This is a genomic window from Bacillus sp. FSL K6-6540 (assembly GCF_038007545.1).
The window spans coordinates 5,457,718-5,688,403 of record NZ_JBBOXH010000001.1; the positions used below are offsets into that span (position 1 = coordinate 5,457,718).

General features: G+C 50.8%; 197 protein-coding genes, 1 tRNA gene and 5 pseudogenes (2 of these 203 running past the window's edge). 63 read left to right on the forward strand and 140 right to left on the reverse strand.

Features of this window, described 5'->3' with window-relative positions; all coding sequences use genetic code 11:
• From MHH82_RS24240 to MHH82_RS24260, 5 genes are all read left to right on the forward strand, one after another.
• Positions 1-4,248: the 3' portion of an S-layer homology domain-containing protein gene (locus MHH82_RS24240; RefSeq protein WP_340968195.1), read on the forward strand. The gene continues 234 nt to the left of window position 1, outside the view; 4,248 of the gene's 4,482 nt are visible here — the last part of the coding sequence; its start codon lies off the left edge, out of view; its stop codon occupies positions 4,246-4,248.
• Positions 4,249-4,490: 242 nt separating this feature from the next.
• Positions 4,491-5,198 (forward strand): response regulator transcription factor, encoded by a 708-nt coding sequence (locus MHH82_RS24245; protein WP_015736868.1) that lies wholly within the window; start codon positions 4,491-4,493, stop codon positions 5,196-5,198.
• Positions 5,199-5,204: 6 nt separating this feature from the next.
• Entirely contained in the window at positions 5,205-6,644 is a 1,440-nt protein-coding gene (locus tag MHH82_RS24250) for a HAMP domain-containing sensor histidine kinase (RefSeq protein ID WP_340968197.1), read from the forward strand.
• Positions 6,645-6,734: 90 nt separating this feature from the next.
• The gene (locus tag MHH82_RS24255) at positions 6,735-7,499 is read left to right on the forward strand and encodes an ABC transporter ATP-binding protein (RefSeq protein WP_340968201.1); all 765 of its coding nucleotides are present in this window, start codon (positions 6,735-6,737) and stop codon (positions 7,497-7,499) included.
• Between the two features lie 6 nt (positions 7,500-7,505).
• Positions 7,506-9,878, forward strand: a complete 2,373-nt coding sequence (locus MHH82_RS24260; RefSeq protein WP_251497958.1) for an ABC transporter permease — start codon at positions 7,506-7,508, stop codon at positions 9,876-9,878.
• A 147-nt stretch (positions 9,879-10,025) separates the two neighbouring features.
• Here MHH82_RS24260 and MHH82_RS24265 read toward each other — a convergent pair whose 3' ends face one another.
• The 4 genes from MHH82_RS24265 to MHH82_RS24280 all read right to left on the reverse strand — a co-directional run bounded on the left by MHH82_RS24265 (position 10,026) and on the right by MHH82_RS24280 (position 13,412).
• Entirely contained in the window at positions 10,026-10,508 is a 483-nt protein-coding gene (locus MHH82_RS24265) for a hypothetical protein (protein ID WP_015736872.1), read from the reverse strand.
• The gene (locus MHH82_RS24270) at positions 10,505-11,302 is read right to left on the reverse strand and encodes a DUF3100 domain-containing protein (RefSeq protein ID WP_036660023.1); all 798 of its coding nucleotides are present in this window, start codon (positions 11,300-11,302) and stop codon (positions 10,505-10,507) included. Before MHH82_RS24270 ends, MHH82_RS24265 begins: the two co-directional genes overlap by 4 nt.
• Before the next feature lie 33 nt (positions 11,303-11,335).
• A complete protein-coding gene (locus MHH82_RS24275) occupies positions 11,336-12,598 on the reverse strand; it encodes a M20 family metallopeptidase (protein WP_015736874.1) in 1,263 nt (420 codons plus the stop codon).
• Positions 12,599-12,812: 214 nt separating this feature from the next.
• Positions 12,813-13,412, reverse strand: coding sequence for a short chain dehydrogenase (locus MHH82_RS24280; protein ID WP_015736875.1), 600 nt, complete (start codon positions 13,410-13,412; stop codon positions 12,813-12,815).
• Positions 13,413-13,678: 266 nt separating this feature from the next.
• Here MHH82_RS24280 and MHH82_RS24285 point away from each other — a divergent pair, with 266 nt between their 5' ends.
• The 6 genes from MHH82_RS24285 (at position 13,679) to MHH82_RS24310 (ending at position 21,343) form a co-directional block, all read left to right on the forward strand.
• Positions 13,679-14,632, forward strand: coding sequence for an ABC transporter permease (locus tag MHH82_RS24285; RefSeq protein ID WP_015736876.1), 954 nt, complete (start codon positions 13,679-13,681; stop codon positions 14,630-14,632).
• A 12-nt stretch (positions 14,633-14,644) separates the two neighbouring features.
• Positions 14,645-15,574: a carbohydrate ABC transporter permease gene (locus MHH82_RS24290; RefSeq protein ID WP_009593207.1), complete on the forward strand. Its 930-nt coding sequence runs from the start codon at positions 14,645-14,647 to the stop codon at positions 15,572-15,574.
• An 88-nt stretch (positions 15,575-15,662) separates the two neighbouring features.
• Positions 15,663-17,159, forward strand: a complete 1,497-nt coding sequence (locus MHH82_RS24295) for an ABC transporter substrate-binding protein (RefSeq protein ID WP_015736878.1) — start codon at positions 15,663-15,665, stop codon at positions 17,157-17,159.
• A gap of 135 nt (positions 17,160-17,294) precedes the next feature.
• Complete coding sequence (locus tag MHH82_RS24300) at positions 17,295-19,058, forward strand: sensor histidine kinase (protein ID WP_340968211.1); 1,764 nt, start codon at positions 17,295-17,297, stop codon at positions 19,056-19,058.
• Positions 19,033-19,794 carry a response regulator transcription factor gene (locus tag MHH82_RS24305; RefSeq protein WP_251497964.1) on the forward strand — a complete coding sequence of 254 codons (762 nt, stop codon included), beginning with the start codon at positions 19,033-19,035 and terminating at the stop codon, positions 19,792-19,794. Before MHH82_RS24300 ends, MHH82_RS24305 begins: the two co-directional genes overlap by 26 nt.
• A 28-nt stretch (positions 19,795-19,822) precedes the next feature.
• A complete protein-coding gene (locus MHH82_RS24310) occupies positions 19,823-21,343 on the forward strand; it encodes an ABC transporter substrate-binding protein (RefSeq protein ID WP_340968212.1) in 1,521 nt (506 codons plus the stop codon).
• 140 nt (positions 21,344-21,483) lie between these two features.
• Here the strand turns inward: MHH82_RS24310 and MHH82_RS24315 are convergent, their stop codons facing one another.
• From MHH82_RS24315 to MHH82_RS24365, 11 genes are all read right to left on the reverse strand, one after another.
• Positions 21,484-21,915 carry a DnaJ family domain-containing protein gene (locus tag MHH82_RS24315; protein WP_015736882.1) on the reverse strand — a complete coding sequence of 144 codons (432 nt, stop codon included), beginning with the start codon at positions 21,913-21,915 and terminating at the stop codon, positions 21,484-21,486.
• A gap of 17 nt (positions 21,916-21,932) precedes the next feature.
• Positions 21,933-22,508, reverse strand: a complete 576-nt coding sequence (locus tag MHH82_RS24320; RefSeq protein ID WP_015736883.1) for a hypothetical protein — start codon at positions 22,506-22,508, stop codon at positions 21,933-21,935.
• 228 nt (positions 22,509-22,736) lie between these two features.
• Entirely contained in the window at positions 22,737-25,862 is a 3,126-nt protein-coding gene (locus MHH82_RS24325; protein ID WP_340968214.1) for a glycoside hydrolase family 2 TIM barrel-domain containing protein, read from the reverse strand.
• A 15-nt stretch (positions 25,863-25,877) separates the two neighbouring features.
• On the reverse strand, positions 25,878-26,699 hold the full coding sequence (locus MHH82_RS24330; RefSeq protein ID WP_015736885.1) for a carbohydrate ABC transporter permease: 822 nt from the start codon (positions 26,697-26,699) through the stop codon (positions 25,878-25,880).
• Entirely contained in the window at positions 26,696-27,511 is an 816-nt protein-coding gene (locus MHH82_RS24335; RefSeq protein WP_235201618.1) for a carbohydrate ABC transporter permease, read from the reverse strand. The genes MHH82_RS24330 and MHH82_RS24335 overlap by 4 nt, the downstream gene beginning before the upstream one ends.
• A gap of 239 nt (positions 27,512-27,750) precedes the next feature.
• Positions 27,751-29,061 carry an ABC transporter substrate-binding protein gene (locus MHH82_RS24340; protein ID WP_036659651.1) on the reverse strand — a complete coding sequence of 437 codons (1,311 nt, stop codon included), beginning with the start codon at positions 29,059-29,061 and terminating at the stop codon, positions 27,751-27,753.
• A gap of 186 nt (positions 29,062-29,247) precedes the next feature.
• The gene (locus MHH82_RS24345) at positions 29,248-31,035 is read right to left on the reverse strand and encodes a cache domain-containing sensor histidine kinase (protein WP_036659653.1); all 1,788 of its coding nucleotides are present in this window, start codon (positions 31,033-31,035) and stop codon (positions 29,248-29,250) included.
• Complete coding sequence (locus MHH82_RS24350) at positions 31,032-32,603, reverse strand: response regulator transcription factor (RefSeq protein WP_340968217.1); 1,572 nt, start codon at positions 32,601-32,603, stop codon at positions 31,032-31,034. The genes MHH82_RS24345 and MHH82_RS24350 overlap by 4 nt, the downstream gene beginning before the upstream one ends.
• Before the next feature lie 316 nt (positions 32,604-32,919).
• Positions 32,920-33,933 (reverse strand): zinc-binding alcohol dehydrogenase family protein, encoded by a 1,014-nt coding sequence (locus MHH82_RS24355; protein WP_340968220.1) that lies wholly within the window; start codon positions 33,931-33,933, stop codon positions 32,920-32,922.
• A gap of 19 nt (positions 33,934-33,952) precedes the next feature.
• Positions 33,953-34,894, reverse strand: a complete 942-nt coding sequence (locus MHH82_RS24360) for an aldo/keto reductase (RefSeq protein WP_340968222.1) — start codon at positions 34,892-34,894, stop codon at positions 33,953-33,955.
• Positions 34,881-35,741, reverse strand: coding sequence for an amidohydrolase family protein (locus MHH82_RS24365; RefSeq protein ID WP_340968224.1), 861 nt, complete (start codon positions 35,739-35,741; stop codon positions 34,881-34,883). Before MHH82_RS24365 ends, MHH82_RS24360 begins: the two co-directional genes overlap by 14 nt.
• A 140-nt stretch (positions 35,742-35,881) precedes the next feature.
• Here MHH82_RS24365 and MHH82_RS24370 point away from each other — a divergent pair, with 140 nt between their 5' ends.
• The 5 genes from MHH82_RS24370 to MHH82_RS24390 all read left to right on the forward strand — a co-directional run bounded on the left by MHH82_RS24370 (position 35,882) and on the right by MHH82_RS24390 (position 40,269).
• Positions 35,882-36,757, forward strand: coding sequence for an AraC family transcriptional regulator (locus tag MHH82_RS24370; RefSeq protein WP_340968225.1), 876 nt, complete (start codon positions 35,882-35,884; stop codon positions 36,755-36,757).
• Positions 36,758-36,899: 142 nt separating this feature from the next.
• Entirely contained in the window at positions 36,900-37,355 is a 456-nt protein-coding gene (locus MHH82_RS24375) for a MarR family winged helix-turn-helix transcriptional regulator (protein ID WP_340968227.1), read from the forward strand.
• 58 nt (positions 37,356-37,413) lie between these two features.
• Positions 37,414-38,238, forward strand: a complete 825-nt coding sequence (locus MHH82_RS24380; RefSeq protein WP_340968228.1) for an NmrA family NAD(P)-binding protein — start codon at positions 37,414-37,416, stop codon at positions 38,236-38,238.
• Positions 38,239-38,351: 113 nt separating this feature from the next.
• Complete coding sequence (locus tag MHH82_RS24385) at positions 38,352-39,275, forward strand: S66 peptidase family protein (protein WP_145037023.1); 924 nt, start codon at positions 38,352-38,354, stop codon at positions 39,273-39,275.
• Between the two features lie 79 nt (positions 39,276-39,354).
• Positions 39,355-40,269, forward strand: a complete 915-nt coding sequence (locus tag MHH82_RS24390) for a nucleoside hydrolase (protein WP_145037021.1) — start codon at positions 39,355-39,357, stop codon at positions 40,267-40,269.
• Positions 40,270-40,423: 154 nt separating this feature from the next.
• On the opposite strand, the gene dgoD is transcribed toward MHH82_RS24390, so the two are convergent.
• The 29 genes and pseudogenes from dgoD to MHH82_RS24535 all read right to left on the reverse strand — a co-directional run bounded on the left by dgoD (position 40,424) and on the right by MHH82_RS24535 (position 77,573).
• Positions 40,424-41,572, reverse strand: a complete 1,149-nt coding sequence (gene dgoD / locus MHH82_RS24395; RefSeq protein WP_145037019.1) for a galactonate dehydratase — start codon at positions 41,570-41,572, stop codon at positions 40,424-40,426.
• On the reverse strand, positions 41,572-42,222 hold the full coding sequence (locus MHH82_RS24400) for a bifunctional 4-hydroxy-2-oxoglutarate aldolase/2-dehydro-3-deoxy-phosphogluconate aldolase (protein WP_036659670.1): 651 nt from the start codon (positions 42,220-42,222) through the stop codon (positions 41,572-41,574). Before MHH82_RS24400 ends, dgoD begins: the two co-directional genes overlap by 1 nt.
• Positions 42,223-42,486: 264 nt before the next feature.
• Positions 42,487-44,490 (reverse strand): AbfB domain-containing protein, encoded by a 2,004-nt coding sequence (locus MHH82_RS24405; protein WP_340968234.1) that lies wholly within the window; start codon positions 44,488-44,490, stop codon positions 42,487-42,489.
• Between the two features lie 65 nt (positions 44,491-44,555).
• Positions 44,556-45,512, reverse strand: a complete 957-nt coding sequence (locus MHH82_RS24410; RefSeq protein WP_340968237.1) for a glycoside hydrolase family 43 protein — start codon at positions 45,510-45,512, stop codon at positions 44,556-44,558.
• Positions 45,513-45,734: 222 nt separating this feature from the next.
• The gene (locus MHH82_RS24415; protein WP_340968240.1) at positions 45,735-46,568 is read right to left on the reverse strand and encodes an AraC family transcriptional regulator; all 834 of its coding nucleotides are present in this window, start codon (positions 46,566-46,568) and stop codon (positions 45,735-45,737) included.
• Between the two features lie 228 nt (positions 46,569-46,796).
• Positions 46,797-48,557, reverse strand: coding sequence for a phosphoenolpyruvate--protein phosphotransferase (ptsP, locus tag MHH82_RS24420; RefSeq protein ID WP_340968243.1), 1,761 nt, complete (start codon positions 48,555-48,557; stop codon positions 46,797-46,799).
• Positions 48,557-48,826, reverse strand: coding sequence for an HPr family phosphocarrier protein (locus tag MHH82_RS24425; protein ID WP_009593276.1), 270 nt, complete (start codon positions 48,824-48,826; stop codon positions 48,557-48,559). The genes ptsP and MHH82_RS24425 overlap by 1 nt, the downstream gene beginning before the upstream one ends.
• 105 nt (positions 48,827-48,931) lie before the next feature.
• Positions 48,932-49,666, reverse strand: coding sequence for an SIS domain-containing protein (locus MHH82_RS24430; protein WP_340970141.1), 735 nt, complete (start codon positions 49,664-49,666; stop codon positions 48,932-48,934).
• Positions 49,667-49,733: 67 nt separating this feature from the next.
• A complete protein-coding gene (locus tag MHH82_RS24435; RefSeq protein WP_015736905.1) occupies positions 49,734-50,462 on the reverse strand; it encodes a creatininase family protein in 729 nt (242 codons plus the stop codon).
• Positions 50,463-50,477: 15 nt separating this feature from the next.
• Complete coding sequence (locus MHH82_RS24440; RefSeq protein WP_015736906.1) at positions 50,478-51,470, reverse strand: phosphotriesterase family protein; 993 nt, start codon at positions 51,468-51,470, stop codon at positions 50,478-50,480.
• Positions 51,471-51,611: 141 nt separating this feature from the next.
• A complete protein-coding gene (locus tag MHH82_RS24445; RefSeq protein WP_015736907.1) occupies positions 51,612-52,907 on the reverse strand; it encodes a PTS ascorbate transporter subunit IIC in 1,296 nt (431 codons plus the stop codon).
• Positions 52,908-52,930: 23 nt separating this feature from the next.
• Complete coding sequence (locus tag MHH82_RS24450; protein ID WP_009593269.1) at positions 52,931-53,194, reverse strand: PTS sugar transporter subunit IIB; 264 nt, start codon at positions 53,192-53,194, stop codon at positions 52,931-52,933.
• Positions 53,191-53,634, reverse strand: a complete 444-nt coding sequence (locus MHH82_RS24455) for a PTS sugar transporter subunit IIA (protein ID WP_015736908.1) — start codon at positions 53,632-53,634, stop codon at positions 53,191-53,193. Before MHH82_RS24455 ends, MHH82_RS24450 begins: the two co-directional genes overlap by 4 nt.
• Positions 53,635-53,669: 35 nt before the next feature.
• Positions 53,670-55,760, reverse strand: coding sequence for a BglG family transcription antiterminator (locus tag MHH82_RS24460; RefSeq protein ID WP_340968247.1), 2,091 nt, complete (start codon positions 55,758-55,760; stop codon positions 53,670-53,672).
• A 300-nt stretch (positions 55,761-56,060) separates the two neighbouring features.
• The gene (locus tag MHH82_RS24465; protein ID WP_015736910.1) at positions 56,061-57,428 is read right to left on the reverse strand and encodes a sensor histidine kinase; all 1,368 of its coding nucleotides are present in this window, start codon (positions 57,426-57,428) and stop codon (positions 56,061-56,063) included.
• Positions 57,425-58,099 carry a response regulator transcription factor gene (locus tag MHH82_RS24470; protein WP_009593251.1) on the reverse strand — a complete coding sequence of 225 codons (675 nt, stop codon included), beginning with the start codon at positions 58,097-58,099 and terminating at the stop codon, positions 57,425-57,427. Before MHH82_RS24470 ends, MHH82_RS24465 begins: the two co-directional genes overlap by 4 nt.
• Before the next feature lie 241 nt (positions 58,100-58,340).
• Positions 58,341-59,306, reverse strand: a complete 966-nt coding sequence (locus tag MHH82_RS24475; protein ID WP_340968251.1) for a glycoside hydrolase family 43 protein — start codon at positions 59,304-59,306, stop codon at positions 58,341-58,343.
• Between the two features lie 454 nt (positions 59,307-59,760).
• Positions 59,761-61,275 (reverse strand): glycoside hydrolase family 43 protein, encoded by a 1,515-nt coding sequence (locus tag MHH82_RS24480; RefSeq protein WP_041622258.1) that lies wholly within the window; start codon positions 61,273-61,275, stop codon positions 59,761-59,763.
• A gap of 48 nt (positions 61,276-61,323) precedes the next feature.
• Positions 61,324-62,214 carry a carbohydrate ABC transporter permease gene (locus tag MHH82_RS24485; protein ID WP_009593243.1) on the reverse strand — a complete coding sequence of 297 codons (891 nt, stop codon included), beginning with the start codon at positions 62,212-62,214 and terminating at the stop codon, positions 61,324-61,326.
• 25 nt (positions 62,215-62,239) lie between these two features.
• On the reverse strand, positions 62,240-63,163 hold the full coding sequence (locus tag MHH82_RS24490) for an ABC transporter permease (RefSeq protein ID WP_009593292.1): 924 nt from the start codon (positions 63,161-63,163) through the stop codon (positions 62,240-62,242).
• Between the two features lie 84 nt (positions 63,164-63,247).
• Entirely contained in the window at positions 63,248-64,774 is a 1,527-nt protein-coding gene (locus tag MHH82_RS24495) for an ABC transporter substrate-binding protein (RefSeq protein ID WP_340968253.1), read from the reverse strand.
• A 107-nt stretch (positions 64,775-64,881) separates the two neighbouring features.
• Positions 64,882-66,501 carry a helix-turn-helix domain-containing protein gene (locus tag MHH82_RS24500; protein ID WP_340968255.1) on the reverse strand — a complete coding sequence of 540 codons (1,620 nt, stop codon included), beginning with the start codon at positions 66,499-66,501 and terminating at the stop codon, positions 64,882-64,884.
• A gap of 16 nt (positions 66,502-66,517) precedes the next feature.
• Positions 66,518-68,281, reverse strand: a complete 1,764-nt coding sequence (locus tag MHH82_RS24505; protein WP_340968258.1) for a sensor histidine kinase — start codon at positions 68,279-68,281, stop codon at positions 66,518-66,520.
• A 254-nt stretch (positions 68,282-68,535) separates the two neighbouring features.
• Positions 68,536-69,579: pseudogene (locus tag MHH82_RS24510) on the reverse strand (glycoside hydrolase family 88/105 protein).
• 71 nt (positions 69,580-69,650) lie between these two features.
• Positions 69,651-71,303 (reverse strand): extracellular solute-binding protein, encoded by a 1,653-nt coding sequence (locus MHH82_RS24515; protein ID WP_340968259.1) that lies wholly within the window; start codon positions 71,301-71,303, stop codon positions 69,651-69,653.
• Positions 71,304-71,357: 54 nt separating this feature from the next.
• Complete coding sequence (locus MHH82_RS24520) at positions 71,358-72,257, reverse strand: carbohydrate ABC transporter permease (RefSeq protein WP_340968260.1); 900 nt, start codon at positions 72,255-72,257, stop codon at positions 71,358-71,360.
• 14 nt (positions 72,258-72,271) lie between these two features.
• Positions 72,272-73,363 (reverse strand): ABC transporter permease, encoded by a 1,092-nt coding sequence (locus MHH82_RS24525; protein ID WP_340968262.1) that lies wholly within the window; start codon positions 73,361-73,363, stop codon positions 72,272-72,274.
• Positions 73,364-73,488: 125 nt separating this feature from the next.
• A complete protein-coding gene (locus tag MHH82_RS24530) occupies positions 73,489-75,759 on the reverse strand; it encodes an AraC family transcriptional regulator (RefSeq protein ID WP_340968264.1) in 2,271 nt (756 codons plus the stop codon).
• A 788-nt stretch (positions 75,760-76,547) separates the two neighbouring features.
• The gene (locus tag MHH82_RS24535) at positions 76,548-77,573 is read right to left on the reverse strand and encodes an SGNH/GDSL hydrolase family protein (protein WP_340968265.1); all 1,026 of its coding nucleotides are present in this window, start codon (positions 77,571-77,573) and stop codon (positions 76,548-76,550) included.
• Between the two features lie 262 nt (positions 77,574-77,835).
• Between MHH82_RS24535 and MHH82_RS24540 the strand changes: the two genes are divergently transcribed.
• The gene (locus tag MHH82_RS24540) at positions 77,836-78,903 is read left to right on the forward strand and encodes a GntR family transcriptional regulator (protein WP_235201611.1); all 1,068 of its coding nucleotides are present in this window, start codon (positions 77,836-77,838) and stop codon (positions 78,901-78,903) included.
• Between the two features lie 42 nt (positions 78,904-78,945).
• Positions 78,946-79,980: an SGNH/GDSL hydrolase family protein gene (locus tag MHH82_RS24545; protein WP_340968267.1), complete on the forward strand. Its 1,035-nt coding sequence runs from the start codon at positions 78,946-78,948 to the stop codon at positions 79,978-79,980.
• 50 nt (positions 79,981-80,030) lie between these two features.
• Here the strand turns inward: MHH82_RS24545 and MHH82_RS24550 are convergent, their stop codons facing one another.
• The 3 genes from MHH82_RS24550 to MHH82_RS24560 form a co-directional block, all read right to left on the reverse strand.
• Complete coding sequence (locus MHH82_RS24550; RefSeq protein ID WP_340968269.1) at positions 80,031-81,569, reverse strand: extracellular solute-binding protein; 1,539 nt, start codon at positions 81,567-81,569, stop codon at positions 80,031-80,033.
• Positions 81,570-81,657: 88 nt separating this feature from the next.
• Positions 81,658-82,569, reverse strand: a complete 912-nt coding sequence (locus MHH82_RS24555) for a carbohydrate ABC transporter permease (protein ID WP_340968270.1) — start codon at positions 82,567-82,569, stop codon at positions 81,658-81,660.
• An 88-nt stretch (positions 82,570-82,657) separates the two neighbouring features.
• Positions 82,658-83,569 carry an ABC transporter permease gene (locus MHH82_RS24560; RefSeq protein WP_144374274.1) on the reverse strand — a complete coding sequence of 304 codons (912 nt, stop codon included), beginning with the start codon at positions 83,567-83,569 and terminating at the stop codon, positions 82,658-82,660.
• A gap of 299 nt (positions 83,570-83,868) precedes the next feature.
• Between MHH82_RS24560 and MHH82_RS24565 the strand changes: the two genes are divergently transcribed.
• The gene (locus MHH82_RS24565; protein ID WP_340968271.1) at positions 83,869-86,160 is read left to right on the forward strand and encodes an AraC family transcriptional regulator; all 2,292 of its coding nucleotides are present in this window, start codon (positions 83,869-83,871) and stop codon (positions 86,158-86,160) included.
• A 107-nt stretch (positions 86,161-86,267) separates the two neighbouring features.
• Here MHH82_RS24565 and MHH82_RS24570 read toward each other — a convergent pair whose 3' ends face one another.
• The 7 genes from MHH82_RS24570 to MHH82_RS24600 form a co-directional block, all read right to left on the reverse strand.
• Positions 86,268-87,893: a hypothetical protein gene (locus MHH82_RS24570; protein WP_340968272.1), complete on the reverse strand. Its 1,626-nt coding sequence runs from the start codon at positions 87,891-87,893 to the stop codon at positions 86,268-86,270.
• Between the two features lie 616 nt (positions 87,894-88,509).
• Positions 88,510-88,632, reverse strand: a complete 123-nt coding sequence (locus MHH82_RS24575) for a hypothetical protein (protein WP_285857348.1) — start codon at positions 88,630-88,632, stop codon at positions 88,510-88,512.
• Entirely contained in the window at positions 88,629-91,676 is a 3,048-nt protein-coding gene (locus tag MHH82_RS24580; protein WP_340968274.1) for an alpha-mannosidase, read from the reverse strand. Before MHH82_RS24580 ends, MHH82_RS24575 begins: the two co-directional genes overlap by 4 nt.
• Positions 91,677-91,772: 96 nt before the next feature.
• On the reverse strand, positions 91,773-93,398 hold the full coding sequence (locus tag MHH82_RS24585) for an ABC transporter substrate-binding protein (RefSeq protein WP_340968275.1): 1,626 nt from the start codon (positions 93,396-93,398) through the stop codon (positions 91,773-91,775).
• Positions 93,399-93,509: 111 nt separating this feature from the next.
• Positions 93,510-94,406 (reverse strand): carbohydrate ABC transporter permease, encoded by an 897-nt coding sequence (locus MHH82_RS24590; protein ID WP_119851116.1) that lies wholly within the window; start codon positions 94,404-94,406, stop codon positions 93,510-93,512.
• A gap of 11 nt (positions 94,407-94,417) precedes the next feature.
• The gene (locus tag MHH82_RS24595) at positions 94,418-95,332 is read right to left on the reverse strand and encodes an ABC transporter permease (protein WP_015736933.1); all 915 of its coding nucleotides are present in this window, start codon (positions 95,330-95,332) and stop codon (positions 94,418-94,420) included.
• 477 nt (positions 95,333-95,809) lie between these two features.
• Complete coding sequence (locus MHH82_RS24600) at positions 95,810-96,658, reverse strand: AraC family transcriptional regulator (RefSeq protein WP_251498024.1); 849 nt, start codon at positions 96,656-96,658, stop codon at positions 95,810-95,812.
• Positions 96,659-96,804: 146 nt separating this feature from the next.
• Here MHH82_RS24600 and MHH82_RS24605 point away from each other — a divergent pair, with 146 nt between their 5' ends.
• Entirely contained in the window at positions 96,805-97,746 is a 942-nt protein-coding gene (locus MHH82_RS24605; protein WP_340968277.1) for an MTP-1 family protein, read from the forward strand.
• 516 nt (positions 97,747-98,262) lie between these two features.
• The gene (locus tag MHH82_RS24610) at positions 98,263-99,348 is read left to right on the forward strand and encodes a substrate-binding domain-containing protein (RefSeq protein ID WP_036659709.1); all 1,086 of its coding nucleotides are present in this window, start codon (positions 98,263-98,265) and stop codon (positions 99,346-99,348) included.
• Positions 99,349-99,508: 160 nt separating this feature from the next.
• Here MHH82_RS24610 and MHH82_RS24615 read toward each other — a convergent pair whose 3' ends face one another.
• From MHH82_RS24615 to MHH82_RS24655, 9 genes are all read right to left on the reverse strand, one after another.
• Complete coding sequence (locus MHH82_RS24615) at positions 99,509-100,951, reverse strand: right-handed parallel beta-helix repeat-containing protein (RefSeq protein WP_340968279.1); 1,443 nt, start codon at positions 100,949-100,951, stop codon at positions 99,509-99,511.
• Between the two features lie 278 nt (positions 100,952-101,229).
• Entirely contained in the window at positions 101,230-102,357 is a 1,128-nt protein-coding gene (locus MHH82_RS24620; protein ID WP_340968282.1) for a Ger(x)C family spore germination protein, read from the reverse strand.
• Positions 102,354-103,448, reverse strand: a complete 1,095-nt coding sequence (locus MHH82_RS24625) for a GerAB/ArcD/ProY family transporter (RefSeq protein ID WP_036659716.1) — start codon at positions 103,446-103,448, stop codon at positions 102,354-102,356. Before MHH82_RS24625 ends, MHH82_RS24620 begins: the two co-directional genes overlap by 4 nt.
• 3 nt (positions 103,449-103,451) lie before the next feature.
• Positions 103,452-104,948 carry a spore germination protein gene (locus tag MHH82_RS24630; protein ID WP_036659718.1) on the reverse strand — a complete coding sequence of 499 codons (1,497 nt, stop codon included), beginning with the start codon at positions 104,946-104,948 and terminating at the stop codon, positions 103,452-103,454.
• 271 nt (positions 104,949-105,219) lie between these two features.
• The gene (locus MHH82_RS24635) at positions 105,220-106,929 is read right to left on the reverse strand and encodes an ABC transporter permease (protein WP_340968285.1); all 1,710 of its coding nucleotides are present in this window, start codon (positions 106,927-106,929) and stop codon (positions 105,220-105,222) included.
• Positions 106,926-107,954 (reverse strand): ABC transporter ATP-binding protein, encoded by a 1,029-nt coding sequence (locus MHH82_RS24640; protein WP_009593289.1) that lies wholly within the window; start codon positions 107,952-107,954, stop codon positions 106,926-106,928. The genes MHH82_RS24635 and MHH82_RS24640 overlap by 4 nt, the downstream gene beginning before the upstream one ends.
• A gap of 2 nt (positions 107,955-107,956) precedes the next feature.
• A complete protein-coding gene (locus tag MHH82_RS24645; protein ID WP_036659722.1) occupies positions 107,957-109,060 on the reverse strand; it encodes an extracellular solute-binding protein in 1,104 nt (367 codons plus the stop codon).
• A gap of 41 nt (positions 109,061-109,101) precedes the next feature.
• Entirely contained in the window at positions 109,102-109,920 is an 819-nt protein-coding gene (locus tag MHH82_RS24650) for an MBL fold metallo-hydrolase (RefSeq protein WP_340968288.1), read from the reverse strand.
• Between the two features lie 39 nt (positions 109,921-109,959).
• Positions 109,960-111,111, reverse strand: coding sequence for a GntR family transcriptional regulator (locus MHH82_RS24655; RefSeq protein ID WP_015736944.1), 1,152 nt, complete (start codon positions 111,109-111,111; stop codon positions 109,960-109,962).
• A gap of 765 nt (positions 111,112-111,876) precedes the next feature.
• On the opposite strand from MHH82_RS24655, the gene MHH82_RS24660 reads away from it, so the two are divergent.
• Positions 111,877-113,301, forward strand: a complete 1,425-nt coding sequence (locus MHH82_RS24660) for a hypothetical protein (protein ID WP_340968290.1) — start codon at positions 111,877-111,879, stop codon at positions 113,299-113,301.
• Positions 113,302-113,352: 51 nt separating this feature from the next.
• The gene (locus tag MHH82_RS24665; RefSeq protein WP_340968293.1) at positions 113,353-114,573 is read left to right on the forward strand and encodes an MFS transporter; all 1,221 of its coding nucleotides are present in this window, start codon (positions 113,353-113,355) and stop codon (positions 114,571-114,573) included.
• 112 nt (positions 114,574-114,685) lie between these two features.
• On the opposite strand, the gene MHH82_RS24670 is transcribed toward MHH82_RS24665, so the two are convergent.
• On the reverse strand, positions 114,686-115,048 hold the full coding sequence (locus tag MHH82_RS24670) for a winged helix-turn-helix transcriptional regulator (RefSeq protein ID WP_036659734.1): 363 nt from the start codon (positions 115,046-115,048) through the stop codon (positions 114,686-114,688).
• Between the two features lie 164 nt (positions 115,049-115,212).
• On the opposite strand from MHH82_RS24670, the gene MHH82_RS24675 reads away from it, so the two are divergent.
• Positions 115,213-115,839: a TetR/AcrR family transcriptional regulator gene (locus MHH82_RS24675; protein WP_015736948.1), complete on the forward strand. Its 627-nt coding sequence runs from the start codon at positions 115,213-115,215 to the stop codon at positions 115,837-115,839.
• A gap of 212 nt (positions 115,840-116,051) precedes the next feature.
• On the opposite strand, the pseudogene MHH82_RS24680 reads toward MHH82_RS24675, so the two are convergent.
• From MHH82_RS24680 to MHH82_RS24695, 4 genes and pseudogenes are all read right to left on the reverse strand, one after another.
• Positions 116,052-116,289: pseudogene (locus tag MHH82_RS24680) on the reverse strand (SDR family oxidoreductase); the annotation flags it as partial.
• Between the two features lie 121 nt (positions 116,290-116,410).
• Positions 116,411-117,280 carry an SDR family NAD(P)-dependent oxidoreductase gene (locus MHH82_RS24685; RefSeq protein ID WP_340968295.1) on the reverse strand — a complete coding sequence of 290 codons (870 nt, stop codon included), beginning with the start codon at positions 117,278-117,280 and terminating at the stop codon, positions 116,411-116,413.
• Positions 117,281-117,325: 45 nt separating this feature from the next.
• Positions 117,326-118,276 carry an NADP-dependent oxidoreductase gene (locus tag MHH82_RS24690; protein ID WP_340968296.1) on the reverse strand — a complete coding sequence of 317 codons (951 nt, stop codon included), beginning with the start codon at positions 118,274-118,276 and terminating at the stop codon, positions 117,326-117,328.
• Between the two features lie 159 nt (positions 118,277-118,435).
• Entirely contained in the window at positions 118,436-119,194 is a 759-nt protein-coding gene (locus MHH82_RS24695) for an SDR family oxidoreductase (protein WP_340968297.1), read from the reverse strand.
• A gap of 182 nt (positions 119,195-119,376) precedes the next feature.
• Here MHH82_RS24695 and MHH82_RS24700 point away from each other — a divergent pair, with 182 nt between their 5' ends.
• Complete coding sequence (locus MHH82_RS24700; protein WP_015736952.1) at positions 119,377-120,015, forward strand: TetR/AcrR family transcriptional regulator; 639 nt, start codon at positions 119,377-119,379, stop codon at positions 120,013-120,015.
• A 431-nt stretch (positions 120,016-120,446) separates the two neighbouring features.
• Here MHH82_RS24700 and MHH82_RS41695 read toward each other — a convergent pair.
• Positions 120,447-120,512: pseudogene (locus MHH82_RS41695) on the reverse strand (tRNA-binding protein); the annotation flags it as partial.
• A 182-nt stretch (positions 120,513-120,694) separates the two neighbouring features.
• On the reverse strand, positions 120,695-122,407 hold the full coding sequence (ilvB, locus tag MHH82_RS24710) for a biosynthetic-type acetolactate synthase large subunit (protein WP_049788823.1): 1,713 nt from the start codon (positions 122,405-122,407) through the stop codon (positions 120,695-120,697).
• Between the two features lie 825 nt (positions 122,408-123,232).
• On the opposite strand from ilvB, the gene MHH82_RS24715 reads away from it, so the two are divergent.
• The 3 genes from MHH82_RS24715 to MHH82_RS24725 all read left to right on the forward strand — a co-directional run bounded on the left by MHH82_RS24715 (position 123,233) and on the right by MHH82_RS24725 (position 125,437).
• Positions 123,233-123,508: a hypothetical protein gene (locus MHH82_RS24715; protein WP_268745055.1), complete on the forward strand. Its 276-nt coding sequence runs from the start codon at positions 123,233-123,235 to the stop codon at positions 123,506-123,508.
• Positions 123,509-123,619: 111 nt separating this feature from the next.
• A complete protein-coding gene (locus tag MHH82_RS24720; protein WP_036659748.1) occupies positions 123,620-124,468 on the forward strand; it encodes a helix-turn-helix domain-containing protein in 849 nt (282 codons plus the stop codon).
• Between the two features lie 96 nt (positions 124,469-124,564).
• Positions 124,565-125,437 carry an SDR family oxidoreductase gene (locus MHH82_RS24725; RefSeq protein ID WP_036659751.1) on the forward strand — a complete coding sequence of 291 codons (873 nt, stop codon included), beginning with the start codon at positions 124,565-124,567 and terminating at the stop codon, positions 125,435-125,437.
• A 213-nt stretch (positions 125,438-125,650) separates the two neighbouring features.
• Here MHH82_RS24725 and MHH82_RS24730 read toward each other — a convergent pair whose 3' ends face one another.
• Positions 125,651-126,529 carry a helix-turn-helix transcriptional regulator gene (locus MHH82_RS24730; RefSeq protein ID WP_036659753.1) on the reverse strand — a complete coding sequence of 293 codons (879 nt, stop codon included), beginning with the start codon at positions 126,527-126,529 and terminating at the stop codon, positions 125,651-125,653.
• 193 nt (positions 126,530-126,722) lie between these two features.
• Between MHH82_RS24730 and MHH82_RS24735 the strand changes: the two genes are divergently transcribed.
• Both MHH82_RS24735 and MHH82_RS24740 read left to right on the forward strand, forming a co-directional pair.
• Positions 126,723-127,292 carry an NADPH-dependent FMN reductase gene (locus MHH82_RS24735; RefSeq protein WP_036659755.1) on the forward strand — a complete coding sequence of 190 codons (570 nt, stop codon included), beginning with the start codon at positions 126,723-126,725 and terminating at the stop codon, positions 127,290-127,292.
• Between the two features lie 23 nt (positions 127,293-127,315).
• Positions 127,316-127,618, forward strand: coding sequence for a Dabb family protein (locus MHH82_RS24740; RefSeq protein WP_036659757.1), 303 nt, complete (start codon positions 127,316-127,318; stop codon positions 127,616-127,618).
• Positions 127,619-127,835: 217 nt separating this feature from the next.
• Here the strand turns inward: MHH82_RS24740 and MHH82_RS24745 are convergent.
• Positions 127,836-128,195, reverse strand: a pseudogene (locus tag MHH82_RS24745) (MerR family transcriptional regulator); the annotation flags it as partial.
• A gap of 200 nt (positions 128,196-128,395) precedes the next feature.
• Here MHH82_RS24745 and MHH82_RS24750 point away from each other — a divergent pair.
• Positions 128,396-129,328: an alpha/beta hydrolase family protein gene (locus MHH82_RS24750; protein ID WP_340968303.1), complete on the forward strand. Its 933-nt coding sequence runs from the start codon at positions 128,396-128,398 to the stop codon at positions 129,326-129,328.
• Between the two features lie 86 nt (positions 129,329-129,414).
• Here the strand turns inward: MHH82_RS24750 and MHH82_RS41700 are convergent.
• A pseudogene (locus tag MHH82_RS41700) lies at positions 129,415-129,537 on the reverse strand (SDR family NAD(P)-dependent oxidoreductase); the annotation flags it as partial.
• A gap of 21 nt (positions 129,538-129,558) precedes the next feature.
• Entirely contained in the window at positions 129,559-130,035 is a 477-nt protein-coding gene (locus MHH82_RS24755) for a MarR family transcriptional regulator (RefSeq protein WP_015736961.1), read from the reverse strand.
• 289 nt (positions 130,036-130,324) lie between these two features.
• On the opposite strand from MHH82_RS24755, the gene MHH82_RS24760 reads away from it, so the two are divergent.
• Positions 130,325-130,726, forward strand: a complete 402-nt coding sequence (locus tag MHH82_RS24760; RefSeq protein WP_340968305.1) for a RidA family protein — start codon at positions 130,325-130,327, stop codon at positions 130,724-130,726.
• A 24-nt stretch (positions 130,727-130,750) separates the two neighbouring features.
• Complete coding sequence (locus MHH82_RS24765; protein WP_340968306.1) at positions 130,751-132,247, forward strand: monooxygenase; 1,497 nt, start codon at positions 130,751-130,753, stop codon at positions 132,245-132,247.
• A 186-nt stretch (positions 132,248-132,433) separates the two neighbouring features.
• Here MHH82_RS24765 and MHH82_RS24770 read toward each other — a convergent pair whose 3' ends face one another.
• The 4 genes from MHH82_RS24770 to MHH82_RS24785 all read right to left on the reverse strand — a co-directional run bounded on the left by MHH82_RS24770 (position 132,434) and on the right by MHH82_RS24785 (position 135,961).
• Positions 132,434-133,609, reverse strand: a complete 1,176-nt coding sequence (locus tag MHH82_RS24770; protein ID WP_340968307.1) for an MFS transporter — start codon at positions 133,607-133,609, stop codon at positions 132,434-132,436.
• A 129-nt stretch (positions 133,610-133,738) separates the two neighbouring features.
• Positions 133,739-134,806 (reverse strand): LLM class flavin-dependent oxidoreductase, encoded by a 1,068-nt coding sequence (locus tag MHH82_RS24775; protein WP_340968308.1) that lies wholly within the window; start codon positions 134,804-134,806, stop codon positions 133,739-133,741.
• 150 nt (positions 134,807-134,956) lie between these two features.
• Positions 134,957-135,238, reverse strand: a complete 282-nt coding sequence (locus tag MHH82_RS24780; RefSeq protein ID WP_015736966.1) for an ArsR/SmtB family transcription factor — start codon at positions 135,236-135,238, stop codon at positions 134,957-134,959.
• Positions 135,239-135,355: 117 nt separating this feature from the next.
• Positions 135,356-135,961 (reverse strand): TetR/AcrR family transcriptional regulator, encoded by a 606-nt coding sequence (locus MHH82_RS24785; RefSeq protein ID WP_015736967.1) that lies wholly within the window; start codon positions 135,959-135,961, stop codon positions 135,356-135,358.
• Between the two features lie 194 nt (positions 135,962-136,155).
• On the opposite strand from MHH82_RS24785, the gene MHH82_RS24790 reads away from it, so the two are divergent.
• Together MHH82_RS24790 and MHH82_RS24795 are read left to right on the forward strand one after the other, a co-directional pair.
• Complete coding sequence (locus MHH82_RS24790; protein ID WP_340968310.1) at positions 136,156-136,935, forward strand: nuclear transport factor 2 family protein; 780 nt, start codon at positions 136,156-136,158, stop codon at positions 136,933-136,935.
• A gap of 252 nt (positions 136,936-137,187) precedes the next feature.
• A complete protein-coding gene (locus tag MHH82_RS24795) occupies positions 137,188-138,378 on the forward strand; it encodes a YhgE/Pip domain-containing protein (protein ID WP_340968312.1) in 1,191 nt (396 codons plus the stop codon).
• A 126-nt stretch (positions 138,379-138,504) separates the two neighbouring features.
• On the opposite strand, the gene MHH82_RS24800 is transcribed toward MHH82_RS24795, so the two are convergent.
• Together MHH82_RS24800 and nrdR are read right to left on the reverse strand one after the other, a co-directional pair.
• Positions 138,505-138,577, reverse strand: a tRNA-Ala gene (locus MHH82_RS24800).
• A 179-nt stretch (positions 138,578-138,756) separates the two neighbouring features.
• Entirely contained in the window at positions 138,757-139,230 is a 474-nt protein-coding gene (gene nrdR / locus MHH82_RS24805; protein ID WP_006212015.1) for a transcriptional regulator NrdR, read from the reverse strand.
• Positions 139,231-139,377: 147 nt separating this feature from the next.
• Here nrdR and MHH82_RS24810 point away from each other — a divergent pair, with 147 nt between their 5' ends.
• Positions 139,378-139,605: an alpha/beta-type small acid-soluble spore protein gene (locus MHH82_RS24810; protein ID WP_006212016.1), complete on the forward strand. Its 228-nt coding sequence runs from the start codon at positions 139,378-139,380 to the stop codon at positions 139,603-139,605.
• Between the two features lie 68 nt (positions 139,606-139,673).
• On the opposite strand, the gene MHH82_RS24815 is transcribed toward MHH82_RS24810, so the two are convergent.
• From MHH82_RS24815 to MHH82_RS24885, 15 genes are all read right to left on the reverse strand, one after another.
• Positions 139,674-140,240, reverse strand: coding sequence for a lytic transglycosylase domain-containing protein (locus MHH82_RS24815; RefSeq protein ID WP_015736970.1), 567 nt, complete (start codon positions 140,238-140,240; stop codon positions 139,674-139,676).
• Positions 140,237-140,836: a dephospho-CoA kinase gene (gene coaE, locus MHH82_RS24820; RefSeq protein WP_340968315.1), complete on the reverse strand. Its 600-nt coding sequence runs from the start codon at positions 140,834-140,836 to the stop codon at positions 140,237-140,239. The genes MHH82_RS24815 and coaE overlap by 4 nt, the downstream gene beginning before the upstream one ends.
• Before the next feature lie 9 nt (positions 140,837-140,845).
• The gene (locus tag MHH82_RS24825; RefSeq protein ID WP_340968317.1) at positions 140,846-141,586 is read right to left on the reverse strand and encodes an MntP/YtaF family protein; all 741 of its coding nucleotides are present in this window, start codon (positions 141,584-141,586) and stop codon (positions 140,846-140,848) included.
• Between the two features lie 121 nt (positions 141,587-141,707).
• Positions 141,708-142,541 (reverse strand): DNA-formamidopyrimidine glycosylase, encoded by an 834-nt coding sequence (gene mutM / locus MHH82_RS24830; RefSeq protein WP_015736973.1) that lies wholly within the window; start codon positions 142,539-142,541, stop codon positions 141,708-141,710.
• Between the two features lie 146 nt (positions 142,542-142,687).
• Positions 142,688-145,348, reverse strand: coding sequence for a DNA polymerase I (gene polA / locus MHH82_RS24835; RefSeq protein WP_340968320.1), 2,661 nt, complete (start codon positions 145,346-145,348; stop codon positions 142,688-142,690).
• A 269-nt stretch (positions 145,349-145,617) separates the two neighbouring features.
• The gene (gene phoU / locus MHH82_RS24840; RefSeq protein WP_015736975.1) at positions 145,618-146,277 is read right to left on the reverse strand and encodes a phosphate signaling complex protein PhoU; all 660 of its coding nucleotides are present in this window, start codon (positions 146,275-146,277) and stop codon (positions 145,618-145,620) included.
• Between the two features lie 54 nt (positions 146,278-146,331).
• Positions 146,332-147,087: a phosphate ABC transporter ATP-binding protein PstB gene (pstB, locus tag MHH82_RS24845; protein WP_009594645.1), complete on the reverse strand. Its 756-nt coding sequence runs from the start codon at positions 147,085-147,087 to the stop codon at positions 146,332-146,334.
• 47 nt (positions 147,088-147,134) lie between these two features.
• The gene (gene pstA, locus MHH82_RS24850; protein WP_009594637.1) at positions 147,135-148,010 is read right to left on the reverse strand and encodes a phosphate ABC transporter permease PstA; all 876 of its coding nucleotides are present in this window, start codon (positions 148,008-148,010) and stop codon (positions 147,135-147,137) included.
• Positions 148,011-148,904: a phosphate ABC transporter permease subunit PstC gene (gene pstC, locus MHH82_RS24855; RefSeq protein ID WP_009594642.1), complete on the reverse strand. Its 894-nt coding sequence runs from the start codon at positions 148,902-148,904 to the stop codon at positions 148,011-148,013. It abuts the gene before it with no gap.
• 97 nt (positions 148,905-149,001) lie between these two features.
• Positions 149,002-150,006: a PstS family phosphate ABC transporter substrate-binding protein gene (locus tag MHH82_RS24860; protein ID WP_009594622.1), complete on the reverse strand. Its 1,005-nt coding sequence runs from the start codon at positions 150,004-150,006 to the stop codon at positions 149,002-149,004.
• Positions 150,007-150,135: 129 nt separating this feature from the next.
• Entirely contained in the window at positions 150,136-151,314 is a 1,179-nt protein-coding gene (locus MHH82_RS24865; RefSeq protein ID WP_340968325.1) for a methyl-accepting chemotaxis protein, read from the reverse strand.
• 177 nt (positions 151,315-151,491) lie between these two features.
• A complete protein-coding gene (locus tag MHH82_RS24870; protein ID WP_015736978.1) occupies positions 151,492-152,223 on the reverse strand; it encodes a response regulator transcription factor in 732 nt (243 codons plus the stop codon).
• A gap of 70 nt (positions 152,224-152,293) precedes the next feature.
• A complete protein-coding gene (gene pnpS / locus MHH82_RS24875; RefSeq protein ID WP_036659784.1) occupies positions 152,294-154,111 on the reverse strand; it encodes a two-component system histidine kinase PnpS in 1,818 nt (605 codons plus the stop codon).
• A gap of 25 nt (positions 154,112-154,136) precedes the next feature.
• Positions 154,137-155,108, reverse strand: a complete 972-nt coding sequence (locus tag MHH82_RS24880) for a bile acid:sodium symporter family protein (protein WP_015736980.1) — start codon at positions 155,106-155,108, stop codon at positions 154,137-154,139.
• 161 nt (positions 155,109-155,269) lie between these two features.
• Positions 155,270-156,823: a fumarate hydratase gene (locus MHH82_RS24885; protein ID WP_340968328.1), complete on the reverse strand. Its 1,554-nt coding sequence runs from the start codon at positions 156,821-156,823 to the stop codon at positions 155,270-155,272.
• 217 nt (positions 156,824-157,040) lie between these two features.
• Between MHH82_RS24885 and MHH82_RS24890 the strand changes: the two genes are divergently transcribed.
• Complete coding sequence (locus MHH82_RS24890; RefSeq protein WP_015736982.1) at positions 157,041-157,415, forward strand: hypothetical protein; 375 nt, start codon at positions 157,041-157,043, stop codon at positions 157,413-157,415.
• Between the two features lie 116 nt (positions 157,416-157,531).
• Here the strand turns inward: MHH82_RS24890 and MHH82_RS24895 are convergent, their stop codons facing one another.
• From MHH82_RS24895 to citZ, 5 genes are all read right to left on the reverse strand, one after another.
• Entirely contained in the window at positions 157,532-158,398 is an 867-nt protein-coding gene (locus MHH82_RS24895; RefSeq protein WP_340968329.1) for an SDR family oxidoreductase, read from the reverse strand.
• Between the two features lie 286 nt (positions 158,399-158,684).
• Complete coding sequence (locus MHH82_RS24900; protein ID WP_009595065.1) at positions 158,685-159,110, reverse strand: hypothetical protein; 426 nt, start codon at positions 159,108-159,110, stop codon at positions 158,685-158,687.
• A gap of 153 nt (positions 159,111-159,263) precedes the next feature.
• A complete protein-coding gene (mdh, locus tag MHH82_RS24905) occupies positions 159,264-160,205 on the reverse strand; it encodes a malate dehydrogenase (protein ID WP_015736984.1) in 942 nt (313 codons plus the stop codon).
• Between the two features lie 14 nt (positions 160,206-160,219).
• Positions 160,220-161,512, reverse strand: coding sequence for an NADP-dependent isocitrate dehydrogenase (icd, locus tag MHH82_RS24910; RefSeq protein ID WP_009595069.1), 1,293 nt, complete (start codon positions 161,510-161,512; stop codon positions 160,220-160,222).
• A gap of 146 nt (positions 161,513-161,658) precedes the next feature.
• Positions 161,659-162,771, reverse strand: a complete 1,113-nt coding sequence (citZ, locus tag MHH82_RS24915; RefSeq protein WP_009595070.1) for a citrate synthase — start codon at positions 162,769-162,771, stop codon at positions 161,659-161,661.
• A gap of 379 nt (positions 162,772-163,150) precedes the next feature.
• On the opposite strand from citZ, the gene ytvI (MHH82_RS24920) reads away from it, so the two are divergent.
• Positions 163,151-164,269, forward strand: coding sequence for a sporulation integral membrane protein YtvI (gene ytvI, locus MHH82_RS24920; RefSeq protein ID WP_340968333.1), 1,119 nt, complete (start codon positions 163,151-163,153; stop codon positions 164,267-164,269).
• A gap of 142 nt (positions 164,270-164,411) precedes the next feature.
• Here ytvI (MHH82_RS24920) and MHH82_RS24925 read toward each other — a convergent pair whose 3' ends face one another.
• The 8 genes from MHH82_RS24925 to MHH82_RS24960 all read right to left on the reverse strand — a co-directional run bounded on the left by MHH82_RS24925 (position 164,412) and on the right by MHH82_RS24960 (position 173,652).
• The gene (locus MHH82_RS24925; protein WP_009595058.1) at positions 164,412-164,804 is read right to left on the reverse strand and encodes an FxsA family protein; all 393 of its coding nucleotides are present in this window, start codon (positions 164,802-164,804) and stop codon (positions 164,412-164,414) included.
• A gap of 4 nt (positions 164,805-164,808) precedes the next feature.
• Entirely contained in the window at positions 164,809-165,318 is a 510-nt protein-coding gene (locus MHH82_RS24930) for an acyl-CoA thioesterase (protein WP_015736986.1), read from the reverse strand.
• 106 nt (positions 165,319-165,424) lie between these two features.
• Positions 165,425-166,852 (reverse strand): pyruvate kinase, encoded by a 1,428-nt coding sequence (pyk, locus tag MHH82_RS24935; RefSeq protein ID WP_009595064.1) that lies wholly within the window; start codon positions 166,850-166,852, stop codon positions 165,425-165,427.
• A 119-nt stretch (positions 166,853-166,971) separates the two neighbouring features.
• Positions 166,972-167,955, reverse strand: a complete 984-nt coding sequence (locus MHH82_RS24940; RefSeq protein WP_015736987.1) for an acetyl-CoA carboxylase carboxyltransferase subunit alpha — start codon at positions 167,953-167,955, stop codon at positions 166,972-166,974.
• Positions 167,955-168,848, reverse strand: coding sequence for an acetyl-CoA carboxylase, carboxyltransferase subunit beta (gene accD, locus MHH82_RS24945; protein WP_009595062.1), 894 nt, complete (start codon positions 168,846-168,848; stop codon positions 167,955-167,957). Before accD ends, MHH82_RS24940 begins: the two co-directional genes overlap by 1 nt.
• Positions 168,849-168,940: 92 nt before the next feature.
• A complete protein-coding gene (locus MHH82_RS24950; RefSeq protein WP_006212044.1) occupies positions 168,941-169,129 on the reverse strand; it encodes a hypothetical protein in 189 nt (62 codons plus the stop codon).
• A gap of 156 nt (positions 169,130-169,285) precedes the next feature.
• Positions 169,286-169,780, reverse strand: coding sequence for a phosphatidylglycerophosphatase A family protein (locus MHH82_RS24955; RefSeq protein ID WP_036659792.1), 495 nt, complete (start codon positions 169,778-169,780; stop codon positions 169,286-169,288).
• 146 nt (positions 169,781-169,926) lie between these two features.
• A complete protein-coding gene (locus tag MHH82_RS24960; RefSeq protein WP_251498080.1) occupies positions 169,927-173,652 on the reverse strand; it encodes a DNA polymerase III subunit alpha in 3,726 nt (1,241 codons plus the stop codon).
• 178 nt (positions 173,653-173,830) lie between these two features.
• On the opposite strand from MHH82_RS24960, the gene MHH82_RS24965 reads away from it, so the two are divergent.
• From MHH82_RS24965 to MHH82_RS24975, 3 genes are all read left to right on the forward strand, one after another.
• On the forward strand, positions 173,831-174,157 hold the full coding sequence (locus tag MHH82_RS24965; RefSeq protein WP_009595060.1) for a YtrH family sporulation protein: 327 nt from the start codon (positions 173,831-173,833) through the stop codon (positions 174,155-174,157).
• A gap of 3 nt (positions 174,158-174,160) precedes the next feature.
• The gene (locus MHH82_RS24970) at positions 174,161-174,664 is read left to right on the forward strand and encodes a hypothetical protein (RefSeq protein WP_009595061.1); all 504 of its coding nucleotides are present in this window, start codon (positions 174,161-174,163) and stop codon (positions 174,662-174,664) included.
• A gap of 70 nt (positions 174,665-174,734) precedes the next feature.
• Positions 174,735-175,046 (forward strand): YtpI family protein, encoded by a 312-nt coding sequence (locus tag MHH82_RS24975; RefSeq protein ID WP_009595071.1) that lies wholly within the window; start codon positions 174,735-174,737, stop codon positions 175,044-175,046.
• Between the two features lie 84 nt (positions 175,047-175,130).
• Here the strand turns inward: MHH82_RS24975 and MHH82_RS24980 are convergent, their stop codons facing one another.
• From MHH82_RS24980 to MHH82_RS24995, 4 genes are all read right to left on the reverse strand, one after another.
• On the reverse strand, positions 175,131-176,465 hold the full coding sequence (locus MHH82_RS24980; RefSeq protein WP_036659800.1) for a DRTGG domain-containing protein: 1,335 nt from the start codon (positions 176,463-176,465) through the stop codon (positions 175,131-175,133).
• A gap of 179 nt (positions 176,466-176,644) precedes the next feature.
• Positions 176,645-176,932, reverse strand: a complete 288-nt coding sequence (locus MHH82_RS24985; RefSeq protein WP_015736991.1) for a hypothetical protein — start codon at positions 176,930-176,932, stop codon at positions 176,645-176,647.
• Between the two features lie 142 nt (positions 176,933-177,074).
• Positions 177,075-177,422 carry a YlbF family regulator gene (locus MHH82_RS24990; RefSeq protein WP_015736992.1) on the reverse strand — a complete coding sequence of 116 codons (348 nt, stop codon included), beginning with the start codon at positions 177,420-177,422 and terminating at the stop codon, positions 177,075-177,077.
• Positions 177,423-177,497: 75 nt separating this feature from the next.
• Entirely contained in the window at positions 177,498-178,664 is a 1,167-nt protein-coding gene (locus tag MHH82_RS24995; RefSeq protein WP_340968345.1) for a DUF445 domain-containing protein, read from the reverse strand.
• Positions 178,665-178,800: 136 nt separating this feature from the next.
• On the opposite strand from MHH82_RS24995, the gene MHH82_RS25000 reads away from it, so the two are divergent.
• From MHH82_RS25000 to MHH82_RS25025, 6 genes are read left to right on the forward strand one after another with little or no spacing between them, the layout of a single operon-like run.
• Positions 178,801-180,195 (forward strand): YheC/YheD family endospore coat-associated protein, encoded by a 1,395-nt coding sequence (locus tag MHH82_RS25000; RefSeq protein WP_015736994.1) that lies wholly within the window; start codon positions 178,801-178,803, stop codon positions 180,193-180,195.
• A gap of 14 nt (positions 180,196-180,209) precedes the next feature.
• Positions 180,210-181,334: a YheC/YheD family endospore coat-associated protein gene (locus MHH82_RS25005; protein ID WP_340968347.1), complete on the forward strand. Its 1,125-nt coding sequence runs from the start codon at positions 180,210-180,212 to the stop codon at positions 181,332-181,334.
• A complete protein-coding gene (locus tag MHH82_RS25010) occupies positions 181,331-182,698 on the forward strand; it encodes a YheC/YheD family endospore coat-associated protein (RefSeq protein WP_340968348.1) in 1,368 nt (455 codons plus the stop codon). The genes MHH82_RS25005 and MHH82_RS25010 overlap by 4 nt, the downstream gene beginning before the upstream one ends.
• 3 nt (positions 182,699-182,701) lie before the next feature.
• Positions 182,702-183,808 carry a YheC/YheD family endospore coat-associated protein gene (locus tag MHH82_RS25015; RefSeq protein ID WP_015736997.1) on the forward strand — a complete coding sequence of 369 codons (1,107 nt, stop codon included), beginning with the start codon at positions 182,702-182,704 and terminating at the stop codon, positions 183,806-183,808.
• Between the two features lie 53 nt (positions 183,809-183,861).
• Positions 183,862-184,386, forward strand: a complete 525-nt coding sequence (locus MHH82_RS25020) for a GNAT family N-acetyltransferase (protein ID WP_036659806.1) — start codon at positions 183,862-183,864, stop codon at positions 184,384-184,386.
• Positions 184,368-185,483 carry a YheC/YheD family endospore coat-associated protein gene (locus MHH82_RS25025; RefSeq protein WP_145036937.1) on the forward strand — a complete coding sequence of 372 codons (1,116 nt, stop codon included), beginning with the start codon at positions 184,368-184,370 and terminating at the stop codon, positions 185,481-185,483. The genes MHH82_RS25020 and MHH82_RS25025 overlap by 19 nt, the downstream gene beginning before the upstream one ends.
• Before the next feature lie 109 nt (positions 185,484-185,592).
• Here MHH82_RS25025 and MHH82_RS25030 read toward each other — a convergent pair whose 3' ends face one another.
• Entirely contained in the window at positions 185,593-186,279 is a 687-nt protein-coding gene (locus MHH82_RS25030; protein WP_015737000.1) for an HAD family hydrolase, read from the reverse strand.
• A gap of 183 nt (positions 186,280-186,462) precedes the next feature.
• Between MHH82_RS25030 and MHH82_RS25035 the strand changes: the two genes are divergently transcribed.
• Entirely contained in the window at positions 186,463-186,747 is a 285-nt protein-coding gene (locus tag MHH82_RS25035; protein WP_235201614.1) for a hypothetical protein, read from the forward strand.
• Between the two features lie 15 nt (positions 186,748-186,762).
• Here the strand turns inward: MHH82_RS25035 and MHH82_RS25040 are convergent, their stop codons facing one another.
• Together MHH82_RS25040 and MHH82_RS25045 are read right to left on the reverse strand one after the other, a co-directional pair.
• Positions 186,763-186,972, reverse strand: coding sequence for a DUF5957 family protein (locus MHH82_RS25040; RefSeq protein WP_015737002.1), 210 nt, complete (start codon positions 186,970-186,972; stop codon positions 186,763-186,765).
• 7 nt (positions 186,973-186,979) lie between these two features.
• The gene (locus MHH82_RS25045) at positions 186,980-187,372 is read right to left on the reverse strand and encodes a DUF6220 domain-containing protein (RefSeq protein ID WP_015737003.1); all 393 of its coding nucleotides are present in this window, start codon (positions 187,370-187,372) and stop codon (positions 186,980-186,982) included.
• Between the two features lie 180 nt (positions 187,373-187,552).
• On the opposite strand from MHH82_RS25045, the gene MHH82_RS25050 reads away from it, so the two are divergent.
• Positions 187,553-188,239, forward strand: coding sequence for a response regulator transcription factor (locus tag MHH82_RS25050; protein WP_340968352.1), 687 nt, complete (start codon positions 187,553-187,555; stop codon positions 188,237-188,239).
• Positions 188,236-189,606, forward strand: a complete 1,371-nt coding sequence (locus MHH82_RS25055) for a sensor histidine kinase (RefSeq protein ID WP_340968353.1) — start codon at positions 188,236-188,238, stop codon at positions 189,604-189,606. The genes MHH82_RS25050 and MHH82_RS25055 overlap by 4 nt, the downstream gene beginning before the upstream one ends.
• A 101-nt stretch (positions 189,607-189,707) precedes the next feature.
• Here MHH82_RS25055 and MHH82_RS25060 read toward each other — a convergent pair whose 3' ends face one another.
• From MHH82_RS25060 to MHH82_RS25105, 10 genes are all read right to left on the reverse strand, one after another.
• The gene (locus MHH82_RS25060) at positions 189,708-190,277 is read right to left on the reverse strand and encodes a manganese catalase family protein (RefSeq protein ID WP_015737006.1); all 570 of its coding nucleotides are present in this window, start codon (positions 190,275-190,277) and stop codon (positions 189,708-189,710) included.
• Positions 190,278-190,367: 90 nt separating this feature from the next.
• A complete protein-coding gene (locus MHH82_RS25065; RefSeq protein WP_036659829.1) occupies positions 190,368-190,643 on the reverse strand; it encodes a spore coat protein CotJB in 276 nt (91 codons plus the stop codon).
• Positions 190,644-190,649: 6 nt separating this feature from the next.
• Positions 190,650-190,871, reverse strand: a complete 222-nt coding sequence (locus tag MHH82_RS25070) for a spore coat associated protein CotJA (protein WP_015737007.1) — start codon at positions 190,869-190,871, stop codon at positions 190,650-190,652.
• Between the two features lie 148 nt (positions 190,872-191,019).
• Positions 191,020-192,051, reverse strand: coding sequence for a sporulation integral membrane protein YtvI (gene ytvI / locus MHH82_RS25075; protein ID WP_009595724.1), 1,032 nt, complete (start codon positions 192,049-192,051; stop codon positions 191,020-191,022).
• Between the two features lie 28 nt (positions 192,052-192,079).
• Positions 192,080-193,411 carry a hemolysin family protein gene (locus MHH82_RS25080; protein WP_015737008.1) on the reverse strand — a complete coding sequence of 444 codons (1,332 nt, stop codon included), beginning with the start codon at positions 193,409-193,411 and terminating at the stop codon, positions 192,080-192,082.
• Between the two features lie 25 nt (positions 193,412-193,436).
• Entirely contained in the window at positions 193,437-194,576 is a 1,140-nt protein-coding gene (yfkAB, locus tag MHH82_RS25085; protein ID WP_009595820.1) for a radical SAM/CxCxxxxC motif protein YfkAB, read from the reverse strand.
• 137 nt (positions 194,577-194,713) lie between these two features.
• Entirely contained in the window at positions 194,714-196,975 is a 2,262-nt protein-coding gene (locus MHH82_RS25090) for an MMPL family transporter (RefSeq protein WP_340968356.1), read from the reverse strand.
• A gap of 12 nt (positions 196,976-196,987) precedes the next feature.
• A complete protein-coding gene (locus tag MHH82_RS25095; protein WP_015737010.1) occupies positions 196,988-198,091 on the reverse strand; it encodes an HD-GYP domain-containing protein in 1,104 nt (367 codons plus the stop codon).
• A 108-nt stretch (positions 198,092-198,199) separates the two neighbouring features.
• Positions 198,200-199,024, reverse strand: coding sequence for an undecaprenyl-diphosphate phosphatase (locus MHH82_RS25100; protein ID WP_015737011.1), 825 nt, complete (start codon positions 199,022-199,024; stop codon positions 198,200-198,202).
• Between the two features lie 70 nt (positions 199,025-199,094).
• Positions 199,095-200,528 carry a bifunctional metallophosphatase/5'-nucleotidase gene (locus MHH82_RS25105; protein WP_015737012.1) on the reverse strand — a complete coding sequence of 478 codons (1,434 nt, stop codon included), beginning with the start codon at positions 200,526-200,528 and terminating at the stop codon, positions 199,095-199,097.
• 111 nt (positions 200,529-200,639) lie between these two features.
• Between MHH82_RS25105 and moaD the strand changes: the two genes are divergently transcribed.
• Positions 200,640-201,377, forward strand: coding sequence for a molybdopterin converting factor subunit 1 (gene moaD / locus MHH82_RS25110; protein WP_015737013.1), 738 nt, complete (start codon positions 200,640-200,642; stop codon positions 201,375-201,377).
• Between the two features lie 88 nt (positions 201,378-201,465).
• Positions 201,466-202,512: an HD-GYP domain-containing protein gene (locus tag MHH82_RS25115; RefSeq protein WP_009595790.1), complete on the forward strand. Its 1,047-nt coding sequence runs from the start codon at positions 201,466-201,468 to the stop codon at positions 202,510-202,512.
• Between the two features lie 292 nt (positions 202,513-202,804).
• Here the strand turns inward: MHH82_RS25115 and sufB are convergent, their stop codons facing one another.
• The 6 genes from sufB to MHH82_RS25145 form a co-directional block, all read right to left on the reverse strand.
• Entirely contained in the window at positions 202,805-204,202 is a 1,398-nt protein-coding gene (gene sufB / locus MHH82_RS25120; RefSeq protein WP_015737014.1) for a Fe-S cluster assembly protein SufB, read from the reverse strand.
• 33 nt (positions 204,203-204,235) lie between these two features.
• Positions 204,236-204,655, reverse strand: coding sequence for a Fe-S cluster assembly sulfur transfer protein SufU (gene sufU / locus MHH82_RS25125; RefSeq protein WP_015737015.1), 420 nt, complete (start codon positions 204,653-204,655; stop codon positions 204,236-204,238).
• The gene (locus MHH82_RS25130) at positions 204,645-205,865 is read right to left on the reverse strand and encodes a cysteine desulfurase (RefSeq protein WP_015737016.1); all 1,221 of its coding nucleotides are present in this window, start codon (positions 205,863-205,865) and stop codon (positions 204,645-204,647) included. Before MHH82_RS25130 ends, sufU begins: the two co-directional genes overlap by 11 nt.
• Positions 205,862-207,166: a Fe-S cluster assembly protein SufD gene (gene sufD / locus MHH82_RS25135; protein WP_036659837.1), complete on the reverse strand. Its 1,305-nt coding sequence runs from the start codon at positions 207,164-207,166 to the stop codon at positions 205,862-205,864. Before sufD ends, MHH82_RS25130 begins: the two co-directional genes overlap by 4 nt.
• A 22-nt stretch (positions 207,167-207,188) precedes the next feature.
• A complete protein-coding gene (gene sufC / locus MHH82_RS25140; protein WP_015737018.1) occupies positions 207,189-207,971 on the reverse strand; it encodes a Fe-S cluster assembly ATPase SufC in 783 nt (260 codons plus the stop codon).
• 437 nt (positions 207,972-208,408) lie between these two features.
• Positions 208,409-208,885, reverse strand: a complete 477-nt coding sequence (locus tag MHH82_RS25145) for a Dps family protein (RefSeq protein ID WP_009595811.1) — start codon at positions 208,883-208,885, stop codon at positions 208,409-208,411.
• Between the two features lie 309 nt (positions 208,886-209,194).
• Here MHH82_RS25145 and mtnK point away from each other — a divergent pair, with 309 nt between their 5' ends.
• Positions 209,195-210,418, forward strand: coding sequence for an S-methyl-5-thioribose kinase (gene mtnK, locus MHH82_RS25150; protein WP_251498122.1), 1,224 nt, complete (start codon positions 209,195-209,197; stop codon positions 210,416-210,418).
• Complete coding sequence (gene mtnA, locus MHH82_RS25155) at positions 210,415-211,494, forward strand: S-methyl-5-thioribose-1-phosphate isomerase (protein ID WP_251498124.1); 1,080 nt, start codon at positions 210,415-210,417, stop codon at positions 211,492-211,494. Before mtnK ends, mtnA begins: the two co-directional genes overlap by 4 nt.
• Before the next feature lie 189 nt (positions 211,495-211,683).
• Here the strand turns inward: mtnA and MHH82_RS25160 are convergent, their stop codons facing one another.
• Positions 211,684-211,986, reverse strand: coding sequence for a YunC family protein (locus tag MHH82_RS25160; protein ID WP_009595810.1), 303 nt, complete (start codon positions 211,984-211,986; stop codon positions 211,684-211,686).
• A gap of 233 nt (positions 211,987-212,219) precedes the next feature.
• Between MHH82_RS25160 and MHH82_RS25165 the strand changes: the two genes are divergently transcribed.
• The gene (locus MHH82_RS25165) at positions 212,220-212,759 is read left to right on the forward strand and encodes a hypothetical protein (protein WP_235201615.1); all 540 of its coding nucleotides are present in this window, start codon (positions 212,220-212,222) and stop codon (positions 212,757-212,759) included.
• Positions 212,760-212,841: 82 nt separating this feature from the next.
• On the opposite strand, the gene MHH82_RS25170 is transcribed toward MHH82_RS25165, so the two are convergent.
• The gene (locus MHH82_RS25170) at positions 212,842-213,219 is read right to left on the reverse strand and encodes a DUF423 domain-containing protein (protein ID WP_009595784.1); all 378 of its coding nucleotides are present in this window, start codon (positions 213,217-213,219) and stop codon (positions 212,842-212,844) included.
• 212 nt (positions 213,220-213,431) lie between these two features.
• On the opposite strand from MHH82_RS25170, the gene MHH82_RS25175 reads away from it, so the two are divergent.
• The 4 genes from MHH82_RS25175 (at position 213,432) to MHH82_RS25190 (ending at position 218,857) form a co-directional block, all read left to right on the forward strand.
• Positions 213,432-213,854, forward strand: coding sequence for a hypothetical protein (locus MHH82_RS25175; protein WP_228468856.1), 423 nt, complete (start codon positions 213,432-213,434; stop codon positions 213,852-213,854).
• Positions 213,855-214,019: 165 nt separating this feature from the next.
• Positions 214,020-215,180: a sporulation protein YhbH gene (gene yhbH, locus MHH82_RS25180; protein WP_009595852.1), complete on the forward strand. Its 1,161-nt coding sequence runs from the start codon at positions 214,020-214,022 to the stop codon at positions 215,178-215,180.
• A 456-nt stretch (positions 215,181-215,636) separates the two neighbouring features.
• Complete coding sequence (locus MHH82_RS25185) at positions 215,637-217,844, forward strand: acyltransferase family protein (RefSeq protein ID WP_340968366.1); 2,208 nt, start codon at positions 215,637-215,639, stop codon at positions 217,842-217,844.
• A 167-nt stretch (positions 217,845-218,011) separates the two neighbouring features.
• The gene (locus MHH82_RS25190) at positions 218,012-218,857 is read left to right on the forward strand and encodes a sulfurtransferase (RefSeq protein ID WP_340968367.1); all 846 of its coding nucleotides are present in this window, start codon (positions 218,012-218,014) and stop codon (positions 218,855-218,857) included.
• A 65-nt stretch (positions 218,858-218,922) separates the two neighbouring features.
• Here the strand turns inward: MHH82_RS25190 and MHH82_RS25195 are convergent, their stop codons facing one another.
• A complete protein-coding gene (locus tag MHH82_RS25195; protein ID WP_340968368.1) occupies positions 218,923-219,948 on the reverse strand; it encodes a hypothetical protein in 1,026 nt (341 codons plus the stop codon).
• Between the two features lie 247 nt (positions 219,949-220,195).
• Between MHH82_RS25195 and MHH82_RS25200 the strand changes: the two genes are divergently transcribed.
• A complete protein-coding gene (locus MHH82_RS25200; RefSeq protein ID WP_036659852.1) occupies positions 220,196-220,693 on the forward strand; it encodes a DinB family protein in 498 nt (165 codons plus the stop codon).
• Positions 220,694-220,772: 79 nt separating this feature from the next.
• On the opposite strand, the gene MHH82_RS25205 is transcribed toward MHH82_RS25200, so the two are convergent.
• The 3 genes from MHH82_RS25205 to MHH82_RS25215 all read right to left on the reverse strand — a co-directional run bounded on the left by MHH82_RS25205 (position 220,773) and on the right by MHH82_RS25215 (position 223,847).
• On the reverse strand, positions 220,773-221,978 hold the full coding sequence (locus MHH82_RS25205; protein WP_340968370.1) for a multidrug effflux MFS transporter: 1,206 nt from the start codon (positions 221,976-221,978) through the stop codon (positions 220,773-220,775).
• A 433-nt stretch (positions 221,979-222,411) separates the two neighbouring features.
• A complete protein-coding gene (locus tag MHH82_RS25210) occupies positions 222,412-222,948 on the reverse strand; it encodes an SMI1/KNR4 family protein (protein WP_340968371.1) in 537 nt (178 codons plus the stop codon).
• Positions 222,949-223,082: 134 nt separating this feature from the next.
• Positions 223,083-223,847: an SDR family oxidoreductase gene (locus MHH82_RS25215; RefSeq protein ID WP_340968373.1), complete on the reverse strand. Its 765-nt coding sequence runs from the start codon at positions 223,845-223,847 to the stop codon at positions 223,083-223,085.
• A gap of 324 nt (positions 223,848-224,171) precedes the next feature.
• Between MHH82_RS25215 and MHH82_RS25220 the strand changes: the two genes are divergently transcribed.
• Positions 224,172-225,008, forward strand: coding sequence for a YitT family protein (locus MHH82_RS25220; RefSeq protein WP_015737033.1), 837 nt, complete (start codon positions 224,172-224,174; stop codon positions 225,006-225,008).
• A gap of 92 nt (positions 225,009-225,100) precedes the next feature.
• Here the strand turns inward: MHH82_RS25220 and MHH82_RS25225 are convergent, their stop codons facing one another.
• On the reverse strand, positions 225,101-225,988 hold the full coding sequence (locus tag MHH82_RS25225; RefSeq protein ID WP_340968374.1) for a hypothetical protein: 888 nt from the start codon (positions 225,986-225,988) through the stop codon (positions 225,101-225,103).
• A gap of 388 nt (positions 225,989-226,376) precedes the next feature.
• On the opposite strand from MHH82_RS25225, the gene gdhA reads away from it, so the two are divergent.
• Complete coding sequence (gene gdhA / locus MHH82_RS25230; protein WP_036659860.1) at positions 226,377-227,756, forward strand: NADP-specific glutamate dehydrogenase; 1,380 nt, start codon at positions 226,377-226,379, stop codon at positions 227,754-227,756.
• A gap of 49 nt (positions 227,757-227,805) precedes the next feature.
• Here the strand turns inward: gdhA and MHH82_RS25235 are convergent, their stop codons facing one another.
• Entirely contained in the window at positions 227,806-228,789 is a 984-nt protein-coding gene (locus tag MHH82_RS25235; protein ID WP_340968378.1) for a diaminopimelate dehydrogenase, read from the reverse strand.
• Positions 228,790-228,936: 147 nt separating this feature from the next.
• Positions 228,937-229,998 (reverse strand): suppressor of fused domain protein, encoded by a 1,062-nt coding sequence (locus tag MHH82_RS25240; protein ID WP_036659861.1) that lies wholly within the window; start codon positions 229,996-229,998, stop codon positions 228,937-228,939.
• 236 nt (positions 229,999-230,234) lie between these two features.
• On the opposite strand from MHH82_RS25240, the gene MHH82_RS25245 reads away from it, so the two are divergent.
• Positions 230,235-230,686, forward strand: partial view of a hypothetical protein gene (locus tag MHH82_RS25245; RefSeq protein WP_340968380.1) — the 5' portion only. Its footprint extends 280 nt past the window's final position; only the first 452 of its 732 coding nucleotides appear in the window; its start codon is at positions 230,235-230,237; its stop codon lies beyond the right edge, outside the window.

The window sequence follows — 230,686 nt, forward strand, 5'->3', positions numbered from 1 at the left end:
CAAGGAAACCAGTTCGGTACGGCTTTTAACAAAAAGCTGATCGCGGCAGGGAACAACTATTCCTTCAGCACTTTTTTCAAGTTCCGCCTGAACGGGGACAATCGCACCAACTCTCCTGCCGACGGCATCACCTTTACCATTCAGGCACAATCCAACAGTGCGGGTGAAGTCGGCGTGGGCATTGGTTATGGGGGAATCAAACCCAGCTTTGCGGTGAAGTATGATACATACAAGAACCCGAGCCCGGTCAATGATCCATCCGCTAACTACATCGGACTTGCAAAAAACGGTAGTGTGAACAATACCAATCCCGATTGGTATACAACGAACCTCAATGGCATTACGCTGTCTGGGGGAGAAGATCTATACTCCTGGATCGACTACGATGGACAAACCAAGGTCGTTAAGGTTTACCTCAGCAAAGATGCTACGCGTCCGACAACTCCCGTTCTGGAAACAAGCAACATTGACCTGGACGAAATCTTTGCCGGATATCCCGGCGTTTATGCCGGATTCACCTCCGCCACCGGCGGCTCGATGGAAACCCATGATATTCTCGGATGGTATTTCACGAACGAATTCGAGCCGATCGATACGGCAAATCCAGGCTATGTCTACAAACAAGCTCCAACCGACGTCAGAATTGAAGTCGTTCCTACCTCTGAGCCTGGGAAGTATGAAGTGGTAGGAACCGCGCTTGATGTAAACGGCCATCCCGTGGAGGGAGCCCCGATTACCTTCTATTCCGAGGAAGGAGTATGGACTTCTCCATCCCAATCGACCAACAGCCAGGGACAAGCTACGGCCATTCTGGATTTTGGCGATAATCCTCCATCGGGAGAGATAAAGGTTGTGACGGTAGGTGGAGCTTACGCTACGGTACCGAAGGCTCCGGTCCTTTCATCAGGTAATACACCTGCGACAGCTAATGAGCTGTCGTGGAACACTGTAACAGGAGCTACTTATTATAGTCTTTATAAGGACGGTGTCCTGCTCGACACGAATATTCAGGTTCCCTCGTATACCTTAACGGGGGCAGATCTGGATGAGATCTCACAATACACTGTAACGGCAGTTATATCTGGACCGGCCGGTACGATCGAGACCCTTCCATCTAATCCAGTTACTTTAGGGCTCTACTTTGATCTGCCAGAATACAAACTCAATACGAGTCCTCTTGCACAAAACTACACGCATCCTACGGTGGTCACGTCTGTTTATGAGACCGGTAGTAGAGACGTTACCCTGGAGGTAACGGAGTTTACCGTTAAAAATCCACTGGTAGCTACGATAAGCGAAGACGGTTTACTGACGGCAGTAGGTGCGGGCACCACCGTAATCGAGGCCGTATATAACGGTAAGACCACTCAATCCATTGTTAAAGTAAGCATCGATGCTCCGGCATTAAGGGCCGAACACGTTCATGCAACTGGAGCCGAATTATTGTGGAACGCCGTCCCGGGCGCTCAAACGTACAACATCTATGATGCCAACGGACAGCTAATCGCCGACGGATTGACAGGCACTAGCTATGTCTTGTCCGGCCTGAAGCCGGAAACGAAGCAAAGCTATGTCATCAAAGCCGTCAGCAACGGCATTGAATCCCCTGCTTCGCCGCCCGCGGAAGTAGCCACGCCGGTCTCCGGCCTGCGCGATCTGTTGATCGATCCGGCAAGCGTCACGCTGCAGACCGGTGATCAGCACACGCCTAAGGTAACGGCGGTTTCCTTGGATGAAAGCATTCAGGATGTAACAGGCAAAGCCACATATACATCTTCCGATGAAAAAGTGGCCACGGTCGATGCCAATGGCGTCGTTACCGCCGTAGCACCAGGCACGGCCATCATCACGGCTACGCATGACGGCAAATCCGTCACGCAAACCGTCCATGTTCATGATCAGGCATTATCTTACAACCTGGATGTAACCGTGACCCCTGAAGGCGTACTGGCAGACGGGAAGTCTACGGTCACGGTTACCGCTAAGGCTACCGATTCCAAGGGCAACCCGGTTTCTGGAGTACCCGTGGTCATCACATATGATTCTGGTAAAACCAAGACGGTGACCACCAATGAAGAAGGGATTGCCGTATGGACATACGAACCTTCGGTTTTAACGGACACGACGCCGTTATACGACATCGTCGTGGCAGAGATACAGGATCCCGGCACAGGCACAACCGTTCAAGCAAGCAAAGGGGTTCATTACTTCCCTGCCGCCATTGACGGCATCGTTGTGGATCAAATCACAGGCAAACCGGTAGCAGGCGCAAAAATTATCGTGGAATCCGATTTCAACAACGACGGAATTCCTGATTTTTCGGCTGAGGTAACGACCGGCGAGGATGGATCGTACCAGATACCGGTTCCGCGCGGCAACTATACCTATGAGCTGAATATCGAAACTCCGGTTCAAATCGGTGGGCGTGATTTTACGTTGACTCATACCAAAGAGGTTACGATCGGTACAGTGCAACCTGGCCAAACGATCAAACCTTCGAACCTGCTGAGAGGTCAATTATTCGTTGCTTCCGCAAGCGGAGCATCCAACCCGGACACCATTGGGGATATCCTCGGCAGCGGAAAAGCCGTTGCACTGCTTCAAGGCTTGAACGGCAGCAGCTTTAAGCAGCCGCTCGCCGTCGCCAATGACGGAACGTTCTCGCTGGATCAAGTCCCGCCGGGGAAATACCAAATATCCTACCAGCTTGAACTGGCGGATGGAACGGTATTGGCAGGTCCTGCTTCCATCTTGGACGTGGATATGACCCAAGACGGACAGACCGCGATCGTATATTCCCTGATAGATCCTTACGGCATCATCACGGATGCATCGACAGGAAAAGTGATTAGCGGCGCAGACGTTCAATTGTATTGGGCTGACACTGAGCTGAACCGTCAGAAAGGACGGGTGCCGAACACACTCGTATCCTTGCCTGCACTGGCTGGGTTTGCGCCTAACCAAAATGCCAATCCGCAAATTTCCGACGCGGCTGGCGAATATGCATGGATGGTATATCCGGAAGGCGATTATTACATCGTCGCGAAACGAAGCGGCTATTACACTTATGACACTCGGGTTTCCAAACCGAATGCCCCAGCCGTTAACGGTTCCGACAGTTATATCCAAGACGGGATCATCCATGTGGGACAGAGCATTATCGCATTTGACTTTGCTATGCAGCCAGTACCGTCCTCAGGTAATGGCGGGGATTCATCCGGATCGGGTTCTTCTCCATCAACGCCGCCTTCAAGTCAGCAGGGCGATGTGACATTGAACCTGTCCACGGACAAGAAACAAGTCCAAGAAGGCACGCAGTCGACCATTACCGTCGATTACGCTAACCGCACCAACGCGGCATTACGTGATGCATCGGTTCAAGTTACCCTCCCTGAAGGCGCCGAAGTCGTGAATGCTCACGGCGGAAAGGTTGAAGGCAGAACCGTAACCTGGAATGTGGCTCATCTCCCTGCCGGAAGCACCGGCAGCTTCAAACTGGACATCAAGTGGGGACAGATTGCAGCCAAAGAGATTCAATATGAAATCATCGGACAGCTTACGGCAGGTAGCAGCAAAAAATCCAATAGCGTCCATGTTCAAGTATTCTCTGACCGGTTCGGCGATCTCCAGCATCAGCGTTATATTCTCGGGTTCCCTAACGGTAAATTCCAACCGTCCAATACCTTGACCCGGGCCGAGCTCGCTGCAATCGTTGCTCGTCTTTCGGAGAAAACCGCAGGTAACGAGAACTCAAGCTTTAACGATATTCGAAAAGGACATTGGGCGACCGATTACATTCGAATCGCGGTATCCCAAGGATACTTCAACGGTTACGCAGACCATACGTTCCGTCCGGATGCACCAGTCACTCGCGGAGAACTGGCTGCGGTGCTGGCCCGTTTCCTGGACTTGGACACATCGGCTTCCGTAAATCGCCATTTTACGGACATCGAAGGAAGCTGGGCTGCCGAATCCATTGAGGCATTATATCGCAACAATTTGCTATCCGGTTATCCTGGAAACACGTTCCGGCCGAACAACCGCATCACGCGGGTCGAAGCCGTCACGTTGATCAACAAAGCGTTATACCGTGGACCTTTGACGGGATTGGAGCCGCTCTTCCCTGATGTAGCAGAAACCCATTGGGGTTTCGGCGATGTTCAGGAAGCAACGGTTTCTCACCAGTCCACTCGTAATTCAGACGGCGTTGAGGTTTGGGTTTCCACGCTTAAGGATAATGTGAAGTAATAATACTCTCCCTCATAGGGAGGATGCTGTCGATCATCAAAGCATCCAACCGCTCAACCCCCGGTCTTATTCCAGACCGGGGGTTTTCCTTGTTCCAGATACATGTAGGCATGCATTCAGCTAACTTAAAAATAGCGACAGGGTTATCCAGGTGGATTTTCCTTATCTTCCCTATGCTTAAATCCGACCCGTGCTATAATGGATTCACTATTTAAAGCAAACGGAACAGGGGCGACTTTTTCATGCAATCTCCTAAAACGGTACTGATTATTGAAGATGAGCGGGATATCTCGCGCATTGTGAACGATTATTTGCGTGTCCAGGGATTCAGCTCGTTCATCACGGAAAATGCGAGGGACGGATTGCAGGAAGTCCGTAACCGGCAGCCGGATTTTATCATTCTTGATTTGACGCTGCCAGACGCTGACGGAATTGAAGTATGCCGCGAGCTTCGTACATTGACTTCTGCGCCCATACTTATTTTAAGCGCTCGCAGCAGTGACACGGACAAAGTGCTTGCCTTGGGTTTCGGCGCCGATGATTATATGACCAAGCCCTTCTCGCTCAGTGAGCTGGTCGCCCGGGTTCAGGCGCATTTGCGCAGAATGGTCGACCCGAAACTCCAGGCAACAACACAGCTGCTGTTGCGATTCGGCACGTTATCGATTGATAAAGGCGCCCGCAAGGTCATGGCCGGACAGCGGGAAATTGCACTATCTGCGAAGGAATTCGACCTGCTCTATTTTCTCGCATCCAACCCGAACCAAGTGTTTACCAAAACGCAGCTGCTGGATCAGGTGTGGGGGTACTCCGCCTATGTCGAGGATAATACGATCACGGTCTACGTTCGGCGGCTCCGCGAGAAGCTGGAACGCAGCGGAATCAAATCCGCCTATATCACGACGGTTTGGGGTGTCGGTTATAAATTCGACCCCGATGAAACGGAGTAGCCTTTTATGCACTGGAAACCATGGTATGCAAAGAGGCTCTGGGCGGCTTGCCTGTCTCTTCTTGTACTTTTGCTGTCCGTCGTTTGGCTCGCTTGGCCCTCGAACCAGCCTGCTTCGTCCTCTATCGTCAACCACATTCGCTTGCTGACCAATACGATCGTCCATACGTTGGAGAACGAGTCTGCCGAACTGATCCCTCCCGATGCTCCGATTCGCGAGAAATTAACCAGCTGGAGTCAAGAAACACGGATCGGCCTTAAGGTCGTGCTCCCTGACGGAACCATGATATATGACAGCGATGATTCATCGGTGCGCCGTATTCATCCTCGCTTTGAGCTGGACTATACGCTGCGTATGTCCGACGGCGACCCGCCCGAATACCACCTGGCATTTCCGCTGCTGGATGCCGGAACCAACGCCTTCGCAGGCTATGCGCAGTTTACGGTCCCTGCATCTGCGGTGACCGCGGCCATCCCTTCTTCCGGCTTACTTTTCGTTGTGCCATGGATCTCGCTTTCCTTGGCACTTTTGACGCTGCTTTATGTAATCTTCTCCGCCGGACGCCGGGTGCAGCGTGATCTGGTTGAGCCTGTTGCCGGGCTCAAGCCCTATGCGGAAGCCATCCTGAAGGGCGATTACGAGCAGCGCGCCGAATGGACAAGCAATAACGAGGTCGGCGAACTCTACGCCGTATTTGATCTCATGCGTGAAGAAATTCGCAATTTACATATGCAGCAAGCCTCGCACAGCCAGTCGCACAAGGAGCTCATTTCCAATCTGTCCCATGATTTAAAAACCCCGTTGGCGACCATCAAAGCCTACATCGAGGCGATTCGTGAAGGCATCTGCCCCGATCTGCCGAGTGTGATGACTTACCTGGAGGTGGTGCATGCCAATACAAGCAAGATGGCTGTGCTTGTAGACGATTTGCTGCTGCACGCGCTGCGTGATCTGGACCAAATTGCGGTGCGTCCGCTGGAGCAGTACAGTTCTTCGACGATTGAACCTGTGTTGCGAACCATGGCGCACTACATACGTACGATGGGGGTGCGCTGCGTGGAGCCTTCTTCCATTCCGAACGTGCTTGTTATCATCGATGCTGTGCGTTTCGAGCAGGTCATCGCCAATCTCGTCACGAATGCCCTGAAGCATACCAAACCCGGGGATACGATTACGCTCGCCGTTGAGGAGTTCGCCGAATCATCCAGTTTGCGGATCATAATTTCCGATACGGGCAGCGGTATTTCCCCTCAGGACATGCCCTTTATTTTTGAACGGTATTACCAAGGCAGTGTCCCGGACCGCAAGAAACTGGCCGAGCGGCACGGGGTTGGACTCGGTTTGTCGATTTGCAAATATATTATGGAAGCGCATGGCGGCACGATCACGTTTCATAGCAAGCAGCAGCAGGGAACGACCTTCTGCTTGACTCTGCCGCTAAGCTGACCCCTGTCATACTTTATTAATAATTTGATAAGGAATGCGCAAGAATCGTCCTCTATAATTTGGAAGCACGAGAAGAGAGGAGACCCTGTCATGCCTACAACCAAAACCATCATGCTGCAAGCTTCCAATTTATGCAAAACCTATACCACCGGCAAGGAGCAGTATCATGCCGTTCGCAATGTCGATCTGTCGATATATGCCGGCGACTTTACTGTGATCATGGGAGATTCCGGGTCCGGAAAGTCGACCTTGCTTTACTTGCTTAGCGGACTCGACGCCGTGACGGCCGGAGAAGTCCACCTTCAGGGACAGCGCCTCGATCAGTTTTCGGCTAAGGAGCTTGCGCGTTTTCGAGCAGATCAAATCGGTTTTATCTATCAAAACAGCAACCTCGTGCCGGATTTGACGCTGTTCGATAACGTCGCTCTTCCTGGTTATATCGCCAATCGGGACAAAGAAGCCGTAAAACAAAGGGCCAATGACCTGATGACAAGCCTGCAGCTCGAAAAACAAGGCACCCGGCTGCCTTCCCAGGTGTCCGGAGGCCAGCAGCAGCGGGCCGCCATCGCCAGGGCGCTCATCAACAATCCGGATATGATTTTTGCCGATGAACCCACCGGCAGCCTCAACTACGAACAAGGTGTTACGGTGCTCGATATCCTGAGCCGGATGAATGCGGAAGGCCAATCGATTGTCATGGTCACCCACGATATGAAGGCGGCCTGCCGCGGCAATCGCCTGATCTACATTCGCGACGGCAAGATCGGCGGCACGCTGGATATGGGACCCTACGTCCCGGAGTTAGCCTCCGAGCGGGAAGCAATGATCTTTGCTTATGTCACCGGGAGGAGGTAGTCCAAGATGCGTGCCATATTGACGCTATGCTGGGGGAACATTCGCAAACGAAAATTGCAAAACGCGCTGATCGCATTGCTCATTGCGCTATCTGCTCTATTAGTCGGCACCGCTTTCACGGTCTTGATGAATACGGAAAATGTATTCGAAGAGCGCCATACGGCTGCTCAAGGTGCCCATGAAATCATAAATATGACCCGCGGGCTGCATGATGAACGCATGGTTGCCGATTGGTGGTCAACCCAGGAGGGGGTGACCGCCTCCAGCCTTATTCCTTACAAGCCTTGGACCGGCTTGGTCTATAACGGGCAAGAACTGCCCAATCTTTATCTGTATATGATCGATACGCCTCCGATGCCGCATGGGGTCAATCATCCGCTCCCCGGCGCCGGACCGGCTCAACTGACCGTTCCGGAAGCCGGAACCGTCTGGGTGCCCACCTCGCTCGCCTACAAATACGACATGGAAGTCGGCGATGAATTGGTGTTCACGGCCGGGGCTGCCCCGGTACAATTCACGATCGGCGCTATCGTTATTGACCTGTCACATGGCGGCCCCTTCACCACCACTGCCCGCATCTGGATGAACGAAGCGGACTACCTTTCCACCATGGGCGGCTTGTCCACGCCGGAGCAGTACCTGGTGTCGCTTCGCTATGCGCATCCCGAACAAAGCGGGGAGTACTGGCAGCGCTTTGAGGAGGCGCTCGGATCGCCGTTTTTGGAAGAACGCGTTTCGTTTGCCGAGCTGTCCGCCTTTTACTTTATCATGAACAAAGTGATCGGCTTCGTCATGAGTTTCCTCGGACTGGTCATGATTGCTGTCGCCTTGCTTACGATCGGCTTTACGATCACGGACACGATCCTGGCCAATTACCGCACGATCGGCATTCTCAAATCCATCGGCATGACCTCCGAACGCATCATCGTCACCTATATGCTGCAGTACGGCTTGATTACCGTTATCGCCTTGATCCCTGCCCTGATCGGCAGTCGTCTGCTGTCGGATGTCATCATTCAGAATGCCTTATCCTTCCTCAAATCCGAGGCGGCGCCAGTGTCCGTGCAGGCGCTGGGGGTCGCAATCTGGATCGGCATCGGCATGCTGATCATCATCCTCTTGTGCGTCGTCCTCTATGCAGCCAAAACGCGCCATATCGAGCCGATTCAGGCGATCCGCTATGGCATGTCGGAGTCTTCGCATACCCATGCCCATCGAGGTGGAACCGGCACAAGGCTGCTGGACCGATGGTCCGTACCCGCCGTCATCGGATGGAAGCATGTGACCGGCAACAAAAAAGGGGCGGCGCTGATCTTTCTGTTGATGAGCATTACCGCGGCGGTGCTCGTCTTTGGCACCCTGCTGGTAACGAGCGTCTATCGCATCAGCGAAACCTCCGCCCAGTGGGGCTACGACGATGCGGATATCGCCATCATGGTGATCAACGCTGACGGAATGGATCGTACAGAATTGCAATCTTTTATCGAGAAGGATCCCAGGGTCCTCAGCCTGAACTGGTCCGGCTCGGCCATTGGGGTTGTTGCGCAAGCAGATGGCACTCAACCGACGTTCAGCCTCCCGCTGACCGTGGTGGAAGGCAGCATGGACGAGATGGGATTGGCCTCGCTGACAGGCCGGAACCCCGTGCTGCCTAACGAAATCGCGATCGGAGTCAACATTGCCCGCAAATTGAATAAAGATATTGGCAATGCCGTCACGATCTACATCGAAGGAAAACCGCATCAGCTGCTGATCACCGGCACGTTTCAGTCCATTTCCAACATGTCGAATATCGCTCGGATCACATCGGACCTTGTCGGGGAGATCAATCCGGACGCCGGGTTTGTTCAACTTCGGAACCAAGCGGATAGCGATGAGTTCGTGCGACAGCTGAATCAACGCTATAGTCCGGTGATCCAGGCCCTCAAGCAGGAAGTGCTGCTGGATTCCGTATTCAAGGAGGCCGCTGCCGTGCTGCTCATTCCGATGAGCATGCTGGCCCTTCTGTTCCTCGCCGTCACTTGCCTGATCGTCTATAGTACTTGCCGCCTGCATATTCGCAAGGAAACGAAAACCTACGGCATTTACGCTTCGCTCGGCCTGACGGCATCAGACATCCGCCGCGCGTTGACAAGCGGCATTGCCGGACTCGCTTCCCTCGGTACGCTGGTTGGCATAGTATGCGGAATCTACGCGCTGCCAGCCGTGCTACGCGGCTTGCTGTCTGCCTACGGCATCGTCAAGCTGCCGCTGGTCATGGAGTGGCCGCTGGCGATTGGCCTGACGCTAATCGCTCTTGCCATTGCCGTCAGCGGCTGCTGGTTGGCTTCGCGAGCCCTTGACCGCACCTCCTTGCGAGTGCTGGTGACGGATTCGTAAGGAAAGTCAGCGAGAAACGGCTGCGACAGACTAATGAGCCGTTTACCAAACGAGGCGAAAGCTATCTGTTTCGCTGTTGAACGAGAAAAAGATGACCTCCGCTTTTCGGAGGTCATCTTTTTTAGCTTCTTGGCTTTGTTCCATATTTTACTTACCGGACAAATAAAGGCCGAGCTCTGACAATAACGCGCTCCCTACGTACGTGCCCGTGAACACGAACACCGCAACGATCGCGACGCGCCAGGAGGTTTTGCGAAGATCAACCAGCCTGTCGGCTACGGAGATGCCGGCGAACGCCAAAATCGGAGTCGTGATGGACAAAAAGTTGACGTTGGCAATGGCGTCCACAAACACATCCGAAATCAGGCAGCAGATCAACGAAACGATCGATACCCAGCCGAGAACCGGGAATTCCTGCAGGAATTTCAGCGGAACCTTTTTCATGAGCGTCGAGATCAGAACGCCGATGAAGGAAAAAAGCCAAAGCACGGATAAGCCGGCAATCGTCCCCATCGTAATATGGCCCTCTCCGTTTTTGATGAATTTCATTTGCTCCGTAAATAAAATAAGACCGACGCTAAGCAGCAGGACGAGGGCGTATTTTGCGTATTTATTCAAACCTGTGCTCATTTCTTTTCACCTCTGACCATTAATTTGTACATAAACCGCTGCAGCGGCACTGCGAGAAATACCATCGTATACGTTCCGAGGAAGCTGGTAAGCAGCTGGCTTGCAGCAGCGTATCCGTTAATGGTCTCCGTCATCTCAGGAGAATGCGCGATTAACGCCGAAGAAGAGCCTGTCATCATGCTGGCGGAACCGACCCCGGAGGACATCGCCAGCGCTTCGATCGAGAAGCCGGCGGCAACCATCACCGGCGCCAGAATGCTGAAGAACAGCGTGCCGAATAGGGTACCGATAATATAGAGGGACAGTACCCCGCGGCCTTCGTCGGAGTCGAGCGTATACTTCTCGGATATATAAGCAAGTTCCCCTTCCCTTCCAAGTCCAAGCGTAGCGCCGATGGCTTCCCTTCTCAGGCCGAGCAGGATGGCGATGGGAAGTCCGAGCAGAATCGTCCCCAGGTTGCCGATTTCCTGAATGATGAATACCCAGCCTACTTTTAAGATTTCTTCTAATCTAGGAGCAACGTCGGCTCCGTATCTCGCCATGAGCGGCAGCATAATAAAGATCAGGTACTTGCTGGAGAAACCGACGTTTTCCTTGCTGTAAATTTTCTTCATCAAGCCTTTCCGGAATATCGACAAGCCGAGCACCATCGTGATCAAAATGGCGAATACGAGTGGAAGCAGGCTTATTTTCACGGAGCCGACCTGGACGGACTGAATGCCGATAAATTCGGCGACCGCTATAACAATGAGCACGAATGCAAGCAAATAGAGATACTGTAGTTTTAACTTCATGCCATGATGTCCTCTTTTCTGTTTTTCTGTTTCTTAATGGGAGCCAACGATCGACGCAAGGAGCTGCTCGTATTCGGAGAATGTGCGGCGGTACAGCTTCGAACGGTCGATGCGTCCGCTCATGCGCTCCAGCACCTGCGTTATAAATCTCGGGAACACTTCATAAATAAATTCCGGATCGATATCCTTGAAATCGTCGCCGTGGATCGTTCCCGTAAAGCCGCTGTAGCCGATTTGAATGCAGGGCATCATGAAGGCTAAATCCCCAATGTCTCCTGCAGCGCTGATGGCGTTGTTGTTCCAAATACGGGCGATCTCCTCGTTATCCTGGAACGCCTCCAGCACGAACTCGGACAAATACCGGTCCTGAACGAACGGCAAGTATCCCATCTGCGTCTTAATCTCGACCTCGCCTTGAAGGGCCAGCGCGCTGCCCCTGGCCGCATCGTCCATCTTGGAGGCCGCTTCCTTCATGTAGTCCACCGACTGGGTGCGCAGATCGCTGCCAACCGTGATCCGGTTGGGAATGACGTTGGTCGACATGTCGGACTCCAGGACGATCGGGTTCATCCGGACCTTCTCGCTGTCCTTCATTTGCTGCCTGCTGAGGCCTAACGCCACATTGAAGAGGGTCGACATGCTGTAGGCATTTTTGGCGGAGAAAGGATCGAAACCGGCGTGGGTTGCTTTTCCGGTAAACGTGTAATGCTTATATAAGAATCCGGCCAGGTCGCAGTTGATTTCGATCGTGCGCTCGGCAAACTCGCCGCCCATGGCGTGTACGCACAGCCCGATGTCGATATCGTCGAACACGCCGAGTTTCATCGCTTCGGGTTTTCCTCCGTAATAGGAGATCTTGCCGCTTCCGAGCAGCTCGTCCCTGTAGGCGAGATCCAAATACTCTTCAGCCGGAATGAAAATAAACGTTAGACTATAATCTAAAGCTTCGTACGCCTTAGATTCAAAGTAATGCTTGTACAGAGCTAGGGCAATCGCCACCTGCGTATAATGACCGCAATTGTGTGCCGCACCCGTTGCCTCGTCTGACCGCCAATGGCTTGGAGCATATACCGCATCAAGCTCCGCAATAAAAGCGATGTTCAGCGGCTTGCCGCCGCCAAGCGTTGTCCGAAGACCGGTTGTGCTGAATGATTGCAGCTCGATATCCGGATTAACCTTTTTCAGAAAATCCGCCACCGTTTGATTGGTTTTAAATTCCTTGTAGCCAAGCTCAGGGTTATCGAATATGGTCTGTCCTACACCTGCAATTTCTTCGTACTGTTCTTTAAAACTCATAGCTGCCTCCCTCTTGATGAAAATAATCCTAATGTTAGTTTAGTTTTCTTAATTGTGTCAATAAAAATCACGTTATATTATTTTCCTATAGAAGTGATTATATTTACATATAACGCTCTAGTTTTCCCTTTGTTTAATAGCTGCAGATGAACGAAAGAAAAAAGAATCCGGATTAAACCCGGATTCTTTTTTATAACTTTGTGCACTTTTCTCATTAATAAACTTCATAGTTTTGCCCGGTTTGAGCCCCTTCCACACTCTTTTTATACGCAAGCGCTACACGTGCGGCCGGCACGGCTTCAAAGCCCGGGAAAAACTCGCCATATTTATCTAAGGACTCCACTAAAACATTAGGGCTTACGCTGTTTATGCGAATTCCCCTCGGCATTTCAATGGCTGCGGATTTAACGAAAGCCTTCACACCGCCATTTGCCATGGCTGCCGATGCGCCCTGAGGAATGGGATCATCCATCATAATTCCGGTTGTTAAGGTAAAGCTTCCTCCGTCATTCATATAATCCAGTCCTAGAAGGACTAGATTAATTTGGCCCTTAAGTTTGCTTTCAATGCCAATCTCATTTAGCTCCGGCGTCAATTCTGCAATAGGACCAAAATGCGCACCGCCTGTTGCGCTGATGACCGCATCCACTTTTCCGATTTTTCTGTACATGTCTTTAATGCTATTGACGGAAGTAATATCCACTTGGGCATCGAAGCCGTTTCGCCCAGCATGTACGATTTCGTGATTTTTTTCTAATTCTTTAGCGACTGCTCGTCCGATCGTGCCGCTTGCGCCAATGATTACTACTTTCATGTGCAGCCTCCTTATTCCTATGAGATTTCAATTATATTATACCCCTGGTTTTGCTTGAAGACATTGAAAGATCTCTTGGAGAACGGCCTTGAAATATTATAATAAAAAACCATGTTCTGTAAATGTCCGTCCTAACAAGTCTTTCGAACCTAACGTTTGTTGACTATAGTATCAAGTTTGTTATCTGGAAGCCGCGTTTCCTCCTCTTATACAATGAATTCAACAAGTGCACGACAAGCGAGATTACACCGTAAGGAGTGACAGACATGAGCTCTCAAGCCGAACCCAAAAAACGAAAGCGCTTACGAATGCGCTGGCACAAGCAGGATACGGAATTGACCCTCTTGGCGCTGCCAACCACGATCTGGTACATCCTGTTTAGTTTCTTACCGATGTTCGGGATCATTATCGCCTTCAAAAATTTCAAGATTAGCGGCGGGTTCTTGAGCAATGTGTTCAACAGCCCTTGGATCGGGTTCAAAAACTTCGAATTTCTATTCAAGTCGAATGACGCCTGGATCATTATTCGAAACACGATAGGATACAATATTGTGTTTATTGTGCTGGGGATCGTTCTGCCCGTCCTATTCGCGATCATGATCGGCCTCCTCCACAGCCGCAAAGCCAGCAAAGTCTATCAGACGATGATGTTCCTCCCCTATTTCCTGTCGTGGGTCGTCGTATCCGCCGTAGGCTGGGCATTCCTGAGCTTTGATAAAGGGATCGTCAATCAAATGCTCGTCTCGATGGGCAGCGATCCCATTAACTGGTATATGGAGCCGAAGTATTGGCCGTTTTTTCTGATTCTCTTGAATGTCTGGAAGGGCCTGGGCTATGGCATGGTCATCTATCTGGCGACCATCACGAGCATAGACAGCACCTATTATGAAGCAGCCGTCATCGATGGCGCGTCCATTTGGCAGCAGACAAGATTCATTACGCTGCCCATGCTCAAGCTGGTGATCGTCATGATGTTCATACTGGCGGTAGGCCGCATATTTTACACCGATTTCGGTTTGTTCTATCAGGTCACGCGAGACTCCAATTCGCTGTTCAACGTGGCGACCACGATCGATGTCATGGTGTATAAACAACTGAAAACGGCCACCGTGGGCATGGCATCCGCAGCCGCTTTCGTACAGTCTGTTCTGGGATGCGCTACGATTCTGGCCGCTAACTGGATCGTTCGCCGAATCGATCCCGATAGCGCGATGATGTAAGGAGGCAAGAAGATGACATCGAAATCTACTTATCAGACAGGCCTTGAGAAGTTTAACCGCACAAACAAAGCCGTCAACCTTTTGTTCAACCTGATCTTTATCCTGTTGGCGCTGCTCTGCGTCATACCTGTAATCGTTGTACTGTCCATCTCCTTCTCCAGTGAGGAGTCCATCCGTGAGACCGGATATCATCTGCTGCCGGTCGCCATGTCGGCCGAGGCTTACGTCTACATCATCAAGCAGGGAACGATGATTCTGCGGGCCCTCGGCGTATCCGCCCTCGTGACCGTGGTTGGTACCGTGCTCGGGGTGCTGCTGACCGCCTCCATGGGTTACGTTCTCTCTCGCCCCAACTATAAGCTGAGGGGATTTCTGACCTGGGTGGTATTCATTCCGATGGTATTCAACGGCGGCTTGGTATCCAGCTACTTCATCAACACGAATTTGCTGGGACTGAAAGATAGCATCTGGGCGCTGATTCTCCCGCTCGCCGTTTCATCGTTCAACGTCATCATATGTAAAACCTTTTTCAAAAGCACGATTCCCGACGGGCTGATCGAATCAGCCGAAATCGACGGCGCGAGCCAGCTGCGAATCTTCTTCTCCATCATCATGCCGATTTCGCTGCCGGTCATCGCCACCATCGGACTGTTTCTCTGCTTTGCTTACTGGAACGACTGGTTCCAATCGATGCTGTATATCGACAACCAGAACCTGTATTCCCTGCAAGCGCTGCTCAACAGCCTAATGAGCAATGTGGACGCACTCGCGAAGAATGCAGCGAGTATGGGCGTAAGCTACGCGATGCTCGTCGCAACGATGCCGAAGGAATCCGCCCGCATGGCGGTCGCCATTCTCATCGTGCTGCCCGTAGCATTCGCCTACCCTTTCTTCCAGAAGTATTTTATTTCCGGATTGACGGTCGGCGCGGTGAAGGGCTAATGACGAAATAAACCAAGACAACCTTGGTTTATGATAAATATCCGCTGTACACACTTAGGTAATCCAACTTCAAAAAGGGGGAAATGAAATGAAAAGAGCATTAAAGTTCATCTCTACGCTGTGCGTGCTGACGCTTATGTTGACTGCTTTGGCAGCCTGCGGCGGCTCGAAGCCTGCACCTGCGACAGACGGATCCCAAGCGACGCCGGACACGTCCAATGACACCGAAACGGCAAGCAAGGATGTACCGACGTTGACCTGGTGGACCATCGGCGGCCAAGTGCCTAACAATTTCAGCAAAGCGGTGGATGCCATGAATGCCTACACGGCCGAGAAGATTGGCGTGAAGGTCGACATCAAGGTAGCCAGCTGGGGTGAATGGGACACCAAAATGAATACCATCGTGAATACCGGCGAGCCATTCGACATCATGTTCACGAACAGCGGTAAATACAGCAAGCAAGTGGCTATGGGCGCGTTTGCCGATATTACGGATCTGGTTCAGAGCGAAACGCCGGACTTATACAAATTGATTCCCGAGAAGGTATGGGAAGGCACAAAGATCGGCGGCAAATATTATTCCGTTCCGACTTACAAGGATTCCGCGCTGACGCAGTACTGGGTATTCGATGATAAGTACGTGCAAAAGTACAATATCGACATCAACAATATCAAAACATTGCAGGACCTGGATAAGCCGCTTCATGACATGAAGGCCGGCGAAGGCAAAAGCTTCTATCCGCTGCCAATGACGCAAGGCGAAGGCTTGAACGGCTTCTTTAACGACTATGACGATTTAACCCTGGGCTTCCCTCCGATCGGCGTCAAAGCGGACGACGCATCGCGCACGGTTGTCTCCGTGCTGGAGCAGCCTGATGTTGTGGCTAATCTGAAGCTGCTGCATCAATGGTACCAGGATGGCATCATCAACCCGGATGCGCCGACGAAGACGGAGAACGACAAAGGCAGACCGTTCTTTGCAGCCCAGGCATTCCCGGGAGCCGAGATCAGCTGGCAGATCAATGACGCCATCGAGAAGTACGATATGGTTCAGCATTACGGGCCGATCTATACCACCAGTACGATCCAAGGCTCGCTGAACGCGATTTCGGCGAATTCCAAGTATAAGAAGGAAGCCTTGAAATACCTTGAGTTGGTGAATACGGATCCTAAACTTCGCAATATGCTGGCATTCGGCGAGTTGGGCGTGGATTACAACAACGTCGATGGCGAAAAAGTGATTGAGCGTACATCCGATACTTGGCCGCTCGCGGCTTACACGCAAGGCACGTTCTTTAATCTGGCGGTTACGAAAGGCGCTCCTGAAGATCAATGGGAGCAGGTTAAAAAGCTGAACGATGCAGCGACCTCCTCCACCGTCCTCGGCTTTGCGCTGGACATCACCGATCTTCAGACCGAAGTGGCGAACTGCCAGGCCGTGTGGGATAAATACAAATATGAAATCATTACAGGAGCATCCGATCCGGAGAAAGTGATACCGAAGGTCACCGCTGAATTAAAGTCGGCCGGCATGGACACGATCATGCAAGCCGCCCAAGAGCAGATCAATAATTACTTCAAGTAAATTCCTGCGCATCCCTTATTAGGACACTTTTAAGGGATGCTTTTTCCATCCTATCTATGAAGCTTGGCGTGAATCGTGTTACATTGAGATTAAGCTGCGCATATTTAAAGCGACCTGCTGCAATTGAGGTGTCGTATGGGCTCATTTTTACAAATCAAAATCTATCGCCACAAGTTTATTGCCTATGTCATCTTCGTCGTGGTCATCGGTCTGACGCTTGGTACGCTGACCAGTGCCATGCTGCTGAATCAATGGGTGGGCAATGCCCGCATCGAGGCGGCTAATGCCTTTGCGCGCGTGGAGAATGAGCTGCAGTATGATGCTGACCGAATCGAGGCTTACATGCAGCGCATCTACTCCAATCCCGGACTGATGGACGATGCTCGCAGCTTTCTAAGCAGCAGCGCGGAAGGCTATTTAACCAGCAGGCTGCAGAACAGCCATTTCTCCCAGCCGCTGGTTTCGTTTCCCCAGGATGTGAAGACCTATCTGTACAGCTGGGCGCAGGGCGAAATCACGCAGATTAGCCTGCATACCGGCCATTACGGCAATGTCGTACGTTTTAATGAGCACGGGATAACAAGCTTTACCTTCGGGCTGCCAAATACGGACGAGGCGTTCCGCGATACGATCATGAAGGGCTTCGTCTATCGCAAGAAACTGTCGAATCCGACGCCGGGCGCTCAGGAGTTCGGGGAAATGCGCTTTTTGGTCAGCAGCGATCAAATTTTTAAATCCATTCGTAATTTCCGGTTTGGCAATGCCGCCGCGGTCAGTGCTACCGGCGAAACCTACCTCATCGGCAATGGGCAGGACCAGGACTTGGAGGAGCTGTCCCGACTGGCCGAGGCAGACGGCCGCAGCCATGGTTTTATATCGAGGGGTGTATGGAAGCATATCTTGTTCGTTTCCTTTCCGTCCACCAAGTTTAATTTCAAATTTATTAGCATCATTGATTTATCCATGCTGATTCGTGAGCATGCCGGGATGCTGGTCGCCATCTTTCTGATCGTATTGACGGCCATGGTCAGCGTGCTTCTTCTCATCGCATACAATATGCGGGACGATGCCCTTTTCCTCCGCCGTATCATTCAATCGATCGGACGGGTAAAAATGGCCAATTTTACGCCGAACCGCCCCGCCCGGTACCGTCGCAACGAATATGGCATGATCGCCAGGGAATTGGACGATATGATTCAGCAGCTGGACAAGCACATCCGCAATGAGTATCTGCTCAAGATCAAGCAGCAGGAAACCGAAATGAAAGCGCTTCAACACCAAATCAACCCTCATTTTTTATACAATACGCTGGAGGTTATCCGCTCCACGGCGCTTGTGAATCAAGACCGGGACACCGCCGACGCCATTGCTACGTTAGGCACGCTCTATCGTGAAATCGTCAAAAAGGAAAATATCATTTCGATTGCAAGCGAGCTGGAATTGCTGCAGAAGTACTTGGAGATTATGGAGTTCAAGTACCCCGAGCGTTTTTATTATCAAATCAATGTCGAGCCGGCGCTGCACTCGATCCCTACCGTGAAATTCTGGATGCAGCCCCTGGCTGAGAATTTTTTCATTCATGGCTTTAACGCGAATCATGAGTTTAATTTATACGTCGTCAATGGCTTTGAAGCTGAGGATGGTTATGTGCTGGAATTCGTGGACAACGGAAGCGGGATTCCGCCGGAGCGTTTGGATGTCGTCCGCAGCACGCTGTCCAACCATGATGAAACTTCATCCCATAGTATCGGACTGCGCAACGTATATACGCGCCTTCATTTCTTTTATGGAAACGGCCTTTCGATCGAGATTGAGAATAATGAGGAAGCTGGAGTCAAGATTTCCGTGCGGATTTCAAAAGAGGTGATTGAACATGTACAAACTGATGATTGTGGATGACGAACCTCAGATATTGGAGGGAATGAAGCGAATCTTGGATTGGAAGCAATACGGATTTGGCCGGATCGAAACCTGCGAATCCACGGGGGAAGCCATGTCCAAGGTGGTGGACCTGCTGCCGGACGTCGCCATATTCGATGTCTGCATCGGCAAGGAGCTAGGATATGAAGCGATCCAAAGACTCAACGAATTTCAAATCCCTACGAAATACATCATCATGAGCGGTTACAGCGAATTCAAGTATGCCCAGGAAGCCATTCGGTGCGGCGTTAAAGACTACCTGCTCAAGCCTGTCGAACGTACCAAGCTGCAGCAAGTGATCGAGAAGATTATCGTCGAGGATCTGGGCGGTTCGATAGGTAACCGAAACGGCGAAAGCATGAACCAGGATCCGGTGCTTGGCGTTAGCTACGACAGCTTATCCAAGCTGGTGAACCGGATTCTGCTGATGATCAGGACGGAGTATGCTCAGAACATCACCTTGAAATCCGTGGCGGAGCGTTTCCAGATGAACAGCACCTACCTCGGACAATTGTTTCTCAAAGAAACCGCGATGAAGTTTTCCGAATACCTGATGGCTTACCGCATGCTTCTGGCACAGGAGAGAATTCAATCGACGGATGAGAAAATTTCCTATATCGCGTTTTCCGTGGGTTACAACAATCTCAATTATTTTTATACGCACTTTCACAGCTTTTTCGGGAAATCTCCTTCTGAACTGCGGGGAAAAGGGTAACGCATACGTGGCGGAAAGGAGGACATCGATGGTTAAATACGCTAGACGCTTACGGTCTTTAATGAAGATCAGCCTGCTGCTGCTGTTCACATTCTATACAACCGGCTGCTTCGGACAGCCTGGCTTTGACGACGAACCGCATGTCGGCGACACGGTCAACCTGATCTATTATACGATCGGTGAGCCCGACAAGGATCTTCGCCTCGTCAATGATAAAATCAATGAAATCATGGCTCGCAAGATCGGCGTGACGATCACCTATATCAAGGTAAGCTGGCAGGAGTATGAAGATCGGCTGAACACGCTGATATCCGCCGGAAGCCCGTTCGACATTGCTTTTGCGCCCGACTATGCATCCACCGCGATGCGCGGCGCTTGGCTGAGGCTTGATGACCACTTGGCTGGCCTAGGCATGGATATGTACGAGGCCATCGATCCCACCTTTTGGCAGGGGGTCCGCATGAACGATGGCAGCATTTACGGCGTCCCTACCAACAAGGAGTTAGCCGTACGCGATCAGTGGATGTACCCCGCCTCGATCGTGGAAAAGCACCATATCGACATCACCAAGTACAATACGCTGGAGTCGCTTGAGGCGCTGCTCCGGATGATTCAAGAGAAAGAGCCGGATTACATTCCCATGGAATTGGATCGGGATTCCCATAATTTCTTCGCTCTCCACGGATACGAATACATCATGAACCATAAGATGCCCTTGATGATCAAATCGCTGGACCCGGGCGCATCGGTGGTGAATATCTTTGAAACCAAGGAGGCCCGGCAGGTTCTCGATACGCTGCGGCATTATTATAAGGAAGGCTTTATCAATAAGGACGCGGCGCTGCGCGAGCCGGGAGGGCTCAAACGAGGTGCCAAGGTGTTCTGGAAGTCCTCCGGCGGGGGGCCGCTCTCGGAGACGACTTGGAGCAAGGATCGCGGTTATAAGATTGTAGCGAATCCCGTAACCCCCAGCACCGTTACTACGGAATCCGTCAGGGGAGGCATCATGGCCGTTAATGCCAATACCAAGCATCCGGTAGAATGCATTAAGTTTCTGAATTTGCTTAATACGGACCCGGAGGTACGGAATTTATTCAATTATGGGATTGAAGGCGTCCACTACACATTGGACGAACAGGGGCAGGTCGTTCTGATAACGGACAAAGACAGCCATGGCGATCCGATCCCGGATGCGCCTGCAAGCAGCTATTCAGGCGTGCAGTACACCCAGGGGAATTGGTTTATCCTGAAAACCATGGGCGGCGATAATCCGGACCCCCTCGACAAGTGGGAGCAATTCCGTCAATATAACGCCGGAGTCGTCAATTCCACCGTGCTTGGATTTACGCCCGATCTATCCGCGCTGACCGCTCAAACCGATAACATCGAGATGGTCTGGCATAAATATTACCCAAGCCTCATGACGGGCTCCGTGGATGTCGATGCGATCCTCCCCAAGTTTAACGAGGAGCTGAAGCAAGCAGGCATGGACGACGTGATACAAGAGGTGCAGAAGCAGCTGGATGCTTGGCGCAGCGGCAGGAAGTAAATGCTCGCCACCACCTCCCTGATTGGTTCGAACTTGGAACCGAATCGAGCGTATTCAAAAGAGACCCTGAAGCGGATAGCTTCAAGGTCTCTTTCGCTTGTTCACCCGGACGGTAACGGGGAGCACATTCAAGATATTCTCTACTCCCACTTATCATAGGCTGCGTGCAAATGGGACCCGGACAGGAGACCTTTTTGCAGCTGCGGATTCGGAACGATCCGGTTATACTTCATAATTTTCTGGTTGATGGCCTCTATCTCGGCCTCGGGAATCGCATTCGGATCCTGAAGGTCAAGAAGACGCTTGATGTCGGCGGCGATTTCTTTTCTCAGCTCCACCCAGGCCGGCTGGTAATTCGCGTTCTTCATGATACTGGTTAGCACATCGCCGTCCTCGATCTTGATCGGCTTTCCCTTCAACGGCAAGTCGTCAAAACCGCCTTCTCTGGCAAACTTGTCGATGGCCGATTCCAGGAGCCCGCTGCCGGTCGACATCGGGCGTCGTTCTTTTTCGTTTTGCTGATTTTCTTCAGCAGCAGAAGCCATTTCTTTAGCGTCATTGTTCAAATCCATATCGGACACCTCCGTTTTTACATATCAGGGAAATAAATCCGTTTCTCAAATGACATGTCAAAGAATTTGTACTTCCCGTTCTCGTCCTGCTTAATATGCAGCGCAAAGTCCTTCTTGCTGTAAAAGTAAGGGGGGTCATTCTCTTCAACCTTCCTATGGTATGTTCGTTCCGTGAGAGTCCCTTTGTAAATGAATCCGCCTTCCTCCGCTGGTTCGACGGATTCACTTTCGATTTTGTCGACCTCAGCCTTATCGTAGTTCTTCAGATCCGTCTGGTGATGAATTTTCGCAGCATGGTATACCGGATGGTCAAGCATCGATTCATCGAACAGCTCATTCAAGTATCCTTCATCGAATGCTTCCGTGGTCGTGAACTTATAGTAAGATTCAGTATATTTCGTTAATAGATCTCTGCCTATTGCCTTCCGATCGTTGTCGTTTACCGCCGGCTTCGTTGGCTCAGCCTCAGCCTCGTTCTCTACCGGTTTCGTTTGCTGATGGTTGTTGACTTCCGGCGCGGAGACCGGCTGTTCCGAACCATTGCATGCCTGCAGCAAGAACAAGAGTAAGCACGAAAGAATCGAAACAAGCATGAAATTCTTTTTTCTCAGGTGAATTCCCTCCCGACTGTCATGTGAAATTATCCAAAATATAACATACTACACATGGTTTTAACAGTTGGTTTCGGTATCAAATTTGATTTTGCGGGACGCGGCATAGGCGGATTCATACTACGGTTATGCTGATCATGCTTACAACGAAGGCATGAAGCAACGCTCGGCCCACCCATATTGGTGAGCCGAGCGTTGTTTGGCATTCTACTATTTCATGATTAGGCTTTTGCAAATGGTAAATTCAAAGGACATGTCCGTTGAAGGATCGAGTTGATACTCGTCATGAACCGGAGCCCCCCAGCTGTCGTCACCCCCAACCCCCATCTGCCGCCCGGCAATGGTAACAACGGTATGGTGAACGTTCGGCAGCTCATAATGATGCGTCGCATTCTCCAGCTCAAATGCGGTATAGGGCGATATATTCGCCTCAACCGGTGCTGCCGCCGGCGCTTTTATCGTAAGGCCATGACCTTGATCGCTCGTTATGGATACCTCCCGCACGCCTGTACGATTGCCCGATTCCTGCGGTACCAAATAGGCTGAAACATGATCCGCCGCACGACTTCGGAAGCGACACAATCTAGCTCCGAACGCACGATCGATATAGTTCTCTTCCGGCCCGTTTGCATACCAATCCAGGTTGTCGTAGTCCGCCGGCACTTTGAAGGTAAGAGCAAAGATCGGCAGCTTCGGCAGCCCCGGCTCTCCTTGATACCCCGACTTTACATGAATGCTGCCATCGGTAAACACCGTGTAGGATACACGCACCCGTATTCCTTCGGATACGCTCAGTTTATACACGTAGGTCACGGTTGCGCAATCTGAGTACTCCATTAGCTCGCAGCTTTCCGTTCTTCGAGTCAGGCTTGCTGCATACCAAAGCGCGGAGTCGAACGGCAGCCCGGCCCCTTTATCGTTATCCGTCATCGCTCTCCAGAAGAGCGGCGCCGGCGGCGAAGAGATCATCTCCCGTCCCGCATACTTGACGGATATGAGGGTCCCAGCCTGCTTCGAGAACATGACGGAGAAATCGCGTCCGTGAACGCCGATATTTACGTCCCCTTCAACAACACGGAAATCATTCGCTGGCTTATCATGCGAAACCTCTGAACCTGATTGCAGGCGTTCTGCCTCCGACGCTGACGCATTGTCAGTATCATCAACAGCGAGCGCGTCCTCCACTTGGAAAACAAACTGTCCAAATGCAATTTCATAACCGGCTTCCGCCCATAACGAATCCTTCTTGGTCACGAGTGAAACGTCTAGCGCATACTCACCGGCTGGATACCCGGCCTCAGGCAGTTCCAGCTTTACATATCCCTCTTCGCCGGGACCAACCTGGGTGCTTATAGCTCCGCTATAGATTTCCCTGCCTCCATGATACAGGGAGTATTTAACATGATAAGCATCCAAACCCACGAACAAATTCTCGTTTCGGATCGTGACGCCATAACGATCCGGTGTCAGCTTGATGTTTTGATACAGGAATTTCACTTCCTGCATTTTGGGGGACCATGTCCGATTTGCATATACGATGCCGTTGCCGGAGAAGTTGTAATCGGTTGAGCGGTCGTCAAAATCCCCTCCATAAGCCATAAAAGGCTTGCCGTAACGATCATGTTTCACGATAACCTGATCCATGAAATCCCAGATGAAGCCGCCTTGATACATCGGATACTTCCGCTCCAGCTCCGTGTATTTATGCAATCCGCCGACGGAATTGCCCATGGCATGCATGTACTCGCAGCTGATGTAGGGCTTGGAAGGATCGTTTAACAGATACTGTTCAATATCCGCCGGTTTGGCATACATGCGGCTCTCCATATCACTCGCATCGTCATATTCCCGGTTATGGAACACCCCTTCGTAATGCACGAGCCGGGTAGGGTCCTTCTCCCGAAAAACATTCGCAACGTTCCGAATGACTTCTCCGGCATAAGACTCGTTGCCGCAAGACCAGATCAATATCGATGGGTGGTTCTTATCCCTCTCCATCATGGAAATCGCACGGTCCAACACGATATCCTGCCATTCCGGCCTGCTGCCCGGTATGTTCCAGGATGGCTCAACGGCCCCCATTTTCTGCCATGATCCATGTGTCTCCAAATTCATCTCGTCGATAACATACACGCCGTACTCATCACATAGCTCATACCACAGCGTCTGATTCGGATAATGCGACGTCCGTACGGCGTTAATATTCGCCTGCTTTAATGTCTTGATATCCCACAGCATATCCTCTTTCGTAATGCAGCGTCCGCGATGGGAATTAAATTCGTGCCGGTTGACGCCTTTGAATATAATGCGCTTGCCGTTTAAGTGCATCACCTTGTCGATCATCTCGAATTTGCGAAAACCTATCTTTTGCGGCACGACCTCCACAAGGTTTCCGGATGTGTCATAGACGGATACGTACAGTGTATATAAATTAGGTTCTTCTGCACTCCACCGCTTAACCTTTCCCGCAGCTAACGCAATCGACGCCGTTCCCCCGGAAGCTCCGGTCTCCCCCCGGACCACTGGATTTCCTGCTGCATCCTTAAGCTCAAGGACTATTTTCGAAGCAGGCCTGCCCTTGAGCTGCATCGCAACCTTCAGCGTTCCAAGTTCATACGTTTCATCCAAATCGGTTTGAACATGCAGATCCTGAACATGAACGTCAGGTACAGTGTATAGATACACGTCGCGAAAAATTCCGGAAAAGCGCCAAAAGTCCTGATCCTCCAGCCAGCTTCCGGTGCTGCGTTGATAGACCTCGACAGCCAGCTTATTCTCGCCTTCCGCCAAGTACGGCGTGAGGTCGAATTCGCTCGGCGTAAAGCTGTCCTCGCTGTATCCGACAAACTCCCCGTTCAGCCATACATAGAAAGCCGATTCAACTCCCTGAAAAGAAATGTACAGCGGGCGCTGCTGCCAGCCGGCAGGAACGTCGAAATACTTCACATAGCTGCCCACGGGATTGTGGTCCTCTGAGATCATCGGGGGTCTAAGAAACTCCACACCGTCCCATGGGTACATCGTATTCACGTATTGCGGCTGCCCGTAACCCTGAAGCTGGATATGTCCGGGAACCTCAATATCATCCCATCCTCTGCAGGAAACGTCCATTTTATAAAAATCCGCTTGGCGTTCCTTGGCGTTATGCGCATAACTAAACTTCCAGCTTCCATTCAGACTGTGGCGCCAAGGCATCTCTCCAAGCAAATCGGCTTCTCGTATCGTTGCGTAGTATCGGTGATCGGAGTGCGCAGGCATCCTGCCTACCGCGAATATGCCGGGATCGGACAACCATGCAAGGCTTGGCGCGACTCCCCGTTCAAGCTGCTGTTTCATCTGTTCTCCTCCTTTTTATTTAACTGAACCTGTCATTCCGGCAACAAACTGCTTCTGCATCATGAAGAACACCAGTGCCGTCGGCAGCGTCGTAATGACAATCGCAGACATGATCAAACCGTAGTCGGGGGCGTAGCCTGATCCCAGGTTCGATATCAGCAGGGGCACGGTCATATTCTCCGGCGATTGCAGCACGATCAGCGGCCACAAATAGTTGTTCCAGCTGTTCAGGAACGTAATAATCGCGGCGGCGGCATAGGTCGATTTCATCGTCGGCATATAAATGCGGAAGAACAAGCCGATCTCCGAGAGTCCGTCGATGCGACCGGCTTCCATCATGTCCTTGGGAAACATTTTTGTGCTTTGTCGGAAGAAGAAAATAAGGAAGGCCGTCGTGAATGTCGGCAGAATGACAGCCCCTGCCGTATCAATGCCTAGAAAGGGGACAACCCCCGATACTTTGGCAAACATCTGAAATAAAGGCACCATGATTGCCGCGAACGGAATCATCATCGAGGCCAGGAGGATATTAAATACGATATCTTTGCCGCGGCTGCGGTACATCTCAAATCCATAACCCGCCGCTGATGCTACCAGCAGTGAAAGCACGGTAGTCACCACCGAGATTTTTGCGGAATTCCACAGAGCTTGCCACATGTCCACGGAACTGAACAGATTGTTGATATTCTTGACCAGGTGCGAACCCGGCAGCAGCGTCCCTTTCGTTACGTCCACGGACGGATTGGTGGCACTGACAACCATCCAGATAAACGGAAAGATGGAGATCAGGGCAGCGACAATTAAAAACAGGTAAGTAAACACGCGTTTGGTTCTCATGATCTCTTGTCACCTCCAACTTTGTTCTGGATCATCGTCAATAGGACCACCATGAGTACGATCGAATAAGAAACGGTAGCTGCGTATCCAAAGTCAGGCGTGTATTCGAAAGAAAGGTTGTAAATATATTGCGATATCGACATGGTTGCGTTTCCGGGGCCGCCTTTGGTGATGTTAACCACCTCGTCAAACAACTGGAGCGTTCCAATGGTCGATGTGATCGTCGTAAACAAGATGATCGGCTTCAAGAGCGGAATCGTAATTTTGAAAAACTGCGTGAAGGCATTCGCACCATCAATGCGTGCAGCTTCATATACGGATTTATCGATATTTTGCAGTGACGATAAATAGAAAATCATATTATAGCCTGTAAAACGCCAGGTGATCGCGATGATAATCGTGACTTTGGCCCAGAACGGGTCGGTAATCCATTGAATCGGTTCCTGGATGAGATGAAGATTCACCAGAAATTTATTGACGATGCCGTCAGCTCCGAACATGTACTTGAAAACGACGGAGTACGCGACAAGAGAGGTTACCGTCGGCAGGAAAATCGCCGTTCTGAAAAAACCTTTGAACTTCAATCGATCGTCATTGAGCAGCACAGCGATAAAGAGTGCCAGCACCAGCATGACCGGAACCTGAATGAGTAAGTAAATAAACGTGTTCTTGACGGCCGTAAGGAAGGTGGTATCGCTGAACAGGCGAATATAGTTGTCTAGTCCGACAAACTGAAGATTGCTGCCCCTGCCCGATTTGAAGGATAGGATTAACGCTTGAACCATCGGATAGAAATAAAAAATACTAATCATGACAACCGGCACAAGGATAAAGAACCAGCCTGTCAAACGTATCCGCCTTTGACTGTTAAGGCCCTTGTGAATTTGCGGGCTTAGCCTGGCTTTTTCTGTATTCACACCACTCCACACCCTTCTGTTGATCATTTCTTTTGGATAGAAATAATAAAACCCTCGCTCCCCTTCCTTCAGCAGATGTCCACTTTACAGGAGAAGAAGGAGCAAGGGCATTGGTTGTACTGCCTGAGTGTGTTTTAACGAATTTGCGTATCGGCTTGCGCCTGCGCATCTTTCAGAACGGTTTCCACGTCTTTACCGCCGAGATACGCCTGCATGGCAACGACCATAATGTCCTCGATCGCGTAAGTGTTCATGCCGTAGTTCACGTTAGGAATTTGTTCGGTCCAAGCGGCAAAGTCCGAAACGACTTTTTGCCCTTGGAAATACTCATCCGCTGCCGCGTAAGCTTCTCCGCTTGCAGCGGCTTTCAGGGTGCCGATCACCCCGACTTTTGTGTTCAATGTCTGATACAGCTCAGCATCGGAAGCAAACGTCTTCGCGAGGAACTCCGCAGCTGCTTCTTTACCCTCTACATTCATAACATACCAGGAACTGCCGCCCAGGTTGGATGCATGGACAGAGCCTTCGGTTGCTGCAAGCTTCGGCAGCGGGGCTACCGCCCATTTACCGGATTGGGAAGCTTCGGCTTTGATCGAAGGCGTGATCCAGTTGCCGGTCGGCACGGTAGCCACTTCACCGCTGTTGAATGCTCCGACGAATTGGCTCCAGTCCGAATTCACCTTCACGATGCCGGAATCCATCATTTCTTTGTATAATTCAAAGGCTTCCTTCAATGGAGCATTGTCAGCAATCGTCGGCGTATGGCCGTCTTCCGCCGTATACCATGCCCCCGCGGATTGGATCATCATACGGATAAGTCCCAGGTCATTAGGATCCAGCGTAATCATGCTTTTGCCGGTTTTCTCTTTGACGGCTTTGCCAATCTCGATGTACTGCTTCCAGTCGATGTCCTGCAGGTCGTCCAGACTGTAGCCTGCCTGCTCGAGATAATCCGTCCGTACGTACATTCCCGTCACGCCGGAGTCAAACGGAACGCCGTACTGCTTACCGTCGACGCTGGTCGGGCCAATCTTGTAATCCGCGAAATCGTCCACTTTCACGACGTCCGTCAATTCGTAGAAGGAGTCCGGATACGCTTGCAAGAAGCTCTGTGCACGGTAATCCTCAATGAGCACGATGTTAGGCAACCCTTTCGTGGAACCGGAATTCAACCCGGTGTTCAGCTTTTGGACGATATCGGCCTGGGCATTCTCTACCACATTAATCGTGACATCCGGATTCACTTGAGCATAGGCTTCCTTGGCAACATTCATGGCCGCAATGTTAAATGCCGGGTCCCAAGCCCAAACCGTAATCTCTTTTGTCCCGGCACTGCCTTCATTGCCGGAATTGCCGGTGCTGTCGGATCCGCCTTCCGTACCGCCCGAAGAGCATGCCGACAAGAGTACAACGCCAGCCAACAGTAGACTCATTAATTTTTTCAATCCGTAAACCCCCTTTTTAATCTGAAAAATAATAAAAGATGGAAGCGTTTTCTCTGTTACGCATCCATCTTATCACCTTGTATTCGTTTTCATTGGCACTATCTTTGTCAGCTTTGGTGCTATTATTGGATCCTGTTTTCGCTTTCATACCGGCTCTGGTACTATTTTTAGGTTCTTGTAATATCTTTAGCTTTGGGTCAATGGAAGCGTAATGATGATTTTTGTTCCTTCACTGCGTTTGCTTGTAATGTGGACCCCGTATTTCTCGCCGTACATCAATTTAATTCGATCATCCACATTGCGTATCCCAATGCCGGAGAACAATTGACGTTTGCTCATCGGTGCAGGCAACGAGTCTTCTTTGGGCAGGTTCTGCTCAAGATTCATACCGTCCCCGTCATCTACGACTTCACACACAAGCTGGTCTTCCTGAACGGCAATCATGATCAGAATTCTTCCCTCTCCCTTGATGTTGAATGCGTGGAAGAATGCATTCTCAATAAAAGGCTGAAGAATGAGCTTGGGCATATGATAATCCAGGCTATCCGGCTCGACGAAGTAATGAACGCGGATTTTCTCTCCGTAACGCACATGATTAATATATACATAATGCTTTAGCGTCTCGAGTTCCTGCCGCACAGGTATCGTAGAATGAATATCGCTGACCGTATTTTGCAGGAGCGATATGAGCGCGTTAATCGTACCCGCGGCTTTTTCCTTGTTGCCCTGCTGCACCAGAAATTTGACCGAAGCCAGCGTATTATACAAAAAATGCGGATTGATCTGCATTTGAAGCGCGGCCAGCTCCGCGTTTCGCTGCTGCTTCTGGGTTTCCATCAATCGTTCCACATAATCATGCAGCGCATCAAGCATATAATTATAGGCGCTCCCTAATTCCTTCACTTCATAACTGCTGTTTGCCACATCTACATGATGATCGAACCCGCTCGTCGGCATGCTCGACATCTGTTCGACGAGTACGCGGAGCGACTGCGTCATTCGCCGGGTGATCAGAAAAACAATGACAAGCGATATCGCAACGATGGCCATGATCGTCAACGTGACGGCTTTTGCATTCACCATCTGTCCGGTCACGGCTTTCTTGTCGATCATATTCACCAAATAGAATTCGAATTCGGGCAAATATTCCGAGAATACAATTCGTTCGTTCCCCATTACATAGGCGGATTGATCGTCTTCTCCCTCGCCCTGATCCGTTACGACTTCTTGAAGCAGCCCCTCATCCGACATCCCGATCAATTCGGTCCTGTTGGCGGAAACAATGACCCCTTCCTTGTTCAACAGCACGACGTCATTGCCTTCGCTCGTAAAATTCGCATAGAAGGGCTTAAAATTCCGGTCGCGAATGGCTACGTACAAGGTGCCGTAAATTCTGCCGGTAGACTGGTCAAAGAGAGCTTTGGAGGCGACGAGCATGGGCTCCTGTGCGTTATTAGGATCATCGCCGCGATAGAGCTGGTACAGGATTTGCGCAGGATGGTCCATCGTTGTCTTGGTAATCGGGTGATCCTTCAGTTCCTCGGCCGAGACCGACCAATACCAAGGATCGGTAGAATAACTTCTGCCATTCGCTCCAACGATCATGATGCCGACGTCATAGGCGCTAAAGTTGGACTGAATCGACTTCATGCCCTCTGTCATCCGGTACGTTTTCATCGCAAGAGCCACAGCCTCCGTTTCTCCGCCCGATAAATAGCTTCGGATCGCTGCATTCTGGGCGATCATGGTGGCACCGGTGGCTATAGCGTTATTATAGGACTCCAGGTTTGACTTCATCTGGTTCAACAGCTTGCCGTTCGTGATGCTGAAGGTCTGCAGAAACAACTTCTCCGACATGCTGATGGTAATGGACAGCGTCAGGAGGGAAACGGTAACGATGCTGATGAGGGTCACAAGAAACAGCTTAAGGAATAATCCTTGTTTTCGCAGCTTGGTTATGACATTTCCGATCATGATTCCCGTATCTCCCGCGCGTCTTGCCTCCGAAACTGACTCGGAGAGATGCCTGTCTGCTTCTTGAACACCTTAGTGAAGTAACTCTGATCGGAGTACCCTACGCTGGCGCTGATTTCGGAAATCGTAAGTTCCGTTGTCAGAAGCAGCTCCATGGCTTTTTCCAAACGGATTTTATTGAGGTATTCGCTGAATCCCTCCCCATTATACGAAGCAAAATAACTCGACAGATAAGAAGCATTAAAGTGAAACTGCCTGGCCACTCCGGTAAGTGTGATGGGGTCGGCATAATGGTCCTGAATATATTCAAGCAGCCTGTCCATATTGGGATTAACGGATGTATTCGTCTCGCCTATCGCACGTTCCGCTTCGCGGATGAACGCTTCGACAACGGCGATAGCTTCGCCGGCATACCTGGCTTCGTCTATTTTTCGGAAATAGTCGTATTTGGCATTCTCCAGGCTTCCGGTCTCGACCTTCATTTTTCCAAGCGTGGTCGCCACGTTAAATATGAAATTCCCCAACGACGATTTGAATTCGAAAATATCGGTACGATAATCCATCGAGCGCAGGCAGGCGTATTCCAAAAAGCCGCTGAAGGCCTTCCGGTACTGCTTGCGTTTCAACTGTTCCATGAGCTCGCCCATGTCGTATTCGAGATGCGAATCCGAAAGGCCCGGCAAATGTTCGTATTCAATCAGTGTCCGATCCTTAAGGAAGAAGCCGTATCGCATGAGTTTCAGATAATTGTCATGGTATACCTCGCCGAGACTATTAAAGTCGGCGAAGCACTGGCTGATAACAAAATGCGTCTCACTCGTATCATGAGCCAGTTTGGGGATCAGTTGCCGGAGTTCAATGACAAGTTCGTTCCTCCGCTCGGGATTCACGTTCAGCAAAAAAAGAGCCGTATCGTTGACAAACTTCAACCGCATAAACACCATGTCGGCCATCGCTAGCTTTTGGAGTTCGCTTTCCAATTCGTTCCTGAAACTCCATCTGTCCCCGGACTCTTTCATATGCTTCATATCCGCACCGAAAAACAAATACTGTCCGAAAGGAAACCTCGAATGCAGCAGCAAGGGATCCAGCGAAGACTCATAACCCGTCATGAGTTTCTCGATGGCTTGCAGGATCTGCGCTTCCCCTTGATCCGCACGTGGATCGGCGTCCGGCTTCATGGCGACCATTTTGGCCGTAACCTTATTAAGGATGGATAACAAATAATCGGCTTCCAGCTTCGGCTTCAGGATATAGTCCGCTACGCCGCTCTGAAAAGTAGACCGAACATAATCGAATTCGCTGAAACTGCTAAGAACGATGATTTCAATGTGGGGATACTTCTCCTTAACGACCTTGACCAGCTTCTCCCCTCCCATGACGGGCATTACGATGTCGGTAAGAATGACATGAGGACGCACCTCATCCATCAAATTCAGTGCTTCCTGACCGTTTGAAGCCTCGCCTACGATTCGGTACCCCTCCTGTTCCCAATCCAGAAGGTGCTTAATCCCCTGCCTGACAAGCATTTCGTCGTCCACGATCATGATCTTGAATACGGGTTTCATGTCCGCTCCCCCCCTTGCAGCTTGCAACCTTCCGTAGTCATACACGGTATGAATACAATTTAAAAAAAGCCCTGAATTACCAGGGCAATCCCTTCCATCCCCGCCTTGATTCCTAATGTAACCGTTTACGAATTCCCGAATATGACTTAACCTCGTCCGTCAATGGAAGAGAATCCGCGTGGAAGAAATTAAGACATACTGTTATCATACACTGCAAAATAAAATTAAGAAATATGCTGTCCATTTCCATCTGCCGTTTGACCTTCCATTATCCTCTTTCATCTGAACGATGTTCAAACCAATTCAAGAGAATGGTTCAAAGTTCCACCATCGCCTTAATGACCTTGGCGGAAGGACGGAGCCAGCCCTGGAATTCTTGGATCAAATCGTCAAACCGGCATCGATGGGTGATGTACGGATCTACATCCATGCCGCCTTCCGAGATCCGCTTCATCACATCATGGAAATCATCCCTGGTCGCGTTACGGCTGCCCATCAGCGTCAATTCCCGCTTATGGAATTCGGGATCCCGAAATGAAATGTCCCCTTGAATCAAACCGACATACACCAGGGTCCCCCCGTGTGCAACCATGTTAAAAGCGTTGGTCATGGAGGATTGGTTTCCCGTTGCGTCCAAAACGATGGAGGGAAATTCTCCATCCGTTAGCGCCGAAAGATCGGACAATTCATCTCCAACCTGGATGGCATGATCCACCTTCGCCCAGGTTTTACAGAAGGCCAACCGATCGGCGTTCATATCCATGGCAATAACGGTTGCCCCTAGCGCTTTGGCAAAAACCATGATCCCCAGTCCTATCGGACCGGCTCCGATGACTAAAACCGTATCATTCGGGGTCACATTCGCCCGTTTAACGCCATGAGCGCCGATGGCAAGCGGTTCTACCAAGGCAGCCTGATCCAAGGTCAGCCCTTCCGCCCGCATCAAATGGCGAGTCGGAACGGAGATGCGCTCACGCATGCCGCCGTCGATATGCACACCCATCACCTTCAACGATCTACAGCAGTTTGTTTTGCCTCTAAGGCAAGGCATACATTCCCCGCAGTGAATGTAAGGAATGACGCAGACGGTGTCTCCGGGCTTCAATCCCTCTTCGTTAGCTCCGACTTTTTCAATGATGCCGGATAGCTCATGGCCGAGAATACGCGGGTACGTAAAAAAGGGCTGATTCCCGCGAAAGGCATGCAGATCCGTACCGCAAATCCCGATCCGCTTGATGCGGACGATGGCTTCTCCTTCGAGCAACGGAGGCTCGGGCAAATCCTCCCGGTATTGAAATTTCCCGATCTCTTGACATACGATACCCTTCATCCCAGCTGCCTCCTCTTCATCATCGGATGCCTTCATTGTATTCCGGGCGTCCACTTGTCCAAGTCCGCCCTTGTACGGGCTCCAATATCTTCAATACTTCCGCCAAGAGGGTCTGATCCAGCGGCTCTTCGCTCCAAGCAGCATTACGTTGTATATTGTCGGGATTGGCCGTACTGACCAGCGTTGTCGGGATCTGTTCATTCGAAGTCGAGAATTGCACGGCTAGCTTCGCGATATCCGTTCCGGCTTTAGCGCAATACTCGGCCGCACGTCTGCAGGCTTCCCTGATATCCGCTGAAGCCGGATGCCAGGAGGGTGCTCCTCGGGAACCGAGAAGGCCCATGGATAAGGGAGATGCGTTAATGAGCCCAATTCCCTCCTTGTCAAGCAGCGGCAGCAAACCGGTAAGCGTCTGATCGTTCAAAGAATAATGGCAGTAAGAAATGATGGCGTCCACTTCGATTTGGGGCAGCAATTTTTCGAACAGCTGCAGAGGCAGACCGCAAATCCCTCCAAAACGGATTTTCCCCTTTTCCTTTAAAAGCTGGAGTGCAGGAAGGGCTTCCTCCATTACAACGGATGCGGGAACGAACTCAATATCATGCAAAAAGAGAATGTCCACGTAATCGGTTTGGAGTCGCTTCAAGCTCTCATCGATACTGGCGATTATCCGCTTGGACGTGAAATCAAAATCATTCTCGCCATAGCGGCCTGCTTTCGTAGACAGGATAAATTGGTCCCGGGGTAATTGTCGGATCGCTTCGCCCAGCACGTTTTCCGCCTTCGTCAATCCGTAATAAGGGGATACATCGATCAAATTGATGCCCGCATCCATGGCTGCGTGCACGGTACGGATTCCCTCGCTGTCGTCGGTTTCCCGAAAGACGGAGCCTAGGGAAGACGCTCCGAAGCCTAATACCGAAACATCCAGACCGGTTCGGCCTAACTTACGGTATTTCATGATGAACACCACCCTTTTCCAACTTATAGAACGCCTTGGCGTTCAGACCGAACAAACGCGCATGTTCCCGTTCTCCCCAATGCTTCGGCAGCGCTTCTGCCAATACGTCAACCACTTGGTCATATCCCGCCGATAGCAGGCACACGGGCCAATCGCTGCCGAACATGATCCGATCGGGACCGAACATCGCGGCCACTTTATGTACATACCCATTAAAGTCTTCCTGGCTCCACCGGCGATGTTCCGCCTCGGTGACCATACCGGATAGCTTGCAGTAGATGCGCGGAAAACGGGCGATTCGCTTCATGATGCTCTCCCAAGGTTCGATCTGTCCGCTTCGGATCGGCGGTTTGCCCAGATGATCGATGACGCCGCGGATGCCGGGGACCTGCTCAATCAGCTTCAACAGCGTCTCCAGCTGATGACTCCGAACAAGAAGATCGATCGGGACGTCTTCCTTGACATATTCATTCAATGCTTGGATAAAAGCCGGCTCCAGGATCACATTGGCATCCGGCATATCCTGAATCATGATGCGAAAGCCGATAAATTTCGGATGTTTCCGAAATCGCTCATAATGCCGGCGGTGCTCCGGATCGAACAGGTCGATCCATCCTACCACTCCGACAATGGAAGCATCGCGATCCGCCAACGATAACAGATAGTCCGTCTCTTCCAAGGTCGGTGCCGCCTGAACCGTTATGCTGCCGTCCAATTGATGCGAATCCAAATGCGGCTTAAGATCGGAGGGCAGGAAATTTCGGTAAAGCTCCGGAACCTCCGGCGTGATCCATTCATAGTCCCCTCGCTCAATCAGCCAATAATGCTGGTGGGCATCCAATCTCATATACATCCCTGCCTTTTAGGTGTTATGTTCGCTATCTTTATTGTACGTTCATAATCTGTGCACAAAAATAGCCAAGGATTGCATTTTTATAACCTATTTTGATATTGTTGTCCTTAATAGAGGATAAGGAGTGGTGAATCATGACTCCCTTGCGTAAACCCTTTCAAGGGGACCCCCTGTTTCCGATGGAAATGGTTTATCGGACTAAAAAAAGCCCCCAATTGGAGCTGCCTCATCACTTGCATGATCTTTACGAATTGGTTTATGTGTACCAGGGAAAAGGCACTTTTTTTATTGAGAACAAGCTGATGGAGAAAAAAGAAGGCGACCTTTTCATCATACCCGGTAACACGATTCACAGCTCTTTCCCTGACCCGGACCAGCCCATTGTTTCGAGTGCTTTATTCTTTGCGCCTTCGCTTGTACTCGGTGCGAACGGAAGCGATTTGCAATACTCCGTCCTCAGCTGTTTTGAATATGCTCAAAAAACAGGCTCCTATCGTCATCAATTACCCGAGTCGAACCAAGCCTATATCGAGGACATGCTGAAAGGAATCTCGGAAGAAATCCGGCTTACCCAGCTAGGATTCCGCGAGGCGCTCGTGCTTCAGTTGCGCTCCTTGCTGCTGCATATCAATCGCTATATCAGCACCCTGTCCGCAGAACAGACGGCCCACTCCCAGATCGGCCCGGCCTGGCTGATGGATTCCATCCAATGGATTCACGAACACCTGGATCAGCCTATCGGACTAGCCGCTCTGTCGGCACAAGCTGCGGTGGACCCCGCCCATTTCTCCCGCATGTTCAAGAAATACACCGGTTTGCATGTGACGGGTTACATGCATGCTAAACGGATTGCCCGTGCCAAAGAGCTTCTGCGAAACCACGAGGCGTCTGTCGGGCAAATCGCTGAAATCTGCGGGTACGCCACGCTGACGCACTTTCATCGCAATTTCAAAAAATTGACGGGCATGACCCCGGGAGCATACAGGAAGCAGGCTGCTTCCCGTCGTTAAGACACGCCATCAAGCACTTGCGATCATGGCAAGTGCTTGTTGCTTTACCTGGAACGTTCGGATTCACACATTTTTCTCAGTTGACAATGGCTCACTCAAGAATTACATTGAATATAGTTAAGGACTTAACAATATGGGAGGCATGATCACTTTGGACGACCTGCAACATTACGTGCTGGATTTGCCGCTGCCTGCCCTTGCTTTTTTTACCCTAGTGGAGACAACGGCAAAGCTGGTCGACGTATCCGAAAGCTATTGGAAATCGCAAGGACTGAACGGGGCCAGAATACGGATATTAGTTGAGCTTATGAAAGAGGGAGGTACGATGCTTCCTTCCAAGCTGGCACAAACAATCGGTGTAACCAAACCCAATATCAGTCTGCTGCTTACCCCCTTGGAGCATGAAGGCTTGATTCGCCGGGATCCCCATCCCCGGGACGGTCGAAAGTCGGTCATCACCATTACAAGCGAAGGTCAGCATCTATTGCTTCACAACCTGCCCGCGAACAGGCAGCGGATATCCGAAAAAATGAACGTGCTGAGTGAACTTGAATTAAAGCAGCTTCTGGGCCTTCTTCAAAAATTAAAGGAGTCGTAACGGTGATTTCATGCCAATTTAGTTAAGTACTTAACCAAATAGGGAAAGGATGACATTGATGTCTATCGTCATTACTGGAGCCAGTGGCCGGCTCGGCCGGCTCATTATTAAAGAGCTTTTACACCATGTTCTGCCCAATCAAATCGTTGCTTGCGTTCGCCAGATGGACTCTGCAGCAGCATTGGAGGAGCAGGGAATTGCGGTCCGCTACTGCGACTACGACGAACCCGCTTCCCTGAAGGGGGCATTCGCCGGCGCTTCTCGCCTGTTGTTCATTTCTAGCCCCCACCCCGATGACACCGTTCGTTTGCGGCAGCATGCCCATGTGGTTGAAGCTGCAAAAAAAGCGAACGTCGGCCATATTTTATACACCGGCTTTGCCTTTCCTGAACACAGCGACATTTCAATGACCCATTTGCATTTGGCTACCGAGCACGCCATTCGCACAACCGGAATTCCTTATACGTTTCTTCGCAGCGGTTTGTATATGGACTTTATTGAAGCACTGGATTTACATGCAGCCATGTCGACAGGCCATCTTCGCGTCCAACCGGGATCGTGGCAGTTCAACGCGGTTACGCGCTCCGATCTGGCAGCCGCCATAGCGGGGGTATTATCCGGTGAGGGTCATTCGAATAAGACTTATGAGCTTGTTGCGCCTTCCGTTTGGACTTTCAACGATTTGGTCTCCTCTCTTTCCGAGCTAACGGGAACACCGATATCCCTCTGTCTCACCAATGAGGTGCAGCATTGGATATTTAGCTTTTTAAGAAAAATCGATACGTCTTCCACTTCTGGCGATCTGGAGAATTTATTGGGCCGGCCCCCAGCGTCCCTGAAAGCAAGCCTCCAATCTAATATAGGGGAAGTCAGGTCTAACTGACGATTACTTATTCCCGCTTCATTTCAGTACTGTGCAGATGGCGTATTCAATATAATCTAGAAAGAAACACGGGAATACGAGGCTTCTTCTATTTCAAGGTAGGAGGCAGGAATATGCCGATACGTCCGCCAATACTACAGAGAGGCGATACCGTTGGAATCGTTACCTTGGGCAGCCCGCTCGCTGCCAGCATCATTGATGCACGGATCGAATTTTTGAGAGCAATGGGGTTCAATATTGTATTGGGTCAATATGTTTATGCGCAAAACGGGTTTCTGGCTGGCACCGACGAACAGCGGGCATCCGATTTAATGATGATGTTCCAAAACGAGCAGGTTAAAATGATACTGCCTACCAGAGGCGGCACAGGCGTAGCTGGAATCCTCCCGTACCTGGATTATCAGGTTATCCGAAATCACCCGAAAATCTTGACGGGCTACAGCGATATCACGGTTCTATTAAACGCCCTGCATCAACTGGTCGATTTAATTACCTTCCATAGTCTATTGCTTATTGACTTCAAACCCGAAACGCCAGCCTATAATTTCGATCAGTTTTTTGCGGCAACGTCCCTGTATTCATTAACGCGTCCCATCCTGAACCCGCCTGGAATGCCCCTGATCGGCCGGATTCCGGGCAACGTTACGGGGCCGCTTGTAGGCGGTAATTTAACGTCATTTGTTGATACGCTGGGGACTCCCTTCGAAATCGATACACGGGGGAAAATCATCGTTCTTGAAGAAACGCATGAACCTACCAATACCGTCTACAGATACTTCAACGATTTGAAGCTCGCCGGAAAATTTCGTGACTGCATCGGCATCATCATGGGGGAATGTACAGGCTGCCAGACGGCTTACGGCAAAGCCTATGAGGATGTCATCAACGAGTTCATCGTGCCTCTCGGCAAGCCGTTGATCACGAATCTTGCCACAGGCCATGGTGTGTATAAAGCAGCTCTGCCGATTGGCGCAACCGTTAATCTCGATTCCATCCGTAATGCCATAACGGTGGTCGAACCCACGATCAGCGTATGAAGTTCGTTTCCTAATGCTAGATGAATCAGCTGGAGCGGCTCCTGGCGGCCTAGCCCAAACATGATTGGAGGATATGGCGATGACTACTTTTCCAACGATCCCGGCAAGCCAATTGGTGCAGCGTCTCGAGCATCCGGGACATAAAATCCGCCTGGTGCTGGATACCGACGCGTTCAATGAAATCGACGATCCGTTTGCGATCGCTTACGCGCTGAAATCCACGGATAACATGACCGTAGAGGCAATATATGCAGCGCCTTTCTTCAATGAGCTATCTTCAGGTCCTGCGGACGGAATGGAAAAAAGCTACCAGGAAATATTGAACATCCGCCGCATTCTGGGACGTGAAGACATCCCTGTCTATCGCGGCTCCACGGGTTACCTTCCTGCTTCCGACCAGCCGGTCGAAAGCGAAGCCGCGCGCAATCTCGTTGAGCGGGCCATGGCAAGCGATCCTGCCGATCCCTTGTATGTCGTTGCGATCGGTGCCATCACGAATGTTGCATCCGCCCTGCTCATGGAACCCCGGATCCTCGAACGGATCGTGCTGGTATGGTTAGGCGGGCATGCCCTGCATTGGAGCGATACGAAGGAGTTTAACCTTTTTCAGGATTTGCACGCATCCAGGCTGGTCTTGGACTGCGGCATCCCGCTCATACTCGTTCCTTGCCTCGGCGTGGCATCACATTTGCAAACCTCATTATCCGAACTGCGGGACTTCGTCAAAGGCCAAGGCGAGATCGGGGATTATTTATTCCAAACATATTTAAGTTGTTCCGACGATCATTTTGCTTATTCCCGGGTCATTTGGGACATTGCCGTCATTGCCTGGCTCAACAACCCGGAGTGGTGTCCGAGCGCTCTGGTTCACAGTCCGCGCATATCCGAGGATTTTCGATGGATGCATGATCCATTACGGCACATGATTCGCTCCGTTCATTTCATTCGGCGTGACGAGGTGTTCCGGGATCTTTTCTTGAGGATTGCCCGATAGACATGGATAACTTATAAAAACGCCCTTATAAAGGATGCATCCCGTAAAAAACAGCCCCTTCTACTGGATACAGAAGGGGCTGCCGGCGCTCCAGGAAGCTATATGCAAAACACATACATATACCGATGATTTGGATTGGCATCCGTTTGGGTTATCACCACTCCGCGATGCTTCCATCCGTATGCCGCCAAACGGGGTTTCTCCAATTGTGTCCGATATCGCTCATTTTTCGCACATGATCTTCGTTGATTTCAATTCCTAAGCCAGGACCCTCCGGTATTTTCACGTAACCGTTCTCATACTCGAACACAAGATTATCCACAATGTAATCGAGTAAATCGCTCCCCTGATTATAATGAATGCCAAGGCTCTGTTCTTGAATAAATGCATTGTGGCAAGTGGCATCGACTTGAAGGCAAGAGGCTAATGCAATCGGTCCAAGTGGACAATGCGGAGCTGCCGCCACATCAAACGCTTCAGCCATGGAGATGATTTTTTTGCATTCTGTAATACCGCCTGCATGGGATAGATCCGGCTGAATAATATCAACATATCCATCCATCAATATACGTTTATACTCCCATTTGGAGAACATTCGTTCACCTGTTGCAATAGGGATGGCTACGTGATTAGCAATGTCGCGCAGCGCTTCATTATTTTCGGGCAAAACCGGTTCTTCAATAAACATCGGGCGAAAAGGTTCCAGCTCTTTGGCTAAGATTTTGGCCATTGGCTTATGCACGCGACCATGAAAATCAATGCCGATTCCAACATACGGACCTACCGCTTCCCTGACAGCTGCAATGCGTTCAATGACCTGGTCTATTTTCTCATAGGAATCGACATATTGAAGTTCTTCCGTACCGTTCATTTTTACGGCTGTAAATCCTCGGGAGACCACTTCTTTCGCCGAATTCCCGACATCTGAAGGACGATCTCCCCCAATCCATGAATAGACCTTGATGGACTCCCTTGCTTTTCCCCCAAGCAATTGATGAACGGGCGCGTTATAATATTTCCCTTTGATGTCCCATAAGGCTTGATCAATGCCCGAAATCGCACTCATTAAGATGGGGCCGCCCCGGTAAAAGCCTGATCGATACATGAGATTCCAATGGTCCTCTATTCTTAATGGGTCTTTCCCTATTAAATTCTCCATTAACTCTTCTACTGCGGTTCCTACCGTTCTCGCTTTTCCTTCAATGACAGGTTCGCCCCAGCCGATAATGCCTTCATCCGTCTCCATCTTTAAAAACAACCAGCGGGGCGGCACCAGGAATAATTCGTAACCCGTAATTTTCATTATGAATACGCTCCTTCATCCTCGTTAGATTGTACGGCTGAAGCAAATTGTCTCGCTTTTTCTGTTAATTGCACTAGATACTCATCGGTTATCTCATGCTGCGTATTCACAAGTGCGCTTCCAATACCGCAACCAACAGCGCCCGCTTTCATAAATTCCTGAATATTGTCTAAATCGACGCCGCCAGTTGGCAGCAACGGAATTTGCGGAAGCGGTCCGCGTATATCTCTAATGAAGCTTGGTCCCAACGTCGCAGGGAATACTTTGATTATATCTCCGCCATTTTCATGAGCCGATAAAATTTCAGTTGGAGTAAAGGCACCCGGGATGCTGACTGCTCCGTACCGTTTTGCCATTCTAATCGTTTCTATATCAACCGTAGGAGACAGAATGAATTTGGCGCCTGCTAAGATAGCGGCTCGCGCAGTTTCAGCGTCCAGAACGGTACCGGCACCCACCACCACCCGATCTCCTAGCTCATCGGATACCTCTTTAATGACAGACAAAACGTTTGGTGAATTCATGGTGATTTCTAGAATGTTCACCCCGCCTTCGTGCAGCGCCTTTGCCATGTTCAAAACGTCTTTTGAATTGGCGCCGCGGATAATCGCTATTATTTTGTTATCTAGAATGCTGGACATGGTATTCATGAAGTTTATGCTCCCTCCTTACATTTAACGCGTGGCATCTTCTGTACCTACCCGGCCTACAGGACCCGCTGCATGTCCACTTAAAAAAGCCGGATTCATTCCTGTTATATAAACGTATTTCGTATTCGCGATAAAAGAACTGATAATAGAATGATAAAATTTGCAAGAAAAGAAGGCAGCCGATCGCCCTGACCAGCTGTCTTCTCTAGTTAATTATGTTGCAAGAACAAGCACACAATATTAGGCTTATTCCTTACGTATGAATCACTTCACGTAAAATGTGGCGTCCTTCTGATCCAATTCAGTCGTGATCGGCGAGATCTCCAACATGCCGTCCCGGTGCCTGATAAATGTTCCGGATATGTTATAAGACTCGAAGGAGGCTGCCCATGGACTTGAAAAGCCGGTACGCAACTTCCATGTCGCATCCTGTTTAAACAGAGAGGACTCATTATTGGACTCCAGCCAAATCTTGCCGTCACGATGTCTGAGATATTGACCTGGAAAGGACACCGATTCGATGGAGACGGCGGATGGATCGGCCAGTCCAGGAACCATTCTCCATTGCGATTCACCGCTGTACTGCCCCCCGTCAATCTTCCCTCGGCCGTCATGATAACGAACAAAACTGTTTGCGATGTTAAAGCTCTCGAACTGATTGACCGGAATTTCCGCATCCACCCGCACCGCTTTCCAATTCTGCGTATCCAAACCGTTGGCCGTCCATTGAATGACCTTGGTACCGGCCGGAGCGCCGGCACCCGCATTGTCCAGCATCAATCCGCTGCGCTCGTTCATGCTGTTGTAGTATCCGTTGCCCTTGTGCGTAAATTTCCACCTCTGAGTATCCCATTCATTATTCGTCCACATGATCACGTTTGTACCCGGTGTCGTGGCTCCGTTGGGATTATCCAGGATCAGGCTGTTGTTTACATTCATTGCCCGGAAGAAGCCGCCGTTTCTGTAATCCAACCGCCACCACTGGGTATCTTCCCCGAGATCGTTCCACTGGATGACGTTTGTCCCGGCCGGCGAACCGCCGCCGGCATTATCCAGAAGAAGCTGGTTATTCTGATTGACCAGCTTATAGGTCCCCCCGGATACAATGGAGAATTCCTTGTCCACCTGGGCTACATTGGCGCGGATTTCATTCCGGCTCCCTACTTTTACGGTATTGACCTCCAGGAGCAATGACGGGCCTAGCGGCAGCAGCGTTCCGCTCCAGGCAGCCGGTGTGCTCTGATTAGTCCCTTTTACGGTCAGCGGGGCGTCCATTTGCGTCCAGGTCGCTCCGTAATCGGCGCTCGTAAACATTTTGTTAGCGGAAGAAACCACATCCGTCATGCCCCGAACGTAAAAGCGGCCATTCGCGGTTCCGTCATCGATGTAAGCAACCTCCGGTGTCTGGGATGCGCGATATATTCCTGTTCCTACAACCTCCCCCAGATCCGTCGGGCTTCCCCAATTGATGCCATCAGGTGAGGTTTTGAACCGGACCGCAAAGTTAGGGGCTGCCCCCAGCATCTCAAAAAACATGAAATAGCTTCCGTTCTTCGCTTGTATGACCCGCGGCATCCCCGGACGCCAATTCCAATCTGCCTGATTGCCCACAATGATGCTGTAATTTCCCCAGGTCAGTCCACCGTCACTGGAAATCTCCTGCGCGATTGCCTGGTTATACCCCGGTTTCCGCTCATCCGAGTAATAGCAAATCAACCGGCCATCGGCCGTGATCGCAAACTCCGGCTCCCATGTACGCTTTGTCCCCTCGGTTCCCCTTGCAGCCAGGTTGCTGTGAAACTGCCAAGTGGCGCCGTTGTCCGTGCTTCTCCAGATATGAATCGTATACGGTGCGGAGTTGTCCCAATCCGTGGATGCAAACAATAAGGTTCCTGCCGGATAATCCCCAACCTGCTGAGGCAGTACATACAGCGTTGTCATGCCTTGCAGATTCCGGTTCAGTCCGTAATCATTCGGATCAATTTCACTGAATAAGGACCAGGTTGCCCCGTTATCCGTGCTCTTGTAAAAGGGAAAGGGCTGCATGCCGCTCCATCCTGCGTTGCCGGGAAACCGCGGGGTGAAGGTGGTCAGAATATCTCCATTATCAAGCTTGACCGCCCTTACATAATAAGGCTCCGGTTCAGCCGGATTACTATATACAACCGTTCCGATAGCAGCCGCCTGCGCCGTTGGCGCGGCTAAGGTTGACATGAACAGCATAACGATGACTGCAAGCAGCCCAAAACGTTTCAGCCTAGTATTCATCTCGATCCCTCCATAATAGATAATGGATCATTTCATATGCAAACCTGTTTAAAGGCGTTCATTGATCACTCCCCCGATGGTACGGGCTGATGATGCGCATCGCTCCAAGGAACCCCGAAATCAGGCGTCCCATCAAGTTTCCAACCGAATTTCTGTATGCGCGTCGAGCGGATGCTCGCATCGGCGTCGGCTGAAGGAAGCGCATGGAAGACGATCCAGTCCTCTTGATCATCCGGAGATCTCGTAAAGCTGTTGTGGCCGGTCGCATAGACTCCATTCTCTATACTTTTGCGAAAAACAGGCTCCATCGACTTTTGCCATGAAGCCGGATCCATCGGATCGGCATCTTCATCCATCGTCAACATTCCCAGGGCATAATCCTCGGACCAGGTCGTGCTGGCGGAATAAACCAGAAAAATGCGGCCGTTCCTATGCAGCGTGACGGGACCTTCATTAATGGCCATTCCGCCTTGTTTTTCCCACGTAAGCGTTGGAGCCGTTAGCAAGCGGTGTTCCCCGGTCAATGTCCAAGGATTAGCCATTTGCGCAATATAAATAGCAGATCCGTATTCGGGAAAATGTCCGTATCCGGCATATAGAAAATAAAGCCGATTCCGTACCGTCATCACGGTGCCGTCCAAGCCCGGAACGGGAGTCTTCATCGCCCCTTTCCAAACCCATTCGCCTTCGAGCGGATCGCTATGTTCGTTCTCCAGCACGCATAGCCCCCGCGATTCGTCTCCTCCGCCATCGTTAGCCGTATAGTAGATGTACCATTTGTCATTCAGATCGTGTATTTCCGGTGCCCACAAGTTATAGCTGTAGGGACCTCCCGGTTCTGGAGACCATATGGTCTTCCTTCGGCCCTCTGCAAGTCCGGTCAAGGTGGAGGATCGGGTAAGTTCCAGGCGACCCGGCTGCGTGGACATAAAGTAATAATAGCCATCCGTGTGCTTCAGCACCCAAGGATCGGCTGCGTTTAATACGATTGGATTGCTAAACGTCGTTGTGCGATTTGACATGCTCTCTCTCCTTTTATCCCTTCATTCCAGTCAAGGTAAAGCCTTCAGCGAAGTCCCCCCTTCGGTTTATTCCTACTTTCATTAATTATCAGGGATGAATTCTGGGCAAACAATTATGAAAACGCTTTAGTATATATGCAAAATAAAGCAATACCGAATCGTTTTCGACGGTCGAAAAAGAAAAGGGCCGCCCTGACGGACGGTCCTCATAAACGATTCGATTCATGGATTCTGCTTACGCCATTCAAGCGGTGTGGCTCCATTCGCTTTCGTAAAGAACTCATAAAACCGACTGGAAGAGGTAAAGCCCACCTCGGCGGAGATCGATTCGATCGCCTTATCGGTTTGTCGCAACAGCCGTTTAGCCTCCATCAAACGAAGGTTGATGATATACTGCTTTGGCGAGACGCCGAAGGATTCCGAGAACTTCCTGCGAAGATTGCTTTCGGAAATAAAATGGCGAGCTGCGAGCTCGTTAACCGTAATTTGTGTATGATAGCTGCTATGAATTTCTTTTAATATCGCTTCCAATACGACTTGATCGGTACCTGCCGCCCTTATCGACGTTTCCCTGTTACGCTGGAATATCAGCAAGGTTGTCTCAAAGGCAATCCGCATCATGTTGTAGGCATCGATGTCTTGCCTCTTGGAATTCCATTCTTTCTCCAGCTGAAAAAAACTGATTTCCGCCCACCGCATATCATCTTCGTGAAGATGGGCGCTCCGGATCCGATGTGGTTTGGACTCTATTTCATGAAAGAGGTATTGGCAATGGACCGGAAGCCTATCGTGGAAGAAATGAACGGATATCCCCTGCCAAGGCCTCGTACAAACGAAGCCGTGATGAAGCCGGGCAGGTATCAGGATAAGATCGCCGGCAGCTACCTTGATATTCTGTTCAGAAGAGCTGTAGTACCCTTCCCCATCCAATACCAGCGTCAGCTCATCGTATTCATGGGCATGTGACTGGAAGAGGCCCTCTCCCTGCTCGGCCTGAAAGGTGTGAGGCTTAAAGCGCTCCATACTGATCACAAAGCTCTTTTCACTGTTTTCCATGTTCCATCCTCTTTCTATGAGGCTTCTAATAGGCAGTCCTTCTCTATTCATTCTATGAAGTCCTCCGAAACTGGTCAATAAATATCGAGGTCCCCTGGTTGTTCTGACATGGCTTGGTGTGAAACATTGAAGCGAATAAGACTAAAAACCCTTGATGAATCATCAAGGGTTTTTTTCTTGCGGAGCCGCGAACGGAATCGCTACACTATGAAATTCTCGAAGATGAAATCAGCAGGGAATCTTAGCGCTGCAAAATGCCTCCAGCTCCTGACGAACGGCTTGGGGCGTGTCCAGGCGAAGAATGCGTCCCGCCAGATCGCGGCATTCCGCTCGATCCAATCCTTCGAGCCTTTCCTTGATCGAGCTGAGCCTGCCAGCCTCCATGCTCCATTCGTCAAGTCCCAGACCGAGCAAGAGCGGTGCGGCCAACGGGTCGCCCGCCATGCTGCCGCACATGCCGGTCCATTTACCGGCCTTATGGGAAGCATCGATCACCGTTCGGATGAGCTGAAGCACGGCGGGATGGAAATAATCGTACAGGTGTGCTACGTGTTCGTTCATGCGATCCGCGGCAACCGTGTACTGAACGAGATCGTTCGTACCGATGCTGAAGAAATCGACTTCGTCCGCGAAAAGTCCTGCCAACACGGCCGTGGAGGGAATCTCGACCATAATGCCGACTTCCATCTTCTCGTCGAACGGTACGCCCTCCTCCCTCAATTCACCCTGCACTTCCGCCAGGATGGATCTCGCCTGCCTCCATTCTTGCAAACCGGAGATCATCGGGAACATGACCTTCACCGTACCGAAGGCGCTGGCCCGCAGCACGGCCCGCAGCTGCGTGCGCAGCAGTTCCTGGCGGACAAGCCCTACCCGTATTGCACGGTAACCCAGGAAGGGATTCGTTTCCTTTGGCAGCTGCAGGTACGGAAGCTCCTTGTCTCCGCCGATGTCCATCGTGCGGATGATCACGGGGCGGCCCTCCATCTGCCGGGCCGCTTCCTGATACGCACGGAACTGCTCCTCCTCGCCCGGCATGGCCGTGGCGTTCATGAACAGGAACTCCGTGCGGAACAGCCCCACGCCGTCCGCGCCCTGCCGGACGGCGGCCTCGGCTTCCGCGGCGCTGCCGATGTTCGCCGCGAGCTCCACGCGCGTACCGTCGGCGGTCACCGCCGGACGCGCAATGTATTCCTCGAGCGACTGCCTGCGCTCGAGGTCCTGCTGCATGCGGAGCCGATGCTGCTCCGCCTCCGCCGCTTCCGGCCGGGCGATGCACAGCCCGGCTGATCCGTCGAGGACGAGCAGATCGCCGTCCTCGATGCCGTCGATCCCGTCTCCCGCGCCGACGACAGCGGCAATGCCGAGCGACCGCGCGAGAATCGCAGTATGCGAGGTTGCTCCCCCGGTACGGGTGATAAAGCCGACCACCAAGGCAGGGTCCAGCTGCACCGTATCCGAAGGCGTCAAATCGTCGGCAACGAGAATCACCGGCTCGGTGATTCCGGCAAGTCCCTGCGATTGTCCAGGCGACAGACAGGCGAGAAGACGGCCGCCGATATCGCGGATGTCGGTTGCGCGCTCCTTCATATAATCATTGCTCATGCCTTCAAACATGGAGGCGACTTGGTTGACAACCTCGGCAACGGCCCTCGGGGCCGTCTCCAATTTCTCCCGGATCCGCGCCTCCATCTTCGGGTAGAAGGCCGGATCGTCCAGCAGCTTTCGGTGTCCCGCAAGAATGCCCGCTTGCTCTTCGCCTACCGCTTCCTTCGCTTTCTCAATCAGCTTCTCCATTTGCTCGGCGCAGCCCGCTTTGGCTTCGCGAAGCTTATGAAGCTCGTCTTGGACCGCAGCCGAGGTATCGGGAATATAATTCCGTTCGGGGCTGCTTTCGCCGCTGGCCCCCACCGAAGATTTGTAGATATAGGCCTTTGCAATCCGGATACCCTCCGATACGCCGATTCCTTGAATATCCAGCCTATTCATCAGGCTTCACCAAACTTGCTTTCGACGAGCTGTATCAGGGCTTCGACGACTTCTTGTTCACCGTCTCCGTTTGCTTCGATGGTCACGACGGCTCCTTGTTCAATGCCAAGCGTCATCAGCTCCAGCATGCTCTTGCCATCCGCCGAGCGACCTTCGTTTGTCTTCAGACGAACCTCTCCTCCAAATTGTCCTGCTTTTTCCGAGAATAGCTGAGCCGGACGTACATGAAAGCCCTGCTCATTCTGTATGGTTACCGTTTGTGTGAACATGTCTTTCCTCCTCATCCTGTAACCGCCAGCCCGGGGCTGTTACTTACTGAAACGTAAAGTTGCGGTTTCTCTGTTGTTTCCTGCCGTTCATCCGCTCGACCCTTGTCAGGCCAGTAAGGTTATCCGGCCTTTATACACCTCGACCAGCGCTTGGTTGTGCTCATCGGAGCCGTCGATATTTCCGCTAAGAAATACAGGGGGGTTAAAGCCTTGTTCAATCATAATCTCAATGGATTCGGCGAACAGGGCGTTCAAAATCAAGGCTCCGATCACTGTCGAGCTCGGGGTAAAGGGGACCTGAAGGCCGGGATGGCTCAATACCGCATCGCCCTTGACCGAGAAATTGTCGATCACCAGATCCGCGGCATCCGCCAGGTGCTTGCCGCTGCTGTGCCGGGACGGCATGCTTTTGGAATATTCCAGTGAGGTAATGCCTACGGTGAAGGCCCCCTTTTCCTTCGCCATCAAAGCGACATCCACGGGAACCGGATTGCGGCCCGAGGTGGACAGGACGAATACGACCTCTCCCTTGCGGATGTCCTGCTTGCTCATGAATTCGACGGCAAGATCGTTTTGTCTTTCCAGCTCGGACGAACGTACCGCGCCTTCATGCAGCATCAGCTTCTCTATGAGAATCGGACGGATCGGTACGAGTCCGCCTGCCCGGTAGAAGACTTCCTCGGTCAATATATGCGAATGCCCGCAGCCGAACAGATGAATAATGCCGCCCTGCTGAATACAGGCCGCCACCTTTTCCGCCGCTTCACGTATCGACTTGGCCTGCTCCGCTCGTACTTTGTCAAACAACCCGCCAATCACATCAAAATAGGTGTCCATCATCATCGCTTTCACCTCGTGGTTCCTGTATTTGTATAGATTTCTGTTATTCTTCCGCGAGTGAAAGGGTTCATATCGCTTTTTTCGCCCGGAGTACCATGTCGGCCATGACTTCCAGGCTTCGCTCGATAATCCGCTCTCCCTTCTCCCTCGTTGCCAACGTTGCATCCCCAAGCACCGCGGAAGCCGTCATTTCCTCCCAGGGTGTAGGCGTGAAGTCCGCTTCAATCGGGATGTGCGGAGCGCCGTCGATCGCCTTGCTCATGTCCACGTATTCGCCCGCAAGATACAGCATGTAGGACGTCTCGATTTCATCGGCATGCATGTAGCTGCCGTGAGCGGCCGAAGCCTCGCGTACCTCCGCCGTGATTTCCTTCGTGCCTGGATAAAAGAAGTAGAACACCTTCAATTCGGGTACCCGTTCGTATAAAATTCTCGCCGCTTCCTTCAGCGCAACCGCATTGCCGAGATGGCCGTTGACCATGATGAATATGCGGAATCCCTGATGATATATACTCTCGCCGATATCGGCAAGCAGCCGGATGAGCGCTTCGTTCGACACGTTGATGCTTCCCGGAAAATTGCGCAGACTCCACACTTGACCATAAGGAAGGGTCGGCAGAACGAAGCTGTCCGTCCGTTCCGCCAATTTGTCCGCGAGCCTGGACGCAAGCAGGTTATCCGTGCCCAGCGGCAGATGGGGACCATGCGCTTCAACGGCACCGATTGGAAGTATGGCCGCGCCGAGTTTGCGGATTTTCTCCTCCACCTCAACCGAATTCTCGAGTTCGAATTTCATGACGCTAAGCCCCCCTTACTTTTTGAATGAGAAGCAGTCGGCCGGATTGCTGACGAAAAATTTCTCCACCAGCTTCCGGCCGTCAAAGCCGCTGCGATTCGCCTCATCTACAAAGCGCGGCACCCATTTGGAAATAATATACTCCAGCCCGAGACCGTAATCGTAATGCTTGTAGTAGGTTTTACGGGCGGTATCTCCGCTGATGAGAATCTGATCCTCATAGCCTTTTCGGACAAGCTCCAGAATCAGCGAGATGCGGGTGCTTTCCGGCGCATACTTGATTTTGCCGATACCGTCAAAGCTCATGTAGGCTCCGGTTGCGGCGATTTGCTCATGGTAATACGGGTCGGGGTTCCGGTCCATATGCCCTAAACTCAAGTAGGATAGATCCACGCCTTCGCTTTTTAGGAGTTCGATTTGCTCCAGCGCCATGGTGCCGACTTCCGTATGGGAGTGGATGGGGGCTTTTGTTTCGTGATGAGCGCGGGCTACAGCGCGCAGCGTCTTCTCCTCCAGCGGCGTGATGCGGTTATAGCCTGTCCCGAACTTAACCTGGCCTGCTTTGAATGGCGTGCCTTCCAGCCCTTCTTCCACCTCCCGGATGACGAAATCCGCCAGCTCGTTGATGCTTTTGGCCTCGATCCACTGCGCATAACTCTCATAATCGCCGATCAGCGGCTTCAGCTCCTCTTTGATTTTGGCATCCCACAGGAAGCTTTTATTGAAGCCCGCCGTTCCTACAATGCGAATGCCGGTTTCAAGCGCGATTTCCTGCACCGCTTGAACATCCCGTCCATAATCGACGGCTGTAGCATCCACGATGGAGCATCCGCCGTGTTGTTTGAAATCCAGAACGTCGCGCTTGGACTTCTCTTTATCATCCAACAGCAAATCGTCCACTCCCCGTTCCTGCCAGTAGGCCGGACGGCATACGATATGTTCATGGGAATACGTAAAGCCCAATTCCTCTTTGCTGATATCTCCATGCAAGGTACGGATAAAGCCCATATCGTTTCTCCTCCACTCTCTATAAAATAAGAACCTGACCGATTCATAAAAGTGCATGTTCAAAAAAGCCGGCTTCTCTCAACGCCTTAGACCGCTTTCTGATCTATCTCGTGATCCAAAGCCGACTTTTTTGTTTAACCTCTAAAAGAACAGTTTCGCCAGGAAGTGCAGAATCGGTCCGATGATGAACATGTCGGAATCGGCTGCCCACATGGCCGTATCCGGCACCGTCGAGGCGATAAAGAAGCGGACCATCAGGAACTGACCCCAAGCGACTACGGTTGACGTGATGAAGCCGCCGATCACGGCACCGCGGACACCGCCTGTCGAGTTCCCGAACACCCCTGCCGTAGCGCCGTGGAAGAATAGAACGATCATCGTCGGCACAAAGATGTAAGAAACGGTGTTGCCCAGTACGAGCAGCCAGATAATCGCGCCACCGAAAGCTCCCAGGAAGCCAAGCACCACCGCATTCGGCGCGTAAGGGTATACGACTGGCGCATCCAGTGCCGGTTTGGCGCCTGGCACGAGTTTGGTAGCAATCCCGTTGAAGGCCGGCACCAGCTCGCCGACAAACATCCGGACCCCCATCAGAACGATGGCGATTCCGCCTGCGAACGTGAACGATTGGATAATGGAATAGATGATAAAGTTCTGGTCACCCGATTGTTTCATCAGTTCTGCCGCAGCCGGCGTGCCCTTCGTCGAGAGAATAATGGCCCCGATCAGGAATAACACGCCCATGCTGAGCGCCGTGATGACGTTGGAATCGCGAAGAAATTCGAAGCCTTTCGGTACTTTGATTTTCTCGGAATCGTTGTTTTTGTTGCCGAGCAATTTGCCGAACAAGGCAGCCAATAGCGCAACCGAAGCCGACGTGTGTCCAAGCGCAATGTTATCGTTGCCCGTGATTTTACGCAGGAACGGCTGAACCAGCGCCGGCTGGAACGTCCAGTACACCCCAAGAACCACGGCGATCATCAGTACCAGCTTCCAGATCGGAATTCCGCTGGACGCATGGACGATGACGCCCGCAAAAACGGTCGACGTCCAGAACATCATGTGCCCGGTCAGATAAATAAATTTAAACCGGGTGAAGCGTGCCAGCAGAACGTTAATCAGAAAGCCGATGAGCATGGCAAGCGTAACGGCGCTGCCGAATTTGGAATTGAATGCCTCCTGCCCCATAAAGGTACCGAGGGATCCGCTTTCCAATCCGAAGACTTCTTTCCACATCGGCTCGAATACGTTCAAGGCTTTTACGATAACGTCAGAGCCTGCGCCGATGATGAGGAAGCCGATGATCGCTTTAAAGGTGCCGCTTACGAGCTGACTCGTTGATTTCTTCTGCAGCAGCAGGCCGATCAGAACGATAAACCCGAGCAGAATGGCCGGCGTTCCAAAAATGTTGGTAGCGATCCAAAAAAGTACGTCCATAAGCCCTCTTCCTTTCTAATGGTTTACAGCACTTCTTCCAGCTTCTGTTTGATCTCGTCGTTGTCAAAATAGTTGTTGACGATAACGACCTTGGCTTCATGCCCTTGCAGGCTTTGTGCCAGCTCGTTGCTTGTAATGATATAATCGGCTGCGGTACCCGAAGCCGTCGAAACGTCCGTGTGCTCCACGTCGGCGTTTACTCCCATGCCGTTCAGCACATTCTCCACATTCATTCTCAGAATCAAGCTGGTTCCTTGTCCTAATCCGCATACGCATAAAATTTTCATTGTTCGTTCCCCCTAATTAGTTGTTGGATTGACTCTATATCAGATGCCTGCTTGAATAGCTCCACGTTGTCCGGATTGCTGAGCAATGTCGTCAGCTTGCGCAGCATGGCGATATGCTCCGAGCTTGAGGAGCCGCCGAGCGCGAATACAAGCTGGACCGGGTCATTGGCGGCATGGCCAAAAACGACGGGTGTCTTCAATCGAAGCAGCGAGACGGAGGCTTCCCTCACTCCGTCCTCCGCACGGGCATGCGGTAGGGCGATGTGCGGCGCAAGAACAAAATACGGCCCTTTGTCACGATACGATTCCACCATGGCATCGGCATAACGTTCTTCCGCCGCTCCGGCATTCGCCAGCAGCGCCCCTGCCAAACGGATCGCTTCTTCCGCCGTCTCGGCCTCAACATCCAAGGCAATTAGTGACGGTTCCAAAAATTTCATTCTCATCTCTCCCAAATCCGGTATTCTGTTCGGTGCTAAGGACCGGTTTGTAATTGTTGAAGGATCTGTTCTTTCGTCCTGGCCTCTTTCAGTCGGATCAGGTTTTCCTTATCTCTCAGCAGGAGCGTCAGCTCCGACAGTGCTTTCAGGTGGGATTCGCCGTCAATCGCCGCCAGGACCAGAATGATCTGCACCTGGTGGCGCGCTTCCTCCGAGAAGGCGACGGGCTGCTCCAGCCGGAGCAGACTGATCCCAAGCCGCCGGACTCCATCCTGCGGCTTGCCGTGCGCGATGGCGATGCCAGGTGCTACGACAATGTAAGGGCCGAGCGCTTCCACTTTGGAGATCATCGCATCAATGTAAGCCTCTTCGATGCGTCCATCCTTCAGCAGCGGTTCGGAGGCTTCGCGTATGGCGCTCCGCCAATCTGTCGCTTCTCTGTTCATCCGAATCATTTGCTCGGTGAGCAGATCCGTCAGAGATGGCTTGCGAGCCTCGCTGAGCCAAGTTTTCCCTAAGGACATGTAGCGGTTAAGCTCCTCCGCAAGTCCGGCTTCATCCCTTACCGCCGCGTATTTATGGACGATGTCCAGCAGCGCTTGAACCGTGTTGGCCTGGGTTCTTGATTTGCGTCCGGAAACCATGTTGATCTGGTTAAGCAAATGCTCTTTATCCTTATCGCTCAGAATCGGATTCACCAGGAGAACGGGCACTTTGCTGTCCGGGAGCGGTACCGTCGAGAATATAAAATCGACATCTTCTTCGCGAAACGACTCATAATCGCGGAGCGACAATACGGCTGTGATGTCCACTGCCGAGAACAGGTTCTCCAGCTGCGATTTCAGCATCCGCGATGCGGAAATGCCGTTCACGCAGACGATGGCGGCCTGCCGCCTTACGGCCGGCTTCGTATTCTCTCTGCGCAGCCAACCGCCGAAGTGCATGGCGAGGTATCCGATCTCGTGATCGTCAAGTTTACGTCCAACCAACTGCTCGAACGGTGCGGCGGAACGGCGGGTAAGCTCGAATACTTCCCCGTACTTGGAACGGATATTTTCGAGCAGCGGATTTTCCAGGCTGAGACCATACAAGATCCGGTAATAAGCCGGTTTCAAGTGGACCAGCAGATTCTCCTCCATGGCTTCCCGGTTCGGCAGAAATACGCAGGCATAACGTTGAAAATGGTCGGTCATCTCCGTCGTCACGTTCCGAAGCTGCTTCAGCACTTCTTCGGACCCCGTCATCTGTTCCATCCGGTTGACTCTCGCCCCCAGCAGATGCATCGCGAAATAGCAGACCTCATCATCCGGAACGGAAACGCCGAACATTTGCCCGAGGCCTTCCGCAATACGCGCGGCAGCTTCATACTCTGGCGTCCTCCGCAGAACGCTTCGTTCATCATCGTCGATCGAGACCCATTGAGCGGTTTGAATCCGTCTTACATACAACAGAAAGCGGGCGGTCAGATGAAACAGCATCTCATCCGTCAAATCTACGCCCAGCGTGATCTCGCTATCCGAGATCAGGCGATAGACTTGCTCCAAACCTCCCTCTTCCATAGGCGGAAACAGGAGTGGGGCAAGATCGGGAACTCCCGATTCCGGGTTCAAGTTGAATGCCTGTTCCCAGCCCGCATGACCGAAAATCTGCCCGAAGTAATGGCTCAGCGTCTTCCGCTTGTCCCGCTCCTCCCCTTGTACGCCGTAGCCCCGCTTACGGTCGTAGGTTACCTTGAGTTTTACGGACTTCATCTCCGAGCGGACCATGTTCAAATCCTTGAGCACGGTGCCGCGGCTAACCTGCAGAAGTTCGGTCAGATGGTGAACGAAGAGCGGACTCTCCGCCGACAGCAGGTAAAGCGACATCCAGGCCAGCCTTTCGCGCGGAGACAAATAATACTGCTGTGCATGGGGCTTTTCATTCAACTGCGGAAGCCCCGCCCGGCTTTCTTCAGGCAAATAGTAGCCTGCTGTCCTGACATATTGGACCGATGGAAGTTGAACCGCTTTCAACCAGTCGTTTATTTTTTCCATATCATAGTAAACGGTTCGTCTGGAGATGCCGAGCTTCTGCATCAGTTCTTCCAGCGATACATAATCGGCTGCCTCATGGAGCAGCGTCAACATCTTGGTACTGCGTTCATCCAGAATACGGCATCAACTCCTTTGCCGTTAGTTTCGTGCTTTTTGCAATTTGATTATACCTATAGGCAATTGTTCAAGGACAGTTCAATTCATGGAACCCGATTTGTGCAAAAATGTACTCTAGTGAAATGGGCAAAAAAAAGACAGGCCCCATGGCCTGTATAAGATATGGTTCAACTTTGCGACTGCCCGGTTCATCGTGTCTTGGCAAAAATCGCATCCTTTCATTCGGCACGGTCAGTTTTCACGAACCGGTCATCATCGGTGTTTGCGGATCGATAACTAATTCGCCGGCGTCATGATTGGCAAGGTGACGATGAAGGTCGCTCCTTGACCAGGTTCGCTTTCCACTCGGATATCGCCTTGATGAAGCGATACGATCTGCTTAACAATGGCGAGTCCCATGCCGCTGCCCTCATATTTACGACTGCGGGAACGGTCGGTTTTAAAGAAACGTTCGAATATGCGCTTCTGATCCTCAAGGGAAATACCGATGCCCGTATCGGATATTCGGACGGTCACGTTATTCATGTCTTGTTTGATGCTGACGTTAATCACGCCGCCATCCTTTGAGAATTTGATGCTGTTGCCAATGATGTTCGTCCATACCTGGTTTAATTGATCATGATCGGCCGTAACTTTAACGGGCAGCAAATCAAGCTCAAACTGAATGCTGCGGGCAGCCCATTGCGGCTGGAGCGCCACGATGACCCGTCTGATCTGTTCATCCAGGCTGAGCGTGCTGAGCCCCGGCTGCTGTGACTGGGATTCAAGCAAACTCAGCTTGAGCAGGCTGTCGCTCATTTTGGACATCCGCTTCGCCTCAGCGATGATAATATCCAGATAACGTCTTCGCTCGTCATCCGAAAGATTTACCTGCTTCAGCGCTTGAGCATACCCGGAAATCGAGGTGAGCGGCGATTGCACCTCGTGCGACACGTTCGTTACGAATTCCCTGCGCAGCTGCTCCAACTGCTGGAGCTCGTGCATCATGTCTTCAAAGCTGCGAGCCAGCGTACCCAGCTCGCTTGTTTGCTTAATATTCAGCTTGACGCTGAAATCTCCGGCTGCAATGCGTCGGGTCGCTTTTGTCAGCTTTTTGATCGGCCTTACCAAGTAGATGGAGGCAATCAGGATCAATAAACTCCCTGTAATCAACGAACTGGTAGCAAAGATCGATCCCCATTTGACGACAAAAGAGGTAGAAGGAGGGGCGAGCATTTCCAGGAACATCGCTTTCGTTCCCGTTTCCGTTTTCAACGGCAGCCCTAAAAGAACCGTAGCAATGCCTTTCTGCGTGTCTTGAACAACGCCTCCTTCGATTACTTGCTGTAGTTTATCCATCGTTACTTCAGCAGGTTTGTGTCCGTTAAGCTTGCCGTAAGCCTGGAACTGGCCCGTCGCTTCGTAGATGCGGACATAATAGGAATCGAGCTGCTTCATTTCACTAACGAACAAGTCGGCTTCGCGTAACGGAAGTGTCTTGTATATCCGGACGACGTCTTGACCGAAGTTGCGTAAGGTGATTTGCGCGTTCTCGTTCAATTGTTCCTTGAACATCCAAGTAGACATAAAAAACGAAAGGATCGTGCCCCCGATGACGGACACTAGAAACGTCAGGACTACTCGAATATATAAGGATCTGATCATTCATAGACCTCAAGCCGGTACCCCAGCCCGCGCACCGTTTCGATCCGGAAATCCGGCGTCGTTGCGAACCTTTCGCGAAGACGTTTAATATGCACATCCACCGTTCGATCATCTCCTGCGTAGTCGATTCCCCAAATCTGATCGATCAGCTGCTCGCGTGTATAGACTTGTCCGGGTGTTCCAGCCAGCTTGTACAGCAATTCGAACTCTTTGAGCGGCAGCGTGAGCGTCTCCGGCCCGCTGCTCACCTTATAGGTCTGCCTGTCGAGAATGACGTTGCCGAACTGGATCGTCTGCGTGGAGCCGATCCGATATCGTTTCAGCAATGCCTTAACGCGGACCGTCAACTCCAACGGATCGAATGGTTTCGTTAAATAATCATCCGTCCCCAGCTCGAAACCCTTTACTTTTTCCCAGGTTTCGCCTCTCGCCGTCAGCATAAGCAGCGGCAAATCCGGATTGGCTCTTCGAAGCTCCTTGCATAACGTCCAGCCATCCATCATCGGCATCATAATATCTAGGACGACAAGATCGACGGGCGTCGAGCCATAGACGCTGAGCGCTTCCTTGCCGTCAGCCGCCTCGACCGTGGTGAATCCGTCATTGCGTAAAAATAAACAGACGAGCTCGCGAATGTTCGCATCGTCGTCAGCAACCAGTATAGTAGGCATCGGTTCCCTCTTTCCTTCATTTCCATCCCCTATTGTGTAATAACTATATACTATTATAAATACAAGGATTATGGGAAATGGTTCAAATGGCGCGGCAATTGTGCGTCTATTTTGCATTCTAGCCTAAGCTAAAAAAGACCGCATATTCCGCACGGCCTCTGCCGGTACCTAAGTTTAATCAAGGAAGATGAACTGCCAGTGACATCCATATGAACGGAACATGAACGAACCAAAAAGAAATTCACATCGATTCGTTGCGATAGAACCCTTTTAGCGCTTCATATTCGGTTTGGGTAATTGGCAGGATGGAGCCGTGACGTTTTTTAAGGCTGCCGAAGTCGTATTCTCTCGGTTCTGGTTCCCTCCAGCATGCTCCCGTCGGATCGCCGATGTCGGTTGTCAGGATGGGCATATATCCCCTACCGGTTGAGTACTGGTCAACCAACAGCCCCCATTCTTCCTCTCCGTTAAATTTAAAAAACGCCGGACCCTCGACGTCCTTTCCCGTGAGCGCAAGTCCAAGCGACTCCAACGTCGAAATCACTTTCCATTCTCCCATCAAGCGGTCGCTCGACTCGATGGTAATCTGCCCGTCGCCGGAAGCCCGATAATACTTGCCGCTGGCCTTAATGATCGTCGTGTCGATAATCGCACGGTTTTCCCCGCGGGTAATATAAGGCTCGGCCGGCGTAAACGTGCGGAAATCCTGCGTTCTGCTGCAGTAAATATGGTGTCCGCGGCCATCGCCGTTATGAGCGTCCCGGCTGGAAGCCCAGAATACCAGATAATCGCCATTTTCCTCGTCAAAGATCGCTTCAGGCGCCCACGCGCAGCCCGCTTCCTCCGGAGCGGTTTCAACCAAGCGCGGCTCCGACCAGTTCACCAAATCAGGCGATTCCCAAATGACGAGTGACCGGCTGCCGGTAACCGTCGCCTGAGCATGCTCCCAGCCGCCGTGATGGTAAATGCTAAGGTCGGTTGCAAGCAAATAAAAGCAGCTGCCGTCCCCGCTTCGAAGCAAATAGGGATCGCGTGCCCCGCGCTCTCCGACGGTTGATCGCAAGACCGGCTGCTTCTGATTCAGATCCTGCCAATGCATGCCGTCCTCGCTCAGGGCGAAATAGATTTGCTCGCCGTCCTCATGATCACCGATAAAATGAACGAACAAATAACCGTATAATGAATTCGTAAGCTCTCGATGGTTCATGTAAATAATCCCCCGCCTGATTCATATTGGCAATGCTTCCGATTTATCCCGTCAACCATCCGGATGCCATACACGCTCCCGGCGAGTATGTCCTTTAACTTCCTTTATATCAGTCATGCAATCGATCCGTAAACCACAAAAATTGATCGTTACAACGATTTCTGATTCATTATCTGAACAATTGCCGTGGTTTTAGAAAACGTTTAGCTCTAAGCCATGATAATTACGAATGGTCATCACCCGAAAAGTGAAAACGGGCAGCGCTTATACAGCAACCACCCGTTTAGCAAGACTAAGCTTGCGATTCCTGTGCTTCCGTAACGGCTGCGAGAAACGCGAGAACGTGTCCCTCTCCCCCATACTTGTGCCCACTTTCGGTCGATGCCGAGATCTCCTATGATGCCATTAGGTCTGTTCAGAAATATGATCTCTGTACTCCCTTAAATATGGTTTCTTATAACACCACATCCTCGAGAGCTTGGTAATCAAACCAATCAAAGTGTGCCGGCGAGACGGATCGAACGCCGTTGCCTGTGGCATACATGGCGATGAGCACGCCCGTAAACCCGCCGGCTACCTCCGTAGCCAACATGGCACATTCGCCTTCACCGAACCAACAAGGCTCCTGGCCACCGCCGGCAAATCCGAACGCATACTTCTCTTTGTCGGCTTGAATGGTGAGCACAACCGAATCCGAAGACCAAGGGGCCTCGCTTTCGACTTTCCACAAGCTTCCGATCCTTCTGCGGAAGATCATCTTTCGGCGACCATCGATTCGGATCACAGCCAACTCGTAGTGGAACCGCTCGTTCATAAACACGGTTAATCCAGCTTCCTCGCCGTCCTGCTGCGGCGCGAAAGTCAAATGCACTGAAGCCTTCATGTTAAAATGCTGCTGCCTTCTTCCGAGGAAGGCAGCAGCACCGTCATTCAACGTTGCCGCTGAACCGTTCAATGTCAGGCAGCTCTCCTTCTCGGTCAGGGACCCATGGTCCGGATGCGGTGATCGAAGGAAATTCCAATATGGCGCGAGCTCCGAGTCTACAAAATCATCTCTTACAGGGGGGCTCGTCACGCGTTGTAATCGAAGGTTCCCTGATGGCATCGTCTCATGAACGACGCCGTTCTCTCCAATAACAGGCCATCCGTCCCCTGTCCAGGATACAGGGGCGAGAAACGTTTCTCTGCCGAGATGATGACGCTGAGGATAACCGACGGGCCGAATGCCGAGGAAGACCGCCCACCAGCTGCCGTCGGGGGCTTGAACCAGATCCGCATGGCCTGTAGCTTGAATCGGCTTTAACAGACTCCGATGAGTCAGGATCGGATTGTGCGGACAGCTCTCAAACGGACCCTCCGGCCGCTTGCTTCTGGCCACGGTCACCATGTGTCCGTATTCGGTTCCTCCTTCGGAAATAAGCAGGTAATACCACGCTCCAACCCGATACAGATGCGGGGCCTCCGGATATTGCCCGCCCGTTCCGTTCCATAATAAACGGACCTCGGAGAGCTTCTGTCCAGTTTCTATATCAATCCGGCTTTGATAGATCCCCTGGTTCCACGATGTTGTATAATAAACCGTTCCATCCTCGTCAAAAAACAAATCGGGGTCAATCCCTGGATGGTCAACGAATACCGGATCGGACCAAACCCCGCTAGGATCCTCAGAGGATACATAAAAATTCCCTCCCCCCGAAACATTGGTTGTGGTCATGTAGAACATGCCTTGATGAAAACGGATGGTTGGAGCATATATCCCCGTCGAGGTGCCTGCATTTCGAAGATCCAATTGCTCCTTCCGAGTCAAGCAATGGCCGATCTGTGTCCAATGCACAAGATCATTGCTGTGAAAAAGAGGAACTCCCGGATAATATCCAAAGGAACTCGTTACAAGATAATAATCGCCGCCGACCCTGCAGACACTGGGATCGGGATGAAAGCCGCTAATCACAGGATTTTGGTATGTCATTTCCACAATGGATTCTCCTTATTTGTTTCATTGAACCTTCTCCATGGTTTACTTCACTGCTCCGATCGTAATCCCTTTAACGAAGTACTTCTGAAAGAACGGATATGCGATCAGAATCGGCAATACCCCTATAGCAGCAATTGCCATACGTACGGTCGTGCTTGGCAATTCCATGATGGCTTGCCCTGCGCCCGTGCTGGCAAGGTTGCTGTTGCTCGTCAGAAACTGGATATCCGTCATCATTTTATTCAGAATCGTTTGGATGCCAAACAATCTCGTGTCCGTTAAATAGATCAGTCCATTGAACCAGTCGTTCCAATATGCGATGGCTTGAAACAACCCGATGGTTGCCATGATAGGAAGCGACAGCGGAAGAACGATCCGGTAAAATGTTTTAATTTCACTTGCCCCGTCGATGCTGGCCGCTTCGAGCAAGGCTGAAGGAATGGAAGTCATGAAGAAGGTCCGTACCAGAAGAACGTTAAAACCGTTCATGAGCAGCCCCGGTATGAGCAGCCCGAACAGCGTGTTCTTGATGTCGAAGAGCTGCGTATAGACCATATAAGTTGGAACCAGCCCGCCGTTGAACAACATCGTAAAGAATACGAAAAAAGTCCAAAAGTTCTTTAAAGGCATGTCGTGGCGGGACAACGGATAAGCCAGCATGGAACTGATCGCCAAACTGACTGCCGTACCGACGACGGTGATGAGAACCGTGATTCCATAGGCCCTTCCAAGCTCCCCGACATGCGTCCACAAATAATGGTAGGCATCCAAACTTAACTCCGTTGGAAAAAAGGAGTAGCCGTTCTGGATAATGCTTGCTTCGCTGCTCAGCGAAGATACGATCAGCAAAGCAAATGGGATCAAACATGCCGCCGCAAACAATCCTAGGATCACATGGGCGGACCACTGTAACAATTTGCTTTCATAAGCCATATTGTATTGCACCTCTATTCTCGGTCTAGAACAACGCGTTCTCCCTATTGAATTTACGCACGATATAGTTGGCACTCAGAACAAGTACGAACCCGACAATGGACTGGTAGACGCCCGCTGCCGAAGCCATGCCGATATCCCCCATGATCATCAAACTTCGGTACACGTACGTATCGATCACGTTCGTTGTATCGTTGAGCATGCCTGAATTCATCGGCACCTGATAAAATAATCCAAAATCGGAATAGAACATCCGGCCGATGCTCAGAAGCGTAAGCATAACAATCACCGGCGTAATCAACGGAATCGTAATCGACTGAATTTGCCTCCATTTCGAGGCCCCGTCCAATCTTGCCGCCTCATAATACTCGGGATCGATGCTGATAATGGAAGCCAGGAAGATAATACAGGAGAAACCGACGCTCTTCCAAAGCTGGACCACCGTCAAGATCACCGGCCAATATTTCGGCTCGGTATACCACGAAATGCTCTCGATTCCGAATAGGGGAAGTATGGTCTTATTCATGAAACCCGTTTCTAAACTAAGAGCTGCATATACCAAGTAGCCGACCACAACAAAAGAAATAAGATGCGGCAGCACAATGACGCTCTGGTAGAAACGCGACAGCACCTTGACTCTGATCTCGTTCAGCAAGATGGCGACGGCAATGGAAAGCACGGTGCCAATCACGATGAAGGCGGCATTATATAAAATCGTATTCCGCGTGATGATAAAGGCGTCTGTCGTTTTGAATAAATATTCGAAGTTTTTAAAGCCGATCCAGTCGCTTTCAAAAATTCCAGCCGAGAAATTTATATTTTTAAAAGCAATAAACATGCCGAACATAGGAGCATAATTGTTGATGATGAGATAAGCGATTCCCGGGAGCATAAGGAGATATAGAGGCGTGTATTTCCTGAACCGTTTCAGCCCGCTCCGTCTGGTCATAGGTGCACAACCCTTCTTTAATAAATTGCCGCATGAAAGTGACAATCCGATCGGCATCGACTGCCGATCGGATCGCACCGTCGCTTATTGTACTCCATTTTCGCTAGCCCACTCGTCAAGCTGTTTTTGTTTTTCCTCGATAATTTTTTGGATACCGGCATTTTCAAGCTTATTGAGGAATTCAGGCAGCGCCTTCTCCACATCCAGGATTCCGCTCTCCAATGCTCTCCGGTATTGCTCAAGCACGCTATTGCAGGCGGCTACTTCATTCTTTACGGGTTCGGAATCGAATGAAAATCCGAGTGCTTTCGATTTGGCCGCCGACTTATTAAACTCGTCCATCTGCTCATAAATGCCAGGGTCGTCTCCCTCGAACACATAGGTAAGAAACTGATTTCCGTGCATCCAGCCATAATTTTTGTACCCAACGTTATCGCTTGTGACACCGTCAGGATATCGGATCATATCGTCTTGTCCTTCGACTTTGACGTAATGCTTGCCCTCGATGCCCCAAACCATTAAATTGACAATCTCTTTATCGGTATATAGCAGATTCATGAACTGCAGTGCTTTCTCAGGGTTTTCCGAATTGGAGGTGACACCGACGGCAACGTTCGTGACCGTATCCGTCTTGGCGACAGGCTGCAAGGTACGAACGGCGGTCATTTCCATACCGACGTTCCGGCTTTCCTGGACTTCAAATCCCGGCTTCATCGCGGACATCCATCCAGCAGCCTTTCCATTACTGACCAGCACGTTTGTAGACTCAGGGCTGGTCGCGGCATCTTTCATTAAATATCCCGCGAGATACCACTCCCGAAGCTTCCGCAGAATGTGCTCATATTCTTCTGAAGCGAACAAGTTAACGACTTTCAAATCGTCAAGACCGTTGTTCAGCAAGACCCCCAGATTATTGCCGAGCGGGTCATGTATGGCATAGGTGCTCATAATCGAACCATTCGACAAGTTGGCCGCTCCGGCCATGCCCGGTTCGTTCTCTTTAATGATCTTGAAAATGTTCTCGAAGTCATCGAAAGTCTGGACTTGACCAAGATCGATGTTATGTTTATCCACCAAATCCTTTCGCATGACAAAACCATAATCCTGCGCTAAGTCCCTTATGCTTGGCACACCGTAACTTACGCCCCCCACTTTGGTTGCATTGTAATAGTCGGTGCCAAGGACGTCGATAATTCCCTGAGCATTTTTCTCCATGATATTTCCGATCGGATAAAGTACGCCCTTGGCCACTTGAGTACTGTAGTTTCCGAGCATCGCAATCATATCCAGCTTTTCTCCGCTCGACATCATCAAATTCACTTGATTGGCGAATGCGCTGTTGCTGATGGGCAGCAGCTTTACTGTCACATTGATTTTTTCTTTGGCAATCTTGTTGATTTCATCCTGAACGAGCTGGATGTCGGCCGGTACGCTGTCAAAGGTCGGGTATGCATAAACCACTTCATAAGGAGCATCGGATGCACCAGAGGAAGTCACGCCGTCATCTTTTGAGCCTGCTGCGGAATTTCCTTTCGAATCATTCCCCCCGCAGGCCGATATCATGACCATCAAAGCCAGCAACAGACTAAACCATCCCCACTTTTTCTTCATATCCATCCCCCGTACTGTTTTTTATGGATTCGGATCATTCCGAGCCTGTTTTCATTGTACGGGCCACCATGTCCAACAACTACTCCGATTTCGACATGGAATTTGCATCAAATCGACTTTTCCTTGATCGAGCCGTTGGCAGCTTGTTTTCGGTAATCGGCAGGGCTCATGCCGAACTGCTTTTTGAATCTCCTAGAGAAGTGGGCGAAATTCGAATAGCCGGTTTGCGAAGCGATGGCGCCGATCGGCAAATTGGTTTTCAGGAGCAAATCTTTTGCCAGATCCAGACGCCTCCTCATGATGTATTCGGTGACGGATGCCCCGGCCTCTTTCTTGAACAAACGATCCAGATAATCGGGATTGAGATAGACATGGTTCGCCACCGTTTCTCGTGAAAGCTCTTCCGATTCGATCCGTTCCTGAATAAACTGCTCCACTTTATCGATGATGGAGTCCGTTCGCTGCAGCGTCCCCATCGATTCCATCGCTGTGTTGACGGTATGCCTCACCCAGAGGATCATGTCCGACACCGAACGGACGGCCCGTTGGTATAATCGTTCGGAGGCTTCGTTTTCGAAGAGGAGATGAGCCTCGATTCCCTTAAGCTTCAATACGTAAAATACCATCTGGAGAAAGTTGTGATGAAAGCGGTGAAGCGTTTCTGCCCCGGGCCCTTCGGTCCCGATCCAGCTTTTCAAAACAACCTCGGCCTCGATGACGACCTGAACACCTTGTCCCTCTTTCAGCATGATCGACCACGCATTCATGTCCGGGATCTTAATGGTGTCATGGATACGCTGTTTGCTTCCCCAAACGAAGACCTTATTCGTAAACGTCACATTGCCTTTGTCCCATCGCACCAGCTGGCCGACCATTTCGCTCACTTCATGGCCGTACACCGCATTCCCAATATAGATCGACACGTCACAATAAAACCATGCCGTGCACGATGCTATGAATTCCTCGCTGCGATTCCGCAGCGTCTCTTTATATGATTCCGCTTCCCGCTCAAAAGGAATTAGCGCGAGAAGAGTGCCTTCAGTTAATCCGAACAGCAGCCCGTTTCCGTGGACATGAAGTATTTCTTCGCCGCTGTTCAACAACGCGTATTCGATGATCTTCTCGTCGCGTGGAGAAAACGTTTTGTGATAGCGCTGCACGGAGATCAGGATCGGAAGAAGTCTCATACGCCGGTCGAAGGGAATATTTCGCTCTTCCGCCGCCCTTTGAATGTGTTCCGGATGCGAAGGGATCGTATGGTTGATGACGTCAAGCCATAACCGTTCCGCTAGCAGCGGTTGATGACGCGCCCAGAACTGGCCGATCCGGCTATATTGCTGCACTTCTTGATCTCTCATGATTTTTTCCACGACTTTGCCGATCACTTGCTGGAGCTCATCGCCCGGAATCGGTTTGAGCAAATAATCGAAGCTGCCCAGCTTGAGCGCTCGCTGCGCCAGTTTGAATTCGGCATGGCATGTCATAAACACGGTCTCCGTTTGCGGGTAGTTATTCCTGACCCATGCAAGCAGCTCCAGCCCGCTTTCTTGAGGCATCTCGATATCGCATAAAATAAGATCAACCCGTTCCTGTTCAAACACTTCCTTGGCTTGGCGGGCGTTATAAGCGATAAAAACGGCTTCGATCCCTAAGCTCTGCCAATCCACATCCGACTTTAGCGAGTCGGTTAACAGCTTCTCATCATCAACGATCATCATGTTCAGCATCTTGGAATGCTCCTTTCTATACTGTGGTGCCCCCATCCGGCGAGAAGGGAAGCTTCAGTTCAACCATGGCTCCGTGCGGTTGAACGTTTCGCAGCTCCACCTTTGCCCGATTCCCGTAGAGAAGGCGCAGCCTTTGCTTCAAGTTCCAGAAGCCGATATGCTCTCCCTCCTCGTCGATGATCCGTTCATCGGCAGCGATTTTTTCAATCATTCCCTCTTTAAAACCGGGACCTGTATCTTGAATTTGAATGATGAGTCCTCGTTCCGGAGACTCATCCATTTCCACCCGGACTTGGACCCGAACCGGCTCATCGAGCGATATGGCGTGCTTCATCGCATTCTCCACGAGCGTCTGCATAACCAGTGGGGGAACAGGAGTCCGCAGAAGAAAATCAGGCACCTCAATTTCATGGATAATTTGACCCGGAAACCTCAGCTCCTGAATGTTCAGATAATTGCGAATATGCTGGATTTCATCCTTTAACGAAACGAACGTCAAATTGCTTTGAAACATGTAGCGAAAATAACGGACCATATAAAGCGACATGTCCTCAATCCGCCTCACATCGTTTCTGCGGGCCAACGTATGTATCATATTCAAGGCATTGATGTAAAAATGCGGTTTGATCTGCAATTGCAAATGCTGAAGCTCCGCTTTTTGCTTGTTCAGTTGCTCTTCATAAATGTTGATCCGGAGGCTTTTGATTTGTCCGACCATGCTATTGAACGTATCGTTCATGGCTCGAAACTCGATGGAGGTTGGATACTCCCGGATTTGCGTGTCGACATGGCCTTGCTCGATCCGATTCATCGCTCTGAGCAGTCGGTTTATGGGAACCAGCAGCCACTTTCGAAGCAAAATCAATCCGATGATCAGAATAACCACGGACCCGAAAGGCAATAGGGTAGAAATGGTTTTTAAGATGGGCAGGTGCTGCAATATCGTCTCTTCCGGAATAAAAGCATACAAGCTGAACTCGCCCAACCGCGAGTGTTCCCCGACCGTCAAATAACGGCTGGAGGTTCCCGTTAAATAATAGGACTGCGGATTGAGCTGCACCTCCACACCGCTATCGTCGATAAAGGTTTGGTTGACCATCGCTTTTCCTCGGTCATCGATTAGGAGGGCGGCTCCTTTATTCCCAACGCTTAGCAGCTCAAGCGGGGTTTGAAAGGAGCGAGCATTCAACCAAGCACCTACTGTCGTACCATTTTTCATCTTCAATAGACGGATAAGGTAGGTTTGGCCGTTGTAATTCTGGACGTACCATTTCTTACGATTTAATTCCAAAGGGGATGCACCGGCCTTGAAAGTCTCGTATACATGCGACCTAATATACTGCCGGTCCTCGTACGTCGAACGGCTCTGGAACGAATAATAATAGTTGTCGCTGGAAGGCTCGTACACGTACAGACCGTCCAGGACGCTATATCGTGAAATCGAGCTGGAGAGATTGGCAGCAATGCGCTGAGACGCGAAAAATCGTTCTTCCGGATTCAAGGCATAATCCAATTCATTCAGATCCGTTCCAATCATTAATTCAATGAGATAATCATCGGCCTCTTTCAGTTTTGCATCAATTTGATCCCTGTAGAGCACCAGCAAATCCTTGTTGGAACTTGCTACCTGATTACGGACTACATCGATAGCGTATATGTTGGAATAGAACAGAAATCCGATCAATGGCATGACGACCAGCAGTAGTCCTCCAATCATCCTGACCCGGATCGACTGCCACGTTAATTGCCTAAGGCCTCGGTACCTTGGCTTGATATTCATCGTCAGGCCTCCCCTATAGAAGTAAGCGGTTTCGCAAAAAAAGAATATTTCCGTTATCATAGCTCAGGAATGATTATAGTATAAAGGTTAAACTTGGATTCGTCTTTATAGGTGATGCAGGCGTTCGCTGACTTATGGCCAGTATAAATACCTCTGGAAATAAAAAGGATGACTCCTGTTTACTACAGGAATCATCCCAAAAGTGACGTTTTTGCTGACCTCGGCCAGTTTATACGATCTAATCGCTGCCGCCGCTAAGCTTGCGATTCTAGTGCTTCAATGACGGCTGCCAGGAACGCAAGTGTCAGTCCTTGCCCCCATCCTTGCGCCCACTTTCGGTCGATGCCGAGATATCCTTCGATATCGTTCATGACAGCCGTACCCCCGGATACGTTCAGAACCCTTCCGTTATCCGCAATATTGGCAAGAACGCCATCCAAGGCTTTTCGCACATATTTCGCATGCAGCGGGTTGCCCTGCATTACCATCGCCGCGGCAATCCCCGCTGTCGCGGATACTTCGCCGTAGGCCTCCGGATAATCGAGTACGGTCCCCCACAAGCCGTCCTCATGCTGCAGCCGTTTGATCGCCGCCAGTTAGTCGCGTAATGAGCTCCATATATGCATCATGGGAGGATAGAGATAACCTTCATGCAGCCCTCGGGCCGCACGCGACATCGTATAGGCCGCCCATGCGTTGGCGCGCGCCCAATGGATGCCGGACATATGGTCTTGTTTGACATGGTTGTATCCGTGGTACCACAGACCGGAATCCTCATCCTGCAGGTAATGAATATGCCGTTCGAATTGATGGAGCGCGTCGTCAATAAGTGCCTTCTTCTCAAGCAGCACGCCGCCCCGAAGCTCCAAGTATGCCGCCATGAACAGGGTATCCGCCCAGCACTGCTCGGGAAAGTCATTGTTAGCCGACACCGTATGCTGAAGGACCCGGTCTCCGAACCGCAGAGCGTGATGTTCCAAATAATCGATCTTGCTTGAAATAATGTCCAGATATTTTTGATCCTTCGTCTCTTCGTACAGGGTGAGCAGCATATGCCCCATTGCACAGGTGTTCACGGTCCATCCCTCTGGAAGGCCCGCTTCCAGGTATTCCTCCACCCAATCGATCATCCGTTTCAGGTAAGCATGCTCACCCGTCACATCGAGCAGCCGGCTGACGCCATAGAATGCAACGCCGCCCGGCCAGTCCCATGTCAAATCCATGCCGAACGTATAGTCTGCAACGCGCTCCGCGGTTTGCTTTAGATCTTCCGATGTGAGTTCCAATTTCAGGTTCATATTGCCCTCCTTCTCAGCAAGAGCTCCCGCTTGCGGCAGGAGCTCCGAAGTTTTCCTTTACATGATCCCGATTACCGGAATTGGCCGGCGTCGATCGCTTTTTGCTTCTCGTCCAAGATCTCTTGATAGCCCGCATCGAGGAATTTCTGCTTGGCCGCTTCGTACTTCGCATCAAACTGGTCTTCCGGCGCAAGGACAATGTCCAGATACAGCTCCTGGAAGAGGTTGTTTAAATCTGCCTTATACTCGTTTACTTTCTCAAGAACTACGGTGAACAGCGGGTCCTGGATCTGGTACGGTTTTATTTCTTGCCGATATTTTATCATGTCTTCGACAATTTGCTCGTAACCGGCAGGCGTCCAGTTGTTTTTGTTGGCTTTCAGCGTGAGATCAGGTGTCTCAAATGTAGGCGCTTCCGTTATAAGTGCCCAATAGTCCTTGTTATTGTTCTGGGAGAGTACGGATTCGCCCTTGAAATCCGGGTCTTTTACCGGCAGACCATCGGAATCAAGCGTATAGTTTTCCCCTTCTACTCCGTTCTGCAGGAACATCAGGTTCTCCGGTTGGCTCATCCAGTCGAGGTACATCCATACGGCTGCGCGCTCCTCCGCCGTTGATGCATGGTTGATTCCCATGATCAAGCCAAACGTCCAGTCGGCGCGGCCTTGCGGCACATTGCCCTCCGGCACGCCAGTCCCTGGAGGAATGACAGCAAATTCAGCTCCTGGATTGTTCTTCAGTGTTGCTTCAAACACGTCGGTGTTATTGGTAATGTACAGTCCGTACGTGCCTGTATTGCCCGCAACAAACTCGGCCTTAAGCTTATTATCATCGTCGCGAAGATAGAACTCTTTGTCAATAAGCCCATTATGATATTGATAACTTAAGTTACGCAACCATCCTTCGGTTGCCGAGGTCGTAAAGTCCGCAACAGATAGATCTGCATAAAGTGCGTGGACCTTCGGGTCGGTCGGCCAATCCCGGAAGCCATAGCTGTAGTTGAACACATTTCGTGTCAGACCGGCCCCGGCAACGCCGATTCCTGCTTCCTTCCATTTCATGAGCATTTCATTGTACTTCTCGAGCGAGGTCAAGTCCTCAACCTTCATCCCCACTTTCTCCACCCAGTCTTTACGAATGATATTGACAAAGTTGCCATAGTTATTTAAGTCCGGACGCTTACCGAAGAAAAATGTATTTTTTCCATCGACGACGCCATATTGCTGAATCGTCTCGCTCATATTGCCCCAATAGGTTGGCGCATAGTGTTCAATCTCTTTCCAGTCCAGCTCCTGCATAACACCTTCTCCGTAGTAAGCAAGCGCCTGCGGCATGTCATAGTGAAAAATGATATCAGGCGCCTTGCCAGCTGCGAGCAGCTGCTGATAAGTCGTAACTTCGTTTGTGCGGGCGATCGGGGTGAACTTCACTTCGATATTGTATTTGTCGCCGAATTCCTTCTGAATCCAGCGCGTGTAGTAGTTATCGGTTACGTTCCAGCCTTCGAACGCACGTTCATACACGGGAATTTCCATGGTAACTCGTTCCGGGAAGCCTTGCGAATAATCGGGATAGCTGCCTGCGGCGTTTGGGTTTGGGCTGGTACCCTCGTCGGATGGAGAAGGCTCCTTCAAGCTATTGGTACTATTCCCCGTACAGCCTGCCATAAGAGCGGCAATGAATAGTAAAGCCATAAACATAGACATGATTTTTCGTTTGCTCATCGTATATCCCCCTTTTTAAATCTCATCCTATCGCTGCAAAAGAATCTTTAAGCGCTATTCCTTGATAGCCCCAAGCATGACTCCCTGGACAAAATACTTCTGAATGAACGGATAGACGCAAATGATCGGCAACGTCGCAAATACAACGCATGCTGCTTTGAGTACTTCCGGATTGCTCAGCGAGACTTGCGTCATCTCAAGTTGAAAGCTCTCGCTTGCCTGAACAACCAAGTAATACAATTTCAACTGCAACGGCCGCAGATCGACATTATGCTTAATGTAGAATAGGGCATCCTGATAAGCGTTCCATCGACCGACCGCGTAAAAAAGGGACAATGTCGCCAGAATCGGCTTTGAGAGCGGCAGTACGATGCTGAACAGGATCCGGAAATGCCCCGCCCCATCCATCCGAGCCGACTCTTCCAGGCTGACCGGAATATTGCTGGAGATCGAAGTCCTCAATATCAGCAGGTTGAACGCACTAAAGGACAACGGCAAGATGAGGGACCATATCGTATCGAGCATCCCCAGGCTGTTGATCAGCATATACTCGGGAATAATGCCGCCGCCAAAAAACATCGTAAACATAAAGATGAAGGTAAAAAATGAACGGCCCTTAAGCTGCTTTCGCGATAGCGGATATGCTGCACAAATAGTGGCGATCATGCCGATCATGGTGAACAGCACCGTAATAACAACGCTTACATAAAGAGACTTCAGGATACTCTGATCAGCGAAAACTTTGCCATAGGCCTCCAGAGTGAAACCCGCTGGCCAGAGAAACACCTTGTTAGCAATGACGTACGCGTCTTCGCTTAAAGATTTTGCAACGACATGAACGAATGGAAGCAAACAAGCAAGTGAGGCAGCAATAAGAAAGAGACGGATCAGGATATCCCATATGTCCAGTTTCCTGCTGCGGCGAACGGCATAGCTGCTAACGGATGTTTTCATCGCTTCCCTCCTTTCTAAATGACACCGTCTTCGCCCAGTTTCTTGGCAACCCGATCAGCAATTAATATAAGGACGAGCCCCACGACAGCCTGGAACAACCCGAGAGCGGTTGCTCGGCTGAAGTTCCCGCCTTCGATGCCCCAGCGATATACCAAAACGGGAATCGTTGTGGTATACTCCGTGGTTGCCTTATTCGCTAAGGCAAAAACACGCTCAAAGGAACCTGCCATCACGTGGCCCAAATTCAAAATCAGCAATGTCACGATCGTGACTCGGATCGAGGGCAGGGTTATGTTCCACATTTTCCGCCACCGGCCTGCACCATCCACGACCGCCGCTTCATACAACTCTGGGTTAATGCCGCTTATTGCGGCCAGATAGATGATCGTCCCCCACCCCATGCTCTGCCATACCCCAATGAAGACATAACTGATCAGCCAATTGACGTCTTCTTGAAGGAACGGGATGCGTGTCCCACCCAGATGCGCGATCAAATTATTGATCATGCCGGTTCCTTCACCCAATAATTGATAAGCAATTGCGCCGATAATGACCCAGGACAGAAAGTGCGGCAAATAGAGCAGGGTCTGATTTACGCGCTTGAATAGAACATTCTTGACCTCATTAAGTAACAATGAGAGCACAATCGGCATTGTAAAGCTAAATAAGAGGTCCGACACATTCAGCAGAAGCGTGTTGCGAATTGCGCGGCTGAATTCGGATTTTGCGAATATGTCTTGAAACACTTCGAATCCGACCCATTCGCTGCCCCAGAATCCCTTGGCAATCTTAAAATCCTTAAATGCAAGCACGAGACCGCTCATGGGCGCATACTTAAAAACCAACACAAACGAGAGAGGAATGAGGAGCAGGAAGTAGAGCTGCCAATCCCGACGAAGATAATAAAGAATCCCCAGTTTCTTATCTGTTAAGGAGGTTGAAGCGGTTTCATTTTTGGATGCAGTGACTAGACCTTTCAAAATCTCACCTCCTCCGTTCACGATCTCCCCGACTCGGTTTCCTAGTTCGGTGACCTCGAGGTCGGACTTATCATATCGCCCCGTTCGTCCGCAAGTAAACGCCGAATATTGATACATTTTCGTCATGATTGATTCCATATTTAGCCGATTCGATATTCAAAAGAGTGCAAGAATCAGTATTGACTAATCGCATCAAATGTTGCGATATATAACGCTTCACTTATACCTGTGAAATCGGATTGGTTGAGCCCTCACGATGTTCTGGACCTCTGCATCTTATAGCTGCTCGGCGGCATACCTTCAAATTTTCGAAACAAGCGATTGAAGCTTCGAACATTCATGCAGCCTACCTCGGAAGCAATCTGCCCGATTGACAGGTTACTGTTCAGAAGCAATTCTTTTGCCTTCTCAATTCGCAGCGAATTAAGATAATCCGATATACTTTTCCCCGTTTGTTCGTAGACAATCTTTCGCATATAGGAGTAACTGATTCCGATATCCTTAGCCATCTCTTCAAAAACGATTTCTTCACGATAGCGCTCGTTCAAATAATGAATGATTCGCTCGGCGTATTTGTTGGACGCGACTGGCGAACACGTAAGGTAGTGAACGATCTCGCTGTAAAATCCAATAACATATTCTTCAAGCTCATCAAGCGTATCAAAAGAAGCCAAGGCAGCGTAAATGTTGCCCCGTCTCGAGAATATCCGCGCTGTGCTGACATTATTCTCTCTCAGATGTTTAATGGTCACGCCGACCAATTGATGATAGATGAACAAGATGTTATCGTAGGACACGTATTCGGCAGAGCGAATTTCGTCGCGAATGATTCTCAGTTCTTCGATGATGCTGTCCAGATCGGCATTGCCAAGGAAGTTGAGTATTCGTCTTTCGCTGTTAGCGGGATAGAGATATTTTTTCTCCCGCGGTTCCTCCTCCTTCCAGTACGTTATACCGCCGCTGCCGGCGATCATCCGCTGTTTGATCGCCTCCAATGCCTCTGCAAGCAATCCCGAGACCATACCTATCGAATCTGCCGGACTACTTACCCCGATGGTTACGGAGTGCCCCAGCAATTCAGCCGCAGTGTTCCTAATCATATCCAGAGCGTTATGAATGCCTTTTCTATGGTTGCCATCTTCCTCCTGTCTGTAGTTGATCAGAATTACAAAGTGACCGTCACCATGATAGACGCAGCGAACATAAACTTCTTTCGGGAACAAATGATCACATTTCGAGAGAAGCAGGTAGCGATGGTAGCTGCGAGTTTCCGGATTGTTCCGGCTGATATAATTTCGATAGCCATCGATAGAAACGACGGCAGCCAGAAAGTGCGAGGCCGGGAAGATTTCTTCGGCCTGAGGCGTCACTTCCCCCCGCAACAAACCATGAATCGCGTGGCTCTGGGCATCCTGCTCGCGGATGCTCAGAAGCTTATAAAGCCCTTCCTCCTCTTCTTGCATTCGTCTGAATGCCGCCTCCAGGAATACAAGCTCATTTTTATCCTGCACCCCCGGATTGACGCGTCCGCGAATCGTTCGGACCAATTCCCTGGCTGGCTTGGACAACCACGTTGCCATAAAAACGGTCAGTATGGATCCCGCAAAAATAATGACAATCGTAAGGAAAATGATCCCTCTCTGCATAGAATGCGGTTTATTCATTAGTTCGTCGACCGAGTATATACTCACGTTAGTCCAATCGAATTCTTTCGAGCGTGACCACGCGTACAGCAACCGCTCTCCGTTAAGTTCGCGGAACGTGTACCCTTCTGGCAATTCTTCCTCGATAATTTCGCGAATAAACGGCTCACCATAGGCGCTCTTGAGCAACAAACTCTTGTCATGATGTGAGATGATGGCCCCGCTTGGCTTCATGAGCAGATAGCCTTGCTTACCCGACTTGGTTGATTGCAAATACTGCTCAATTTGCTCCTCCTTCAAATTGATAACGATCGTTCCGCGAGTAGCGGTTGAAAGCCGGTTTAAAGGCAGCGCGAACGATAGAACGTTCACTCCCGAATCAAGCCTGCGCGGATACCATACGCCGCGTATCCCTTTTTGCTCGATAAGCGCCTCGTTCAGCCAGTCGATGGACTCGTATTTGTCCAAACTCGTAATGCCTTTATCCGTCGAAATCACGTAATTCGCATCGTCGAGATAAAAGAAAGACGAATACGCCCCATCGACGCTTTGATTCAGATTCAACAATTCTTTGAGAACCGCCATCGCTTTGCTCACATTCATGTAATTCGTTTTGAGTTCGGCAAGGGACTTGAACGGTCGAATTCGATCGAAGATGTCGGTGCCGCCAAGCCGTACCGTATTCTGGGACAAATTGTTTAAGGCATTCTCGTTAAGCTCGCGATTGGCATTTAATTCTGCAAGTGAAGTTTCCGCGAAGGCATGCTCTGAATTCCGTAGAATTTGAGAGCTGCTATACCAGGTTAATATCGCCATCGGAATGGCCATGATGCAGAACAGGATCAATGCCAATTGCATCATCATCGGTATTCGCTTCATTGGAACCCTCCATCCCTTTATTTGGTTTGAATTAGAATCAGTTTGATTACGCTTTGTTGATTCTCTAAATGTCTTCCATATGTATGTTTTTTTAATATGCGATAAAAGAAAAAGTCCTGCCATCGCCACATCTGCCTACGTTGCTTATTACGAAATAAGCTGAGCCATAAGATGGCCTCAGCTTACATTCGTTGTCGTTGTAAACTTAAAAAATGATAGCCTTAATCGTATTACTTTTTCACATCACCTCCTCCATTTCAGTAAGGGAATTCTTTGATTTTTTTGATAAACCGACTAATTGGCATAAGAGTTGTTAAGCGCTTACATTTTTTAAAACAAAAATACTACTTCATCATTGAAATAGTCCATTGATCAGAGACAATATACATCTTTATAACCACTGGCCAGAGTCATCCCTTCTTGTATCCTCTTATGTTACGCCTAAATTACTCAACAAGTAAATCACCATTAATGATATTTTTTACCAAGATCTGATCTATTTCTATGGACGAAATCATTTTTTGCCATGATAATCAAATATGACATGCCCGATTTCTAGTCCTCGAGGGGAACGTCAATCCTAGTAAAGGATTCATTCCTGGTTAACAATATAGGATATAAGCCTTTAAGCGATAGTTTGTCCCCAAAACCAGAGTGGACAGTACAAAAAGGTCACTAAAAAAGCTAAAAACCCTTGAATATCAAGGGTTTTCTTATCATGGGATCATAAATCTGATCGGACAACAATTCGGCAGCATCCTCGTGACAATCCTGTTTTTCGAGCGATTTCAAAACACGCATTCCGTGGCGATCGACGGACGCTTAAGCAATTCCCAAGCAGTCTTGGCGGATATAAAAGAGGCAAGCTCCAAGCCCATTCGGTAATGCGTCTGATAGCCGGGATGATATCGGCCGCCCCATCCTTCGACCTCCGGATGAATCAACCCCAGATCAACCACGAATACTTTCCCGTTTCCGCTTTGACTGAAATAGGAGACGACCTTATTCACGCTGGCAAGATAGTTGTTATTCATGGTTCCAACACAACAAAAGACGTAGGGATCGTTATACTTTTCCAGGATAACCTGGATGAATTCAATATAAGCGGCAATATACGCCTCATCATCAATTGGCGTAGAATAATCGTTCTGGCCCAAATTAATGACGACTCCATCAGGAGTATACCGGGAAAAGTCCCATGGCGCCGTCCCTTTGCCGAGGGTCCCAGAAAAATGTTCCGGCAATCCTTGCTTGTTCCCTACCGCATCCTGCCAAACGCCGATCCCGCAAATGGCCATCGTATGATATTCCGCATTCAACATTCTGGCGCTGATTCCGACATAGGACATGTATCCGTCGTCAAGATGCGGAGCTTCAGCGAGCACATGCGGATGGCCGATCCCTGCTCCATCCGTGATGGAATCCCCAAAGTACTCAAGCCGGAGTGGTTTTGCCGCGGGCGGGGCAAGGAAGCTTCCGCCGTCAGGCAGCGAAAACTGATGAAATGCTATACTTCCGGTCAGGATCCCCGTTCGCTTGTGGATCTCTAAAGTGTGTTCACCCTCCGGCAGTCCCTGTTCGATTATGTATTGATGAACCCCCTTCTTCAAGTTGATCCAATTACGAGCGACACCGTCCACTACAATTTCAACGTAATCCTGGCCATCGGAATCCTCAGCCGTCATCGAGACGGCCGTACCTCGGAAGGCAAGAAAAACCGCGCTGTTGACCCAGGCGCATTTCGGCTTCTCTCTCTCGGTCAGATCAAATCTCCCCATCAGCCTGGCGAATTCGGCAAAGCTAAACTCCAACATAATCCCTCCCTTCAGCTTTTGCATTGACTATCAGTATAGCACTCACTACTCACGAATAATAAAGTATACTTTATTTTATCAATAAACCTATATTTATATTATCAATTCATATGAATTCAGTCAATTATAAAGCAATTCTCTACTATAATATATATATAACGTAATCATAGATTGCAGGCTTGATTTTAATATATTAATAAAGTATACTTTTATATAATCATTTAACATGCCAAACTTATCATCAGTTTGTAAAAAGAGGAGAATGATTGTGAACGAGCCGAAGTACATGACGGTTAAACAAGCGCTGCTGCATCAGATTCAAGTCGGCAAGCTTCGACCCGGCGATAAACTGCCGAATGAAGAAGACTTGATGAAACAATTTCATGTAAGCGGAATAACGATTCGAAAAGCGATGACGGAGCTGGCAAACGAAGGCGCAATCACCCGAATCAAAAGAAAAGGCTCTTTTGTAAACGGAGCTCAAGCCGCGGACCGTTCGAGTCACTTGATCGCGTTTATCTTATCGGCAGAGGACAATTACGATGTATCGTATATGAAAATCATCAAAGGCGCGCAGCAAGTGGCAGCCGAATTCAATTACTCCTTAATTGTGGAATGGAGCAATGAAAATTTGGCCGTTGAACAATCATCCATTCAGAAAATGCTGGACCGGAAAGTCGACGGCTTCTTGATTTATCCGTTCGATCCGATCCAGAGCAAGGATAACTACCTAATCATCGAACAAAACAACATCCCCTATCTGTTGGTAGACCGGTACAATGTGGATCATCCCAGCTATTTTTCCGGAAGCAACAACTACGACGGGGCGATCCTGGCCACCCGGGAGCTGATGCGTCTGAAGCACACCAAAATAAAGTTTGCAAGCTATCACTTCTTTCTTCACTCCGAGCAGGAGCGGTTCGCCGGCTACTGCAGTGCCATGCGTCAGGCAGGATTTCCGGTAACCGACGATAACTTGCTGACCCGCGTGGACTATGACGCACTAGCCGACAGTATTTTGAAGCGGGATGTTACCGCTTTGTTTTGCTGCAATGACAAACTTGCCATAGAAATGATCGAGAAGCTGACCGACCGCCGCGTTAGAATTCCGCAGGATGTTTCCATTATGGGATTCGACGATTGGGACCATTCCAGCAACTTATCGATCGGACTGTCTACCGTCCGGCAAGATTTCGAGGAAATCGGCAGAAACGCTGCGAATTTACTTCACCAGGTTATTCTAGGCAAAACTCATGGACGCAACACGAAAATATTGTCGGGTGTTTCTTTGGTGATCCGGGAGTCTACTTGCGAGAACCCTTACGCCTAACGTTGTCAGCTCAAATAGATCAATGAAAGGAAGGAATGCGTTATGAAATTCGACTTTTCGACTTCCAGTCTGAGACACGGGCTCTTTCATCAAGAGCCGGATGGCATCTCTTGTTTTCTTCCCGGCAGTGCGATAACCGTGCGCTTTCATGGACGGGAAATAACGGCCGAGATCGAGGATGTCAACGGAGAGGGGAAAAGCTGGCTTAACGTCTATATCGACGATCTTCCGGTAAGGGTGATGAGAATCGATCCGGATAACCGGCTGTACCAGCTTGCGGATGACCTTGAAGACGCGCCCCATACCTTAACGCTGCAGAAGCGTACGGAAGCGGCATTCGGCAGCATTAAATTTACCGATTTGACGACGGAGAACGGAGCTTTTCTGAGCCCGCCAGCCCCTCTTCCCCATCGTCTGCTCGTCATCGGCGATTCGATCACCTGCGGCTTCGGCAACGAAGCGCAGATTCCCTGCGACTGCGATGCTTCTCGCGAAAATATCGCGCTTGCTTACAGCTCGCTGACCGGTCAACTTCTGAATGCCGAAACATTGATTGTGGGCGCATCTGGTACGGGATGCTATCAGAATTTCGGCGGTGGCAAGGAAGGCCGCATGTCGGATTATTTCATGAAAACCATCTGTCCTGATCTCGATCAAGAAGCCATGGACCCGTTTCATCCTGAGTTCGTTGTCCTAAATCTCGGGACCAATGATTGGTCCGTGCCCATCGAGCCTGCGGATTACCTTGAACAATATCGCAAATTGACGGGTTTTATTCGCAATAGATATCCGTCCGTCCCATTGTTCTGCGCAATCGGTCCGATGACCCTCTGCCCCGCCCCCCATTTGAAGGCTCTCGTCAAAAGCCTTAACGAAGAAGGCGACAACAATATTCATTTCGTCGAATTCCCGCTCATTAAACGGCCGGAAGACGGCATGGGAGGCTGCGGACACCCCTCCGTCAAGAAGCATCGGCAAATGGCCGAACACTTGGCTGCGACGATTCGTCAGGTTTGTTCCCTGTCCCCCCTTCCCCGGCAGCTGCTAGAACATAACGAAAAGGACCGCTCCGTATAGGAAGCGGTCCTTTTTTTCGTGTCGCCGTTCTCAATGGACAGGGAACCCTTTTATTTTGCCAAGAAGGCGTCTACCTGATTCTGCAGTTCAGTCTGGATTTGCTTCAGCACCGCTTCGCCTTCCGTTTTGAATCTGGCGAAGTATTCGTCCGGATCAAGCGCACCGTTAAATAATCCGCTATAATATTTGGCCTGAATGGTCGCGAACTGGGCCACTTCGTTCTTCACCGGCGTCGGATCGAAAGTGAAGCCGGTCATGATATCCTTCGTGAAGTTGTCGGCTTGCGTAATGAATTGACTATACTCTCGGGTCTCTTCGTCGATACCGGCCCACTCCCGCTCTAACGTTGGATTCAACATGAGCTGGAACGAGACAATGCCGCCATCGTTGTTCAGCGTGTCGTATTGATGCTCGCCGGCCGCTTTCCAGTTCACGCCTTCGATGCCGTGCTCCAACAAATCATAATTCTCCTGCCGGTTGGCCCAATCGAGGAACATCATCGCACGGTCTTTATGTTTGCTCGTCTTCACAATACAGATGAAATTATCCATTTTGTAATTGGATAGGTTCTTTCCAGGCGTCAGATCGAATAGACGGACGGCTTCCAGTTCTCCATCGGGCACGACCTGCTTCAACTGGTCGTTGTACGTTTTGGGAATGCCAAAGGCCATTTGGGGCGTGGCCGCAACTTTGTTCTGGAGCTGCATATCTCCCGGGCTGCTTTTATTCGTCAAAACGTCCTGCGACATGACTTTGTCAACGAACAGCTGGCGGACATCCTGGATGCCGGACCAGATCTTTGGTTCCTGGGTTTCAAAGAAGTTATAGACCTTGCCATCGTTGCCCTTGTAATACAGCATCAAGCTGGCGCCAGCAAAATTCGTTGGACGAATGTTGACGCCGGTATCGTCCCGGATCAGCCAGTTGACCCAGCTGTAGGTGACGTCGTCAGCGCCCGCGAGGAGCGGAGTGATGCCGGAGTTACTGTCACGAACGGCGTAGAGATAAGCTTTTAGATCTTCATACGTCTTTACGGGCGGCAAGTTTAACTGCTCCCTCAGGTCCTTTCGGATGAAAATCGATCTCTGTTGGGTATAGGCGCTTCCCAAGGGAACACCGTAGATGTTACCGTTAATTTTGTTCGCGTCCCACATTTGTTGCGGCCTCGTCTTTTTCACATTAGGGCCGTATTGGTCCAGCAGTTCGCTTAATTCTTCGTAATAGCCCTGGGAAGCCATCGTGTCCAAATGCAGCCACGGGGCATCAAACATCAAATCCACGCTCTCTCCCGAAGCCAGCATGACGTTGGTCTTCTGATTTAGATCGGCAAAGTCGACAAATGTAAATTTAACCTGCGTATTGATTTCGGCTTTTAATCGCTTGTTGACTTCGGTCAGCACCTCGTCATAGTTAGCTCCCTTTGCCCCCGGAATGACAACCTCCAAAGTGACCGGTTCAAGGGACGGATCGCCGGTTTCCCCGGCATCGCCCGGCGCGGAGGCCTCCCCGCCGGATCCGGAGCACCCGGACAAAGCGATGGCTAGTCCGAGCAGCGCCGTCACCAAGAATTTGCGTTTTGATTTGGCCATGTAAATGACTCCCTTCAAATAATCAACTTATGTATAAGCGGCTGGGCCAATCTATAACGCGCTCAGCCATTTGCGTAGAGCCCCAATCTTAACCTTTTACCGAGCCGAGGGTCAGACCTTTGACGAAATATTTTTGAACCATCGGATAGACGAGTATAATCGGGCCGATCGTCAGGCATACCGTTGCCAACTTGACCCCTTCCGCCGGCGGCAGCGTCAGCACATTCCCGTGATTGAGCGACGTGAGCTGCATCTGCGACATGAGCTGCCGAAGAAGCAGCTGCAGCGGGTACATATCGCTGTTGTCGATAAACAGAAGCGACAGCCACCAATCGTTCCAATATTGCAGCGCGTAGAACAAGCTGATCGTCGCAATAACCGGCGTTGAGATCGGCCGGATAATTTTGAAGAAGATCGTCCACTCTCCGGCGCCGTCCATGTTAGCCGATTCGTTCAGCTCATAAGGCAACGAGCGATAGAACGAGACTAAGATAAACGCAAAGAACGGATTCATGACGTAAGGGAGCACAAGCGCCCACAACGTATCTTTCAGATGCAGCCATTGAACGACCAGAAGATAGAAGCCGACGAGCCCCGAGCCGAAGACCATCGGTACGTAGGTCATGAACGAGAGGAAGCCGCCGTACCGGTTCTTCGGATGGGCCAGCACGTATGCAAACAACGCGGTGACAACGAAGCCGATTACGGTTCCGATGACTGTTACCGCAATGGTGACGCCATAGCTGGTAAACATTTGTTTGCCCTGGAGGAGGAAACGATACGACTCCAGCGTAAATTCATCCGGCCATACGGAGTATCCGTTCACCGCCAAGCTTCGGGTGCTGGAGAACGAATTGATGACCATCAGCCAAAAAGGAAACAAACAAACCAGCGCAAATAGAATCAAAAACAGCCCGAACAAGAACACCGCCATTTTATCGGAGAACCCGTTTGTCCGTCGGACTCGTGGGGGCGGGATCAGAGCAACCGGACGATTCATATGAAGTTCACCTCCCTATGGATTTCGAAAAATTAATGCACGTGTTCAAAGAGTCCGTTCATGGAAGGATGACATTTTGAACAACCTCTTAAAATAATCTGGAGTCTTTATCGATTTTCCGAACCAGCGCATTAAACGAAACGACGGCGATTAGCCCCATAATAGACTGATAGAATACGATAGCCGATGACATGCTGAAATTACCAAGCTGTCTTAACGCCCGATAGGAGTATGTATCGATGACATCGGTCGTCGGGAATAGAATCCCGTTGTCCCCGATAATTCCGTAGATCATGCCGAAATCCCCGTAGAAAATCCGTCCGACTCCCAAGAGGACGAGAATGATGATTTGCGGCTTCAGCAAAGGCAGCGTAATGTATTTCATCTGCTGCAGCCTCGTGGCTCCGTCCAGACGGGCGCTCTCGTAATAGTCGGAGGAGAAACCGGTTATGGCAGCGAGCAGAATAATCGAGTAGTAACCGGCACTCTTCCATATTCGCGTTAAGGTTAGAATAATCGGCCACACCCACGGGGTCTGGTACCAATCGACGGATTGAAGTCCGCTCATGCTCAGCACGCGGTTAATCAGACCGTCCGTATTGTTGAATAGAATGAATGTCATATACCCAACGACGACCCAGGAAATGAAATAAGGAAGGAAGACGACGGATTGGATCGTGCGTTTAAACCATTTCAAGCGAATCTCATTCAAGAACAGCGCAATGAGAAGCGCAAAGACCATTTCGAAAATAATGAACAGCGCATTTAAATAAACCGTATTGACCGTAACTTGAATCCAATCCCGATTGGAGAAAAAGAAGCGAAAGTTGTCCAGACCCACCCAATCACTGCCCCATATGCCTTTGCTGATCTGAAAGTCCTTGAACGCTAGCAAATGTCCGGACAGAGGAATATAGGAGAAGACAACGAGAAAGATGATTCCCGGTATCGCCATCGTATACAAGCCCCGGTTCTTTACAAGATCCCTAAACATTCTCAAATTATAGTATCCCTCCATTCGAGCTGGTCTGTCCGATGTGGCCATATCCTGACAGTGTTTATTATGTACGGAAGGAGGCATTCGGAATAGTCCTCATTGTGTCACAAAGGGTACTCAACCTAAGGATTGTGCGGCAATCGGACTTCCGGTATCATCTTAATTTCTACTTTGTCAAAATGAGGACTTCACACAAGGGTCAGGATATGATTGAGTAAGGAGGTCCCGGTTCGTTTCTTCTATCGAACCGTTACGTTATGCCCTTAAACCGTCAATCCATCAGCAAGGGGTGCTGGCATTATATGAAGATCAAACCCATTTTACAGAAGACCTATTTTCGAACCTTTCTTTTACTGACCACCGTTCTGATCTGTTCCATTATTCCTTTCGTCTATTTACTGTCTGCGGAATTCGCAAAATATACCATGCTGGAGGTTCGCAGCAATTCGCAGAACGAAGTCAACAACCTGGCTTCGAAGGCCGAAATGATTCTCGGCAATTTGAAAGCCAACGGGCTCAGCATGTATGCCGATCAGAATATTCAGAACTGGTTCTTCAATACAAGCAACGATCCGCTCATCAACCATGCTGCACTCGTCGCCCAATCCAATTTCATGTCCACCGAACCGCTCATCCAGCGATCTTATCTGATTAATTTGAAGCACGATCTTGTCGTCGATTCCAAAGCCGGAATCGTCCGCAATGAATCCTTTGCCGACCAGCGCATGCTGGAGCGCGTGGAGTCATTCCACCCCCAATACTTGCGCTTCTTTAATCATTCGCTGGATGGTTTGGACTCCCTGGCTCTTATTCTGCCTGCAACCCCCGAGAAGCCGTCTGACTATTATCTCGTGCTGCTCGTTGATAAACCGCTGCTGTCGAAGCTTCTGTTCGGCCAAACGGTCTCCTCGGAGCAAGACATTCGGATTCTCGACGAGCATGGGCAGCTTCTATTGGGCATGTCCAATCCCGCGCTGAGCGGACAGCTTTATCAAGCGAGCCGGGAGCAGCAGGACAGCGATTTTCAAGTTCGGCTTCCCCACCAGAGATGGTTCGTCAATACAGCCAAGCTGACTACTGAAAATTGGTCGGTATACTATTCGAACGAGTATCATATTTTGACGCGCCATATCTCCTTATTCCAACAAAAATTGATAACGTATACATTGCTGCTATTGGCACTCCTCTCCTTGTTGTTCTTCTGGAGTTCTCGCCGTTCCTTGCGCTCCATCACCTTCTTGTCGGAAAAGCTGAAGGGAACGGTTGCGTTCGCAAACTCCACGTCCGATGCCAAGCCGGATATCCAATGGATCCATGACGGCATCGATATGCTGCTGAACAATGTGGAACAGCTTCATGAATCCATGAGAAACCAATCCGAGCTCGTTCGAACGGAGCTTCTCGCCCAGTGGATGCTCCACGGGACGCCGGGTACCAAGAGCTACGAATATATTCAGACCAAGACCAAACTGGCCTCCTGTGAATCTCTGTTTTTGGCCGTCCTTCGGATCGAAGCCTATACCGTCTTTTGCGAACGTTACGATTTCCCCTCCCGGAAATTGATCAAGTACGCCATACGCAATATTAGCGAAGAAGTGATTGGAGCAGGTTCTTATGCAGCCGAAGGCTTGGATATGGGCGGCGACCATATCATACTGGTCATTGGGGGCCATGCATCCGGCGAGCTTCAACTACAACGTCTTCTGGAGGAGACCCAGAATCAGGTAGCCTGCATCCTAAACGTTGATACAACCGCCGCAGTCAGCAATGCCTATGACTTTGGCGCCAATATCCGAAATATCTATGACCATATCTACGAATTGACGAAGCTGCGATTTCTTAACGGAGAGAAGCAAATTTTTCTGGAGAGCGATTATGAAGAGTTCATGGCAGGGTATCCTTCTGCATCTGAGGCGCTGGAGACAGCCGAGATCATTAAGGCGATTCGCCGCGGCCGCCCGGAGACCGCGCTCGTTCTGCTGGGTCAGCAGATGAAGCACGTCCATGAGCTGCCTTATCGCGACTGTAAGCTTAACCTGACCTACTTTACCTATGATCTACTCAAGAACTTCAACAAGTCCAGCGTCCTGCACGAAATCAGCAGCATCCATCAATTGCTGGAGCGGTACAGCACGCTGTCCGAGTTTCAAGCATGGCTGGAGAGCATCGTCACGATGCTCGCATCCGAGACCGAAGTTCCGAAATCCTCGAGCCGCAAGGAAGAGATCGTCTTGGAGATCAAAGAGTATGTGGACAACCACTTGCAGGATGCGCAATTATCGATCGAGCAGGTAGCCGACAATTTTTCCTTCTCCGTCAGCTATATCCGGCAGCTATTCAAGGAAATCATGAACGTATCATTGTCCGAGTACATCCTTCAGGAACGAATCGGGAGAGTGAAGGAAAAACTGACATCCAGCCAGCTCTCGGTGCTGGAGATCGCTGATCAATGCGGCTTCATATCCAAAGGGCATTTTTTCTCCGCATTCAAGAAGTTCACGAATCTCACTCCGAAACAGTATCGGGAAATCCACGGAGACTCCGCCGGTAAAGATATCGCTTCTCCCAGCTTATCATGGAGAAGCGGCAGCTAGGTGCGCTTGTTCCGCAGAAACAAGTTCAAGTCGAAAAGGACCTCTCCGGTAGGGCTCCACGGCGCTTACGGAAAGGTCCTTATTCGTTTATCCAAAAAGCTCCGGCGCTATTTACCGGTCGTTTCTTGAACCGGCTCCAGCCCTAGCTTCGGATTAGCCAAATCGAGTTTATACATGACTTGATTGTAGTTATACCGCGGCGTTGGGACATGATTCGTGAATGTATTCGTGTAGGTTCCTTCAAAGTAGATGATTCGGCCGCCGTCCTTGTTGAATTGTTTATGCTGGGCTACGTTATAAAAAGTATAGTCGTTATGCGTAACGATATGCTTGGCATTGGTCCAAGGACCTTGAGGCGATGGCGCTTCCGCGTACCAGACTTCCCCAAGTACCGATGTCTTACCTAGTACCTGCTGCGCGATCATCACGTAACGCTGCCGATATTCATTCCATTCTATGGAGCTTTGGGCGATTTGAACGTCTTCACCAGTATCGATATCCTTCAATTGATAATAACGCGGGTCGTCAGCTTTGATCAGGCCTAATTGGATCAGCTCTTTCTCTTGTTCTTGGTTGAGCGGCTGAGTGTCCTTTTTCCAGCCCCATACGAGCTTGCCGTCCGCGTCGCGTTCCAGCGACGTTTGAGCCCCGTTGTATGTCGTTCCCGGCGTCAGGCAAGTAAACGATTCGTATTGGGTATAGTCGATGATGGCGTCATAGCTGGCAGCAACGCGCAAATTCGGAATTCGGTGTTCGGTAAAGAGCCAATATCCCTCCCCGCTCTCCTCGTAGTAGGTCGCCTGTCCGCCCGGATGGCGCCAATCGTCTTTGGAAGGGAACTGGACGACCTGCTCAAACTCCTTCGTGGTGTCGTTAAAGACGAGAATACCGAAGGCGGTGGGTTCAGGATTGTGCGTGCTGTAGCCGGCGAGCAGACGCTCCTGTCCGGTGCTATCTTTGGCGGTCATCAGACCGAATACCCAGGCTATGCCTGCACCGTCAGGCAGTGGCGGCACCAAACTTTTGACGAAACCGTCTTGATTCGTAAAATAGTCCAGATTCACGCCGACATCCGGGTCCAGCCCCCCTTTACTCGGAAGCTTGGAAGTCGCACCCGTCACGCGGAAGTTCCCCAGTGGATAGGCCGGTCTGTCGGTATCGCCCCAAAACCAGTACAGCTTATTGTTGTGCTCAATCGTCTGAACGGAATCCTGTCCCATGACCAGACCGTTGATCAGCGGCTCCTTAATGGGCGGCTTCTGGCCAACGAGTAAGCTGTCGCGATAAATGCCTTGGCCTGTCAGCCGGTACAGCCGCTCTGCAATGTTGATCCGATTCATCTCGAGCGTTACACTGCCGTTGGGCTTAACCTCTACAGCCTGCCCCCGGTTGCCAAACATATCGGCAGGAATGTCGTAGCCGTCGCTCGACATATGGAAGAAGACCGTCTGGTCCATCAGACCTGGCTCGTCGAATGCCACAATTCCGGCACTGTCCGTATAATACAGCACACTGTTCGTCGTCTTCAGTTGGACATGAGGAATGCCCCTGCCCGTCTCGGCATCCACGACCTTGATCATGAATGGAACCTGGACTTTCATCTTCTCACTGCTCACATTCTGCTCGGCGCTGCTTCCGGCCGCCTGCGCTGCGATCGCGGCGCCCGGCGCCGTCATGGTCATCAGCAGGATGCAAGTCCATATCCCCGCACGTTTCCACTGTTTCAGTTTCATTACTCTTACCTCCCGGTCTTTGTCGTTTTAATAGAAAAAATCATTGCACTGTCCCGATACCGTCTGTTCAAACCCTATTTCTACAACCATGGTTACGAAATACCTCTGGATGCGATTGATCTATCGCGGCCAAGCGATCGAAGCGACGCTGAGTCTCATCGCTTCTCCGTTGTTGGACTCCTCACTAACCACCTCCTTTCGCAGTAAGGAGAGCAATACAAAAACGTAGGGGATCGAGCAATAAAAAGCGTCTATCGACGTGCTTATTCAATGAAGCCAGATTACATAGCACCGGAACTTTTCTTGCGGTATGAGGAAGCCTCGTCTCGAAGCCTATTATGTAAGCGAATACATAATTCTTTATGTGTAACAGCCGCTCAAGCTGCGCGGCTGTTCTCTGTGAAGAAACGTCTTTTGAACCCATAAATCTGCTTATGAATATCGCGCGAAGCGGCTCAGGCGAATAGGGCAGGTGCGCTTCGAAGAACTTCGCAGAAATTAGCACAGATCTCGGGATGCATATTGCGGATAACCTGCCTCATGCTGATGAAGGAAGCATCGGTTCCCTTGTTCCCCCAATAAAAGTAGAAACTCTACCAACTAAGGACAGTTGACGTCAGGAACCCATTCGCATGCGCGACCAATCAAACCCGATCGCCTCCCCGTATGGATACTTACGCTCACAGACCGTGATCGAGTCGCCGATCACGACCAGGCGCTGCCCTTCGTTCAGCCTCATCCCCTATTCCTCCCATACGGCCGGAGCCTGATCGTCTTCACCTCGAACGGACGGAACTGAAGCGATACCACTTCACCCTCGTGCGGCAAATCCGCCAACTTCGCCTCCAGCATATTGGTCTCATAAACCGCCGCAACGGACAGCCCGAAGTGAAGCCCGCACGCTACGGAAGCTCCCTTGCTCTCGTACAGACGCACGATCCAATCGCCCGATCCGTCTTCGGCAAGCTTGACCGTCTCCGCGATCACATTGGCTTGCTCGATGGAGAGCAACGATTGCGCCTCCCGGCCTCCTCCGGACACGAGGCTGACAGGATAGTTCAGCTCGTAAGCCTCCCGTACGACAGGACTATCCAGGAACGCGCCGCTCCAGAACGTAAATCCATATGTAAAATGGTGCGTCCCTTGATCGGACGTCTCATCCGGCCACGTCGGTGCCCGAAGCAGCGTTAGGCTCATCGTGTTGTCGTTGACGGAAATCCCGTATTTGCAATCGTTCAGCAGCGCAAAGCCGCGGTTCGTCTCCGTAAGCGCCGACCATTTATGCTGAACCACTTCGTAACGATCCGCATCATGCGGACGCGAAGCATGATTCGGCCGCTTGACGTAACCGAACTGAATTTCCTGCAGCGACTCGTTTGTGTGAACGCGAACAGGGAAATCGACTTTTAGCAGCTTATTCTTCTCGCGCCAGTGAATCGTCGTATGGAATTCCACACGGCGGCTGCCGGCACTTAGCCGGATATCCTGGATCAGGGTCGATTGGTTCAGTTCTCGCTCGACCCGAATATTCGCGAAGAGCGGGCCGTTCGCGGTAACGGAAACTTTGGCGCTCGCATTCAGCTCGACGGGTGCCAAGCGGTAGCGCCGATCGATCTCCCAAGCATCGAAATCCGAATTTTGATCCCGATACATCCGCATGACGTTGCAGCGATCCGCCGCCCATTCCGCGCCGGTCTCCTTGTCGGAAATAGCTGTTAACTCGCCCCGTTCGTTTATTTCGAGCGCAATCCATTCATTCTCCAGACGCGATTCCGTCGCAAGGACCGCCGACGCTGCTGGAGCACCCGTCGCTTCCGCTTCAGCATTGTACGTCGACCAGCCCATGGAAGGGGCCTCCACCTCGGCATAGGTAACGCCTTCGTGCAATTGCACCGGCAGAACCGCTCCGTTCCCATCCGCAATGCCCTGAACGCCGGCAGGCAACGCGACCAGCTCCTTTCTCGGCCACGACAGCGAGTTAAAGACGGTAACCCGGGATGCATCGCCGTCCGTGAGCGCATCCCTTGTCTCCGAAGCCAAGTCATACACGTTCTCATTCAATGCCTTCAGCTCCATCTGTGCCTCTTCATGGACGCGATGGATGGAGGAGCCAGGCAGAATATCGTGGAACTGGTGCAGCAGCAAGGTCTTCCACAACCGCTCCAAGTCCTCGTAAGGGTAAGCCCGGTTATTAAACAGCTCCGCCGCAGCCCCCCATAGCTCCGCCTCGCGGAAACCGATTTCCGCCTTCCGGTTCAGCTTTTTGATGATCGCTTGCGTCGTATATGTTCCGCGGTGAGCGGGATAATAGAGCTCTCCTACATATTTGGCTTCAGGAATGCCTCTTTCGATCTGATCCTCAAAAAATTCGATCGGCGAGCCATGTTTCGTCTTGGGGACGCCTTCCAAATTGCCGAGCCTGCGCATAAATTCGAGATCATCCCGATTGGAGCCGCCGCCTCCGTCGCCGTGTCCGAACTGCGTGAGCCGCGTGGAAATTCCTTCAAGCTGGACGCGATCGCTCCACTGATGGATCAAGAACGACGGGTTGATCCGAATCGGGTAGTAATCGCCGTAGTTCATCAGATGCGTCAAAATTTGCGAACCGTCGATCCCTTCCCACAGGAACGTATTATGCGGGAACGGGTCCGCTACATTATCATAAGTACCGAACAATTTTGTAGACGCGAAATAATGGATCCCGCAGCCCTTCATAATTTGCGGCAGGTTCCCGGAATAGCCGAATACGTCAGGCAGCCACAGCATCTCGTTGTCCACGCCGAATTCGTCCTTGAAGAACCGCTTGCCGTGCAGCGCCTGCCGGATCAGGCTCTCGCCGCTGGGCAGATTCGTATCGGGCTCCACCCACATGGAGCCTTCGGGAACGATCCTCCCTCCCTTTACAGCCTGTTTGATGCGCGCATAAAGCTCCGGATACAGCGTCTTGACCACCTGGAACAAATACGGCTGGCTCTGGGTGTACGTGTATTCCGGATATTCGTCCATGAGCGCCAGCTGATTGGACATGGTCCGCGCAATCTTCCGCTTTGTCTCCGCGATCGGCCACAGCCAGGCGACATCCAGGTGGGACTGTCCCATCAGGTACAGGGTCGGCGCCGTCGAACCGTTCACGCAGGCCAATAGCGGCTCCATCAACTTCCGACACTGCTTAGCGTTCTCGCCGAGCGATTCCTGCCGGAGGGTCAGGTCAATCGTCGCGAACACCTGAGTCAGGCAACGATCAATCTCCGCCACGCGGAGGGATTTGGAATCCAGATGATTGCGAAGATCGTACAAGCATTCCAAATCGATGAAAAACTGGTAGACTTCCTCTTCAAAAACGCAGAGCTGCGACTCTCCGAACGTCGGCCTGGAATCCGAATGTCCGGCGTACGCTTCCGCGACGATTTCAAATGACTCGCCGGCTTTTGCCGAACGGGTTAAAGTTACGTAATGATGGTTAAGGTCCTTTGCGCCGCTCACGCTACCGTTTATGTATACGGTCGCTTCAGATCCGAAATCAAGCATCGCCACTAGCCGTTTGCCTTCGGCCTCTTTGGGAACGATGATGTTGGAGCGGAACCAGCCGTACCCCCATTTTTCTCCCCACCGCTGACCCGGAGCGTAACTCTCAAACGGTTGTCCATCCATTTCATGAATGAACAGTTGTTCCATTGTCGTAAAACCGGAAAAATCTATAGAAGTAAGCTTCGTTATCATAAATGGATCTCTTTTGTTTAGCAGCTTTTCCACATGGAATAAAATCTCTTTTTTTTCACTCAAGGTTTCTCACATCCTATGATTTCGTTATCTTTGTTTTGATCCTATCGTTTTGCAACATAACCGCCCCTCCGCGGTAGCAGCGGAGGGACGCTCTCTCTATTCGTTTCCTAGCGCTCTTTGTGCAGCATCATTATAGATTTTCAGCGCTTCATCAATGTTGCCCATTTTTTTGACCTTATCGATGAATGCCTGCCAATTGTCGAAGCTGTTCTTCCCTGCTACGAATTTGGCTTGTTCTTCCGTAACGAACGTCTTGATCGGGTTCATAATCTCCGAAACCCGCTGGCTTTCGCTCCCCGTGAGTTGAATCGACGGCTCGCTCAACCAGGAAGGAACATAGTCGTTCTCGGGCATGGGCAGACTCGTCAGGAATTCCGCCTTCTCAATCGGCACCTCTTCATATTTGCCGTTGAATACCGTATAGTCTGTCGCGGCAAAATCTACGAACGCTCTTGCGTCGCTTACCATCTGCAGACCGGGGTTATGGTTTCGGCTTGCGCGCATGCCGTATTTATCCCCCTCCAACCAGGGATCCTTGGCCGTTTTCAGCGAGTCGACAAAGGTCGGAACGCCGTCTTCTCCGATCGTATAGGTCGTGCCCTCGATTCCCCAAGTGATGAGCTGGATCATTTCATCCGAATATTGATAATCGATGAATTTGATCAATTCTTCAGGTTTTTTGACTTTCGAGCTTACGCCGTAGACTCCCCAGCCCAAGTCAGGGGTATTGCCGTTCACAACCTCCTGCCAGGCTTTTCCGTACTTCGGATTGTCGGGATACAACGAAACCGCGAAAATCTTCCCGTCGTCGGCCGTTCTCGTATACTCGGCCGGCGTCGTAAACCACTGTGTCAGCCACATGAGGTTGTCGCCGTTCAGCGCTTTTCTTTTCAGCGTATCGTCTGTATCAATGGTGTATTCCGGATCTAACAGCTTCTCGGCATACAGCTTATTTGCAAATTGGAGGGCATCTTTATATCCTTCATCCAGAACTCCGTATACGTATTTCTCGCCGTCCCAGAAAATTTCATCCCGGATATGGTTCGCGGAGAACAACGATCTCAAGCTATTCCACTTTGTCGCAACGGGATATTTGTCGGGGTAGAGCTCTTTAAGTTTTTTGGCAGCCCCATAAAATTCATCAAGCGTTTCCGGAATTTTGATGTTATTGGCCTCGAACACGTCATAGCGGTAGGCAGACGTATTCTGGATGAGCATGCCGCGATCCTCGGGGAATCTGGGCGTGGAGGTTTCTTTAAAGGTGAACATGTTGCCTTCAGCATCCGTTACCCGCTTCATCCCGTTTTTTACCTTGCCAATGTAGTTCATATAGTTCGGCATTAAATCTTTATACTGGCCTAACTCGAGAAGCTGGCCTTGTTCGGCCATTTCGGTCGTATCATAGAACAAAGGCGTCACGAAGAAATCCGTCAGATCGTCGCTTGCGATCATAAGTTTGACCTTCTCGTCATATTCGGAAGACGGAATATAGTTATATTCAATTTCCACCTTCTTGCCCATATAAGCTTCCATGCGTTTATGCCATTCCTTGCCTACCAGGCTGTTCGGATTATCCACACCGTTCGCAGGCAGCGTGACCGAAAAGCGCATGACTTCTTGATTCTCTTCTTGGGTATCGGTTTTTTTGGAATTATTCGAACATCCGGAAAAAACCATCAGTAGGGCCAATCCGAGGACAAGCATCTTTGCCAATTTGTTCATTCCATTTCCCCCTAATTTGCACAATGAACCGCTTCTTCTTCAAATCTGCTATTCGTTACTGATCATGAATGACTGCACACTTAGCTAACTTGCTCCGCCGCATCCGCTTCTCTAGCCTTTGATGGAGCCGACGAATATCCCTTTGGTGAAATGCTTCTGGAAGATCGGATAAATACACATGATCGGAAACATGGTAATAATGATGACGCTCATTCGTACCGCCTTTGGATCAAGCGTTTCCCCCGGAGCATTGATGGCGACCGCGCCGCCTCCTACCCGCCCTTGAATCGCAGTCGTATCCAAGGTAAACAGGTAGTTTCGAAGCACCATCTGCAAGGGATACTTGTCCTGATCTCGCAAATAAATCAAAGCCTCGAACCAACTATTCCAGCTTCCGACAAGACCAAATAGAGCAAAGGTTGCAAACAGCGCTTTGGACAACGGAAGTATGATCCTGAAGAGAACCACCAAGTCACTCGCCCCATCGATATAGGCGGAGTCCTTCAGCTCAGAAGGAATATTCAGAAAGAAGGTCCGAAACAGAAACACATTATAAGCACTGATCGCACCGGGGAGAATCATGACCCAGACCGTATCCAACAGGTTCAATCCGCGCATAAGCAGATAGGTCGGAATTAATCCGCCGCCGAAAAACATCGTAATCATGAGAAAAATGGTCAGAAATTTCTTGCCCGCAAATCCCGGAATCGTGAGCGGATACGCCATCAGTGCCGTAAACAGCAGCATGATGCCCGTAGAGCCGGCCGCATAAATGATCGAGTTCAGATATCCTTTGAAAATGTAAGGATCCTGAAACACCGTCGTGTACGCTTCCAGATTAAATCCCTTGGGCCAAATCGTTACGCTCCCCGAGGAGATGTAACGCGTGCCGCTTAACGATGTCGCGATAATGTTCAGAATCGGATACAGCACGACCATCAGGATGAATAGCATGATAACAACATTGAATACATCGAAAGCTCTGGAACCCAAACTAGCCTTTTTCAACATCCCACCACCTAGAACAAACTCGTCTCTGATACTTTCCGGCTTAACCAATTGGTCAAGTAAAGGATCGTAAAGGAAATAACCGACATGAATAATCCGATGGCCGTCGTGTACTCGTATTGTGCGCCCAGTATACCTTGACGATAAACATAGGATCCGATGACATCCGCTACTTCGTAAGTCTCAGGCGAATAGAGCAGAATGATCTTCTGGAAATCGCTCCCGAGGATTCCTCCGACGGCAAAAATCAGCAAAATAATGGTGGTCGGCTTGAGCGACGGCCATGTGATGTGCAAGACTTTTTTCCACCGGCCTGCGCCGTCTACATCGGCCACGTCATACAGCGTAGGATCAATTCCGCTTAATGCAGCAAGGTAGATGATGGTGCCGAACCCGACGCCCTGCCATATGCCGGAAGAAATGAAGATGGTCCGGAAATAGTCAGGTTCGAGAAGAAACATGATCGGGTCTCCGCCGAAGAATCCGACAATATGGTTAAACAAACCGTCTCTTGCCGTAAATTCCTTAAGCATCCCCGCAACAATGACGACCGAAATAAAATGCGGAAAATAAGAAACTGTCTGCACAAGCTTCTTGAAGCCCTTGTTCTTCAATTCATTAAACAACAGAGCCAATATAATCGGTGCCGGAAATGACCAAAATAAAGTATACAAACCAAGAAGCAAAGTATTCTTTAATACCCTGAACGCCATCGGATCGTTAAAAAAAGAAGCGAAGTATTTTATACCTACCCACTCGCTTCCCCAAATCCCCTTGGAAGCATTGAAATCTTTGAAAGCGATTAATATTCCGTACATCGGAAAATAGTGAAAGATTAACAGCGTCAGAAAGCCGGGAAGCACCATTAGATAGAGATAGCGGTGCTTGATGATCCTGGCCACCAGCCTGTTATTGGTTGTTTTCAAAGGAACACCTCCTGACTGTTAGAGGTTGTTCAAAAAGTCCCGCTTTGATCACGAAGTAGCACTGAAAGTTTATTCGACATCGAATCTTGAATTCAGCCGGGCCTTCCGGTGCTCACGTACCCAAAACGTACGCTCCGCTCCTCAGCCCCTAGCTTCATCCAACCTTCTCGGTGCTGAAAGTCTGGCTTTTTGAACACGCACTATTAACTTAACACGTTGTGATCGGATATAGCTGGTGTTATCGGTCCAGGTCGTATGAGCCTGGCCATTTGGTTCGTTCTATATGTAAGCGCATTCATTTTCACCCCCAGACTGTATCCTAACGTTCGCCGAAAACGCATTTGCTTTCGTCTACCGTCCCCTATAGATATGATTATCATGTTGTCTCACAACTTGTTATGCTAAGTAGAAAATAACACATACTATTTAGGGCGTCAACAGATAAAAATGTTTATGTACTCCTCGTTAATTGGCATACTATCTCCGAATCGTGCCGAACTGACGATACCGATGGGGCGTTACATTATGCCTCCGCTTAAATAAGTCATAGAAGTAGCTGACATTATCAAGTCCGATTTCAAGGCTGATGTCCACGATATCCATATCCGTGTTCATCAGCAAATTCTCGGCGTAGGACATTCTCAATTCGTTAATGTACTGGGTCGGGGACATTCCGAGGTGCTTCCTGAACATTCTGCATACGTAGGCATGCGATTTACCCGACAGCTGGACAAGCGCAGCCGTTCCCCGCGTGAAGTGCTCTTTCTTTTTTGCCTCTCTGCATAGGGACTTAAACCATTCCGGTTGTCCAGTAAGTTCAATCGGATCTGCGTCAGCCTTGATATACCTAGAGAACAGGTCGGTCATGACGGCTCTTACCTCCGCTTTGACGGCCAGCTTCTTCTCCTGCGGGATCAGACTGAGCTGGTCCAGCCGGTACCGCACATATTCCTTTTCCATTTTGGACAGCAAGGTCCATGGCGGCATGGCCGGTCCAAGCAGTCTTTCGCTTGGAAACCCTTCCCCCAAGAAAGCTATGAGGTCTTCCAGGACCTCGCGCTGGAAAGACAAATTGATGAACTGGCAATCGCTGTCCGTCGTTTGCTCATAGTAATGAACGTCCCGGTCCCGTATGAACACGAGTGTATTTTCCTGCAGCAGCTGCCTTGTGCCGTTAATGACATGTACAACGCTTCCTTTCAGGATAAGAAACAATTCAAAGAAGTCGTGCGTATGCATGCCGATCGTGTCGCGCACCGAAGCGATCAGCCGATAGTGGGCCTGAATTTCAGAATCAATGCCGTCTGCCGCATAAAGCTTCAACATGGGCGTTATTCCTCCTAGTTCGTATATTGACTAGATTCCTCCGATGTCAAAACACCATAAAGCATTCCAAAATAGAGCAAGATCGAGAGCAGTACTTTCGATTAGGATAGAGATGTTATTAAAGCCTGAAAGGAGATTTGCCGCGAATGAACTTACTGGAACTGCGTCAGCAATTCGATGCAAACAAACGCATTTATGAAAGCGCCAAGCTTGTCTTCCGCGGAGTCGAGGGCTTCGATGTCTACAACCCTACGATTCCGTTTCAATGGAACGGCAAGCGCTACATTTACGGACGCGTGGAGAAACGACATGAGTGGGCAAGGTCCTGGGTTCGCTTGTTCGAGCAGAGCGGTCCGGACGAGTGGACTGCCGTGCCGAATACGATGATTTATCAGCTTGAAGACCCTTATATTAGCGTGATCGACAAACAGCTTGTATTAGGCGGCACGCATGTCCGTTACAAGCAGGGACGGCTTGACACGTTCTACGGTTATTTCTACAAAGGCAGCGATCTTCACGATCTCTTCTACTTCACGACCGGTCCGGAGTATATGAAGGACATTCGGCTCGTAGAGCTCCGGGACGGGAGAATCGGCGTCTTCTCCAGGCCGCGCGGCGAAGGGATTCGCAAGGAATTCGGCAGCGAGTCCTTGGTGGGATTCACCACCATCGACAGCCTTGACGACCTGTCACCGGAAGTCATCGAGAACGCCCCTTATATCCGAGGATTATTCAGCAAGGATGAGTGGGGCGGCTGCAACCAGGCTTACTTGCTCGAAAGCGGGAAGATCGGCGTCATCGGCCATATCTGCTATGCTCAGGGAGATACGTCGACTTACATGAACATGGCTTTCGTACTGGACCCGCGGACGAATCAATTTTCGGATTTGAAAATCATCGGCACCCGGCCTTGTTATCCGGATGGCCCCGCCAAGAAGGCACATCTGACCGACTGCGCGTTCACCGCCGGCATCGAAATGCGTCCCGACGGCAAAGTCAATCTGTACAGCGGCATCGGCGATACCGAAGCGGCTCGCATCGTCATCGACTACCCGTTCGATAAGGAAGGTGCCATTGTAACTTTATAATGCATGTTCAAAAAATCGGGTTTACAGGACCGAGAAGGTTGGATAAAGCTAGGGACTGAGTAGCGGAGCGTACATAGCGGGTACGTGAGCAACGGAAGGCCCGGCTGAATTCAAGATTCGATGTCGAACCCGCTTCCTGATCTGCTTCGTCCTGGAAAGACGACTTTTTGAACAACCTCTTATAGTTGTAATTCCATGATCGAGCTGCTGGATTACCCGGCAGCTCATTTTTATATCTGGTTGCGGTTTGGTATAGAACCATTCATTTTTATATAAGGTCTCCCTCAATAAGTTATTATTATAAGTTAATTAAAACACATACTTTATTCGTCCCCATCGTAATACAGAGCTTCACATAATTCAAACTTTTTATATCATTTCGCTTCTTTTTTACTTAATTCCTGAAAATTCCTCACCTATTCGACAAAATCTTTTCCGATTCACACTCCAACTACGTATACTTTTTAAACGGATGTGCGCTATAATTGAGGAAATGTTTATACGAGGTGAACTTACTTGAACAAGAAGGACTTGGCTCTGCCAAAGTACCAGATGGTAAAAGACTATGTCTTATCCCAGATCGAGAATCGGGAATTTACGAAAGACGATCGGATTCCTAGCGAGTCGGAGTTCTCCAAGCTGCTGGATGTCAGCTCCATCACGGTGCGTAAAGCGCTGTCCGAGCTGGTGAACGAGGGCGTGATCTACCGCGTCCGAGGTAAAGGAAGCTTTGTCGCCAGCCAAGCTGACGCCTCGGAGAAGACATCCACCTCCAATCTGGTGGCCTTCGTCATCTCCGGCGTCGACCTGTACGACAGTTCGTATATGCAGATCATGAGAGGCATTCAGTCCTTTCTAGGCCAGCATGGCTGCAAGCTCATCATCGAATTCGTGGAGAACGACTTCGAACAGGAGCGCGAGCTTATTCTGGGACTCATTCAAACGGAGCTAAGAGGTTTACTCATCTATTCCTCCGATCCCGAAGCTGCAAAGGGTTATCTCGGAGAGATTCGAAAAAAATCGATTCCGTTCGTGATGTTGGATCGTTCCCCTTCCGGCTATCCGGTTAACGTTGTCACCTGTAACAATCATGACGGTGCTTATGAAGCAGTAGAATACTTGATCCAGCAAAGACATCGGCGAATCGGATTCGCCGCTTACGACTATCATCTAAGCCCGGAGGTCGACCGATATAACGGTTATTGCAACGCCATGTCGAATGCGTCCATTCCGATACCCGATTCGCTCTTGTTCCTGGATAAGGAACTGGACTATGCTGAACTTGTGAGCCTTATCCAAAACGGAGAGCTGACCGCGCTGTTCTGCGCGAACGACAAGCGGGCCCTGGAGGTAATCGAACAGCTCACCGCACTTGACATACGTATACCCGAACAAGTATCCCTCATGGGCTTTGACGATTTCGAGAGCTCCAAGTTCGCCAAGGTGGCCTTGAGCACCGTAAAGCAATATTTCGACGTACTCGGCTATGAAAGTGCCAAACTGCTGTTCGAAATTACCGAGGGCTCATCTTACGGCAACAAGAAAGTCATGTTGCCTACAAGCTTGGTCATACGCGACACGATCAAGCCGTTCCAAGGTTAGAGCAACGCCAAAAAGGCAATGGTTCCGTAATGTACTCTGGAATCCATTGCCTTTCATAATGCTGCCTGTCTGCTGAACTATTCGTCGCTGACGGATACGACATCGCCGATTGCATGCCAAGGCCATAGCATTCTGCATGTACCCTAAAAAACGAAGTAATCTACTCTAAGTTCAAATCCGAATGCAAATCATTCCCTGTCTGTGTCCGATAAGCGCTGAAGTCATCATATTCTTCGCCTTTCCAGATCCAAAGCGATTGATTTTTGCTGCTGTAGTGATTAAAGTCCACGATGTTCCCTTTATTTTGGGTGAACTCGTTGGTGATCATCAGCCCATCCTCATTCGCTTTGATGGAGTTATAGCGCATTTCATTGTTCCTTGTATCGAAGGCCAAATTGATTTCACCGTAACCAAGATGCTTGGTGTTGTTATTAGTGAACTCATTCTTTTTAATGATACAATTTTCCGTCCTTCCGCGATCTTCGTCATAGCCGCCAAGCGTGATGCCTGCCGCGCTATTGTTATAAATGCGGTTAAGTGACATCTCTACATTTGAAGTTGAACCTCCGGCATGCTCACTTGCCAATTCAATCCCAAAATCATTGTCGTGAATGTCATTGTCGATGATTGTGATATCTTTGCCACCGTCAACATAGATACCAGCGGCGGAATAGTCGTTTCCATATGCGGGATTGCCATAAGAGGAGTTGCTGTATACCTGATTCTCCTGAATAACACCGTTTCGCGCCTGATCTAGAACGGGGTTCGGTCCGGTACCTTCAAACCCGATGATGTCGACCCCGATATTGTTGTTATGATGCACGAGGTTCTTCGTAACACGAAACCCGTCTACGTTTCCATTAATCGCCATGGCCTCGCTGGCTCCCAGCTTCAGGTTGTACAGCTCATTTTGAGTAATAGCAATCTGCTTGAGCGGAGCTGCCGAGTTACCGTAAACTGCAATGCCATGGGCATTACCGCCGCCTGCCTTCTGACCCGCATGGGTCCCCATATCGTGAACGCGATTCCCTATGATTTCGATATTTCTGCCGCTGCCGCTCACATGAATGCCGATGGGAGTGACATCAGCGGAACTTGTATCGTAATGGCGTATTTCCAGCCCTTCCACGCGTACATAGCTGGCATTGTCAATATGGATGACGCCATTTTCGACGGGTCGAACGCCTTTGCCGTCCATGACTGCCGTATGTCCCTTTGCACTGCGCAATGATATGTAGCCCTGGTCTGACGATCCTGATTTTTCGATGCTCACCGTTTGGTGATATACTCCTTCAAGAAGGATGACGGAACTGCCCGGCTTGACTAATTCGATTGCTTTCTGGATGCTGTCTAGCGGCGCATTCATCGTCCCCGGATTAGCGTCTTTACCTTGCGGCGAGACATAATAATCCCTTGCCGATGCTTCACCCGCTGCTCCCGCAGTCATGATCCCTGTTGAATCAGTTCCCGATTGTTCGGTGACAGAACTAATTGCATCACTAGGAAATATCTTAGCAATGAAGTAAGTTGTACTTACCAACAACAGAATGAGGAAACTGGCACCAAGAATAATCGAGATATTTTTTTTACGAATGATACCCACATCCTTAAAACCGAATTGTTAGTAGTATTTTATCAAGCCCGGGGTATTACGGCCAGCACGAGCTCATTCTTGTCCTCCGTAAGTGCGATTGTTGAGCGGCTTTTTATTCAAGGAGCCTGCCAGATCGAATCTAAAGGAAAAGGGAAAAAGACTAGCATGATCAGCGATTCTGATCATACCAGCCTTTTTTAGTTCGTCTCTTTTATATGAGTGAGGGTACACCATATGTTCCTACTGCGTCCTACTCCTTCTTGTTATTGCTTACATAACTCCATCGTTTATTCCACAGCCCCCGTCGCGCCGATCCGAAGGTCGACCTCTACGTCAAATTGAGCTCGGGCAAGCTCTTCGCCCCAGATATCCTGGGCGGCCTTGTATAACGGATAATGATATGCTCTTGCATACAGGCCGAATCCTACCGGGTCAATTTTGTGCTTCTGAAATTTATCGATGAGCTTCTCAATGCTTTTCTTCATTTCCTTGCTTAAATTACTCGCCATTTCCTCGGAATTCTCCAGAAGCTCATATTCAAGAAACTTTTCCGTAATGCTGATAAACGAGTTTATCTTAATGTAGTAATGGAACCTGCCATCTTCATGGGAAGTTTTAACCTTCACCGAAATGTCCCCTATGCTAAAACTCACCAAATCGGTGTTAAAAGGTAATCGTTCCCGCACCCCCTCAACAGGAAAAGTGAGGCTGACTCCTGGTTTAGCTTCTTTTTTTAAAATTTGCAAAAGCGAAGTTTCTTGATAGCTAAGCGAATCCCGGTACTGTCCTTCTTGAGATAGCAGCGTCGTGCCCTTGAGCAAAATCTTTCCATTCTCGATCATGATCTCAGAGATAGCAGGGGTTATTGCACGGTCATGAAATTGTCTATGCATCTCTTGAGCCGTCGTCTTTACCGTTGTTGACCTCCTGCTTCCCGAATCGATCAGCGCTCTTAAAAACACGGAGGTTGTTGGCTGGTCCATTGCTTGAAAATTAATGATATCGGCAACGGGACCGTCATAAGCAATGATGCGGTTGGTAGTCGTATTGCGTGGGTCGCGGAACGTAACATCGAGCACTTTAAACCAATCCTTATATTGAAGCAGCTTCTTCCCCACAACGATCACCTGGAAATTACGGCCGGCAACCGCTCCTGGAAACTGGGCGTCTTCCTGGTTTCTTGCCTGTCTTAAACCTTCTGCTATTCCTTCCCCCTCACGGCTTTTCTTCTTAATGTCTCTGCTAAATACCGGTGCGGACAAATAATAACGAAGCTTCCCGTCTTTGACATCCAGACCGAGGGCTAAAGGTACGGTTGCATCTTCAAGATTGGTTTTGTCATTACTGCAGCCTATCAGGGCAAGCAGCAGCATGCAGCCCATAACCGCAGCAGAGAATGGTTTAACCCATCTCATGAGCGTCTCCCCCCTCTTACCTTTTTGGTCATGGCCACATACAGAAGAAGGCATACAGGCAAAGCAAATTCCATCACAAAACCCGTGAGGTTTAGGAAGTTATTAACTCGAGCGACATCGATAAAGCTTGGCCTATAGATGAAAAAACTAACCGCAACTGCGAAACACCAAACGGCTAGGTGACCCCTTTCTTTATCTTTCCCCAATAGCCATGCCGAGTTCATGGAGACAAGATGCATGGAAGGGATCCATATGCAAGAGAACACAAATAAATAGAATGCAATAAAGGGAACTTCTATCCGCTCAATAAACCGAAGTTCGATCGACTTCATGATGCTGATGACCGGTTCATTGAATTCGCCGATTTCATCAGGACTGAAGTACACATAACACACAAGGGTGATTCCCAGGTAAACCAGGCAGGTGAGCGTGTTCGAAATCACCATGGCCGTCAAAGCTTTTTCTTTTTTAACGAGATGGGGGTAAATAAAGAACGCGAGCCCGATACCCAGCATCGGGTAGAACATGATTTTTACGGTTGAAAGCACCGGAAACCAGCCCTCTTTTAAGACAGGCAGCAAATAAAGCCAGCGGGCATGGCGCAGTGTAGTTAAATAAACGAATGGAATCCATATGGAGATAAGCGCCACGATTTCGCTATATCTCCCGATTGCCTGGAACCCATGCTGCGCAATTTGAAACGTAGGAATGAGCAGCAGCAGCACTAGAATATAGATATACGTGCTGGGTAATAACCAAAGCTTGATAACAAGTGAAGCAATCATAAAACCGTCATAAGCCAGTAACAAATAATAGGCCATAAATATGAAAGCAGCTATTTTAGCTGCCCAGACTCCCATATACCGCTGTATCAACTCTAGTATCGAACCGTCTGGACTATTTTTCATCACCTTAACGAGCGCTGCGGATGCCAATGTTGCCATTCCCCAGCCAAAAAAAATCGCGATCCAACCATCCGTTCCCGCTTGTCTGGCCAGTTCTCTAGGAAGGGATAAAAATGCAACGCTGATTTGAAAAGCCGAAACCATCAGCGTAAATTGAAGCATGGATACCTGACGAATGGTCTTCATCTGTTATTGTTTCTCCTTCCAGCCTCGGGTCCTTCCTTGCCGTTTTGCTTGTATTGCTCTTGTACTTGTGGGACGGTTGCTCATCAGCCATAGCGGAACGCGCAGAAGGGTGTCCTTCCAGTCTGCAGCTTTAAACGGAGCAATCGGCGTACTGTAGGAGGTATTAAGCGAGTTAAGCGTGATGAGTCTCCCCATGATCGTCATCATGCCCACAATCAGGCCAATGAAGCCGAACCAAGTCGCAAGAACCATAATCATGAATCGCATGAGACGGACGGCAGCCAACATATCTTGATTAGGAATAATGAAAGAAGAGATAGCCGTGAAAGCAACTACGATCACCATGACATTGCTGATCAGTCCTGCTTGCACCACAGCCTGTCCGATCACGATACCGCCGACGATCCCCACCGTCTGCCCAATAGGCGCAGGAAGCCGAACCCCCGCTTCCCTCAGCATCTCAAGCGTGATTTCCATAATGATCGCTTCCACGAATGGAGGAAACGGAACTTGCCCCCGTGATTCGCCAAGTGTTAGCAGCAGTTTCATGGGGATGATTTCAAAGTGATAAGAGATGACCGAAATGAAAAAACCAGGTAAAAAAATAGCGATGAAAAATGCAAAGATTCGCAAAATTCGAAGGAACGACGATATGGACCAACGAGAGCTGTAATCATCCACCGTCTGAAAAAAAGACATAAAAGTTGCAGGCGCCACCAAAACACTGGGCGAACCGTCTACAACAACGACGCAGCGTCCTTGCAAAATATGTGAAGCGGCCGTATCCGGCCTTTCGGTCGTAAGGATCTGCGGAAGCAGCGCAAGAGGCTGGTCTTCAATGAATTCGGCTAGCTCGCCGGTATTAATAATGGCATCGACATCGATGGATTGAATGCGTTCCTCGAATACCTTAATAATTTCCGGTTGAGCGACATCTTCCAAATAAATTAACGTAACCGCCGTTTGTCCCCTTCTTCCAACGATGTAGCGCCTTAACTTCAACTCCTTGTCTGGGATATAACGACGGATCATGGCAATATTTTGAGAGCCGATTTCAATGAACCCTTGATGCGCCCCTTTGAGTGAGGGCTCCTGCTGCGGATCTTCGATCGCGCGTGTAGGCAGTCCTTTGGTGTCCAGTATATACGCGATGCCGCGACCTTCGATGAACAACACGCTGTTACCGAGCATAAGGTTCAGCCTCAGTTTAGTCCATAAGGATTCAGGCTTTACATATCCTACATTTGTAATAAAGTCATCGGACGGGTTCCCGGACTCAAGCTGAAGCGGAGCAAGAATATCGTGATTGAGGCATGTCTTATCGGTCAATTCCTCCATATACACGATTGCCGCTTTTTCCCCGGTTTGTTTAATGGTTAGTTTTCGTACGATCAGGTCGGGAGTATCCGTGAACATGTCTTGGATTCTGCCTATGGACTCGGTTAGACACGGAGTAATTTGTTCCTCTTGCTCATGGTTGGCAGAATGTTCCTTCATCATGTTAGGCTCCCTTCCTCACTGGATGTTTTTCCTTATTATGTTGATTTTGGACACGGTTATGCATTCCCGCCAGGTTCATAACCCGTTACGATACGGGTATACTTCGAACTTGGCCAGGATTAAGCAATTAGGCATCGCTTGGAGTCAAATCAAAAAGGCGGATGGGACAAAAGTCATCCAGATCCGCCTTAAGTTTTTCTTTGTATTTGAATTTTTCACCTAAGCCGGTGTTCAGGGAATGAAAACCTATGCGGCACGTAACCTCGTGCCTTCAAGATCTGCTGTTTCTTCCATAAACGAAATATAACGTAATGGACGACATGATCATCAGTATCACCGAATAAACCAAGGTCAACGCTTTGGTATCCGCTAGCGCCTGCGCATCCGTGCTGTTCTTGATGACGATTCCTAACGGCTGGTACAAAGGATGATAGAGGAACACGGTAACGTCATAATCGGCCAAAATTCCGTTGAAATTCAAGGCAAGAACAGCTAGCGTCGACGGTAGAATGATCGGCAGCAATACTTTTCTGAACGTATAGAACGGTTTGGCACCCAAATTCCTTGCAGCATCTTCCAGATTGCTGTCCAGGCTGAAGAAGGAGGCCTTGACCATTCGCAGGGTGAAAGGAATATGGATGATGACGTAGGCAATCAGAAGCATCCAGATCGTGCCAACCAATACCGTATTTCCGATCATCAGCTTCGGCGTGTTAAAGGTTACGATCAGTCCGATCGCAATCAGCGTCGACGGCAGAATCCACGGAATCAGCAATGCGTATTCCAGGGCAAGCGCCCACTTATTCTTATATTTATGCAATATCCTTGACGCGGCCAGCGCCAATGCGACGACAATGACCGAGGCTGCCGCGGCGTATAGAATACTCACAAGATAAGGCTTGAATGCCGACATGGATGAAAACACTTGAATGTAATTATCCAACGTGAAGCTGTTCAAATTCAACGTGGCGGTAGAGATACTTGCCGCATCGGTGAACGAAAAGATGATGATCAGCACAACCGGAACGATGTAGAGGACAAACAGGCCGTAAGCCAGAATATGAGCGGCTATGTTACCGGATTTGCTGCGGATTTTTTGTTTGACCAGCTCCGATTTAACTTTGGATACCGACATAAAGTTGCCTTTACGTTCGAATCGGATCATCACGGTCAACAACAACAGTGTGGCTACTCCGAGAATAAGCGCCAGCAGCGCAGCCAAATCTCTTGACGTCATGCTTTTCGAGAATGTCAGAATCATCGGCGTAATCGTCTGAAATTCCTTCCCCCCGAGAATAAGCGGCGCGGACGTCGCAGCCAGGCCGGTGAGAAAAGTCAGGATCGTCAACGCATAGATCGTAGGCTTCAGGACCGGAAGTACGACCCGCCTTAGGATATACCAAGTAGACGCCCCCATATTTCTCGCGGCTTCCACCGTTTGGAAGTCGATTTTGCGAATCGCATTGCTCAGGAACAGGAAGTGGTTGGACGTGCAGGCGAACGTCATGACGAATAAAACCGCCCAGTAGCCATGAAACCATGTCGTATTAAAAGAAGGGAACCATTGAACCAGGAGCTTGGTCATAAACCCTTCTTCTCCATAGACGAATTTATAGCCGGACACCAGCACGACTCCGCTGTAAATCAAGGTCGTAAAATAACCCAACCTCAAAAATTTCGCGCCTTTGATATCGAAATATTCCGAAATCAAAACCAGCGTTATACCCACCACATTTACCGTAATGACAAGGGAAAAGGCGAGAATAAAGCTGTTATATAAACTTCTCATCGCGCGCTCGGAAGAAAACAGCTTCTCTGCCGCTTCGAGCGTAAATTTGCCGTCCTTAAAGAAAATTTCGCCGTAAATATTCAAGTTCGGATAAATCAGAAAGGCAATGACAAACCAGGCAATCAACCCGTATAAAAGGATCGAAACAGGGTTTACGGAAGCCAGCCGGGCGCTCAGGTTCCGGGCATTCATGCTTCCCCCTCCTTCATCGGGTATTGCAAAATATCGCGGACCGGGAGGTAGATGTCCACATCGTCACCGACCTCATGATGGACGAGCCGGCTTTCGATTTCGATGGTCTTTAGCCGTCCGCCGCCGGCAATCTCCAATACGTACTTGCTGTATAAACCGTAAAATTCCCGGTCCGCGATCTTGCCTTTCAGTTCGACCGTATCGATCCCCTGCAGGGGCAGCAGGCTTACCTTTTCATTGCGGATATAGGCGATATTCCCTGGCTGAACAACATCGTTCAACCGGCTGTTCTCCACCATCCGCGGATCGATCCGATTAATATCTCCTATGAAATTGCATACAAATTCCGTTTGCGATTGATTGTAAACTTCCAAGGGCGTTCCCACTTGCTCCAGGACCCCATGATTGAATACTCCAATTCGGTCGGACAGCGTTAATGCTTCTTCCTGGTCGTGCGTGACATAAATCGTGGTGATCCCGAATTTCTTCTGCAGTTGTTTCAGCTCGTTGCGCAGCTGCACCCGCAGCTTGGCGTCCAAGTTGGATAAAGGTTCGTCCAATACCAAGATGCTCGGCTTCAAAACCAGCGCCCTGGCAATCGCGACGCGCTGCTGCTGGCCTCCGGATAGCTCCGATACCTTCTTGAACAGCTGATCATCTTTCAAATCAACCTTCCGGGCAATGTCCTTTACCTTCTGGTCCACTTCCGCCTTGGAAAACTTCTTGACTCGCAAGCCGAAAGCAATATTCTCGTACACATTCATCGTTGGAAACAATGCATAACTTTGAAATACCATTCCGATCTCTCTTTTTTCGATCGGCAAACGGGTAATGTCGGCGTCTTTCAGCAGGATCTGTCCGCTCGTAGGCATAATAAACCCGACCAGACTGCGGAGGGTCGTCGTCTTCCCACAACCCGAGGGACCGAGGAACGTGAAGAATTCCCCTTCCCGAATATGCAAATTAAGGTTTTTGACCGCATGAAATTCTCCGAATTTAATATCAACGTTCTGGAATGTAATCATATTTATTGCATAATCTCCAATTCGATTTTCTCCGCCCACAGATCCATGTTTTCGGCAATAAAGGCCCAATCGAAATCTTGTGGTTTTAACGAAGTAAACAGCTCTTTGACGGACTCATTGGCTTGCTCGACCGCCTTCGTATTTGCCGGCATGGCATTGAACTCAGCCGCAAATTCCCCTTGGACTTCGCTGGATCCGAGCCATTCCACGAACCGCTCCGCCGTTGCCTGCTTCTTCGTTCCGTTCACGATCGCCGCATGTTCCACGACCATCGGCACGCCGATTTCCGGACTGACAATGCCTGCTTTCACGTTATATTGCTCTTCCTTCTGCTGCAGGGTTCCGGAGACGAGCGCTCCCAGCGGGGTTTTACCGCTGGCCAAATTGGCATAGAAGTCTTCGCCCTCGACTGCGCTGACACCGTTGTCATACAATTGCTGAATTTCATTCCAGCCCTCCTCGGATACCCCGAGATCGCCGTTCGGATCTTGGAAACGGGTCAGAATGCCCGCTACAACAAGGCGAGGCGTATTTTGTCCAAGCAGCGTAGGAGCTTCGTATTTCCCTTTATACGCATCGTTCTTATAAAGGTCCGTCCAGTCCTTTGGCGCAGTATCTGCCGTGAATTCGTTCGGGTTATAACCAAGCAGAATCGCTTGCTTCACAAGCCCATGATAGTAGCCTTCCGGATCGTTCAAGCCCTGCTCAACATCTCCGGCCCAGCTCGGTACAAACTTAGCCAGAGCGTCTTCCTTTTTCAAATTCTCATAAAGCATATTGTTCAAGCCGTATACGACGTCCGCGATCGGGTTGTTCTTCTCGGCAATCAACCGGTTCGTCAAGTCGGCGCCGCCCGCTCCGACAATTTCGATGTCAAAGCCCGCACCCTTCGCTTTCTCCATCAGCCATTCGCCGCGGCCGTCGGAGTTCGCATTGGTGTACACGATCAGCTTTTCATTCTGGGCTGGTTCATTTGATGACGATTCCGACGGAGCCGGTGTCCCCTCCGAAGTGCCCGTGTTAGCATTGCCGGCATTGTTGCCGCCTCCGCAAGCCGAAACAATCACACACATAATGAGAAGTAGCGCCATTGAAAGTTTTCTCATGATTTCCTTAACTCTCCTTTGATCGTGTCATTTTGTTTGGTTTAAATGTTAATGATCAACCCGTCATATGCCGGTAAAATTCCGGCGGGGCTGAAGATGCGGACAAAATCCTCATGTAGCAGCTTGGAATTATGGCTAAAATGTGTGACGACGATTTGGCCTTCAGGCTTCAGGATATTTTCTTTTTGAAACTCGCGCTGGGCTTCCAGCACCGTTTCCACGCACATATGATTGCGGTCGCGGGAGTTCCCCGTATATCCATGCGTGCAGTCGAGAATGGCGCAATCCAGGCTTTTGCCCTTTAACCACGCCCATGTCGCATCCGGGAACCAGCCCGAATCATGCCCGTACAGCAGTTTTTTCCCTTCCTTTTCGATCACGTATAATAGACAGGTTTCCATCCGGTCATGATCGGCCAATAATGGCGTTACCGTTGCATCGCCCATAGCAAAGGTCTCATACGAGCGCAACAGATGAAATTGATACCTTTGTCCTTCAAAGCGGCCGATGGCGGCACGCGTGTGGTGCATCACGGTACCATTCCCGTAAATGTGCATCGGATGCTGGAGGCCGTGCGCAATCCCTTCCCTGCGGCATTCCAGATCAGCGGCATTGAAATGGTCCATATGCGAATGCGTGACCAACAGGTGCTCGATTGCTCCCAGATCGATATTGTCCCGCAGCGCCTGCATATAGGAATCCGGGGAATAGTCAAACTTGATGACATCGTCCAGGATGGCGGAAGTTCTTGTGCGGATATTTTTTCCCCCAAGCTCCCGCGCTTTGTTGCAATGCTCGCAGCGGCAAAATGCATTGGGAAAGCCCTCTGCGGCTGCGGTTCCTAGAAAGTGAATTTTCAAAGTCATGTCTCCTTGCCATGCAAACGATAGTGATCCATTTTACGTCCAGGACTGAACGGATTGCCGTTCTACTATCGATGTTTGAATTTTAATGGTGATGGGATTCTCGTTGGAGTTGCCAACGCGCTTCATCAGCAAATCAACGGCCGATCGGGCAAGCTTCTCGGTGTCTTGTCGAACCGTCGTAAGCGGTGTCGGAATATATGCCGCTAACTGGATATCGGAAAACCCGACGATGGACAGCTTTTCAGGAACCGGAATCCCCATTTGCAGTGCGGTGTGAATTGTCGAGATGGCGACATGGTCATCCCCGCACATGATGGCCGTCATCCGGGGGTTGTCCTGAATAAACCGCTCCTGTTCCGGATCGAGCTCATTAATGCGGCTGGTATCGCAAGTGACGCTTCGAAAATGAATGTTCTGGATCTTCACCGGAATTTTATGATCGAGCAGCGCTTGGATATAGCCTTGATACCGTTCCTTCCGGCTTGTGATATTGTCGATCGGGTTCGAAGTGTATCCGACCTCCCGGTGCCCCTTCTCGATCAAATACTTGGTCATTTGATAAGAGCCCATATAATGGTCGTGATACACGCAATCGATCTCCACTTCATGGAAAATACGATCGATGATCACCAGCGGCAGTTTGCAAAGCTTTAGTCGCAGCACCTGATCGCTGCAGGTCTTCCGCCCCTGAGGAAACAGAATGATGCCGGTGATCCCTCCTTCGGCCAGCCTTTCCAGACAAAGATCCTCATCGTCGCGGTCCTTCGTCATTTTTAGAATGAGGTCGCACCCGTGCTTTCGAACTTCAGCCTCGGCGGCGGCGATGATTCTGGAAGTGTAATCGGATAGATGGGGCATAATGAGCGCGATCTGTCCGAACGGCCTCTCCACGTTCGGTGCCGCCTCGGTGACCTGGGGTGAAGTTCCTCCATGGACCATCAATCCATCTTGCGGCTGGGCAAGGAAGGTCCCTCTGCGGGGGAGGCGGTAAACCAGTCCCTGCTCTGCCAGCTTTTGAAGCGCCAGCTTGCTCGTCATTCGACTCACGCCAAATAACTTGGCAAGCTCTCCTTCGGATGGAACAGGATCATGCGGCCGCAGCCGACGACTCTGAATAATCTCGATTACCTGATCAGCCACCCGGTGATATAATTGATTCTGTTTCATCAAACGTGCATCTTTCATCAAATTATCCCTCTAATCGTTGAGTCGACTCGTATCCGCAAGGGATCTAATTTGAAGTTAATTTATGTCACTGACATATTCAATGATATATATGTAAAAGTCTCGTAAATTCTATGTTAAATCGTAAATCCGATCTCCTGAACCCCATATTACATATCAGTGATTTATTCTGGCACAGGTGAAAAAAAGCGTCCCGCAAGCCTTGAAAAAAGACTCGTGGGACGCTTTGGGTTATTATGGCCGGGTAAATTCCGCCCGGTCAAAGCTTCCGATAAAAAACAAAAAGCCTTGATTTCTCTAGGGTTTTTCTTCGTATGGAGCCTGAGGGGATCGAACCCCTGACCTCATCGCTGCCAGCGATGGAAATGTAGGCCGTGATTTATTGACGACATGCCCAGGTGCATGAATTGATTCCTGTTGAGCGATTTCTTTTACCAGATCAGGGTTTACATCTACTGCCTTGGCATTGGTCAATGAAACGGCGAGTAATAGCAAAAACAAGACAAGTCTAACCGCTGCCATTTAAGGGACTGTTTGTTAAACTTGGAAATCCCGATCATTCTCCTCTTCAACTCAGAATGTTCCGATCTAATCCATTTCTAAGTATCAAAATGTATCCTACCCCACAAAAATGTTCCGTTCACACAAAAAAGTGCGTACTTTTCACCAATTAGTAAGGGTGATAACCTTACATACAGAACGATCGATCCACAATTGATTGAGCGACACACGGTCGTAAAAAAAACATAGGTGAGGTGCTAAGAAATGAAGGAATATCAACTTATTTTGAAAGAGAAGAAAATCGTTTGGGGAGAAACCATAGATATCGAGCGGCTTATTGACAACAAACCAGTCAACACCATCAGACAGAGCGAAAACTCGAACATGGATTGGAATTTGCCTGCAGGCGTATATCGAGCCAAAGAGATTGTTATCGAACTCGATAAAATGCTTGAGGCCATGCTGGTTCAGCTGGGCGAACCAGTGAATAGCGATCCGACAGTACTCTTAGATAGCCTGTTAGCCAATTTGGCGATTTCCGGACGCTTGTCTTCTTTGCCCTTAAAATCATTGGAACTTGAAGATCATGCCGGTATAGAGATTAGATCTCAAGCGGTACGTATCGGAGAACAATTGGTAAGCTGGGCCAGAGAGATCAATGCTGAGAAAAGGACATTGGCTGAGTATGGGTCAGAAACGCTTAGTGAACTGGAATTTCGAAGCCATTGTTATGGTCATCCGCTGACCCCGGAAGCTACTGCTCAGGTTTGGGGACCATTCGGCGGACCAAGGATTATGCAGATTTATAATGAATACTTACACCAATTCGTTTTACTTCGGGATGCCTTATTGCCATTTGCCAATTGGGAAGAGGTTCCGTTTGAAGTCAAGGAATATAGGGAATTCAAAGGATTGCGTTTTCTGGAGCCATCCCGAGAAGTATTCTTAACGCAACTGTTCAAGAAAAAATTAACACATAAATCGATCATCCAGTATGCACAAAGTGTGGTTAGTTCAGGGTTGGAAAAAGTCGGTTACGGCTTCCAATATCGTCTAGGTACCGTTTTGCCGGCTGGTTTGGGCGAGTCTGCCCGTACGGCATCCCGTTATCTCCTGAGATGGCATCCCGTACAAACGATACAGGTAGAAGATGCAGAAGGTTTGGCCGCGGTCTCCTTCGATTATGAATATGATGATTATTATTCCGCGCCCCGTAAAGAGGCAGGAAAAGGAACACCGGCAGACGACGAATTGCTTCCTGAATATGGGGAGGATTACGATGAACCATCGATTGCCCGGTTGCTGCCAAATACAATTACAGATCGAACGACTCTACAGTTCAGTATCGAGATGAAAGGCAGCGAGTTTGCAGTAGATCTTGGTCAGCTTTTTAGGGGGCAGCGCTTTTTATATCGGCCACAAAGAAGCAGCGATGCCGGGAGCGAACTTATAAAACGAGAATACATCCACTGGCACCCTGCTGAAGACATTCTCTCGCACTCCGGATTGGTCACCAATGTAGATGGCATCCATTTCATTCCGACTGCCAAAAATGAACTTGTCCTATGGGCTTTACTAGGCAAACTCTATCCCGAAAATGTAGTTTTATTGGATAAAGGAGATCATGAGGAACTGGAAGCGGCTTATGTTTCCGGCAAAGGCTTCGGTACGCAATTTCTAGTGCTGTAAGTCGTGAAATGACATCCACCGTCCATTTTGGATAGAAAGGAAGAATCTATATTGACCAGACAACAAAAGTTTTTGACAATGAATTTATTTTTATTGACCTTTATTCTGGGGACCAGTGAGTTTTTGATGGTCGGATTATTATCTGAAGTTGCCGCAGATATGAAAATCGCCATATCGACTGCAGGCTTTCTGGTGACGGCTTTTGCGCTTACCTTTGCTATAGGGACCCCGGTCTTCACAGCATTATTCAGCCGTTTTTCCAAATTCCCGCTCATCCTTGTCTTGCTCAGCATATTTATAGTTGGGAATATCGTCACGGCTTTATCAGGATCGTATGGAATGCTTCTGGTGTCCAGAATAATCACGGCCGTGGTTACCGGCGTCTTGATTGCACTCGCGATGTCAGTAGCAAGTGAAGTCATGCCTCCGGAAAAAAGAGGGCCGGTGATCTCCATCATCTTTACTGGTTTCACTGTGGCTAGCGTCCTTGGCGTACCCCTTGGCACTTTTATCGGACAATGGGGCGGATGGCATTTGGCCTACTGGTTTACCACATTGTTGGGAATCATTTCTTTGATAGCAAGCATCGCAACCATTCCTAGAGGACTAAAAGGAAAACACAGTTCACTCACAAAACAACTCAGATTGCTCGCTTATCCCAGAATTGTGCTTGCTTTTGCCATTATGATGTTAAGTATAGCAGCTACTTATAGCATCTATACGTATTTAGCTCCTTTGCTTCAGGATGTACTTTTTGTTCCAGCTCGTTATATTAGTCTCATCTTTTTACTGTATGGTGTTGTGTCTATTTTCAGCACGCTAATCGGAGGAAAGCTGGCTGTCGGTGATGGGATGAAAAAAATGCGCTATGTGCTTCTGGCTCAAGCCGTCATCTTAGTGTCACTTTATTTTACTTCCGATTCTCTTGTTGGGGGACTCGTCAGCATCTCATTCATGGCTCTCGTTGTTTATCTTATGAACTCGACAATGCAGTTGTACTTCATTGATTTTGCTGATGAGCATGTTCCGGAGGCAAGAGACTTAGCCTCGTCCTTAACCTCCGTTGCCAACAATGTTGGCATTGCGATCGGATCCGCTTTAGGTGGAATTATCACTACAAACATGAAGCTTATTGATCTATCATGGTCTGGTGGGATTGTGGCCGTACTCGCAGCAGTGTTGGCATGGGTCAACTATCGTTTGAAGCAAGGAACTGTCAGTACGACTAAAGAGAATAATGCACTGCATGAGCAATACGAAGGAAATATATAATTAAGACATATAAAAGCAGGAGGTAATTGAGAAAAGTACCTCCTGCTTTTCGAGTGTCAAGAGCAGCCCGATCAAGGCAAGATTAATGGTAAATGGACAGATTGTAGCTTTTTTATGCATTCTTGTGATTTGTGTACAATACTTCATCGGGAAAGCTTTCGATATAGTCGGTTCCAAAATCGCATAACATCGTGAGCATAGGGGCCAGTTGTTCGCCTAGCCGAGACAAGCAATATTCCACTTTTGGCGGTGAAGCTGGATAAACCTTGCGAATAATAAGTCCGTCGCTTTCTAGCATTCTTAGCTGCATCGTAACCATGCGTTGGGTTGCTTCAGGAAGTTCCCGTCGCAGCTCATTGTACCGTACTGGACCTTTTGCTAAGCGGTTTAAAATGGATATCTTCCATTTCCCACTGATTAAGCCGAGTACAATTTCCGAGGTACAGCGATATTCTTTGTCTCTAAAGTTTATCATCTGTCGACACATCCTTTTTAGAAAAGATTGTGTAAAAGCAAATTGTCTCTCTTCAGCCAATTCGAATTACAGACTATTCATTCCATATATTATCTTCAAACAGCTCAATTCTTGTCAAGGATTTCTGGATCGATTAGTATAAAATTAATAAAGGAGGTCATCTTATGCCGCGAACAGGACGTCCACGTACATTTAATCGTGACGAGGCGGTTGCCGCCGCCATGATTCTTTTCTGGGAATATGGCTTTGAATCCACTTCACTGGCTCAGTTAAAGGCAGCAATGGGAGATATATCATCTGCAAGTTTTTACGCAGCGTTTAAGTCAAAAGAAGAACTGTTCCGTGAAGTGATTGATCGCTACATATCGATGTATGGACATGCTTCGGAAACTTTCAAAAATACAAACATAACGTCGAGAGCAGCCATGGAAATGGGATTGCTAGAAGCAGCTCGGTTCCAGACAGAGAACACTCACCCTTTAGGTTGTCTGTTGGTTTTGTCCACAGTTAACTGTTCTCCTGAGCAACAACATATCCAAGACCTTCTGTCAAAGGAAAGAAAGAGAGTCCGGGGGTGGATCAAAGATTGTATAGAACGAGCCATAGCCAACGGGGAGTTGCCAGGATCCACGGATATCTCCATGGTGATTACGTTATTTGAAACCTTCTTACGAGGGATTTCTACACAAGCCCGAGACGGTGTTCCATACGAGGAAATTGCAGCTGCCATAACTCATTTGATGAGCGTATGGGATTCGTTATCTGTTGAACACGATATTCGGGAGGATTGATTGAGCATACAAATTACTCAATAAGTGGCATCGATGCCCATACGACGACCAATCTAAAAAACAATAAATTGAATTAAAAGAGCTCACTCTCTTTTTATGATCAGCACGTTAATGTCACATATATTGAGCTATCCTGTCCAATTGTTTAACGAGGTTGCCCGATCTATTCCGCGGCAACCTCGTTGTGTTTTAATGAAACTAACGTTTCCCGGCATGGATATGGTCACACCGTATTGAGGCATCTGTCTGGAGGTCATGACGGCTTCCTCACTCGCGATGAAGATAATACGGCCGTATTCGCGACTCAGCATGGAAGACAAATAAAACTTGGTTACGTCGTTGGCGGCGAGAAAGTTCGTGCAGAAGTACTTCTCCCATAGCGCATCGTCTACTTCGTAATAGGACCATGATCTCATTGATGCCCATGCTGTTGACGAGGATATCGACGTTCCTGACACCGTGGATATATCAACCGTAATTGATAATTTACTTAATTCGAATTGCTTTCATCTCCCTTGGCAAGCAGGTTAACGGCCGTTCCAACCCTACCGGCGCTTTGCACTTCTGGAACTCAGCCATTAACTTGAACATTCCCTCCAAGATATTCAAGGCTATATATATCGGAGATTTTTTCCAGCACACGCTGCGCATGTTCTGTAAATTTCAAGTCCGCAATCCGATCTTTGAACAGAAACACGCCGGTCTCCTTGCGGTTTTTGCCGAGAGCTCCCTCATATAATAGGTTGGCTCCATGAGTAGGCGGAGAGGAAAAAAACTTCATAAACAGTTCAAACCCTGCGGTCAGTCCGGAATCTTTTCCTTTTCTTAGCGTATTGTTAATGCCTGGGTCAACGCTGCGGATCTTGATGCCTTCCTTGGCAAGCTGCGGTGCGACGGCTTGGGTCCACAACGAAAGAGCCAGCTTTGAAGTCGCATAGGGTCCATACATTTTGCGGAAGGTTTGGGGATGCTCCAATTTTTCGATCGTAAACTCCTTCGTAAATCTAAACACCTGCGACGAAGTGTTAATCACCGTTTTTAAGCTGCCGTTCTTCAACAGTTCCTTCAATTCCATCAGAATAATAAAAGGAACGACCGTCAACAATTCATAATGCAATTCGCGGCCTTGTTTCGAATAGCGCAGCTCACTTAAGCCTCCTCCGGCGTTGTTAAACAAAATATCGATCCGCTGTTCCTTGCTTTTGATTTCTTCCAAAGAGTGCCTCAAGCTGTCATAATCGGTGAGATCCTTCACTTTATAGGCTCGGAGCCGTCCGTCCTTGAGATGATTTTGAAGGAATCTATCGTCCGCTGGAAAATCCGACCGGTTCAAAGCAACCACCTGCCAGTTCTCCGACAGCATTTTCCGGGTCAACGCCAATCCGATTCCGTTACTTGCGCCTGTAATCAGTGCAATATGTTCTCGTTGGTTCTTACTCAATGTATGTCCTCCTTCATTTAGAATTTCATCGGTTATATGTGCTCATCAGTCGGAGTCGGGCAGGAGGATCAGTTTGCCGTGGGCACCCCCGCTCTGGCTGATTTGAACAGCTGAACGCCATTCATCGAGTTCGAAAGTCTTCGCGACCGGAATTGTGAACTTTCCGGCCGCTGCGTACCCGGCAAAGTCGCCGACAACGTCATAACGTGCGGTATGTAGTTCTCCATAGCTGGTGCGAACGCCAAGTTCAGCGGCTGCGGCGAAATCGCTGACGGTTAAGACATGCTGGGGATGCCCGTTGACGATTTCGACCAGATCTTTCAATGAACCGCTGCTTGGCGCCGTATCCAGGGCGAGGTCAACCGGCTGTTTCGCCAGTTCGGTCACTCGTTCGACCATTCCATCACCGTACGAGGTCACCAACGCCCCCATTGAGCGGAGCTTGTCGGCGTAGGTGGGCCCAGCGGTTGCGATCACACGGGCACCGCGCATGAGGGCAATTTGAACGGCGGCGAACCCTACCGTGGTGCCGGCTCCGTGCACGAGTACGGTCTGACCCGATTTCACCCCAAGAGTATCAATGCCACGGTAAGCGGTTTCGACTGCCATTGGCAACGCTGCAGCTTGAACAAAGTCGAGTCCGGCCGGCATTCGGAACCAGTAGTACATAATCGCTTGATCCGACGCACCGGCGCTCGATCCATTCATGAAATCTGCCCCACCCAGAACGGAATCGCCGATGGCAACATCGGTTACGCCCTCTCCGATTGCGTCTACAATACCGGCCACGTCCAGCCCGATTCCGCGAGGCAAGGGCAATTCAGCGGCAAAATGGCCTTTGCACGTCACCCAGTCAACCGGATTTAAGCCGCAAGCGCGTACTCTCACGCGAATGCGGCCCGGCCCTGGCTCTGGGATCGCCACCTCCTCCAAGCATAAGACATCAGTTGCTTCTCCGTATTCGTGGAACCGGATGGTCCGCATGGTATTCTCCATTGTGATCTCCCCTCCATTTTGCTCTGGTAAATTCGCGTTCTGTGATTTCGAACGGTCTTCCAAGGAAAACAACGAACTCCTAAACTATAAAATTCACTAGAAGCCAGGGGGGCATGAGGAAAACCTATGCCCCATAGTCAGGTGTGCGAACAGAGGAGCTTAAATCTGGGAGCCGCCTCCATCGACAGGGAACTCAGCTCCGGTGGTATAGGTGGCCTCAAATGCTAGAAATGCAACAGCCTTGGCTACCTCAACTGGATCGCCTAAACGCAGCATTGGAATCTGCTGTCTCATCTGTGCCTTTGTCTGTTCGGCAGCTTCTTCAGGCATTGACTTTTCCATGATACCTGTGTCAATAACGCCGGGACTGACTGCGTTGACGCGAATATTTCGAGGTAATAACTCGCGCGCCAGACCTCGAGTCATGGAGCGCAGCGCTGCCTTACTAGCTGCGTAAGCACTGAGCATTGGGAGACCCACTACGTTCACGATTGAGGTGGTAAGGACTACCCCGCTACCTGAGCCTAACAGCGGAGCGAGTTTCTGCACGGTAAAGTACGGTCCTTTGGCATTGATTGTAAGTATCTCGTCGTACTTTTCTTCTGTCATTGCTTCGAAAGGGACAAACCCCGTGACACCAGCGTTAACGAACAGGGCATCTACGGTTCCAAATTCAGCCTCCACTCGATCGGCTAATGCGGCGATATCCTTCAATGAGGCGGCATCGCTTAAGACCGCGATCGCGTGACTTCCGAGTTGTTCACGAGCCGCATCCAGCGTCGCCTGAGTAAGTCCAGTAATCAGAACGTGTGCGCCTTCATCCACTAGCAATTTCGCCGTCGCAAGGCCGATTCCGCTGCTACCTCCCGTGATCACGACCTTTTTTCCAGAAAATTTGCCCTTACTGAATGATTCCATTTAAATCGTCCTCCCTTTGTATAATCCGTAATCGGATGATTAGGTACAAGAGCGATTATACAGCAGTAAATTTAATAAGTAAACAAAATTAATTAAATTAGTTCATTTAATTAATTTCATACATAAAGGGCAGCAAATTTGTTATAATATGTTGTATAGGCAACAAAGGGAGGTACTTATCCGTGAGAAAAGCTGTGAGTGTAGATACCTATGTGGAAAAAATAAAACCCATTATAAGAAAAACAAAATTCAGCCAACTGAAAGTCGACGATCTCGCAAAATATATGGATATCAGCAAAGTGACACTCTATAAGCATTTTTCCTCCAAAGACGACATCATCGAACAAGTCGTGGATTATTACATTGATTATTCGAAGAAGGCTGACACCGTTGTGAAAGACGATGCCGTCTCTTTTTTGGATCGTTTTCAATTAACATTTTTACAATCTTTGATGTGTGCCGCGTATATCTCTGATTTGTTCTTGCAAGATCTGAAGGAATTTTATCCACACCATTTTGAGAATCTGTCCGTTGCCCTGCAGAATCGGAATAAAAGCTTACAAACTTTTTTTGAATCCGGTATGGAGCAACAGATTTTCAACAGATTGAATGCCGTGTTGTTTATGGTTCAAGATGACGCTGTTCTGCGACGCTTTATCGAGCCGTCATTTTCGATTCAGTATGATATCACTGTGAAACAAGCGATTATGGATTTCTACTACATGAAGCAGTATCAATTGCTCAAACCTGAATATCTGAAGATGATTGACGACTCCGATATGGAAAGGAAGATCGTTCATATTTTGCAAGCCATTTCGTAAGTGAAGCATCCATATCCGATTCCGTTGTGGACTACATTGCTAGACGTCTTCCCATAAGAATTGAGTGTTACGCTGAACGTGAACAGACGAAGTATAAGCACCTTAACGAATGTAAACTTCCATGATAGATGTGGGGCGGATGCTAAAACTAAACAACGAATAAAAGTTTCAGTTCATAATCAGTAATTGCCTACAGACAATCACGCTGCTCCGCGGCACCAGCGATAGTATTAAAACGACTGTAAATTTCCATATCATAGCCCTTGTGAATAAAGCATTAGTTGACCCTTGAAATCGAAAAAGCGACAGCCATGGACGAGAAAATAATGTCCTAGACTTTCGCTTTTTCATTGAACGCTAACGTTACCTATTAAATTAATCCCACAAAAGTATTAAGCAATCGGTGTACCATTTTTCACTGGTTCGTCTGGCTACAAAAGAACAACATCACCCTCCTCTGGAATGCCTCCAATTACCAGTACTTCAGATTCAAAGCCATCAACGCTTAAGACCCATTCACCAAAACCTATCTCCAACTTCATTGCAGGATTTGGAATATATGGAAAATGATTCGCTTTAAGCACAGTACCGATACGGATATCTAATTTGAAAAAATCATCAAGTGTTGCCAAGAGTATGCCTTGCTCCTTTTAAACGATTTTTTATCTCTTCAGCGCAATTATTCGTCGTACCCTAGAATCATTTGGTCCAGCGGCGTGCCGGCAAGCACCATTGGGTACACATTCTCGTTGGTCGGGATGACGAACTCGACGAGCACAGGTCCTGTCGTCTGCAGCGCTTCTAACCAGACCTTGGATGCTTCATCCTTGTTCGTTGCCCTTAATCCCTTGATCCCGTATGCTTCCGCTAGCTTGACGAAGTCCGGACTGCCGGACAGATCAATCTGGCTGTAGCGTCGTTCGTACATCAATTCCTGCTGCTGCTTAACCATGCCGAGCACCTGGTTGTTCAAGACCACGATCTTGACCGGAATCTGATGAATCGCGCAGATCGCCATCTCCTGCGCGCACATCTGCATGCCCCCGTCGCCGTTGATCGAGACGACGAGACGATCCGGATTTCCGACTTTAGCGCCGATCGCGGCCGGGAAGCCAAAGCCCATCGTGCCAAGACCGCCCGACGTGATGAGCGAGCGAGGATGCTTGAAGCGGTAAAACTGCGCGGTCCACATTTGGTGCTGGCCTACATCGGTGGTGATGATTGCCTCTCCTTGCGTCGTCTCGCTAATCATCTCGAGCACATATTGCGGCTTAATGACTGTATCCGAATCGGTATACCGAAGCGGATGCTGCACCTTATACTCTTGAAGCTGCTCAAGCCAGGTGCCCGTCTGGGCTGCTTGCGCTTTCGTGTTCGCATAAGCCAGCACGTTTTTAATATCGCCGATGCATGCGAGATCTGTCTTGACGTTCTTGCCGATTTCCGCAGGATCGATATCGATATGGGCGATACGTTTGGCCTGAGGCGCAAACCCGTCCAGCTTCATCGTGACCCGGTCATCGAAACGCGAGCCGATCGAAATAATGAGATCCGCATTCTGTACCGCCATGTTCGCCGCATATACGCCATGATGTCCGAGCATGCCCAGCCACATCTCGTCATCGCTCGGAAACCCGCCGAGGCCGAGCAGAGTGGTCGCGACCGGAATCCGCGTAGTGTGGACGAATTTGATCAGCTCCTGGGAGGAGTTCGCATAGACAACGCCGCCGCCTGCGATAATAACCGGCTTGCGCGCTTCTGCAATCGCCTGAAGCAGCGCATCCATTTCCGCCGGATTCGGTTCCGGGGCTCCATGGTATCCGCGCAACCGAACCGTGTCCGCTGGACGATATGCCATCCGCTGGTTGGTCACGTCTTTGGGAATATCGATCAAGACAGGACCTTTGCGGCCCGTGTTCGCGATGTAGAACGCTTCATGAATGATGCGAGGAAGGTCGTGTACATCGCGAACCATGTAGCTGTGCTTCGTAATCGGCATCGTGATGCTAATGATGTCCGCTTCCTGAAAAGCATCCGTGCCCATGACATTCGTAGATACGTTCCCCGTTATGACCACCAGCGGCACCGAATCCATATAGGCGGTTGCGATGCCGGTTACCAGATTTGTTGCTCCGGGACCGGATGTCGCGATGCATACCCCAACCTTCCCCGTCGACCTGGCATAGCCGTCCGCCGCGTGGATCGCGCCTTGTTCGTGCCGGGTCAAGATATGCTTGAAATCTGGCTGATGTACCATCGCGTCATAGATATAGAGCACATTTCCTCCAGGATAACCGAATACGCACTCTACGCCTTCCTGCAGCAAGCCGCGCAAAAGCACCTCCGAACCGGTGATATATTCCTCTGATGGCGTCGTTGTTTCATTCGTCATTCCTAATTGCTGTTCCACTTGGGCAGCCTCCTTTGCAAAATAAAACCCCCTCTCCTCCTGAGCAAACTGACAGCGGTCAGCTCATACAGGGACGAAAGGGGAATTTTTCGCGGTACCACCCAAGTTCGCTGCCACCCTCGCGAATGCAGCCTCATGAGGTAAGGCCGATGCCTTACCTGCGGCGCGTTAACGAGCACCATTTCGGTTAAGCCTACTTGCGGGCGCGGAAAGAGACCAGCCGCGCTTTCGGTTAACAGCTCCGAGACGACACCATACAAAGGGTTAAGGCAAAGGTTTCAGCGTTTCCTCTGCTCTCTGGGCATAACCGCCCTTGCCGGCTTTCTCTTCATCGCCTGTTGGTATTAAACAAATAACCCCTTCCTTCCCAAGGCTCATAGCAAATGCTAGAAGCCTTGGGACGAAAGGGGAATCGCGGTACCACCCAAGTTTACTGCAATCTCGCAATTGCAGTCTCATGAGGTAAAGCCGATGCTTTACCTGCAGCATGTTAACGGATGCCAGGCCGGTTGATCCTACTTGCGGGCGTGTTATCACGCCTTCCGCGTTCGGTCAACAGCTCCGAGACGACACTATACATGCGTTACGACGGAGGTTTCAGCAAACCCTCCGCTCTCTGGACATAAACGCTATTGCATAGCCTTCTCTTCTTCGCTATGTTTGGATTTTTCTGATAATAGCACAGACTCGACTTTTTTTCAAACCGAATGAATACTATGCTGCTTTATGATTATTGAGCTCTTGTACCCGTTAAGTTTAACCCATTCATGCTCCAGATGAGAATTCACGGTTTCGAAAAATATAAAAATGCCGGCAACACCACATGATCAACAATCGTTAGGCATTGAAATAAAATCCGTTTACTTGGACCAAGAGACGCCCCTGTTTTCTCCGGAGACGACCGTTATGTTCAAGTTGGTTTACGATCCAACAACTTTAGAGATTATAGGAGGACAAATCATGTCTAAAGTTGATTTGACTGCTAATATCAATACGGTCTCCCTCGCGATTCAAACCGGATGCACATTAGAACAATTCAGCGGGATTAACAGCCTCGGTACTCGTTATGGTTCTCTTTTGTAGAAACGGCATTCAACAGAGACTATAATAATCATGTATAGAGTGCTTTTGGTCTATTTGGTTAATAGCGATATGTATCTTCCATATGAGTAAATAGAGGTGACCCACTTAAAAATGAATCGTTCCTCATCCGCATTGGGTGACTTCCTTAAATCGCGCAGAGAACGGTTGCAGCCTTCAGAGGCCGGGATTCAGCCGCTGCCCGGACGAAGACGCACTCCGGGACTTCGAAGAGAAGAAGTCTCTTATCTTGCCAATATAAGCGTGACTTACTATGCCTGGCTGGAGCAAGGCAAGGAGGTTAATCCTTCGCCGGAAGTGCTGCTAAGTATCAGCAAAGCGCTTCAGCTTGACGAAGACGAGCAGAAGCATCTATTCGATCTGGCCAATGTAGATGTGGCGAGCGTCGTCACAGTGCCAAATAACGGTGGGCCGGATACGGGAGTTCTGCAGAAAATCGTAAATCAACTGCATTATCCTTCTTTTATCACAGACGAAGGTACGGATGTTATCGCTTGGAATCGGGCGGCTGAACTGATCGTAGCCGATTTCGGCAGTCTGCCGGACAACGAACGGAATATGATGGACATTATGTTTTTAAAGCCGGATTACCGCAACAGACTGGTGAATTGGGAAGGCGCTGCCCGTTATTCTGTAGCCGTTCTGCGGGCAGGCTTCGATCTTTACAAGAACAACCCGTTATATATGGAACGGTTTGAACGCTTGACGCGGGAAAGCGTGGAGTTCGTACATTTCTGGGAGCTATATGAAATCAAACAAAAACGCGTAGCCACCGCTTTATTCCGTGTTCCTGACGCACAGGAGATGGAGTTCGAGCTCCATTCCGCGGCTGTAATCGATAATGACCCGGGACTGCACTGGTGTTTCTTTGTTCCGGTGCCCGGTTCAGGCACGGAGGAGAGATTATTGCGTTTACTTGAGCAGGACAGGCAGCTACCGTAGACTGTTACTCCCGTTAATAGAATAGACGTGCTGTGGCTAGCACCCTCCAGTTGCTTGTATGATTCAGTGGAAGACAACGATTGGAGGGTATTTAGTATGCAAACATGGTTCATTACAGGAGCGTCAGGAGGCTTGGCTTCACGTATAACTCGCCGGTTGCTTGATAGGGGGGACCGTGTAGCTGCAACGGTACGCAAGCCGGGGGTGCTAGATGATCTGCAGGCACAGTATGGCTCTGGGCTTTGGCAGGCTAATTTAGATCTGACAAACTCTCAGCAAATTGCTGAAGTGGTGGAACGTGCATTTTTAGAACTGGGCACGATCGATGTGTTTGTCAATAATGCAGCCTATGGCTTGTATGGCGCAGTGGAAGAAGCAAGCGACAGGCAAATTGAGCATCAGTTTATGACCAATGTGCTAGGCTCCCTGCGTGCAGCGCGTGCAGTCCTGCCCTTTTTCCGTAAGCAGGGCGGCGGTCACATGGTACAGATTTCGAGTATGGCGGGTCATTATTCTATTCCGGGTATGGGACTGTATTGCTCTTCGAAATGGGCGGTCGAAGGAGCCTTTGAAGCGCTAGCTAAGGAAGTGGCTCTGTTCAATATTAAGACCACTATGGTGGAGCCCGGCGGAATCCGAACGAATTTCATTACAAGCAACGCCGTATTCGGCGAGCGGATGGACGAATACCGGGATACGGAGGCGGGCCAATTCGTTAGCCTGATGAAGGGAGAACTGCCTGGTATAGATATGAGCATGTTCACTCAAATGGTTGTCGGCGATCCGGATAAAATGGCGCAGCAGATTATCCGCCGAGTCGACCAGGGAGAGGGTCCGATACGTATGGCGTTGGGCAGTGACGCCTATGAGCAAATCCGGGCAGCCCTGCTGGACAGACTCGCCGCTCTGGAAGCACAGAAAGAGCTGGCTTACTCCACTGATTCAGATGATGTGGTAAAACCATTTTAAAGGACACCAAAGAATTCGACAGCCACGGCAACTGATATGCTCCTCTGAAGTAGCCGGTTTATTTATTAAACCGGCTTACTTAAAGGGGAGCATTTTTAAAACTTGCCGTTACTTATGATACAGTTCTCCGTTTCACCTATAGAACAAAATTAAAAGACATCCGCTCGGATGTCTTGATTCATGCCTAATAACAGTTCTGATTGCCTTCCTATACTAAACTCTTGGAGAAGATTCAAGCTGCTCTGAATGCTGGCTCTGATAATCGATTAACAGTTGCTGCATCTTATCCACCGTGCCATCTGGATGAGGAACATGAATGGAAACGGTCAAATTGGAATCGTTCAAGTAATGAAATGAAACGAGATCAAAATTCAAGATCCCGAGATTCGGACAATGTAGCGTCTTAGGAGCATCAATAGCATCGAGAACCTCGTGGGAATCCCAAAATTCTCGAAACTCCCTGCTAGCCTGTGAAAGCGCCTCGAACTGCACGCACCACCAAGGATCGTCGACGTGACGAGCATACCCGGCATGAAAATTAGCAACGATTCGCCTGGCATGCTGTTCCCATTGGTCTCCCTTTAGATAGCGGAAACGGGGAGAAGTAAAGGTCATCCATACCAAATTCCGCTCCCTTTCCGACATAACCGCGAGATTCCCATTTATTGCGCAGTAGGCATCATTCCAGGCAATGATGTTCATGCGCGCATCCATGACATTCGTAGGGGAAAGGTTCTGGCTATCCAAAAAACGTTGAAGTTCCGGCGTTACCTTAGAGGGTTGCTTCGTACCGGTCAAGGGAAATTGCTTACGGGCAAGATGGTACAGATGCCTGCGTTCCGATTCATCTAACCGAAGCACTTTCGCTATTCGATCAAGAACCTCAGCGGATACGTTGATATGACGCCCTTGTTCCAAATAGGTGTACCAATCCAATCCCACGTCTGCCAGCAGAGCTACCTCGCTGCGGCGAAGTCCGGGTGTTCGTCTGCGTCCGGAATCCGGCACCCCTGCTTGTTCGGGGGTTATTCGTTCACGGCGTGAACGCAAAAAACGGGACAATTCCTCATAACGGTCCAATCTGTTTGCCATGATCTCCATGCCTCCTACCCATTCATGAACGTAGGATTCCCAATCCTACGATAACTAGATCTCTTCCTAGCCTCTTCGGGTCCATTTAGACTAGTTTATGTCCTCCCTAGGAGGAAAAGCAAGAATGGATAGACAGTGATGATCGGACCCACCTGTTCAACTCCATTCAGACCCTATCATTGAGGTGATGAAAATGAAAGTAGCCGCCATTGTCGGAAGCATTCGCAAAGATTCATACAACCAGAAGCTAGCCCGTTATATTCAAAACCGTTATCAGCATCTTTTTCAATTGGATGTGCTGAGCATTCGGGATCTCCCCTTTTACGATCAGGATATCGAGTCTATTCCGCCGCAGCCGGTTATCGATTTTAAGGCGCAAGTCGCTGCTGCCGACGCGGTGTTGTGGATCACTCCGGAATATAATTCGACTATTCCCGGCGTCATGGCGAACGCGATTGACTGGTTATCCCGCGTGGATCGAGTCATGATCGGGAAGCCCTCATGGATCGCCGGATCTTCCATGGGATTGTTGGGATCGGTCAAAGCGCAGGGCCATCTGCGTGATATTCTGTTCGCATCCGGTATTTCCTCGCCGCTGTTGCCTGGAAATGAAGTGTACATTGGTCTTGTTCATGAGAAGTTTAACGAGAAGGGTGTGCTGACCGATGAACCTACCGTTCAGTACCTTGATCTTGTTACCGACAATTTCGTGAAATGGATGAAGGAGCTCTCCCAATTGAAGCAGCTCCAAAGTCAAAAATAAACAGAAACCTAGGAGGGAGTAAGATGTTTGAGCATATCGTGCTATTGAAATTCAAGCCCGATGTTTCTATTGAAGTAAAAGAAAGTGCAATAAAGCGCGCATATGACTTTAAAGGGAACATACCGGGGATTGTGGAGCTTAGCGCCGGGATTAACGTTACGGAGGAAATAGAGCATATGCAGGGGTTTACGTTGGGAATCAGAGTCACTTTCGAGGATCAACAGGCTTGCCGGGATTATATTCAGCACCCCCTGCATCAAAGTTTATTGCAATCCATTGGTCCGTTTGTTGAAGGAATCGTCGTTATGGATTACCCGTTTGCTTAATGTTCCCGATACTTGTCATGCTGAAGCATGGCATCTCCGGGAGCACCACAGGTATCCAGGATATCATCCGCCACCTCGAAAAGTCGCATACCGCTCGAATGTCGGGAACGCTCTTCCGATTACCTCCAATATTTGTTTTGTTGTAACCGCCACAGTTGTAACTGCGTTGATTACAACTCGTGTATAAAAAAGCCCGCATCGAGCTTTAATTATTGGGCCTACCTTCTTTCAGCTTTATGTCAATAAAATCAACGATCTGCTGAAGCGAGGAAATTTGAATCATAATATGTTCACGTTGACTTCTTAATTGATCCACCAGTTCAGGATAATTAACGGAATCGGAGTCGACTGAGGCAGCCAAAAATGGCCGCATAGCCTCGAGCGACATTCCCGTTTTTTTGAGGCAGGTTATTTGCTTGATCCTATAAATGTCCTCTCTTCGATAAAAGCGATGCCTGTTTTCCTTCCGTTCTGCCTGAGGCAGCAGCATGATCTTTTCGTAATAGCGGATTGTATCCTCGGAAATACCGGTTTGCTTGGCGACTTGCTTGATCGTAAAAGTTTGTTCTTCCATTATGACTCCTCCCTAAATTGCCGTTTTGAGCATTATACATCTTGGAGCATACTCCAAGTCAAACTTATTTCCATCATTTATCCTTAATCAACTTTTTTGTTTTCGCCCCTTGACTTGGATTCGACTCCAACTTTTATTATGGGATCTGACAGGGAGAAAACTCCCGGCAAAAATCTATCTTAAGAAGGGCAGGAACATTAATTATGGAACTAAAGATTACCGCACCCTCTCCAGTCGTCTCGGTGAAGCCGATAGTGCTTCCAGCCCCAGGCCGTGGCGAGAATCTGCAAGTGAGAGTCTCCGCGCCGACGACCGGTCGTAACTTACCTATTATTGTTTTCTCACACGGTTCTGGCTCATCGTTGGAGGGTTACGTCCCCTTGGTTGACTTCTGGGCTGCACACGGCTTCGTAGTCATTCAACCTACCCATCTCGACTCAAGGACATTGGGTCTCCCTCAGGACGATCCACGCACACCACAGATATGGCGTTTCCGAGTGGAAGACATGAAGCGCATCCTTGATCAGCTTGATTTCCTGGAATCTGCCGTTCCCGGCCTCAGCGGGCGCCTTGACCGAAGCCGCATCGCCACAGCCGGACACTCCTTCGGCGGCCAGACGGCGGGCAACCTGTTAGGATTGCGAGTCCTCAACCCCGAGACTAAGAAGGAAGAGGACCTGTCCGACTCGCGCATCAAAGCAGGCGTGCTATTCGCCACCGCTGGGCAAGGTGGGGACAGCCTGACACCGTTCGCTGCCGAGAAGATGCCGCATCTGAACGTGAGCTTCGAGCACATGACCAAGCCCACCCTCGTGGTCGTCGGGGATCAGGACGACACTCCTAACAAATATCAGCTGACCGTTCGCGGGCCGGATTGGATGACCGACCCTTACTTCCTCAGCCCGGGAGCCGAGAGCCTGCTCACCCTTTTTGGTGCAGAACACTCACTTGGAGGGATCGCTGGTTACGAGGTTAAAGAAACAACAGACGAAAACCCAGAACGAGTTGCCCTGATCCAGAAGGTTACATGGGCGTACCTTCGACATGTACTCGATATTGAGCAAACCAACTGGTCGGCAGTGAAACAGACTTTGTCCGAGACGACCCATTCAATTGGTCGAATTGAATCCAAATAAAGCTCTAGAGAAAGACAGCGAGCTCCCCCGCCGGCCCAATGCCTGTGAGGGAGCTCACTCTCTTTTTCTGATCAGCACGCAAAAAATTAAAAGATTGTCGGTACCATTCCCCCATCTATTCGGATCGGGGATCCTTTGAAGGCGGAGGCCCCATCTCCCGCCTCGTTTGGCCGGATCGCTTCTTGCCTTCTAAAAGGCGGCGTATTCATGTACGGTTTGTTGAGGTACGTTTAGCGATAGAAGTCAACCATATCTCCAAACAGCCGTTTAATAAATTCGAGCTCGCTTTCATTATATCTTTCCAAAAATTCGTACATTCTTTGCTTTTCCTTCGCATGAAGCTCATCATGAGCGGCAAATAGCTTTTTGCCGACAGGCGTTAGCCGAAAATACACTTCCTTTTTGTTGTCGTTGAACTGGGCTTTTCGCACCCAACCTGCCTTGAGTAATTTATTTGCGATCTTGGAGGTATTTCCTTTACTTAAATTTATTCTCTCCGCGATGGAAGTGAGATTGATCGGCTCCTGCTCTCCGATGCACGCAATGGTGTGCAGTTCCGTCATATTCAAGCTGAATTCCGATTCAATATGCTTCCGGATATCCTCCAGGTATGTGGCAGTTATTTGGGTTTCATATTGCTCTTTTTGCTCAAGAAACTGAACGAAAAATTCATGAATTGCGGTTTTGTTCTTACTGGCAGTATCCATGATTATGCTGGCTCCTCGACTTATTTGTTTTATTATATCATAGATTGTTCTCTGAGAAACAAACGTGCATACTCATATTGCGCTTGGGATTGACAGGGCAATGAGTGACAAAGTACAATATTATTGTTTCATATGAAACAATAATATTGTATGTAATTTCATCACACTTGTTTTAACAAGCAATAAAAAAGGTTCTAACGAAACAATAATTGATGAAGGAGGTCGCCGGAAACACTTATCCACTTTTCAAGAGAAGCTTTATAAATATGGAAATGGAGCATACCTGCCTATGGAAATCGTGAATCCGAAGACATTGACGAATAAGGTTACATCTGTAATTTCTCATGTCGTGGTGACTAATGCCTCCAAACTGGCCTTCATCTCAGGTCAGGTTTCTGTAGATGAAACAGGAGCATTGGTCGGTTCAGGGGACTATTACGCGCAAGCGATTCAAGTGTTCACCAATCTTAAGTATGCATTGGAAGCCGTGCGAGCGGATCCATTGTACATTGTAAAAATGAATATTTTTGTGGTAAACCACAACCCGGAATTGATTTCGATTATTTTTGACGCAGGATTCTATGTGTTTGGCCCTCACTGGCCGAAGACAGCAAGTACCTATATAGGCGTTCAAGCACTAGCCGATCCTGAATGGCTTATCGAAATAGACGTTATCGTGATCTTCCCATAATGTTTAAGAAAAGAGGTTATTTATATGAAATATGAAGTCATCCTTATCGGTGGCGGACCTGTCGGCATGATGTTGGCTGGGGAATTGGCATTAGCCGGCGTAAAGGTCTGCGTCATTGAGCGATTAAAAGAGACAACTCCATATTCACGTGCGCTTACCGTACATCCGCGAACCCTTGAAATATTAGATATGCGTGGATTGAAATCACAATTAATCAGTCTAGGCCGCTTACTTTTGAGAGGACATTTTGCCGGATTAGATACCCCTTTGGATTTCTCGGTGTTGGATTCCTCTTCCAATCACACCCTCTTTTTACCGCAGAGTGAGACGGAGAAGGTGCTGGAGGAATGGGCGCTTAGCCTTGGCGCAGAGGTCTGGAGAGAGGCTGAGGCTCTATCTGTGCACCAGGATGAGGATGGGGTTGACGTTAAGATCGCGGGACCTCGTGGCGAAACAACGTTAAGATCAGCTTATGTGGTAGGCACGGATGGAGCTAGAAGTTTGGTTCGCAAACATGCAAATATATCCTTTGAAGGTACAGATGCGACCTTCACGGCTATTCTGGGGGATGCCGTTCTATCTGATTTGGCTCCTATGAGTGTCATATCCCGGATTACAGAAAAAGGATTGGTCAGCATCATGCCAATCAATGATCATATCTATCGAGTCTTGATGATCGATATGGAGAGACGTAACATCTCTAAGGATGAGACCGTTACATTGGAAGAGTTTCGTTCATCGCTCATCCGTACGACCGGAAGCGACTTGGGATTGAACGATGTGAAATGGATGTCCCGTTTCGGAAATGCTACGCGGCAAGCGGGACGCTATCGGAATGGTCGATTGTTCTTGGCGGGAGATTCGGCGCACATTCATTTTCCCGCTGGTGGACAGGGAATGAACGTCGGCTTACAAGAAGCGATGAACTTAGGCTGGAAGCTTGCAGGAGCAATCAAAGGCTGGGCTCCGGACTGGCTATTGGACAGTTATCATGCCGAACGTTTTCCATGGAATACGGCCTTGCTCCGGAATACCGAGGTCCAAACCCTGCTTCTGGACGTGACTCCTCCCATCACGGAACTGCGAAGCATGCTGTCTGATCTGATTCAAATACCGGAGGCTAATTATCAAATCGCTGCACAAATTTCCGCAATGGATGTACATTATGCTCCTGACGCCGAAGCGCCTTCCCATCCTTTAAACGGGAAACGTTTCAAGGATCTAAGCTTAAAGCTGAAAGACGGGCACTTGATTAACTCCTATCCGTTACTACACAAAGGTACTTTTCTTCTGTTGCATTTCCATTCTAATGAACAGCATAGCGGTCAATGGGAGACGTATAGCAACCTTCAAGTTGTACATGCATCTTTGGTTGAGGCAGACGCGGATTGGAACGACGTCCACACAGCACTTATTCGGCCGGATGGACATATTGCCTGGGCGATTTCTCTATCCGATCCAAATCCAATTCAAACCATAAAAGAAGGAATTATTCGCTGGTGCGGAGACATTACCGTGTAGAAATTCGTTTGAGGGGTGTAACTGCCTTCCCACTGGGTGAACTTGTATTTGGGGCTGCTGAATGAACTAAAATCACGGTACGCTGCACTCAAAAAAACGCAATGTTCTCCATGAGTATGAAAATACCGCTCAAGCGTTATTCAACAACGCTTAGGCGGTATTTTCATTTCTGAGAAAGAAGGTACTTTACGCTCTGTTTCGTTCCGCCGTTGCAGATCGGCGAAGCATGGATAAAGAAATAATAGCCGGGATGAGTGCCATTGCGACGCCAACTCCGCCAAACCAACCAACTGCTGCAAGAGAGATGCTTTCTACAACGATACCCCCAATTACAGCCCCTACGGCCATTCCCAACTGCACGATAGAATTGTTCAAACTCAGGACGATCCCCGAAGCCTGAGGAGCCATGCCGATTAAATAAACCTGTTGAACCGGCCCCATCGACCAAGCAAAAAAGGACCATAACATAAGCAAAGGCAACACGAACATGGACGAGTGGGAGAACGCAGTCAGTAACAATAATATTCCGGAGTGAAAGAGCAGACCCCCAATCATCGTACGGGGGATACCCCATTTATCTGCACCGTAGCCGCCAGCTTGGGAGCCTATGAGACTGGCCAGCCCAAACGCAAACAACCCGACGTTTATCATCCCTTCGCTCATCCCCGTAATGTCCAGAAGAAACGGCGTTATATAGGTGTACAGCATCGTATAGCCCAATATCCAGAAAAAACTGATGGAAAGCGCGACAGCGATTCGGGGGCTTTTTAATAAGGCGAGCTGTTCCCGAATAGGAACGGGAGCCTCTCCTTCCGATTTCGGAATCGTAAGCAAAAGGACCACCATCGCGACCAAGCTTAGGGCCCCGACTCCCGTAAAGATGATTTTCCAATCATGTGAGCCCGCAATGATCCTCCCAAGCGGGACCCCTAGAATAAGTGCGAGGTTAAAGCCCACTAGAACCGTGGCGATAGCGCTGCCCTGTTTTCCAGGATGAGACATTTTGGCGGCAACCGTCATGGCGACGACCATAAATACCCCCGTGCTGATCGCCAAAATAATTCTTGCTCCGAGCAGCATGCCGTAGCCTGTAGTTGTGACAGTGATCAAGTTCCCTACAAAAAATAATCCCAAAGCCGATAGCATAAGCTTTCTTCGATCCATTTTTGCCGTGAGTGCAATAAGAATCGGGGTACCAATGGCATAAGCAAGCGAGTAGACCGTAATCAACTGCCCGGCCGCTACTACCGACACTCCAATATCGCTTGCAAGCATATCCAAAATGCCAGTAATCACAAACTCCGAAGTTCCGACTAAAAAGCTGACAATAGCCAGAATATAAATTTTCCATGAATTTCTCATCTGTTTTCCCCTTTTCATTTCATCAGTTCTAAATCTATAGAAGTCATAGTTAAAAAATAATGCTCAATTCGCCGACTTACATTTCTCGGCTCAATCAAGCCTCCTCGTTCCAAGCGTTCGTACTCTGTTTTAAGCTTTATGGCCTTGCGTCTGACGAGCGAGCTCCTTACGGACAATCGGCGCTACTTTGGTGCCGAGAAGCTCAATCGTTCGCAGCAAGTCGCGATGCGGCAACGAACTGAAATCGTTGTACATCATGAAGCGAGTCAAGCCAAGGTTCTTATGCAGCAGCACGATTTTTTCTGCGACGTATTCGGGATCTCCGACGTAAAGAGCGCCGTGAAGGCTGCGGGCTGAATCGTACGAGTCACGTGTATAGGTAGACCAGCCTCGTTCCCGTCCAATGTGGTTCATTTGGCCGGCCATGACAGGGTAATACCGCTTAGCTGCCTCTTGTGCCGTATTCGAAATAAAGCCATGCGAATGTGTAGCAATTTGCAGCTTATTCGGATCGTGACCTGCTTTCACGGCGGCTTCTTTATAAAGCTCGACTAAGGGTGCGAATCTCTGCGGCGCTCCACCCAGGATAGAGAAGGCAATCGGAAGTCCCAGCAAGCCGGCCCGAACAGCCGATTCCGGGCTGCCCCCTGTTCCGATCCAGACAGGCAAAGGCTGCTGCTGTGCACGAGGATAGACGCCCATGTTGTCAATCGCCGGGCGATGACCGCCACGCCAGGTCACCTTTTCGGAAGCGCGAATCTTCAACAGCAGTTCCAGTTTCTCTTCATACAATTCCTCGTAATCTTTCAGATCATAGCCGAATAGCGGGAACGATTCGATGAACGAACCCCGTCCGGCCATGATCTCCGCTCGCCCGTTCGACAGACCGTCCAGCGTTGCAAAGTCCTGATATATCCGGACCGGATCGTCCGAAGATAGCACCGTCACTGCGCTCGAGAGCCGGATCCGCTTCGTTGTAGCTGCAGCTGCTGCCAGAATGACGGCTGGCGACGAGCTTGTGTATTCGATGCGATGATGCTCGCCGATAGCATAGACGTCAAGGCCGACCTGATCTGCCAATTGGATTTCCTCGATCGCTTGGCGCAGCCTCTGGGCATGCGAGACACCGCCATTTCCGGGATTTGTATGGAGGAAGGTGCTCATTCCAATCTCCATCGTATTCGTTTGACCGCTCATAGTTATTCTCTCCTTCTTAATATGGAATAGGGATGATTAGCAAAGATCATTGAAGGATCATTCCAAGTCGACACGTTCGCTAAATTCCATTCAAGTATGAATGGCATCATTTCTATTGTTCTAAATATATAGAAATGATTTTCAAAAAAATTACGCCAGCAAAAACGGCGCAAATTTTTCCGCGACTTCTCGATTGACGTTATAGTGAATAAACGATCCATTCTTGCGAGAATCAATCAAGCCAGAGTCCGTCAATTGCTTTAAATGATGCGATAGCGTCGAGCCTGCAACCGATTCAAGCCTTTCACCGACGGCGGTGAAGCATAAATTGCTCTCTTTCGCGAGCAGTAAAGCGATTTTCAGCCGGGTTGGTTCCCCCAAAGCTTTATACACTTTAACCGCTTGCCCGATAGCTTCTTGATTTTCTCCCACTGTACCCACCTCCCCGCATATCTTCTGCAGTTCTATAACTATCGAAATAAATATTAGCACCATGTCATTCAAATGTAAAGGGCAGATCTGAACCCTGCTCCTTCTACTTCGCTAATTTTATTCCTCGACGGCGATGCCGGCAGCCCTTAAATGCCCGTAGGCAACGATTCTGCTAAACTGAGATGAAACTTCATCTGCAGGAAGGGGTTTATCGTTTTTAATCCACCAAATGACAATCCCCATGAAAGACGCTCCGAGGTATTCGATCAGCAATTCCTTGGATATCGCTAATGGGGAGTTTCCCTGAGCAGGTTTCCACCCCTCCATTAATTTATCTTTAATGATATTTTCCATTTTCGCTTGAAACTGATAGATTCTATTCTCATCTATTAACATGGAATGATAAAAGGTCAAATTTAGAGAAATATGCTCCAGTACAGTTTGCATCACTGTCTCGAGTAGAGAAATACTGAAAGGATTCATGCTGATGGGACAAAGAACGACCGCATCCTTTAATGCGCTTAACAATTCATTCATACATGTATCTAATAACTCAGGCTTGTTTTGGTAGTGGAGATAAAAAGTGTTTCGATTGATCATAGCCCGATCGGCAATATCCTGGATCGTTATCGATTCATATCCCTTTTCCTGAATAAGCTCATAAAACGCCTTTCGAATCGATTGTTTCGTGCGCAGTATTCTTAGGTCGGTTTTCTTGTTCATTGTTTTCGTCCCCCTAAATTTATTTAGGTCGTTAAGCGACAAAGTTTTATGAGTTGTCTGTTATCCATCATAACTAAAAATATTGAATATTGAGCGTTATATTAGCCTCTATTATAATGAGCAACAGATAAATAAACAACGCATTGTTCATTATTTATCTAATGACCAAAAAAAATTCCAAGGAGGATATTCCAATGACATCCAACCATCAAAATGAGCTTGTTCGTAAGGCAGTCGCCGTACTGGAAAGTTTTGAGAGCGGCAACCCTGAAGCGATTACGGCTTACGTTCATCCAGATCAATATATTCAGCATAACCAGGCCTTACTCGATGGTCGTGAATCCATGCTTGGCGCACTTGATCATTTAAAGGAAATGGGTACTAAGGTAAGCATTAAGCGTACTTTAGTTGACGGAAATTATGTGGCTCTTCATTCTGTATATCATTTTCACGGCCCTAAAATCGTATTTGATCTCTTCCGTTTTGAGAATGGACTCATCGTCGAGCATTGGGACAATTTGCAAGAGTTGGTGGAGAAGACACCAAGCAATCATACGATGATTGACGGACCGGTTACGATTAAGGATATCGACAAGACGGATGCCAACAAAGCATTTGTCAAAAGCTATGTTGAGAACATCTTGCTCGGGAAGAACCCTGACCTGCTGGCCTCTTACTTTGATGGAGATCACTACATTCAGCATAGTCCGCATATTGCAGACGGCCTTTCCGGTCTTCATACTGCTTTGCAGGCTCTGAAGGAGAGAAATATTGAGTTTCAATATACTCATGTCCACCAAGTAATCGGACAAGGCGATTTTGTCCTTACAATGAGTGAAGGTCTATTTGATGGTCAACATACTGCTTTCTACGATCTGTTCCGCGTAGAGGATGGAAAGATCGCTGAGCATTGGGACGTAATTGAGGCCATACTGCCGGCAGAAAAACGAAAAAATTCGAACAGTAGATTTTGAAATTTGTGTAGCTAAATCGCAAGGCATTGCCGAAATGTAAGTGCGGTGATGTCTTGCGCTTCACGAATGTACTTGAGCAATCAATTTTGTAATCAAAAAGATACAGAAGCGTTGCTGCAGCAACGCTATTTTTGTTCATTGCCATGAAGTGACCGTGTGATGCAGCCATATTATATGGTAGCCCTTCACAAATGAACATTGCCGTTGATAGTCAACCATATGTTCATTATAAAGAACAAGGAGTAGTGGATCATGAAAATGCTGACACAAAAAATGATGTGGCTGGGAATGGTGCTCGTCCTGATCGTGTTGACCGTATTCGGGGTAGCGATGATGGGATCGGTGCTTGGATCGAAGCCAAAGGAGGTCCCGGTGGCCCTCGTTATCCTTGACCAGCCGGCAGAGCTGCCGACTGGAGAAACGTTTGCGGTAGGGGAAATGATCCGGGAAAGGTTGCTGTCGAGCCCGGCAATGCCGTTTGTCTGGCATGTCGTGGATTCCGAGGAAAAGGCTCGGGAAGGACTGGATAAACGCGAATATTACGGAGCGATGGTGATTCCGGCGGATCTGAGCAGCGGTTTACTCTCGTTAGCGACTCACTCGCCGATTCACCCTAATGTGAGAATCATCTCCAACGAGGGTATGAACACCCAAGCCTCGATGGTCGTAAGACAGGCAATGGGGCAAGCGATGAACATGATCAATGGGGAACTGTTGCAGCAGCTGCTTGGGCAGATCGGACAGCAAACGGAGCAAATTCCCATTGAAAAGGCTAAAGCTTTAATGATACCGGTGAACGTTCAGGAGGAAGTCGTGCATCCACCGGGAGTGAATCATGCGGCGGGGAATGCGCCGGGTTTGTTTACCCAGATTATATGGATCGGCAGCATGGTGACCGGAGTCGTCTTGCTCCTGGCTAGCCAGAAGGCGGTCGCTGCGGGTTCAAGGAGATGGACAGTCAGCGCGCTGCAAGCTATCGGGGGGCTTGCGATCGTCGGCATAGCCTCGTGCTTCACCATATGGATGGCTTCGTCGTGGTACGGCATGGAACTGGCGAACGCGGGGGAGACGTGGTTGTTCTTATGGTTGGCTGGATCGGCGTTCTTCTTGTTGCAATCTTCCTTGCTGAATTGGATCGGATTCCGTGCAATACCGCTGCTCGTACTGCTGATGTTCTTCTCCGTGCCGCTCCTGAACATGGCTCCGGAGTTCTTGTCGCAGACGACGCGAGATTGGATCTATTCGTGGACGCCACTGCGGTTCGCGGCAGGAGGGCTACGGGAAGTAATGTACTTCGGCGGACTGGACGCAGCTCACTCAAACGCCTTGATTTTGTGGGGCGTCGCCGGTGGATTTTTGGTCTTGCTGCTCTCTTCCGGATTTAAGGCAAATCGAGCGACAGATGCCGCCCCTACTTCTGTTACAGGCGATACAATAAAGTAAGAACAATCAACGATGCGTTGTACTTCCTTTATTTACGCTCATGTTATAATTAAATTTTCTGGGAAGTATTAAAAAGTTATTAAAAAAACAAAAAAACCCTTGATTTCTCAAGGGTTTTTCTTCGTATGGAGCCTAGGGGGATCGAACCCCTGACCTCATCGCTGCCAGCGATGCGCTCTCCCAGCTGAGCTAAGGCCCCGTAAGCGACTTCTATATCATATAAAAAATCAGCAGGCATGTCAACACTTTTTCAGAACTTTTTTGATAATGCGCAGTGCCTTTTTTCCTTCTCTATATAATGTCACTTATCGATGATGAGAATTTGGCGCCATGAGAGCGCCGGAAGAGCACCAGGGTCATTTAAGAACCGTGGCGCTCTTACAGCTCCTGGACGTCCGTATCCTTGGACAGCAGGCTTTTCAGTTCCTTCATGAACATATTGATATCCTTGAACTGCCGGTACACGGACGCAAACCGAACGTAAGCCACCTCGTCGACCGGATATAACCGCTCCATCAGAAGCTCCCCGATCTGGCGGCTCTCCACTTCCGCCGCCGCGGTATTGCGCAGCGCCTTCTCGACATCCGATACGATCATATCCAGCTGGTCCACGGATACCGGACGCTTCTCGCATGCCCTTATCAAACCGCGGAGCACCTTCTCCCGGCTGAACTCTTCGCGGCTTCCGTCCTTTTTCACGACGATCAGCGGCGTTTCCTCCACCATTTCAAAGGTTGTGAATCTCTTGCTGCACTGCTCGCATTCCCTGCGGCGGCGGATGGATTTATTCTCGTTGGCAGGCCTGGAATCCAGCACTTTCGTTCCGGCATAACTGCAATATGGACACTTCATAAGTTGTCTTCACTTCCTTTGTATTCAGCGTGATTCGCCCTTAATGGGCGTCAGAAAAATTTACCAGCAAAACTTTTGTCTTTTATGTTATGAAAATGCGAGACCCGAGACATAATACTTTTACCAACCCAAGGAGGTGAACTTAACATGGCACAAAGCAACAACAACTCCAACAACCTGGTTGTTCCTCGCGCAAACGCTGCTCTTGAGCAACTGAAGTACGAGGTAGCTCAAGAACTTGGTATCTCCATTCCACAAGACGGATACCAAGGTAACATGACTTCCTATGAGAACGGTTCGATCGGGGGATACATCACAAAGCGTCTTGTAACCCTGGCCGAGCAACAATTGGCTGGTCAATACTCCGGTCAATAATTGATTCTTCCTTAAAAAAGGAGTGTTGGCGGCTCGATGTAAGAGCCTGTCCAGCGCTCTTTTTTTCTTTAGAAGCCGCCCTTATACACATCCGTATATTGATTATAATAATAAATCACGCGCTGTACATAATGCCGGGTTTCCCCGATGGGTATACTCTTCACGTTCTCATAGGTTCCGTCCCACATGCCCTTGTTGATCCAATTCTTGACGTTCCCCGGGCCCGCGTTATAAGCGGCGATGGCGGCAATCGGATTGCCGTCCATTTCCTTGTGCAGATTCTGAATGTACCAGGTGCCCAGCTGGATGTTCGCATCCACTTCATTCTTTACGCTCAGCAGGTTCACCGACGGGAGCTTGGCCATTTCCATCGCCCAGTTCGCCGTATCCGGCATCAGCTGCATAATGCCCAGCGCGCCCTTCTTGGATTCCTTGCCCGGCTTGAAATTCGTTTCCACCCGGATGATCGAGGCCACCAGAAACGGATCGACCTCATAATATGCGGCATGTTTGCGGATCTCATCCTTATAATGGATCGGATACAGCAGGGTCATCCAATTGGAGCTTAGGAACAGCAGCGCTACAAAAGAAACAAACAGCAGGAGCAGCACCCTTTTTTTACGAAGCCACTTCATAACTGAACCAACCTGTTCCACAGGTTGTCCACCTGCTGCTGCGTTTCGGCCAACGTGCCGCTGTTATCGATCAGGATATCCGCTCGAAGCTTCTTCTGCTCAATGTCCATCTGGCTGCTAAGACGCGCCTCTGCCGCTACCCGGGTAAGAGCGTCCCGCTCCATCAAACGCGCAAGCTGCAGCTCGCGCGGGACATAGACAACAGCGATCTGCTTCAGATAAGGATAGGCTTCCCTTGCCTCCAGCAGCAATGGAATATCCGCTACCACGAGCCGGTCGGGATGCTGCCGTTCATACGCCTCCGTCCGTTCCCGGATTTCCTGCCGGATTGCCGGATGCGTAATCTCATTCAATGCCGCCCTCTGCTCCGGATGATGGAAAATCATCTCCCCGAGCTTCTTTCGATTCAACGTACCGTCTTCAAACAGGATCGCTTGTCCAAAATGTTCGGTCACTTTACCCAGCACCGGATGACCCGGGAGCATCACTTCCCGGGCGATGATATCCGCATCGACGAGAAGCGCTCCCTTCATGGCCAACATGGAGGACACGGTGCTTTTGCCTGTTGCAATTCCTCCGGTTAAACCGATATTCATGACTTCACCTCATAACAGCTTCATTATACCCATGACAACTAATAAAAAAGCAGGCAAATACGAGATAAAACGCATGCCTCCCTTGGCCGCAAAACGGAGGCCGACCCGCATGCCCAGCACCAGAAATATCCCGCTGAACAAGGAAACCACGGCTGCGGTGCCTAGCGGCGAGAAACCCAGCATCGCTGCGCCGAGCCCGGCTCCGAACGCATCGAGCGACAGGGCGATCCCCAGCCACATCGCCTCCCATGGTGAGATGCTGCCGGAGTCGTCCAGATCCGCTTTCGTCGGGCTGCGGAGAATTTGAATGACGACGCCGATCTTCGGTATTTCAAGGGAGAATACCGCTCGCTGAAGCTGCTCTTGGCCTGCCGTGGTAACTTCACGACGCGGTGTCCCTTGATGAATGGCTCCCGGCGTTTCCGTAAGCGATGCGGAAGAATCCACGGCGGATGCCGGCTGCACTTCAGGCTCGCTGCTTCTCCGAACCTGCTGATATAAAGACCATAAGCCCAGCAGTATCAAAATGGCAGCTCCGATCACGGATGCCGCAGACGGGGATAAGAACCGCTGCAGCAGCGCGCCTGCCTGCATGGAGACGCCAAGCACCAAACCGGAACACAGCGAGATGATCAATACAGACAGCAGCGGTATCCTTGTTTTGCGCAGACCGTATGTAACCCCTGCCCCAAATCCGTCCAGGCTTAACGCCATGGCCAGCAGGGCAGACGAGAAAATATGACTGAGCACCCTTTTCCCTCCTCCAAAGCTCCACATCAAGCTGCTCATTCATGAAGAAGAGCTGCCGATGCGCTCCACATATGTTCCACATTATATGTGGGGGAGCAGGAATGGGTGCACGCCTATTCAATTACTTCTTGACCGGCTGACACTTCGGGCAGTAATGGGTCCCCCGTCCGCCGACCACGATCTTATGAATCGGGCCGCCGCACGCATGGCATGGCTTGTCCTTCCGACCGTAAATCTGATGGCTGTTCTGGAACATCCCCATCTCGCCCTGCCCGTTGACATAGGACTTGATGGAAGATCCGCCCGCGTCGACGGCTTCGGACAACGTATCCACGATCGCATGATACAATCGCTTAAGCTCGGCATCCTTCAGGCTGTTCGCGTTCCGCTCCGGATGAATCTTGGCCCGGAACAAGGCCTCATCAACATATATATTGCCGATGCCGACCACATATGCCTGATTCAGCAGCACCGCCTTGATCTTCGTTTTCTTGGTGCCGATGACTTCCTTGAAGGTTCCGAACGTAAACGTGTCATCCAGCGGCTCATAACCAAGCTTGGCAAGGGGAGCATGCTGGAACTCTTCACCCGGCGCAAATAGATGCATCGTTCCGAATTGGCGCACGTCCTTGTACCGCAGCTCCGTCCCGTCCGAGAAATGGAAGATGACATGGGTATGCTTCTCCACCGGCTCCTCGGCTCGGTACACCCCGTAACGCCCCTCCATCCGAAGATGCGAAACGAGCACCAGCCCGTCCAGCAAGATCCGCAAAAACTTCCCGCGGCGCTCCACGCCTTCCACGGTATGGCCCTTTAACATAAAAGCAAATGCCTCGATATCGTCAGGACGCTGGATAATCCGCGGCAGGTTCACGGATACGTGATCTATATGCTTACCTTTAATCAATTGGTTCAGTGTTCGTTTCACGGTTTCTACTTCCGGCAATTCCGGCATAATGACCTCACCTCATCCCCCATTATACCGGAAGTTGGGACAGAGCGGGACCATGGTTTTGTGGAAAGGTATGGTGCTAACCGCCCCCCCTCTTCACTCCATGATCCCCCTAAACGAACCCTATCCGCCAGCACGCCGTGCGGCTTTTACTTCGCCTCGTACCAGTTCTCGCCATAGCTGACTTCCGATTTCAGCGGCACGGACAGCTTCAGCGCCTGACTCATCACGTCCGGCACCAATTCCTTCATGACCTCCAGCTCATCCTCCGGTACCTCGAACACCAATTCATCGTGCACCTGGAGCAGCATGCGGCTCTTCAATTGGCGCTCATGGAGCGCCTTGTCCATATGGACCATGGCCAGCTTGATGATATCCGCGGCCGTTCCCTGAATCGGCGTATTCATCGCCGTCCGCTCCGCAAAAGAGCGCAGGTTGAAATTACTGGCGTTAATCTCCGGCAGATACCGTCTGCGTTCGAGCAAGGTCTTCACATACCCGTCTTGCTTCGCCTGCTTGACGATCACGTCCATATAGCGCCGCACGCCCTGGAACACCTCGAAATACTGGTCGATAAATGCTGCCGCTTCCTTCCGCGTAATGTTCAGGTTCTGGGACAGGCCATAGTCGCTGATTCCATACACGATGCCGAAGTTAACCGCCTTGGCGGACCGGCGCATATTGGAGTCCACCTCATCCATGCCGACTCCAAACACGTCCATCGCCGTCTTGGTGTGGATGTCCATGTCGTGGACGAAGGCTTCCTTTAGCCGTTCGTCGTCCGAGATATGCGCAAGCACGCGAAGCTCGATTTGGGAGTAGTCCGCCGCCAGAATGCTCCAGCCCGGTTCCGACGGAACGAAAACCTTGCGCAGCTTGCGCCCTTCCTCCAGACGGATCGGAATGTTCTGCAAATTCGGGTATTGGCTGCTCAGACGGCCGGTAGCGGCAATGGTCTGACGATAGTAGGTATGCACTTTGCCGGTTACGGATGAAATCTCCTTCAGCAGTCCTTCCACGTAAGTGGATTGCAGCTTGGCCAAAGTACGGTACTGTAAAATCAGGCGGACGATATCGTGATAAGGCGCCAGCTTTTCGAGAACCTCGGCATCGGTGGAATAACCGGTTTTGGTCTTCTTGATGACCGGCAGCTCCAGCTTCACAAACAGGATTTCACCGAGCTGTTTAGGCGAATTGAGATTGAATTCCGTTCCGGCGATCTCGTAGATCTCCTGAACAAGCTTCGCGATCTGCCCTTCGAACTCTCGTCCCAGCTCCTTCAAATCCTCCGCATTCACGGCAATTCCCTGCTTCTCCATATCGGCCAGAATGCGCGAAAGCGGCATCTCCAGATCATGGAACAGCGGGAGCATTTCATTCGCAGCCAGCTCCTTCTCCTGAATGGGAACCAGTTCGGATACGGCCAGGCATTTTCTGGCCATGTGCTCGCTGAGCTTCTCCACATCGGGAACCTTGTACTTGGCCCCTTTACCGAACACGTCCTCATCGGCTTGAAGATAGGCCAGACCGTACTTGGAGGCCAGACCGCTAAGGGTTTGATTCGATTCCGTAGGATCAAGCAGGTAGGCTGCCAGGTGAACGTCGAATGCCGCGCCGGCAAAAGCGATGCCCTGCCAATGCAGCGCCAGGTCAATACGGTGCAGGTCATACCCGCGTTTTGGGATCTCGCTATCGGCAAGCCAAGCACGGACAGGCTCCGCCTCTTCCGACTTCAGCACGTCAAACGGGAGGAAATACTGCCGCTCCTCCGTCGCGAGTGCCAGCCCGATCACGTCCGCATGATGGGGGTTGTCCCCATGCGTTTCCACATGGAGCACGGTCACTTGTGCCAGATGATCCGCAACCTCGGCAATTCCCGTCGCGTCCACAAGGGTCACGTCGATCTTCGCTTCGGGCTTCGACTCCGCCGCATCACCAGCGGCACCGCTTGTGCTCAGGTTCAACCTTTCAATAAGCGATTTAAACTCGAGCTTCGCCAGTGCGGGACCAGCCGTCTCTTCATTCAGGCCCGTAAATGCCATTTCATCAAGCGACTGTTCCAGCGGCACTTCGCGGAAGATCGTAGCCAGCTTTTTGCTGAGTATGGCGGAATCCGCATGCTCCTCGATCTTCTCTTTCATCTTGCCCTTCAGCTCATCGGTCCGGGACACCACCGCTTCAACGGATCCGAATTCATGAAGCAGCTTCAGCGCGGTCTTCTCCCCTACTCCCGGAACGCCGGGAATGTTATCGGAAGCATCGCCCATCAATCCCTTAAGGTCGATAATCTGATCAGGCGTCAGGTTATACCGCTCCTTAATCTGTTCCGGTCCGTAATACTCGATTTCGGTGACGCCTTTGCGGACCATCGCGATCGTGGTATCCTCCGAAGCCAGCTGCAGCATGTCCTTATCCCCGGAGACGACCATCACCTTGCGGCCGGCTTCGTCAGCCTGGCGGGTAATCGTACCGATAATGTCGTCGGCCTCATAACCGCCGATTTCGAATTGGGAGACACCCAGGCCTTTCAGCAGCTCTTTCAGCAGCGGGAATTGTCCTGAAAGCTCCGGCGGGGTCTTTTGTCGGCCGCCCTTGTACTCCTGAAAATCCGCATGGCGGAATGTTTCCTTGCCGGCATCGAATGCCACCATCATATGCGTCGGTTTATGCTCCTCGATCAAGCGAAGCAGCATCGTCGTAAAGCCGTAAACCGCATTCGTCTGTTGTCCGCTGGCATTGGTCAGCGGCGGCATCGCAAAGAATGCCCGGTAAATGATATTATTTCCATCAATCAGAATCAGCTTGTCCATAGAACACCTCGCACCAATATTACTTCCTTTCCACATGATAACATAGGTTAACGCCAAATCCGAACAATCCGTTCGATTAACGGTGAATTCGTGTTTTCACGCAAAATAACCCCACAAAGTGAAGCCTGTTCTTCGATGCTTATTCCAAATACTTTGCGGGGGCCCCAAAACATATAAATGCGATGAAAGAATTGCTTCCGCTTCGCTGGAATGTTCTAAATTCTCGCAAAAAAAACGCCGGCTTTCGCCAGCGTTTGACTAACATTTTGCTATTGATTGAGGTCGGGACGATGACCCGTTACGAGGTACACCGTGCTCTCGCCGATGTTGGTTGCATGGTCGGCGATCCGTTCGATGTAGCGTCCCACCATGATCAGCAGCATCGCTTGATTGGCCGAATCCGGATCGGATGTCAGATGCGAATACAGGTCCTGCAGAATGACGCTGTACAAGTGATCGACCTGATCATCATCCTGTGCCATTTTATAAGCCAGATCCGTATTTTCCGTCAGATAGGATTCGATGGATTCCGAAACCATCGCACGCACCATATCCGACATCCGGGGAAGATCCACCAAAGGCTTGATCAGTTTCTGGCCTTGCAGACGGATCGTAACTTTAGCGACATCCCGCGCCAAGTCTCCCATACGCTCCAAATCGCTTGCAATCCGGAAAGCAACCAGTATTCGGCGCAAATCCTTTGCCACAGGCTGCTGGGTCACGATCAGGCGGGAACCGATGTCCATGATTTGCTCTTCCATGTTGTTTAACTGCACATCGTTCTTGATAACCGCCTGCGCTTTCTCCGCATCCAAGGTCTGGAGGGACTCCACGCTGTTTGCCAGCGCCTCCTCCATATGCTTGCCCATATCCTGCAGCAAACTTCTCAGCTCATCAAGCTGCTGATCAAACTCAATTCTCCGGATCATGTATGATGCTCCTCCTATCTACTTTTAAGAAAGATCATTGTCGTAATAACGGCCTTAACCGAAACGGCCTGAGATATAATCCTCGGTACGTGCATCCGACGGCGTCGAGAATAGCGTATCGGTGTTTGCGGATTCAACCACTTCGCCATTCAGGAAAAATACCGTCTGTCCGGATACGCGCGCAGCCTGATGCATGTTGTGCGTAACCATGACGATGGTGTATTTGCTCTTCAGCTCCTGCACCAGCTCTTCGATCTTCAGCGTCGAGATCGGGTCCAGCGCGGACGTAGCTTCGTCCATGAGCAGGATATCCGGCTGTACGGCAAGGGCCCGGGCAATGCACAGGCGCTGCTGCTGACCGCCGGACAGGCTCAGCGCAGAACGCTTAAGATAATCTTTGACTTCGTCCCACAGCACAGCCTGCTTCAAGCTTTGCTCCACGATTTGGTCAAGCTCCGCTTTATTGCGGATGCCGTGCAGGCGCGGCCCGTAAGCGATGTTGTCATAGATCGATTTAGGGAACGGATTCGGCTGCTGGAACACCATCCCTACCTGCTTGCGCAAGGCCTCGACGTGGACCTCCTCGCTATAGATTTCCGTCCCGCCGATTTGCACGCTGCCTTCGATTCGGGTGGAAGGGATCATGTCGTTCATCCGATTCAGCGTACGCAGCAGCGTTGACTTACCGCAGCCCGACGGTCCGATGAATGCCGTCACCGTTTTCTCCGGAATGTCCAGATCGACGTTTTTAAGCGCATGGTACGTATCGTAGTATAAATTCAATTTTTTTATCTGTATGATGGATTCCATATCTTATTCATGTCTCCTTTTTCACGATTAGATCTGCTATGCCTCTCTTAGATGTTCTTCGAATACTTGTTCCGAATCCACACGGCTGCGATGTTCATGATGAACAGCATGATGAGCAGCAGGATGATACCCGAAGCTGCCAGCTCGTGGAATGCCTCACTTGGTCTGGATACCCAGTTAAAGATCTGGATCGGCATGACAGTAAACGAATCGAGCAGATTTTCCGGCAAGAAGGCCACGTACGTTAAAGCACCAATCATGATAAGCGGTGCGGTTTCGCCGATCGCACGAGACAAGGCCAGGATAACCCCGGTCATAATTCCAGGAATCGCTGACGGCAGCACGGCGCTGGATACCGTTTGCCACTTCGTTGCGCCCAACGCGTATGAAGCGTCACGCCGGTTCTTAGGCACGGCGCGAAGCGCCTCCTGCGCCGCAACGATGATAATCGGCAGCACGAGCAGCGTCATCGTTAGTACCCCGGACAACAGGCTGCGACCAAGATTCATGCCGCGCACGAAAATCGCCAGCCCCAGGATACCGTATATAATAGAAGGAACCCCTGCAAGCGTACTGATATTCAGCTGAATGAGCCGAACCCAGCGGCTGCGGCCCGCATACTCTTCGAGAAAGATGGCCGCGCCCACGCCCAGTACGAAGGATAGTGGAGCCATGAGCAAAAGCAAATAAATCGTGCCGACAATCGGCGATTTCAGTCCTGCTTTATCCGCGATGCGCGACGGAAAGTTGGTGAACAGCTCAGGCGAGAGCCGATGAACGCCATCCATCACGATCGTCACGATCAAAGCCATCAAAACAAGAATACCGATGCTGGTACAAGCCAGGAAAATCATATGCAGCGTCTGGTCACTACGGCGTCTCCGGTTGATTCCTTTGCTGTCCCCCAGATTCAATTGTTCCATCTAGTATTCCTCCCTGAAGCGGCGAGCGACCCACTGCGCCAATATATTAAGCAAGAAGGTGATGACAAACAAGGTCAAACCTACTGCAAAAATCGTACCGTATTCAATCGTTCCTCGCGGAACGTCTCCCATGCTTACCTGAACGATATACGAAGTCATCGTCTGAATGCTTTCCAGCGGATTCAGCGTCAGCTGCGGCGTAGCGCCTGCAGCCACCGTCACGATCATCGTTTCGCCGATCGCGCGCGAGAATGCCAATACGAATGAGGATACGACTCCGGACAGAGCGGCTGGAAGCACGATCTTCAGCGCAACCTCAAAGCGGGTAGCACCCAGCGCGTATGCTCCATGACGAAGACTCTTGGGAACAGCACGCATCGCGTCTTCGCTTAAAGACGAAATCATCGGCAGGACCATGATGCCGACCACGAGCCCCGCGCTAAGCGCATTGAATATCCCCATATCGGGAAAAATCTTTTGAAGGAATGGCGTTACGGTTTCAAGCGCAAAATATCCGTAAACAATCGTTGGTACACCAGCCAATACTTCAAGCACTGGCTTTACAACCCCCCGAACCCGGGCAGGAGCGTATTCATTGAGATAAATAGCGCATGCCAAGCCGATAGGCACTGCGAAAATGATCGCAATGCCTGTAATCAGCAATGTGCCGCCCAGCAGGGGCAGCACGCCGAATTCTTTTGGAGGGAGAATCGGACTCCATGTCGTTCCGGTCAAGAAGGACCATACCGGCACTTCCTTGAAGAAGATCACGGATTCCTGTAGAAGCGTATATACAATACCGATGGTGGTAAACACCGAAAGCATGGCACACAAGCCGAGCAGGATTGGAATGATTTTGTCTGAGATGCGCGTTTTGCTTCGACGGAATGTCATGCTTTTAGTGTTTGCCGCCACGGGTGAAGTTTTGTTCATTCTCCTCTTCCCTTTCTATGGGTTGCCCGAAGGATTCCCTTCGGGCATGAAATCTTTATTATTTTGCCAACTTGTCTTTTTCTTCTTGATACTGTTCGTCTTGAAGCGGTACGAAACCGACTTCGCCAGCAAGACTAGCGGCATTATCAAGGTAGAAGGTCATGAATGCACTCACTTCCGGGCGCTCAAGCTCTTTATCGTTTACGTAGAGCAGCAGCGGACGGGACAATGGAGCATAACTGTTATCCTTGATCGTTTCCATGCTTGGAGCTACGGTAGCTGTACCGTTATCGATCGGAACCAGCTTCAATTTGTCTTGGTTCTCTTCATAGAAGGAGAATCCGAAGTATCCGATGGAGTTTTTGTCGCCAGCAACTCCTTGTACGACTGCGTTGGTATCGGCACTGAACGTGATTTGGCTGTCGTTTCTGCTTGCTTGTGCTTCACCGTTAATCGCTTCTGTGAAGTAGTCGAATGTTCCGTGGTCTGTACCAGGAGAGTAAATTTTGATTTCCTCAGCCGGCCATCCTTCGCGAACGTCAGCCCATGTTTTTACGGTGCTGTTCGGCTCGTAAATTTTCTTCAGCTCATCTACTGTCAATTTATCTACGAATTCATTGCTCGGGTTAACAACAACGGATAGTCCGTCATAAGCTACCAGAACCTCATGATAGGAAATGCCCTTGGATTTTGCTTCTTCAGCTTCACTGTCTTTAATTGGACGGGATGCATTGGAGATTGGAATCTCTCCATTGTTAAAGCGTTTGAAACCGCCACCTGTTCCGCCTGTTCCGATCGGAATGCGGACATCCGGGTTAGCTGCGCCGAACTCTTCGGCAATGGCTTCGGTCAATGGATGCAATGTACTGGAACCGTCAATTTCAATCGTTCCCGACAAAGCTGTTGTTGTACTTCCTTCATTTTGCTGTGCTGAACCGTTGTCTGTATTTTCTCCGGAAGCACCGCCGGAAGTTGTTCCTCCGCCGCATGCCGCCAAAAGCGTGCTCAGCATCAATACCAGTACGAGAATACCTGCTGGTTTACGACCCCTTCTTTTAAACAAACGAATCCACTCCTTCAAAATGGTTGTTGTCTCTAACTTCCTACTTACAATATTGATAATAATCCCGTAATGTAATAACAGTTTCTGAGAAATGTAAACGCAGTGTAAAATATTTTGATAAAACTAGATTCATAGGCTTGGCTTTTCTTCTAACGATCCGTTTAATCCTGCAAGCTCATCCTTCACCCGCTCCACGCGCCTAACGGTTTCCTCCGCCAGTTGATAAACCTGATTCCCCGACTTCTGAACCTTCTCGACGGCGTTCTCCATTTCGTTAAACATTTCGGCGCCTTCCGTTACATACCCCTCACAGGACTGGATTTCCTTCAGCGAAGATACGGCGCCTACGGCTGTATCTCCCGCCAGCCGTTGGATGTGCTCCAACAGCTGGGCGATATCCCCTGACAGCTTACGCGTTTGTTTGGCCAGCGACTGCACCTCTGCCGCGACCACTTGAAATCCCCGCCCATGCTCTCCGGCATGCGCAGCTTCAATCGAAGCATTCATTGCCAGCAAACTGCTTTGATTGGCCAGCTCGGTAATCATGCCGGTTATCGAGGAAATGCGGCTGGCATCCGCAGCGAGCTCGGCGGCCTGCCCTTCACGCTTCGTCATATCCTCCACAAGGCCAAGATAAGAGGTTCGGACATGGTCAAGCTTCTTCTTACCCGTCTGGGACCATTCCCTCATCCGTATACATTCCGCATTCGTTCTGGCTGCCGCCGCTAGAACCTCGGTCAACGAGGATTGGATGTTCCCGGTATGCCGGAAGCTTTCCTGAAGAATCAGCTCCCGCTTCTCTTCCGCTTCCGTTTGGAGACCGCTTGACAGACTCATTAAATCCCGAACGGTTAGCACGCCCAGCAGGCGGTCAGCCTCCGTCATCAGGACGCAATCATAAAATTTCGAATCCGGGCGCTGCAGGGCCAATTGCAGCAGTGTTCCTACCTTCTCGGTCACATCGACCTTCATCGGTTGATGGTCCCCAAACTGGAAGGCCGGCCTGGAATAATACAGGTCAACGGCAAACCGGCCCATCATTCGCCGGTAAAAAACATCCCGCATGATCAGCCCCGACGGCCTGTCTGCCTCATCGCAATAAATAACGCAAGGAATATGCTGATCCTTCGTAAAAACATTCAGCACGTCGAGGCAGGTTTCGGATTTTCGGATAATAGGGACCTTTCTTATGTACTGCCGATATAATGCGCCTGCTTCAGGTTTGCTTGCTGATTGGCCATCCATTGCCGCCTCTACTTCCGCTTCGGTTCTCTCTGTCTGATTCGGTTGGCATTGAAGCAGTGTCATGCGCCCTCACCCCTTGATTGATCTGGTCCTTTAGACGCATCTTAACGGACAAGTGTTATGGGAATATCCTCGAATGATTAAGGGAGTGTAAACGAAGGAGGGATGTTGGCAAGAATATGAGACATTGGACATGCTTAGGTCCTGCCCAAAGACCCAAAAAAAATACTCCGCATCATTTCAAATCGAATGATGGGAGCCTTTAATGGGATTTACCACAAGTTTATAACCAACTCCGCGGATGGAGTCGATGTGTACGGACTCAGGATCAAGTTCAAGCTTCTTGCGCAGGGAGCTCACGTGAACGTCGACGGTTCGCTGTCCGCCGATATAATCGAAGCCCCAGACCACGTTCATCAGATCGTCCCTTGTTAACACCACGCCCGGTTTCTTGGCCAGATAGAGAAGCACCTCGAATTCTTTCGGACGGAGATTAATGCTCTGACCGCCAAGCCGCACCTCGTATTTCTCTGGATAGATTTCCAGCTGTCCAAGCGAAATGACGTTGCCTTGATTGTCCGTCGTCTTTACCTCGTCAGCATGGCCGGACACCCGGCGCATGACGGCCGATACGCGAGCCAGCAGTTCGGACACGCCAAACGGCTTGGTAATATAGTCATCCGCCCCCATCTTCAAACCTTGAACAACTTCCTCTTCGGCGTTCTTCGCGGTCAAAATGATGATCGGCGTCGTAATTCCGTTACTGCGTAGTTTCTCTAAGATCTGAAAGCCGTTCATGCCAGGCAGCATAACATCCAGCAGGATCAAATCGTATTCATGTTGTGACGCTTTCTCGTAACCTGCCGTACCGTGTTCCTCTACTTCGACTTGAAAGCCTTCCTGCGTCAAATTGTAAGACAACAGCCGCGAAAGTGTCGGCTCATCTTCGATGACAAGCATGCGTTGCGTCAATGGTACCCCCGCCCTTATCTTGTTAATTGGACTACTCATGCAAGTATATCAACAGAATGTTAACGGAGTGTTAACTCCCTGTATCGTGGGTTTCCTGCAGGATCGGAAGCTCGATGATGAAGGAGCTTCCGATGCCCAGCTCGCTTTCCACCTTGATGGTTCCGTGGTGAAGATCCACCAGATGCTTAACGATCGATAGGCCGAGCCCCGTTCCGCCGGATCCGCGCGAACGCGCTTTATCCACCCGGTAAAATCGTTCAAAAATGCGGGGTAGATCCTTCTTCGGAATGCCAATCCCGGAATCCTTGACCACGAATTCCACGAAATCATCGGCACTCCCGTCATTATGCTTTTCACGCGCCGTTAATTTTACTCGTCCGCCCTCCTGCGTGTAACTGATGGCATTCGAGAGAAGATTCATAAATATCTGGCGAAGCTTATCCTCATCGCCTTCCATAAACAGCTCCTCCGGAACGTCGAGCTCCAGGCCGATCCGCTTCTTCTCCGCTACCGTGCGCATCATTTCGGATATTGTATCAAAGAACGCCGACAGATGAATCGGCGAGTAATCCATCTGAATCCGCTTCGATTCGATCTTGGACAGCTCCAGAATGTCACCGATCAGACGGTTCAGCCGTTCGGATTCGTCATAGATGATCTGGAGGAAGGAACGTGACGTCTTCTCGTCGGTAACTCCGCCGCCGAGCAGCGTTTCGGCAAACCCTTTCACCGCAGCCAGCGGGGTCTTCAGCTCATGAGACACATTGGCAACGAATTCGCTTCGCATGCGTTCGAGCCTGCGGATATCGCTAACGTCCTGCAACAGGAAGAGCATGCCCCGCCGATAAGGCTCCTGCTCTTCCTCTTGCATCATCGTCACTCCGTCAATGCGGATAATCGATTCCACCGGATAATAAACGTTGCGTTCCTCATGGAAGTCCGCTTGGCTCCCAAGGCCTTCCTCCATCAGTTTGGTCAATTCATAATGCTGCTTCAGCTCGCGGTACGATTTCCCGGTAATCACCTCGGCGTTAATGCCGAGCATTTTCTCAGCGGCCCGGTTTACAAGGATGATTTGGCCGGCTCCGCTAACCAAGACGATGCCCCCTGTCATATTGTTGAGGACGCTTTGCAGCAAGTCTTCGTTATCCCGTATCGTCCGCAGCTGGGTTTGAAGGCTGTCTGCCATTCCATTGATGGCTTGCGCCAATTGACCGATCTCGTCCTTACGGTGAATCTTGACTCTCGCATCGTATTCCAGACGCGAGATCCGTCTAGCTACGCGCGTAATCTTCTCAAGCGGCGACGTCAACCCTTGAGCGACGCGGTAGCTCACCAAGGCAGCAATCAGAAATAACACCAGCAGGCCAATCCCCATGACGGTCCAGCCTTGCTTGACTCCCTGGTCGACTTCCTTCAGGCTGACGGACAACCGAACGAATCCGTCGAAATTCTCCCCGGCCTTGACCGGGAGAGCGACATACAGCATATCCTGCTGAAGCGTATCGCTGCGGCGAATGGTACTCCCGCGGCCTTCTTTGACCGCTTGAAGCATCTCCTCGCGATAAGCATGATTATCCATGGTCAACGGGTCGCTTTCCGAATCCCCGATCACCCTGCCGTCCTTCAGTATGAACGTCACTCTCGCATCGGACAGCTCTTCCAGCTGCAAGGACCTGTCGGTATAATACGAAACGGCTTCCGCGCCGTCCGTATCCGGGAACTCCATCATGGTCTGCAGGAGCCGAATCTCCCGGACCATATTATCCTCCAGCAGCTGGATATGGGACTGTTTGAACACCGTCACCATAGCCAGGCCTGCCGCAAGCATGGATAACCCGATTAAAGTAAGCATAATCAGAGTCAAACGGTTGCGATACTGCCTCATGGTCTCTCCTCTTTCTGCTTCATGATCATTTTGGATAACTTATCGCCCGTGTCCGTCTTCGGTGGAACAGTGCGTGAATGACCGTTGCCGCCGGCTGTTGAAACATAATGCCCAGCACGACCGGAATGGACGCCTGGGGCGAAAAATACGATGTCGCAAGCACCATCCCGAGGGATATATTCCTCATGCCGGACGCGTAGGTAAATGTAATTTGCATGTCCTGTGTCCGTCCCGGCATCGCATAGGAGCCAAAGTAGCCGAGTAAATAACAGATCACGATCAGCGCAACGACAACCGGGATGACCACCAGCATTTCCTCCTTCATGCCTGCGGCATGGGGAGCGATAGCAGCCGCGTTCAGCATCACCACAAGCATGAAAAACAGCTTCGATATCGGCTGCGTCACGGGAGCCGACCACTCCTTGATCCGTCCTTTGGATACCTCATACAGCATCACCCCGATCAGAGTGGGCAATACCACCATAGTCAGCAAATCAAGTATCAGCTCGGACGCATTCCATGCAACCAGTGCATCTCCGATAAACATATCCATCAGAGCCGGCACGACCAAGGGACTGAGTATGGTGTCCAGCACCACCACCGCCAAGATGAACGGAACGCTGCCGCCGGAGCTTCCGACCCACATCACCGAGGATATCCCGAGCGGAATGATCGCGAACAGCAGCAAGCCTATCGTATAGTCCGAGTCCGCGCCGAATACGGCCGAGCCCAATCCATAGGCGAGCACCGGTGCGGCCGCATGGGCGAGAAACAGCGTCAGCATGACGGCAAAGGGGCGTTTCAGCACCCCTTGCAGATGGCGGATGCCGCAGCCAAGCGCCATGACCAGCGTAATATAACCGAATAGATAAGGAATCCAGTGAACAAAGTCCAGCAGCACGTCCGAGAGCAGCCAGCCTAGCACCAGCGACCCGGGAATCAAGAGAAAGGTGTACTTTTCAAACCAAGATGCAAAGGCCAGTCCAAAACTTCTCAACAGTTTCCTCCTATGACTGAATTGACGTATTTGACATTCATCATAAACCGGAGCGATCCGAACCGCAACGAAAATTCGAAATAAGGCTCCCTGCTTGCGCTCAACAAAAAAGCACCGACCGGCACGTGATGGCCAATCGATGCTTACTCACATGATTTGAATCAGGAGAACACCGGCTCTTTAAACATCGCCAGCTTCTGTGCGGAATCCTTGCTCACATCGGCATGCAGACTGTTTCCGTGCGAATCCATGGTAACGATGGCGGCAAAGCCGTCGACCTCCAAATGCCACATCGCTTCCGGAATGCCGAACTCCATGAAATCCACGCCGTTTACTTTTTTGATGCATCTCGCATAATACTGGGCAGCCCCGCCGATGGCATTCAGATACACGCCGCCATGCTCCTGCAAGGCTTGAAGCGTCTTCGGTCCCATGCCGCCTTTTCCGATAACCGCGCGAATGCCGAATTTTTTCAAAATATCGCCTTGGTACGGTTCTTCCCGAATGCTGGTCGTTGGGCCCGCCGCCTTGACATGCCATCCCTCTTCATCCTGCATCATAACCGGGCCGCAGTGATAAATCACGGCTCCGTTCAGATCGATAGGGGCATCGTGATCCATCAGGTATTTATGAAGCGCATCCCGTCCGGTATGCATCTCGCCTCGGATCACCACCACATCCCCGACGCGCAGGGAACGGATCTGCTCCTCGCTGATCGGCGTCTGAAGCACTACTTCACGTCCCTGGGAATCACTTGGCGCTGATTCTTCGACTCGGGACGCTGCCGTTTCGGAGTTTGCATTCATCTGCACCTCGCTGCCTGTTTCATACAGCCAATCCGCGATCTCCCCGGTTTCCGGCTCAATCAGTACGCCCTGACGGCGGAACGCCCAGCAGTTATAGGCCACCGATACAAAAAAGCTTGCCGGCAGGCGGTTCATCGCACCGACCTTGCAGCCGAGCAGCGTGACTTCTCCGCCAAAGCCCATCGTGCCGATCCCCAGCTTGTTTGCATTTTCCAATATGTAATCTTCGAGCTTCGCCAGATCCTCATTCGGATTCACGTCTTCCACATGCCGGAACAGCTGATGCTTCGCAAGCTCGTATCCGGTCGTGCGGTCGCCTCCGATACCTACGCCGATAAATCCGGCGCTGCAGCCCTGCCCCTGGGCTTGATACACGGCATGCATGATGCACTTGCGGATTCCGTCCAGGTCACGTCCCGCTTTTCCCAATCCTTCAAGCTCTGCGGGAAGGCTGTACTGTATGTTTTTGTTCTCGCAGCCGCCCCCTTTCAGGATGAGACGGACGTCCACCTTATCCTGCTCCCATTGCTCGAAATGGATGACGGGCGAACCAGGTCCGAGATTATCGCCGCTGTTAGCGCCTGTCAACGAATCCACCGAATTAGGACGCAGCTTGCCATCCTTCGTGGCGCGAACCACCGCCGCATAGATCGCCTTCTTCATTTCGATGTGATTCGCGCCCACGGGTGTATGCACGATAAACGTCGGCATGCCCGTATCCTGGCAGATCGGCGATACTTCCTGCTCGGCCATCTCGATATTTTGAGCGATCGTTGCCAGTGCCAGCCCCGCTCGCGTTGCCGCATCCTCGGACGCTCGTCCACGGTTGACCGCTCTTCGCACGTCTCCGGGCAAATTCGTGGAGGTTTCTACAATCAGTCGATACATGCTCTCTTCAAATAACTTCATAGCGTCAGTAAACTCCTCTCTTTCATGACCCAATCCTCATAGCAAAAAAGAATCATTATAAACTGCCAATATTGTTATCATATCATATCATTCCGCACATGAAAGGGTTTACTTGAAAAAATGAAAGAGACGAGAAAATGTGTTGAATTGCCGGTCATAATGACCATACCAATCTATGAATCTCTCATATATTAGTTAAGGAAAGGAGGTGATTGCTATGATGAGAAAAGTTACAGTCTCCCAGGTTGTTTTTCCAAGGCTTGCCCTCTTCAGAAATGAGTTTTACAGAGGACGGCGATTTGTGGTGCGTGGAAATGTAGGGATCCGGAATCTCGAGAGAGCTTTTGGCGACATTGAAAGCTTAAGATTCTTCTCCCCCAACGCTAACGCAACCCTGGTCCTGTTCTCGGAGCCGAATTTCAGGGGCAGTTTCAGAGTATTCCGGGGCAGCACCAACATCGGCGATCTTGACGATATCATCCGCGGTGAAGAGCCAGAGTCCATTATTAGTTCGAACCGCCGTTTGACGCTGGCTCAAATCCGGGCGATCCGCGATACCGGACGGCTTCCAAACGGTTTTAGAACCATCTGATTCTCCGTATGCCTGTAATCTCTCCTAACCCTCTCCCATGATAAAAGAGCGGACATCCGGGCTTAAGCCCAGGATGTCCGCTCTATTTTGTCATCGAGAATGTTTAAATCAACGCTTTAGCCGTTAATCACTTCGCCGCCGTTCACATGAATCACTTGACCGCTCACGTAGGAGGAGTCCGTTGATGCCAGATATACATAAGCAGGAGCCAATTCTTCCGGTTGACCCGGTCGTTTCATCGGCTGGGTCGCCCCAAACTCGGCTACCTGATCCGCCGGGAACGTTGAAGGAATCAACGGCGTCCAGATGGGTCCCGGCGCAACGGCATTTACCCGGATTCCATGACCGACCACGTTCATCGACAAGGAACGCGTAAAGGCCACGATGGCTCCCTTGGTTGATGCATAATCCAGCAACTGCGGGCTTCCCCGGTAAGCCGTGATGGAGGTCGTGTTAATAATGGAGCTTCCCTTGGACAGATGCGGCATCGCCGCCTGCGTCAAATAGAACATCCCGAAAATATTCGTGCGGAATGTCCGCTCCAGTTGTTCTTTGGTAATGTCCTCGATCTTCTTCTGCGGGTGCTGTTCGGCTGCGTTGTTGACAAGAATATCGAGCTTCCCAAGCTTCTCTACGGTTTCGTTGACTGCATCGCGGCAAAACGCATCGTCGCCGACGTCGCCGGCGATCAGCAAGCATTTACGCCCTTCCTGCTCTACCTGCCGCTTGGTCTCTTCCGCATCCTTGTGCTCGTTCAGATACACAATGGATACATCCGCGCCCTCCTTGGCATAGTAGACGGCAACCGCACGGCCGATCCCGCTGTCGCCTCCGGTAATCAGTGCTACTTTTCCTTTTAGCTTACCGGCTGCTTTGTACTCGTTACTTTCAAACTCCGGCTTCGGGTGCATCTCCGATTCGGTTCCGGGTCTGTGATCCTGATGCTGGGGCGGCAATGTCTGCTTCTGTTGATCTTGTGGCATATGAACATTTCTCCTTTCAGGTCAGTATCTCAAACTACCTCTCATAGGATGCGTTCGACGCGGCTTCTTATTCTCATAAAAAGCCCTTCGCTATTGTTTTTACCCATAATAAACGGGATCAAACGTAAGCACGGTGCTTTTCCCGTAACAAAATCCCCCTCTTAACGGGGCCTTGCGCTCAAAGTCCAGTCCGCTTTTTTACGGGAACCCTCGGTATATCTAATTGCTGTAATATCAAAAAAACCGCCCGAATCAACGGACGGCTTCTCTTCGTATGTAGCTGTTCTTAGATGATATGATTGAATACCATGAAGAAGATCATAACCAGAAGCAGCAAGGCGAGCAATGCGCTAAGCGTGCCGAGCTTGCTTGTTTCTTCCTTCACTTCACGCTTCTCGCGGATGCCTGCAAGCGCATTCTTGAGCGGCTTGCTCATAATGCCTCCAATCGCAAACATCGCCAGCAGCAACACCGTTACAATGATCATCCAAGGAACCGAATACTCGCCCTGGGACATCATATATCCGCCAGTCAACAGCTGAATGACCAAGCCGTACTGCGCAAAACGGTTCGCAACCCGAATCGTATTCACGGCTCCTTCTTGAGCGCCCAGAGACAGCTTCTGAATACCGCCGACAACAAACGGCAGGATCAAGTAAAACCCTAGCGCCGCCGTACCGACCATATGCAGAAAAAATGTCACGTTCCACATAAACAATTCCTCCAAAGTCGTTAGTGTGATTTATGTTACATCGAATTCATCGTCTCCTATTATACTGGACAGATCATCCAAAGAAAAGCAATCCCGCCCCGAATCACGGGACGGGATTGCATTATTAGACGATTTTGTGAATCCTGATTCAAATTACAGGTTCACGACCGAAGTCACGTTGCGCACGGATTCCGCCGACTTATCCAGCGCCGCCTTCTCTTCGGCGGTCAGCTCAAGCTCGAAAATGCGCTCGATGCCGTCTCCGCCGAGAATGGCCGGTACGCCCATGAACAGGTTGTCATAACCGTACTCGCCTTCCAGAAGGGCAATAACCGGAATAATCCGTTTCTTGTCCTTCAGAATCGCTTCCGTCATTTGGACCAAGGAAGCAGCAGGCGCGTAGTAGGCGCTGCCGTTCCCCAGCAAATTGACGATTTCGCCGCCGCCGACCCGGGTGCGCTGCACGATCGCTTCAATGCGTTCAGCCGGAATCAGCGTGTCGATCGGAATGCCGCCCACGCTGGAGTAACGAACGAGAGGAACCATGTCATCGCCATGGCCGCCCAGAACGAAACCGCGGACATCCTCAACGGATACGTTCAGCTCTTGCGCGATAAAGGTGCAATAGCGTGCCGTATCCAATACGCCGGATTGACCGATGACGCGGTTCTTGGGAAATCCAAGCGTGTTGTACGCCACATAGGTCATGGCATCCACCGGGTTGCTCAGGATGATGACCGTGGAGTTCGGTGCATGAGTCTTCACGTTCTCGCATACGGACTTCACGATTCCTGCATTAGTGTTGACGAGGTCATCGCGGCTCATGCCCGGCTTGCGGGCTACGCCTGCTGTAATGATTACGATATCGGAATCAGCTGCATCTTCATAGTTGGATGTACCGACTATGTTGCTGTCAAATCCCTGGACGGGACTTGCTTCGAGCATATCCAGCGCTTTACCTTTGGTAGGGTTCTCGAGCTGCGGGATATCCAGCAGCACCACATCACCCAGTTCTTTTTGAGCCAGCATCAGGGCGGTAGTCGCACCTGTGAAGCCAGCACCTACTACCGTAATCTTTTTACGAGTAATTGCCACGATGAATCTCCTCCTTACAGGTTTTTAATGATTTCGTCTGCGAACTCGGAGCATTTCACTTCAGTAGCGCCTTCCATCAGGCGGGCGAAGTCATAAGTCACGGTTTTGTTGTTGATGGACGTTTCCATGCCTTTGTAGATCAGGTCAGCCGCTTCCTGCCATCCGAGGTGCTCAAGCAGCATAACGCCGGAGAGGATAACGGAACCAGGGTTAACTACGTCCTTGTCTGCATATTTCGGAGCCGTACCATGAGTCGCTTCGAAAATCGCATGTCCTGTTACGTAGTTGATGTTAGCGCCCGGAGCGATACCGATACCGCCAACTTGCGCAGCCAGAGCGTCAGACAGGTAGTCGCCGTTCAGGTTCAATGTCGCAATGACGTCAAAGTCGGTTGGGCGAGTCAGAACCTGCTGCAGCGCGATGTCGGCAATCGCATCCTTAACGATGATTTTGCCGGCTTCTTCAGCCGCTTTTTGAGCAGCGTTAGCTGCATCTACGCCGTCCTTGTCCTTGATGATATCGTACTGGGCCCAAGTGAACACTTTATCGCCGAATTCAGCTTCAGCCACTTCGTAACCCCAGTTTTTGAAGGCACCTTCCGTAAATTTCATGATGTTGCCTTTGTGAACGAGCGTTACGGATTTGCGGCCATGCTTGATCGCATATTCAACCGCTGCGCGTACAAGACGCTTGGAACCTTCGGAGGACACCGGTTTGATGCCGATACCGGAAGTTTCCGGGAAGCGGATTTTGTTTGCTCCCATTTCGTCTTGAAGGAACTTGATCACTTTCTTCACTTCGTCGGAGCCTTCTTTGTATTCGATGCCTGCATAGATGTCTTCCGTGTTCTCGCGGAAAATAACCATGTCGACCAGCTCAGGACGTTTTACCGGAGACGGTACGCCGTTGAAATAACGGACAGGACGCAAGCAGGTATACAGATCCAGCTCTTGGCGAAGGGCAACGTTCAGGGAACGGATACCGCCGCCGATTGGCGTTGTAAGAGGTCCTTTAATTGCAACGATGTACTCGCGAATCGCTTCAAGCGTATCGTTCGGGAGCCACTCACCGTATGTATTGTATGCCTTCTCACCGGCAAATACTTCATACCAGGCAATTTTCTTGGAACCGTTGTACGCTTTTTCTACAGCTGCATCCAGGACGCGCTTGGAAGCTTTCCAGATGTCACGGCCTGTGCCGTCGCCTTCAATAAAAGGAATAACAGGGTTGTTAGGCACCTGCAGGGTTCCGTTATCAATCGTGATTTTCTCGCCTTCAGTCGGCAATGCGAATTTTTCCAATTTCATGAGTATGAGTTCCTCCTTCGAATATGGTTCTTTTCTCTAGCCATTTCAATGTGATACTGTGTGCAATAGGCATAGAGAAATCCGCCACCCGCGATTCACTCGCGTTTAAGCGGTTCTCTAGCCTATTGTACATGATTGCTAGCCACTTAGCGAAGTTCTATCGGCACATATTTTTGATCGGTCATCCCCGTATACTCTGCGCGCGGGCGGATAATACGGTTGCCTTCATACTGCTCAAGAATATGCGCGGTCCATCCGGATACGCGGCTGATCGCGAAAATCGGCGTGAACAATTCGTGCTCAATGCCAAGCTGCGTATAGACGGAGGCGGAATAGAAATCGACGTTCGGCTTCAGGCCTTTTTGGTTGGTAACCGTTTCGTCGATCAGCACCGACATATCGTACAGCGTGGTATCGCCTTTCATTTCGCCAAGCTCGCGGGACATTTTTTGGAGATGTTTCGCGCGCGGATCGCCGTTTTTGTATACGCGGTGTCCAAAGCCCATAATTTTTTCACGGTTGTCCAGCTTCTCTTGAATGTACGCCTGAGCCCGATCAATCGAACCGACTTCGTTCAGCATCTTCATGACGGCTTCGTTCGCGCCGCCGTGCAGAGGGCCTTTCAGCGCGCCAATGGCGGAAGTAACACCGGAATAAATGTCGGACAACGTGGCTACGGTCACGCGGGCCGCAAACGTGGATGCGTTAAGCTCGTGGTCCGCATGCAATACGAGCGCCTGATCCAGTGCCTTAATGGAAGTCTGGTCAGGATCCTCGCCTCTGAGCATATACAGGAAGTTTTCCGCGATGGAGGCGCCTGCTTTCGGAGCCACCGGCTCTTTGCCCTGACGAACGCGGGCAATGGCAGCGATGATCGTCGGAAGCTGAGCTTGAAGTTTAACCGCTTTCTTCTCGTTCGCTTCACGGCTCATATCGTCGCCTTCGGCGTCGTACAGAGCGAGCGCGGATACAGCCGAACGAAGCGCAGCCATCGTATTGCCGTCCTTCGGATACAATTTGATCTGCTGGATAAGCTCATCCGGAATGGCGGCATAGTTGCTTAAATCTTGTTGAAGCGCCTTTAACTCTTCTACATTCGGAAGCTTTCCGAACCAGAGCAGGTAGGCTACTTCTTCAAAACTTGCATGTTCTGCGAGATCGTCAATATCATATCCACGGTAAGTCAGAACGCCATCGACGATCGAACTAATCGCGGAGGTGGTAGCTACAATGCCTTCCAAACCCTTGGTAGCTGTCATGCAACATCTCTCCTTTATGATCGGGATAAACTGAACTATTTTGACAATCATGAAAACATTTTCATGAAGTCAGATGAAAAAGAAAAACGCGCAAAAAAATTGCTATGGTCCTAGTCACAAACCTTCTCATATCATACTGGATTTTGTCTGATATGTGAACATGAGCAGCGACATTCGCCGCATCAAATTGTTTTATCGATACCATAAACATTTTTTTGAAATCACTTACAATTCCATTATACCTGTGATAATTCTCATTGTCGAATCATGAAGACGACCATTTTTGAACTCTTTATCCTTATATTGAAACTCCCTGCATACGTATAGAATGAGCCTTTCTGCTCGTCCCTCCAAGTCAGCTGCAAAGGAGTGTGATTCATTGGAACGATTGATGCTTAAACGTTTGGGCCGGGGAGTGTGGGTGCTGTCTTCCATCTTCGTGATCGCCTATTTGATATATGTACTGCTGCCGCTGCTTTATCCCTTCCTTCTGGCCTGGATCATCGCCTATGCGATGAACCCCTGCGTCAACCTGCTCCAGCGGAGTCTGAGAATGCCGCGCTGGATCGCCGTCACGTTGTCCTTGCTCCTGTATTTCGGCGCAGCCCTGTTGATTCTCACCGCGGCTGTCAGCAGGCTGGTCAAAGAACTGATTGCCCTGTCCCAGTCCTTTAATCTCCACATTGACGCCTGGGTGGAATGGCTAACGGCCTGGACGCAGAATGAGAGCTTCCAGAATATCGTCAATGAGATCAGCCGTTTCTATCAGAACAACCCGAATTATCACGATACCATCAACCAAAACATCACCCGTACGACGCAGACGATTGGCACGGCCGTGACCGACCTCGTTACCGGTATTTTTAACGGTATCCTGCAAATTATTTATTATTTGCCGAATTTGGGGACGATTTTCATTGTCGTGCTGCTGTCCACGTTCTTTCTCAGCAACAGCTGGGATCGTCATAACCGCGCGCTGCTCCGTCTCCTGCCCGACGTCATCCGTAAACCGATGAACTATATCTTCTCGGATCTGAAAAAAGCGTTGTTCGGATTTGCCAGAGCCCAGCTGATTCTCATATCCATTACGGCCGTCATCGTCACGATCACGCTCTATGCGCTCGGCGTGGATTCCGCCTTCTCCATCGGGCTTCTGATCGGCTTGGTGGATCTACTCCCGTACCTGGGTGTGGGCATCGTCCTGATTCCGTGGTCGCTGTATGCTTTTATGTCCGACGACCTGACACTCGGCATCGGGCTGACGGTCCTGTACAGCATCATTCTGGTCGTCCGTCAGATCATGGAGCCCAAGGTGCTGGCCAGCAGCGTCGGGCTGGATCCGCTTGCCGCCCTGCTGGGCATGTTCGTCGGGCTTAAGCTGTTCGGGATTTTGGGACTGATCATCGGTCCCGTGTCGCTTGTCATCCTGGACGCTTTTCATCGGGCCCATGTGTTCAAGGACCTGAGGAATTACATTATCGGGGGCAGGTTCAGGTAGCCTGCGTTAAGAAACGGCTTGATTTATCTTATCATTGGGCTAATGTGAACATCGTATTTGGAAAGATTAAAACAGGCTGCTCCCTTGCATAAATTTAGACCGGCCCCTTGCGGGACCGGTCTTATGGTAATGTCTGCTTGTATTATCTGCGAAAGATCGTAATCTTGCCGTTTTTCATATTTTTCTTCATCCATTTCAACAGCAAAATCCGATACAGCGGGCGGGTCAACGGAAATATCAACGTAAAGCCGATAATGTCAGTTACAAAGCCCGGCAGAATGAGAAGTACTCCACCCGCAAATATACATAGGCCGTCCGCCATGGAAGCACCCGGAACCATGCCTGTATTCATTCTCTGCTTGGCGTCTTCCATCGCTTTGCGGCCTTCGAATCTCATCATGGCCACGCCGACGGCAGAGGTCAGCAGTGTCAAAAGCAATGTATTCATGCCGCCTACGCGGTCCGCAACAAACTGAAAGCCGAATATCTCAATAGTAGGCACAAAAATAATCGCTGCCAGCATCCATTTGAACATGAAGCTACTCCTTCCTCCCCAAAAGGGTATCCTTCAAAGCATCATACAGCTTTGGCGCGCATTTATCCAGTCGGGCCGGCTTCCACTCCCGGTTCAGCCATACATGCCGGGTCGCTCCTGCCGTTAACAAGACACCGGGGAGCTCGGACTCGGTATGCCAACCCCTCGCTCCCAAATCCGCCTGCTCCTGCTCACTCAGCAGACGGACCTCGTATTCATAGTGTATTCGCAGCGGGGAGAAAGCAGTCATTCTTGTAAATATCGTCACGAGATCATCATATCGCGCCGGCCGGCGGTACTTGATGTCAAGATCCACTACAGGGAGCAGGACGCCTTCTTCTTCCATTCCCCGATACGTAAATCCCATTTCACGGATCATTTCGGTACGCCCGATCTCAAACCAGTTTAAATAGTTCGCATGATACACGACACCCATTTGATCGCTTTCCTGGTAACGCACCCGAAAGGATGTCCAGAACCAGCGGCTTCGCGTCGGTACGGATGGACTAGCCAACGTCTTCTTCCCCCTCATGTATGCAAAAAGCAATGGCCGACAAGAAACGTCGTCCATTGCTTATATGCAGCTATATTCAGAATCCAGCGGATTCTTGATGATGAATCTACTTCTGCTGTGGAATTTGGTCCACTTTCAGCAGGTTCGTGGAACCGGAACGTCCCAGCGGCACGCCAGCCGTAATCACAACAAGGTCGCCTTCTTTCACGAGTCCGGATTTCACGCCGCCTTGTAGCGCATAATCAAACATCTCGTCCGTAGAAGAAGCCTGCTCGCCTTTAACCGGCGTTACGCCCCAAGTCAGTGCCAAACGTCTCAGCGTTCTTTCTTGAGTCGTTACGGCGACGATAGGAGCCTGTGGACGATATTTGGATACCATGCGAGCTGTTTGACCAGATTCGGTAGACGAAATGATCGCTTTGGCATTCAGGTCGAGTGCCGAAATCGCAACCGATTGGCTGATCGCTTCGGTTACGCTGGTTTCTTGTGCAATGCGCTGCTTCAAGAACAATTCACGATAGTTCAGTGCGGATTCCGCTTTTTCCGCGATGCGGGACATCGTCAATACGGATTCCACCGGGTATTTACCTGCAGCCGTTTCGCCGGAGAGCATGATGGCATCGGTTCCGTCGAAAATCGCATTGGCAACGTCACTTGCTTCCGCACGGGTAGGACGCGGGTTGCGCTGCATGGAATCCAGCATTTGCGTAGCCGTAATGACCGGTTTGCCGGCCAGGTTACATTTTTCGATCATGCGTTTTTGAACCAATGGAACTTCCTCAGCCGGAATTTCAACGCCGAGGTCGCCACGGGCTACCATCAAGCCGTCGGATACTTCCAGGATTTCATCCAGGTTGTCAACGCCCTGCTGGTTCTCGATTTTGGAGATGATTTGGATGTGCTCGCCATTGTGCTTCTTCAGCAATTCGCGAATTTCCAGCACGTCACTTGCTTTACGAACGAAGGAAGCGGCAATAAAATCGATGCCCTGCTCGATCCCGAAAATGATATCGTTGGCGTCTTTTTCCGTAATACCTGGGAGGGAAATCGCGACTCCCGGCACGTTAACACCTTTTTTGCTCTTAATGGTTCCGCCATTAACGATGCGGCATCTGATTTCGGTGCCTTGAATCTCCACCACGGTCAGACCGATCAGACCGTCGTCGATCAGGATCGTCGATCCGACTTGAACGTCTTGAGGCAACTCTTTATAAGTAATGGACAAACGATTCTTATCACCAAGGATTTCCTCGGTAGTAAGGGTGATATATTCATCTTGTACAAGCTCAATCGGTTCCACTTCAAGTTTGCCTGTACGGATCTCCGGTCCTTTGGTATCAAGCAGGATCGCTACCGTTTTGTTCAACTCTTCGCAAGCTTGGCGGATGTTCTTGATCCGGTTGCCATGCTCCTCGAAGTCGCCGTGGGAGAAGTTCAGACGAGCCACGTTCATGCCGGCCATAATGAGCTTCTTGGTGTTTTCCAACGATTCACTGGAAGGACCGATGGTACATACAATTTTAGTTTTGCGCATTTGGGTTTCCTCCGTTTATTAAAGGGTTCTCTATATCTCTTTTTCCAACAACTAAATCTACTACAAAAAGTCTCATTTGTATAGGAACTTTGTCATATCGTCACATACTCATCAGACTTTTAGAGAATAACGTCTTCCGGTTCCGCCTTCGCAAAGTCGAATTCGCCGATCTTGCGGAATTTGCGATACCGGTCTTCCTTCAGCTCGCAGGCATCCATCACGGACAGCTCCTTCAGCTGGCTAATCAGTGCGCTCCGAATGGCAGCGGCCGTCTCCTCGTAGTTACGGTGCGCACCGCCCTTAGGCTCAGGAATGATCTCCTCGATGACTTCCATTTCAAGCAGGTCTTTGGCGGTGATCTTCATCGCTTCCGCGGCCTGGTCCGCCTTGGACGCATCCTTCCATAGAATGGATGCCGCGCCGTTCGGCGAGATGGCGGAATAGATGGCGTGCTCCAGCATCAGCACGCGATTGCCTACAGCCATCGCAAGAGCACCGCCGCTTCCACCTTCGCCGATGACCACACAAACAACAGGCACCCCAAGAGACGACATCTCCCGCAAATTGCGGGCGATCGCCTCGGACTGACCTCTTTCTTCTGCTGTATTACCCGGATATGCGCCTTTTGTATCAATAAACGTGATAATGGGGCGCTTGAACTTGTTCGCCTGCTGCATAAGCCGCAGGGCTTTTCGGAAGCCTTCCGGATGCGGACTTCCGAAGAAACGGGCGATGTTGTCCTTCGTGTCTTTGCCGCGCTGCTGGCCGACCACCGTGACCGGAACGCCGTCAAGTTTGGCCAAGCCGCCGACGATGGCAAGGTCGTCCCCGTAGAGACGGTCTCCATGCAGCTCGATGAAATCCGTAAAGATCAGCTGGATCAGATCAAGCGACGTCGGCCGCTGCTGATGACGGGCCAGATGCATTTTCTGGGAAGGCGAAATCGAGGAATAAATCTCTTCCTCCAAACGACTATATCGTTCTTCCAGGCGGGCGATTTCATCCGTGAAATCGATCCCTTTTTCCTGTCCGAATTGTTTCAATTCATCTATCTTCTTGCGCATTTCGGCAAGTGGCATTTCAAAAGGCAATTCGCCTGACATCAGAATCCCCCTTTCACGGTATGCATCTCCAGCAGCTTACCAAGCATGGAGCGCATATCTTTCCGATGAATAACCATGTCAAGCTGACCATGCGCCAAATTGAACTCCGCTGTCTGGAAATCGTCCGGCAGCTTCTGGCGAATGGTCTGTTCAATAACGATACGGCCCGCAAAGCCGAATACGGCTCCCGGCTCGGCGATGTTGATATCGCCAAGCGTCGCAAAGCTGGCGGACACGCCGCCGGTCGTCGGATCCGTGATCACTGAAATGTAGAGCCCGCCGAGTTCATTGAACCTGGACAGGGCCGCGCTTGTTTTGGCCATCTGCATCAAACTGAGAATGCTCTCCTGCATCCGGGCGCCGCCGGAAGTGGAGAAAATAATGAGCGGTAAACGCTTGTCCGTCGCAAACTCGATCGCACGGGTGATTTTTTCCCCAACGACGGAGCCCATGCTTCCCGTGAAGAAGTCAAAACTCATCACGGCCACCACAACGGGCTGGCCCAGAATGGAGCCTTGGCCGGTAATCACCGCATCATGCAGTCCGGATTTCATCTTCTGCTGCTCCAGCTTGGCCGCATATCCCGGAAACTTGAGCGGGTCCACCGAGATCATCTCCGCGTCAAACTCTTCAAAGCCTGTCTCATCCAGCGTCATGGCAATCCGCTCAACCGCGTTCAGGCGCATATGATGCCCGCACTCCTGACACACCTTCAGATTCTTCTCAAGCTCTTTGCTGTATTGAATGGTGCCGCACTTGGCACACTTATTCATCAGACCTTCCGGAATTTCCCGTTTCGGGCGTTCGCCTTCCTGAGGCTGCCCTGCCGTCCCAAGTCGTTCCGATGGGATCGTTGCGTATTTTCTTTTTTTCTGAAACAAGTCTTTAAACACAACTACACCTCTCCAGCCGTAAATTTGAATGGCCGCCGCAATAGCACATCGCCGATCCGTACGCTAAGCTTCGCTATGTAACCCAGATGAAACTAGGGGTGCAATATCGAATTCAACACTTCCTGTACTTCCTCAAGCTCTCCGGAGGGTACCAAAATCTCAAACTGCTGTTTGGAAAGATTCACAGGACGGCTTTGAACCAAAAACCCTTCTTCCGTTAGCCTGGTCTTGATCATTTCCGCCACCTTTGCAGTTGGCGCAATATAGATAACCGTCCACATGCCTTTCAGATCCCCCTAATCTCGTCCCACAGGCATATCCTGAGCCGATATAATGGATAATGATAACATACTTCAGTTTTTACCTCAACAAAGAGAGCAGGGGGCTGAAAGCCAAATCCGTACCCTTATGCAGCGATTCGACAACACTCGCGCAAATCAGTCAGATCCCGCGGTATAATGGGCCGCATCGGGATTGTTATGCGCGATTCGCGAGGAAGCGGCGGCGGCAATGCCTGCAACGAGATCATCCAGAAACACATGAATCCCGTCCGTTTTTTCATTTAATATCTCAATCACGCCAATTTTTTCTTTATCCAGGTAGCCGAAGCTCGTCAGTCCAATCATGCCGTATATGCTCGTGACACCGAGCGCCATGGTCTCATCCACACCGTACAACGGTTCGTCCTGCTCCATAATTGATTGCAGCGGCTCCGGCAGCAGTTTCTTCTCCGCCAGTTCATCCAACGCAATGCCCGTATACAGGGTATATTGCACTTCGCGCTTCCCGAGCACGGCCCGCACGCTTTCCTCGCACTGCTCGATGGTTAGCGTCGGATGGTAACGCTGTTGAAGCTTCAACACAATATCCGCGATGGAGTTTACGCTGACTCCTCTGCGGCTGAGCATGCTCTCTGCCAAGTCGATTGACACCACAAATCCCCCCCGCGTCTTTGGCCGTTGCTCTGTCACTACGGTCATCACCGTGAAGTGCTTTCTTCAGGCGAATACTCGGCCAACATTCCTGTAGTGTCCTAATTGTATGCGGGAGGGATGGGAAACGTTCTTAAATTTTCATGTCACTTCACTTTAACGGTGTCTTTGCCCAGCATGCTCTCCATTTCGGCAATGAGCTCTTGCGAAGGCTTGATCCGATAGGCATCGCTGAGCGCAAGCACCTTCTGGCTTCGTTCATAAAACAACACCGTTGCCACGGGCCCGGGATGCCGCTGCAGAAGCTCTTTCAGCTTGACCAGCATCTCCGATCGCTCCGCATCGGCCGTTATTTTCACAAACACGCGCTGCTCTGCTTTAGGATTCGATGCGCCTGCTCGAGATTCCTTCCCGGACGTTCGGTTAATGCCCGAAACTTCCTTTCCGAGCGGAGGCAGGTCTTGGCCTTTCGTGGCGGCAAGCGGCTGCGCTGAATTCAGAACGGCCTTTGGTTCGCCGCCCGAAGCCGCCTTCTTGCCGGTTGCGCCCGACGCGGCGCCCCGGCCTGCTCCCTCGGCCCTGCCTCTGCCGCCCTGCGTTCCCCGGACCTTGCTCCGCCGAACGAGCTGGCCCAGGGTCTGCGCTTCAAGCGGAGCGATTTCTTCGGCCAGCAGCTTGAAGCCTTCGTCCTGCAGCTGGACCTTCGCCCGGATCGCGAGCAGGGCGCCTTTTTCAATCAGATGCGCGCTGCGCTTCCACACTTCCGGAAAGAGAACGACCTCGCAGCGCTCGATTTGATCCTCGCACTCCATGAAGGCCATCGATTTCCCCTGTTTCGTCGTTATGGTCTTCAGCGAGACCACCATGCCGGCAACCGTAGCCATCGACTCATCCTCCGCTTCATGCAGATCCATGAGCCGATCCGCTCCGGACTCCGTCAGCGTCTCTTCAAAGCCGTCCAGCGGATGACCGGACAAATACATGCCCAGCAGCTCGCGTTCGAATTCGAGCTGCTGACTTGCGGTATAAGGCGGGATGTCCGGATATTCAATGTCCCAATTCGCGGTTTCCACGAAGTCGAAGAGCTGAATCTGAAGATCATCCCGCTCCTTTCTCCACTTCACGGCCGCTTCCACCGTTTCGTCCAGCATGGCGACCAGCTGGGAGCGGTGCCCCTGCAAGGAATCGAAGGCGCCCGCCTGGATCAGGGACTCGATCACACGCTTGTTGCATACGCGGAGGTCGACGCGGCGGCAGAAATCAAGCAGGCTTTCAAACGGCTTTTCGCGCCGGATCTCGACGATATTCTCCACCGCTTGCGTGCCGACGTTCTTGATGGCGGCAAGCCCGAATCGGATCCCGCCGCCGGCCGGAGAATCGGCCTGTTTATCGCTGCCCTCGGCAGCAGAACGGCTCATGACCGGCGTAAAATACGTCCCGCTTTCGTTGACGTCCGGCGGCATGACCTCGATATCGATGCGCCGCGCCTCCAGCACGTATTCGGCTACCTTCCGATGGCTGCCCATGACGGCTGTCAGCATGGAAGCCATGAACGGAACCGGATAGTGCGCCTTAAGATAAGCCGTCTGGAAGGCCAGCACGCCGTAAGCGGCAGCATGCGCGCGCGGGAATCCGTAGTTGGCAAACCGGACGATCATGTCGTACACGCGGTTGGCCTCATCCTCGGTATAGCCCAGCTTCAGGCTCCCTGAAACGAAGTGGCTGCGCTCGCGGTCCAGCACCTCGCGTTTCTTCTTCGATACCGCTCTGCGCAGCAGATCCGCTTCCCCGAGCGAGAAGCCCGCCATTGTCGAAGCGATCTGCATAATCTGCTCCTGGTAAACGATAATGCCGTACGTATCCCCCAGAATCGGGATCAGGTCCGGATGGGGGTACTCCGGCTCGATCCGGCCGTGCTTGGCCTGAATGAACTTCGGAATAAATTCCATGGGACCCGGGCGGTACAGGGCATTCACCGATACGATATCCTCAAACACCGAAGGTTTCAGATCCTTCAGCACCCGCCGTATCCCGGCGGATTCGAGCTGAAATACGCCCGCGGTCTCCCCTCGGCCCAACATTTCGTAAGTCGCTTGGTCGTCATCCGGCACTTGTTCGAAATCAAGCTCACTGCCGGTCAATTCTTGAATCCATTTCAGCGTACGCTCGATGATCGACAGCGTCCGCAGGCCCAAAAAATCCATCTTGAGGAGCCCCACGCTCTCCAAATTCTCCATGGAATACTGCGTCAGCGCCGTCTTCTCGCTGCCTTCCTGCAGCGGCACCGCATCCGTCAAGGGCTCCCTGGAAATGACGATGCCGGCCGCATGCGTCGATGCATGGCGCGGCATGCCCTCGACCTTCATCGCCATGTCGATCAGCTCGCGTACCTTCGGCTTTGTTTCGTACTGCTCCTTCAGCTGCGGGCTTTGCTCCATCGCTCTTTCAATGCTGATGCCCAGGTGGTTAGGGATCAGCTTTGCCGCCTTGTCCACATCCCCGAACGGCACATTCAGCGCACGCCCGACGTCGCGGACGGCTGCCCTTGCGGCCATCGTACCGAACGTAATGATCTGGGCCACATGCTCTTTCCCGTATTTGTCCACCACGTAATCGATGACCTCGTCCCGGCGCTCATCGCTGAAATCGATATCGATATCCGGCATCGTGATCCGTTCCGGATTCAGGAAGCGCTCAAACAACAGCTTATATTTCATCGGATCCACATTGGTAATTTGCAGGGTATAAGCCACTAGGCTTCCTGCCGAGGAACCCCTTCCGGGTCCGACCGCGATGCCTTTCCGGTGGGCATAGGCGATGAAATCCCATACGATCAGGAAATAATCGCTGAAGCCCATGCTCTCGATAACGCCGAGCTCATAATCAAGGCGCTGCTCCAGCTCGCTGCGTTGCACTTCATCTTGCCACCGTTCCGTTTCTTCGTAGCGTTCCCGCAATCCGCTCAGGCAGAGATCCCGCAGGTATTCCGCAGCATTCTTCCCTTCCGGAAGCGAGCTGTATTCCGGCAAAATGGATTTGCCGAACTCCAGCTCCAAATGGCACTGGTCCGCAATCTTAGCCGTATTCAATATAGCTTCAGGCACATGGGGATACAGACGCTCCATGTCGCTGCCGCTCTTCAGATAGAGCTGGTTCGTCTGAATCTGCAGCCTGTCTTCATCTTCGACCGTCTTTCCCGTGCCGATGCAGATCAGGACGTCCTGAACCTCGGCATCGTTCTCGGTCAGATAATGCACATCGTTGGTCGCTACCAGCGGAATGCCGGTCTCGCGGCTCAGCTGAATCAGCTGGGGGTTCACGCGCTTCTGCTCCGGCATGCCGTGATCCTGCAGCTCCAGGTAATAATCCTCTCCAAAAATCGCCTGGTAACGGAGCGCAGCCGCCTTGGCTTCCGCCTCGCGTCCATGAAGCAGATGCTGGGGAACCTCGCCTCCCAAGCAGGCGCTGAGGCATATGATGCCTTCATGATGGGCGGCCAGCGCCTCCATATCGATTCGGGGTCTGTAATGATACCCCTCCAAATGCCCGATCGAGCACAGCTTCATTAAATTGCGATAGCCGGTCTCATTCTTGGCAAGCAAAATCAAATGATAGATCGGCTGGTCCTTGCGGCTTCCCCGCTCCTTGCGGGAGCCTGCCGTGATATAGGCCTCGCAACCGATAATCGGTTTGATGCCCTGCGCCAGGCAGGCTTTATAGAACGGAACGGCACCATACATCACGCCATGATCCGTCAGCGCCAGCGATTTCATGCCAAGCGCCGCCGCTTCCCGCACCAGGTCACCGATACGTGCCGCTCCATCGAGCAAACTGTATTCACTATGCACGTGCAAATGCACGAAAGAGCTCATCGTAACGCCTTCCTTTCGCCGGTACATGTATATTTAAAATCAACTCAGAAATATCTTAAAAAGTCTTTATACCATTTTATCATAATCCCGCTAGGCCCGCCCATAGAATGAAACTAGGGAATACGTGGACAGGCGGTTGCCTTGACATCCACCGAGAGAAGAAAGGAGACATGAGGGCATGAGCGTTTTTTTATCCAAAGCGATCCTGGATTTTTTTATAGCCTTCGGCATCGTGCTGGGGGGGGCCATGGTGGGAGGCGTGGGCGCCGTGCTGTCCCTGCAGCCCCCGACCCTGACCATGATAGAAGTGGCCGACCGGATTAAGATATGGGCGCTTGCCGCCGCCATCGGAGGCACCATTGATCCGATGCGGGTCATTGAAAGCAACATGGTAGTCGGCAATCTATCCCCTGCCATCAAGCAGGTTTTATATCTGGGTTTTGCATTTCTTGGAGCACATATGGGCAGCGAGCTGGTCAAATGGGTGTGCTCCAGCCGGAGCTGATCCATGCGCGTACCTCCGGCCCACCGATTCCGCCCCTTCTATCAGGTCGCATCCATCTTCGTGCTGGGGATGGTCGTCGGCAGCATCCTCTACAATTCGGTTTATCATGCAGCCTACAATAAATTATGGGAAACGAATCAGGAACAGCAGCTCAAAATAACGCAGTATGAAAAAGATATCGATTCGTTAAAAAAATACAATAAACAATCCACGGTCATCAAGGAAATCAAGATCCGCAGCGAACAAAACGACAGGGAGCCTCTTGATCCCGTCATCATCAAAGAGCTCGTCAGGCTTATGAGCGACGATCTGGCTGCCCTTCGCGGCCGCAACGTGTTTGATATCGATACGGACAGCAAGCTGACCCGTTCGCTCCTCAGCGACAAAATCTATACGGTCCGGGAAAAAGATTACAAGGTCCAGATCAAGACCATGCTCGTCATGGAAGGCGTGCTGCAAATCTGGGTCGGCGTCGATCATCTGGATGCAAAGTCAACGGGATCATGATACAATACATACTATTGTAAATGATCGAATCTAACAGTATGTTACCGAATATAAAGGAGCCTTCCATTCCATGATAACCGTCATCCACTATATCCTGTACATTATCCTCGTCCTGTCCGTCGTAGCTGCCGCGCTGTATAGCATTCGCGCACGGCGAGTAGCGGATCCGGTCGACCGCGGAATCCATATGTCCATGATGAACCTCTGCATGGGCATTATGCTGGTTTCCCTTTCGCTGGTGTGCATGTTCCTGTTCAGCGGCTCCACGCCCGCTGTCATTGTAGAAGCAGCGTTTTTGGTGCTTGGCGCGTTCAATATATTTGCCGGCATTCGAAGCCGCACCTATTATAGCAGACTGAAGAATTCGCGGACGGCCGGCTGAATGAAGCTAAGTTGAAAAAAGGCATCCCGCATGGTCTACAAGACCAGCGGGGTGCCCTTTTTTATTAGTCGGGAGAGTTTCCCGTTAGCCGTGATCGATCGCCTGCATCGTCATGACCGCTTTGGCAATCAGGCTCGTCTGATGCTGGATTTCAATCTCCATCTTGCAGGTACGCCGGCTAAGCTCCAGCAATTTCGGCATAATGACAATCGGATCCTCGATCTGCACAGGCCGGATGAAATACGTCGACAGATGATCGAGGACATGATCCCAGCCGCTGATATCCTTGGCGGCCTTCACGGCCGCCTGGCTCATCACGGTGGTGAGCACCCCTTGCGAAATCGTTCCGAGTTCCGAGGCCATTTGGGGCGTGATAAAGCCGTGGAAGAACAAACGCCCTTCCTCATCCCGATCCTCCGCAATCCCGTTCCAGATCAGCTGATCGAACGTCTCGCCAAGCTGAGGCTGGTTTCGCGCATCCCGCAGTGCGCCAAGCACCTCTTTCCGGGTGACGGTGGCAAGCAGCTTGCGGTTCCGATCCACGATCGGCAGAAAATCGATCCCTTCCCACATCATGATCTGCGCGGCCGATGCAAGGGAGGTCTTCATGCTGGCCGTCACCGGATTGCGGGTCATCGCTTTCTCGATCGGCTGGGTTTCGGCCAGCCCTTCCACGTCGCGAACCCCGACGATGCCGATGACCCGGTTCCATTCGTCCGTGACCGGGTACCGGTTTTCCCCTGTCTCCTGCGAAATCCGTTTGAATTCCTGGACGGTGACGGAGTTTTTCAACTGGTGATTCTTGGGCTTATCATGGGCGATATCCTCCACCAGCATAATTTTCTTCTTAATTAAACGGTCGAAAATGGCACGGTTGATCATGGAGGCGACCGTAAACGTGTCATGTCGGGACGAGATGATAGGCAGATCCAGCTGATCCGCCAGCAGCTTCACTTCCCGGCTCGTGCCGAAACCGCCGGTAATCAGCACGCCTGCCCCCTGCTCTAACGCCAGGGAATGGGCATCTTCGCGGTTACCGACAATCATGAGGCTTCCGGCGTCGATATAGCGGATCATGGCTTCCACCTTCATCGCGCCGATCACATACTTGTGCAGGCTTTTATTCAGCCCTTCGGCACCGCCAAGCACATGTCCTTCCACGATCTCAACGACATCGGCAAACGTAAGCTGCTCGGATATGTTCCGCGGCTTCCGTTCCACGCGAACCGTACCGATCCGTTCCTTCGTGACAACGATGCCTAGGCTTTCCGCTTCCTTCACCGCCCGGTAAGCGGTCCCCTCGCTGACGCCCATCTCCTTGGCCAGCCGCCGCACCGATATTTTGCTTCCCACCTTCAAACTTTCAATATACTGAACCAACTGCTCGTGTTTTGTAATCGTATCATCCCGAACGTCCAACTGTTACACCCCCATAACACTATCTGTACTACACTGTATCTATTATATCACGTCCGCTGACGCTCCCATACCCGTCAAATCCAAAAAAACCTCCCCTCAAGGATGGCGGATGGATAATCCAGCCGCATCGGCTTCAAGGGAGGTTTTTGTTTATCGCAGCTCTCGCTGTGATCCGGCACTTAATTGGCTTCCTGGCTCTTCTGTTCCTCAGGCCATTTCAGTTCCCACTGGCTCAATTTCTCCTTGCGGATTGCGTCCAGCGCTTTCTGCTTCGCCTCATCTACTCCGATAAGATAATAGAGATGCGAACCGATCACGAGCAGGGCAAAGCCTGCCCAGACAGCACCGAACAGCGAAACCCAAGAGAACCCGCCGGAGAATGAAATGCTCGGAAGGGCGTATATCAGCATGCCGAGTGCAACCAATAAATATGCGGTGTGTTTAAACTTGTTTTTCTTTTTTTTCATTGTAAACGCAGCTCCTCTACTCTCTGAAATCTATATTTCTACTCTATGAGGAGCTTGCGCAATTTATGAGACAAGTTTATAAAAATTTGTTCGAATTGTCTTCGAAAGTTAACCGCCGCACCATGGTTACAAACGAGATCGCTTAGGATTGGGCCTGTCCGTACAAATGCTGCAGGCTGTCCGATATAATCTTGTTCACGTCTTCGATAATGACGCTCAGACGCCGCTCGGCGTCAAACAGACGGCGGATGTTCAGGTTCAGGCTCAGCACCTCGAACTGCTTCTCCATCTTCTCCATTTCCTCTTGGGCCGGCATGTCTCCGGACATCATGCGCTGTTGAAGCTCCATCTGACGCTGACGGAAATCGTCCAGCATGCGTCTGCTCTCCGGATCCGCATCCACGAGTTTCATCGCGGATGTAATCTCTTCTACCTCCTGGCTCTCCTTCATTGCTTTTGCCAAATCATGCGCTTTGTCATAAATGTTCATTCTTGGTTCCTCCCCTATATTCGGCTAAGAAGCCGTTTTGTTCGTTCGCTTTGCCACATCTTAACTCTTAACATCTCATCTCCACAGTATCGTCAGCAGCGATTGGAGTAATCCAATGATCCCGCCCAGCAGAACCCCGAGCCAGGTAATAGCCCTGAACTCGCGGCCGGATACGCTCAGTATGACCTCTTCCAGCCGCTCGATCGGAAATTTCTCCACCTGCTCCTGAACGAGCTGCGGCAAGTTAACGGCCTTCATCGCCCCCGGGATGCTTCGCTCCAAAAAGCCCAGCCCCTTATCGAGCATTCCTGGCAGGGCTGCCTCGATAGCCGGCATGCGCGGGCCGATCGCTTCGCCAACGCGAAGAAGCTCGATCCGCTGAATCCATGTGGACCAAGGAAGCTTGTCATCCAATGTCCGGGTCAGCCACGCAAGCCCCGGCTCATCCGATGCCTGTTCGATGATATCCCCGATCGGCATTTCCCCGTAATGGGACAGCTTTCCGGAGATGATGTCCGTGATGGTCTTGCGGACCTTCTCTCCCTCCAGCTGCTGGATCAGCACAGGGGTCATCTTCTGTACCAGTTTATCCTCATCCACAAAGATTGAAGCCATCGTCCCGAGAAACCCGCCCGCCTTATCGATAAGCGAAGAAGCTACGTCCGACAGCATGAGTTGCCCCTTTGCCGACAAGAGCGTATGCTTCAGCTCCTTCAGCACGGTATCGGCTGCGGCCGCGCTCCAGCCCTGGATCGTTTCCTCCGACCAGCCGGGAACGAGCTCCTTCAGCGGTTTCGCCTCAAGCCCATACCCGTGCCATATGGCAGCGGCACCTCGGGCCGTAAGCTCGCGCGCCAATTGTTCCGCCCGGACCTTCATCTGCTCCCACTGTTCGGGACTCCATACTTTCAGCGCCAAATCGCCGAAGCTCAGCTCCGATTCGCTCCATTCCTCCAGCTTCCGCCGGAGGCTTTCCTCCATCTTGCTGCGGAACACCGGCCTGCGAATCAGATCCTGCAGGCCCTCGCTTGTCACCAGGTAATCCGAAACCACATGCCCCAGCGATTCGGCAATCTCGTCCTTGCGCTTGGGGATGAGCCCCGGGGTAAAGGGTACGCGGCGGCCCAGGATGATTTTTTCTTCGCGGGGATGAAACAGCATTTTTATCGCAAAGTGGTTCGTTACGCCGCCAACAAAAGCAGCAACGCACACGTTCACCAAAATAAACAGCCAGTTCTGCATTTTCAGCACTCCTTTTTCCCGAGCAGTACAATCACCAAGGGATATATGTCCTCATATGATGCATTACATGCAATGATCAGATGACGTCTTCGTCTGTTCACTTAAGTATCCAGTTGTTGTCGGAAGGAGATCCATCATGCGCAAATCCAAGATCAAATCCAACACCAAATCCAAGATATCGGTTCAATTAATCCGCTCAGCCCAGCTTCCGGATAACGATATCAAGCTTGGTGACCGGCTCATAAGACAGCTCCGTATCCCGACAGATTCACCGATACAGCTTGCCTTTGGCTCCTTCAAGCAGGAAATCCGCGTTACTTCAGGAGGAAAATCGAACACGCTGGCCCTAAGCCCCACCATATTCAGCAGTTCGGAACTGCTTCCTCGCACCACGATGAATGTCAGATATTATCCAACGGAAAAAATGCTGAAGCTCGGTCCGCTCATCGGTGTCATGGTCAGCCGCTTTTTACCGGATGAACCTGATAAACCTTTCGGGTCGATTTCGGCTTTCTGTTTGGAAATGGTAAACGCGGCCAAGAAACAAGGCGCATATGTGTACTTTTTCACCCCTGACATGATCGGTTCGAACCCGTCAACACTTGAAGCAATTATCTATGACGCGGGTTGGAAAAAGCGCAGCGTTCCAGCTCCGGACGTCATTAATAACCGGCTGTCTACCCGCAAACTGGAGAATAGTCCTAGCGTACAGCATTTTATGAGAGAAGTAAAATCACGATTCGGCACCCACATCTTTAACGAGAAATTCCTCGATAAATCCGATGTCTTCGAGGCGCTCGGACCCGATGCGAAGCTCCAAAAATATTTGCCGGAATCCTATTTGCTCAGCGGTTACCCGACTCTCAAAAAAATGTGCACCACGTATCGGACGGTCTTCCTGAAACCGGTGCGGGGAAGTCTGGGAAAGGGAATCATCCGGATATCCCGGCAAGAGAACGGCCATTACCAAACGATGACGACATCTCTTGAAGGATCCAAGAAGAGCACCTACTCCTCGCTTCCAAAGCTGTTCAGCAGCTTATCCGGAAAAATAAAAAAAACGCGTTATCAAATTCAGCAAGGATTGGATTTAATCCGCATCAACCGGCGAAACGTCGATTTTCGCGCGCTTGTTCATAAAGACAAAAACGGCAAATGGGCAGTGACCTCGGTCGTGGCCCGAATTGCCGGCGGAAACCACTTTGTCTCCAATCTCGCCAGAGGCGGTACGCTATCTTCCGTCAAGGACGCGCTGGCCATGAGCAGCATTCCGTTATCCTCCAAGCAAACGGCTCCCGCCCGAATGAACCAAGCGGCGCTCGATATCGCTCATGGATTGGAGGCTGCCATTCCTTATCACTTCGGAGAGCTGGGCATCGACTTGGCGATTGATACCTCGGGACGCATTTGGCTTCTGGAGGTCAACTCCAAGCCTTCCAAAGGCGAAAACGCCCCATTGAATGCCGACTCCAAAGTAAGGCCGTCTGCCGTACGACTCGTTCAATACTGTCAATACTTGACGGGTTTGTAAAAAAGGAGAACCTTATGTCCTCAAAGATAATAGGCACCCTGGGTGTCATGGCATGCCGCAAACCGGGCTTCCCACCGTTTGCCGAGAAGCAATTTCTCCGCGAGTTAAGCTTGAAGTCCGAGGGACTCGGCATGCAGGTATTTGTTTTTTGTCCGGATGATGCCTCACCTGCTTCAGGCGCGGACAGGATAAAAGGATATCGCTTCAATCCGGAAGAGGGCTGGAGCACCGGCAACTTCCCGCTTCCTGACATCGTCTATGACCGTTGCCTGCACCGAAACGGCGAGGAAACGGCCGCAGCCGGTGAACTTCTGAACCGAATGTCACAGCTTGGCGTTAAGCTGTGGTCACGCGGTCTGCCGGGCAAGCAGAAGGTTCATCAGCTGTTAAAGCGCTCCTCAGCCATCAAGCCTTATTTGCCAGCAACCTTAAGTTATACGGGAGCCGAATCCCTCAGCCGGGCTCTGCTCGCCTTTGGCGGACGTCTCTTCATGAAGCCAAGCGGAGGCTCTCAGGGCCGTCACACCTTGTACCTCGCGTTGACAGATCAACAGCGTGTCAGACTGCAAGGAAGGGATCGGAGCAATCGCATGTTCCTGCATACCATTCCCGTGCATGAGATGAACGAATGGGTGAGAGGTTTTACCGGCCGCCGCCGGTTTATCATTCAGCCCTTCCTGAAGCTTCGCAACGGTAATGGGCACCCGTACGATATCAGGTCATTGGTTCAAAAGAATGATCGCGGCATATGGTCCGTCACAGGAATCGCTGTTAGGCAAGGAGCCGACCAAGGATTAACCTCAAACCTTCATGGCGGAGGCACGGCATTTCCCGCCCTCCCCTATCTAACGACCGATTTCGGAGATGAAAAGGCCATGGGGATCATGCGGACCATCCGGGATTTGTCCGCTCAGCTTCCAGCTCTGCTGGAGGAAGGATTCGGCCGGCTCGGCGAGCTGGGAATCGATTTTGGCGTCGATACCAGCGGACGGGTCTGGATCCTGGAGGTCAACTCCAAACCTGGCCGACGCGCATTTACACTAACGGGAGATGGTCACGCAGCCCGGCTGTCCGTCGAACATCCGATTCAATACGCCCGTTATTTATTGCTTCGACAACTTAGGAGGGTAAATACATGAGTTTGAATTTCGGAAATATTCATTTCTCGCAGCAGCCCGAAAAAGTCGTCTTTTTATCCGGTTCGCTTCTCAAGAGCCTGGGGCTATCAAGCAAGAAATCGATAAAGCTTCGCATTGGCACCAATTCCGTGTCCGCTGCCCTGAAACCGATCGAACGGTCGGGAAAGCACATCTATTTAAGCAGCGGAGTCCGAAACAGCGTCAACGTTCCCAGACAGGGTCCTGTGTATATCCAGTCCCCCCGGGAAGGAGAACTTGAACTCGGGCCCGTGGTCGGGGTTCTGTCCGACGGCCCCCCGAATCCGTCCAGTCCTTTTGGAGCCCGCACTTCGTATATCCGGCAGCTGCTTCGCGAAGGCAACAAAAAAATGTTCGTATATGCCTTTGCCCCACGGGATATCAACTGGCAGCGCGAAACCGTTCATGCCTATATGCTTGGTTCCGGCGGCGGCTTCATTCGCAAGACCGTTCCGCTTCCTGATGTCGTTTATAACCGCCTACCAAGCCGGAAAACCGACTTCTCCCCTTTTACCAACCAACTGAGGGACCGGTTCGGCAAACGCAACATCAAATTCTTCAATTGGGCGTTCTTCAATAAATCGGATGTCTACTCGCAGCTGGACGGTGACCTGCAGGCGGGCAAATATTTGCCGGAAACCTACAACAATCCTAGTCCCGAGCGGATTAAGGATATGATGGAACGCCATCATTTCGTATATTATAAGCCTTCTGCCGGAAGTTTAGGCCTTGGCATCTACCGGTTAACCTATCTTCCAAAAAAAGGATACTATGCCCGCTATCACGGAAACGGCGGCAACACGCTGCTCAAATTCCCGAACTTTAGCAGTCTGATGCGGATGCTTCAGGCAAAGCACGGTGCCAAGCTGAAGAGCTACGTCATCCAGCAAGGAATCCGTCTCATTGAAATCGACGGATGTCCCATCGACTTCAGGTTCCATATGCATAAGAACAGCAGAAACCGTTGGGCCGTGGTCGGCATCGGCGCCAAAAAAGCCGGACGCGGCAGCGTCACCACGCATATCAAGAACGGCGGCTCGCTGATGACGCCGGAACTGGCGCTCTCCCGCGCTTTTGGAACCAGATCGCGTGAGGTGCTGGAGCGCGCCAAGGAAGCCGCCATTGCGATGTCGGAAGCGATCGAGAATCACCACCCGCATCTGTTAGGGGAAATCGGGTTCGATATCGGCATAGACGATAACGAGAGAATCTGGATGTTTGAAGCGAATTCGAAGCCGGGCAGATCGATTTTCAGCCACCCTTCACTTAAAGCGGAAGGAAGAGCATCAGTCGAGCATATTTTTGATCACAGTTTGTATCTGAGCGGCTTCCACAGGGGGGAATGATTCGTGATCAGCCGAGTGGAGAGTGATGGAAGACCGGTTGTAGCAATCTTGACCATGCATGATACTCAAACCATGTTCAGAGGCAACCGGCAAAACTTTCAGGAAATCATCAAGACAGGAAAAGATATGGGGTTTCTGGTCTATGTGGTCACGGTACGCGATCTGAAGCTTGATACGGATGCTGTCAAAGGTTATATGCTGTTGAGCGACCATTCCTGGGAGCAGAGGTTATGTCCTCTGCCCCAGGTTATCTATAACCGGATTCCATACCGTGAGGATGAAGCGCTGCCGTGGGTTCGCCGCAAAATCAAGGAATGCCAAAGGCATCCCCATATCGACCTCTACAACCCACATTTCTTTAATAAGTGGAGACTGTTCGCTTGGCTGAACAAATCGCGGTTAACCAAGCAATGGACTCCTCTGACCAAGCGCTTGAAGGGGTATCCGACTTTATACGAGATGATGAAGCGGAAGCCCTACCTGTATCTAAAACCGGAGGATGGCAAAGCCGGTCAAGGAATTATGAGGATTCGGTACCAGAAAAACAAATCGCTCCCCTACCGCATCCAGATTCAGAACAACAAAAACAGTACCACGTACAAAGCGGCTTCCTTGGAAAGGCTCTGGAGCCGGGTTTATCAGGAAACCAAAGGAAGCTCATACCTTATTCAGCAGGGAATCGAGCTGGCTCAGGTCCATGGCCGCTCCTTTGATCTCCGCATTCTTGTGCAAAAGAACGATTCGGGTTCCTGGGCGGTCACGGGAATCGGAGCACGCATGGCAGGGGCCAAGAGCATAACCACGCATGTTCCCCGCGGGGGAACGATTGAGGACCCGGAGAAGCTGCTGCCGATCGTATTCGGTCCGGAACGTTCCGATGCCATCCTGGGCGAGGTTAGAAAGGCAGCCGTGCATATGGCACGGCAGATTGAGAAATGCTCCGGGCAGATCCATGGGGAGATGTCCATGGACCTCGGAATCGATAACGAAGGCATCCTTTGGTTCTTCGAGGCGAATTCAAGACCGATGAAATTTGACGAACCGGCGATCCGCAAAAAATCACTGGAGCGGATTTTTCAATATTCCGACTATCTGATCAAGCAAAAGTAAATCTTGCACGGTCTCAAGCACCGGTCAAAGATGTACGGAAAGGAGGGGATCATGTGGAAATCTCATGTCTCTCTCTCGCAAGCCCGGAAGAATGGCCGCATGCCAGACAGCAATGCAGCGAGTTCTTCCGGCGTTACAGCAACAAGCGTCTAACCCGCGAAGGTTATCAGCGTCTGGCATCGTTATCCTACGACGAGCTGCTGCAGCCCGGCACTTCGATCGTGGCGGCAACGGTTCGGGGCGATATCGGGCGCATACCGGTGGGGATTTGCTTTGCGGCGGATTATGGAGAAAGTGCCTGTATGATTGCTGTACACCCTCTATACCGCAACCGGCAAATCGGTTCTTCCCTGATCCGCTCGCAATTATCCAGGTTCGGGCGGCTGCGATGCAAAGTGGCTGCAGATCATACGGCAAGTTTGCAAATGTGCTTTCATGCAGGGATGCAGGCCATTGCTCTTGAGCAGGGTCCGACAGGAAAACCTACGCTCATTATGAGCGGAACCCTGCCCCTGCACCAACCATTTAATGCTGACTCTATTCAAGAAGGTGAACCTCTGTGTCGAAACCCGTCTTAGGTATTATGACGCTTTACTTGGATGAACGGAAAAAGCTGGAGGAACGGCATATCTACGAGCATATGATCAAGGAAGGAAAGGCAATGGGGCTGGACGTCTACGTCTTCACCCCCGCCGAGGTCAACAGCGCCCAAGGGCTGATCAACGCCATGGAATACGACCCTGACCACCAAAGATGGAGCCGGAGGTGGCGGTCGTTTCCCGACATGATCTTTGACCGCTGCCGCATTCAAAAGAGCCCGCGCTTTCAACAGCTGCTGCGCTTTCGTTCCCGCTACCGGTACTTGCTGTTTCTGAACCGGCCGCTGCGCAACAAATGGACGATTCATCAAATACTGTCCACCAAAAAACGCTTCCGGCCCCATCTGCCGGACACCCGGATCGTTACGAGCACCAGTGACATTCACCGGATGCTCCATGTTCACCCTGTCGTTTATTTTAAGCCGATCAACGGAACGGGCGGACGCGGAATCCTGCGGATTGCGAAGGTGCCGGGCGTTACGGGCACGTATGAAATCCGGGGACGCAATTCCAATCGGAGCATCATTAAACCGAAACGGATGCCATCGGGCCATTTGGCGCAATATTTATCGGGCTGGGGCAATAAAGACCGATATCTCGTCCAAGAGGGAATACAGCTGGAGCTGCCGGACGGAAGAGTGCATGACTACCGAATGCTCGTGCAGAAAGACGGAGCCGGTCAATGGCAGGTGACCGGCTGCGTGGGACGCGTCGGGGCCCCGAAGAGCGTAACCTCCAACCTGCATGGCGGCGGAAGCGCGACGATGATGGAAGAATTGTTAAGCAAATGGATCGCAGATCCGGAAAAGCGCGCCAGCATCCGCGAGGAAGCCGATTCCCTCGGCGTGGCCATAGCCCAATTTCTGGACGGACAATATGGAGGCTTGTGCGAGCTTGCGCTGGATCTGGCAGTGGATAAAACCGGAAGGGTTCTTCTCCTGGAGGTGAATCCTAAGCCATCAAGGGAAGTATTCTCCCAGATCGGCGATATGGCTGCCTACCGCGAATCCATGGTGAAGCCCTTAGAATATGCCATGTGGGTATACAGTCAAAAAAAATCCGCGAAGAATGCTTAAGACCAAACCCTGGAGAATCGAATACTTGAATCCGAAAACACGCACAAAGGCTGTTTCCAAGAGGGTTGCTTACTACCCTTGGAAACAGCCTTTGTGACTCCTATCCAATCTACTCGGCTTGGTCATGAAGCTTCAGCAGCTGTGAAAAAGAATGGATGACAACGTCCGATCCCTTCAGCTCCTGATCCTCGCCAAAACCTGCATAGCGGCAGCCAATGACGGTTTGTCCGTTCTCTTTGCCTGCCTCCACATCCGATGACCGGTCTCCTACCATCCAGGCATCCTTGATTTCATGCTGATCCAGCAGCAATTTGACCAAATCCACCTTCGAAGCCGTTCCGTGCTCTCCGGCACTGTAGACTCCTTCAAAGAGCGGCATAAGCCCCCTCGCTTGGGAGATGCCCTTCACGTAATCCTCCAGGCCGTTGCTGGCAACAAACAATCGGACGCCGCGCCGATGAAGCTCCTCCAGCGTCTCCTTCACCTCAGGATACAAAACGGCTGCTTCATCGCTTAAACCTTCGAGCTCCAGCTGCAGCAGCAGCTCGTTTGCACGGTTATGGGCTGCCGGCGTCGCATCCGGTATGACCTTCTTCCAAATGTCTTCGAGCAGCATCCCCAGACATCCAAGCATGAGCTCCTCATCCGGCGTTTCTCCTTCGTGGTGCCCCTCTTCGCGCAGAATGTCGAACAATTTGTGATAGGCGGGCAGCAGCAGGGTCTCCGTCTGAAACAGCGTTCCATCCATGTCAAATATCATCGCTTCCGGCTTGATTAACGTAGCTGTTTTTTCCAATTTTGTCCTTCCCTTCGCTCCATATAATCTGATTCTAGTCTAATCTCCCCTCATCATATAGGAACCATATCACATCTGCAAATCCCATTCCCCCATAACTGCTGCTTTTTGTCTATATCATCATGCGTAACCAAGGAGGCTTTAACGTTGTTATATATACAATAAGTTCGAAGAAAGGAGAGGATGAACTTGCCGGAAACAAGGGAGTCTGGTGAAGCATCGGCCATCGGGCTGCTGGAAGCCGAACTGCTGGCAGAGCTGGACCGGTATGATCCCCGTGAGCAAGCCGCCATTCTCAAGCGGATGGTTAACCGGCTTAAGAAGGGCCGATATGTCCGAAGCCCGATCGCCCTGGTGAAGGAGATGGTTCGGACGCCGCTCGTATGGTACCTGTTGTCCCTGGGGTTTGCGATACCGATCCTGTTCTATATCTTGTTCGTTTGGATCTCGCTGGCGGTTGAAGGGTAACGCCGGAACGAAGCGTTATTGTTCAAATTCCGGGCGCGGCCGCCAGATCATTAACGTAGCGGCGTACCATGCCGAAGTAACAAACGGCAGATATTTGAGACCCTTCAACCCGTCCTCGTCTCCTCCAAATACCATGTGCGACGTAATGGCGATCACTGCATTCAGAACGATCCCGCCTGCAAAACCTCCGAATAAAGCCATAACCAGCACGGCAAGGCTTCTCATGTTCGTATTACCCCTTCTGTTCCTGTCGATAGGACGGGAGTACACCACGTGCCGTATCCACGGCAAGCCAGAACAATCCGATGGCAATGACCGGATGCCATGCCCCTGCGCCAGGCAGGTTCGCCGTGAGGTATTGGCTGAAGACCAATAACAACAGAGCCAGTGATCTCCATTTATACGGGGCGGGCAGTTTGCCTGCAAAACCAAATATCAGCATGAGCAGCGGCACGATTTCAAAAAAATGGACAAACAGGGTGTGGCTTCTCCACATCGATCCGTCGTGAAACAGCGCCATGCCGGCAATAAACGTCTGAACAGCAATACAAACAACAAATAACCATGCCAGCCCTAACGAAATCCATACGGCCAGCGGTGTTTTTCTTACAGCTTGTTGCGTCATGTCGATATCCCTCTCTCGATTCAAAAATTTTTACGAGATCATCCTATCATCGAAATGTTGCGATCTTGTGATGATGGCTTGCGGATTCCGTGAAATTTTCCAATTGCGGCTGGAAACCGTATATAATGGGGTGGATTTACCGCTGAACCTAACGAATCAATGGAAAGGCAGGATGCTTGCATGGCACATACCTTGCTTCTTGTGGACGATGAACGGAAAGTCATTGAATTTATGGAGCCGTTCCTCCGGCAGGAGGGATTTCACATCATTACCGCTTCGACCGGCACGGAGGCTTTGGCCAAAGCGAGAGAAGCCAAGCCGTCGCTGGTCGTATTGGATTGGATGCTTCCGGAATTAAGCGGCATTGAAGTATGCCGGGAGCTCAGAAAATCAAGCCGTGTCGGCATCATTATGGTTACCGCCCGGATTGAGGAAACCGATAAGCTGATCGGGCTGGAGGTAGGCGCAGACGATTACATGACCAAACCTTTCTCCTTGCGAGAGCTGGCTGCGCGTATCCGGTCGGTCCTTCGCAGAATAGAAGGCGAATCGGTTACTGAAAAAATGCTTAAGCGCGGCGATTTAACGATCTCGGAAACCCAATGCCGGGTATGGAAACATGACCGGGAGATCCCGCTTACGCCTACCGAATTCAAGCTGCTCCTGACCCTTGCTTCCAGGCCTGGCGTGGTATACAGCCGTCTGCAGCTGCTTCAGGCGGCCATGGAGGATGATATCCACAATGATGAACGGACCGCGGACGCCCATATCAGCCGGATTCGCAAAAAAATCGAAGATGACCCGGCCGAGCCCGTTTTTATCAAAACGGTGTATGGTTTCGGTTACCGGTTTGAGCAGCAGCCATGAGCGTGGGCCGCAAAATCTTCATCGTCCTCTCGTCGTTCATTATCGGTTTCAGCACCGTCTTCGTCCTTCTTACTTATATCGTGATCCGCGATTCCATGGATGTCATGCTGCAAACCTCGCGCGAAGAAGAGCTGGATCAGCTCCAGGACCGGCTGGTCGGCTACTACGTAAAGAATGGGTATACTTTTCGTGCCGTTCAGGATCAGGCATGGTTAGCGGACAGTCCCCGATCGGCTGACCGCCAGGAGAGCATCATGCTGGTATCAGGGGAACAAACGACCCTCTTGCATGAGGGGGAGGCTGTAGAGCAGCTGATCAAACGTCTGGGGGTAAAGCGGACGTTGCATGTTCAAGGCGACGCGGTCGCAGAGCTGTATTATTATGATACGGATGTGGCAAACCTGACCAAGCTTCGGATCGGAACGCCCACATCCATCATCATTCTACTGGGCGGAGGTACCATCCTCTTCGTCCTGCTATCCCTCGGGGCGGCATACTGGATATCGCGAAGGCTCACGGCGCCCCTGCGCAAGCTCGTCCCGGCCATCGAACGCCTCGGTCAAGGCGAGTACGGCATTCAGGCCCCCGTAACCTCGGAGGACGAATACGGGAGGGTCGCCGTCGCTTTCAACGGAATGTCTTCCAGGCTCGAACAATCGGAAATGGTCCGCCGCAATTTGGTGGCTGACGTCGCCCATGAGCTTCGAACACCGCTGACCATCGTGAGGGGAAAGCTGGATCTGCTTCAACAGAATCGGCAGCCGATCGAGCCCGAACTGCTGCTTCCCATCCAGGACGAATTGATTCGCTTAACCCGGCTCGTGGGTGACCTCCATCAATTATCTTTAGCCGAAGCCAAGCAGCTGCCGCTGGTTCGGAAGCCGACCGATATGGTGGTTCTGCTGAGCCAAATCCGGGAACGGGTAGAGCCTGAGGCGGAGGCCAAAAACTTGTCCCTGCAACTGACCTGCGCTACGGAACGCACCTCCGTACCCGTTGATCCAAGCCGAATCACCCAGGTGTTTCTGAATCTGTTCGTCAACGCGATCCGGTATACGCCCCATGGCGGGCTTGTCCATGTTTCGCTGTTAGAGGAGTCCCCATCCGGCATGCTTCGGATTGATATTCGGGATACGGGCCCAGGGATTGAAGAAGAGCATCTTCCTTATCTCTTTAACCGCTTCTACCGCACGGATGAAGCGCGTGCGCGGCATCAAGGCGGCATGGGACTAGGTCTTGCGATTGCCAAGGAATTCATCGTGTCTCATGGAGGCACGATTCAGGCAGAGAGCAAGCCGGGGCAGGGTACCACCTTTACGGTCCGGCTGCCGTATCATGTTTCGGACCAGGAGCTGCGCGGGACCTAATGGCCGCCATATCTTCCTTCCACCATAAACAGGCCCGGCCGCTATCGGCCGGGCCTGTCATGAACGATTCACTTGCAGGTGGGGCTAACGATGTACGCACCCTAGAATATTTTTTTCGTTTCCCGATCTTCCTTGATAATCTCAACGGCCTCCCGGAAGCGGAGGGAATGAATGATTTCCCGTTCCCGCAAAAATTTGAGACTGTCCTGCAAATCCACGTCGTCGGTCATGTCGATAAGCCATTGATATGTAGCGCGCGCCTTCTCTTCTGCCGCAATGTCCTCGTACAAATCCGCAATCGGATCGCCTTTGGCTTGAATATAGGTTGCCGTCCACGGTACGCCGGCGGCGTTCTCATAATACAGCGCATGATCGTGATTGGCATAGTGCGCGCCCAATCCGGCTGCCTCGAGCTCCGACACGCTTGCATCCTTCGTCAATTTGTACACCATCGCGGCAATCATCTCGAGATGTGCGAATTCCTCGGTTCCGATATCGTTGAGCAATCCGATCACTTTGTCTGGAATCGTATACCGCTGGTTCAGATAACGCAGCGCGGCGGCCAGCTCGCCATCAGCGCCTCCATATTGCTCCATCAAAAATTTTGCCATTCTCGGATCACATTTACTTACGCGCACCGGATACTGAAGCTTTTTTTCATATACCCACATGGGCTCTTCCGCCTCCTTGTTCTCGCTTTTCCTCTTCGTGAGGGCTGCATGCAGGTGGTGAAGCAAGCAGCAGCCCGCTGGCCAACGCCGTCAAACCTGCCAAGGCCACGGACCTTGGGCCCATTCGAACGGATATTTGGAATAAGCACGGCCAAAATTTTGCAGGGGCCCATACAACTCTTGGAATTGCTTCGCGAGCACCGTCCTTTCCTGCGTCAGCTTGTTGAATTGCTCGATGCTCTTGAGATCATCCGGATGGGTGTCCAAATACAGGTTCAGCTCCACCAGGACAAAATCCAGGGCCTGAAGCTGCTCCAGCATTTCGTAATACTTCCGATCTCCAACCTGGGGTCTGGCTTCGTTCACGGCCGATCACTCTCCTTTAAATTTTCGCGAGGTATACGGGCTATACAAGGACGGCCATAACGTTCCGTGTCTCAATGCCTCGGCAGGGCTAAACTGCGGCAGGCCGGGCGGCTGAAACACGACATACTGGTTAACCGGCACCACATACGTTCTGTAGAGCTTGGGCGGGCATGGATCAAATGGCGAATGAAATACCGGGTATACGCGCACCTCAGGGTTTTCCTTCAAGGGTATTCCTCCTTATCGTTACTATCCGTCGTTATCAAGGGCTCTTCGTATTTAACATATGTCTTCCGCCCAGAAAATGAACTCTAAAATGACAAAAAAACCCTCTTCCCTGGAATATTCCCGGGAAAAGGGTTGCATCAAGTTGTCCTCAGAATTTGATCTTGATTTGGAACAAGCCCGCTTTACGCATGGCGGAATAGATAATGACGACCAGGGGGCCGATAAAAAATCCGATCACGCCAACCAGCTTAAATCCGACATACATGCTGACCAGGGCCGGTAATGCGCCGATGCCGACGGCATCCCCAATGACCTTCGGCTCCAGCACGCGGCGGATCACCGTAATCAGAATGAACAGGAAAATCAAGCCGATCCCAGTAAAAATATCGCCTACCGCGAGCAGGTAAATGGACCATGGGATCAGTACGGAGCCTACGCCAAGGATCGGCAGGATGTCGACAATCGTGACAAGCAGGGCGATGGCAAGCGGGTAATTGATACCTAATACCAGCAAGCCGAGCAGCGTGATCACGTACGTGAACAAACTGAGGATCAGCTGGGCCCGTAAAAAGCCGAATATCGATTTTTTCAGGCTGAGCAGCACTTCATTCACCTGCGACTGGGAAGACTCGTCGAACAGCGACAAGACCTTTTCGCGCATCGTATCGAGGCTGAACGCAAACAAGTATACCGCCACGCAGAATACGATGAACGTGACAAACAGGTTAGGCAGCGTTTTGGCAAAGGACAGGAAGGTTGAAGATACCGAATTGACCAGCGACTGCACATAGGAAGAAATATTCGACATAAATTCGGTAAGACTGTCGGCAAGGCCCGGCGAAACGCCGTTCAGCATGTCCTGAGCCTGAATAATCGTATGCTGAAGGAATTCATTGGCCCCCGCAAAATATTGCGGAGCCCTGCTCCAGTATTCGACCAGCTGGTTAAACACCTGAAGCCCGATCAGATAAGCCAGAAGCAGCATCAAGAGAAGAAATAGCGTGCTGGTCACGGTTGCGGCCGCAATGCGGTTCAGCCGGAGCCGTTTCATCAAGAGCCGATTTAACGGCTCTAGTGCAATAGCAATCACGATAGCCAACAGGAACGGAGCTCCGACCGTAAACATTCCGTACAGCAACAGGAGCCCCAGACCGATAAAGATCAGCTGCTTAATCGACATAATCCACTTCCTAACAAATAGAGTCTTGCTAGTTCTGGGTGAGGCTGCTTTCCAGCTTCTGATGAATCATGACGCGGGTTACGCGCAACCGGGTAGATTCCTCAACTTCAAAGACCACCCCGTCAAAGGTGGCTCTCTTCCCGACTGCCGGGTTCCCTTCCAGCTCCTTGAACAACCAACCGCCAATGGAATCGACGTCATGCTCATCAATCATCAAGCCGGTCAAATCATTCACTTCTTCGATGAGCATTCGCCCGTCTACCGAAAAGGACTCATCATAGACTTCGATTTCCGGCCGCTCGTCTTCGAACTCATCGTACAGGTCCCCGACAATCTCTTCCAGAATCTTCTCAGCCGTGAGAATGCCGGCGGTCCCTCCGTATTCGTCCACCACGAGCGCAAGCTGCTCATGTCTCGCCTGCATCTTCCGCAGCACCTGGCTGATTTCCATGGATTCCGATACGTCCATAATCGGTCTCACCAAGGATGTCAGATCACGCTGTTTCTCCGGCTCTGCCAGAAGGAGATCCGTAATGTGGACAAATCCGATGATGCGGTCCTTGTTGTCCGTTGCAACCGGGTAACGGGAATGCTTCGTCTCGTTGACGATCCGAAGGTTCTCCTCCAAGGTGAAATTGGTGAACAATACGTCCATATCCGTCCTCGGCAGCATAATTTCCCTGGCTCTCAAATCGGAAAAATCGAACAGGTTGTCCATCAATTTCATCTCGTTCTCGTCGATGACACCGCTCCGTGCGCTCTCGGTCATCAGAATCCGAATTTCTTCCTCGGAGTGGGCTGCCTCGGCCTCGCTTGCGGGCTCGATGCCGACCAGCTTCAGAATACGGTTAGCGGAAGCATTGAGCACCCAGATCACCGGCAGAAAAATGCGGTAAAACCAGAGAAGCGGGGCTGACAGAAGCAGTGCCGTGCCCTCCGTCCGCTGAATAGCCAAAGATTTCGGTGCAAGCTCCCCTAACACAATATGCAAAAAGGTGATAATACAGAAGCCCACCGCGACCGATATCGTGCTGATCAACCGCTCATCCGCAAAGCCGATGCTGTGCATGATGGGAGCTACCAGCAATTCGGAAATGGCGGGCTCCCCGATCCAGCCGAGTCCCAGGGAAGTCAGGGTAATCCCGAGTTGGGTGGCGGATAAATAAGCATCCAGCTTTTGGTTTACTTTCAGCGCAATGCCGGCAAGCCGGTTCCCTTCGCTAACGAGCTGGGTCAGCCGGGATTGGCGCATTTTCACGAGTGAAAATTCGGCGGCTACAAACACGCCGTTCAACAAAACGAGCAGGAAAACCAAGAGTAAATTCAAAATCAGTTTCCCGACCTCAAATTCCTCTGCCATGATGACACGCCTTCTTTCTAGGGTTCTAGTTTGTCTTTGCTTTTCTCGACTTGAAATCCACACCCCGATAGTACATGTCGGCTACCAACAGGTTCGGGCCGCAGCAGCTCACTGCATCGCAGTGGCAGTTGACCGTTTGATTCAACGGATGCCCTGTAGACCATGCGTCAAAAATATCGTCCAGCTTCTGTTCCTTAATATTACCAAAAGCCGGGATATCAGCAAAATCCGTTACGTACACGTCGCCCGAGAATAAATTCACATTCACCCGGTTACGGCCATCCGGATCGTTCCGAACCGTTACGTTCGGTTCTTGCCGCAAGCGGCGAATGATCTCCTGGTCATGATCGTCCGAGCTGCAGGCATAGAACGGCAGCGTTCCGAACAGCATCCACATGTCCCTGTCTCGGACATCCAGCAAATGATGGATGGCGGCTTTCGTATCGGCCAAAGACAAGACGGGCAGCGCGGATGCAAAGTTCGAAGCATACATCGGGTGAACCTCGTGCCGCTTGCAGCCCATGTCCTTGATCAGCTTATGAATGCCGCCCAGTTTCGTATGAGTTCTGTAGTTAATCATGGATTCGGCGGATATGTACATGCCGGCCGCGCTCAGCTTCTCGGAATTGACCAGCATCGTGTCGTACATCTTGTATGCCGTTTCCTTGGAGACAGGGCGAGCGCTATTCGCAAATCCGACCTCATAAAAGTCGTCCCCGTTCAAGTAATTGAACGAAATATGCATAACGTCCAGATAGGGCAGCATCTTCTCGTACCTGCCGATATCCAGCGTCAGATTGGAGTTGATCTGAGTCCGGATTCCCCGTTCCTTGGCGTACTTGAGCAGGGGAACAATCACGTTATCCACCGTTTTGCCCAGAAACGCCGGTTCACCGCCCGTCAAGCTGATCGTCTGCAGATGCTCTACCTCATCCAGCCGCTTCAGCATCGTATCCAGGGGCAGCATCGGGGCTTCCTTCATGACGAGCATATCACCGACAGCGCAATGCTCGCAGCGCATATTGCACAGATGCGTCACTGTCATTTCCACGCTGGTCAGCACGTGGCGGCCATGCTCGCGCAGGGAAGTTATCGGATCCCACGGATCATAACTCGGCGAAATAGGCCTTACGGCTGATGGAAACGGCTGTGCTGTATTACTCATGGTTCACTCACCTTATTTCTTTGAATTACCGATTCAGTCAGTACAACTTGCTTGGATGTACTCTACGGTTTTGATCATGTCCATTATATGATTATAACATACCCAAACAGAAGGCTTCTGCTTGGTTCGGCTGGAAATCATCCGGCTTCCCCCCGTTTGTCTGAACGTTCCTTGGAAGCAAGCTTAGATGTTGGGAACATCCATGCGGGACTCCACCAATTCGCTCTGCCCAGCATCTTCATGAATGCAGGCACAAGCAGCACCCGAATCACGGTCGCGTCCAGCAGAATGGCTGCTGTCAGGCCTAAACCAATCGCTTTCATCACTTCATTGTCCGTAAATACGAAGGCACCCACAACGACGGCCAGAATCAGAGCCGCGCTGGTAATCAGGCCGCCCGTACTCTCCAAGCCCTCGGCCGTGCTGAATTCGTTATCCCCCGTCCGTTCATAGTTCTCCATGATCCGCGAGAGCATCATGACTTCATAGTCCATCGATATGCCGAACACCACGCAGAATATCAGGACCGGCAAGAGCGCGAAGATGGACCCTGTAGAGGAAACGCCCAGCCACTCCGCACCAATGCCCTCCTGAAATACCCACACCACGATACCGAGTCCGGCGCCCAGGCTGAGCATGTTCATGACGCTGGCCTTTAAGGGGAGCACGATCGACCGGAATGCGAAGAGGAGGATGATATAAGTCACCGCAAATACAAATACCAGGACGTAGGAAATGTTCTGCTGGATGGCTTCCATGATGTCCAGTTTATACGCGGGGCTGCCGGTGACATAGGTCTTCAGTTCATTCGTATCCATGGTCCGCAGCGCTTGGACAAGCTGCATCGTGAGTGCATGGGATTCCTCATGCTCCGGAGTCACGGCAACGGCAGCCATATTTCCTCTGACAAAACGATGCTGCTCCAGCTGCTGGCGGATCTCTTGGCGGGACAGAACGTTTGATACTTCCTCCACCGAACCCCTGCCAACGCTCAGATAACTCTCTACCCGCTTCACGCCTGGCATGAGCCTGATTTCATCCGTGTACGCCTTCATCAGCTCGATGCTGTGCGGATCCGCATAGGAGGACGGAAGCTCCACCGCCACAACGATCGAATTCAATTCGCGTTCGTCATAAGCTTGCGCAAGCAGGTCGTGGCCATAACGGGATTCATAGGCGGGGGGCAGCACTTCGGCAGCGGGGATGGCTATGCTCATGTTTCGGACCGGATAGATCGCCACCAGCAGCAATCCGATCGCTGCTACAGAGATGGTCACGGGATGGGCCATAACAAAACCGGAGATCCTTCTCCACATGCCCGAGGTCTGCCGGCCCCGAAGCGCCCGGAGTTTGGCCGGAAAGAGAGGGAGCGCATCGATGCGCGGGCCCAGCATCCCCAATAATGCCGGAAGAAGCGTGTTGCCGGCCAGCACCGAGAACAGCACGACGGTAATGCCGCCTATGCTGAAAGAGCGGAAGATCGGCAGGTCGATGAAACTCATCGCCACAAAACCGATCAACACGGCAGCACCCGAGAACATCACTGCTTTGCCGGCGGTTGCGCAAGTGATAGCCAGCGCGGATCCCACATCCCCGCTCCGTGTCCGCAATTCTTCTTTGAAGCGGCTAACGATCAGCAAGGCATAATCAATGCCTACGGCCAGCCCCAGCATCGTGACGACATTCGGAAGAAAATTGCTGATCGAGCCGTCGGCCAAAGCGACAAAATACAGAATGCCCATCGTGACCACCACGCTGACAATTCCGGCGATTAAAGGAAGAAGCGCGGCAGTCAATGTGCCGAATACGACCGCCAGGATGAGCAAGGCTGCAGGAATGCCTATCATTTCCGCATGGATAATATCGCTCTTAACGGCTTGATTCATATCGGCGAAGATAGCGGTATTTCCCGTTATGTACGTGTCCGCTCCCGTGATGCCCGGAACCGAGTCTCTGATCTCTTCAAACTGCTGCAGGGCTTTCGAGGAATCCAGATCCAGCAGCACCGTCACGGATACGATATGATCCTGGCCTGCCTTATGAGCTGCCATATTCATATACATATCCCTGACATATGGGCGGTCACGCAAAGGCGCAAGCTCCGTCAGTATCCGCCTCTGCGCCGTCCCTGCCGTCAGGTTCTCATCGTGTCGACTGACAACGACGATATCCAGCGAGGCTGCCGACAATCCCAGACCCTCCTCCAGCTTCTCGATTCCGATCTGGGCCGGGCTATCCTTCGGCGTAAACCCGTTATGCTGCAATATGGACGGCAGCTTGAACGCAAACGGAAGCAGCACGCAAAACAAAATAAGCCAGGTTACAACAATGGCTTTACGGTAGCGGTAAATCAGTCGCCCCCATGTATGCAGCAATGTTGCATGGCCGTTACGTCTCACGAGTCAACCTCCTTATGCTCCAGTTTGATCTATGGTGCTCTGTCCGATGCCGGCGATCATAACGGCCAGCGTCTCGGATAAATCCACTTCGTAAGGCGCGGATAACGGGGTGCCCTCGGCATCCGTCAATACGCGGACAACGGGTCGATGCGGCACATGCGCGTGGATCCTGGATACCACTCCATTCTCGCCCGTATGCAATTTCACGGTGATCCCGGGAGGATATATCGCTACCCGATCCCGAAACATGGCCAGGAATGATTGTTCATACAGCGTTCCCGATCCGGCGTACATGACCTCCACCGCTTCGTGCGGCAGCAATGCAGGCTTGTACACCCGCTGCGTGGTCATCGCGTCGTAGGAATCCGTAATCGCGATCCATTTGGCGTATTCATGGATGTCAGTTCCCTTCAAAGCCCGGGGATAACCGCTGCCATCCAGGCGCTCATGATGTGACAGGGCGCAATGCGCCGATAACAGCGGAATGTTGGGCTCGTCCTTCAATATTTTGAAGCCGATCTCGGTGTGCTTCTGGACCTCGCGAAATTCCTCCTCGCTAAGCCGTCCTGGATGGTTCAGCAGCTTCTGGCTTATCCGCGTTTTGCCGATATCGTGCAGCAGGGCCCCCAGGCCGAGCACCCTCAGCTCTTCCCGGTTATACCCGTAAGACACGCCAAGAACCGTCGAGTAGACGCATACGTTCAGAGAATGCCGGTACAGGTTGTAATCGTTCGTATTCATATCGGTCAGCAGCACCATGCCCTCATCATGCTCCGAAATTTCATCCATGATGGACTCCATCATCCCGGAGAACGTTTTGCCCAAATGAAGGAAGCTGCCTTTCAGAGCAGCCTGGCTCTCCAGGTTCTTGAAGCTGGTCCGAATCGATTGGATCGCCTGCAGCCGCGTCTCTTCGGTCAACAGCTCCGGAACCACGATATCCTCCGTCATCGGATCCTCGATGTATACATACCCGAGTTCCAGCGTGCCCAGACGGCGGATCAGCCCGGCTGTCAGTTCCACGCCCTCGGCAAGCAGGATTAAACCGTCACTATTGTATATTTTCTTACCAAGAACCATGCCCGGCCTCAACGCGTTGATAGGTATAAGACGCAAAATCCGTCACTTCCTCTGCTATTCTGAAACTTGTGTGGGATATAGCGTCTAGTCTTCAGTGGATCACGATACGAAGAAGACGGATCTCCTTCTTGTGTCTACTCCTGCTTAATGCATGATGAACAGCCAAAAAACGGCGGCGAGACCAAAACGGTAGATCGCAAAATGAGTAAGCCTTATCTTCTGTATGAGTTTCATGAAGGCCAAGACGACAAAATAAGCGACAACAAACGAAACGATAAAACCGGCTAGAAATACGCCGATCGTATCTAAAGTAAAATATCGGTAAGAATCCAGCAATTCATATCCCGATGCGGCACACATGATGGGAATTGCGATTATAAACGAGAAATCGGCCGATGCCTTATAACTCACACCGCTAAGCATGCCCCCGGAGATCGTGGACCCCGAACGGGAAAAGCCCGGCCATAAGACGGATATGATCTGGTAGATCCCAATCAGAAAGGCCTGCTTATATGTCAAATCATCCATATCATGCGAGGTCACTTGGACTTTATGCTTATTGTACCATTCCGCAAAAATCATAAAAATGCCGCCGGCAACGAGCGCAAACAGCACCGTCTGCGCATGGAACAGGCTTTTGATGAAATCCCTCGCAAAAAACGCAACCAGCAGGGCCGGAGCAATCCCCAAAAATATATGCATCAGGTTCAATCGCCTCCGAGGCACTTTCCGGGTCAACGGCTCGCTTCGGCTCCACCCGAGCAGATTCAAAATCCGATTCCAATAAACAATCGCGATCGCCAAAATGGCTCCCAGCTGAATGACAACCTCAAACGTCTTCATGATCGGTGTTTGGTCATCGTAACCAAGCACTTTGGCCGTCAAAATCATGTGGCCCGTGGAAGACACCGGAATGAATTCGGTTAGTCCTTCCACGATCCCCAGTATGATGGACGTGATAAAATCCATGTCCTACCCCTCCCCTTACCTTTGTCCTCCTCATATGTATGCTCGGCCAAAGGAAGTTAGTCGGGGGTTGTCAGGATATCCAGCGTGAAATCATGGACGCTTCAAGCGATCCGGGACGCGAAAGCTCGCTCCGCAGCAGGTCTCGAATAAACTCGGGCAGCATATAAACCGTATCCGTTCCAAGCGCCAGGGTCTCGTATCCGATTTTAAAAGTAAACATGTCGAGCGTTCCCACATGATATTCCCGCTGCCATTCCAGCGGTTGTCCCTTGAAGGAGATTTGCGTGATCTTCCGGTAAGGCTCTCCATCCTTGTCATATCGGATCTTTAATCCATCGACGGCCAGGCCCCCTAACAGATACCCGCGGAAGCCGAAGCCCATGATCTTCTTCCCGCTAAACTCCGGAAGCAGACTCTCTTCAAGCGCCTGATAGATGTGTTCTCCCCGCAATTTCACGACACAGGGATTAATCGGTGACGGGCACAAACCATGCAGCATCCCGGTACTGATTTCGCCCTCCGGCAGCGGTCCCAGCAGCTGCCCGGAATTGACGATCGCAATTTCGGCACCCGTGTGCTGCAGCACGGCCTGAGCCAACAGGTTCGCAAACGGCGATTCCTCCTCATAATGGATCGGCAGGCTGCGGTCGATTACGGCCACGGCTTCGGTTAACTTCTCCTTGGCCAGCTCATGATGTTTCAGGATGGCCTGCTCCACGATGGGCTCCATCAAGCTTTTATCCACAGGCAGCAAGGTTCCCTCTACGCAGGTAAACCGTTCACCAACGTCATTTCGCTCCATAACGAGGCGACCTACGTATTGTCCGAATTTGCCCGCGCCGCATACGGCTGTCTTCCCGATCATTAGCGGCTCCTCAAGGATGTGATGGGTATGGCCGCCAAGTATGACATCAATGCCTTCTACATGTTCTGCTAATCTTTTATCAATCGTTAGTCCTAAATGGGATAAAACGATAACGATATCACACTGGCCCTGAAGCGCTCGAACCTGTTCGGCGATGGCCTCCACCGGGTCTCCTGCTTCCCAGCCTAACAATTGATAAAATCCTGCAAAAGCTGCCGTCGCGCCGGTGAGCCCGATCGAAATGCCATCCCGCTCCAGGATCACATGCCGTTTCATCCATGAAGGAGGACTGCCGCTCTCCGTCTCCCTGATGTTGCAGCAAACGACGGGGCACTGCAGTCCGGCATATACATGCTCCAGAACATCATACGAAATGGTCAGGCCTTCGTTATTGCCGATCGTAATCGCGTCGTATCCTGTCAAATTAATGACATCCACATTCGCTTGCCCCATCGAGCCTTCGGTTTCCACCGATGCGCGATCCATATGGTCTCCGATATCCAGCACGATCGACTTATCGCCGGCAGCCGTCTTTTCCCGGGAAATAAGTGCCGCCACATTGCTCATCATCTCGAAATGGCTGTGTATATCGTTGGTATATAATATGGTCAGCTTTTGTTTATTGCTTTTAAGCCCCATCTGGCGGCCCCCTCCCAAGTTACTTTTACGATAATTTCCGGTCTTACAAGCATAACATTTTAGCGAAGAATATGGTATATTGTAGCCCATAAGAATTACGAGGTGATCAAAATGTCGACAACCATTTCCATACTGCTATTCGCCGGATTAGCCGATCGCATCGGCACGGCTTCACTTGCATTCAGCGTACCCGCCCTCCCCCTTACGACCGGGGATTTGAAGCTGCTTCTTAGCGAAGCTTTTCCCGATGCCCAATCCCAGATTGCCACGGCCTTCGTTGCGGTCAATCAAGAATATGCGCTGCCGGATCAGCTTATTCAGAGCGGGGACGAGGTGGCTCTGATTCCGCCTGTGTCCGGCGGGGACGGAACCAACCTGCAGGACACAGGCTCCAGTTCCTCGTCAGACGGAACGTGCACCATCACCTGCCACCGGCTGTCCGTGGAAGAAACCATCGCCAAAGTGCATGATGATAACCATGGCGCAACGCTTTCCTTTGTAGGCACGACGCGGGAGATAACCGGTCAGATGCGAACGGTAACGCTGGAGTATGAAGCTTACATTCCGATGGCCCTGAAAGAAATGCAGCAAATCTGCATGGACATCCACGGCCGATGGCCCGGCACGAAATGCGCGATTTCCCACCGTATCGGTACGGTCGGAATCGGGGAAACGAGCGTCGTTATCGCCGTATCTTCACCGCATCGGGAAACATGTTACGAAGCAAGCCGATATGCCATCGAGCAATTGAAGCGATCCGTTCCGATCTGGAAGAAGGAGATATGGGACGATGGTTCGGAGTGGAAAGGGGCGCAGACCGGACCCTGGGACCCAATAGCTAGGCAATAAGTCGCGATTATATCATTGTAAAACCATAATTTTCTTGCTAAGATAGTTTTGATCTTTTTACTTATATAAGGGCAAGAGGTGCAATGATTTGAGAGTACATGTCACGGACCTGAAACCCGGTGATCAAATACAGCAGGATGCTTACAACACTAACGGCGTTCATGTTCTGCAAAAAGGAGCTTTGCTACGTTCAGAGGATATATCCAAGCTATTGCAGCACGGCATCGATTACATAGAAATACAGCCGCGCGCGCTGTCCGTATCCCTCGATCCGTTATCAGAAATTTCGGACTCGTTCAACAAGGTTAAACCTCACTTTAACCTTGCGTTTGACGGATGCTCCGCCTTATTTACGGAAGCATCCCAATCCGGAAAGTTCAATGAATCCGTTGTAGACGATGTTTTCCAGCCACTGGTCGGCTCGCTGAACGAGCATACGGATGTGGTATCCCTGCTTCTGCTGTTTAATGGAACAGACGATTATACCTACAGGCATTCCATTCAAGTAGGGATGCTATCCTACTACATCGCGGATTGGATGGGTTACTCCGGCAAGGAAGCCTATGAAATCGGCAAGGCGGGCTATCTCCATGATATCGGCAAGAGTAAGATTTCAAGGGATATCCTGGACAAGCCCGGCAAGCTGACCCCCGAGGAATTCGAGGAAGTGAAGCTGCACACCATCTATGGTTACGAGATGATCGCCGAATCCATGGATGACAAGGTGACCGCCATGGTCGCGCTTCAGCACCATGAACGGGATGACCGTTCGGGCTATCCGCGAGCGCTCCATGCAGACCAGATTCATCCGTACTCTCATATTTGCGCGGTTGCCGATGTCTACAGCGCCATGACAACGAACCGGGTCTATCAGTCCAAGCAGCAGCTGCTAACCGTTCTGCGCGAGCTGTACAGTCTCAGCTTCGGGAAGCTGAACGGCAAGCCGACGCACGCTTTCATTCAGCAAATGCTTCCGAATTTCATCGGCAAAAAGGTTCTGCTGACGACGGGCGAATCCGGCATCATCGTCATGAACCATCCTTCGGATTACTTCCGTCCGCTTGTAAAGACCGATGATCGTTTCATCGACCTCTCCAAGGAATATCATACCGAGATTCAAGAGATTCTGTTGTGACCTGTGTTCCTAAAGATAATCCGGAAGCTGCTAAATCGCTTGCTTCCCTGCTTGAATAACCAGTATTACCGTCAGCCTTGAGGCTGGCGTTTTTAGCGTCTGCCTTGTGACGTTTTTCACATCAAATCTTATTGGATTTTGGCAAAATCGAAGACGCTTCCAACCGGCCTGTGCAATCTATAAATGTCCTCGTCCACGCCTCGGTGACATACCTTAAACGTTCAAGCACAAAAAAAAAGAGCGAATCACCCATCTCTGAGTGATTCGCTCCTGTCTTCATATGATGAACTATTTAGCCGATGGAACCTTCCATCTCGAACTTGATCAGGCGGTTCATTTCAACGGCATACTCCATCGGAAGTTCTTTGGTGAACGGCTCGATGAAGCCCATAACAATCATCTGCGTAGCTTCGTCTTCCGTAAGTCCGCGGCTCATGAGGTAGAACAATTGATCCTCGGATACCTTGGAGACGGTCGCCTCATGCTCCAGCGTAATGTTATCGTTCTTGATTTCGTTGTACGGAATCGTATCGGATGTCGACTCATTATCGAGAATGAGCGTATCGCACTTAATGTTCGCTTTCGCGCCTTCCGCATTGCGGCCGAACGAGGCGAGACCGCGGTATGTTACTTTACCGCCATGCTTACTGATCGATTTCGATACGATCGTGGACGTCGTATCCGGCGCCAGGTGGAGCATTTTCGCCCCAGCGTCCTGATGCTGGCCTTTGCCCGCAACCGCGATGGAAAGCACCATCCCTTTGGCACCGCGTCCTTTCAGGACGACAGCAGGGTATTTCATCGTCAGCTTGGAGCCGATGTTACCATCCACCCATTCCATCGTAGCGTTCTCTTCCGCAACCGCGCGCTTCGTTACGAGGTTGTAGATGTTCGGTGCCCAGTTCTGAATCGTCGTGTAACGAACACGCGCGTTCTTTTTGCAGATGATTTCAACCACGGCACTGTGAAGCGAGTTCGTGCTGTAGATCGGAGCCGTACAACCTTCAACGTAATGCACGAAGCTGTCCTCGTCGGCAATGATCAGCGTGCGTTCGAACTGACCCATGTTCTCGGAGTTGATCCGGAAGTAGGCTTGCAGCGGAATTTCGCACTGTACGCCTTTCGGCACATAGATGAAGCTTCCGCCGGACCATACCGCACTGTTCAAAGCCGCGAATTTGTTATCCGTCGGAGGTACGACCGTTGCAAAGTACTCTTTCAGAATCTCCGGATGCTCTCTAAGAGCCGTATCGGTATCCATGAAGATAACGCCTTGATCCTCTAGATCCTTTTGCATATTATGGTAAACCACTTCGGATTCGTACTGCGCGGATACGCCCGCCAGGAACTTCTGCTCTGCTTCGGGAATACCCAACTTATCGAAGGTTTCCTTGATCTCGGCCGGTACTTCCTCCCACGTCTTGCCTTGCTTCTCGGAAGGTCTTACATAATACTGGATATCGTTGAAATCCAGCTCGTCGAGATCGCCGCCCCAACGAGGCATCGGCATTTTCTCGAACTGCTCCAGAGCCTTCAAACGGAATTCCAGCATCCATTCCGGCTCGTTCTTGATTTTGGATATTTCCGTAACGACTTCACGCGTCAAACCTTTACCGGTTTGGAAAATAGCCTTGTGCTCGTCACGGAAACCATATTTATACTCTTCCATTTCTGGCGCTTTTTTAGCCATTTAACTTACCTCCCTATCGATCTGTTCATTCGCTTACTTCGCGTCAATTCCTTTTCGGAGTGCGTTCCACGCAAGTGTTGCGCATTTAATGCGTGCAGGAAACTTGTTAACACCGGATAGGGCTTCAATATCCTCGTACTCGTCAAAATCCACTTCATCGCCTTTCATAAGGGAAGAAAAGCGGTCCGCCAAACTGATGGCTTCGTCCAGCGTTCTTCCTTTTACGGCGTCCGTCATCATCGAAGCGGAAGACATGCTGATGGAGCAGCCTTCCCCCGTATATTTGGCATCGGCGACCACGCCGTTCTCTACCTTAAGCTGCAAGGAAATGCGATCTCCGCAAGTCGGATTGTTCAAATCGATGGTTACCGCATCTTCTTCAAACTTGCCGCGATTGCGGGGGTTCTTATAATGATCCATGATGACACGTCTGTACAAATCGTCAAGTTGCATCGCCAAAATACTCCTTTGTCTGGATTAAGGCGCTAACTAATCGATCAACGTCCTCTTCTGTATTATACAGATAAAAGCTCGCGCGTGCCGTGGAAGATACTTTTAACCAACGCATAAGCGGTTGACAGCAATGATGTCCTGCACGAATCGCAATCCCCTGGGCATCCAGAACGGTTGCCACGTCATGCGGATGAACGTCTCCAAGATTGAATGTGATAAGGCCCACTTTACGCTTACGAGGACCGTAAATGGAGATGCCTTCGATCTCGGAGATCCGGTCCATGGCGTAGTTCGCAAGCTGAGCCTCATGCCGTTCGATGGCGTCCATTCCGATTTCCTCCAGGAAATCGATCGCGGCGCCAAGTCCGACAGCTCCTGCAATGATGGGCGTGCCGCCCTCAAACTTCCAAGGGAGCTCCTTCCAGTTCGATTCGTACAACCCGACGTCATTGATCATCTCTCCGCCGAATTCGATCGGCTCCATTGATTCCAGCAGCGCCTTCTTGCCGTATAATGCGCCGATACCTGTTGGAGCACACATCTTGTGTCCGGACAAAGCGTAGAAATCGCAGTCCAGGTCCTGAACGTCCACTTTCATGTGCGGCGTGCTTTGCGCACCGTCCACCACGATAACGGCACCGTGCCGATGCGCGATTTCCGCGATTTGTTTAACGGGATGCACGACGCCCATGACGTTGGACACGTATGCGATGGCTACGACTTTCGTCCGTTCGGTCACCAGTGCCTCTACATCTTCGACACGGATCGTGCCGTCAGGCTGCAGAGGAATATATTTCAGCGTAGCGCCGACGGCGATGGCCGCCTGCTGCCACGGAATGAGATTGCTGTGATGCTCCATTTCCGTCAGGACGATTTCATCTCCAGGACCGCAAACGGAGCGTGCGTAGGATGAAGCCACCAGATTCAGGGCCGTCGTCGTTCCGCGGGTGAATATAATCTGCTCCGAACTCTCGGCATTTATGAAACGGGCAACCTTCTCCCTGGCTCCTTCATAAGCATCGGTAGCACGGCTGCCGAGCGTATGAACTCCGCGGTGCACATTGGAGTTCTCCCATTCGTAGTACCGCTTGACGGCATCTATGACCACCTGCGGCTTTTGCGATGTCGCGGCATTGTCGAGATATACCAGCGGATGTCCGTTGATCTCCTGGTGAAGAATGGGAAATTGCTCACGGACGGAGGCGATCATTGTCCCAGCTTCCTTTCAACGAGCCCCTGCAGCTGGTCGCGAAGTCCCTCAAGCGGAATTTCGCTGACAACCGGAGCCAAGAAGCCGTAAATAATCAGGGATTCTGCAACGGAACGGGAGATGCCGCGGGACATCAGGTAGTAAATTTGCTCCCGGTTCACTTGTCCTACGGACGCTGCGTGACCGGCCGTTACGTCGTCCTCGTCGATCAACAGAATCGGGTTCGCGTCGCCGCGGGCTTTCGGGCTGAGCATCAGAACGCGTTCGGTCTGCTGTCCGTCCGCCTTCGTCGCACCCTTCTCGATCTTGGTAATGCCGTTGATGATGGCTTGTGCTTCTTCGCGCATGACCGCACGGGTGATCATCTGGGATGCGGAGCTCTTGCCGAAATGCTTCGCTTGCGTGGTGTAGTTGATCTTCTGGGATCCGGAACCTACCGCAATGATTTTTGCATCGGATGTCGAGCCGTTGCCCTTCAGAATGCTCATGGTGTCGCTGGCTGTATCGCCATCGTTCATCTCGCCGACGATCCACTCGATCGAAGCGTCGTTGTCAAGCACCGCGCGGCGGAATGTGACATCCGTTGCTTCTCCGGCCAATTGGTGAACGGATGCGTAACGCACCTTCGCGCCGTTCTTAGCAAACACTTCCACCACGCCGTTATGGGTTACCGCCGCAGCCAGGGAATCCGATACGTAGTTGTCTACATAAGTAATCTGACTGTTCGCTTCGGCTACAACCAGCACATGCGGAGCAAACGTGGCTTCAGCATCGTCGGTCAGCATGACCGCTTGCAGCGGAACATCGACCTCCACATTCTTGGGAACGTAGAGGAATACTCCGCCGTTCCATACGGCAGCATGCAGAGCGGCCATGGCGTGCTCATCGCTCTTAAGCGCTTGGTGCAGATAAGGTTTAACCAAATCCGCGTGTTCTTTAACCGCTGTTTCCAAATCGGTGAAAATCACGCCTTTGGCTGCGAGTTCCGGTGCCAGGCTTGCATATACGGTTCCGGAATTGCGTTGAATAACCAAACCGCCTTCTCTCGAGCCTTCGACAAGTTTGGCCACATGCTCAGGCAATTCGTCAAGGGAAGCGAGTTTATTGCTCTCTTTATATTCACCGTAGCTGTGGATGTTCCAACGCTCGATGCGTTGTTTCTCCAGCTTGGGCAGTTCCAACTGGCCGGCCAGTTCCAGGGCTGCCAGACGGCTGTCTGTAAGCCAGGCCGGCTCCTGTTTACTTTCGGACAATGCCTTCAGAGCCTCAGCGTTGACCGGAAGAATGGTTTGTGTAGTCATATCGTTTCCTCCTCCCGTCTATTTACGCGTCTTGACCTACAGTTTCATCGGTAATGCCCAGCTCTTCCTTGATCCAGTCGTAACCTTCCGCTTCCAGACGCTCAGCCAGCTCAGGGCCGCCGGATTTCACGATGCGCCCTTGCATCATAACGTGAACGTAATCTGGCGTGATATAGTTAAGCAAACGCTGGTAGTGGGTAATGATCAAGAAACCGCGCTCTTCGGACTTCATGGCATTTACACCGTTCGCCACGATTCTCAAAGCATCGATATCCAGACCGGAGTCGATTTCGTCAAGCACGACGATTTTCGGATCCAGCATCATCATTTGCAGAATTTCATTACGCTTCTTCTCACCGCCGGAGAAGCCTTCGTTCAGGTAACGGTGAGCAAACTCGGGATTCATCTCGAGCTCTTTCATTTTGCCTTCCATTTGACGAATGAACTTGATCAGGGAAATCTCGTTGCCTTCGCCGCGGCGTGCATTGATGGAGCTGCGCAGGAAATCGGAGTTTGTCACGCCGGCGATTTCGCTCGGATATTGCATGGCCAGGAACAGACCTGCGCGTGCGCGCTCGTCTACTTCCATCTCCAGCACGTCTTCATCGTCGAGGAATACTTTACCTTCGGTTACTTCATATTTAGGATGACCCATCAACGCGGAAGCCAACGTACTTTTACCCGTTCCGTTTGGTCCCATGATGGCATGAACTTCTCCGCCCTTCATCTCAAGGTTGATCCCCTTCAGGATCTCCTTGCCTTCGATTGTTGCTTTCAATCCTTCAATGACAAACTTGGTTGACATATTAGATTCCCTCCGTTGAATAGGTAGTGTATTTGTTGTCCCATATGATAACAGGATTGTACGCCCTGATTTCATAAAATAAAAAGTGATTCTTTATTTATAATCATTCTAAACTGATTATCAATGATTCTCAAGCCATTTTATAATAAAAAATGACGTATTTCAACCGGACAAGCCTTTTGGAGACAACATTCGGACAACTGTAACCATTAAAAACAGGCTTGGCCGATTAACCGGCCAAGCCTGTTTCATTCTGCCCTTTTCATCCGCCGTATATGCTGAGGCTCCCCGTGTCGGTCACGGCATCTAGGCAACGGCGTCAACCGCGCGTCGTCAGACGGTGTCAGGGGCACCAAGAGCTATAAGGACTCGTTAACGAGTCTCAGCTGCAGCGAATATACGGTATGAATTGGGAATCATTCTATTGGAATCACGCTTTATCCAAGGTAAGAGCGCAGCATCCACATATGCTTCTCAAGATCGGCCTTGAACCCGGTGAACATGTCCGCTGTCGGCGCATCTCCGGCTTCCTCGGCCATTTCGATGCCTTCCGCCAATTCCTCGGATACAGTAGCAAAGTCCTCGACCAAGGCCTGTACCATGCCGCGGGTATCCTCGTTGCCGGAGGCCTCCTGAACGGTCGCAAGCTCCAGATATTCTTTCATCGTTGCAGCCGGCTTGCCTTTGATCGAAAGCAGGCGCTCCGCAACCTCATCCATTTTAAGCGTGATTTCGTCATACAGCTCTTCGAATTTAACATGAAGGGAGTAGAACTGCTCTCCGGTTACATACCAGTGATAGTTGTGAAGTTTGACGTAGAGCACGTTGAAGTTCGCAACCTGCTGATTGAGCAATTGCTCCAGACTTGCGTTTTTCGTTTTTCCTGCAGCTTTGCCAGATGTAGTTTTTGCCATGGTTTATCCCTTCCTTTTCTATATGAAATGCACCCTGTACTGCGTCAAAGGAATATTCGGCAGATCGGTGTATCCCCATTGTAACTGGAACCATCTGCTAATGCTATTCCTTCATTAATATATGAGTACATCCTGTGCTTGGGCGTCTATTTGTAGTTTACCCTCAGGACTGCGAAGCGAATCAGGTTCGGCTAACCTTGAGACTTGCCAAAAAATTATACAAAATTCGCGAAAAAACGTTATACTAGGTAATACCAAGCAAAAAAGTTGGCTTTGTTTTTCTTCTATTATATTTGGGGGTGACCATCCATGTCTGCATATCATCCGCTGAACGCGGACGAAGCGATACAATTAGCTAAAAGTATACCGGGCCGGTTCCCGGACCATGCCGAACTCGAATGCCGCGAAATCGGCGACGGCAATCTCAATCTGGTGTTTCATGTCACCGCCAAAAATACGGCTGATAGTATCATTATCAAGCAAGCTGTTCCTTATGCAAAAGTCGTAGGCGAATCCTGGCCGCTGTCTCTCGACCGCGCGCGCATCGAGCGTCTCGCCCTGGAGACGGAGTACTCCCTGTGCCCTGACCTCGTGCCAAAAGTATACGGCTATTCGGATGAGCTCGCCTACACCGTGATGGAAGACTTAAGCGAATACACCATCATGCGCAAAGGCCTTATCGAAGGCATCGCCTATCCGAAGTTCGCGGAGCATATCGGCCGGTTTTTGGCCAGAACCCTGTTCTATACGTCGGATCTGGGCATGAACCAGCAGAAGAAGAAGGAACTTGCCGGCCGTTTCGTTAATCCGGATCTATGCAAAATTACCGAGGACTTAATCTTTGAGGATCCATACCGCGAATCCGCCAACAACAACTATGAACAGAGCATTGCCGATGAAGCGGAAGCCCTTCGCGCCGACCTGCCGCTTCACTTCGAAGTCGCGCTGCTGCGCCATAAGTTTCTGACCCATGCGCAAGCTCTGCTCCACGGGGATCTGCATACAGGCAGCATCTTCGTCACGCCGGAATCCACCAAGGTGATCGATCCGGAATTCGCTTATTTCGGCCCGATGGGATTCGATATCGGCGCGGTGATCGGCAACCTCCTGCTCAACTACGCGGCACAGCCGGGCTGGAGCGGGGACGAGCAGACGCTGGCCGCCCGGGAAGCCCGACTCCTCGAGATGGCAAGCAGCGTTTGGAACCACTTCGAGAACAACTTCCGCTCGCTGTGGAACGCTGATCTCTTGGACGAGATGTCCCGCACGCCAGGCTATCAGGACCATTATGTGTCGCAGATTTTGAAGGATGCCGCAGGATTCGCGGGCTGCAAAATGATTCGGCGCATCGTCGGATTGTCCCATGTTGCGGACATCGATACCATAGCGGACGATAAGGCCAGAGAGACCGCACAGCGCAAAGCGCTCGCCATCGGCAAAAATCTCGTGCGCCATCACCGCAGCATCAAGTCCTTCGAGGACATACTGAACTTGATCACGCAAGCATCCAAAGGAAATGAGGTATCGATATGAGCGGTATGACTACCGGCAATACCAGCACCTATGAACCGCTAAGCTCGGTTTACTGGGGAGGAGACCATCTGGTCCTTCTGGATCAGCGCTTGCTCCCGGAAGAGATCGTCTATCTTAAGCTCTATACACCAGAGGAAGTCTGGGAAGGGATTCACTCCATGAAAGTCCGCGGCGCACCGGCGATCGGCATCGCGGCAGCATTCGGCGCCGTTCTCGGGGGAATGCAGGTGGAAGCCGATGGTCGCGAGGATTGGCTTCAGCAAGTCGCAAAAACCTGCGCTTATCTCGCAACGTCCAGACCGACGGCCGTCAATCTGTTCTGGGCGCTGGACCGCATCAAGCTTGCAGCCGAGAAGCTGGCGGCTTCGGATCTCGACACGGCCGGTCTGAACGCGGCGCTGCTCGCCGAAGCCGAGGCCATCCGGGCCGAGGACGAGGATGTATGCCGCCGCATCGGCGAGAACGCGCTGCCGTTCTTCCGGGACGGCATGGGCGTGCTCACCCACTGTAATGCGGGGGGATTGGCGACCGCCAAATACGGGACCGCCCTGGCGCCAATGTATCTGGCCCATGAGCAGGGCCTGAACATCAAGGTGTTCGCGGATGAGACGAGACCCGTTCTGCAAGGTGCCCGCCTAACCGCCTTTGAACTCCAGCAGGCCGGCATCGACGTCACGCTGCTGGCTGACAACATGGCCGCCATGGTCATGTCCAAAGGTTGGATACAAGCGGTTATCGTCGGTACGGATCGCGTAGCCGCAAACGGAGATGTCGCCAACAAAATCGGTACGTATGGGGTCGCGGTTCTGGCGAAAGCCCATGGCATACCTTTTTATGTGGCGTGCCCGTTGTCCACGATCGACCTGAATACGAAGACGGGTGCCGATATTCCGATCGAGGAGCGGCCGGCGGAAGAAATCACGGAAGGTTTCGGCAAGCGCACCGCGCCGCAAGGCGTTAAAGTGTACAACCCTGCCTTCGACATTACGCCGAACGAATACGTGACGGCGATCATAACGGAAAAAGGCGTCGTGCAAGCACCTTACGAAGAGAGCTTGAAAAGCTTGTTCGAGTAAGTCGCTGCAAGATTTCACGCCATCAACGAACAAACGGACAAAAGGCCCCCGCCGATTGTCCGTTTGTTCTCTTTGATGGCGTTTCGGCGCATTTTTTCCCTGTGAAGCTGAGCAAAAGCATCGCTTATCTCATTAAAAAAAGAGCGATCCGCACCGGAATCACTCTTGTACCGCTTAAGCCTGCTGGGCTCAGATCATCCGCAGGATCGCATCCTTGCCGGCAAGGCCGGGATGAATGCCCCACTTCTCCGCCTCCAAGGTTACCGATTCCAGCGGTGCCTCCAGCAGCTGCTCCAATGTGCGAACCCCAACGGCTCTCCCGGCAATAATCTTGCGGTCTGCAAGCTGTTCGTTTAGTAGGCCCACATCGAGGGCACCGCACATAATATAACCGCGGGAAGTGTATACAGCCAGCAGCGTTGTTTTCGGAAGTTTGACCTCGACGCCCATAACGGTATGTCCTTCAATCTCGATCGGCAGTAAAGTCACCAATATAAACAAACCTCCCCTCACATCGGCTTAGAATTATGTTTATTCTCTTTGAACCGACATGGTGCGAATGTCTCTGATATTGCGCAAGGGCGCCTTATGTTTATGGTGCGAACGTCTCTCGATTTAATAGAATAAAAATGAAATATCCGTGACATTAGGACTATGAAAATTCGAAAATTATGGTATATTTGATTCAGAAGAAAACCTGTGAAAGCTGGTGAATGATAAAAGCTATGAACACAATTCCTGTCACCGATGATAACGGCTTTTTATTCAACGTTGATATTCTGGTCAAGAGTCCCTCCAACGCACTGGCTTTGCAATATTTGCTGGAAATGCTGAACGACAAGGCCGAAGTCGTCGATTTCCGGATTAAGTCCGGAATGGAACTTGGAGAAATTATCAACACCTTGGTCCAAGCCAAGAAAGATTCCGTTATTAGCAATGCCTCCCGGAAGATGGCTTCTTCCACGACTCAGCATGAGAAACCTGCTCCGCCTGCGATATCCTCGCCGGAAAAAAAGATCGCTGCAAGCGCACCTCCTGTCCAAACTCCACTCGCCGGAAATGATCCCTTTGAATGGATTAAAGTATACAGTAAGGACAATCGCCTTGTTCGCCTGACAACCAACCGCCATGGTAAGCAGACAAGTCTCCCCTGCCGCATACTCAACTATGACGAAAGCAATTTCCTGGTCAACGTCTATCATGTCGATGAGAAGCAGGTATATACCTTCAAACTCAATGAAATCGACGAGTTCAGCGTGAGCTGAGTCGGCAGCATACCATAGGTATGTAAAAACGGCATCGCCGCCCTTTATCAGGGATCGGTGAAGCCGTTCTTTTTTTTGAGTACTAGTTTTTACGGGACAGCGCCGAGGACATCAGGATCAGCCAGCCTGCGATAAAGGATACACCGCCGATCGGCGTAATCGCCCCTAGCCATTTGATGCCGGATATACTTAACACGTAGAGACTGCCGGAAAAAATAACGGTTCCCGCGATGAATAAAGCCCCCGCCCAAAACAGCTTCCGGGATTCGCCCAGCACCTTGGCCACAATCCCCGTAATCAGGACCGCCAGTCCGTGTATCATATGATAGTGGACGCCCGTCTCATAGGTGGCAAGCTCGTCCGGCGTAATGATATCCTCCAGCATATGGGCGCCGAATGCTCCAATGGCGACGGACAATGCCATCAGGATCGAGCCCCATGCGATGAAAGCACGACTCATGTTTATTTCAACCCCTTTTTGTCAGCGGACACCCGTGTCCATATGTAATCATGTTAAGTTTAACGGATTCGCGTACGCTTTTCCACCGGCGTGTAAGCGCTTTGGACTTGATTTCAGGGCCATTTTGTGAAAGATTAATAAGGATGTCTTTTATTTGGAAACCCTGCATGGACCCATTAAGAATGAATCTCAAGTTAGGAGCGATTATGTACATGGATCAACAATCACCTTCCTCCCCATCCGAGGGGCAAGATTCGCCCAAGCGACCTAAAACCACCTTCATTCCTCCCGAGGACAGAAAGAACTCCCGCTTCGGCATCGCATCATTCATTCTGTCGATCGTGACGCTGCTTGGTTATATTCTGCTCGGCGCGCTCGGCACCACGATGATTGAACCTTACATGACGGAAAACGGGCCGATCCTGGAGCCGACTCAGGAAACGCTTGAAGCGATGACCACGCTGGCGGCCGTTTTCATTCTCGTGATGATCATCAATATCGTCGGCCTGGCGCTTGGCATTGTCGGCTGCTTCTCTAAGACACGCAAGCGTGCCGTCGCCGTCATCGCCACCATCGTGAACGGCGTAGTCATCGTCACCATCGGCGCCCTTTTCCTATTCGTATTAAGCGCATAAGGATTACGTACCAGGACACTTGCCTGATCCATTTCAGGTTAAGTGTCTTTTTCATGGCAAACACGGATTCACACTCACATATCGCTCTTTCTCCCGAATATAATGAGATACTACAGCCGAAAAGACGGCAACCGTGTCAAGGCTACACTTGGGAGGTGACTGTCCGTGCAAAATGAAGACGCTCTGTCGTTTGTCGTATCCCGTGAAGACTGGTCGCTGCACCGCAAAGGCTATCAGGATCAGGTACGTCACCAGCATAAAATCCGCGAAGTGATCAAACGCAACCTGCCCGACCTTATTACTGAGGAAAACATTATTTTGTCCGACGGAAAGCAGATCATTAAAGTTCCGATCCGAAGCCTTGACGAATACCGTTTCATCTACAATTACCAGAAGCAAAAGCATGTCGGTCAAGGCGACGGTGACAGTCAGGTTGGGGACGTCCTTGGACGCGACCCTTCAGCGGCCCAGCCCGGAAAAGGAGAATCGGCCGGTGACCAGGCGGGACAGGATATTGTGGAAACCGAGGTCAGCCTGGAAGAGCTGGAGAATATGCTGTTTGAGGAGCTGGAGCTCCCGCTGCTGCAGCCCAAGGATAAAGAGCAGATCGAGACGGAGTCCATCGTGTTCAACGACATCCGTAAAAAAGGCATCATGTCCAACATCGATAAGAAACGCACCATCCTGGAGAATCTGCGCCGCAATGCGAGGGACGGCAAGCCCGGCATCCACGGCATCAGTCCGGACGACCTGCGCTACAAAACCTGGGACGACACCGTCATACCGGAATCCAATGCGGTCATCATCGCCATGATGGACACTTCCGGTTCCATGGGTTCCTTCGAGAAATACTGCGCGCGCAGCTTTTTCTTCTGGATGACCCGTTTCCTCCGCAAGCAGTACGAGAAGGTGGAAATCGTGTTTATCGCCCACCATACCGAAGCGAAGGAAGTAACCGAAGAGGAGTTCTTCACGCGCGGCGAAAGCGGCGGTACGATATGTTCATCCGCGTATCAGAAGGCGCTGGATATCATTCATCACCGGTATCCTCCTTCCAAATACAACATCTATCCCTTCCATTTCTCGGACGGCGATAATCTCACATCCGATAATGAACGCTGCGTCAAACTCATCGGGGAGCTGCTGAAGGTGAGCAACATGTTCGGTTACGGCGAGGTCAATCAATACAATCGCAGCAGCACGCTGATGTCGGCGTATAAAAATATCAAGCTGGACCAATTCATGTACCATGTCATAAAAGACAAAGGGGAAGTGTACGAGGCGCTCAAGACCTTTTTTCGGAAACGGCAAGGAGCCGCTACCTGATTCTAAAGTCGATAAGTGAAAGAAAAAAAATAAATATCGGATGACCTGGACACTGGAGGAGGCAGGGACCTCCTCTTTCTTATGGCCTCCAGCGATACGGCTAACAGCCCATTGCCGAATAATGGATATGTCAAGCCTAACGGCTTGTCATTTCAAATGAAAAATCTGTCTTATTATTGACATCACAATGTAGCCGTAGGTTCATTTTTTTGTCACCTTCTGTTTTTCCAAGGATGGTAGTATTAGCTATGACATCTTGTTGCAGGATATTACAGGATTCGATAACGTCTCCTGCATATGAAATATCCTCCTATAAAGGAAAGGGAAGGTTTACCATGTTCCAAATGACACATCGACTATCCAGCACCCAGACGTTTGAGAATATGTCCTACATATTATCGCAGCGGCTGTTACAGGGCGGCATGAGCGCAGATCCCTCGAGAGGAGTGATCTTCCGTGCCGATATCCGATAAACCCCATTCACGTTACATGCCTGGTCTTGACGGACTGCGGGCCCTCGCATTGATCGGAGTGATGGGCTACCACTGGAATTTTGGCTTTGCAGGCGGCGGGTTTCTGGGGGTAAGTTTATTCTTCGTATTGTCCGGTTACCTCATTACGGATATTTTGGCTTCGCAATGGCATCATCATAGACGGATTGATCTCAAAGATTTTTGGATACGGAGATTCCGACGTCTCCTGCCGGCGATGCTGCTCATGCTGTTCATCCTTGTGGTATGGGCAACGCTGTTCGACCGGTCAAGATTGGCTACGCTTCGAAGCGAAGTGCTCGGAGCGGTTACGTACATAAGCAACTGGCAGTTTATTTTTCAGCAGCAATCCTATTTTGAATCGTTTGGCCCGCCTTCTCCGCTGGGGCATTTCTGGTCGCTAGCGGTGGAAGAACAGTTCTACCTGCTGTGGCCGGTTATCATGCTGGCGGCGCTCAAGCTGTTTCCCCGCCGAGGGCAGCTCTTTGGGTTCATTGCCGCCGGTGCCGCGATTTCCGCGCTGCTCATGGCCGTGATCTATCAGCCGGGCGACGATCCAAGCCGGGTCTACTACGGTACGGATACCCGGGCGTTCGGCCTGCTGATCGGAGCGGGGCTGGCCATCGTATGGCCCAGCTGGAAACTGTCCTCCCGCGCTTCAAGAGGCATCCGCTATAGACTCAACATGACGGGTGCCGGGGCACTGCTAATCATTCTATACATGATGTGGCAGGTGGACCGTTACGACGCATTCCTGTATCAAGGAGGCATGTTCCTCTTTTCCTTGGCCGCTGCCGTGCTCGTAGCGGTGCTGGCCCATCCTGTGGCTTCCATCAGCCGCTTGTTAAGCTGGAAGCCGCTGCTGTGGATCGGCGTTCGTTCCTATGGCATCTACTTATGGCATTACCCGGTCATGATCCTGACCTCGCCTGATTCCGGCGCTAGCGATCTCAGTTTGCTTCAGACTGCGCTGCAAATCACCGCAAGCGTTCTGCTGGCCGCGCTATCCTGGAAGTATGTCGAAGAACCGATACGGCATGGCGGGCTTAAAAAATTATGGCTTAAAGCCCGCTCGCTTCGCCGCCGCCCGGCTTCGATTTCGTTAAGAGGCTGGATCGTGTCCCTGAGCTCTCTTATGCTGATCGGCATATTCTGTTCGGGGATGATGAGCAGCGTGTCCTCTGCAAGAACGGTGGGCGATATCTCTGCCATGCTGAACATCGATGACCCTGCTCCGGAGGAAGCGGCTCAGACTCCAAGCACCGAGTCTGCTACGGCCGAACCGCCGCAACCGGTCGACACGAACGGAGACAACGCAGCGCCTCCAGCCGTAGAGCCATCGAAACAACCGGATACGGTGAAGGAGCCGAATTCCAGGGATGAGGGGGCTAAGGCTCCGCTTTCGGATGGAGCGACGGACTCTGGAAATAACGACGCCGGTGCTGATGAGAACGAAGTGCCGGACCAAGCGGCAGAGAACAACCAAGACGTCCAAGACAAGCAAACCGGCGGAGAAAGCGATCCTATGGATAAGGCTGACTCCGGGAAATCGATTCCGGATCAACCGGATGACGATAAGACTGGCGAGCCGAATGGGGATCAGGTCGATAAGCCGGATCCATCCAAGGACCCGGCAAGCGGAACTCCCGGCGGCAAGAACGATCCTGCCAAGCCGACGACGAAGCCGGAGCAGCCACCGGTAACCAAGTCCGCCATCACGGCCATCGGGGATTCGGTTATGCTCGGGGTCTCCCCTTATCTCGAAAAATCGCTGCCCGGCATTCACGTCGATGCGGTGATTGGCCGCCAAATGCGTCAGGCCGATGAGCTGATTCCGGCCCTGAAATCCCAAAATCGGATTGACGGCGGCATTGTCATCATCGGGCTCGGAACCAACGGGGCCTTCTCGCAAAAGGATCTCGATTCCCTTCTGGGCCCTCTGGATTCGGCCAAACAGATTCTGCTTATCAATACGCGCGTTCCGCGCGATTGGGAACAGAACGTTAACGGCATGCTCGCCAAAGCAGCCGAACGGAACCCGAAAGTTACGCTGGTAGATTGGTATTCAGCCAGTAAGGATCATCCGGAATACTTCCGGTCCGACGGCGTCCATCTGGAGCCGGAAGGTGCCGAGGCCTACACGTCCATGCTGCTTCAAGCCATCAAGAAATAAGCGGTTTGTCCTGATTCTTGCCATCATTCATTCTCATATCGTCGGCCTGATCTCATCATTCTATGAGACAGGTCGACTTTTTAGTTATATACGTATTCGCAAGCAGCAATATGATATAATTCGGATACTTAATCTCATCATTTCTTAATAGAAGGCGGTGTCCTCATATGAACAATATCGTGACAATGAAATGGCTGCTGGCTAGACTCTATGAACCGGATCTGGTCATCGTCGACTGCCGTTTTGCCCTCGGCAAGCCGGAAAGCGGCCGAGCCTTATACGAGGAATCGCATATTCCGCGGGCGGTTTACCTCGACCTGGAGAAGGACCTCTCCTCCCCCATTACCGAGCATGGCGGTCGCCATCCCCTGCCCGACCTGGATCGCCTCGCACAACGTCTTGGCCAGTCCGGCATTCAAAGCAGCAGCCGCGTCGTGATCTACGACGACCAGGGCGGAGCCATGGCCAGCCGACTATGGTGGCTGCTGAAATATACCGGCCACGAGCAGGCTTATGTATTGGATGAAGGGTTTACGGCTTGGAAGAACGCTTCGTATCCGGTAACGGACGAACAGCCGGTCGTCATTCCGGTTACATATGACATCCACCTTAAGCCCGACAAATTGGTCCGCGTCGATGAAGTACGCAAGGCGTCGCAGCAGGGAAGCAAAACGCTCATCGATTCCCGCGAGCCGCGCAGATATGCCGGATTGGAGGAGCCCATGGACACCAAAGCCGGGCATATTCCGGGTGCTGTGAACTATTTCTGGAAAGGCGTCCTGGATGATTCCGGACATTGGAAGGATGCGGAAGCGATCCGCGAATATTTCTCGGACATCCCGCAAGATGCCGAAATCATTGTATACTGCGGCTCCGGCGTCACCGCTTGTCCGAACGTGCTAGCCCTGGAGGAAGCCGGGTACGGCAACGTAAAGCTGTACGCGGGCAGCTGGAGCGATTGGATCAGTTATGAGGAGAACCCGGTGGCGACCGGGACGGAATCACTAGGTTGAAATCGGGAAAAGCCCGCTATGGTAGCGGGCTTTTCATTAATTATGTTGATCTTCTGCATTCTTTCCTACATTAAAATTCCTGACAGATGCTCAAGAGCCATCGAGCGTATCCGGTTCTCCTCAGGGATATTCTCGTAGAGCAGAGACTCTTTGCCCGCTTCCGCCATCCGCTTGCGGAGAGCAGCAATTCGGCCCTTGCCGGAATCGATAAACCGGAAGTCGAGCTGACGCAGGCACTCCATTGTTGTTAAGCCGCCCAAGGCTTCCGCCTTGATCCTTGTAGAAATCTCCTTCAGCATTAGAACCTCCAACCGGTCCGCAGTCCACAGATTCCCGATCTCCTGCAAGGATTTCATGTAATCCAGTTCAAGCTGCCGAAGATTACGCATATGCGAGAAATCGCACAAGCGCTCGACTTTCGGCAGCGACAAGTGCAGAAAGGCCAGATGATCCAATGCCGCCAGGTCATCAATATTCACCAGTTTGCGGACGGAGGACAACCTCAGCATGCTTACATTCGAATCGGCCAACACGTTAAGCGAACCGTTCAATGTACAGCCGTCTAAGGCCAGATACTTCATTAAGGGCAAATCCACGACAAAATCCAGTTGATCGATGGAGCAGTTCAGGACCAGCGTATCCAGGCGAATGCAGTCGGTAATCGGCGCTAGATCATCGAATTTACCGCTGAGCTCCAGGTATTTTAGAAACTTGTAGTTGCGGATAAAATCGAGGCTTTGCGTTTTGGGCGAGCGCAGCTTAAGAAACTCCATTCGATCCATCGCACCCAGCCTAGTTAAATCCTGCCGCTGTTTCAGATCCAGATGCAAAGCAGCAACAAACTTCAATCCCCCGAGCGTCTTCAGAAATTCATCGGTATATCTTCCGTTCGCTTCTGCATGATAAATATGCAGTATCAAGTCCGGACGCTTGGAAAACACCTGCTCGTCCAGCTTCAGCAGATCTTCCGCATCGTCTGCCCCGACAACAAAACCGATGGTTGCACGGTTTCTCAGCTGTTTAACGGCACTATGCATTTTGTCCGTGCTCCAGGGAGCACCGCTCATCGATGCAGCCCACGGCTCGCTCATTTCGTTCGCCTCCATTCTTTGAACTGATCTGGGAGCCTCCACTCCGCCTTAAATCTAGTTAACATAGTACCAAAATATGGGCAAATCTTCCACTTCAACGGAAGAGAAGAAGCCGTCCTTCTTCGTGTCGACGAAGAGGACAGCTTCAATGCAATTCTAAAAACTCTACTAGATCATAAGCCAAAGAGAGCTTCCCTCCCAACCGGAAAATATAGTATGCTAAGCCATATGAGGGGAGAGGATTATTATGGTAAAACAACTGATCATCGGCGATGCAGCGCAGGAGCTGGCTCATACGCGCCGCGTTCTGGAACGCTTGCCCGAAGAGCATATGTCGTGGAAGCCGCACGAGAAATCGATGACGCTCGGCGGGTTGGCCACGCACCTGATTAACCTGCTCAACTGGCAAATCGCGATTTTTCAGTATCCGGAGTTCGATCTTTCGAGTGTGCCGCTGCGACGGGAGGCTTTGGAAAAACGAGCAGACGTTCTGGAGGAATTCGACGCGAACGTGGGCAAGTTGGAGCAGCTGCTCGCCGAATGCGACGAGAAAACGCTCGGCGACGAATGGACGCTGCGCCACGGCGACCATATCATCCTCCGCGCGCCGCGGGCGATTGCGCTCCGCACCTTCGGCTTCAGCCACATGGTTCATCATCGGGCTCAGCTAGGGGTATATCTGCGGCTTCTCGATATTCCGGTGCCGGGCATCTACGGTCCATCTGCCGACGAGGCAGCGCAATGAACTAAAACTTCCCGATCGGACAACGTCAAACAGTCGCAGGGTACCGGCATAACCGCCGGCACTCTGCGACTTGTTTAGTTTAATGCTTTTCTATTGAGCTGCTTCGTGCTTGACGGGCGAGCATCCCGCTCACGAAGACCATGACCGCGGCCAGCCCAAGAAAATACAAAGGCATGGCGACTAACGAACCGTCGTGAAGAAAGCTCATCCCGCTCGTTATCAGGCTGACGACAACGTAATAACCCAATCCGAAGATGGCCCCTGCCGTCCCGAGCACGTCTCCGTAATGGATCAGCGCCAGGCTGAGGCAGTTGGGAATGGCCATTCCGATGCCGAGCAGAATAATAAAAATACAGGATACCATCAACACCAAATCCGTCACGGTGGCTTTGATCCCGCTAAGGGCAAAGCCCGTGAAGCAAAGGGCCCCCACCGACGTAATGAACGTGCCGAGCAAGATAATGCGCTCTGCCTTGAGCCGGGTCAGCAGCCTTTTCGACAGCAGCGCGCCGAAAATCGAGGACATCGCCACAAAGATTCCGAAGAAGCCGAACGCAGCAGGTCTCATCTGAAAAAATTCAATAAAAATAAAGGGCGCCTCCGCATAATAACTGAACAAAATGCCGTTGGTCGCTCCAATAAGAAAACCGAATCCCCATACTCTGCGATCGAAGAGCAGACGCTTGACCACCGAGAACGTGTTAATCCTCGAGGCGGCCTGTACTCTGGTCTCGGGCAGGGAAATCCAGGTGTAGGTCAATACGGCTGCGCTCAATATTACCAGCGTGAAGAAAACCGCCCGGAAGCCGAGCGATTGATCTACCCATCCGCCAATCAGCGGCCCCATCGCAGGAGTAAACGCCAGCGCCGCCGAAATCTGGGCAAACACCGCATGGCGTTTGGCTCCGTCTACGGTCTCGCGCAAAATCGTTTGCGTGACGACAGAGCCCGTGCTGGCACCAAAAGCCTGTATGAACCGGCTGACCAATAACCATTCGACCGAACCCGACAGATAGCAGCCCAGGCTGCCCAACCCATAAACCAGGATGCCCCACAGCATGGCGGGGCGCCGTCCGATGGAATCGGACAGCCTCCCCCAGCAATACACGCCAAAGGCAAAGCCCAAAAAGTAAATGCTGAGCGTAAGCTGGATCGCATTATTGCTCGCCCCTAAATGATGGGCGATATCCGGTAATGAAGGCGTATATATCGTTTCGCTTATTTGCGGGAAACCCACAAGGACAATCAACAACAGCAGTGACGGTTTTGAGATTTTTCTTTGCACAGCCAAACTCCCCCTTATCGTTTCAAAAATCTCTAGTTTGCCGGCAAAGGAATTACGGGATCGGGGGTTTGCATTTGGTTAGTCTAGTAAATGAAAGCATTGAAAGTTCACCTTTTGTTTGAAAATAAGGGGGGTAGTAATCTATCTAACGAGCATTATAACAGAATCGCAGGCAAATGGGCTCCTGACTCTCCTCCCGGGGATGCGCTCTGCTATGCATCATTTCCTCTTGGAGAGCCATTCCGCCAATTCTTCCGTTTTAGATTTGCATTTAGGCACGGGGCGTTGTACTGTCTAGGCTTTTGCCTTTTGCTCCCTCGTCCGCACGAGATCCGATACGTCGTCGGCCGAACGCTAAATGCAAGAGCCCACGCGTTACGCGTGGGCTCTTGCTCCAAGGCTATACGATCCCCTGCCAGCTCTCATGATACGCTCAATACAGCTCCCAAGTCTCCGTGCATAGCGCAGGCAAAGAATCCGCAACACGCTCGCAGTCTTCATACCCCAGGTTGCCGGAATGGGCGAACAAAATCGCATATTCGCCGTTTGTCGGCGCTTCCCTCATATCGAACATATAATGGTTTCCGCTTCCATCCATCGCAAACGACACCGCACCAGGCATATACTCCGGTAGCTCGTAGGCCAGGTTCATCTCCCTCAGGTCATCCGTGTTAAAGAACTGGAAAAGACGTGCTCCCTGTTGAAATTCCCCGCCGTTGGAATACTTTAATAAATCCAAGTAGCTTGCGGGTAAGTTTCGCTGAGGCAGCTTCCAGCCTGCAGGATCCAGCGGAACATATTGATCGTAAAAGGGGGAGCTTTTGTGAAAAGGATTCACTTGCCTCCCCTTGATTTCATCCATCTCCTGCACGGAAAGCCCTGCATTCCACTCCATAACAAAACGGGCAATTTGTTCTTCGGTGGCGCCCGCGCGTATGTCGTACGCGTGCTCAAAATCGATATTCCACATCTTCGCCTGCCTCCGTCCCAATACTTCCTTCCTCGCAACTTCTTCAAACATTATAAAGGAAATACTGGAAAATGAAATCATGCCGCGGGAATCAGGTGCTTTCTATGTTCATGGATTTGCGGCAACGGCGGCGGTCACAGATGGGTTCCTCCGCTGGCATCAATGCATTGACCGGTGATCCAGCGGCTGTCCGGAGAAGCCAGAAACGCCGCGATATCCGCAATATCCGCCGGCTCCCCCCACCTTCCGAACATCGAATAGCCGGCCCCGAACCGATACGAGTCAGGATCCTGCAGCATTCCGGCATTCATGTCGGTAGCTACAAATCCGGGCAGTATCGCATTGATCGTGATTCCGCGGGATGCCAGCTGGCTCGACAAGGAGAGCGTCAGCGCATTAATGGCCCCCTTCGTCATCGTGTACGCCGGAATATTGGGCAGGGAAATCCGGGTGACCGCAGACGATAAATTGATGATGCGCCCATTGTCCCGAAGGCGGGGAAGAGCTTGCTGAATCAGGAAGAACGGCGTTTTCAGGTTAATATGCATCACTTCGTCAAAGCTCTGCTCCGTGGTTTCCTCGATGGTCTCCACCAAGCCGATCCCTGCGTTGTTAACCAGGATGTCCATTTGCGTGCTGCCCGTCCGGTCGTTCAACGCCTCATCCAGCGACTCGAACAGGGCATTTACCCCCTCCAAGGAGCGGAGGTCCGCCCCAACCGCAAAAGCCTCCCCTCCGGCCTGCGCAATCTCGCGGACCACCTCTTCCGCAGCCACCCGGTTCTTGCCGTAGTGAACGGCGACCATGGCTCCTTCCTTCGCCAATCGGTTCGCGATGGCACGTCCGATGCCCCGGCTGGAGCCCGTAACCAAAGCCGTTGTTCCATTCCATGTTTTCATGTTCTCATCATCTCCTCTTCTTCTTTCCCTTTCAGTTTTATCACAGCCCCCATTTTGAAATGTTGCGCTCCTATTCCCGTTCTCCGCTCGATTTCAAACATCATAAAAAAGCCCCTCCTGGATAGGGGGGCTGGAATGCAGGGCATTAGCGACGACCTGCAAACTTATGAAAATTAAAAATCATTTACATTCCATGTGAAGATTATTATAATGAGTATATCAAAAGAGCTGCGCAACCTATGTTTGCATAAAGCGATTAAAGGATGAGTTTTTCCTTTAATCGCTTTTTTTGTGAGCTTGTTGAAAGTCATGGAGGTATATCGTATGAAAAAAAGAGCGTTTGATATGATCATGCTGCTCATCGGGGCATTTATTTTTGCGCTGGCGGTCAATTTATTCGTCATTCCCAACGATTTTGGCGAAGGCGGTGTGACCGGGATATCGATCATTCTGTTTTATGTGCTGCAATGGTCGCCGGCGTTGGTCGGCATTGTGATTAACGGGATATTGCTGATGATTGGCTACAAGCTGCTGGATAAAAAAACGACGGTATATACCATCATTGCCGTCGCCTTTCATTCCCTGTTCCTGCACTTGACGGAGAATTGGCGCATCGCATCGGATGAGCCGGTAATCAACGCCATTTTCGCCGGACTGTTCGCCGGCGTCGGGATCGGACTCATCGTCCGGGTGGGCGGAACGACGGCAGGCACGGTGATACTGGCTCGTCTGGCCAATAAATATTGGGATTGGAATATCAGTTATGCCCTGCTGTTCTTTGACCTGATCGTGGCCGGACTGTCCGTCTTCGTGATCGGAATCGAGAAGGTGATGTTCACCGTGGTCATCCTCTACATCGGCACCAAGGCAATGGAATTCATCATTGAGGGCTTGAATCCCAAAAAAGCCGTTACCATCATCTCGACACATCATGACCGCATTGCCATTCGGGTGACGGAGATTATGGACCGTGGGGTGACCGTGCTCCGGGGGTACGGATATTACACCGGTCAGACCAAAGACGTGCTCTACATCGTCATCAGCAAACAGGAAGTGTCCATGCTCAAAAAAATCGTCCGTGCCGAGGATAAAAACGCCTTTGTTACCATCCACGACGTACGTGACGTGTTCGGGGAAGGATTTATTGATATTTCGAAGTAAAGCCGAACTTATCGTTAGATAAAAAAAGATCGAAACCATCGCTAAAGGCGGGCTTCGATCTTTTTTCGTAATAACTCGGCTCCATCGAAGGATCAGGGGGACATATATCTTCCATATTCCAGCCCGAGATCCGTAATCGCATCGTCCGATACGGACAGAAGCGAAACATTCTCACCTTCCGCGCCCATCCACTGCACGCCCAACACAAGACCAAGCTCCGATTCTGCCGCAAACAGAAACGAGAACATGTCCGGCCGCACCTCTCCTTGGTCATCCACTCTCCACGTCGAGCTCGGATCGTACTTCGCCGGATAATCGTAATACAGCCAGCCGCTCTCGCGTTTCAGCGCCAAGCTGGCCAGCATATCGTCACCTTCTCTGACGAACTGCACCAGATAGAGGGACTCTCCCTCCGGAAGCTGAATAAGCGGCCATGCCTGCTCTACCGCTCTCCCCTTGCTGTCCTTGATCTCCTGCAGTACTTGTCCATCGGCCTGCTCCGGCTTGGCCGGCTGGATGGTCAACAGCGCCTCTTTCGGAACATGGTGCTTTGGAATGATGAAGTACGTTGCATTCGGGGCGGCCGTCCCCTCCGTCACCTCGTACAGCTGCCCGGCCTGATGGCTGAAATTCTGCGAAGTTTGCCTGCCGTTATCTTCTTCCGTCGCTTGCTGCTCACCCGCATATTGGACCGGAAGCGGCTCGCCGCCCTGGCCGATGGCAATCAGCGAGGCTTCTTCATCCTGAATCGCGGCATCCGGATTAACGAGCAGCCTATGCCCCGTTTCGTCGGAAAATGCAAAGGTCCCTTCCTGTAAGGCAGCCACATTCCGGATCACCAAGGGTTGGTCCTCCTTTACGTCAGGGGCCGGCTCCAAGCTCGAAACGGGCGGGGGTTCGACCTTCCTATTCTCCGAATCGGCGCATGCGGTCAAGGTACAAATGGCTGTCATGAACAGCACTGCCCATATCTTTTTCATGCCTTCAGCTCCTGTAATAAGATTCCAACTCTTCCATAACCTCAGACGAATAAATGGCCGGAAAAGTTGATGTCAAAGTTCCTTTTATTTGTATTTTTCCATGACAAAATCGGATGATTTTTTGCATTTTCGCTACATAAAACACGGGATAATGGCTGATTAACTTACACCTAATGACAGGTTCATAGAAATATTTAATGAGTTTGCAAAAAACATTTTATTGGTAATACGAGGCAAGATTCTATAAAATTCTTTTTAACTTAAAAATGCTGAGTGCAAACTTTTAATGGTTTTGTACAAATGGTTTAAGACGGACGTCCCTTTCCTGCAACACCAATGATTTTTCTCGCAATTCTACTTTAACGATTTGAAGGAGTGCATCGCAAAAGTGACTACGAATATTTCTGTAACTTCACCCCTTACTGCCGCGCAAGAATATGTGGAATCCATCTATAACCAAGTTGTAGCCCGCGATCCGCATGAGTCCGAGTTTCACCAAGCCGTCCGGGAATTTGTGGATTCCCTCGTCCCTGTGTTAGCCCAGCACCCGAAATATCGGGAACACGGCATTCTGGAGCGCCTTGTCGAGCCGGAGCGCATGGTCACCTTCCGCGTACCTTGGGTGGATGATCAAGGCAAAACGCAAGTCAACCGCGGATTCCGCGTTCAGTTTAACAGCGCACTTGGTCCGTACAAAGGCGGCATCCGGTTCCATCCGTCGGTTTATGCCGGCATCGTCAAATTCCTCGGGTTTGAGCAAATCTTTAAAAACTCGCTCACCGGCCAGCCCATCGGCGGCGGCAAGGGCGGTTCGGACTTCGATCCGAAAGGCAAATCCGATCAGGAAGTCATGCGGTTTACCCAGAGCTTCATGACCGAGCTGTACCGTCATATCGGACCTGATTCCGATGTGCCTGCCGGCGATATCGGCGTGGGCGCTCGCGAGATCGGTTATATGTTCGGTCAATACAAACGCATCCGCGGAGGGCATGAGGCCGGCGTGCTGACAGGCAAAGGCGTCATTTATGGCGGAAGCCTGGCACGTACGGAAGCAACCGGTTACGGCTGCGTCTACTTCGTACAGGAGATGCTGGCTGCGAAGGGCCTTAGCTTCCAGGACAGCCGCGTCGTGGTGTCCGGTTCGGGCAACGTCTCCATCTACGCCATCGAAAAGGCACAGCAGCTCGGTGCGCACGTCATCGCTTGCAGCGACTCTAACGGATATCTGTATGATCCGGAAGGAATTAACCTTGAAACCGTCAAGCTGCTCAAGGAGCGGGATCGTCTTCGGATCAGCGAATATGTGAAAATTCATCCGCATGCCGTATACACCGAAGGCTGCACGGGAATCTGGACGCTTCCATGCGATATCGCACTCCCTTGCGCCACGCAGAATGAGCTCGACGCCGACGCTGCGAAAACCCTCATCTCGAATGGAGTGAAGGCCATCGGGGAAGGAGCGAACATGCCTTCCACGTTGGAGGCGATCGAGCTGTTCATCAGCAAGGGCGTATTGTTTGGGCCGGCTAAAGCCGCCAATGCAGGCGGAGTTGCCGTATCGGCTCTCGAGATGAGCCAAAACAGCATGAGAATGTCATGGACGTTTGAAGAGGTGGATGCGAAGCTCCATCAAATCATGAAGAACATTTACAACAGTGCGGTAGATGCTGCCGAAGAGTATGGCGTAGCCGGCAATCTTGTGGCCGGTGCCAACATCGCAGGCTTTATCAAAGTGGCCGATGCCATGATCGCGCAAGGAATCGTATAAAATACACAAAAAAAAGCCCTGCCGCATATGCGGCAGGGCTTTTTGCAGCTTATAGGAGCTCGCTGCGGAGCTGTTCGGCCGATTTTGGCGACAAGTACCCGAGCGGAATGTCAAACACCGTCTTGGCGCCCTGCTGTCCCTCTCTGCTCAAGCGATGCGCAGCTCTTGCATAAGACACGAGCACGCTTGCCGTAAATTCAGGGTTGCTGTCCAGCTTCAGGCCAAATTCAACAATTTGCTTGCTTCCGTTTCCGGTAACCCCGCTGCGGATGACAAATCCGCCGTGAGGCATCCCGGCATGCTCAGCCTCAAGCTCTTCTTGCGTAATTAAGGTAACGGTTGTATCGTAATCGGAGAAATAGTTCGGCATCGACACAATCGTCTGACGGATTTGCTCTTGGTCCGCGCCTTCTTCCGCAACGACGAAACAATCTCTCCGGTGCTTCTCGCGAGTGGCAAGCTCCGGTGTCTCGCCGGAACGGATCTGGTTAATAACCTCTTCTACAGGAACCGTGTATTGAACGCCTGCTTTCACTCCGGGTACGCGACGGATCGCATCGGAGTGGCCTTGGCTTACGCCTTTGCCCCAGAACGTATAATCTTTACCTTCCGGCAAAATCGCTTCGGCAAGCAGACGGTTCATGGAGAACAAGCCCGGATCCCAGCCTGTCGAGATGACGCTGATATGGCCGCCGCCCATCGCCGCTTTGTTGACCTCCTGGAAAAACTCAGGAATTTTTGCGTGCGTGTCAAAGCTGTCTACCGTATTGAACATGCTGGCAAGCTGTGGCGTTTGCTCCGGCAAATCGGTAGCCGAACCGCCGCACAGAATCATCACGTCAATCTTCCCGATATATTGCTCTGCCACTGAAATATGCTCGAAACGCGCACCGGAATTGGCCGGCATTTGCTGCGGGTCTCTGCGCGTGAAGATGGCTACCAGCTCCAAATCCGGATTTTGCCCGATGGCTTTCTGCACGCCCTTGCCCAAGTTTCCATAACCTACGATCCCTACTTTAATAGTTGCGTTCAATGTTATCCTCCCTTTGTCAGTCCATTTGCTTTGACATGATGTTTATGTACTGCTTTAAAGTATAAGTATATAGACATCACACTAATTGTAAACTATTTTATATGAAGAGGAAATTGTTTCTAGCTGCGTCATTCATATTTTCACCTGCTACCCGATAACTTGAACAACGTTTCCTTCCTGATCCTTGATTTCCGTCTTCACGATTTCAATTCGGATTCCAGGTAAACCGGAAAGCTCGAAGGTGCTGACCTGCGGAACCAAACGGCTTGAGAATTCACCCGCCGTCCGATCGTCCAGGATCAACGTAACGTCTCCATCCTCCGCGGTCCAGCGGCTCTCGTTCCCCGGCTCAAATACGACCCGAACCTCCGGACCTACAAGGCTCAAGCTCTTCTCCTTCAGAATTCTCCCCTGCAGCAGCTTGCCTATGATGCCCGCCTGTTTGGCGCCGATTTGGAGCGCAGCCGGGGTTTTGCTTAACCAGCCTTTTTTTCCCGGTTCAAAAGCCAGCTGGCTCACGTAGAGAAATCCGGTGTTCGAGCCTTCCTCCTTCATTCCTCTATCCACGGTTTCCGAGATCGAAGGTATCTTAAGAAACGAATCCCGATTCAAATCCGTTATGTAAAGCGGCATATGTTCTGCACAGGCTTGCAGCACGCCAAGCGTATTCCAGGTCTGCATCGCCTCAAGCTCTTCCCGGGTAATGCCGATCATCTGCAGGAATTCGACCCGCCCATTCGGCGTATCCATGGCCGGCAGCTCGGGATCCTCGATAAAGGCGAGCGCGGTCAGCTGCGTATCGGCACCCAGGCAGATCGGTCCATTGGCATCCAAATAATCGCCCGAGCGAAAAATATTCCCGCTGTTAAACACGTATCTCCCCATATTCTGAAGCAGATTTAGCGCCCACGCCGGCGGCTCTTCCTCATCCTCCGGCTTAGTCAGCCTGAACGTCAATTCGAAGCCGTAACCGCTCTCCTCCAGATGATCCGATTCTTTATCATACAGCTCGCTAAAACCATAGGTAACCATATGCCAATGCGACATTGGCGTATCCGAGACATAAGCGCTGATTCCATTCAGCGGATCGGGTCCTCCAAGCGCATACGGAATCAACGCTCCGTAATGCTTCGGCTCCTGCTCTCCATATAACTTCAGCAGGGCATCGTCAATCGCGTCCCAGCCGGGTGCGTTATCTTCGTGTGTCATATCTGTTCCCTCCCGTTATCGTTTCCATCCTAAACTTCACCCTATCCGCCCCCGTTTAATCATATCCCCTTCCATTAGGCGGCGCATTCAACAATTACCGATAATACAAGCAAGGAAGCTTCAGGACGATAGCCCAGCATCCTCCTTCACTTCATTATATAGGACATATTGGGGAATGAAGAAGTTTCCAGAGAAGTGTATAATAGTACCATATCAACAAAGGAGCCTACATGTTCATGAAAAAACGAACGGCATTATCAGTAACCTTAACGCTCACCGCTTCGCTTACAGTCTCTTCTCTGGCCCTGCAGCCGGCATCTGCCGACGCGGCCTCCGCCAAGGAATGGATACAAATTTCCGAACGGACGTCCTATTACGGCGAAGCGGCTGACGGCCAGCCTAACGGACGCGGCACCATCAAGTGGGGCAACGGCAAACAATATTCCGGCGATTTCATGGACGGGAAGCGTGCCGGGAGCGGTAAATACATTAACGAATACCAATTGGACGGCGAAGCGCATAAGGTGGTGTACAGCGGACGCTGGAACCATGACAAAATGGATGGCGAAGGCATCCTGACCCATAAGGTGACATTGCCGGACGGGTCCGTCCGATGGAACCAGATCCAGAAAGGGATATTCAAGGCAGGCGTCTTCCAAAGCGGATACGATGTCATTCATGCCGTGGC

Coding starts and splice junctions, on each gene's coding strand:
- MHH82_RS24465 (WP_015736910.1), bottom strand. CDS start 57,428: ATGATCAGATCCTTATATATTCGAGTAGTCCTGACGTTTCTAGTGTCC.
- MHH82_RS24690 (WP_340968296.1), bottom strand. CDS start 118,276: ATGGAGAATACCATGCGGACCATCCGGTTCCACGAATACGGAGAAGCA.
- MHH82_RS24525 (WP_340968262.1), bottom strand. CDS start 73,363: ATGACGAAAATGTATCAATATTCGGCGTTTACTTGCGGACGAACGGGG.
- MHH82_RS24410 (WP_340968237.1), bottom strand. CDS start 45,512: ATGTCAAATCGCACAACGACGTTTAGCAATCCAATCGTATTAAACGCA.
- mtnA (WP_251498124.1), top strand. CDS start 210,415: ATGAGCGGTATGACTACCGGCAATACCAGCACCTATGAACCGCTAAGC.
- MHH82_RS24630 (WP_036659718.1), bottom strand. CDS start 104,948: ATGATGAAGGAACATTCTGCCAACCATGAGCAAGAGGAACAAATTACT.
- MHH82_RS24790 (WP_340968310.1), top strand. CDS start 136,156: ATGACATCCAACCATCAAAATGAGCTTGTTCGTAAGGCAGTCGCCGTA.
- MHH82_RS24315 (WP_015736882.1), bottom strand. CDS start 21,915: ATGGATTTGAACAATGACGCTAAAGAAATGGCTTCTGCTGCTGAAGAA.
- MHH82_RS24455 (WP_015736908.1), bottom strand. CDS start 53,634: ATGAAATTTTTGGAACCGTCACTAATTGCCTTGGATGTTGAGGCCGAG.
- MHH82_RS24450 (WP_009593269.1), bottom strand. CDS start 53,194: ATGAAAATTTTATGCGTATGCGGATTAGGACAAGGAACCAGCTTGATT.
- MHH82_RS24570 (WP_340968272.1), bottom strand. CDS start 87,893: ATGAAACTGAAACAGTGGAAACGTGCGGGGATATGGACTTGCATCCTG.
- MHH82_RS25200 (WP_036659852.1), top strand. CDS start 220,196: ATGGTAAAACAACTGATCATCGGCGATGCAGCGCAGGAGCTGGCTCAT.
- dgoD (WP_145037019.1), bottom strand. CDS start 41,572: ATGAAAATTACGGGTTACGAATTATTCCTGGTGCCGCCCCGCTGGTTG.
- ptsP (WP_340968243.1), bottom strand. CDS start 48,557: ATGAATAGGCTGGATATTCAAGGAATCGGCGTATCGGAGGGTATCCGG.
- MHH82_RS25170 (WP_009595784.1), bottom strand. CDS start 213,219: ATGAGTCGTGCTTTCATCGCATGGGGCTCGATCCTGATGGCATTGTCC.
- MHH82_RS24640 (WP_009593289.1), bottom strand. CDS start 107,954: ATGATTACATTCCAGAACGTTGATATTAAATTCGGAGAATTTCATGCG.
- sufD (WP_036659837.1), bottom strand. CDS start 207,166: ATGACTACACAAACCATTCTTCCGGTCAACGCTGAGGCTCTGAAGGCA.
- MHH82_RS25055 (WP_340968353.1), top strand. CDS start 188,236: ATGAGCGTGGGCCGCAAAATCTTCATCGTCCTCTCGTCGTTCATTATC.
- MHH82_RS24575 (WP_285857348.1), bottom strand. CDS start 88,632: ATGAGGCTGAACGAAGGGCAGCGCCTGGTCGTGATCGGCGACTCGATC.
- MHH82_RS24350 (WP_340968217.1), bottom strand. CDS start 32,603: ATGAAACCCGTATTCAAGATCATGATCGTGGACGACGAAATGCTTGTC.
- MHH82_RS25105 (WP_015737012.1), bottom strand. CDS start 200,528: ATGGGGCTTAAAAGCAATAAACAAAAGCTGACCATATTATATACCAAC.
- moaD (WP_015737013.1), top strand. CDS start 200,640: ATGTCGACAACCATTTCCATACTGCTATTCGCCGGATTAGCCGATCGC.
- MHH82_RS24530 (WP_340968264.1), bottom strand. CDS start 75,759: ATGAAGCGAATACCGATGATGATGCAATTGGCATTGATCCTGTTCTGC.
- mtnK (WP_251498122.1), top strand. CDS start 209,195: ATGTCTGCATATCATCCGCTGAACGCGGACGAAGCGATACAATTAGCT.
- MHH82_RS24750 (WP_340968303.1), top strand. CDS start 128,396: ATGGAACTAAAGATTACCGCACCCTCTCCAGTCGTCTCGGTGAAGCCG.
- MHH82_RS24545 (WP_340968267.1), top strand. CDS start 78,946: ATGAAATTCGACTTTTCGACTTCCAGTCTGAGACACGGGCTCTTTCAT.
- MHH82_RS24720 (WP_036659748.1), top strand. CDS start 123,620: ATGAATCGTTCCTCATCCGCATTGGGTGACTTCCTTAAATCGCGCAGA.
- MHH82_RS24345 (WP_036659653.1), bottom strand. CDS start 31,035: ATGATCGGAAATGTCATAACCAAGCTGCGAAAACAAGGATTATTCCTT.
- MHH82_RS24990 (WP_015736992.1), bottom strand. CDS start 177,422: ATGAACATTTATGACAAAGCGCATGATTTGGCAAAAGCAATGAAGGAG.
- MHH82_RS25145 (WP_009595811.1), bottom strand. CDS start 208,885: ATGGCAAAAACTACATCTGGCAAAGCTGCAGGAAAAACGAAAAACGCA.
- MHH82_RS25130 (WP_015737016.1), bottom strand. CDS start 205,865: ATGATCGCCTCCGTCCGTGAGCAATTTCCCATTCTTCACCAGGAGATC.
- MHH82_RS24285 (WP_015736876.1), top strand. CDS start 13,679: ATGAGCTCTCAAGCCGAACCCAAAAAACGAAAGCGCTTACGAATGCGC.
- MHH82_RS24675 (WP_015736948.1), top strand. CDS start 115,213: ATGCCGCGAACAGGACGTCCACGTACATTTAATCGTGACGAGGCGGTT.
- MHH82_RS24965 (WP_009595060.1), top strand. CDS start 173,831: ATGAGCGTTTTTTTATCCAAAGCGATCCTGGATTTTTTTATAGCCTTC.
- MHH82_RS25240 (WP_036659861.1), bottom strand. CDS start 229,998: ATGACACACGAAGATAACGCACCCGGCTGGGACGCGATTGACGATGCC.
- MHH82_RS24265 (WP_015736872.1), bottom strand. CDS start 10,508: ATGAGCACAGGTTTGAATAAATACGCAAAATACGCCCTCGTCCTGCTG.
- MHH82_RS24485 (WP_009593243.1), bottom strand. CDS start 62,214: ATGGCTTATGAAAGCAAATTGTTACAGTGGTCCGCCCATGTGATCCTA.
- MHH82_RS24475 (WP_340968251.1), bottom strand. CDS start 59,306: ATGAACCATCGAGAGCTTACGAATTCATTATACGGTTATTTGTTCGTT.
- MHH82_RS24760 (WP_340968305.1), top strand. CDS start 130,325: ATGGAAATCGTGAATCCGAAGACATTGACGAATAAGGTTACATCTGTA.
- MHH82_RS25035 (WP_235201614.1), top strand. CDS start 186,463: ATGAACTTGCCGGAAACAAGGGAGTCTGGTGAAGCATCGGCCATCGGG.
- MHH82_RS24925 (WP_009595058.1), bottom strand. CDS start 164,804: ATGTTCAAATGGATGCTGGCAGCGATTATTTTTGTGCCTACTATTGAG.
- MHH82_RS24500 (WP_340968255.1), bottom strand. CDS start 66,501: ATGCTGAACATGATGATCGTTGATGATGAGAAGCTGTTAACCGACTCG.
- MHH82_RS25210 (WP_340968371.1), bottom strand. CDS start 222,948: ATGTGGAATATCGATTTTGAGCACGCGTACGACATACGCGCGGGCGCC.
- MHH82_RS24245 (WP_015736868.1), top strand. CDS start 4,491: ATGCAATCTCCTAAAACGGTACTGATTATTGAAGATGAGCGGGATATC.
- MHH82_RS24505 (WP_340968258.1), bottom strand. CDS start 68,281: ATGAATATCAAGCCAAGGTACCGAGGCCTTAGGCAATTAACGTGGCAG.
- MHH82_RS24270 (WP_036660023.1), bottom strand. CDS start 11,302: ATGAAGTTAAAACTACAGTATCTCTATTTGCTTGCATTCGTGCTCATT.
- MHH82_RS24435 (WP_015736905.1), bottom strand. CDS start 50,462: ATGAAATTCGAACTCGAGAATTCGGTTGAGGTGGAGGAGAAAATCCGC.
- pstA (WP_009594637.1), bottom strand. CDS start 148,010: ATGGAACAATTGAATCTGGGGGACAGCAAAGGAATCAACCGGAGACGC.
- MHH82_RS25005 (WP_340968347.1), top strand. CDS start 180,210: ATGTCCTCAAAGATAATAGGCACCCTGGGTGTCATGGCATGCCGCAAA.
- MHH82_RS24890 (WP_015736982.1), top strand. CDS start 157,041: ATGATGAGAAAAGTTACAGTCTCCCAGGTTGTTTTTCCAAGGCTTGCC.
- pyk (WP_009595064.1), bottom strand. CDS start 166,852: ATGCGCAAAACTAAAATTGTATGTACCATCGGTCCTTCCAGTGAATCG.
- MHH82_RS24755 (WP_015736961.1), bottom strand. CDS start 130,035: ATGGATACTGCCAGTAAGAACAAAACCGCAATTCATGAATTTTTCGTT.
- MHH82_RS24975 (WP_009595071.1), top strand. CDS start 174,735: ATGATAACCGTCATCCACTATATCCTGTACATTATCCTCGTCCTGTCC.
- sufU (WP_015737015.1), bottom strand. CDS start 204,655: ATGCAACTTGACGATTTGTACAGACGTGTCATCATGGATCATTATAAG.
- sufC (WP_015737018.1), bottom strand. CDS start 207,971: ATGTCAACCAAGTTTGTCATTGAAGGATTGAAAGCAACAATCGAAGGC.
- MHH82_RS24645 (WP_036659722.1), bottom strand. CDS start 109,060: ATGAGAAAACTTTCAATGGCGCTACTTCTCATTATGTGTGTGATTGTT.
- MHH82_RS24290 (WP_009593207.1), top strand. CDS start 14,645: ATGACATCGAAATCTACTTATCAGACAGGCCTTGAGAAGTTTAACCGC.
- MHH82_RS24515 (WP_340968259.1), bottom strand. CDS start 71,303: ATGAGCAAACGAAAAATCATGTCTATGTTTATGGCTTTACTATTCATT.
- MHH82_RS24300 (WP_340968211.1), top strand. CDS start 17,295: ATGGGCTCATTTTTACAAATCAAAATCTATCGCCACAAGTTTATTGCC.
- MHH82_RS24425 (WP_009593276.1), bottom strand. CDS start 48,826: ATGTTCACACAAACGGTAACCATACAGAATGAGCAGGGCTTTCATGTA.
- MHH82_RS24400 (WP_036659670.1), bottom strand. CDS start 42,222: ATGAATACCATGTCCAGCATTCTAGATAACAAAATAATAGCGATTATC.
- MHH82_RS25175 (WP_228468856.1), top strand. CDS start 213,432: ATGGATCAACAATCACCTTCCTCCCCATCCGAGGGGCAAGATTCGCCC.
- MHH82_RS24620 (WP_340968282.1), bottom strand. CDS start 102,357: ATGAGATGGGTTAAACCATTCTCTGCTGCGGTTATGGGCTGCATGCTG.
- MHH82_RS24470 (WP_009593251.1), bottom strand. CDS start 58,099: ATGCCTACTATACTGGTTGCTGACGACGATGCGAACATTCGCGAGCTC.
- MHH82_RS24380 (WP_340968228.1), top strand. CDS start 37,414: ATGTCTATCGTCATTACTGGAGCCAGTGGCCGGCTCGGCCGGCTCATT.
- MHH82_RS24815 (WP_015736970.1), bottom strand. CDS start 140,240: ATGAAGTGGCTTCGTAAAAAAAGGGTGCTGCTCCTGCTGTTTGTTTCT.
- MHH82_RS24250 (WP_340968197.1), top strand. CDS start 5,205: ATGCACTGGAAACCATGGTATGCAAAGAGGCTCTGGGCGGCTTGCCTG.
- MHH82_RS24960 (WP_251498080.1), bottom strand. CDS start 173,652: ATGAGCTCTTTCGTGCATTTGCACGTGCATAGTGAATACAGTTTGCTC.
- MHH82_RS24460 (WP_340968247.1), bottom strand. CDS start 55,760: ATGTTGACGCTGCTCCATGAGGCAGCCGATTATGTATCGCTGGAAGAA.
- MHH82_RS24670 (WP_036659734.1), bottom strand. CDS start 115,048: ATGATAAACTTTAGAGACAAAGAATATCGCTGTACCTCGGAAATTGTA.
- pnpS (WP_036659784.1), bottom strand. CDS start 154,111: ATGAGGCAGTATCGCAACCGTTTGACTCTGATTATGCTTACTTTAATC.
- MHH82_RS24950 (WP_006212044.1), bottom strand. CDS start 169,129: ATGTGGACGGTTATCTATATTGCGCCAACTGCAAAGGTGGCGGAAATG.
- MHH82_RS24765 (WP_340968306.1), top strand. CDS start 130,751: ATGAAATATGAAGTCATCCTTATCGGTGGCGGACCTGTCGGCATGATG.
- MHH82_RS25050 (WP_340968352.1), top strand. CDS start 187,553: ATGGCACATACCTTGCTTCTTGTGGACGATGAACGGAAAGTCATTGAA.
- MHH82_RS25165 (WP_235201615.1), top strand. CDS start 212,220: ATGAACACAATTCCTGTCACCGATGATAACGGCTTTTTATTCAACGTT.
- MHH82_RS24940 (WP_015736987.1), bottom strand. CDS start 167,955: ATGTCAGGCGAATTGCCTTTTGAAATGCCACTTGCCGAAATGCGCAAG.
- MHH82_RS24810 (WP_006212016.1), top strand. CDS start 139,378: ATGGCACAAAGCAACAACAACTCCAACAACCTGGTTGTTCCTCGCGCA.
- MHH82_RS25060 (WP_015737006.1), bottom strand. CDS start 190,277: ATGTGGGTATATGAAAAAAAGCTTCAGTATCCGGTGCGCGTAAGTAAA.
- MHH82_RS24740 (WP_036659757.1), top strand. CDS start 127,316: ATGTTTGAGCATATCGTGCTATTGAAATTCAAGCCCGATGTTTCTATT.
- MHH82_RS24385 (WP_145037023.1), top strand. CDS start 38,352: ATGCCGATACGTCCGCCAATACTACAGAGAGGCGATACCGTTGGAATC.
- MHH82_RS24785 (WP_015736967.1), bottom strand. CDS start 135,961: ATGAACAAGAAAACCGACCTAAGAATACTGCGCACGAAACAATCGATT.
- MHH82_RS24535 (WP_340968265.1), bottom strand. CDS start 77,573: ATGTTGGAGTTTAGCTTTGCCGAATTCGCCAGGCTGATGGGGAGATTT.
- MHH82_RS24355 (WP_340968220.1), bottom strand. CDS start 33,933: ATGAAGGGTATCGTATGTCAAGAGATCGGGAAATTTCAATACCGGGAG.
- pstC (WP_009594642.1), bottom strand. CDS start 148,904: ATGACATTCCGTCGAAGCAAAACGCGCATCTCAGACAAAATCATTCCA.
- MHH82_RS24775 (WP_340968308.1), bottom strand. CDS start 134,806: ATGAGCGGTCAAACGAATACGATGGAGATTGGAATGAGCACCTTCCTC.
- MHH82_RS24900 (WP_009595065.1), bottom strand. CDS start 159,110: ATGTGGAACGTGACATTTTTTCTGCATATGGTCGGTACGGCGGCGCTA.
- MHH82_RS25190 (WP_340968367.1), top strand. CDS start 218,012: ATGAACAATATCGTGACAATGAAATGGCTGCTGGCTAGACTCTATGAA.
- MHH82_RS24255 (WP_340968201.1), top strand. CDS start 6,735: ATGCCTACAACCAAAACCATCATGCTGCAAGCTTCCAATTTATGCAAA.
- coaE (WP_340968315.1), bottom strand. CDS start 140,836: ATGAATATCGGTTTAACCGGAGGAATTGCAACAGGCAAAAGCACCGTG.
- MHH82_RS24440 (WP_015736906.1), bottom strand. CDS start 51,470: ATGGGCTTTATCCGTACCTTGCATGGAGATATCAGCAAAGAGGAATTG.
- MHH82_RS24715 (WP_268745055.1), top strand. CDS start 123,233: ATGCCGGCAACACCACATGATCAACAATCGTTAGGCATTGAAATAAAA.
- MHH82_RS24600 (WP_251498024.1), bottom strand. CDS start 96,658: ATGTTGAAGCTTTATGCGGCAGACGGCATTGATTCTGAAATTCAGGCC.
- MHH82_RS24795 (WP_340968312.1), top strand. CDS start 137,188: ATGAAAATGCTGACACAAAAAATGATGTGGCTGGGAATGGTGCTCGTC.
- ilvB (WP_049788823.1), bottom strand. CDS start 122,407: ATGACGAATGAAACAACGACGCCATCAGAGGAATATATCACCGGTTCG.
- MHH82_RS24995 (WP_340968345.1), bottom strand. CDS start 178,664: ATGCAGAACTGGCTGTTTATTTTGGTGAACGTGTGCGTTGCTGCTTTT.
- MHH82_RS24985 (WP_015736991.1), bottom strand. CDS start 176,932: ATGAAAAAAAAGAAAAACAAGTTTAAACACACCGCATATTTATTGGTT.
- MHH82_RS24555 (WP_340968270.1), bottom strand. CDS start 82,569: ATGAATCGTCCGGTTGCTCTGATCCCGCCCCCACGAGTCCGACGGACA.
- MHH82_RS25080 (WP_015737008.1), bottom strand. CDS start 193,411: ATGGCAGAGGAATTTGAGGTCGGGAAACTGATTTTGAATTTACTCTTG.
- MHH82_RS25045 (WP_015737003.1), bottom strand. CDS start 187,372: ATGACGCAACAAGCTGTAAGAAAAACACCGCTGGCCGTATGGATTTCG.
- MHH82_RS24360 (WP_340968222.1), bottom strand. CDS start 34,894: ATGAAATACCGTAAGTTAGGCCGAACCGGTCTGGATGTTTCGGTATTA.
- MHH82_RS25010 (WP_340968348.1), top strand. CDS start 181,331: ATGAGTTTGAATTTCGGAAATATTCATTTCTCGCAGCAGCCCGAAAAA.
- MHH82_RS24325 (WP_340968214.1), bottom strand. CDS start 25,862: ATGAAACAGCAGCTTGAACGGGGAGTCGCGCCAAGCCTTGCATGGTTG.
- MHH82_RS24625 (WP_036659716.1), bottom strand. CDS start 103,448: ATGAAGACCATTCGTCAGGTATCCATGCTTCAATTTACGCTGATGGTT.
- MHH82_RS24370 (WP_340968225.1), top strand. CDS start 35,882: ATGACTCCCTTGCGTAAACCCTTTCAAGGGGACCCCCTGTTTCCGATG.
- MHH82_RS24495 (WP_340968253.1), bottom strand. CDS start 64,774: ATGAAGAAAAAGTGGGGATGGTTTAGTCTGTTGCTGGCTTTGATGGTC.
- MHH82_RS24970 (WP_009595061.1), top strand. CDS start 174,161: ATGCGCGTACCTCCGGCCCACCGATTCCGCCCCTTCTATCAGGTCGCA.
- MHH82_RS24520 (WP_340968260.1), bottom strand. CDS start 72,257: ATGAAAACATCCGTTAGCAGCTATGCCGTTCGCCGCAGCAGGAAACTG.
- MHH82_RS24565 (WP_340968271.1), top strand. CDS start 83,869: ATGAAGATCAAACCCATTTTACAGAAGACCTATTTTCGAACCTTTCTT.
- ytvI (WP_009595724.1), bottom strand. CDS start 192,051: ATGTCGATTAAGCAGCTGATCTTTATCGGTCTGGGGCTCCTGTTGCTG.
- mutM (WP_015736973.1), bottom strand. CDS start 142,541: ATGCCGGAATTGCCGGAAGTAGAAACCGTGAAACGAACACTGAACCAA.
- MHH82_RS25225 (WP_340968374.1), bottom strand. CDS start 225,988: ATGAAAAAGATATGGGCAGTGCTGTTCATGACAGCCATTTGTACCTTG.
- MHH82_RS24585 (WP_340968275.1), bottom strand. CDS start 93,398: ATGAACAAATTGGCAAAGATGCTTGTCCTCGGATTGGCCCTACTGATG.
- MHH82_RS24295 (WP_015736878.1), top strand. CDS start 15,663: ATGAAAAGAGCATTAAAGTTCATCTCTACGCTGTGCGTGCTGACGCTT.
- MHH82_RS24430 (WP_340970141.1), bottom strand. CDS start 49,666: ATGATGGACACCTATTTTGATGTGATTGGCGGGTTGTTTGACAAAGTA.
- MHH82_RS24375 (WP_340968227.1), top strand. CDS start 36,900: ATGATCACTTTGGACGACCTGCAACATTACGTGCTGGATTTGCCGCTG.
- MHH82_RS24305 (WP_251497964.1), top strand. CDS start 19,033: ATGTACAAACTGATGATTGTGGATGACGAACCTCAGATATTGGAGGGA.
- MHH82_RS24415 (WP_340968240.1), bottom strand. CDS start 46,568: ATGGAAAACAGTGAAAAGAGCTTTGTGATCAGTATGGAGCGCTTTAAG.
- yfkAB (WP_009595820.1), bottom strand. CDS start 194,576: ATGAGTAATACAGCACAGCCGTTTCCATCAGCCGTAAGGCCTATTTCG.
- MHH82_RS24865 (WP_340968325.1), bottom strand. CDS start 151,314: ATGACACTGCTTCAATGCCAACCGAATCAGACAGAGAGAACCGAAGCG.
- citZ (WP_009595070.1), bottom strand. CDS start 162,771: ATGACAGCTACCAAGGGTTTGGAAGGCATTGTAGCTACCACCTCCGCG.
- icd (WP_009595069.1), bottom strand. CDS start 161,512: ATGAAATTGGAAAAATTCGCATTGCCGACTGAAGGCGAGAAAATCACG.
- MHH82_RS25220 (WP_015737033.1), top strand. CDS start 224,172: ATGAAAAAAAGAGCGTTTGATATGATCATGCTGCTCATCGGGGCATTT.
- MHH82_RS24365 (WP_340968224.1), bottom strand. CDS start 35,741: ATGAGATTGGATGCCCACCAGCATTATTGGCTGATTGAGCGAGGGGAC.
- MHH82_RS25100 (WP_015737011.1), bottom strand. CDS start 199,024: ATGGATTTTATCACGTCCATCATACTGGGGATCGTGGAAGGACTAACC.
- MHH82_RS24390 (WP_145037021.1), top strand. CDS start 39,355: ATGACTACTTTTCCAACGATCCCGGCAAGCCAATTGGTGCAGCGTCTC.
- MHH82_RS25040 (WP_015737002.1), bottom strand. CDS start 186,972: ATGAGAAGCCTTGCCGTGCTGGTTATGGCTTTATTCGGAGGTTTTGCA.
- MHH82_RS24660 (WP_340968290.1), top strand. CDS start 111,877: ATGAAGGAATATCAACTTATTTTGAAAGAGAAGAAAATCGTTTGGGGA.
- pstB (WP_009594645.1), bottom strand. CDS start 147,087: ATGGAATCCATCATACAGATAAAAAAATTGAATTTATACTACGATACG.
- MHH82_RS24885 (WP_340968328.1), bottom strand. CDS start 156,823: ATGAAGTTATTTGAAGAGAGCATGTATCGACTGATTGTAGAAACCTCC.
- MHH82_RS24260 (WP_251497958.1), top strand. CDS start 7,506: ATGCGTGCCATATTGACGCTATGCTGGGGGAACATTCGCAAACGAAAA.
- nrdR (WP_006212015.1), bottom strand. CDS start 139,230: ATGAAGTGTCCATATTGCAGTTATGCCGGAACGAAAGTGCTGGATTCC.
- MHH82_RS24735 (WP_036659755.1), top strand. CDS start 126,723: ATGAAAGTAGCCGCCATTGTCGGAAGCATTCGCAAAGATTCATACAAC.
- MHH82_RS25195 (WP_340968368.1), bottom strand. CDS start 219,948: ATGAGCGAGCCGTGGGCTGCATCGATGAGCGGTGCTCCCTGGAGCACG.
- MHH82_RS24480 (WP_041622258.1), bottom strand. CDS start 61,275: ATGACATACCAAAATCCTGTGATTAGCGGCTTTCATCCCGATCCCAGT.
- MHH82_RS24725 (WP_036659751.1), top strand. CDS start 124,565: ATGCAAACATGGTTCATTACAGGAGCGTCAGGAGGCTTGGCTTCACGT.
- sufB (WP_015737014.1), bottom strand. CDS start 204,202: ATGGCTAAAAAAGCGCCAGAAATGGAAGAGTATAAATATGGTTTCCGT.
- MHH82_RS24490 (WP_009593292.1), bottom strand. CDS start 63,163: ATGACCAGACGGAGCGGGCTGAAACGGTTCAGGAAATACACGCCTCTA.
- MHH82_RS24635 (WP_340968285.1), bottom strand. CDS start 106,929: ATGAATGCCCGGAACCTGAGCGCCCGGCTGGCTTCCGTAAACCCTGTT.
- MHH82_RS24730 (WP_036659753.1), bottom strand. CDS start 126,529: ATGGCAAACAGATTGGACCGTTATGAGGAATTGTCCCGTTTTTTGCGT.
- MHH82_RS24330 (WP_015736885.1), bottom strand. CDS start 26,699: ATGAGAACCAAACGCGTGTTTACTTACCTGTTTTTAATTGTCGCTGCC.
- MHH82_RS24695 (WP_340968297.1), bottom strand. CDS start 119,194: ATGGAATCATTCAGTAAGGGCAAATTTTCTGGAAAAAAGGTCGTGATC.
- MHH82_RS24655 (WP_015736944.1), bottom strand. CDS start 111,111: ATGAAAGATGCACGTTTGATGAAACAGAATCAATTATATCACCGGGTG.
- MHH82_RS25215 (WP_340968373.1), bottom strand. CDS start 223,847: ATGAAAACATGGAATGGAACAACGGCTTTGGTTACGGGCTCCAGCCGG.
- MHH82_RS24280 (WP_015736875.1), bottom strand. CDS start 13,412: ATGAAAGTAGTAATCATTGGCGCAAGCGGCACGATCGGACGAGCAGTC.
- MHH82_RS24540 (WP_235201611.1), top strand. CDS start 77,836: ATGATTGTGAACGAGCCGAAGTACATGACGGTTAAACAAGCGCTGCTG.
- MHH82_RS24405 (WP_340968234.1), bottom strand. CDS start 44,490: ATGAATACTAGGCTGAAACGTTTTGGGCTGCTTGCAGTCATCGTTATG.
- MHH82_RS24445 (WP_015736907.1), bottom strand. CDS start 52,907: ATGGACGTACTTTTTTGGATCGCTACCAACATTTTTGGAACGCCGGCC.
- MHH82_RS24320 (WP_015736883.1), bottom strand. CDS start 22,508: ATGCTTGTTTCGATTCTTTCGTGCTTACTCTTGTTCTTGCTGCAGGCA.
- MHH82_RS24770 (WP_340968307.1), bottom strand. CDS start 133,609: ATGAGAAATTCATGGAAAATTTATATTCTGGCTATTGTCAGCTTTTTA.
- MHH82_RS24310 (WP_340968212.1), top strand. CDS start 19,823: ATGGTTAAATACGCTAGACGCTTACGGTCTTTAATGAAGATCAGCCTG.
- MHH82_RS24275 (WP_015736874.1), bottom strand. CDS start 12,598: ATGAGTTTTAAAGAACAGTACGAAGAAATTGCAGGTGTAGGACAGACC.
- polA (WP_340968320.1), bottom strand. CDS start 145,348: ATGGACAAGCTGATTCTGATTGATGGAAATAATATCATTTACCGGGCA.
- MHH82_RS24605 (WP_340968277.1), top strand. CDS start 96,805: ATGAACTTACTGGAACTGCGTCAGCAATTCGATGCAAACAAACGCATT.
- MHH82_RS25000 (WP_015736994.1), top strand. CDS start 178,801: ATGCGCAAATCCAAGATCAAATCCAACACCAAATCCAAGATATCGGTT.
- MHH82_RS24550 (WP_340968269.1), bottom strand. CDS start 81,569: ATGGCCAAATCAAAACGCAAATTCTTGGTGACGGCGCTGCTCGGACTA.
- MHH82_RS24335 (WP_235201618.1), bottom strand. CDS start 27,511: ATGATTAGTATTTTTTATTTCTATCCGATGGTTCAAGCGTTAATCCTA.
- MHH82_RS24895 (WP_340968329.1), bottom strand. CDS start 158,398: ATGCCACAAGATCAACAGAAGCAGACATTGCCGCCCCAGCATCAGGAT.
- phoU (WP_015736975.1), bottom strand. CDS start 146,277: ATGATCCGGAGAATTGAGTTTGATCAGCAGCTTGATGAGCTGAGAAGT.